Source organism: Pseudomonas sp. B424, assembly GCF_055408345.1.
The window spans coordinates 1-230,686 of record NZ_JBUZTL010000001.1; the positions used below are offsets into that span (position 1 = coordinate 1).

Genomic DNA, 230,686 nt, shown 5'->3' on the forward strand with positions numbered 1-230,686 from the left:
TGAATGATCGCGCGCTCTTCAACGCTGAGTTCGGAATAGGACATAGGGGCAGCACCGTACCGGAAAGGTCAGGTGTTGCACTCAGTTTTCGCGGCCGCCCTAATTAACAGTCTGTTAGTTGATGTTTTTCCCGGTGCGCGCACTGTCGCGGCGATTTTAATCCACCACGCTGAATTCAACCCGTGCGGTGTGCCCGCTTTCGTCGAGCACACTGAGTTCATAACGCCCGGTCTGTTCCAGAGTGGCCGTGAGCGCCTCTTGCTGTGCACTGTCGCCCAACGGGGCGCCGTTGAGAAACCACCAGCGCCGACCGTCCCCACCCAGGGCCGATAACGACAGCCGCAACCAGGCCTGGCTTGCAGCCGGGCGGCGCAGACGGTCGCCATCGCGCACGCCGACAATCGATAACGGTGTGACCGAGTTCAACGGCGGTGGCGGGCATTGTGTCGAAGCCGGCGGCAACCGCGCCTCACGCCGTTCGACCCGGGGCAGCCACGGCTCAAGCGGTGCGGGCCATAGCGCCACTTCGCGCATCTGCGCCCCTGGGCATTGCGGGCCCACGCGCAGGCCTTGCGGGTTGACCCGGATGTTTTCCCTCAGGCCTGAGCCCAACGGCTGGTCGGCGGCGAGCAAGGTTGGCGGTGTGGTGTGATCCAGGGTCCAGGCAAAGCGTTGACGACGACAGTCGGGATCATTCCTGTTCATGGGCTGCCCCAAAGGCCAGCAAATGGCAGCCACCCCGACGCTGCCCGGCACCGCCTGTACCGGCGCGACAATACCCCGCTGGCTGTCGCGGTTGCTCAGCACATCGTGCACTTGCAGCATCAACGGCGCGGCCGACGCCAGGCCAAACTGGCCCGGCACCGGAGTGCCATCCGGGCGGCCGATCCACACGCCGATCAAATAGCGCGGCCCCACCCCGATCGCCAGTGCATCACGAAAGCCATAACTGGTACCGGTCTTCCAGGCCAGCAGCGGTCGCTGTACCAGCTCGGCTTTCGGGTCGCGGTCAGGGCGCGCCTGGCCACTGAGGATGCGCCGGATGATCCACGCCGCGCCCGGCGACAGCATGCGCCGCTCGTGCAGTTCATCTTGCGGTTGCAGGCGCAAACTGGCGCTGCGCCCCTCTCGCGCCAGGGCGCTGTAACCACTGACCAGGTCCTCCAGCCGGCTGCCGGCGCCGCCCAGAATCAACGCCAGATTGGGCTCGGCCAGTGCCGGCAAACTTAACGCCACACCGCCGTTACGCATATCGGCAGCAAAGCGCTTGGGGCCGTATGCCTCAAGCAACTGCACGGCGGGCAAATTGAGCGAAGTGACCAGCGCCGCACTGGCCGAGACCGGCCCGCTGAAGCCCATCGAGAAGTTGCCCGGCCGGTAGTCGCCATAGCGCCGCGGCACATCCTGCAACAGCGACTCGGAGTGGATCAGCCCGGCGTCCATGGCCATGCCATACAAAAACGGCTTCAGGGTGGAGCCGGGCGAGCGCATGGCGGTGATCATGTCGACATGGCCAAAGCGGCGCGCATCGTTGATGTCCACCGAGCCCAAATACGCGCGCACCGCCATGCTTTCGGTTTCGACCACCACGATGGCGGCCGAGGTGTGATCGGGTAAACGGGCACGCCAGCCCAGCAGTAAATCTTCGAGACGGCGCTGCAGGTTGGCATCCAGGGTGGTGCGAATCAGCGGCGGGCTGTCGGGGCGGTTGAGCCTGCGCGCCAGCAACGGTGCCAGGCTCGGTTCCAGTCGTGGCGCCAGCAACAGCGGCTCTTCCAGCGCCTCATCCACTGCCGGTTGCGGCCACACCCGATACTCGGCCAATCGGCGCAGTACCTTGTCCCGCGCCACTTGTGCCCGCCCCGGATGGCGATCGGGGCGCAGCCGGCTCGGCGCTTGTGGCAACACCGCCAGCAGCGCGGCCTCGGAATGGGTGAGCTGCTGCGGCGACTTGCCCAGATAGGCCCAACTGGCCGCCGCCACGCCTTGCAGGGTGCCGCCAAACGGGGCGCGGTTGAGGTACAGGGTGAGAATCTGGTCCTTGGACAGGTGCCATTCAAGCTGCGCGGTGCGCCACAGCTGGCGCAACTTGCCGGGCAGCGTGCGCTCATGGGGGTCGAGCAAACGCGCAACCTGCATCGACAACGTACTGCCGCCCGATAACACCCGCCCGCCCGTGAGGTTTTGCCAGGCCGCACGGCCCAGCGCCAGGGGGTTGACCCCCGGGTGCCGGTAGAACCAGCGGTCTTCGTAGGTCAGCAAGGCATCCAGATACAGCGGCGAAACTTCATTGACCTGCACCGGGTAGCGCCACACGCCGTTGGCGTCGGCAAACCGCCACAGCGGCGTGCCGTCTTCGGCAAGGACCACGCGGGCCAGATCATCCCGGGGCAAGGGCAACGGCCAGATCCTGTCGGCCAGCCACAGCAAGGCGCACGCCAGCAGCAAACCGCCGGCCGTCCTGCCCAGATTTTTTTTGATCCCTGCCCTCACAGACACTTACTCGCTACGCAACTTACGGCATGGATAGATGCCTGATGTGTATATCTGGCACAGTGGCCACCTTACTCATCGGAACATGACCATGCACGTCGAAAGTTTTATTGGAAATCTTGGCCTGTGGCTGGGCACGCTGGTTCGTTTTATCGTCGAGACCCTGAGCGGCCTGTTCGGTGCCATCACCGAGGCGGGCGGCAACTTTATCGACGGCATGGCCCGTGCACTGGGCATGGACACCTCCATCATCAGCATTCTGGTATTGATTGCCGGCCTGCTGTTTTTGTACAACGCGGTGCGCGCCTTCATGCGCGCCTCGATCTTCGGCGGCGTGATCTGGATGCTGCTGGGGCTGTGGGTGTTGAGCTGGATCATCACCTGAGCACAGCGTAATCCACTGTGGGAGCCAGCCTGCTGGCGATGCAGGCGACCCGGTCTGCCTGACTCACCGCAGCGATGCTTTCGCTGGCAAGCCAGCTCCCACAGTTATTCCACCGGCTTTATCGCCCCTTGATCACCATCTCGCCTGGCGTGTCGCCCACGGCCTGCCAGTTGGGGCGGTACATCGACTCCACTTGCGGCGGCGGAACGCGGTAGGTGCCCGGGGTTACCGCGCGGGCCAGGTACAGCAAATGCGTGGTGCCATAGCCATCCAGTTTCAGCGCTGCCACATAACGATCATCCCGGTATTCCTGGTGCTGCACGCTGGCGTTCTGCATCGACTCGCGCCATTGCTTGACCTGGGTGCTGGCGTTTTCAAGGCTGGCTGCGCTCTGGCCCAGGTTCTGGTTCTCCAGTTCCAGGCCCGCCGGCAGCAAGTCCACCACTAACGCGTCCGGCACCTGCTGCTTGGCCGTCACGGCCAGATGCACCAGCACCAGATCACCGCTTTTGAGCGCCTTGATGTCCAGCGGCTCGCCGTTCATGCCCAGATAATCACGACGAATGCTCATGTTCTGACCGCCCGCCGCCGGCGCCTGCTGTGGATAACCCGAAATGGTCAGCTGTTGATAAATCGGCGTGCTGCCTTCATTGCGCAAGGTCAAGGGTGACGCCAGCAACGGCCCTTCGAGCTTGAGACCCGACTGGGCGTTGTTCAGCTCGCGGGTCTGACTGCCACTGGTAAGCTGCGCCGACCAGTCTTTTTCGGGGGTGCTCAACAGATCGCGACCGGCGAGGAACAGCGAGTTGCGCTCCTGGGTCGACAACCATTGGCTTGCTGCCAGTTGATCCGACAGGTCGAACAAGCGTTGCTCGCGCTGGCCGCTCATCAGGTTGTTCTCTTCCAGCAAGGCCAGAATCAGGGCCTGATCACGCAGCGGGCTGCCGTAGTCGCCCAGCCATTGATCGGCCTTGCGGGTGACGGCCAGGCCTGCCACCAGGGCCTGATCAGCACGGGGCTGGTCGCCCATTTTCTGCAGGGCAATGGACAACTGCACCAACGGCAGGCCGGAACGGGCATCGCTGCGCCGTTCGAAAATGCTGCGCAACGCCCCCAGCGGCGCTTGCTGGCTGCGCGCCAGAACCATCGCGGCATAGGCCTGCACCGCAAAACGGGTGTGATCGAGGTTTTCGCTGTAGTCGGCTTCGATCAGGTTGCGTTCCTGCACATAGCGCAGCAAGCGCTCGCTGGCTTTTTTCAATGCCTCGGGCGGCACGGCGTAGCCCTGATCGCGGGCGCGCAGCAGGAAGTCGGTGACATAGGCCGTCAACCAATATTCTTCCTGACCGTCCGCCCCCCACAGACCAAAGCTGCCGTTGTAACGCTGCATGCCCAGCAGGCGCTCGATGCCCAGCTCGATTTTGCGTTTGCGCTCGGTGTCGGGCTCGCCTTCCAGGCCCAGGCGCTTGAGCAGGGCCGCATCGGCATACAACGCCGGATACAGGCCGCTGGTGGTTTGTTCAGAGCAGCCATACGGGTAGGCCTTGAGTGCGCGAATCTGCTCGCCCAGGTTCAGCGGCGGGCGGCTCGACAGGCTGAGCAGGGCTTCCCGCCCGGCCGGCTCAAAGGCTTGCAGCTCGGTGTCGGGCAGGCTCCACGGCTGATCGTTCAGAACGGTGCGGTAATGCTTGAGCAAGGCCGGGTACGCCGGGCGAACGCCCAGGGTCCACTCACGGGTGAACGGTGCCAGGGTTTCGCCCGGCAGGTCGAGGCCGTTGACTGTGACCTTGACCTGACCCACGCCAAACCCGCCCAGCGCCTTGACCGGAATCTGCAAGGTGCTGCGCTGGCCGGGGCTCAGGGTTACGTTTTGCGTCGCGTCGCCCAGCAGGCTCAGTTGGCCTTCGGTAGTGAGCTGCACCTGCAGCTTTTGCGGTTTGTCGGTGAGGTTGGACAGGTCCAGTGCCAGCTTCGTCTCGTCGCCACCGGCCAAAAAGCGCGGGGCGGCCAGCTCGGCCACCAGCGGTGCGGCGACTACGGTTTTGGCCTCGGCCATGCCGTAGCGATCATCGGTCCAGGCCTGGGCCATCAAGCGCAGCTCGCCATTGAAGTCGGGGATATTCACACTGACTTCGCCTTCGCCCTGCTCGTTGAGCGTCACCGGCGCGCTCTGCAGCGCCACGATGGTCACGCTGGTGGCCGGACGCTTGCCGCCCTTGGCCAGCGCCGCATCACCGCCAAATGCCAGGCTGGCCAAACGGCCCTGCCCGGCTTCGATCAGTTGCCCGTAGATATCCAGCTGGTCAGCGCCATAGGCCTTGCGCCCAAACAGGCTGGCGTAAGGGTCCGGGGTCGGGTAGTCGGTGATATTGAGCACGCCCGCATCCACGGCCGCCAGCAGTACGTGGGCCTGCTTGGGAATGCTGCCATCCGCGTTTTTGGCGTGGATCTTCACCGTCAGGGGCTGCTTGGGACGCATTTTTTCCGGTGCGTCGAGGGTCAGCGCCAACTTGCGCTGGCTGCGATCGATCGGCAGGTGCAGTACGCCGACAGCACGCTTGGGGGTGATGTTGGTCTTGCGCTCGCCGGGACGGATCACCAGGGCGCTGATATACAGGTCGTGGCGGGCCCAGCTCGGGTCCAGCCTGATGTCGAAGGTCTTGCCTTCGGCAGGCACTTCGATCTCTTCCCACCACAGCGGGCCGTCGCTGCCTTCAACCAGCAAATAACCCTTGCCCGCCGACGGTGGCGTGACCGTCACTTTGGCCGTGTCGCCATCGGCATACGCCGCCTTGTCCAGTGCCAGCTTGACCTGGTCAGGGCGCACGGCGCCGCCTTCGGCGTTGTCCTGGGCGCGGTAACCGGCCCAGAAACGCAGGCTGCTGATCAGGCCTGTTTCCGGGTCTTCAACTTCAACACGGTAAGGGCCCCACTCCACCGGAAAGCTGACCTTGGCGGTTTCGCCAGCCTTGAGGCTGAGGGTTTCTTCGTTGAGGTTGAGGAATTTCTCGTTGTAGTGATAGCTCCAGCCGTCGTTGTCCGAGTAGTTCCAGTAGTAATCGCGGCGCTCGCGCACCAGCCGTACCTTGAGGTTCTCGGCGGCCAGTTTGTTGCCTTGACTGTCGGCTACCAGCAGCTCAAATGCCACCGGACCATCGCCGTCGGTTTCAGTGCCCTCGAACAACCCGCGTAGCCCGGGCATGCGCTCTGCCGGCCATACCGGCTGCACCAGGCGCCGGGTAATCGGCCGCCCCCCGGACTCTTGCAAACTGGCCTGCACAATCAGTTGCAGCGGAGATTTGGCATCGCTCCACTGGCTTTCAAGGCTGATGGTTTCTTTGCCTTCGGCGTTCAGTACGCTTTCGTCCAGTTCCAGGTCCTGGGTCAGTTCGGTTTCTGTTACCGAACCAAACTCATAGCCCGGCAAGGCGCTGACCGCTTCACGCAATGGCCGCACATAAACCTGCCCGCTCAAGCGATTGCCGGCGGCCGGGGCACCATACAGGTAACGGCCCGTCACCTGGATTTCAGCCGTTTGTTCAGGGCTCAGCGGTGTGTCGCTGCCCTTAAGCTCCAGCGCCATGCGCTCGGGCAGGAAGTCTTCGACCAAAAACTCATACAGCTGCGGCTTGCCGTCACCAAAATCGAACACCAGCTGCCAGCGCCCGGTCGGAGCTTCGGCGGCCAGTTGCAGCGGGTACTGATAGAACCCCGACGCATCCGGCGTCCAGACAAACTTGCGGCTGACCTGCTCGTCCGGGCGACGCACTTCAACGCTGACCGGCTGCGGCTTGACCGGGTTGCCGTCGCGGTCGCGGAGCAAGGCATTGAGCAGCACGGTTTCGCCGGGGCGATACAGATCACGCGGGCCAAACACAAAGAACTGCAACGGATGCGCCTGCGGGCCACCGATATCAAATTCGGCCAGGTCCAGCGCCGCCGTGTTCAAACGCAGCAGGCTGGTCTGATCGCCCTGGCGCGCCACCAGCACTTCGGCCTTGGGTGGCAGTGCCAGTTCTGCGTGGCCATCTTTGCCGGTTTTGCCCTGACCGAGCATCCGGCCTTTGCCATCGAGCAGTTCCAGCTCAACGCCGGCCAATGCAGTGCCGCCTTCCAGGGCTTGGGTGAAGACATCCAGGCGCTTCTGATAGCGATGCACCGAAAGGCCGATATCACTGAGGGTGAACAAGGTGGCGGGGGTCGAATAGTTGTAACTGCCCGATGCTGTCATCACCGCCAGGTAGACACCCGGCTGCTGCAACGGTTTGATCCCGGAAGTCGGCAAGATCAGGGTTTCACGGGTATTGCGCGCCGGGTTCAGGTCGAAGCGGCCCGCATACACCATGTCGGCCATGCTCAGCAGGTCCTTGGCTTCGTAGCTCTGCAGGCTGCTGTTGCGGCCCCACTGGCTGAGAAACGCCGGCAGCGACTCGGGCTTGACCCGAAAGAACTCAACGTCAACCTTGTCGACATTCAACGCAATCACCGGCAGGCCTTCGGCCAGGCGGGTCGGCAGCAAATTGCCACGGCTGGCGAAACCGACCGTGGGTTGCAGGTCACGGGTTTCCAGGCGGCTGATGTACTCGGCCGCGAGTTTGGCGTCGTTGACGGCACGCAGGCCAGGGTCGACGGTGAGGATCAGTTTGCGCTGGGGCTCAAGATGGCGCAGGCGCAGTTCCATCAGGTTGTCCGAGAGCTCCCAGGCACCATCGACCTTGCCGGTTTTGGCGTCAACCAAGTGCAGTTTGTCGGCGAAGTTCTGCTGTGGGTCCAGTGGCACCGAGAAACTCACGGACAAGGTGCTGGCCCCGTCCAGCTGTATTTCGGACACATCCACCACGCTCAACTCGCGCCCGGCATAGCGCTCGGCCAGCGCCTTGACGTCCTGCGCCGGCCTGGCCGGCTGGCTCGCTTCAACCGTCGGCACAGCAGGTTTGTCGATGCTCGAAGAGTCGCAAGCGCTCAGCAGCGCCAGCGTGCAAGCCAGGAACAGTCCTTTGTTAAGCATGGTGTACTCATTGACTAGGCATTGAAGGGGTCGACTATATAACAGCGCGCCATGAACCACAGGCGCACTGGTCAGATTGACTGTGGAACAGGGGGTTGGTTCTCCCCCGCAGATGCTGGCCCGGCTTTTGGGTGGGAGCGGGCTTGCTCGCGATGGCATCACTGCAGCCAACCGATCAGACCGCGTTGTCTGCATCGCGAGCAAGCCCGCTCCCGCAGGTTACAATCACGCTCCCCAAAGGAGCCTGCATGTCTTCCCTATTAGCTGACTGGCGTGACCGCCCGACCCATCGCCGGGTGTGGGCGCTGGCGGCGCCGATGATTTTGTCGAATATTTCTGTACCCCTGGTGGCGCTGGTCGACAGTACGGTGATCGGCCACTTGCCCCACGCCCATCAGTTGGGCGCCGTGGCCGTAGGTGCCAGCATGTACATCTTCCTGGCCTGGATGATGGGCTTTTTACGCATGGGCACCACCGGCTTTTCCGCCCAGGCCGCCGGCCGCGGGGATGGCACGGCGTTACGGCAGATCCTGGTGCAGGGCTTGCTGCTCAGTGTGCTGCTGTCGATGCTGCTGGGGGCGATCGCCACCCCTTTCAGCGCCGTGGCGCTGAGTGTGATGCAACCCTCGGCCGAGTTGCATGAGCTGAGCCTGAACTTCTTCCATATCCGACTGTTTGGCCTGCCGGCGGCGCTGGCCAGCTATGCACTGGTGGGCTGGTTTCTGGGCACGCAAAACGCCCGGGCACCCCTGGCGATCCTGCTGACCACCAACCTGGTCAACATCGCGCTGAACCTGTGGTTTGTACTGGGTCTGGACTGGGGCGTGGCCGGCTCGGCGCGGGCGTCGGTGATTGCCGAGTGGAGCGGCGCCCTGCTCGGTCTGTGGCTGACTCGCGGTGCACTGCGCAAATTTCCGGGCACGCTGGTGCTGGCCGCCCTGGGCGTTTGGCACAACTGGAAGCCGCTGCTGGGGGTTAACCGCGATATTTTTATCCGCAGCCTGATGCTGCAGTTGGTGTTTTTCTCCATCACCTTGCAAGGCGCGCGGCTGGGTGATGCCACGGTCGCGGCCAATGCGCTGCTGCTCAACGGTTTGCTGTTGGCCGCCCATGCCCTGGACGGTCTGGCTCACGCCGTCGAGGCACTGTGCGGGCATGCCATCGGCGCCCGTGATCGCAATGCCTTGCGCCGTTCGATGGTGGTGGCCTGCGGCTGGTCGTTGCTGGCCAGCGTGGTCTTTGCGTTGTTGTTCCTGTTTGGCGGGCATCTGTTTATCGAGATGCAGACCGACATTCCGAGCGTGCGCGAAACCGCCTTCCAGTACCTGCCGTATCTGGCACTGCTGCCGCTGATTGCGGTGTGGAGTTATTTGCTCGACGGCCTGTTTATCGGCGCCACCCGTGCCCGGGAAATGCGCGATGCGATGCTGATCAGCGTGGTCATCGCCTTCCCCGCCGCCTGGGCGCTGCACGGCTCTGGCAACCATGGGCTGTGGGTAAGTTTTCTGCTGTTTATGGTGCTGCGCAGCCTGACTCTTGGCATGTATGCGTGGCGGATGCAGCGCAAGGACCAGTGGTTCACTGCCCGGGCATGACCTTTCAGGCAAAAAAAAACGCTGACCCCTGCAATGCACAGGTCAGCGTAGTTCAGTCAACGAGGACTGTGCCGGGCAATCAGTGGCTCGACAGGTACGACGAACGGGTCAGGCCCAGACGCAGCGCGTCCAGGTACTGGGTACGTTCCTTGGCGCTGATGTTGGCGCTGGCCACTTTGTCACGGTAGTGATTCATCAACTCTTCGGGCGACAAGTGCACGTAGCGCAGCATGTCTTCGATGGTGTCGTGAGTCTCGATACCGGCGTGATAAACGCTGCCATCTGCATTCTGGTAGATGTTCACCGAGTCGGTGTCACCGAACAGGTTGTGCATGTCGCCCAGGATTTCCTGGTAGGCGCCCACCAGGAAGATGCCCAGCAGGTAGTCTTCGCCTTCGTTCAGCCCGTGAACCGGCAGGCTGGTTTCGATGCTCTGCTCGTCAACGTATTGCTTGATCTTGCCATCGGAGTCGCAGGTCAGGTCTTGCAGTACGGCGCGGCGCAGCGGCTCTTCATCCAGACGGTGCAACGGCAGGATCGGCAATACCTGGCCAATCGCCCAGGTGTCCGGCAGGCTCTGGAACACCGAGAAGTTGCAGATGTACTTGTCTGCCAGCTTGTCGTTGAGTTCGTCGAGCACCTGGCGATGGGAACGCTGACGGGCTTTCAACGAGTTGTGCAGGCGACGGCACACAGCGAAGTAGCACTGCTCGGCCAGGGCTTTTTCGGCCAGGTTGATTTTGCCGTCGGCGTACTGGGAAGCGATATCGCTCATGTAGTGCGTGGCACGCCAGTAAGTCTCGGTGACCATTTCAATGTCGGTCGGACCCAGCAGATCAACCAGCCACTGCACGGTTTCAGGCAGGCTTTCCTTGTTCTCGATCAGCGGCACGTCGTCGTTGTGTTTCTCGACGTCGGTCACTTGCACCACCAGCATGGCGTGGTGCGCGGTCAAGGCACGGCCGCTCTCGGAGAAGATGTGCGGGTGCGGCAGGCTTTGCGCGTCACAGAACTCCTTGAGCATGCCCACTACAACACCGGCGTAGTCGTCCATGTCGTAGTTGATCGAGCTGGCGTTGCGCGAGTGCGTGCCGTCGTAGTCCACGCCCAGACCGCCGCCCACGTCGATGTGGTCAACCGGCAGGCCCAGGTTGCGCAGCTCGCCGTAGTAACGGATCGCTTCTTTAAAACCGTGCTGGTAGTCCGCCAGGTTGGCGATCTGCGAGCCCATATGAAAGTGCAGCAGGCGGATGCCCTGATCCAGGCCGGCAGCGCGGAAGCGCTCGACCACAGACAGCAATTGCGCGGCAGACAGACCGAATTTGGATTTCTCGCCGCCGGTGTCAGCCCACTTGCTCGATGCCAGGGACGACAGACGCACGCGCAGGCCCACTTGCGGCTTGACCTTGAGCGAGGCGGCTTCTTCGATCACCAGGTCTACTTCGGATTCTTTCTCGATCACGATGAAGACGTTGTGGCCCAGCTTCTGGCCCATCAGTGCCAGACGGATGAACTCGCGGTCCTTGTAACCGTTGCAGACGATGGTGCCGCCCTTGGGGGCCAGCGCCAGCACGGCCAGCAGCTCAGGCTTGGAGCCGGCTTCAAGGCCAATCGACACGTCTTTGGTGGCGATGATGTTCTCGATCACCGCTTCTTGCTGGTTCACCTTGATCGGGTATAGCGCGGTGTACTTGCTCTGGTATTCCAGGCGTTCGATGTTGGAATCGAAGGCGCCGGTCAACTGACGTACACGGTCTTGCAGGATATCCGGGAAACGCACCAGCAACGGCAAGGACAAACCGCTGGTCTTGCGCAGTTCGTCGACTTGCTCGTACAGGTCGATGGGCGAGCTGTTCGGGCCGTTCGGACGGACTTCTACGCGACCGGCTTCATTGATCGCGAAATACCCGGCCCCCCAATGACGAATCCCATAAACGCTGCGGCTGTCCGCAACTGTCCATTGGCTGCCATCGTCTTTGCGTGTGCGTCGTACGGACATCGAAGTCCCCTATAAATAAGTCAAATAGCCCAGCCTGAAAGCAGGCTGGCGCAGTCTAAAGTGTGAAAGTGACGATTAGTCAGACCCTGACAACAGCGCCGAGTTTAGAAACCCGTGATAACAGGCTCTGTGAAAACCATGGCGAGCACAATCTGGCAGGCCCTTCAGGCGCCAGATCAGCTATGCGGTGGTTTTCACAGAGGCTGCTAGCCGCCGGACTTCCTGGCTTTGAACCCGTGTTTGACCAGCTCGGCCAGCAGCAGTTCGACGTGGTCGCCCTGGATCTCGATGATGCCGTCTTTCAACGCGCCACCGGTGCCGCAACGTTTTTTCAACGCCGTGGCCAGGTCTTTGAGCGCGTCTTCGGCCAGCGGTACGCCGGTGATGGTCGTCACCGTCTTGCCGCCACGGCCTTTGCTTTCGCGACGCACGCGGGCAATGCCATCACCTTCGGGGATCAGGGTTTGTTTGCAGGTACAGGCGTCCACCGGCTGGCGACAGTCCGGACAGTGACGACCTGCGTCGGTGGAAAATACCAGGCCACCAAGGGCGGCGAAGGATGCGGCTTTTTTGGCCACCGGCAATCCTCATTCGGAGGACAAATAATTGGCCGGTGCATGACGCTGCTGCGCCAAGGTGTACCGACCGCGAAGCCCCACTCTGGCAGGGGCAGCGCAACTCAGGGGGAAAACCGCCTGAGCCTGAAAAAGGTCGCGCAGTGTAACGACAAAATCGCTGCTGCCCAATAGCCAATCGGCGGCAATTTTCAAAGCTGCAACCCCGAACTTGTGGGAGCGGGCTTGCTCACTATGGGATCGCTGCGGTGTAACTGAAAAACCGGGGCGTCTGAATCGCGAGCAAGCCCGCTCCCACAGGGGGAAAAGGGGTTAATTGGGCGTTTTGATCTGGGCCAGATAGCGCTTGAGCGCATCCAGCGAATCAGGGCAGTACTCCTGTTGCGTGCTCAAGTGCAGCGCCTCGTCCAACGGCATGAAGCAGGCGTTCTGGACTTCTTCGGGCTGCACGTGCAACGGCCCGTCCCACACAGCCGAAAACACCGCGCACCACAGGTGGTTGTGTTCACCTTCAAAGTAAAACCGCTCATGGGCCGTCAGCGCTACGCCACTCACGCCCAGTTCCTCTGCCAGCTCACGGGCCGCTGATTCGGCGTAGCTCTCATCCACGCCCACCATGCCGCCCGCAGCCACATCCCAAAACCCGGGATAAAGCGCTTTGCTCAGGGTGCGCTGATGCACACACAGCTCGCCGGCAGAGTTGAACAGAAGGATAAAAGTGCCGCGCCCGATCAGCCCCCGCTCTCGCAATTGCTGACGGGGCAAGCCGCCCAACCGTTGATCATCACGATCAACCCAGGCCACCATTTCCAGATCAGAGGCCGCACGGTGTGCGGCCTCCAGCGCTGAAATAGGCATCAACTCAGCCCTGGGACAACAATTGGCGCAGGTCCATGACCGCCGCGTTGGCGCGGGATATGTAGTTGGCCATGACCAGCGAGTGGTTGGCCAGCACGCCATAGCCGCTGCCATTGAGGATCATCGGGCTCCAGACCGGCTCCTGAGCCGCTTCCAGCTCACGAATGATCTGGCGCACGCTGACCGTGGCGTTCTTTTTGGCCAGCACGTCAGCAAAGTCGACTTCGATGGCGCGCAGCAAGTGCGACAGGGCCCAGGCCTGGCCGCGGGCTTCGTAGAACACGTTGTCGATCTGCATCCACGGTGTTTCGACCACTTCCTCATCAACCACCGGCACCTGGCCCGGTTGCAGGCTTTCGGTTTTCAGCGCGCTGTTGAGCTTGACCCGCCCGACGCTGGCCGACAGGCGTTGCGACAAGGAACCCAGACGGGTCCCCACATCGCCCAGCCAGTTGTTCAGGTTGTCGGCGCGGGCATAGAACAGGGCGTTTTTCTGATTCGGATCAGACAGGCGCGCCTGATAGCGGCTCAGGGAGTTGATGCCTTCCTGGTACTCGGACTCGGTGGACGGCAGCATCCAGCTTTTATTGTCGAAGTTGAAACGCGGCTCGGCCTTGGCCAGATCCGCATCTTCCGCCGACTGCGACTGCGAGCGGGCGAAGTCTTTGCGCAGGGCGCGGGTCAGGTCGCGCACCTGGACCAGCACGCCGTATTCCCAACTTGGAATGTTGTCCAGAAAGATCCCGGGCGGGAAACGGTCGTTGGACAGGTAACCGCCCGGCTTGTTGAGCAACGTACCGGCAACGCTCTTGAGGGTTTCGACGGTCGTGAAGCCCGGCACCATCTGCTTGCCTTCTTTCTCGGCCGCCACCTGGGCGTTTTGCTGAACCGGGAACAGGTCCGGCTCCTGGCTCCAGTACCAGCCCACCCCCAGGCACACCAGCGCGTAGATACCCACCAGCACTGCGATCGAGCGGCTCAATAGAATGCTTTTGAAATAGCCACGCGACTGTGTCTTCGTCTCTTTGACCGACTCACGGGCACTGCCCTCACGTTTTTTCCAGTCCAGCATGGCTATATCCTTTCAAATGCTTGATTCAACGGTTCGACCACAACCCTAACCCATCGTGCCTTGCGTGCACGCTTTTTATCGGGGGGCATGTAAGCCCGGCACTATAGAACAAGCGCGCAGGCGATAGGCAATATGGCTGCCCGCCAGTTAATTTCAAGCAGAAACTCGTACATTTCAAACCAGGTGCTAGCATAGAGCCATCATTCGATCTCAGCATGCCCACCAACCAGCAGCCAGGATATGACCGAGCAAGAAGACCCCAGTCGCGAACGCCTGAAAAACCACTTTGCCCAGCGGGTCACGCATCAGGCACGCCAGATCCTTGAGATATGGCAACGGTTACTGGCCAATGAATGGTCCCCCGCAGGGCTGACCGAGCTCAACGACGCCAACTTGCGCCTGCTGCGTTTTGCCGAGCGGTTCGAGCAGCCCGAACACACCGAGCTGGCCCAGGCCATCAATGTTGCGCTGCAAGACATGGCGGCCAATCACAGCCGCCTGAGCAGCCCGATCATCACCGAGCTCAACCGCCTGATGCAGCGCCTGTCGCGCACGGGCCTGCGCCAGGGCGACCTGATGGCCCACATCTGCCTGCCGCCGCTGCGCAAGCCGGTGTACATCCTGCTGCACGATCTGGAGCGCGCCGAGCGACTGGCCAGGCAACTGGAGTTTTTCGAACTCAGCGCCCGGGCGTTCTGCGATTTGACGACTTTCCGCCACGCCATGGCCGAGCGCCATCCGGCCGCCATTGTGATGGACGTTGACTTCTGCGGCCCCGGCCGGGGCCTGGAACTGGCTGCCGAGGCCCAGATCGGCCTTGAGCAGAAACTGCCGCTACTGTTCTTCAGCCTGCATGAAACCGACACCCCGACCCGCCTGGCCGCCGTGCGCGCAGGCGGGCAAGCGTTTATGACCGGTACCCTCGAAGCCTCCAGCCTGATGGAGAAAATCGAGGTCCTGACCTGCGTCGCGCAGTACGAGCCCTATAAAGTGCTGATCATTGACGACTCGCGGGCCCAGGCCCTGCATACCGAACGCCTGCTCAACAGTGCCGGGATTGTCACCCGCACGCTGATCGATCCGATTCAGGCCATGGCCGAGCTGGCGGAGTTTCAACCTGACCTGATCATCCTCGACATGTACATGCCCACCTGCACCGGCACTGAACTGGCCAAGGTAATTCGCCACAACGACCGCTACGTCAGCGTGCCGATCATCTACCTGTCGGCCGAAGACGACATGGACAAGCAGCTCGATGCCATGAGCGAAGGCGGCGACGACTTCCTGACCAAACCCATCCAGCCGCGCCATCTGATCACCACCGTGCGCAACCGCGCCGCCCGCGCCCGCCACCTCAAGGCGCGGATGGTGCGTGACAGCCTGACCGGGCTGTACAACCACACCCATATCCTGCAACTGCTCGAAGACTGCACCTTTCGCGCCCGCCGCGAGAATCGCCCGCTGAGCTTTGCGATGCTTGACCTGGACCACTTCAAACACGTCAACGATGGCTACGGCCACCCGATGGGCGACCGGGTGATCAAAAGCCTCGCGCTGTTCCTCAAGCAGCGCCTGCGCAAAACCGACTTTATTGGCCGATACGGCGGCGAAGAGTTTGCCATTGTGATGCCGGACACCGATGAAGAGTCGGCCTATAAGGTGCTCAACCAGATCCGCCAACGCTTTGCCGAGATTCACTACCCCGCGCAGCCCGCAGACCTGTCGTGCTCATTCAGCGCCGGCGTGGTGCAAATGCAGGGCGACGCGGACAGCCTGCAAATGGCCTCCCAGGCTGACGAAGCGCTGTACCGTGCCAAACATAATGGCCGCAATCAGGTGCAGCATTTCCATCAGACAAGGCCAAGTGCCACTATTTGTGCCGAATTGCTGGAATCCGTCACACCGCTGTAACCCAAGTGCAATAACTTTTGCCGCTTCTTACTGTGTAGTAGGCAAAAACCCACATGCGCCTGAAGCTGCTAACCAACCTCAACACCCTGTTGCTGGTCGCCGTGTGCCTCGCCCTGGGCGCAACCTTGTGGTGGTCGCAACAGGCGCTGGAACGCCCTTTCCTTTTGATGGAGCGCTATTTGAGCCTGTCGCAGCAGTTCCAGAATAACGTCGCGCGCAATATCGAGGACTACCTCGCCAGCGGCGATGCCGTGCGCCTGAGCGATGCCAACAGCGCCCTCGAATCCCTCAAGACCGGGCTCGGGCCTTTGCCGCCGGCACTGGCCGATGCATTGCGTCCCAGCCTTGAGAACCTGAGCACCTACAGCAATACCGAACTGCTGGCCGCCGGTAAACTGGCCGGCGACCCGCAGGCCCTGCTGCTGCAGGCCGAGCGCGAATTGGGCGCCAGCCTCGAACAGTTCGGCCAATACGCCAGCGACGCGGCTTCAGCCGAGGCCCGGGCCTATCTGCCCTTGCTGCTGACAGCCTCGCAACACCTGGCCAAGCTGTCCCTGAGCCGCGACAAACTGGTCAGCAGCGGGCGCAGCGAGCTTGCCGGTGATGTGGAGCGCGAGCTGGACGGCATTGAGCGCCAGGCCCGGCAAATCGACAGCCTGCCCTTGCTCGGCGTGAGCAGCAACAGCGCCTCGGGCACCGACGACTTTGCCGCAATGATGGGCCTTGAATCCACCGCAACGGCCCAGGCCGAGGACGCCGGGGTTGGCCTCAAGCGCGAACTCAACAACCTGCTGAGCCGCTACCCGGCAGAGCTCAAACGCACCCAGGCCCAAATCGGGCAACGCAGCCAGCTCAGCGCTGCCACCCACCTCAAACTCGACGCCGTCCAGCAGGCCATCGCCGGACTGGAACCCGTGGTGCGCGCCCAGCATGGCCAGATCCAGAATGAAGTGCGGCTGATTCAGGGGCTGATGATTGGCCTGATCCTGTTGATCGCGCTGCTGATCGACACCCTGCAGCGCAAACTGGCGCGGGTGCTGACGTATCTGGCACCGCTGCTGTCGACCTGGGCCGAAGGCGACTTCAGTCGCGACATCCAACTGGGCAAGACCAACCGCGAACTGCGTGACATCGAGTCCTCCCTCAACCGCCTGCGCACCTACCTGGTGAACCTGGTGGGCACCCTGCGCCTGAATGCCGAACAGGTGGCCGGCAGCAGCCAGACCCTGGCCGAACTGAGCACCGGCCTGCACGGCGGCGCAGAGCGCCAGGCCGGTGACACCGCGCAAATCCGCGACGCGCTGGGCGAGCTGGAGGCGACTATTTCCCAGGTCGCAGGCGATGCCAGCCAGGCCGCCGATGCCAGCCGCAGCGCAGGACTGGCCGTGGCCCAGGGGCAGCGCGTGATTGGCCAAAGCCTGACCGGGCTGCACGCCCTGGTGGGGGAAGTGCAGGGCAACGCGCAAACCATCGAACGCCTGGCCGAAGAGTCGGCCACCATCGGCGGCGTATTGACCGTTATTCGCTCCATTGCCGACCAGACCAACCTGCTGGCGCTCAACGCCGCCATTGAAGCGGCCCGCGCCGGTGAAATGGGCCGCGGTTTTGCGGTGGTCGCCGAAGAGGTGCGCTCACTGGCCCAACGTACCGCGGGCGCCACCAACGAGATCCAGACCCTGATTGCCGGGCTGCAACTGGCCGCCCGTCAATCGGTTGAAGGCATACGCGCACAAGTGACCCACGCCCAGGCCACTGCCCGGCAGGCCCAGGCGGCGGATGGCGCACTGGATGAAATTGTCGGGGCGATCGCAACCATCTCGGACACCGCCGTGCGCATTGCCGACGTCACCGCCCAACAGACCGGGGCCGTCAGCGAGATCCGCGATCACAGCGAACGCATCCACGTGCTGGGCGACGAAAACCTGCAACGCATCGGCATTGCCCGTGATCAAAGCCAGCAGTTACTGACGCTGGGGGCCGAGCTCAATACTGCCGTGCAGGCGTTTCGGGTGTAAGCCGCCCCCCTTGTGGGAGCGGGCTTGCTCGCGATGCAGACGACTCGGTCTACCTCCATGACCACGGTGATGCAATCGCGAGCAAGCCCGCTCCCACACCCCCACATACCCATGCACCGCGCTATCATGCCCCCACGTTTGATCTGCGAGAGACCTATGCGCCGCCTGTTTTTGATTCTGTGTTTGCTGTTTGCCGTTCCCGCCATGGGCGCCGGGCTGCTGGATAACCGCCCCAGCGCAACCTTGGGCGCGATCAATAACAGCAGCGATTTTTTGCCGGTGCGCGAAGCGTTCAAGCTGAACCTGATCGACAGCCCCCCCGAGACGATCAAGCTGCGCTTTGTGCCCACCGAAGGCTATTACCTGTATCGGCACAAGTTCGGCTTCAAGACCGAGCCCGCCGACATCGCCCTCGGCACACCTCAATTGCCGCCCGGCGAGGCCAAGCACGACGAGTACTTTGGCGACGTCGAGGTCTATCACGGCATTCTCGATGTGGATATTCCACGCCCGACCAACGATCAGCGCCCGTTTACCCTGGTGGTCACCTATCAAGGCTGCGCCGACAAGGGTTTGTGCTACCCGCCCGAAACCGAACGCCTGAACATCGATGGCGCCGCAGCCCCGGCCGACAGCGCCCCCGCCACCTCGTGGAGCTGGCGTGAGCTGGCACTGTTTTTCCTCGCCGGGATCGGCCTGACATTCACCCCGTGCGTACTGCCGATGCTGCCGATCCTGTCAGGCGTGGTGTTGCGCGGTCAGGTGGGCGGGCTGCGCGGGTTCAGCCTGTCGCTGGCCTATGTGCTGCCGATGGCCGCCTGTTTTGCCCTGCTGGGTGCACTGATGGGCATGTTCGGCGCACAACTCAACCTGCAGGCGCGCCTGCAATCGGTATGGGTACTGGTGCCGTTCGCGCTGTTCTTCGGGATTTTTGCCCTGGCCATGTTTGGTGTGTTCGAGCTGAAGTTGCCGCAAGCCATCAGCAACCGCCTCGACCGCGTCGCCAATCGCACCCAGGGCGGCTCGCTGTGGGGGGCCGCCGTACTGGGCGTGGTCTCCAGCCTGCTGGTTTCGCCCTGCGTGTCCGCACCGCTGGCCGGGGCCTTGCTCTACATCAGTGCCAGTGGCGATGCGCTGGGCGGCGGCTTGAAGCTGTTCGCCCTCGGCCTGGGCATGGGCGCGCCGCTGCTGCTGGTGGCCACCGGTGGCGCCGCCTGGCTGCCGAAAAGCGGTCCGTGGCTGGTCAGCGTGAAAAACGCCATCGGCGTGTTGCTGCTCGGCCTGGCTATCGGTCTGCTCAGCCGCGTGCTGCCGGGATCGGTAACGTTGCTGTTGATCGGCTTGCTGGCGGTAGGCGTGAGCCTGTTTCTGGGCACCCTGGAGTTCGCCTGCAAGGCCCCGCGCCAGCGGCTGGCGCAACTGCTGGGGCTGTTTTTGCTGGTCTACGGGCTGGCCTGCTGGTACGGCGCCCTGAGCGGTCAAAGCGATCCGTTCAACCCCATCGGCCACTCGCAGCCCGCCACTGCGGCCGTGACCGCCACCGAGCAAGCGACCGGCCACTGGCTCACCGTCAGCACCCCGGCCGAGCTGGACAGCGCGCTGGCCCGGGCCAAGGCTGCCGGCCAGCCGCTGTTACTGGACTGGTACGCCGACTGGTGCATCAGCTGCAAAGTGATCGAGCACGAAGTGCTGAACAACCCCCGGGTACTGGAGTTGCTCAAGGGTTACCGGCTGGTGCGTTTCGATATCACCGCCAGCAATGCCGAGCAACGCGCCCTGCTCGATCAGTACAAATTGTTCGGCCCGCCAGCGCTGATGTTCTTTGGCAAAAACGGCACCGAAAAAAGTGACCAGCGGGTCATTGGCGAGATCAATGCAGCGGACTTCGCCGAACGTGTCGCCAACGCGAATGACCAGATCTAGAGCCTTGGTCACAAACTTTGCGCGAACATCGGGCATCGTGCTGGCTATTGCAGTTAACTGGACAGCGAATCCGCTTTTCGGCATAGTCGCCCGGCACTGACAACTGCACTCAGATAATAAGGAACAGCAGATGGCGACTTTCCTGGTTCTTCACGGCCCCAACCTGAACCTGCTCGGCACCCGCGAGCCGGGCGTCTACGGCGCAACTACCCTGGCGCAAATCAATCAGGATCTGGAACAAAGGGCCCGTGATGCGGGGCACCATCTGCTCTACCTGCAAAGCAATGCCGAGTATGAATTGATCGACCGGGTCCATGCCGCACGCAATGAAGGCGTGGACTTCATTCTGATCAACCCGGCTGCTTTTACCCACACCAGCGTGGCATTACGTGACGCGCTGCTGGCGGTGAGCATCCCATTCATCGAAGTGCATTTGTCTAACGTGCACAAACGCGAACCTTTCCGCCATCACTCCTACTTCTCCGACGTTGCGGTAGGTGTGATCTGCGGCCTTGGCGCCAGCGGTTATCGACTGGCCTTGGAGGCCGCCCTGGAACAGCTTGAACTACAAGCTAAACGCCCCTGACAGACCCATTGGGAGTTGACGATTCATGGATATCCGTAAAGTTAAGAAACTGATCGAGCTGCTGGAAGAGTCCGGCATCGACGAGCTGGAAATCAAAGAAGGCGAAGAGTCCGTACGCATCAGCCGCCACAGCAAGACTCCAGCGCAACAGTTCTACGCGCCGGCTCCAATGCAAGCGCCTGCCGCTGCTCCAGTTGCTGCCGCTCCGGTTGCCACTGTGACCGAAGCGCCTGCTGCTCCAAAACTGAACGGTTTTGTGGTCAAGTCGCCAATGGTCGGTACGTTCTACCGCACCCCGGCACCAACTTCGCCTGCCTTCGTTGAAGTTGGCCAGACCGTCAAGGTCGGCGACACCATTTGCATCGTTGAAGCGATGAAAATGATGAACCACATCACGGCCGAAAAAGCCGGTGTTATCGAATCCATCCTGGTAGAGAACGGTCAGCCGGTTGAATTCGACCAACCGCTGTTCACCATCGTTTGAACCACGGGGAGCCAACGATGTTGAAGCCTCAGAAGCTGGAAAAAGTCCTGATCGCCAACCGTGGCGAGATTGCTTTGCGCATCCTGCGGGCGTGCAAGGAAATGGGGATCAAGACCGTCGCGGTGTACTCCACTGCCGACAAAGAGCTGATGCACCTGGGCCTGGCAGACGAAACCGTCTGCATCGGTCCCGCACCGGCCAACCTGTCTTACCTGCACATTCCGGCCATCATCGCGGCCGCCGAAGTCACCGGCGCCACGGCGATTCACCCGGGCTACGGCTTTTTGGCTGAAAACGCCGATTTCGCCGAGCAAGTCGAAAAATCCGGCTTTGCCTTCATCGGCCCGAAAGCCGACACCATTCGCCTGATGGGCGACAAGGTTTCGGCCAAGCACGCCATGATCGCTGCAGGTGTGCCAACGGTTCCAGGTTCTGACGGCCCTCTGCCTGAAGACGAAGAAACCGCGCTGCGCATCGGTCGTGAAGTCGGCTACCCGGTGATCATCAAGGCCGCTGGCGGCGGCGGTGGTCGCGGCATGCGCGTTGTGCACCGTGAAGAAGACCTGATCGAAGCCGCCAAGCAGACTCGCGAAGAAGCCGGCGCCTGGTTCAGCAACCCGATGGTCTACCTCGAAAAATACCTGACCAACCCACGTCACGTGGAAGTCCAGGTAATTTCCGATGGCCAGGGCAATGCGATCCACCTGGGCGACCGCGATTGCTCGCTGCAACGTCGTCACCAGAAGGTTCTGGAAGAAGCTCCGGCACCGGGCATCGACGAAACCGCACGCGCCGAAGTTCTGGCTCGCTGCGTCAAGGCGTGCGTCGACATCAACTACCGTGGCGCGGGCACTTTCGAGTTCCTGTACGAAAATGGTCGCTTCTACTTCATCGAGATGAACACTCGTGTGCAAGTAGAGCACCCGGTGTCCGAAATGGTCACTGGCATCGACATCCTCAAAGAGATGTTGAGCATCGCGGCAGGCAACAAGTTGTCCTTCACCCAGGCTGACGTGAAAATTCACGGTCACTCGCTGGAATGCCGGATCAACGCTGAAGACCCGGCGACGTTCATGCCGAGCCCAGGCATGGTCAAGCACTTCCACGCACCGGGCGGCAACGGCGTTCGCGTCGATTCGCACCTGTACAGCGGCTACAAGGTTCCGTCCAACTACGACTCCCTGATCGGCAAGCTGATCACCTGGGGCTCGACCCGTGACGAAGCCATGGCGCGCATGCGCAATGCCCTGGACGAAATCGTGGTCGACGGGATCAAAACCAACATCCCGCTGCACCGCGATCTGGTGAATGACGAAGGCTTCTGCAAAGGCGGCGTCAACATTCACTACCTGGAACACAAACTGGCTAACAAGTAAGTTTGATTCCTGATCAACAAAGCCGCTTTCGAGCGGCTTTGTTGTTTGCGGGAGGCTCGCAACCGCCCTTGTGGGAGCGGGCTTGCTCGCGATACAGACGACCTGGCATTGCAGGTCGACCGCAGGTGATGCCATCGCGAGCAAGCCCGCTCCCACAACAGGACAACTGCGGCTACCTGGCTTTTCATCGTTTTTGATTACCCCACCGCCAGCCCGCTCGCGTAAACTTGCGCGCTTCTCGCAGCCCGTCCGGCTGCACATTCCTATTTTTCAAAGGTGCCCGCCATGCCTTGGCTGCAAGTACGCCTCGCCATCAGCCCGGAACAAGCCGAAACCTACGAAGACGCGTTCCTCGAAGTCGGTGCCGTTTCAGTCACGTTCATGGACGCTGAAGACCAGCCGATCTTCGAACCCGAGCTCAACACCACTCCACTGTGGTCGCACACCCATTTGCTGGCATTGTTCGAAGGCGGCACCGAAGCCGAACTCGTGCTGTCCCATCTGGAACTGCTGACCGGCTCGCCCCTGCCTGAACACCACGCCGAAGTCATCGAAGACCAGGACTGGGAACGCAGCTGGATGGATAACTTCCACCCGATGCGCTTCGGCCAGCGCCTGTGGATCGTGCCAAGCTGGCACGCCGCTCCGGAACCGGACGCGGTGAACCTGCTGCTCGATCCGGGCCTGGCCTTCGGTACCGGCACCCACCCGACTACCGCACTGTGCCTGGAATGGCTCGACGGTCAGGACCTGAAGGACTGCGACGTTCTGGACTTCGGCTGCGGCTCGGGGATCCTGGCCATCGCCGCCCTGCTGCTGGGCGCCAAACAGGCCATCGGTACCGACATCGACGTGCAGGCGCTGGAAGCCTCCCGCGACAACGCCGGGCGCAACAACATCGCCCAAGAGCTGTTCCCGCTGTACCTGCCTGAAGACCTGCCTCAGGTTCAGGCCGATGTGGTGGTGGCCAACATCCTGGCCGGCCCGCTGGTTTCGCTCGCACCGCAACTGTCGAGCCTGGTCAAGCCGGGTGGCCGTCTGGCACTGTCGGGCATCCTTGCCGAACAGGGCGAAGAAGTCGCGGCGGCTTATGCCAAAGACTTTGATCTGGACCCGATTGCCAATCGCGATGGCTGGGTGCGCATCAGTGGTCGTCGGCGCTAGAATGCACGTCTGCCTAACCCGGATGGCCGCATGAGCGATAGCTTCGTTACACAGTGCCCACATTGCCAGACCAGCTTTCGCGTGCGCCACGCCCAATTGGGCATGGCTCGCGGAGTGGTGCGCTGTGGCGCCTGCCTGCAAGTGTTCAATGCTGCACAGCAACTGCTGAACCAAAGCACTGAAACAGAGCAGCCGCCTGCCGCAGCGACGCCTCCTGAGGCAACACCCGAGGCCGTCGAACCGCCTGCCGCGCCCAGGGCGGCCACCCCGGCGCCCTGGCAGAGCAGCGAACTGGACCTCGACCATCTGGATCTGGACGAAGAACTCGCCCGGCTCGAAGAGCGTGAAATCCAGCCCAGCAAAAGCTTCGGCCAGCCACACAAGGCCAAAAGCAGTTCGCTGAGCGCCAGTCGCGAAACGTCCGAGCCAGAAGAAGCCCAATGGGCTGGCAGCCTGTTCAGCGACTCTGCGGCGGATCGCGCCGAGAACGCCAAGGTGACCGGGCAAGCGGTAGAGCTCGCCAAAACCGGGCGTACCGAACCGTCGTTGTCTCTGGACCTCGACGAGCCGGACGATACCCCGCCGCTCAAGCTCTCGGTGGACGACGACCTCGACCCGCCGCTGCCGGGCGAACGCCTGTCTGCGACCGATGACGAGGACGACGAACTCCCCGGGCCGGCGCCGGCCGGCAAAGACAAGCACAAGCGCAGCGAGCCGGCCATGCGTGACGAAGCGTTGCTCGACCTGGTCGACGACCCCTTGCACCTGGACTGGCAAAAGCGTCGCACGCCCTGGGGCAAGCGCCTGCTCTGGACCCTGCTGGTGCTACTGGCCGGCGCGGCACTGGCCGGGCAATACATCGCCAATCACTTCGACGAACTGGCGCGCCAGGACCAGTACCGCCCGATCTTCCAGCAGCTGTGCCCGCAGATTGGCTGTACCGTGCCGTCCAAAGTCGATATCGACCGGATCAAAAGCAGCAATCTGGTAGTGCGCAGCCACCCCGAATTCACCGGTGCACTGGTGGTGGATGCCATCCTCTACAACCGTGCACCGTTCTCCCAGCCTTTCCCGCTGCTGGAGCTGCGCTTCGCCGACATCAACGGCAAAATGATCGCCAGTCGTCGCTTCAAACCCGGGGAATACCTGACCGGCGACTTGTCCAAGGCCGAAATGCCGCCACAAACCCCGATTCATATAGCCCTGGACATCCTGGACCCGGGCCCCAAGGCCGTGAACTACAGCCTGAGTTTTCACTCGCCCGAGTGAGCGCCGTTGCGCCTGGCCTTAGGCGTCAAGTTGCGACTTTAAAGCGAACCACCTTGTGCCTTGCAGCTTGAAGCGTGTCACTTGCAGCTGCTTTTCCGCCTTTGCTGTTCAATTTTTATCCAATTGCGTCTTTAACCAGTCATCGAGAGCGGGTATCATGCCAACCCTTTTTCGAACTCCCAAGATCCGGCCCCACAACAGGGAAGTCCTATGTCGGCGGTACGCATCGGCCCATATACATTGCACAACGGTTTGATTCTCGCCCCCATGGCGGGCGTCACCGACCAGCCCTTTCGTCAGCTTTGTCGACGGATGGGTGCAGGCCTGGTTGTTTCGGAAATGGTCACCAGTGACATGAGTCTCTGGAACAGCCGAAAATCGCGCCTGCGCATGATTCACGACGGTGATCCCGAGCCTCGCTCGGTACAGATCGCCGGCGGTGATGCGCAAATGCTGGCAGACGCCGCCAGGGCCAATGTGGAGCTGGGCGCACAGATTATTGACATCAACATGGGTTGCCCGGCAAAGAAGGTCTGCAACAAGGCCGCCGGCTCCGCATTGCTGAAAGACGAAGCACTGGTAAACGAGATCCTGCAGGCCGTTGTGGCTGCTGTGGATGTGCCGGTTACCCTGAAGATCCGTACCGGCTGGGACCGGGATAACAAGAACGGCCTGACGGTGGCAAAAATCGCCGAACAAGCCGGGATCACAGCGCTTGCGGTGCACGGCAGAACCCGTGCCGACCTGTACACCGGCGAAGCCGAGTACGACACCATTGCCGCCATCAAGCAGGCCGTGTCGATTCCGGTCTTTGCCAACGGCGACATCGATTCACCCCACAAGGCCCGGCACGTGCTGCACGCAACCGGCGCCGACGGACTGTTGATTGGCAGGGCGGCCCAGGGGCGGCCCTGGATTTTTCGCGAGATTGATCACTACCTGCGTACCGGCGATCTGCTGCCGGCACCGGAGATGGATGAAGTGGAACGTATTCTGCTAGAGCATCTGGCTGCATTGCATACCTTCTATGGGGAGGTACTGGGCGTTCGTATTGCCCGCAAGCACGTCGGTTGGTATCTGGCAACCTTGCCGGGCGCCAAGGAGTTTCGCGCCCACTTCAATCGTTTAGAAGATACGGAAGCACAATGCGCCAACGTTCAGGCGTTTTTCGCCGAACGACACAAGAGCCTGGTGACAGGGGACGAAGGATGGGTGGCCGCATGACGATGATGACCGAGACATTAGTGAGTGGAACAACGCCCGTGAGCGACAACGTCAACTTGAAACAGCACCTCAATACACCGAGCGAAGAAGGTCAGACCCTTCGCGGGAGTGTCGAAAAGGCGCTGCACAATTATTTCGCCCACCTGGAGGGCGCTGAAGTCACGGACGTCTACAACCTGGTACTTTCCGAAGTCGAGGCTCCCCTTCTCGAGTGCGTCATGAACTACGTCAAGGGCAACCAGACCAAGGCCTCCGAGCTGCTGGGCCTCAATCGCGGCACCTTGCGCAAAAAGCTCAAACAGTACGATCTGCTGTAAGCATTCAATCAAACCTGAAAGGCGTCCCCGTAAAACGGGCCGCCTTTTTTGCTGACTCCTTTGCTTTTGATGGAAATCGAGATGACCGATCAGACTACCCGCCTGCCGATCCGCCGCGCTCTAATCAGCGTTTCCGACAAAACCGGAATCCTTGATTTCGCCCGTGAACTGGAAGCCCTCGGCGTCGAGATCCTGTCCACCGGCGGTACTTTCAAGCTGCTGCAAGACAACGGCGTAGCCGCGGTTGAAGTCGCGGACTACACCGGCTTTGCAGAAATGATGGACGGTCGGGTGAAAACCCTGCACCCGAAAATCCATGGCGGCATCCTTGGCCGTCGCGGCATCGACGACGACATCATGAGCGAGCACGGCATCAAGCCGATCGACCTGGTAGCCGTAAACCTCTATCCGTTTGAAGCCACCATCTCCAAGCCAGGCTGCGACCTGCCGACCGCCATCGAGAACATCGATATCGGCGGCCCGACCATGGTTCGCTCCGCCGCAAAAAACCACAAAGACGTGGCCATCGTGGTGAATGCCAGCGACTACGCCAACGTTCTGGAAAACCTCAAGGCCGGCGGCCTGACCTACGCACAGCGTTTCGACCTGATGCTCAAGGCCTTCGAACACACCGCTGCCTACGACGGCATGATCGCCAACTATCTGGGCACTGTTGACCAGGCCGCACAGACCCTGAGCACAGAAGGCCGCAGCCTGTTCCCGCGCACCTTCAACAGCCAGTTCATCAAGGCTCAGGAAATGCGTTACGGCGAGAACCCGCACCAGAGCGCGGCGTTCTACGTTGAAGCCAAGCCTGCTGAAGTCAGCATCGCCACCGCCACCCAGCTGCAAGGCAAGGAGCTGTCGTTCAACAACGTGGCCGACACCGACGCCGCGCTGGAATGCGTAAAAAGCTTCGTCAAACCGGCTTGTGTCATCGTCAAGCACGCCAACCCGTGCGGCGTGGCCGTAAGCCCGGACGCTGAAGGCGGCATTCGCCAGGCCTACGAGCTGGCTTACGCCACCGACACCGAGTCCGCGTTCGGCGGCATCATCGCCTTCAACCGTGAGCTGGACGCCGAAACGGCCAAGGCCATCGTTGAACGCCAGTTCGTTGAAGTGATCATCGCCCCGTCCGTGAGCGTCGAGGCCCGCGCCATCGTGGCTGCCAAAGCCAACGTTCGCCTGCTGGCCTGCGGCGAATGGAGCGCAGACCGCGCCCCGGCCTGGGACTTCAAACGCGTCAATGGCGGTTTGCTGGTGCAAAGCCGCGACATCCAGATGATCGGCAGCGAAGACCTGAAGGTCGTGACCAAGCGCGCACCGACCGAGCAAGAGATCAACGACCTGATCTTTGCCTGGAAAGTAGCCAAGTACGTGAAGTCCAACGCCATCGTCTACGCCAAGAACCGTCAGACCATCGGTGTCGGCGCGGGCCAGATGAGCCGCGTAAACTCGGCCCGTATTGCTGCGATCAAGGCTGAACATGCCGGTCTGCAAGTACAGGGTTCGGTCATGGCATCGGATGCGTTCTTCCCGTTCCGTGACGGCCTGGACAACGCAGCCAAGGCCGGTATCACCGCCGTGATCCAGCCAGGCGGTTCGATGCGCGACAACGAAGTGATCGCGGCCGCTGACGAAGCCGGCATTGCCATGGTATTCACCGGCATGCGCCACTTCCGTCACTAACGGCACGATCCCATGCAGGCACTGGCTTATGTGGAAGCTGGCTTGCCTGCGATAGCAACACCTCGGCATATCTGAAACACCGAGGTGGCTGTATCGCGGGCAAGCCCGGCTCCCACAAAAGCCCGACCTTCAGGCACCCTAGCGGTGCTCACCAGAATTCAGCGTCATCCGAGGTTTTTGAAATGAATGTTTTGATCATTGGCAGCGGTGGCCGCGAACACGCACTGGCCTGGAAAGTCGCTCAGGACCCACGTGTCACTAAAGTCTTCGTTGCCCCGGGCAACGCCGGTACCGCCATTGAAGCCAAGTGCGAGAACGTCGCTATCGACGTACTGGCCCTTGAGCAGCTTGCGGATTTTGCCGAGAAGAATGTCTCCCTGACCATCGTTGGCCCGGAAGTGCCATTGGTTGCCGGTGTGGTTGATCTGTTCCGCGCCCGCGGCCTGGACTGCTTCGGCCCTACGGCTGGCGCTGCTCAGCTGGAAGGCTCCAAGGCGTTCACCAAGGACTTCCTGGCGCGTCACAAGATCCCGACCGCCGATTACCAGAACTTCACTGAAATCGAACCGGCCCTGGCTTACCTGCAGAAAGTCGGCGCACCGATCGTGATCAAGGCCGACGGCCTGGCAGCAGGCAAAGGCGTGATCGTCGCCATGACCCTGACCGAAGCCGAAGACGCCGTACGCGACATGCTCGCGGGCAACGCGTTTGGCGAAGCCGGTTCGCGCGTCGTGATCGAAGAGTTCCTCGACGGCGAAGAAGCCAGCTTCATCGTGATGGTCGATGGCAAGAACGTCCTGCCAATGGCTACCAGCCAGGACCACAAACGTGTGGGCGACGCCGACACCGGCCCGAACACCGGCGGCATGGGTGCTTACTCCCCTGCCCCGGTAGTCACCGCCGAAGTTCACCAGCGAGTGATGGACCTGGTGATCTGGCCGACCGTGCGCGGCATGGCTGAAGAAGGCAACGTCTACACCGGTTTCCTGTACGCCGGTCTGATGATCGACAAGGCCGGCAACCCGAAAGTCATCGAGTTCAACTGCCGCTTCGGCGACCCGGAAACCCAACCGGTGATGCTGCGTCTGCAATCGAGCCTGGTGTTGCTGATCGAAGCGGCACTGGCCCAGGCGCTGGACAAGGTTGAAGCCCAATGGGACCCGCGTCCGAGCCTGGGTATCGTTCTGGCCGCCGGCGGCTACCCTGGCGACTACGCCAAGGGTGCCGTGATCCACGGTCTGGATGCGGCCGCCAAGCTGGAAGGCAAGGTGTTCCATGCCGGTACCGCCCTCAACGCGGCAGGCGAAGTCGTCACCTCCGGCGGTCGTGTACTGTGCGCGACCGCCATGGGTGACACCGTTCAAGCAGCGCAACACAAGGCTTACGAGCTGGCCAAGGCCATCGAGTGGGACGGCTGCTTCTACCGTAACGATATTGGCTACCGAGCCATTGCACGCGAACGCGGTGAAGATCAGGAATAAGCACTTCACATGGATAGGCAAGGGCCCACAGCCCTTGCCTATCTATTCCAGCCCCGCGCATAGTTATCATCTGACTTCAATCTACGAAGGGATTTCGCCGTGCGCTGGCTAAGGATCGCCACAACTTTAATCGTCAGCCTGCTGACGACCCTGCTCTGTCTCATGCCCGTGCAAGCTGCGTCGGGTACCAGCTGGTCTGTCCTGTCAGATCCCCAGGCTAGCCTGCAGCTGAGCGATGTACGCTCCCCACGCTTATCCAGTCAGTTCAGCCCCGTCGACCTTGCCCGCCTGAGCGCTGCCGAGCCCGGCGAAGTCCTGTGGCTGCGGGTACGCCTGCAACCTGACAAACACGAACAGGTCCTGCGGGTGTTCGCCCCTGATCTGGCCCGTCTGGACATGTACGTGTTCGATGATCAAAAACTGATCAGCGAAATCAACACCGGTGCCGCCTTACCCCTGGACAACAAACCCCTGCCGAGCAGTGATTACCTGTTGCCCCTGCCCCAAAGCGCCAAAGCCCTGGATGTATACCTGCGCATGGTCTCCGACCATCAACTGCGCCCCCACATTACCCTCGACACTGCCGTCATGCTGGCCGCCAACCAGAACAAGCCCTTGCTCTACGGCCTGTTGCTCGGCTGCATTTCGATGCTGTTGCTGCAGAACATCATTCGCTTCATCTTCAGCCGCTCGCCCAGCAGCTTGTGGCTCGCCATCTGTGAAGCGCTGCTGATGACCAGCTCAATACTGTTCCTGAACCTGCTGGACCCCTGGCTCCCCGACTGGAGCGGTACACGCATCCCCGGCGCCTACCTGACACTGCTGCTGACCGCCCCCTGCGGGCTGATGTTTACCTACAGCTTTTTTGCGAACCGCGGCTCGCATCCGCTGCACAAGTTGTTGCTGCTGGACATTCTGATCATCACGCTCGGCGGCCTGCTGTTGCTGTTTATCGACAACCTGGCGCTTAACCTCATCACCTACGCCCTGGTCGGGCTGGCGAGCATCAGCATCCTGGCGGTCTCGATTTACCACTGGCAACAGGGCTACCGCCCGGCCCGCATGTTTGTCGCCGCGATGGTGATTTTCAATATCGGCACCCTGGTGATTCTCCCCGCGCTGCTGGGCCTGACCCTGATCGCCCCGCAAGAACTGGTTCTGGCGCTGATGTTGATCATCTGCATCAGCGGCTTCTTGATGAGCATCGCCGTCAGCGAGCGCAATCGCAGCATCACCCAGGACCAATTCAGCATCAGCCGCGATCTGGCCGCCAGTAACGCCGAGGTGAACGCCAAGGCCGAGTTCCTGGCCAAGATCAGCCATGAGATCCGTACCCCCATGAACGGCGTTCTGGGCATGACCGAGCTGCTGCTGGGCACGCCGCTGTCGGTCAAGCAACGCGACTACGTGCAGACCATCCACAGCGCGGGCAACGAGTTGCTGACGCTGATTAACGAGATCCTCGATATCTCCAAACTCGAATCAGGCCAAATCGAGCTGGACGACGTGCAGTTCGACCTCAACGCCCTGATCGAAGACTGCCTGAGTATTTTCCGCACCAAAGCCGAGCAACAGAACGTCGAACTCATCAGCTTTATCCAGCCCCAGGTACCCCGGGTGATCAGCGGTGATCCCACGCGCCTGCGCCAAACCCTGCTGAGCCTGCTGGAAAGCTCCCTGAAGAAGACCGATGAAGGCGAGATCCTGATCGTTGTCGCCCTGGAAGATCGCAATGGCTCGCCCCGCTTGCGCATTGCCATTCAAGACTCCGGCGAACCGATGGATGAACAGGAGCGCGACGCCCTGTTGCACGCCGAACTGCACAGCAAGAACTTCCTCGCCGCGACCCGCCTGGGCGGCCATTTGGGGCTGGTGATCGCACGCCAGCTGATCATGTTGATGGGCGGCGAGTTCGGTATCAAATCAGGGCAAACCACCGGCAGCAACCTGTGGCTGACCCTGCCCCTGGACCCGCAACACCTTGAACACCCGACATCGGATCTGGACAGCCCGCTCAAAGGCGCACGGGTGCTGGTGGTCGACGACAACGACACTTGCCGCAAAGTGCTGGTGCAGCAATGCTCCGCCTGGGGCCTGAACGTCAGCGCCGCCGCATCGGGCAAAGAGGCCCTGGCCCTGCTGCGGACCAAGGCGCACTTGCGTGATTACTTCGACATCGTACTGCTGGACCAGAACATGCCCGGCATGACCGGCATGCAGCTGGCAGCCAAGATCAAGGAAGACCCGAGCCTGAACCACGATATCCTGCTGGTCATGCTCACCGGCATCAGCAACGCGCCGAGCAAGATCATTGCGCGCAACTGCGGGATCAAACGCATCCTGGCCAAACCGGTGGCCGGCTACACCCTTAAAACCACCCTGGCCGATGAACTGACCCAGCGCAACAAGGGCCATGCCACGGCACAAACCCCGGCCAATGGCCCGGCCGCCGTGCCGGTCTCAGTCCCCAGCGACTTCCGCATCCTGGTGGCCGAAGACAACAACATCTCGACCAAGGTCATTCGCGGCATGCTGGGCAAGCTCAACTTGCATCCGGACACGGCCTGCAACGGCGAAGAAGCCCTGAAGGCGATGAAAGCCCAGCACTACGACCTGGTTCTGATGGACTGTGAAATGCCCGTGCTGGACGGCTTTTCGGCCACGGAGCAATTGCGCGCCTGGGAAGTCAGCCATCAGCGGGTACGCACGCCGGTGGTCGCACTGACCGCGCACATCCTCACCGAGCACAAGGAGCGTGCCCGGCAGGCTGGCATGGACGGGCACATGTCCAAACCCGTAGAGCTGTCGCAGTTGCGTGAGCTGGTGGAGTTTTGGGTCGAACAGCGTGAGTTGCGTCAATCCCGCACCCAACACTCCTAGAGTCTGTTGACGTTTCGGGTCGCGTGTCACAACGAAACGTCAACAGCCCCTAGAAGCCCCCGACAGACCACCAAAGCCCTGATAGACTTTCGGCGCCCTCCTTCGATGTGAGCTCAGACCATGCTCCATGTGTTGTTCAGTGTGTACTTGAAGATGCTGGTGCTCTACAGCCCGTTTTTCGTGCTGTCGTGCTTTATCAGCCTGACCCGGGGTTACTCGAACAAGGAACGCCGCCGTCTGGCCTGGAAGGTGGCACTGGCCACGCTGATCTCCAGCGTGCTGCTCTACCTGTTCGGGCGCGCGATCTTCAATGTGTTCGGCATTACCGTTGACGCCTTCCGCATCGGTGCCGGCAGCGTGCTGTTTATCTCCGCACTGGGCATGGCCCAAGGCAAGTCGGCGGTGCAGACCGATAACGTGCAGCAGGACGTGACCATTGTTCCGTTGACCATCCCGCTGACGGTGGGCCCCGGCACCATCGGTGCGCTGCTGGTCATGGGCGTCAGCCAGCCCCACTGGGACGACAAACTGATGGCGATCGTCAGCATTGCGCTGGCGAGCCTTACGGTCGGCGTGGTGCTTTACCTTTCCAACCGGATCGAGCGGATTCTGGGCGAACAGGGATTGCAGATTGTCAGCCGCTTGATGGGCCTGTTCGTCTGCGCCCTTGCAGCGCAGATCATCTTTACCGGGATCAGGGGCTATATGGTCCCCTGACCGACAGCAAAACATGTGGGAGCGGGCTTGCTCGCGATGGCATCACCGCGCGGTACCTGGCATACCGCGGCGTCTGCATCGCGAGCAAGCCCGCTCCCACAGTATTTTCTATAACCCTCAGGGCTTCTCGCCATACCAGCGCGGCGTGTACACCCACGCGGAGCCATCGGCACGGGCAAACGTGCAGGTGGTCGACGAACCCACCAACACCATGGTGCGCATATCCACCTGATCCGGCGTCAACTCGCCCAGCGTAGTCACCCGCAGGGTCTGGCCCGGGCGGCCGATATCACGGCCCAGCACCACCGGCGTTTGAGGCGTGCGATGACGTCTGACAATATCCAGCGCAACACCCAGCTGCCACGGCCGTGAGCGGGAGATCGGGTTGTAGAACGCCAGGGCCAGGTCCGCTTCGCTCGCCAGGTCCAGACGCTTCTCGATAATGCTCCACGGCTTGAGGTTGTCCGACAGCGACATCACACAGAAGTCATGCCCCAGCGGCGCACCCGCCTGCGCAGCAGTGGCCAGCGACGCGGACACCCCGGGCAGTATTTCAAGATCAACGCTGTGCCACTGCGGGTCCGTGGACTCGTGCAAGGCCTCCAGCACAGCGGCGGCCATGGCAAACACGCCGGGATCACCCGAAGACACCACCACCACCGAACGGCCTTGCGCCGCCAGCTCGAAGGCATGGCGTGCGCGCTGCATTTCTTCGCGGTTGTCGGTGCAGTGCATCACCTGATCGTCGCGAAACGGCCCCGCCATGCGCACATAGGTTTCATAGCCCAGCACATCATTGGCGCGGGCCAGCTCGGCCTTGACCGCCGGCACCATCAGCTCGGCAGCCCCCGGGCCAAGGCCGATCACCGCCAAACGCCCCCGTGGCCGACCCATCTGCTGCGGGTCCAATGGCGCGGGCGCCACCCCCAGCGCCAGGCCGTTGCCCAGCTCTCGCCAGTCACCCGCCAACGCCGGCTCACCCACGCTGACAAACCTGAGCGGCACCGCCAGTTCGAGGGCCGTCTCACGCAACTGCGCGCTGACCATCAAGGTGTCGACCGCGACAATGCAGGCCAGGGATTGCCTGGCCAGCTTCGCGTCGTGCAACGCCTCGCGAATCCTCTGCGCCGAGACCTCAGCACTCACCTTCACCAGCACCGTGCGGGCATAGATCATCAGCTCATCAGCCACCGGCTCACGCTCGGCGCTGCCTACGTGAATGGCCAAACGCGCCTGCTGACTTTCAGGCAGTTGTGCGCGTGCCAACCATGGCGCCTCGCCTTCGATCCGTACCGATTCGCCCGCCAGCAAGTCCGAAACAAAGCGCTTGCCCAGCTCCAGATCACCCAGGGCATAACCGCTCGGCGGGTTGAGCAGGCAGGTGCCAAAACGCAACTCGCCACTGGTGGTAATGGCCGGGGCCACGCCCAGGGCCGACGCGATTTCCCGCGCCAGATCGTTCACACCGCCCAGCCCGCCCAAGAGCGGCACCACAGCGCTCGCGTCTTCGGCGACCGCCAGAACCGGCGGCTCGGCGCCCTTTTCCAGCAGCAAGGGCGCCAGCGTGCGGATCACAATGCCCGCTGCGCACAGGGCAATAATCGGCGTGTCTTGCTGATACAGCTGGCGCAACGTGGCGCCAAAATCGCTGTACACACGGTCGGCGCCATCAACACGCTCCGCCAGGCCATAAATCAGCGCCTCGGGATAACGCTGCTGAATCCGCCGCGCAGTGTTCAGGCTGCCAGTGCCCAGGATGACAATGGCCGGTGCTGGCCGACTCATCCCTGCCACCGTTCGCCCGGCACGATAATCAGCGAGAAGTAAGGCGACGACATGGGTTCGACTTCATTGAGCGGCACGATTTTCTGATTGCTCATGGTGGCGCGCTCGACGTACAGCGCACGCTCGGCCAGGCCCAGTTCGCCCAACACTTCGCGCACTTTATGGAAGTTGCGCCCCAGCTTCATGATCACCGCCGCATCGGCAACCGCCAGTCGCGACTTGAGTTCGTCGTGGGGCAGCACGCCCGACAGCACCGACAGGCTCTGATTGCGATACACCAGCGGCACGCCCAGCACCGAAGCACCGCCCAGCATCGAGCACACACCCGGCACCACTTGCGCTTCAAAGCGCTGGGCCAGACGGTCGTGCAGGTACATGTAGGAGCCGTAGAAGAACGGGTCGCCTTCGCAGATCACCGCCACATCACGGCCAGCGGCCAGATGCACGGCCACTTCCTCGGCGGCCTGATCATAGAAATCGCTGATCACTTGTTCGTACGACAACGGCGCCGGCAACACTTCAGTGGTCACCGGGTACACCAGCGGCATCTGCGTCTGCTCATTTTGCAGATGGGCCTCGATGATGCCGAACGCATTGCCTTTTTTGCCTTTGGCCACGAAGTACGCCACCACCGGCGATTCGCGCAGCAGGCGCAGAGCTTTTACGGTAATCAGCTCAGGGTCGCCAGGGCCAACGCCCAGACCGATCAAACGTCCTGGTTGCGCCATCATTCGATCTCCGTCGCCAGTGCGTTGACGGCAGCCGCAGCCATCGCGCTGCCGCCACGGCGGCCCTGCATGATGACAAACGGCACCCCCCGGCTGTCTGCCGCCAGCATCGCCTTGGACTCGGCAGCGCCCACAAACCCCACCGGGAAGCCCAGAATCAGGGCCGGTTTCGGTGCGCCGGCGTCGATCATTTCCAGCAGATAGAACAGCGCGGTGGGCGCATTGCCAATCACCACCACGCTGCCTTCCAGGTACGGACGCCACAGCTCAAGGGCCACCGCCGAACGGGTGTTGCCCTTCTCAAGGGCCAGTTCGGGTACGCCCTCTTCACGCAGGGTACAAATCACCGGGTTGTTGGCCGGCAAACGGGTACGGGTCACGCCCTCGGACACCATGCGCGCATCACACAAAATCGCCGCACCAGCGGCCAGTGCATCACGCCCGGCCTTGCCCGCACCCGGCGAAAAGCGCAGGTCTTCAATCGCGTCGACCATGCCGCAGGCGTGAATCACCCGCACGGCGAGCTTTTCCAGGTCTGCCGGGATGCTGGCCAGATTGGCCTCGGCGCGAATAATGGCGAACGAGTTGCGATAGATCTCTTGACCATCGCGGATGTAATCAATCATCGGTGTTGCTCCGTTGGCGGGACTCAAGCCAGGCCCTCGCCGCTTCAATAGTAAGGTTGCGCCCACACAGAACACCGAAACCCGGCTGTTCTGGGGCACGTAAATAAAGGTCGTAATGACCGGGCGCCACGGCCAGCAATGTGACCGGCGCAATGTGGGCGGCTGCGCAAGAACGCTGGCAGCCGGTCAAATGGATATTCAGCGGTTGCGTCAGGCTCGCGGCCAGTTGCCGGGCGTCCTGCTTGGTGTCAGCCAGGCCTTTGGCGCAAGCGCTGGAGCCGGTGCAGGCGATCAGGTGCGCCAACGGGCTGGTGGCGTCACAGACCAACCCCAGGGCCGCCAACTCAAGGGTCAGCGCCTCGGCCTGTGCTGTGGCCACATTTGGCAGCAACACACTTTGCCACGGGGTGAACCGCAGAGTGCCGTCGCCGAAGCGCTCGGCCAGCCCGGCCAGCCCGGCCAGCACAGTGGCATCCAGTCGGCCCAGCGCCAGTGCAGCCCCCACATACACCTGGCCGGATTCGCTCTGTGGCCAGGTGCCGAGGTGGCACGCCGCCGAAGGTGCGGGGCGGTGCCAACCGGGCAGCGGAACCAGCGCAACGCTGAGCCGCTGCGCCAGTTGCCCGACAAGCGCTTGAAGCGTGACCTCCTCCAGCAGATGACGCATGCGAGTCTGTTCGGGCCGAGCCAGATCCAGAAACAGCATCAGCACGGCCATGACCAGTTCATGGCCGTGTTCCACAGGCACTGCCGCCAGCGCCGGATCGTGTGCCGGACAACCGGCAAAGCCAAAGGCCAGCAGCGCCTGACCGTCCTGGCTGAACGCCGACAACCACAAATCATGGGGGTGTTCGAGCATGGCCAGCGCCTCGCCGCCGTCCAGTTGCACGGCGAACTTGGCCGACAATTGGGCAAGCCTGGGCGTGCTTTGCAGGCTGGCCAGTACCTGCCGGGCCAGGGGCCGCGTATCGATCTGCATCTGCGGGTCGATCCCCGCGCTCGGGCTGAGCATCACGTTGCGCACATCGTCACCGGCCGCCGTCGCCGGCCCGAGCCCGGCCGCCAGCAAGGGTTCGATCAAGGCCCGATGCTGCGGCCCCACACCGCGAACTTGCAGGTTGGCACGGTTGGTCGCCTCAATCACGCCACTGGCATAACGCTGAGCCACATCGGCCACGGCGCGGGCCTGATGGGCGGTGATGGAGCCACCGTCCAGCTTGACCCGGCAGATCCCGCCATCCATCGCCTGGACGATACGCAGCAACCCCGGGCAAGCCGAAGGGCGCACAGGCGTCGTGACAGAAAATTCAGGTGGCAAGGTCAAGGGACTATCCAGGGCAGGCAATGCGCTATTGCAGGTGGCGCATTATGCCTGCTTTGGGCTCGCGCATGAAAATGCCTACCCCGGGCTCAGCCCACCGACTGCGGTAATTTCGGGTGAATGCGCCCCAATTCGTTGATCAGCAAGACCACGCTATCGGCATTGGCCAGCATCATATCGATACGTTTCAAGGGGTCATCCCTGAAGACCAAACGGGCTTGAGCCAGTGTCGGCACACCGGCAATTTTTTTAATCCGGGCCTTCGCAGCGCCTCTGGGTATGTCCACCCATTGCTGGGTCGCGGAATCAGTACCCTGGAATAAATGCTCCAGGGAGATATACGGCGAATGCGCCGCCTGAAGATGCTCGGAGTTGTTCAGCAGTACGGTGCCGTAGGATGTTTGCTCATCCAGCAAGTCCGCATAGGGAAAACCGGGGTTGGTATACATAATATCTTCGGTGCCCAGGACCTGATGGGAGACTTCATGCAACAGGAACGAGGCTCGATAGTGCTGGGTGACCGCAAATGTGCCGGCGCCTCGCTTCAAATAGCGATGGGTCAATGCATAGGGCTGTTCAAACAAGGTCTCGAAGAAAGATCCGGTCAGGTAAATAAGTTTGCTCGGGTCTGAGATATTGACAAAGGCTACTGCATTGTCCGCAAAACGTGCTCTGCACACGACGTACTTGCCTGACGTCCGGGGTGACATATCGGGGTGCAGAAACCTGGCAAGCATGGGCTCGATCGTTTGATTGAGTCGCGCCAGCATCACCCCGTCAAAGCGCTCCACATTGAAGAAGCCCTCCAGCAGTTCACGGTTACTGGCATTGTGCGCGCCGGCCTCGTTGAGCGTATGCAACGCACTCTGGCAGCGCTGCAAGTAGGTGCTGGCCAGCGCGTGGGCTTCCTGGATCTTCAACGCCTTATCGGGAAAGCGCCGTTGAATGCTGCTCATGCCGACTGCATTCATGTCGTAGGCAAACGAATACAGGCCGAGGAGGGTTTTGGAATACACCGGGCCACCGCCCAACAACGGTTCCCGGGTGTCCAGCACCCACTGCTGGTGCTCGTTGAGCCTGACCAACGGACCTTCGCGTTGCTCTCCGATAAAAATACGCCAGCGCTCGCGCCATGCCACGAGCCGAAACACCTGCCCGGCCAATGATGCGTAGGTAAAGCCTGTAAGCAGGTCGCTGTAAAGATGCGTGTCGGGGTGTTTGAGCAACTCCACCAACGCCACATCATTGGCCGCGAACGGCTGCAGGCCGGCTTGCTGCTCAGGGCTCAGTTGTACGACGGAAGGCTCAGGCGTCGACAGCTCAGGCGTGGGGCGCGACACCACGGGTTCAAGCGCTGCGTCCTCGGGCTTGCTGGACGCCGCCATCATCAGCGTCAGGGCAAAATCCCCTACCGCTTCGCCCCACTCCCCTTGCTTTGCCGCCTCCACACCGGCACGCAACGATCCCAGGCTCTGCCATACCACCAGCGGAATACTCAACCTGGCCGGGAGGAACATCAGCGCAGTCTGTGCCAGCAACGACAGCAGGTACTTGAACGACTCCCAGTGGGCTTGTGCCGTGGAGGTCGATTGCGCCATCGCCATCTGGCGCAGCAATTGATAGTTGTCTTTGTACAGTTCCTTGAACAGATTGCCCCCAATGGGGCGGTAGGCCAGGGTTGGCGCGGCAGGCTTGAACAGTACTTCGTCCTCGGAAGCGTCGATATAGCGAGGTAAATGCGGCTCGACGAAGCCGCCGTTGGCATAGGTTCTGCGGGCATAAGGGGCAATGCGGGAGAGTATCAGCCCTTGCAGGTCGGTATCGGTACGCAACTGGTCGAGCAGGTCGGCGTCGCTGTCGCACACTTTGAAGGTAAAACGCTCGCTGTAATTGGCCCACAAAATCTGCGGCCCTGCGTCGGTCGACGCCGGGCCGACCAGGTACATCCCGCTGACCCGGTCAGGCTCACTCCCCGGCTCGGCAATCAGCTCCAGGGGCCGAATGATGATTGCGACACCGTCCAGGGGCAGGCGAGCCGAGCCATCGGGCATTTCCATGACATGGCGCAAGTAGCGGTAGGCGGTTTCACGCCTGAAGTCGATCAGTTTCTCTCGGAAGGCCTGTTCGATCACTTGTAACCCAAGGTGGCGGGCAAACTGCTGCTGGCGCCCGTCAGCCCCTGCACTGCCGGGCGCCAGCAGGGCCTGGAGCAAGGCCAGGTAGTGCCCGCCGATATCCAGCTTGCGAACCATGTGACGAAGGTAATCGGTATTCAGGGCCGGCGGCAGTGCCCCTCCGTTTTTACCTCGTACAAACAGCGTGTCTGCGTTCAACCGGGCAAAACCGCTCAGCGCAAACTGGGTCAGGCTTTGCACGGTACGGGCGGTGGCGGCCGGCAAGAAAGACGGAATATTGCCCGGCGTTACGGGCGCGGCAAGGTAGGTGTCGCTCTCCACTTCAATGGCATCCGGCTCGATCTCCTGGCCACGGAAATCGGCTTTCAGGCGCAACGTGAGCAGTGCCCGCGAGAAATCGTTTATTTCAGGGATGCCGTGCAGGTAACTCTGACCGCTCTGCCCTGCGGCCTGGTAGCGTTGCAGCCATTGCGCGTATTGCTGTTGATCGTCCGGCGTGGCTGTTTTCAGCCAGTCGGGCAGCGCGGCCTTGAATACCCGAAGGCGAGCCGATTCCATCACCCGCTCCAGCATCACTCCGGCATGGCCCTGGACCAACAGGCTCTGCGCGCTGTTTTCGAAACCCTGCGCCGACAAGGGCGTTTCCCCGGCCGAGCGACAGACAAAATCAGCATCCGCCAGCACCTTGTCGATAGCGGCTACCTGGGCGTGGACGGTGAAGTCCTGATCGATCCTCTCAAAATAGAACCAGCGGTTTTGCCCGGCGGGCTTCCAGTGCTCGCTGCCGTCCAGGTACGTCGACACGCGCCACTGCTCGGCCACGTTGACATGGGCCAGCAACTCCCAGCGCCGGGCCTTGTCCAGCAACCGTGCCTCAAGGTGCGCCGTGCAGTGATCCACAGATTCAAACCCTTCGAACCCGGCGGCCGGGGTCCAGACAATCGCCCGGCCCGCGTTGTCCGATTCCAGCCCGCCACGCTCGGTGAACAACAGGCAATTGACCACCGTCAGCGCCCCCAGCGGCCCATTGAAGGATAAGGAGATGCCAAATACATCGGGCACAAACTGATCGAGTGCCGTGCGTTGATGGCTCACGGGTTGGACCAGTACGTTGGCGAGCACCGCGCTGTCAGCCGAGCCAATGGCCTGCTCCAGGCGCATCAGCCGCAGATCGGCGCGCAACAGCGCCATTCTCAAAGTGGCCAGCCGAAACAACAACGCATCAGGTCCCTGCGGGCGGAAGGGGGTTAGAAAAAAACTACGCAGGTGCTGTGTGAACAACCGGTTGAAATCCGTGGCCGCATGGTCCAGTACCGTCAACACTTTGGTCCCCCCCAGGGTTTTCAGCACTTTCAATTCATCGCTGTTGGTTGAGCGCACGGCGGCCTGAATGAGTACAGGGTTGGCCGGCAGCGGTTGGGCACCGGTCACACGCTCTAGAAGCGCATCAATGAGTGCCACGCAGTGCACGGGCGCAAGACTTTGCTGCTGGGCATTCAGGGCAAAGGTTTGAACCACCACAGCGGCGGCATCCAGCCGCCCGTGCCCGGCCCGGGCCAGGGCCGCTGCCAGGCGCAACCGGGCAAATGAGCGCGGGGTTGGCCAGTGACGCAGCAGCCCGTCGCGCTGGGCTTCAACTTTGGCCAGCTTCAGACTCAGCTGGCTGGCCTGGTCCGGGTTGTCAATCGGCGTCAACCTCAGGCCATAGGCCCCCGGCACAAAACGGCTGCTCCAGCGCCGCTGGCTGTTTAACCCCAGCAGCCCCTGATCGATCAGCTCCCGAACATCGAGTGCGTGATCCACCCCCGCCAAAGCGATCCGCCCGGCCCGGAACTGCTTGAGCAGCAAGCTGAAATCACTCGATTGCCGGGCCTGGATCGATTGCACGCAAACGCTGAAAGCATCGACGCAGACGTTCTCGACACTCAACCGGGGCTCGACCATGGCGGTGATCAATTCATGTTGATCCGCCGGGATGTAGGGGGCGATAGACTCAAACAGCACCGCGTCCCGCAGGCGAGAAAGCACCCAGGTTTTGAAGTGGGCGCGAGTGTCATGTTTTATCAACCCCTGGGCCCCGCTAAATGAAAACACTGGCGTGTTGCGCCCCGGATAAAAAATACCCAACAACCCGCACAACGCCACTTCGCCCCTGTCCGGATCGAACACCGACAGCTGGGCGACCTGCTCCTGAGCGGTGGGGTCGGCGCCCGCACCGAGCCGTTGCAAACGGTCGAACTGCTCCCGGGTTATCAGCCCGTCATGCAGGGCCTGCAGGCCCTGGTGATAAAACAGGTCGCCCAACCGGGCGACGCAATAATCATGGGGGCTGGGCAGCGCCCCGGCTGCGGCCTGCCAATACGCCGCCAGCGCAGCCTGCGCGCGGGCCGCAAGGTGTTCGGTGGCCTGAAGCATCACGCGCACAACACGCTGTTCGACGGCCTCCGGGCTGGCGGCACCCGCGTCGTCGCTCGCGGGGAAACTCAGGAACTCCCGGCTTTCGCGGGCAGGCAGCTGGCCCTTGCAGTAAAAATCCAGCGCCGTCGAACTCAGGGTTGTGGTGATGACCTCGGCCGTCTGGGTCGGGGATGGCGCAGGTTTGCTGCTGCGCACCCACAGGTTGAGGGGATCGAGGTTAAACCCGGGGTACTCGCCCTCGAGTGCGATGCGCAACTGGGCGTCGAGGACGGCGCGCAACGAAGGGGCACCGACCAGGCTGCCCAACGTCTCTTCCCGGCAACGGGCCAGGTAATCAACCACCGCCTGGCTGGTGTGCTGCATGACCGGCGCCTGCACCGGCTGTGTCTGCAGGGTCAGCTCACCGGCCTTTATCAACTGGGGCCGTACATCCACCGGGGTAAAATGCAGCAGCACCGCCTGCTGCGAAACATCGTCGAGCCGCTGTTGCAGCGCCAGGTGCAGCGCACTTTGGTTGGCAAACCGCTCCAACGTACCCAAGGGCGTGAATAAAAATACCGTGCTGTCGGCTGTGACGTTTTCGTTAAGCAGTAAAGCCCCGGTCCAGTGCACCGCCCGGCACTGATGACGGGACAAGAACAGGTTATAGGCCCGGCCCGGCGCATCTGGGGAAGGGGCCTCCACAGCACGCTGCAGCCACTGCTTTTCGGCCGGGCTCAGCCCATTGGCCGATTCAAGCGCCGACAGGCAATGTGTGTAGCGATTGTGCAAAGCCTGAGACGTAAAAAACGGCTCCTGGGTAGCGTTCATCGTTTATCTCGCTAACGTGGCGGGCGGCCCGGCGGGCCCCCTGAAAATGAACTCAAACGCTACTGCGGGACCGCCCAGAGCAGGCATTACTTATGTGGCACCCGCCCTGTGGCGTCATGCACACGGCAACTGCGGGTCAAGGCGCGCTATCATGCGGCCTGTATTCGCGCAGTCATGCAAACCTGCTGGCGGATGGATAATTTGGCGTTATACAAGAGGATTGGCATGTCGCCCTGGCTAACAATTGTGGGAATCGGTGAAGACGGCTTTAGCGGGCTGGGCAAAAATGCGCGCCGCATATTGCTCGGCGCAACCACTGTGTTCGGCGCCCAGCGTCAGCTCAACCTGCTGCCTGCCTGTATTCGCGCCGAACGCCAGGCGTGGCCAAGTCCATTTTCCCTGGCACCCGTACTGGCGTTGCGTGGCGATCCGGTTTGCGTGCTGGCCAGCGGCGACCCGATGCTGTTCGGTGTCGGCGCCAGCCTGGCGCGGATGATTGCCAGCGATGAGATGCAGGTGCTGTCGTCGCCTTCGTCCTTCTCTCTGGCCGCTGCCCGCCTGGGCTGGGCCTTGCAGGACGTGGTCACGCTGTCGGTGGTCGCGCGCCCGGTGGCGGCCCTCAACGCGCACCTGCACAGCGGCGTGCGCCTGCTGGTGCTGAGCAATGACGGCAAAAGCCCGGCAGCCATCGCCGCGCTGCTGCGCGAACGCGGCTTTGGCCCCAGCCGCCTGCACGTGCTGGAACACGTGGGCGGCCCGGCGGAACGGCGGGTCGAGGCCAGCGCCAATGACTGGAGCGACCCGCCCATCGCAGCCCTGAACTTGATCGCCATCGACTGCCTGGCCGATGACAGCGCCCAGCCGCTGTCACGCACCGGCGGGCTCCCCGACAGCGCCTTCAGCCATGACGGCCAGCTGACCAAACGTGATGTGCGCGCCATCACCCTCGCCCGCCTCGCACCGCTGCCCGGCCAGTTGTTGTGGGACGTGGGCGCGGGCAGCGGTTCCATCGGTATCGAGTGGATGCGCACCTGGCCCAGCTGCCGCACGCTGGCGATTGAAGCCGATGCCGGGCGCCAGCAATTGATTGAACACAACCGCGATGTGCTGGGCGTGCCAGGCCTGCAACTGATCCGCGGCAAAGCCCCGCAAGCCCTTGCAGGGCTGGAACGCCCGGATGCGATTTTCATCGGCGGCGGTGTCACCCGCGAAGGCGTGCTGGACACCTGCTGGCAGCAACTCAAACCTGGCGGACGGCTGGTGGCCAATGCCGTGACCCTGCAAAGCGAGATGCTGCTGATGAGCTGGCGCGAGCGTCACGGCGGTGAGCTGACCCGAATCCATATCGCCCAGGCCCAGCCCCTGGGTGAATTCGATACCTGGCGTCAGGCCTTGCCGATTACCCTTTTAGACGTGACCAAGCCCCTCGATGCGTGACGAAACCGCCGAACAACCCGCGCCACTGCGCAGCGGCCTGACCACCGGCAGCTGCGCCACCGCCACCAGCCTGGCCGCCGCCCGCCTGCTGCTCAGCGGCGTCAGCCATGACGCGGTTCACATCACCTTGCCCAAGGGCAAGCAGGTGCAGATGCGCCTGGAGTTCTGCCGCCCGTGCGAAGGCGGGGCCGAAGCGGGCACCATCAAGGACGCGGGCGACGACCCGGACGTGACCCACGGCGCGCTGCTGTACTCGCGGGTCAGCCTCAAGCCCGAACCGGGCATTGCGTTTGTCGCAGGCCTTGGGGTTGGCACCGTAACCCGGCCGGGGCTGGTGCTGGCCGTAGGGGAACCTGCGATCAACCCGGTACCGCGCAAGATGATCACCGACCATTTGCTGCAATTGGCCACGGAGCTGGGTTACGGCGGCGGCTTCGAAGTGACGGTCAGCGTGCAGGACGGCGCCGCGCTGGCCCTCAAAACCATGAACCCGCGCCTGGGCATTCTGGGCGGGCTGTCGATCCTGGGCACCAGCGGCATCGTCCGTCCGTTCTCCTGCGCGGCCTATATCGCCTCGATCCACCAGGGCATCGACGTGGCCAAGACCAACGGCTACCTGCACATCGCCGCCTGCACCGGCAACGCCAGCGAAGACACCATGCGCCGGGTCTACAACCTGCCGGAAATCGCCCTGATCGAAATGGGTGACTTTGTAGGCGCGGTGCTCAAGCATCTGCGCAAAGTACCTGTGGATAAGTTGAGCATTTGTGGTGGCTTCGGAAAGATCAGCAAACTGGCCGCCGGCCATATGGATCTGCACAGCCGCCACTCCAGCATCGACCTGCCGCAACTGGCCGAGTGGGCCGCCGCCATCGGGGCCGACAGCGCGCTGCAAGACGCCATCCGCCAGGCCAACACCAGCCAGCAGGCGCTGGCAATGGCCAGCGCAGTCGGTATCGCGCTGGGGGATGCGGTGTGCCAGCACGCGCTGGACTTCGCCCGCAGCGTAGTCCCGGCGCAAGTGCAAGTCGAAGTGTTTGCCATCGACCGCCAGGGCGGGATTGTTGGCCATGCCGGGGCCTTTGTATGAAACGCATTCTATTGCTGGGGGGCGTGACGGAAGCACTGGCCATTGCCCGCACCCTGGGCCCGCAGCACGTTTACAGCCTGGCCGGGGTCGGCCGGGTACCGACCGATCTGACCTGCGAGGTACGAGTGGGGGGTTATGGCGGCGCTGAAGGTCTGGCCCGGTACATCCGCAACAAAGGCATCGACCTGCTGCTGGACGCCACCCATCCCTACGCCGCCCAAATCAGCCAGAACGCGGCGCTGGCCGCAGCCGCCAGCGCCATCCCGTGCTGGGCCTTGCGCCGCCCCGCATGGGTTGCACAACCGCAGGATGACTGGCGCGAAGTGGCGGACTGGAGCGAACTGGTCAAGGCCCTTAAGCCTTTCAAACGCCCACTGTTTACCTTGGGCCGCGAGCCGCTTGAGCATGTGCATGAGATCCCCGCGCAGCAGTTCTGGACCTTGCGCGCACTGGACGTCTACCCCGGCAATGAACGCTGCGAAGTGATCGGCGCACGCGGACCGTTCCTGCTCGACGAAGAACGTGCCTTGTTTGAACAGCGCCAGATTGACGTGCTGATCAGCAAAAACAGCGGCAGCAGCGCCACCGAACCCAAGCTTGAAGTGGCCCGTGAACGCGGGGTGCCGGTGCTGATCCTCAAGCGGCCGGAGTTGGCGGGGGTTGATCGGGAGTTTTGGACGACCGGTGACGCGCTGGAGGCGTTGGCGCAGGAAAATTATTTCTGAACGAACCGGCCATACCCCCTGATTGGCTCAGGCATTACTCAATGAAGCCGCTACTCTACTCATAAATGCTGAGCCTGAATTGGCCAATTGCGCCCTTCTAGCCTTGCCCCGAGCTCGCGCAGCAACAGATCAACCTGTGGCGCAGTGACACTTAGTCACACCCGCTCTTTTTACTTACGCCGATCATTCAGGCTAAATAGCCGACTGATCGCTTCACTCATGGAACTGCTCATGTCCCGACAACGGTTTGCATTTGCCTGGATCGCCTGCTTTGCAGTGCTGTTCAACATGCTCGCCATGTCGATGGCCGGGGCGATGAGTGACTCTAAACAAGCATCAACCGAACAGTTCATGTGGAGCAGCTTTTGCACCTCCACCGGCACCAAAATGGTCGCCGTATCCCTGGGTCAGGTTGACGCCGGCGACAGTCAAAAAGACGATCACTCCACCATGCAGCATTGCTGGTGCTGTTCGGGTTCCGCCCCACTGGTGGCCCTGCCCGCCCATTTCCCCACGCTGTACTTTGCGGCCATCGAGCATGGCCACAGCCAGGTCCCCGACCACCTCAAACGCCCCACGCCGCGCCAGCAATGGCCAAGCCTCAACCCCCGCGCTTCGCCCCTGGTCTGATATTCATCCTCGCAACCCCTTTGCGTTTTGAATCGTTCCGGAGAATTGCCATGTTGAACTTGTCACTGTTCAAGCACGCCCTGATTGCGGCGGCTGTGTTGCTGCCTGCCTGTTTTGCCAACGCCCACGAATACAAAAGCGGTGCCCTGCAGATCGCCCATCCGTGGTCCCAGGAACTGCCACCCAACGCGCCGACCGTAGCCGCGTATTTCATCATCCACAACACCGGCAGCAGCGCCGACCGCCTGGTCAGTGTCGAAACCCCCATTGCCGAAAAAGCCGAGCTGCATCAGCACGTGATGCAGGGTGACTTGATGAAAATGCAACCGGTGGCCAGCGTCGACGTGCCGGCAGGCGGCACCGTGACGTTTGCGCCCATGGCGTATCACGTGATGATGGTGGGCCTTAAGGACCGTAGCCTGCTGCAAGACGGCAAGCACTTCCCGTTGACCCTGCATTTTGAAAAAGCCGGTGCCGTACCGGTTGAAGTCAACGTGCAGAAGCAGGCCCCGGCCGACAGTATGGAAACCATGCACGCCCACTAACGGCCAAGGTTTCTGAACCCCGTGCGCGAACCTCGCGCCAGGCACTCCATGTCGCAGAAACGCGGCAGTTGGTTGAGCCTGTTTGCCATGTTGATGATTTTTATCGGACCGCTGATTTCCCAGGCGATGCCGATGAATCATCACGACTCCATGCCCATGATGGACATGGACATGTCGGCGCACGCCGAACATCAAAAGCCCGCCGCCAACGACCACCATGCCATCTGGGAAAAGTGCGGCTACTGCACCCTGCTGTTCAGTTGCCCCGCGCTACCGGGCACACCTGATCTAACCCTGTTTGCCACGCCACAGCCCAAAAGCTATCTGGCGTCCAGCCCCCGGCTGGGTCATGCCCGGCAACCCGTGTTCCCCGGAGCACGCTCACGCGCCCCGCCCGCCTTCCTTTAAGTCTCACCACAACTCATCACCTGGCCAACCTGCATGCGCTGCTCTAGACAGCCGCAGGCTACTGGCCGTGTTGTATTCGCTTGAATATTGGAATGCTTATGTCCCGCTTGATTGCTGCCTCCCGTTTGCCTCACGCCCAAACGGTCTTCCCTTTTGCCCTCAGCGCGCTGTGCTGTGCATTGCTGGCCCCTGCCGCGCAGGCCGATGAGCATGCCGGGCATGCCCATGAAATCAGCCCGCTGGTGATTACCGCCGTCGCCCCCAGCTCACCGCTGACCGTCGTCACCAACCCCAAGGACCCGCGCCAGCCGGTGCCCGCCAGTGACGGTGGCGACTACCTCAAGACCATCCCCGGCTTTGCCCTGATCCGTAACGGCGGCACCAATGGCGACCCGGTACTGCGCGGCATGTTTGGCTCGCGGCTCAACATCCTCACCAACGGCGGCATGATGCTCGGCGCCTGCCCTGGCCGCATGGATGCGCCCACGTCCTATATCTCGCCCGAAACCTACGACAAGCTCACCGTGATCAAAGGCCCGCAAACCGTGCTCTGGGGCCCGGGAGCCTCCGCAGGCACGATCCTTTTTGAACGCGAACCCGAACATTTCGGCGAACTGGGTACCCGGGTCAACGCCAGCCTGCTGGCGGGCTCCAATGGCCGCTTCGACAAGACCGTCGACGCCGCCGCCGGCGGGCCACTGGGCTACGTGCGGGTGATCGGCAACACCGCCCGCTCCGACGACTACAAGGACGGCAATGGCGACACCGTGCCGTCGCGTTACGACAAATGGAACGGTGATGTCGCCCTGGGCTGGACCCCGGATGCAGACACCCTGCTCGAACTCACCGCCGGCAAGGGCGATGGCGAAGCACGCTCCGCCGGACGCGGCATGGACGGCAGCCAGTACAAGCGTGAAAGCCTGGGCCTGCGTTTTGAAAGATCCAATATCGGCGACGTCCTCGACACGATCGAAGCCCAGGTCTACTACAACTACGCCGACCACGTGATGGACAACTACAGCCTGCGCACCCCGTCAGGCACCGGCATGATGGCCGGGCCGATGGCAAGCAATGTCGACCGCCGTACCCTCGGCGCGCGGATCAAGGCCACCTGGCGCTGGGCCGATTACCAGTTGATCAGCGGCATCGATGCCCAGACCAACGAACACCGTAAACGCATGGGCATGGGCATCAACACCTACCAGGACCAGAACTGGAGCAAAGACGCCGACTTCCACAACTACGGCGCTTTTGGCGAACTGACCTGGTACGCCGCCGAACGTGATCGGGTGATCACCGGCGCCCGCCTGGACCGCGCGTCAGCCAAGGACTACCGCGCCCGCATCGGCTCGGGAATGATGAGCCGGCCCAACCCCACGCTGGACAAAACCCGCGCCGACACCCTGCCCAGCGGTTTTGTGCGCTACGAGCATGATTTGGCCAACAGCCCGACCACGGTGTATGCAGGCCTGGGCCACGTGCAGCGATTCCCGGATTACTGGGAGCTGTTTTCCCCAAGCGCAGGCCCTGCCGGTTCGGTCAATGCGTTCGATGCAATCAAGCCCGAAAAAACCACTCAGCTCGACATGGGCCTGCAATACAAAACCGAAGCTCTGGAAGCCTGGGCCTCGGTGTACGCCGGTGAAATCCGCGACTACATCCTGTTCGACTACACCAGGGGCACGTCCCAGGCTCAGAACATCAACGCCCGGGTCATGGGCGGTGAATTGGGCGCGGCCTATCAACTGACGTCCAACTGGAAAGCCGACGCGACCCTGGCCTATGCCTGGGGCAAAAACACCACCGACGGCAAGGCCCTGCCGCAAATGCCGCCGCTGGACACCCGCCTGGGCCTGACCTACAGCGAAGATCACTGGAGCACCGGGGCCTTGTGGCGCGTGGTTGCACCTCAGGGGCGCATCGACCGCAACGCGGGCAACGTGGTGGGCAAGGACTACGACAAGAGCGCCGGTTTTGGCGTGTTCTCGCTCAATGGCGCGTACCGCATCAACAAAAACCTCAAAGTCAGCGCCGGGGTCGACAACCTGCTGGATAAAAACTACAGCGAGCACCTGAACATGGCGGGCAACGCCGGTTACGGCTACCCGGCCAACGACCCGACCCCGATCAACGAACCGGGCCGCACGCTGTGGACCAAGGTGGATGTGAGCTTCTAAAAACAACATCACATCCTTGTGGGAGCTGGCTTGCCAGCGATTGCATCGACACGGCGTTTCATAAGCACCGCGCCGCCTGCATCGCTGGCAAGCCAGGCTCCCACACATAATGAGCAGGGAGCTCAAACACCCTTAATTTGCCTTGCGGAGCCGCTCACATGAGCCGACCAACACCGTCTTTTTACAACCTGGCCTGGCGCTGGCACTTCTATGCCGGGCTGTTTGTCGCCCCGTTCATGATTCTGCTGGCACTGACCGGCATCATTTACCTGTTCAAACCCCAGCTTGATCCCTTGATGTACGACCACCTGCTCAGCGTCAAACCGGGCCATCACAGCCTCAGCGCCGACGAGCTGCTCAAACGCGTGCAACTCACTTACCCGCAGGGCCAGGTCAGCCAGTACCTGCCGCCGACCAACCCCGAGCGCACCGCTCAATTTGTGGTCAGCAATGGCGGACGCGAACTCAACGTGTTTATCAACCCGTACACCGGTGCAGTGCGAGGCGAACAAGACGCCAAGCTCAACCTGCAAGCCATAGCCCGGGCGCTGCATGGCGAGCTGATGATCGGCACCCTCGGCGACCGGCTGGTAGAACTGGCCGCCGGCTGGGGCGTGGTGCTGGTGGTTTCCGGCCTGTACCTGTGGTGGCCACGGGGGCAATCCGCAGCCGGGGTTTTGTGGCCGCGCTTTACTCGCCGGGGCCGCGTGTTGTGGCGCGACCTGCACGCCGTGACCGGTTTCTGGGGCGCGGCCCTGTTGCTGTTCATGTTGCTCAGCGGCATGACCTGGACCGGCTTTTGGGGCAAGCAATACGCCGACCTGTGGAACCAGTTCCCGGCGGCGATGTGGAACAACGTCCCCAAGTCCGACCAGGAGGCCCGCAGCCTCAACACCGCCGCTCGCCAGACCGTGCCCTGGGCGATGGAAAACACCCCGATGCCGGTCTCCGGTGCCCACGCCGAGCACATGGGCCACGCCGCAACTTCGGCAGGCCCCGCCGCACCCGGTATCAGCCTGCAACAAGTGGTTGAAACGGCCACCGCGCGCAAGGTCGAGCCCGGCTACAGCATCACCCTGCCCACCACCGCAGAAGGTGTGTTCACCATTGCCGTGTTCGCCGACGACCCGCGTAACGACGCCACCCTGCATGTCGACCAATACACCGGCCAGGTACTGGCCGATGTGCGCTGGCAACATTACGGCAACGTCGCCCGCGCCACCGAAATGAGCGTGATGCTGCACGAGGGCAAACTCTTCGGCACCCTGAACCAGATTGCGATTTTGGTGGTGTGCCTGATGATCCTGCTCAGCTCGGTCAGCGGCCTGGTGATCTGGTGGAAACGTCGCCCGCAGGGTCGTCTGGGAGTCCCGCCGTTGCGCCACGACTTGCCGGCCTGGAAGACCGGCGTGGTGATCATCCTCGCGCTGGCAATCGTGTTTCCGCTGGTGGGCGCATCTCTGATTGCCGTGTGGATACTTGACCGCATGCTGATGATCTTCCGCTCAAAACAGCGACATGAGCTGCGCTCATAACCAACATTAGTCATCCGAGATGCGCATTCCAGAGCCTTCACTATACTGGCGCGCCAGTATCAGGCACAAAATAGTTGTTACTGTATAACAATCTATTTAAGCTCCAAGACCCGCCGCCAGGAGGCAGCGGGTTCACCTCCAGAAAAAGCGACTCACTGTCCCGATGAATAAGTACCTTTGGTCCAGCCTCTGTCTGTTGGCGATAAACAGCGCACACGCGGATGACACAGCCCCCTCCCTGATGTTGTCGACTTCGAGCATTACGGCCCCTGAAGTCGATGACCAAAGCATTGACCTCAAGACCGCCACCAGTGCCGGCTCGCGGTTAAACCTCAACAGCCTTGAAACTCCGGCCAGCGTTGAAAGCCTGACCGGTGCGCAAATTCGCGCACGGGGTGACCGCAGCGTCCAGAGCGCCGTGACCCGTACCACCGGCATCAGCTTCACGGGTTCGCCGGGCAACGGCGGCGTGGCCTACTCGGCCCGTGGCTTTGTGGGCGAAGGCTCGGTGATGCAGCTTTACGACGGCATTCGCATGTACAGCGGCGCGGGCACCGTGACCTTCCCGGTGGACGACTGGGCGGTGGAGCGCATCGACGTGCTGCGCGGCCCGGCCTCGGTACTGTATGGCGAAGGCGCTACCGGTGCGGTGATCAACGTGATCCCGAAAAAACCGTTCAGCGGCGAGATCGAAAACCATATCCGCGTGGGCGCGGGCTCCTACGACTCGCAACAGCAGGCGCTGGACAGCGGCGGTTCGCTGACCGATACCCTGAGCTACCGGTTGAATATCAACCACCTTCAAAGCAACGGCTGGATCGACCACGGCGACTCCGAAAACACCTTCATCAGTGCCGCCCTGCGCTGGCAGGCCAATGACGACCTGGCGTTCACCCTGAGCCACGACTATGGCGACCAGGAGCCACAAAACGACTTTGGCGTACCGCTGATCAATGGCCGTTATCACAAGAGCCTGCGGGACAAGAACTACAACGTGCGTGATGCCAAGCTGCATTACAACGACCAGTGGACGCGCCTGAACACCGAATGGCAGATCAGCGACGATCTGGTTGCCAGCAACGAGCTTTATTACCTCAAGGCCCAGCGCCGTTGGCAGAACGCCGAGCGCCACGGGTGGAATGAGGAGCGCCAAACCCTGCTGCGCAGTGGCTACTTCAGCATCAAGCATGAGCAGGAACAGGTCGGCGACCGCCAGACCTTTACCCTCAACCACGATCTGTTCGGCCTCAAAAGCAAAACCCTGGTGGGCGCGGACTACAACCGTATCCACTTCAACCTGCACAGCAATTCGCCGTATACCAATGTGAATACAAAAGGTCAGCCGATCGACATGTACCACCCGGATCGCGGTCAATTCGAAAGTAAATCGCCGTACCTCGACCAGTTCAAGACCACGACCCAGCAGGTGTCGCTGTTTGCCGAAAACCGTACCGAGCTGACCGATCAGCTGTCGCTGGTGACGGGAGTACGCCGTGACATCGTGCACCTGGATCGCGATGACTTGATCAAAGACAGTCGCAGCGACCGCAGCCTGTCGGCCAACAGCTGGAAAGTCGGGCTGGTGTATGAGCTGACGCCGGACATGTCGATCTATGCCCAGCAGGCCACCAGCGTCGACGGTGTGGCCGGTCTGATCAGCCTGTACCCGGGCGAGCAGGGCTTTGACCTGGCCCGCGCCCGCCAGACCGAAATCGGCTTCAAGCAGGTGTTCTGGGACCAGCGCGGCGAGTGGACCCTGGCGGCGTATCACATCGTCAAAAAGGATCTGTTGACGCCCGACCCGAACATTGCGGGCAACTCGCTGCAAGTGGGCGAGCAGTCCTCCAGCGGCCTGGAAACCAGCCTGGACCTGCAACTGCCCAACCGCTGGCAGCTCCAGGCCAACGCGGCCATCGTGCGTGCGCAGTACGACAAGTTCGATGACGAAGGCGTGTCACGCAAAGGCAACCGCCCCACCGACGTCCCGCGCCGCACTGCCAACCTGTGGCTGAGCAAGGCCGTTACCGATGACGTGAATGCCGGCGCCGGTGTGCGCTATGTCGACTCGCGGTATGCCGACATTGCCAACAGCGTCGAGGTGCCGAGCTACACCGTGGTCGACGCCACCGTGAGCTGGAAAGCCCTGCCAAAAACCACCCTGGGGCTGCGCCTGAACAATTTGTTCAACCGCCAGTACGCCGTAAGCCAATACAATGGCGGCCAGCAATGGATCATGGGCGAGCCGCGATCGTTTTTCGTGACCGCTGATTACGCCTTTTAACCCTGTGGGAGCGGGCTTGCTCGCGATGCAGACGGCGCGGTCTGTCAGACAGACTGCGGCGATGCCATCGCGAGCAAGCCCGCTCCCACGCAATAGAAACGCACCGGATTTTTATGACCCGCCTCACCCTCACTCAACTCGCCTGGACCCCTCTGGGCCACGGCCACTGTCATCACCAGTTCCAGCTGCGTGATGCCAACCTGCATGTGGCCGCAGGTGAATTCGTGGGGCTGATCGGGCCTAACGGCAGCGGTAAAACCAGCCTGCTGCGCTGTGCCTATCGCTTCAGCAAACCAGAGTCGGGCGAGGTCCACCTCGACGCCCATAACCTCTGGCAACAATCGCCGCGCTGGTGCGCCCGGCGCATCGCCGTGGTGTTGCAGGAGTTCCCCGACGCCTTTGGCCTGACCGTCGACGAAGTGGTCGCCATGGGCCGTACTCCGCACAAAGGCCTGTTCGACGGCGACACCGAAACCGACCGCCAACTGGCCAGAAACGCTCTCCAGTCCGTCGGCCTGCACGGCTTTGAAGACCACGCCTTCGCCACCCTCTCGGGGGGCGAAAAACAGCGGGTGATCCTGGCCCGCGCCCTGACCCAGCAACCCGACCTGCTGATTCTCGACGAGCCGACCAACCACCTCGACCCGCGCTATCAGCTGGAGTTGCTGCAACTGGTCAAGCGCCTGAAGATCGGCACCCTGGCCAGCATCCACGACCTCAATCTGGCCGCCGCCTTCTGCGACCGGCTGTACGTGATCGACCACGGCAGGATCATCGCCAGCGGCACCCCGCGCGAGGTGCTGACCGTCGAGCTGCTGCGCGATGTATTCGGGGTCGCGGCATTGATCGACGACCATCCGCTGTCCGGCTACCCACGCATTACCTGGATAACCCAACCATGAACCTGATCCGCCTCGCCCTCTGCCTCAGCGTCCTGTTCGGCTCCCAGCTGGCCCTGGCTGACGCCACGCAGTACCCACTGACGATCAAGAGCTGCAACCGCGACGTGACCTTCAACCAGGCGCCCAGGCACGCGGTCAGCCACGACATCAACATGACCCAGATGATGCTCGCCCTGGGCCTCAAGCCGCACATGGTCGGCTACAGCGGCATCAGTGGCTGGAAGGCGGTGACGCCCGAAATGAAAGCCATCCTCGACGGACTGCCGGAACTGGCGAGCAAATACCCCTCGGTTGAAACCCTGCTCAACGCCGACGTCGACTTCTTCTTCGCCGGCTGGGATTACGGCATGCGCGTGGGCGGCGACCTCACGCCGCAAACCCTGACCCCGCTGGGCATCAACGTGTACGAGCTGACCGAGTCCTGCGCGTTCGTGATGAAGCGCCCTGCGGCCAGCATGGAGGACACCTACAACGACCTGCGCAACCTGGGCAAAATCTTCGACGTGCAAGACCGCGCCACGGCATTGATCGCGCAAATGCAGCAAAAAATCGCCGACGTTCAAAAGACCCTGCCCGCCGCACGCCCACGGGTTTTTTTGTATGACAGCGGCGAAGATCGCGCCATGACGTCGGGCAAACTGGGCATCCCCCACGCCCTGATCGAAGCCGCAGGCGGCAACGACATTCTCGGCGACATCGACGCCAGCTGGACCCGCATCAACTGGGAGACCGTGGTCGAGCGCAACCCGCAGGTCATCGTGATCGTCGACTACAGCGAAGTCACGGCCGAGCAAAAACAGCGCTTCCTTGAAACCAGTCCGGCGCTGCAATCGGTGGACGCGATCCGCAACAAGCGCTTTATCGTCATCCCCTACGTGCAGGCCACGCCGGGCATCGACAACGTTCTGGCCATCGAAACCATGGCCCAAGGGTTCCACCCACAATGATTGCCCGTCGCTACGCCTTGTTACTGATCGGCCTCGGCGCACTGCTGCTGGTGTCGTGCGTGGTGTCGCTGGGCTTTGGCCCGGCGCGGGTGCCGGTGGACGTGGTGTGGCACATTTTGCTGAACAAGCTGTTTGGCATTGGCGAGGTGAGCTGGAGCGCAGGCCAGGAACATATCGTGTGGCTGATCCGCGTGCCGCGCATGCTGCTCGGGGCCCTGGTCGGAGCCGGACTGGCCCTCATCGGCGCGGTGCTGCAAGCCGTGACCCGCAACCCGCTGGCCGACCCGCACTTGCTCGGCGTCACCAGCGGCGCCACCCTGGGCGCGGTGATCGTGGTGTTGCACGTGGGCGAAATCGTCGGCCTGCTGACCCTGCCCATCGCTGCATTTATCGGCGCCTTGCTGAGCATGCTGCTGGTACTGGCCATCGCCAGCCGTCATGGTCGACTGGACAGTGACCGCCTGCTGCTGTGCGGGGTAGCGGTGTCCTTTGTGATGATGGCCGTGGCCAACACCCTGCTGTTTCTGGGCGACCATCGCGCCAGCTCCGCCGTGCTGTTCTGGATGCTCGGCGGCCTGGGGCTGGCGCGCTGGGAACTGCTGGCGATCCCCAGTGCCAGCGTCCTGCTGGGACTGGTCCTGTTGCTGGGCATGGCCCGCCCGCTTAACGCGCTGATGGCGGGCGAGCAGACCGCCGTGACCCTGGGCCTGAATGCGCGCAATGTACGGCTGCGGGTATTTTTGATCGCCTCGCTGATGACCGGCGTGCTGGTGGCCATCAGCGGTTCGATTGGCTTTGTTGGCCTGATGATCCCCCACATCGCCCGCCGCCTGGTGGGGGCTGAACACCGGCGGTTGCTGCCGGTATCGGCGTTGCTGGGCAGTGTGTTCCTGGTGTGGGTCGATGTGGCCGCCCGCACACTGATTGCTCCCGAGGACTTGCCCATTGGCGTCGCCACGGCAGCCATTGGCGGCCTGTTTTTTATTGGCCTGATGCGCAAGCGTTAAAGCTCGTCGTGCCAGGGGTCAAGCGGGCCACCGGTTGGCGGGGGGGCGGGCGCTTGCGCTTGGTCGGGAGCATCCCAATCGAACTCATCGGCAATGGCGTCGGTACGAATCGTAAAGTCGCTGGCGACAACTCCCCGCTCAAGCCAGGTCTTGCTCTCGAGCAGCACGCGCAGCCCGCCTGAGTTGAGTACCTGGGCCAATATATCGCTGGGTCTGGCGCCGGCTTTTCGGGTGGGCTGGCTATTTTCGGCAAAGTAGCCTTCGTAGGTGTAATTCGCGCCACTGACGTATTCGCACAGGCGATCGTTGGCCGTTTTATTACCGCGCCAGTACCGCAACAGCGCACCGTCATTGGTTGACAGGTAAATAAAGTCAAACCCCGTCCCTACGCGCTCCAGGGTGCGCGTGGCGTAGCAAATATCGACGGGCCAGAACATGTTCTTGAGCAGATTGGTTTCGACCGGGCTCTGCGCCGACAGCGCCCTGACATCCCGGGAAAAATGCAGGCTGGCCACCGAATACTCCGCAGGAAATACAGGGATGGGGTGCAACTGGCCGTCAACATGCTTGTGGGTAAACAAAAAGGTTTCAGGGGCATTGGCCAGCTCCGTGCCCACGCTCGGCTCCACGACTACAAAAGTGTTGTAGGCCGACCTGGACAAGATCCCCACCACACGACCGGACCGATGCGGGCGTTCGATGTTCAGATGCGCATAACGGGCGGCGTCATCGGCATGGCTGAACACCGGGCCCAACGCAAAGCGCCTGTGGGTATCGGCCGAGGCTGGCAATGAATTTGCCGCAACCCTGGGCCGCCAGTTTTCCGGAACCAGGCCGGTCATATTCCAGAGTGCGCTGGGCGCCACTACGATCAATTGGCCGCTGGCGGCCACCTGACGCACATACGCAATCGGCGAAAATCTGCCGCTCATGATACTCACATGCATGGGATGGCCTGATTCCCGAAAGACCCCCGTGCTCAGCTCGGCGCTCAGTTGGGTCGGCACGTAGCTCAACAACACATCCTCATGGCTGGCGATGTAAAGCACTGGCTGGCTGACAGCGATCGCTGGCTGTTGTTGATGGACAGTGCTGATGAGCTGCAAGGCATCATGGATGTCTGCGGGAAAGGCAAAAGCCTCTAACACCGAGAAGTTTTTGACATCCTGATAGGTGAGGGTAAAAGGCACCTTGCGCGCCCCGAGGTACACCGCATGGTAGTCAAACTCGGCTGGCAGGGTGTTTTTGCTCGCCCCCCGGGCCCGGGGGAACAGTCTATCCAGTGAAAACGCGCCCCCCTCGATCGGCAAGGTCGCGACATACTCTTCGCTGTGGGTACATTTCAGAATCACGCCGAACTGGCGCTGTGTGCGCTCGCCCAAGTGGTGCTGGGCATAGCGCATGGCATCTTCGGCCTGGGTAAACACGGGGCTGAACATCGGCTGTTCAGTGGCCTGCAACAGCGGCGCGGTTACCCGTGAAGGCTTCCATACCGTGGTGACCTTGCCGGGCATGCCCCACAAGGCACTGCCCACAACCACATGCAACTCCCCGGTGCGCACGATCTGCGCCACGTACTCAGTAGGTCTCAGAAGATTGGCGCGCAGCCTTGACTGCAGGGTATTTTGCCGAGCCTGCCCGGGGTGTTCGATGGGCGGCGCCACACGGGAAAGCAGCTTTTTTTCAAGCACCGACCCGCTCGGCACGTACTTGATCAGCGCGCCATCGGGCGTCGACAAATACCGGGCCGGGGCCCAGTCATGGTGCTTGATAGCCCCATACACCTCATGGGGTTCAAGCATGTTGCGGTACAGCTGCTGTTCATCACCGGGGGCGCTGTGATGCGAAGGCGCAGGGCGATGAGAATGGTAAACCGCAACCACACTGCAACCGTGCGGTGTGAGTTCGATGCGCTCGCCCGGTATGACGCTGTGGGGGTCAAAGGTTTCATTGCGCCCCGGCAACGGCTCGGTGACGACAAAGCGATTGTCCAGGCGCTGGTAAACAAGGCCGCCATACACCCTGCCCGATGCCAGGTAACGGCGCATTTTTCGGTGCGCATAACGCGCGGCATCATCGGCACTGATAAATGAAGGGCTCAGCATCCGCCTCTGAAGACGCGAATAAGCCTGCCAACTGGACGTTACCCGCCCCGCCGGGCCCCAGGCATCACTGGGGTGCAACACATTCAACTGGCCCATTGCGGCGAAGCCGCGAATGTACTCCGTGGCCCTGACATGGCCGTCCAGAATATCGCGCTTGATCTCCAGGCCGATCCCTTCGGCCGGGCTCAATACGCGAGTATAGGGCTCCTCGGCCTCGGCATTCGAGGGTAGATATTCCAGCAACGCACCATCGCGTGAGGCGATGTACAACGCCAGCGGCGGTATTGCCTGGCCAAAGCGCAGCGCCCGGGAAAAGCGGATGCCGCCTGCCATCGCGTCCGGATCAATGAAGTTCTTGAACACCTGGGCCTGTTCGGCAGGCAGCTCCTGCGGGTCGCGATACAGCGCGTCGCAGTAGTACTGGGCCACGATATCCAGATCGCCTGGAATCACGATGGCGCCGCCGGCATTTTTGGGGAATATGTTGTCCGGCGCAAAAGGCACTTGGGCACCGCACAGCGGTTCGGTGGCCAGGTACTGCTCCTTGCCCCGGAACTTGAGCAGATAGCCATACTGCTGCTCGGGCTGCTCGTAAACGCGGCGGCGGGCAAATTTGGCGGCGGCGTTCAGGCTGGTAAATATCGGGCTGCAGGCCGGTTGCTTTAACACTTTACCCGGGCCATAAACCGGGGACGCCGCCGAGTAGACCTTGAACTCGGGGCCTAGTTTGCCGACCTTGCCCCCCCATATTTCACTGCTTTGAAGCACACTGAGTTCGCCGGCCCGGGCCATGGGCAGAATGAAATCCAGCACCGTTTTGGACTGATCGAATTCGGCTTGGGTCTCCTGGCGAAACCGCACGGCCAATGCCTGCTCATCACTGGAGCCACTGGCCACGTATTTAATCAGCGACCCGTTAAGGCCCGACAAGTAAGTGGCAGGAGCGAACGCGCGCTGCCTGACGATATGAATAAAATCGGGCGGTGAAAAAAAGCTGTTCATGGTTTGAATCGCTTCAGTGGACCACGACGTTATCCACGCCCGCAGGGTGTTAAAGGTGTTGGGATGAGAGTGATAAAAAGCCACGCAGTGATACCCCGCGGGGTGCTGTACATCGCCCCGCGAATCGGTCGATAACACCGCCTCGAAATTAAACCCTGCCTCATCCCCTTTCACCGGCAACGTCGCAAAAAACTGCCCATCGGGGCGCCTGAGCACTACGCCGCCATATTCAACATCACGCCGGTCGCCGATCAACTCATGGACGTATCGCGCCGCATCATCGGCATAGGCAAACGCCGGGCTCAAGCCAGGCAGTGCAACAGTCGAGCCGGTAGCAGCGCGTTCGGCGCGCTGGTTTAACAAAGTGGTCATTTCAAACTTCCTTATTCATGACGGTGATCGCCGTATCCGCACAAGCGATCAGCGCAACGGTGATGCGCCTGATCATCATCAATAAGGGCGATTGCAAAAGGTCATATTTAGTTAACGTCGCGTGCGCCTTGGGTGGCGCACACGTGCTTAGAGTTCGTCGCGCACGGGCCCGACCTTTAGCTGCGCCACCGGCGTACCGGGGGTCGGCCCTTCATCGTCAAACGACGGCGGTTGCGTCGTGACCGTGAAGTGCGTGTTGACCGCACCTGTGCGCGGCCAACTGGGGCTCGGCTCCAAAACCTGCAACGTGCCCGCGTTGAGCACCGTGGCCAGCGTCTCGCCGGGCCTGGCCTGTGTGCGGGTGGGGGTGCTGTTTTCAATGAAGTAACGCTCATAGGTGAAACTGGCGCCACTGACGTATTCACACAGCCGGTCATTGGCCGTTTTGGTTCCCCGCGTGTACTTCAACAGCGCGCCGTCCTCGGTTGAGAGGTACAGATAATCAAAACTTGCGTCGTCCAGTTGCCGGTGAAGCGTGCGCGTGGCGTAGCAAATATCCACGGGCCAAAACATGTTTTTAAGCAGGCGGGTTTCGACGGGGCTGAGTGCCGACTGCCCGCTCATATCACGGGAAAAATGCAGGCTTTTCATGGCATAGCCGGTCGGCAAAATTGCCCTGGGGGCTATCACGTTCGGTATCGACAAATGGGTTTTAAGAATCATCTGCGCCACATTGACCGGCTCACCGTTTTCCACCGGGTGCAGCGCTACGCAGGTGTCGTAGTCGGGGTGGCGTAAAACACCGCCCATCACATTAAGGGTCTGCGCACGCTTGAAGTGCCGATGCTCATAGCGCGCAGCATCGTCGGGGTGGCTGAATACCGGGCTCATGGCGAACAAACGAAAACTCCTGCCGGCCTCACGTGGCACCTCCATCCCAAAGGGCCGCCAGGCTGGCGATACGCGCCCCGGGCTAACCCACACCGGATTGGTCGTGATCACTTGCAAATCACCCGCCATCGCCACCCTGCGCACGTAGTCCAACGGCGTCAATTTAAGGTCTGTGAGTTGATTGAGCAGGTCCTGACCCATGCCCTTGAACACCCCGGCAGACAACTGTATCGCTGCCGAACTGTCCAGGTAGCGCAATAACGCCCCGTCGCTGGTAGACAGGTAAAGCGGCCCCGCCGGGGGGATCAATCCGTTCTGCCCCTTGATGCTGTCACTGAGCGCCAGCCCCCGGGCCATGTCCACCGGCGAGACAAACGCTTCATAGATCCTGCGGGTGTGCATGCCCTCCACTTGAGGTGCCATTTTGGGTGCAGCCACATACACCGCCTGAAACCTGAACCCCGGGGGCAACTTGAATTCGCCGTTGGCCTCATCCTGGGGAAACAATCGGTTCAAGGTAAATTCCCCGCCTTGCACCGGCCGGGTCGCCACATACTCGTGGCTATGGGGGTTGCCGAGGATCAAGCCGTATTGAGCCAAATCCCCGTAAACCATACGTTCATGGGTATAGCGCATGGCATCTTGCAACTGGGTAAACACAGGGCTCAGGGCCGGCTGCCGAACCGCCTGGGCCTCGGGTACCGGCCGTGTAGCCGGGATAAAATCCGACCTGACCGGGCCTGCAGCGCCCCAGAGCGCGCTGCCAACTACCACCTGCAGATCCCCCGCCTGAGCGACCTCGCGGATGTAATCCCTGGGCTTGAGGGCGTTGGCCCGCATCGCCATATGGATCGGATTTTTGCGAACCTGCTCGGGGTGTTTGCCAGGGGGCGCTATCTGCGTACGCAGTACACGCTCGCGCACCGAGTCGCTTGGCGTGTACTTGAGCAACGTGCCGTCGTGGGCCGAAAAATAGCGCACGGGTGCCCATTCCCGATCCCTGATTGCGGCATTCAACTCATGGGGTTCAAGCATGGTTTGAAACAGCTGCTCTTCAGCCTCCGTTCGCCATAGCCTCAAAGGATGCACCCGGTGTGTGTGATACACCGCAACCACCGAACAACCGTGGGGCGTGAGGGCAATCAGCTCCGGAGGCATGACGCATGTCGGGTCGAAGCTCTCGTTATGGCAAGCCAGGGGTTCAGTGGCGACAAAGCGGGTATCCAGGCGCTGATAAATCAGGCCGCCGTAAACCTTGTCGTCGCGACGGGCAATTTGTTCGTGGGCATGGCGCGCGGCATCATCGGCAGAAACAAAGGAAGGCCCCAACGCCCGGCGACTGAACCCCGCGTAAGGCTTCCAGGCCGCCGTTACCCGCCCGGCCCTGCTCCATAAATCGCTGGTATGCAGCACGCTCAACTCGCCCGCGCTGGCAACAAGGTGGATATAGGCAAGGGTTGGCGTCACGCCACTGAGCAGCTCGCGGGCAAGCGCCAGCCCCTGGCCTTCGCCTTCAGGCAATGGCGCGGAAATATTTTTTTCGAAACCGGAAAAGGTCGAAACGTATTGCAGGACAGCACCGTCGCTGCTGCAGATAAAGAGCGGCACTGCCCGCCCCGGCGAAGGCGCGGCAAGTGCTTGTGCGGCCTTGATGCCGTTAGCCAACGTCTCGGGGGCCACAAAATGCTTGTACAGCGAAGGCTGCTGCGCAGGAACCAGGCTGGGGTCACGGTAAAAACCATCGCTGCAATACAGCCCTGCCACTTCGTACTGCGCCGGCATGGGCAACGGGGTACCGTCCTTGGGCGGAAAAATCTTCGCCAGCGAAAAATCCATACTCCCGATCACCGGCTCAGAGGCCACGAAAATGGGCCGGCCTCTATGCTTGAGAATCACCCCAAAGCAGCACTCGCTGGTTTGGCTTACCCGCGCCCGCACTTCTTTGACCGCCTGTTCGAGGCTGTCGCTGATGGGCCCGAATGCCGGCTGCTGGACAATCACAGGCGCGATGTCCAAGAGCCGGGTCGCTGAAAAAACCTTGAAGTCGGGTTGCAGGGGGCCGACATTGCCCTCCCAGACCTCAGTGGCCTGGAGCACCCTTAACCGGCCCACGCTGGCCGCCGCCTGGACATATTCGACGATGGTCGCAAAGGTGAATTTGCCCGCATCGGAATCGATGGCGATTCTCTCGATAAGCGCATTTTCCTGGGGCGAGCCGCTGGAAATGAATTTGATCAGCGAACCATTGACCCCCGACAAATAATGCGCGGGGGCAAAATAGGCATTCAGCCGGTTGAGCACCATGTCCGCAGGCGAAAAGGCATTGATCGACGTATGGATGTCTTCAGTGCCCCAGTGTTTGAACAGGTTCTTCAACTTGTCATAGTTGGCCGGGTGCGAGTGGTAGAAGGCGACACAGGTATAGCCCGGCGGGTTGATGAAACCGCCGCTGCTGTTGGTTGACATGACCAGCGTGGGGTCGAAGGAGCTGGCTTTTCCGCGCACCGGGCGCGTCGCGAAGTAGCGGCCTTCGGCATCTTTCAAAATGGCGCCGCCATACTCCACGGAGCGGAAATCACCGATCAAATGATGGGCAAAACGCGCCGCGTCGTCGGCGCTGACAAATGCCGGGCTCAAGGTCGGTAACGAGGTTTGTATGTTGGGCAGTGCATGCCGTTTTTCACGGCCTTCAGTCTGTTCCATAACACGGTCTTCCTTGATAAAAAAGCAGGGCGACAAAGCCGCGTCCTCCTTCTAGAGTTCGTCTTTATCCGTAGTCTGGGAGCGAGCCCAGGGCGTAGTGGCCGCTACGCCGTATCCGGCGGTCCAGGAGCGCACATCCTGTTTCCAGTTGGGCGTCACCCAGCTGATTTTCGGCCAGCTATCACTGGGCTGAACCACTATCAGCTCACCGGCCTGCAGCAACTTATCGAGGTACTCGTTTTCTGTTTCGTGCCCTGTTTCGATCCATTGCTGATGGACGTACTGGTTGTCCCAATAATCGGAACCTTCCACCCGCTCACACAGATCGTCTTCAGCCTTGCCCTGGCGGCGAACGTACTTCAAGAGCGCGCCATCATTGCCCGACACGTAGGCAATTTGCAGCGAGAAGCCCAAGCGCGGCAGGCTCTTGGTGACATAGCAAATATCGGCCGGCCAAAAGACGTTATCCATCCACTCGCTAACGCCGTGCCGCGCATAGATCGGCGTCTGAGGGCGATGCGCATAACAGACAGCCCAGGGCGCAAACCCGGGCGGAAAAACAGGCAGCGACCGATTGCTGCTGGTGCCCTGCTCAAACAGCGCATCTAAAAAAATCCGATCTCGGCCATTCATTGCCTGGCCGTTGGTCAACGGCTCTACAGCCACATAAAGGTGCTTGAGCGACGAGCGCAAAATCGCTCCCACGGCATCCTGCGCATGGGGGTGCGGCAGGCGGCGATGGCAATAAAGCGCAGCATCATCAATATGGCTAAACAAGGGGCCCAGGGCCAGTTCCCTGGCCCGCGAGCCGCCGGCGATCGGTATCTCGAAAGCGTTTGGTCTCCAGGCTGTGGTGACGCGGCCCTCAGTGGCCCACATGTTGCTCGTCAGCAGCACCTGCATCTCGCCACCGCCCGCCACATGCCGCACATACTCCACGGGCCTGATTTTGCCGGAGATCAAACCGGCCGACATTGCACGCTGAGAGGAGAAAGGCCCCTCGATATCCAGCAGCGCGTTGCGGCCAGAGGCGCGATAACTCAACAGAGCACCCTCGCGGGTTGAGATGTACAACTGCGGGTAAGCAGACCCCCGGGGCAAAAAATCGCGCACAGTGCTCATAAGCACGGCACTGTCTGCAAGGTCTTGGGGGGCAACAAAATCGGCATAGACACTGCCTGGCACTGGATCCACGGGGTCTTTAGGGGCCGCTATATAGACTGCGTAGTAGTCAAATCCGGCAGGCAGACTGTAAGCCTGCGAACCAAATGGAATAGGGAAAAGCCCTGATAGCAGGATCGAGTTGCCGTTAGCCGTCGTCGGTTCAGTGGCGATGTACTCATCGTCACGCAGGTTTTTCAAGATAACCCCGAACTGGCGACCGTCACGCGCACCCATCCGTTCATGGGCATAGCGCATGGCATCCTGGGCCTGAGTGAAAACGGGGCTCAATGCCGGCTGGATTTTAGCCGTGTACCCCTTGCGCCGAGGCTGGGCAAATTTCCACAGCGGCGTCACTTTGCCGCGCTCGCCCCACAACGCACTGCCCACCACAACGTGCAACCCGCCCACGCGGCTCACCTGGGCCACATACTCGGTGGGCTTGAGAGCGTTGGCGCGCAACTTGAGCTGGACCGGGTTTTTGCGAACCTGCTCGGGGTGTTCTCTGGGTGGCGAGATCAAGGTCATCAAGGCTGTTTCCAGCGCCGACCCGCTCGGTGTGTACTTGAGCAACACGCCATCGTGCGTCGATAAATAGCGCGACGCGGCCCAGTCCCGTTCCTTGATGGCGGTACACAGTTCATGGGGGTAGAACATCGAGCGATTCAACTGCTCTTCAACCGGCGAGCGCCACAGCCGCAAAGGCTCAAGCCGGTGCGTCTGATAGACCGCCACCACCGCCCCGCCGTACGGTGTAAATGACAGCAGCTCCGGGGGAATCACGCGCTGCGGATCGAAAACCCCGGTATGCACCGCCAGCGGTTGCGTGGCGAAGAACCGGTTATCCACCCCCTGAAAAATCAGCCCGCCGTAGACCGCATCGACCCGCCCGGCAATTTGCTCATGGGCATAACGCGCGGCGTCGTCGGCGCTGACAAACGAAGGGCTCAAGGTGCGCCGCATAAACCCCTGGAAGGGTTGCCAGTCAGTCTGGACACGCCCGGCTCTGCTCCAGATTTCGCTGGTACGCACAACGCTCAATTCACCGGCATGGGCCAGCAGCTGGATATAGGCAAGGGGTTTTTCGACATCGGCCAGCAGGTTCCTGACCAGTTCCATGCCACCGCCCTCACCCTCGGACAGCTCGGCAAACAGGGTTTTCTCATCCGCCGAGTAGCGCGACACATACTTGAGTATCGCGCCGTCCCGGGCAGCGATATACAGGGGCAGTGCGCTGTGTTGCGACGGATTGCCCAATAGCTGTGCAACCCCGATTGCCTTTTCCAGCGACTGCGGGTGCATGAAGTTCTTGAACAGTGACGCCTGCTCTGCGGGAATCAGCGTGGGGTCCCGGTGCTCACCGTCACAGCCATACAGCGCAAAGAGTTCATAGCCCGCCAGCAGTGCCGGTTTGTTGTCGGCGGATCGAACGAACACCCGACTCAGGGAGAAATCCATCTGTTCGGTGACCGGTTCGGACACTACAAATTCATTGCGTTGTGCGTGCTTGAGGATAACCCCGAAGTGTTCTTCCTCCGTTCGATCAATACGCGTACGGGCGTAATCCAGGGCCAATGCTTCGCTGGCGACAATCGGCCCGAAGGCCGGCCGTTGCACAATCACAGGGGCTATATCCAATGAGTTCACGCCAGGCTCAAACTTGAATGTCTCATCCAGCGGCCCGACTTTTTTACCCCACAGCTCGTTGGACTGAATGACGCTGACCGTGCCCAGACTGATCAAAATATGTACAGCCTTGATCAACGAATCAATGGCTTCATGGGAATGATCTTTGGCTTTGGCCAGAAGCTCGGCGATCTTTTTTTCTTCATCGGAGCCGCTGCATTCGTATTTGATCAGTGAGCCGTTGAGGCCGGACAGGTAGCTGACCGCTGCAAAACTGCTCATTCGCAGCATGTCGTAAATATCGGCAGGCGAAAAAAAATTGACCCGCTTAAATATGTCTTCGCTGGGCCAATCTTCGTAGAGCGCGTGAACCTGCTCATAGAGGTCGGCGTGAGAATGATAAAAGGCAACGCAGGTATACCCCGGCGGATGCCTGAACCGGCCCAATGGGTTGGTCGACATGACGCGCTCGGGCCGGAACAGGGACGGGGTTCCCCTCACCGGTCGCGTCGCAAAATACTGCTCCCGTTTATTTTTTAAAATCGCCCCGCCGTATTGAACGTCGCGATGATCGCCAATCAACTCATGGGCAAAACGCGCCGCATCGTCAGGGCTCAGGAACGGGGGGCTCAAGGTGGGCAGGGGTACGTTCACATTCGGGGGTGCCCAGCCGGGCTGGGGCAAATCTGAAAGTGGCATGGCGGTTTATCTCTGATTGAAGGATGGATCGACCGGTGCAAGACCGGTACTCATCCTTCGCCTGATTGCCTGGTGCCCGGTGGTAGTTATTTACAACGGCAATTGCCCCCAGGCACCAAGGCGGCGCACTCGGCGCACCGCCCGCCCCTTCAGGCCCCGAACTGGTGCAGCACAAGGCCACATGTTCGCGCAAAGCCCCGTTTTAGAGCCTCATGCCGATCACGGCACAGCCTTTGCTATGTCCTTCTCAGTGTTCAGATCAGCCCTCTAAGAAATCAGATACCTGGAGATCGCACCATGAAGCGTCGTAGCTTGATCAAGGCTTTCACCCTCACAGCATCCATTGCCGCCATGGGCCTGACCTGGACGGTGCAAGCCGCCGAAACCATCAAGGTGGGGATCTTGCATTCGCTGTCCGGGACCATGGCGATCTCCGAAACCTCGCTCAAAGACATGGCGCTGATGACCATCGACGAGATCAACGCCAAGGGCGGGGTCAACGGCAAAATGCTGGAAGCGGTGGTGGTCGATCCTGCGTCCAACTGGCCGCTGTTCGCCGAAAAGGGCCGCCAGCTGCTGACCCAGGACAAGGTTGCGGTGGTGTTTGGCTGCTGGACTTCGGTGTCGCGCAAATCGGTGCTGCCAGTGTTCGAAGAGCTCAACGGCCTGCTGTTTTACCCGGTGCAATACGAGGGTGAAGAGATGTCGCCCAACGTGTTCTACACCGGCGCGGCGCCTAACCAGCAAGCCATTCCGGCCGTTGAATACCTGATGAGCGAAGACGGCGGCAGCGCCAAACGCTTTGTGTTGCTGGGCACCGACTACGTGTACCCGCGCACCACCAACAAGATTCTGCGGGCGTTCCTGCATTCCAAAGGCGTGGCCGACAAGGACATCGAAGAGGTCTATACCCCCTTTGGTCACAGCGATTACCAGACCATCGTGTCCAATATCAAAAAGTTCTCGGCGGGCGGCAAGACCGCTGTGATCTCCACGGTCAACGGCGACTCCAACGTGCCGTTCTATAAAGAGCTGGCAAACCAGGGCCTCAAGGCCACCGACGTGCCGGTGATTGCGTTCTCGGTGGGTGAAGAAGAACTGCGCGGCATCGACACCAAACCCCTGGTGGGCAACCTCGCGGCGTGGAACTACTTCCAGTCGGTGGAAAACCCGGTCAACGACAAGTTCGTCGCCGACTGGAAAGCCTACGCCAGGAAACACAACCTGCCGGGCGCCGACAAAGCCGTGACCAACGACCCGATGGAAGCCACCTACGTGGGTATTCATATGTGGGCCCAGGCGGCGGAAAAAGCCAAATCCACCGATGTGGACAAGGTGCGCGAAGCGCTGGCCGGCCAGACCTTTGCCGCGCCATCGGGCTACACCCTGACCATGGACAAGACCAACCACCACCTGCACAAGCCGGTGATGATCGGCGAGATCCAGCCTGACGGTCAGTTCAGCGTGGTGTGGCAAACCGAAGGCCCGATCCGCGCCCAGCCGTGGAGCCCTTACATTTCTGGCAACGACAAAAAGCCGGACTATGCGGTGAAGAGCAACTAAAGGCATCAAGAGCCTCTTTGTTTTGCCCTTGTGGGAACGGGCTTGCTCGCGATTCAGACGACGCGGTCCTTGAGTTGAACCGTATCGATGCCATCGCGAGCAAGCCCGCTCCCACAGGCGTGTCGAATTGCTTACCTGCGCAAGGCCATGACTATGCCCACTGCCCTTTACCGCTTTATCTGTGCATTGATGCTGTTGCTGCCCCTGGCCGCCAGCGCCGATGACGCCAGCGACTTCGCTGCCGCCAACAACACCCGGCAAGCCCGGCTGCTGGAAAGCTGGGCTGAGCAACCTGTTCCTGCCCGCGTGGAACTGATCAACAGCCTGCAACAAGGCCGGGTCACCGTCGACGGCCAGGTCAAAACCCTGCGCCTGAACAACCGCCTGCGCGGGTTGATCGACACCGCGCTCGCCAGCCATCAATTACTGGCCACAGATCCAAAGCTGCGCTTGAACGCCGCCCAACAGCTGCAAAAATCCGCCAGACCGGCACAACTCACATTCCTCGACCGGCAACTGGCTGGCGAAACCGACAGCGATGTGCGCAGCGCATTGAGCCTGGCCCTGGCCAACCTGCAACTGGTCGATCCAGACCCGGCCGTGCGTCTGGCCGCCGTGCGCCTGCTGGGTGAAACGGGCGAGCCGCTGGCCCGCACCCGCCTCGAAACCCTGCTGCAACCCGGTATCGAAACCGATGCCTCGGTACGCACCGCCGCCGAAACCAGCCTGGCCCAGGTAACCCGCAAACTGCTGATCGGCGACTTGCTGGGGCAGGCGTTCAGCGGTTTGTCCCTGGGTTCGATCCTGCTGCTGGCCGCCCTCGGTCTGGCGATCACCTTCGGCCTGCTCGGGGTGATCAACATGGCCCACGGCGAGATGCTGATGCTCGGCGCCTACTCCACGTATTGCGTGCAGTTGCTGTTCCAGCGCTTTGCGCCGGGCGCCATCGAGTTCTACCCGTTGCTGGCGTTGCCGGTGGCGTTCGTCGTCACCGCCAGCGTGGGCATGGTGCTGGAGCGCACCATCATTCGTCACCTCTACGGCCGCCCGCTGGAAACCCTGCTCGCCACCTGGGGCATCAGCCTGATCCTGATCCAGCTGGTGCGTGTGCTGTTCGGCGCGCAAAACGTCGAAGTGGCCAACCCGGCCTGGCTCTCGGGCGGGCTGCACGTGCTGCCCAACCTGGTGCTGCCGTACAACCGCCTGGTGATCATCGTGTTTGCCCTGGCCGTGGTGTTCCTGACCTGGTTGCTGCTGAACAAAACCCGCCTGGGCCTCAACGTGCGGGCCGTCACCCAGAACCGCAACATGGCTGCCTGCTGCGGCGTGCCCACCGGGCGGGTGGACATGCTCGCCTTTGGCCTCGGCTCGGGGATTGCCGGGCTGGGCGGCGTGGCCTTGAGTCAGGTCGGCAACGTCGGCCCGGATCTGGGCCAGGGCTACATCATTGATTCGTTCCTGGTGGTGGTGCTCGGCGGCGTCGGGCAACTGGCCGGCACCGTCTACGCGGCCTTGGGCCTGGGCATCGCGAACAAGATTCTTGAACCACAGATCGGCGCCGTACTGGGCAAAATCCTGATCCTGGGGCTGATCATTCTGTTTATCCAGAAGCGTCCGCAGGGGCTCTTCGCGCTTAAGGGACGGGTGATCGACTGATGAATCAGCCTCTGATGCTCACTGCCACACAAAAGGCCGGCCCTGCTGTCACTGCATGGGTCGGGGGCCTGGTTCTGCTGACTCTGCTGGCCTTGCCGCTGCTTTCGCTGTTGCCCGCCGACAGCCCGTTTCAGGTCTCGGCCTACACCCTGACCCTGGTGGGCAAAATCCTCTGTTATGCCATCGTCGCCCTGGCGCTGGATCTGGTCTGGGGCTACGCCGGGCTGCTGTCCCTGGGGCACGGCCTGTTCTTCGCCCTGGGCGGCTATGCAATGGGCATGTACCTGATGCGTCAGGCCTCGGGCGATGAACTGCCGGCCTTTATGACGTTTTTGTCGTGGACTGAACTGCCCTGGTACTGGGTCGGCACCGAACATTTCTGGTGGGCCATGTGCCTGGTGGTATTGGCTCCCGGCTTACTGGCGCTGGTGTTCGGGTTTTTCGCCTTCCGCTCGCGGATCAAGGGCGTGTATTTCTCGATCATGACCCAGGCCCTGACCTTTGCCGGGATGCTGCTGTTTTTCCGCAACGAAACCGGCTTTGGCGGCAACAACGGCTTCACCAACTTTCGCAGCATTCTGGGGTTTGGCATTACCGAGCCGGGCACCCGTGCCGCGCTGTTTTTCGCCACCGTGCTGCTGCTGGTGACCAGCCTGTTCCTCGGCTGGCGCCTGGCGCGCAGCAAGTTTGGCCGGGTGCTGACGGCGCTGCGCGATGCGGAAAACCGCCTGATGTTCTGCGGCTACGACCCGCGCGGTTTCAAACTGTTTGTGTGGGTGTTGAGCGCGGTGCTGTGCGGTTTGGCCGGGGCCTTGTATGTGCCGCAAGTGGGCATCATCAACCCCGGTGAAATGTCGCCGACCAACTCCATCGAAGCCGCCGTATGGGTCGCCCTCGGCGGGCGCGGCACCCTGATCGGGCCGTTGCTGGGCGCGGGCGTGGTCAACGGCATGAAGAGCTGGTTCACCGTGGCCTTCCCCGAATACTGGCTGTTCTTTCTGGGGGCGCTGTTTATCGTCGTGACCCTGTACCTGCCCAAAGGCGTGATCGGCCTGCTGAAGAAAAGGGGCGAATGATGCGCATCACTCCAACCGCTGAATTTATGCTCGAGCCCGCTTTTGATCCCAACAAAGACGCTGGCAGCAGCCGCGATGCCATCGGCTTTGGCCAACGCGTGGAGCCGGGGCTCAATACCCGCCACGGCACCATCCTGACCCTGGAAGACATCAGCGTCAGTTTTGATGGTTTCAAGGCACTGAACAACCTCAACCTGTACATCGGCGTGGGCGAGTTGCGCTGCATCATCGGCCCCAACGGTGCGGGCAAGACCACGATGATGGACGTGATCACCGGCAAAACCCGGCCCAGTGAAGGCCAGGCCTGGTTCGGCGAAACCCTCGATCTGCGCCAGATGAGCGAAGTACAGATCGCCCAGTCCGGGATCGGCCGCAAGTTTCAGAAGCCCACGGTGTTCGAAGCCCTGAGCGTGTTCGAAAACCTGGAGCTGGCGCAAAAAACCGACAAATCGGTGTGGGCCAGCCTGCGCGCCAGACTGACGGGCGAGCAGAAGGACCGCATCGGCGAAGTGCTGCATACCATCCGCCTGACCAGCTCGGCGCATCGCCCGGCGGGCCTGTTGTCCCATGGCCAGAAGCAGTTCCTGGAGATCGGCATGCTGCTGATGCAAGACCCGCAACTGTTGCTGCTGGACGAGCCGGTAGCGGGCATGACCGACGCCGAAACCGAGTTCACCGCCGAGCTGTTCAAAAGCCTGGCGGGCAAGCATTCGCTGATGGTGGTGGAGCACGACATGGGCTTTGTCGGCTCGATTGCCGACCATGTGACCGTGCTGCATCAGGGCAGTGTGCTGGCCGAAGGCTCGCTGGAACAGGTGCAGGCGGATGAGCGGGTGATTGAGGTGTATTTAGGGCGCTAGAAAAACGCTTTTGTGGGAGCGGGCTTGCTCGCGATGCGGGCAACTCGGTCTGTCAGTCGTAACGCGGTGATGCTATCGCGAGCAAGCCCGCTCCCACAGGGGCATGGGGAGATTTCATACATGCTTGACGTCCAAAATCTGCATCAGTTCTACGGCGGCAGCCACATTCTTCGGGGCCTGTCGTTTGAGGTCAAAGTCGGCGAAGTCACCTGCCTGCTGGGCCGTAATGGCGTGGGCAAAACCACCCTGCTCAAGTGCCTGATGGGCTTGTTGCCGGTCAAGGAAGGCGCAGTGCAATGGGAAGGCAAAACCATCACCGCGCTCAAGCCCCATCAACGGGTGCACGCCGGCATCGCTTACGTGCCCCAGGGCCGGGAGATTTTCGGGCGCCTGACGGTGGAGGAAAACCTGCTGATGGGCCTGTCGCGCTTCCCCGGTTCCGAGGCCAAGGAGGTGCCCGCGTTTATCTACGAACTGTTCCCGGTACTGCTGCAAATGAAGCACCGCCGGGGCGGCGATCTGTCCGGCGGGCAGCAGCAACAGTTGGCCATTGGCCGCGCACTGGCCAGCCGTCCGCGCCTGCTGATTCTCGACGAACCCACCGAAGGCATTCAGCCGTCCGTGATTAAAGAGATCGGCGCAGTGATCAAAATGCTCGCCGCACGGGGGGACATGGCGATTTTGCTGGTGGAGCAGTTTTATGACTTTGCCGAAGAACTGGCGGACCAGTATCTGGTGATGTCCCGGGGTGAAATCGTGCAGCAAGGCCGGGGTGAAAATATGCAAACAGAAGGTGTACGCGGGCTGGTAACGATTTAATCTGCGTCTCTTAATAGCGAAAAGTCCTACATATGAACCTGCCTGCCACGACCACATTGTTCACCCCCAGCTGGCATGCCGAGCTGGAGCTGGGCTATGGCCGTTTTGGCGACAGCACGCGCCCGACCCTGCGCCGTCATGTCGGCCCGTTGCGGGTGCAAAAGCACCTGTACGCCGAAGGTCCCCAGGTGTGCCAGCACATTATTGTCCACCCGCCGGGGGGGATTGCCGGGGGTGACATCCTCGACATTCGCGCCAGCGTCGGCCCTGATGCCTGGGCACAACTGACCAGCCCCGGCGCGGCCAAATGGTATCGCGCGGCAGGCCCGGCCTATCAGAACCTGACCCTGAACGTGGCCGCCGGAGCGACCCTGGAATGGCTGCCACAAGAGACCATCATATTCAGTGCTGCCCAGGCCGAACTCTCCACCCGCATCGAACTTGAAGGCGATGCGCGGCTGTTTTACTGGGACATGGTGGCGCTTGGGCGACTGGCCAGCGGCGAGCGTTTTGAGCAAGGCCACTTTCAATCGCGGCTGGATATTCGCCGTGACGGCCAGTTGCTCTGGCATGAGCGCCAGCGCATTGTGGGCGGCGACGGTTTGCTGGATTCCCCCATCGGGCTGGATGGCAACCCGGTGTTTTCAACCTTGCTGGTGACCGGTGAAATCAGCGCCGAACTGCTGGAAACGTGTCGCAACCTGTCCCACCCGGTGCGTGGTGATCTGACTCAGTTACCGGGCTTGCTGGTGGCACGCTGCCTGTCGGGCGAAGCCTTACAGGCTCGGGCCTGGCTGATCGATCTATGGCGCCTGCTGCGTCCGGCATTGTTGGGCCGCGAGGCGCTGGCACCACGCATCTGGAGTACTTGAATAACCCTGTGGGAGCGGGCTTGCTCGCGATGCAGACGCCCCGGTCTGCCAGTGAGTTCGCGGTGATGCCATCGCGAGCAAGCCCGCTCCCACACACATCACTTTTAACTGCCGAACACGGACTCCACCATGGACCTGACCCCACGCGAAAAAGACAAGATGCTGATCTTCACCGCCGGCCTGCTGGCGGAGCGACGTTTGGCGCGCGGCGTGATTCTCAACTACCCGGAAACCATCGCCTATATTTGCGCCGCGCTGCTTGAAGGCGCACGTGACGGGCGCACCGTCGCCGACCTGATGCACTACGGCACCACCCTGCTGACCCGCGAGCAGGTGATGGAAGGTATCCCGGAAATGATCCCCGACATTCAGGTCGAGGCCACGTTCCCGGACGGCACCAAGCTGGTCACTGTCCATCAACCCATCGCCTGAGGCCGCACCATGTCTTACGTTATTCGTGATGCCGTCCCGGCCGATCTGCCGGCGATTCGCGATATCTACAACGATGCGGTGCTCAACACCCTCGCGATCTGGAACGAGCAGACGGTCGATCTGGACAACCGCCTGCAATGGTTCAACGCCCGTCAGGCCCAGGGTTATCCGGTCCTGGTGATCGTCGACGACGCCAATATCCCCCTGGGCTACGCCTCGTTTGGCGACTGGCGCCCGTTTGAAGGCTTCCGCCACACGGTCGAGCACTCGGTGTACGTCCACCCCGAGCAACGGGGCAAGCGCCTCGGCCCGCAGTTGCTGGCCGAACTGATCAAGCGTGCCCGGGCCTGCGACAAACACGTAATGGTCGCGGCCATTGAAAGCGCCAACGCAGCGTCGATCCATGTGCATAAACAGCTTGGTTTTGTCACGAGCGGGCGCATGCCCCAAGTGGGGATCAAGTTCGGCCGCTGGCTCGACCTGACCTTTATGCAACTGATGCTCAACCCCGGCGCACTGCCGCCACAGGAATGCGCCGAATGAACACAGAACAGGTAGTGCGCGTCACGGCGCAAAGCTTTGCCCGGTACCGCGATGACTTGATTGTGCTGCTGCTCGACGCCGTCGGGCACGGCGCCTCGGTAGGGTTTATGAACGACCTCGATCAGCCGCAGGCCAGCCGCTATTTCAACGAGGTTCACGCCCAACTGGAGCAAGGCAACCTGCTGCTCTGGGTCCTGATCGAAGACCAGCGCGTACTGGCCAGCGTGCAACTGATTTTGTGCCAAAAGGCCAATGGCCTGAACCGCGCCGAAGTGCAAAAGCTGCTGGTACTCAATGAAGCGCGGCGCCGGGGGCTTGGCCAGGGGCTGATCCACGCCCTGGAGCAAGGCGCACGTGAGCAAAAGCGCGGTTTGCTGCACCTGGACACCGAAGCCGGCTCCCCTGCCGAAAACTTTTACAGCGCCCTGGGTTACACCCGCGTGGGCGAGCTGCCCAACTATTGCCAAAGCCCCAACGGCCATTACAGCCCGACCGCCATCTACTTCAAAACCTTGAGTGAACCGCAATGATTCCAGGCGAATACCGCATTGAATCGGGCGACATCGAGCTGAATGCGGGCCGCCGCACGCACACGCTCAGCGTGTCCAACCGCGGCGACCGTCCGATCCAGGTCGGGTCTCACTATCACTTTTTCGAAACCAACGATGCCCTGATGTTTGACCGTGGCGACAGCCGCGGCATGCGGCTCAATATTGCGGCAGGCACGGCGGTGCGTTTTGAGCCGGGCCAGACCCGGGAAGTGGAACTGGTTGAACTGGCCGGGCTGCGCCGGGTGTTCGGTTTTGCCGGGCGGGTAATGGGCAATCTGGATTGATCCCGACACACACCCTTGTGGGAGCGGGCTTGCTCGCGATTCGGGCAACGCGGTCTGACTGCACAACTGCGTAGATGCCATCGCGAGCAAGCCCGCTCCCACAGAAGATGTCCCACAAATTTTCAGGAACGCACAATGAAAATATCCCGCCAGGCCTACGCCGAGATGTTCGGCCCCACTGTGGGCGACAAGGTTCGTTTAGCCGACACCGAGTTGTGGATCGAGGTCGAACAGGATTTCACCACCTACGGTGAGGAAGTGAAGTTTGGCGGCGGCAAGGTGATTCGCGATGGCATGGGCCAAAGCCAATTGCTCGCCAGCGAGGTGGTGGACACACTCATCACCAACGCGCTGATCGTCGATCACTGGGGCATCGTCAAAGCCGATGTAGGGCTCAAGAACGGGCGCATCCACGCCATCGGCAAAGCCGGCAACCCGGACATTCAGCCCAACGTCACCATCGCCATCGGCGCCAGCACGGAAGTCATCGCCGGTGAAGGCATGATCCTCACCGCAGGCGGCATCGACACCCATATCCACTTCATCTGCCCGCAGCAGATCGAAGAGGCGCTGATGAGCGGCGTAACCACCATGATCGGCGGCGGCACCGGCCCGGCCACGGGCACCAATGCCACCACCTGCACCTCCGGGCCGTGGCATATGGCGCGCATGCTGCAGGCCGCCGACGCGTTCCCGATGAACATGGGGTTCACCGGCAAGGGCAACGCCAGCCTGCCGCAACCGCTGATCGAACAGGTAGAAGCCGGGGCCATCGGCCTCAAGCTGCATGAGGACTGGGGCACCACCCCTGCCGCCATCGACAACTGCCTGAACGTGGCCGACCGGTACGACGTGCAGGTGGCCATTCACAGCGACACCCTGAACGAGTCGGGCTTTGTCGAAACCACCCTGGCCGCCTTCAAGGGCCGCACGATCCACACCTATCACACCGAAGGTGCGGGCGGCGGTCATGCGCCAGACATCATCAAGGCCTGCGGCCTGACCAACGTGCTGCCCAGCTCCACCAACCCGACCCGGCCGTTCACCCGCAACACCATCGACGAACACCTGGACATGTTGATGGTGTGCCATCACCTGGACCCGAGCATCGCCGAGGACGTGGCCTTCGCCGAAAGCCGCATCCGCCGCGAAACCATCGCCGCCGAAGACATCCTGCATGACCTGGGCGCGTTCTCGATGATCAGCTCCGACAGCCAGGCCATGGGCCGGGTGGGCGAAGTCATTACCCGCACCTGGCAGACCGCCGACAAGATGAAAAAGCAACGCGGCCCGCTGGCAGAGGACTGCCCCGGCAACGACAACTTCCGGGCCAAGCGCTATATCGCCAAATACACCATCAACCCGGCCATCACCCACGGCGTGAGCCACGAAGTGGGGTCGGTGGAGGTGGGCAAGTGGGCCGATCTGGTGCTGTGGCGCCCGGCGTTTTTCGGGGTCAAGCCGACGCTGATTCTCAAGGGCGGCGCCATTGCCGCCAGCCTGATGGGGGATGCCAACGCCTCGATTCCGACGCCGCAGCCGGTTCACTACCGGCCGATGTTTGCCAGCTACGGCGGCTCGCGCCACGCCACCTGCCTGACGTTTATCAGCCAGGCCGCATTCGACGCAGGTGTGCCCGCCGCGCTGGGCCTGCACAAGCAGATCGCCGTGGTCAAAGGCTGTCGCGACGTGCAAAAAACCGACCTGATTCACAACGGCTATTTACCCCACATTGAAGTCGACCCCCAGACCTATCAGGTCAAGGCCGATGGCGTGTTGCTGTGGTGTGAACCGGCCGATGTATTGCCGATGGCGCAGCGCTACTTTCTGTTCTGATGCGCCGTTTTGGCAGGAGATTGGCGGTTGTATAGAAAAGGGGGATTTGGCGTTAATATGCGCCACCTTTTTTCACAACCGCTCTTGCAGCAAGGTTTGTGGTCATGCGCTTATCAGAATTCATCGTGCACAACGTTGACCGTATCGTCGATGAATGGGAGCAATTTGCCGAAACCATCACGCCCGCGGCTGAATCCATGAACAGCCTGGCGCTGCGCGACCATGCCAAAGAAATCCTGCTGGCCGCATCGCGGGACATGAACACCGCGCAAACCGCCAGCGAGCAACAGGCCAAAGCCGAAGGCGAAGGCCCCGAGTCGAGCCCCGCCCTGGATGACGCTGCCGCCAGCCACGGCGAGTTGCGCCATACCGCAGGTTTCGATCTGGTGCAGATGACTTCGGAGTTCCGCCACTTGCGCGCCTGCGTGATTCGCCTGTGGGTTGCCAGTATCGACGCACCGGCCCTCTCCCACCTGCAGGACATGATCCGCTTCAACGAGGCCATTGATCAGGCGCTGGCCGAGTCCACGGCAGCCTATGCCGAGCAGGTCAGTCGCTCGCGTGACATCTTCCTCGCCATTCTCGGTCACGACCTTCGCGCGCCGTTGCAGGCGGTGAGCATGTCCACCGAAATGCTGGAGCGCAAAACCCGGCTCGACGTCGATGCGCAAACCTATGTACGGGGCATAAAAAATGGCGCGCGCCATATGGGTGCAATGGTCAACGACCTGCTGGAGTTTGTGCGCAGCCGCCTGGGCAGCAGCCTGCCGATAGAACCCAAGGCCATGGATCTGGCCCTCGCCTGTCAGGCCGCGCTGGACGAAGCCTGCGCCGGGCAACCCGACTGCGCCCCGACATTGCATGTTGAAGGCGATGTTCAGGGCCAGTGGGACCCGCGCCGGTTGGGGCAAATGCTGCAGAACCTGATCGGCAACGCACTGCAACATGGCGCCCGCAGGGGCAAGGTGACACTCACCCTCAGCGGGGATGCCGATGAAGTGACCTTGCGTGTCCACAACCTGGGCCAGCCCATTGCCGAGGACGCGATTGCCACCCTGTTCGACCCGCTGGTACGCAGCCCGAGTGAAGACATCAGCCAGCCGGGGACGTCGACCAGCCTGGGGCTTGGCCTGTTTATCATCAAGGAAGTGGTGGACGCCCACCAGGGCAAGATTGACGTGATCTCGACCGAAGCCGAGGGCACGACGTTTACCGTGGTGTTGCCCAGGAACACCTGGGCCCTGTGAGATCGGCACGTGCGGGAGCGGGCTTGCTCGCGATAAAACCGCCGCGGTCTGACAGTTAAACCGCGTCGATGCCATCGCAGGCAAGCCAGCTCCCACCGGTTTGTGACGCTCAAACGCCCTGCGGCAGTTATTGCGTTACAAAACGCCCCAACTGCTGCTTGAGCCGCTGGTTTTCGGCCCGCAGTTGCTGCACTTCTTCGAGCAAGTCCAGCGCCAGGGCGACGCCTTCCCACTCCATGTGCAAATCATCACGCAGCTTGGCCGCACGCTTGGCGATGACCAGTTCGTAGTCTTCAAAACGCCACACGTCTGGCGTGCGGCCCTGAGGTTCGATAATTCCGTGTTCGACAATCTCTATCACGTAAGTGGCCGGGATATTGGCCTCTTCGCAGAACCTTTCCATGTCCAGCTGAACGATCAGGGTGCTGCTCATGATCAGTTACTCCATTGGGCTCTCGGGTCAAATGCGGCTTTGTCGGCGAGTTCTTGCCACAGTGCTTTGGTGGCCTCGTCGCCATGCGTCGGCATGACCACTTTCAATTGGGCATACAAATCACCACGCTGGCCTTGCTTGTCGCTCAGGCCGTGGCCCTTGATGCGCAAGCGTTGACCGCTCTGGCTGTCCGGGCGAATGGTCATCATCACCTTGCTGGTCAAGGTCGGTATCGCCACCTTGGTGCCCAGCGCAGCTTCCCACGGTGCCAACGGCACAGTGATGACCAGGTCGTGGCCTTCAACATCGAATTTAGGGTGCGGCGCAAAGCGGATGATCAGGTACAGATCACCATTGGCGGCACCGCCCATGCCCGGCGCGCCCTGGCCTTTAAGGCGGATACGCTCGCCGTCGGTCACACCGGCCGGGATCTTCACGCTCAGGGTCTTGCTGGTATCGCCGATCTGGAAGCTGATCTGCTTCGACTCGCCCGACAGGGTTTCTTCAAGGAAAATCGGCAGTTCCATTTCTACATCCTGTCCACGTCGACCCGCACTGCGACCCGACTGACCACCAAAGCCATTACCGCGCGAACCGAAGATCGAGCTGAAAAAGTCTGAAAAATCGCCCTGATCTTCGAAACCACCGCTGGAACGGCCCTGCCAGCCTGGCGGTCCCTGGAACGGTTGGCCGTGTTGGCCGTATTTGCGAATTTCATCGTACTCGGCACGTTTTTCGGCGCTTTTAAGCGCTTCATAGGCCTCGTTGACGTCCTTGAATTTACTCTCGGCGTCCTTTTCCTTGCTTACATCCGGGTGATACTTGCGCGCCAGCTTGCGATAGGCGGTCTTGATCGCCTTATCGTCAGCCGTCGGCTCCACACCCAGGATCTTGTAATAGTCTTTGAAGTCCATGTAAGGATCACCATCCGTTATCAATATCGCGCCGCTCTGGGCACCCAGAATGCTCTGGTCGGCCCGCCTGTGGATTGACCGATCTCAATCGTGTGGCTGAACGGTGCTGCAAAAGTTTATCGGCAGCCTACGGGCTTCACAGAGTCGCCTGACAACCACCAAACCAATGTCTGGAAGTTTGGGGATGAAGGATAGTCTTTCAAGGGGATTAAAACCTGCGAATTAGCGAATCGTCGCCCTTCGATTCTGTGGCGGTCTGACATACACTGCGCGGCCGTTTTTTAACCGGAACACGAAAGACATGAAAAGCGCCACTCCAGCACGTGCCTGCGGCATCGACTTCGGCACGTCCAACTCCACCGTCGGCTGGCTTCGCCCAGGCGTGGAAACCCTCATCGCGCTGGAGGACGACAAGATCACCCTGCCCTCCGTGGTGTTTTTCAATATTGAAGAACGCCGCCCGGTGTATGGCCGTCTGGCGCTGCATGAGTACCTGGAAGGCTACGAAGGCCGGCTGATGCGTTCGCTCAAGAGCCTGCTGGGCTCCAAGCTGATCAAGCACGACACCAGCGTGCTGGGCACGGCGATGCCGTTCAAGGACTTGCTGGGGCTGTTTATCGGTCAGCTTAAAAAGCGCGCCGAAGACACCGCCGGTCGGGACTTCGAAGAAGTGGTGCTGGGCCGCCCGGTGTTTTTCGTCGATGACGACCCCCTGGCCGACCAGGAAGCCGAAAACACCCTGACCGACGTGGCACGCGCCATTGGCTTCAAGGAAGTGTCTTTCCAGTACGAGCCGATTGCGGCGGCATTCGACTACGAGTCGACCATCGAGCGCGAAGAGTTGGTGCTGATTGTCGATATCGGTGGTGGTACCTCCGACTTTTCGCTGGTGCGCCTGTCGCCCGAGCGTCGTGGCATGGATAACCGCCAGGACGACATCCTCGCCACCGGCGGTGTGCACGTGGGCGGTACCGACTTCGACAAACAGCTGAGCCTGCAAGGTGTGATGCCGTTGTTCGGCTACGGCAGCCGGATGAAAAGCGGCGCCTACATGCCGACCAGCCACCACATGAACCTGGCCACCTGGCACACCATCAACTCGGTGTACGCGCAAAAAACCCAGATTGCCTTGAACAGCATGCGTTACGACATCGTCGACACCGGCGGCATCGATCGCCTGTTCAAGTTGATCGAACAGCGTGCCGGTCACTGGTTGGCGATGGAAATCGAAGAAACCAAGATCGAACTGACCCACAACGAAAACCGCCATGTGGCGCTGGATCGGGTTGAACCTGGACTGAGCGTGGACCTGAGCCGGGCGATGTTTGAAGCGGCCATCGACAACCAGCTTGAGCGCATCCGCAACAGCGTGACCAACTTGCTCAACAGCGCAGGCGTAGGTGTCGAGCAGGTGGATACGGTGTTCTTCACCGGTGGTTCGAGCGGTATTCCGGCCTTGCGTCAGAGTGTCTCGGCCATGCTGCCCAATGCCAACCACGTGGAAGGCAACATTTTTGGCAGCATCGGCAACGGTTTGGCGATTGAAGCCAAAAAGCGTTACGGCTGATCCCGAATCCTGTAGCTGCTGGCGCAGGCTGCGACGGGCTGCGCTGCGGCCCCCGCTGTTTCAAGGGCCTTCGGCCCTTATCGCAGCCTGCGCCAGCGGCTACAGCATTTAAGGTTAACGGCTAGACCAACCCCACCTGCTTCAACTCGCTTTTCAAATACGCGTAATAAATCGGCCCTGCCACTACGCCCGGCAGGCCGAAGGCTGCTTCAAATACCAGCATCGCCAGCAGCAGCTCCCAGGACTTGGCACTGATCTGCCCGCCCACAATCCTGGCGTTGAGAAAGTATTCCAGCTTGTGGATAACAATCAGATAGGCCAGCGCACCCACCGCCACCCAGATCGACAGTGACAGACCAACGATGGTGATCAGCGTGTTGGAGATCAGGTTGCCGATCACCGGCAGCAAGCCCAGCAGAAAGGTCAGTACGATCAGGGTTTTGGTCAGCGGCAGGTGAATGCCCAGCAGCGGCAGTACCACCGCCAGAAACACGCCGGTAAACACGGTGTTGAGCAGCGCGATCTTGATCTGGGCAAACACGATATTGCGAAAGGCCTGTACCAGCAGGTGCAGGCGCTCGAACAACGCGGCGGCCAGCGGTTTGCGGCGGCTGATATCGGGAATGGTCTGCAAGGCCATGATTGCCCCCAGCACCATGCCGATCAGCAGGGTCACAAACATGTGGGCCGCGTCTTTGCCCACCAGCTGCAGATCACTGAGGTGCTTGTTCATCCACTGGCCGATGGCGATGCGGAACTCTGCGGCACTGGCGGGCAGATAGCTGTCCAGGAACGGCGGCAATTGCCCACGCGCCCGATCAACCACGACCATGAACTTATCCAGCGAAGCACCCGGATTCTCGGCTTCATGCAGCAAAAAGCTGATGGCACCGGCGAATATCAGCGCCAGCACACTGACAATCAGGGTGCCCAGCAACGCCACCGCCAGCCAGCGTGCTCGCCGCCCTGCGATCAGACGCTGCAATTGCGGGGTGAGCATATTGACCAGTTCGAACACCAATAAACCGGCCAGCAGGCTTGGCAACAAACGTAACGGAAAAACCAGCAACAGACCGCCAGCAATGATGATGTAGCTGGCAAGCATGATGTGACGCTGAGAAAACGATGGCATACAGCCTCAAAACTGGCAGCGCGAAAGGACAGGCAGTCTGCCAGCCTTCGGCAGGGAGCACTAGAATTTGTGACCGGCGAGGGCTGAAGCTATACCTCAATACCCCCCGTGGGAGCGGGCCTGCTCGCGAATGACCTTCGCGAGCAGGCTCGCTCCCACAGCTGAAGTGTCTCGTCAGCAGCTATAGAGCCCGCTTTATTTTTTCTTCAGGCAATCGCTCATAAAGGTTTTGCGTGCATCGCCCTTGAGGGCCTGGGTGCCGGCAGTGGCATTGCAGGTCTTCATTTTTTCCTGCTGGGTGGTGGCTGCGGCCGCCGGTTTGGCTTTGAGGCAGTTACTCATAAAGGCCTTGCGCTCATCACCCTTGAGGGTTTTGGTGCTGGCTTCGGCGTTGCAGGTGGTCATTTTGTTTTGTTGGGCGGTGGCCGCAAAACCCTGGGAGCACAACAGCAAGCCGAGCAGCAGCAGAGGTACACGCAGCATCTTCATGGAGTTTTCTCCTTATCACCGCACCAGGTGGCAGCGGATGTTTCTGAAGTGTAGACAAACTCTGTTACATCGAGGGCATGACCAGTGACTTCTCACCGCGGCCGAACCTGGCGTCGATACTGCTCCGGCGTACACCCGGCCTGGCGCGCAAACATGGCGATAAACGCCGATGAGGTGCTGTAACCCAGATCGAAGCCCACGTCCTGCACGCTGCGCGTCGACTCCAGCGCCTCAATCGCTGCCAGAAAGCGCAGGCGCTGGCGCCACTCGCCAAAGCTCATGCCCAGTTCGCGGACAAACAAACGTGCCAGCGTGCGTTCGCTGACGTGCACCTGCTCAGCCCACTGGCCCAGCGGCCGGTTATCGCCGGGCTGAAGTTGCAGCGCTTCGAGCACATGGAGCAAACCCGGATGGCTGGCATAAGGCAGATAGCACTGGTGCACCGGCGCCTGACGCAATTGGTCGACCAGCACCCGGGCCAGCCGAATATCCGCTTCGGTCCGGGGGATATTGATATCGCGCCGCGCAAAGTCGCTGAGGATGGCCTTGAGAATATCGCTGATGGCCAGCGTGACCGGGGTGGTCGGCAAATGCTGGCAATGCTCGGCATCCAGATACACCGAGCGGTACACAATGGCCTGCGCATTGTAGGCGCTGTGCTCGGTGTTGGGCGGAACCCAGACCGCATACTGCGGCGGCGACATAAAACGCTGACCGGCAACCTCGAAGCGCATCACCCCGTGGGCCACGTAATCCAGCGAACCCCAGGCATGTACGTGAGATATGGCATGGCTGTGAGCTTCGATTTCGGCGTAGCGAAAGTAAACCGGCGCCGGCAAGCCGTCGAATTCGGGAACGCTGATCAGTTTTTTGCGCATGCTGTCTGGATTCGGTATGAGGTTGGCCGGATCGAAGTATAGGCTTGCAGACAGACAAGCGGATAATCACCCCTCATTAACCCTGTGGTTGTTCCTGATGCAATACGCTTACCCGCTACTGGCCATTTTTATCTGGGCCGGCAATACCGTGATCAACAAACTGGCGGTCGGCGCGATCTTCCCGTCCGAGATCGGCTTTTACCGCTGGCTGCTGGCCGGCCTGTTGTTTACCCCGTTTATGCTCAAGCCGGTGATGGCCAACTGGTCAGTCATCCGCCCCAACCTGGGCAAGATTTTCGTCCTCGGCGTGCTCGGCATGGCGATTTACCAAAGCCTGGCCTACTACGCGGCAGCCCGCACCTCGGCCACCAACATGGGGATTATCCTGTCGCTGATGCCGTTGATGGTGCTGGCCATGTCGATTATCAGCCTGGGGCAGCGCCTGACGGCCGGGGCTCTGGTAGGTGCCGTCGTGTCGTTTGCCGGTGTGCTGGTGGTGGTGTCGAGCGGCAGCCTCGCAGCCTTGCTCGACCATGGCCTGAACCTGGGTGACGCGATGATGCTGATCGCTACCCTGGCCTATGCGGTTTACAGCACCCTGCTGAAGAAATGGCAGCTGCGCCTGCCGCCCCTGCAAATGCTCTACATGCAGATACTGGTGGCGATTGTGGTGTTGTTTCCGCTGTACCTGGCCTCCCCCAAGGTCGGCCCGACCGTGCACAACATGGGGCTGGTGCTGTACGCCTGTGTGCTGGCATCGATGATCGCGCCTCTGGCCTGGATGAAAGCCGTGGCCACCCTGGGCCCGAGCCGCACCACACTGTTTTTCAACCTGCTGCCGCTGATCACTGCGCTGATTGCGGCGGTGGTATTGAAAGAACAGTTGCACGCTTATCACCTGATTGGTGGCGCGCTGACGCTGGCGGGGGTGATTCTGTCCGAGCGCTGGACCACGCCACTTCGCAAAGCCTGATAGCTCTGCGGGAGCGGGCAGCCGCTCCCGCAGAGGCGGGCGGGTGAGCTTTTACTTCACCGTTTTCGGCACTTTGCCCTGCTGCATTTGTTGCAGCAGCGGCGCGCACTGGTTGGGTTCGCCACCGCTGGGTGCAACCAGGGCCAGCAGCCCTGCTGCCGGGCCCGCAATCACGCCCAGGGCCACCATCCCGGCACCGCGCAACAACAACGGCACGGCTTGTACCCCCGCCGACGGATTGGCGAATGTGCCACGCACATACAAGGGTGAACGCAGTGAGAACAGGCGCAGACCTTTGGACTCGGGGGTGATTTTCAAGTCGAGCTGCTCGGTGGCGAAGTTGACCGTCCCGTCGATGTAGATAATCGCGTTCTCGGTATCGAACACAAACAACCGGCTGCTGGCCAGGCCGCTCTTGATCCCGAAGTCTGCTGCCGCACAGTTGATCTTGACGTCTTCGTCACCAAAGATTTTGCCCACCACATAATTGCCGACGTTCAACCCGGCAATCTCCATCAGGCTGCGACTGATGGCCCCGTCATTGATGATCATCTTCAAATCACCGTTGGCGGTACCCAGCAACTTGGCCACCGAGTTGCCGGTCCCGGCGATCGTGGCATCGCCATTGAGTTCACCGAAGCTGGTTTTCATCGGTTCAAAGGTCGGGAACAACTGCTTGAGCTTGAAGTTGCGCGCAGTCAGTTTGGCGCTGCCTTTCAACGGCGTAGCCCGGCCATTGAGACGAATCTGCGCATCCAGCTTGCCGCCCGCCACACCAAAGCGCAGCGGTTCCAGGCTCAGTTCGCCGTCATTGAGCACCACATGGGTGTAGAGATCGGTGAATGGCAGCTCGGCGCTCTGCACGATACGTTTGCCCGTCAATTCAACATCGGCGTCCATGTCGCGCCAGCGCTCGGTGCGGAACTCTTCGACCGGCAGCACCTTGCCTGCAGGCTGTTTGCTCTCGCCGCCACGGGCCTTTTGCTGGGCGTTGGAGTCGGCACCGATCAGCGGCCCCAGGTCGGCCATCAGCAGTTGGTTGGACACCAGCTTGCCGGACAGTTTTGGTCGCGGCTGGCTGGCCACGTACTTCAAATCACCGTGGATATCGCTGGCGCCGATCTTGCCGTTGAAGTTTTCATAGCTGAAAACCGCCCCGCCCGGCTCATGCAACCTGGCAGTCAAATGACCATCCGTTGAATAGGCAGGCGAATCCGGCAGGGTCACGCCGGTCAGAGGGTAAAGGTTGCTCAGGCTGGCACCGGCCAGCTTCAGGCGCAGGTCCAGGGCCCCCAGGTTCAGCGGGTCGGTCAAGGTACCGGCGAGCGCTACGCGGGTGTCGGCAATGCTCACCTGAGCCTGTAACGGGAAGGGCTGAGTTGCGTCCTGCAACGCCAGCAGGCCGCCAATTTTTCCGCTGCCGCTGAGTTTCTGACCGTGGTAGTGACCATTGACCTTCAGGGCGAAGGCATAGTCTTGCGGCGCGTTACCTTTCTCCAGGACCTTTTTCGCGTCCGTTTCGCCGACGATCTCGCTAAACGGGATCGGCTTGCCCAGGGAGTCAATCAGCACATCCAGCCGGGTATCCAGGGTTTGGTCAGCGAATGTCACGTGCCCCTTGTCGAAACCAATGGCGCCGATGTCCAGCGTCCAGCTGGACGGCTCGGCATTCGGGTCTTTGGGGTCGAAGGTGAACGTCCAGTTCGCCTTGCCATCGGCCAGGCGCTCAAGGTTGGCGCTGGGCTCGGTGAGGTTGATGCGCGGGATATGTACGGTCTGGCTCAGCAGCGCCAGCGGTGACAGGCGCAGTTCAACTTTCTTGAGGCTGGCCATTTGCGGGGTTTTTGCCCACTCGGGGTTGCCCAGGGTCAGATCCTGAGCGATGACATGCGGCCACGGCACCCACGCCCGCCAGCCGCCCACGTCCTCCTCGCGCTGCCAGCGCACGGCCAGATCGCCATTAATGGCAAAGGGGCGATGGAGGATCCCGGACACCTGGCTATTGATGGTCGGCTTGAGGCGGTTCCAGTCGAAGGTGGCGAGGATCACCACCAGCACGGCCACCAGCAAGACAAAAATACCGCCTGCCCAGGCAAGGGTTTTACGGGTGCGCGTCATGTCACGGCTCCTTGATTACGACTGAACGTCCCAGTTTCGACGCCTGTAAATGTACGACTGACAAAGACGTCTGAAGGTTTAACCCCGGTACGGCTTTCGTGTAAAAATTCTCAGAAACCGCAGGCTAGAGCCTCCGAATCTGGACAATCAATTGTGTTGATTATCACCATTGGCCGTATGAACTTTGATATCCGGTAGCCAAGCGTAGCATTGCCACCACACCTACCCAGTTGCATTGCTACGGAGCACACACCATGAAACGCCCAGTATTGTTTGGTCTTTCCCTTTCCCTTTTGGCCTTCAACGCCTTCGCCATGCCTGCCGATGAAACGCCGACCCCAATGGTACAACCGGCCTCCAGCACCCTGAGCCAACCGCTCGACCCGGTAGCTGAAGACGGCGCACAACGTACCCTGGATCAGCAAAACAGCTACGCCGAAGATGGCTACGACCGCACACCGAGCAACCAGTTTGTCGCCGAAGGTGGTGCTGATCGTCTGGCCGAGAGAAATCAACGTGCCAGCTGAGTCAGCTGTGTGTGTGGGAACGGGCTTGCTCGCAACAGCATCCCCGCCGATAGCCCGATAGACCGCGCCGCCTGCGTCGCGAACAAGCCCGCTCCCACACTTTGTGCAGCACATCGTTCGACGTCATCAAAGCCGATTTGCTAGAGTGCGCCGCTGTACTTGTCTGGAATACCAGCCCCGATGCTGCCTCGCGCCGAACAGAAACAACAAACCCGCCTTGCGCTGATGGATGCTGCCCGCCACTTGATGGAATCGGGTCGCGGCTTTGGCAGCCTGAGCCTGCGCGAAGTCGCCAAAACGGCTGGCATCGTGCCCACCGGGTTTTATCGTCACTTCAGTGACATGGACCACCTGGGCCTGGCGCTGGTCAGTGAAGTCGGCCAGACCTTTCGCGAAACCATTCGCCTGGTGCGTCACAACGAGCTGTTTATGGGCGGTGTGATCAACGCCTCGGTGCGCATTTTTCTCGACGTGGTGCAGGCCAATCGCTCGCAGTTCCTGTTTCTGGCCCGTGAGCAATACGGCGGTTCACAACCGGTGCGTCAGGCTATTGGTGCGCTGCGCGAAGACATTACCTCGGACCTGGCGGCCGACCTTGGCTCCAAGCCCAAGTTGCAGCACCTGAACCACGCCGGCTTGACCGTGATCGCCGACCTGGTGGTCAAAAGCGTGTTTGCCGCCCTGCCCGACGTGATCGACCCGCCTGCCGACACCCTGCCCGACCACCTGCAACCCCAGGCCAAGATCAGTCAGCAACTGCGCTTTATCTTCATCGGGCTCAAGCACTGGAAAGGCCTGGGCAGCACCGAGTAGCCGCAAGCGCACCTTATTGGGGCGCCAGCGCGGTAATCGCGCACTTATTTAGAACATCTTCACCTTCCTGCACTCTTTTTGGGCCTGCATTTGCGCGCTTTACCCGGGTTGGCAAGCCCCTTGCTCTGACCCTGGCATTGTCAATTGCAGGAAGCCTTCCGATGCTGGTGATTCATCGCAGAGTCCAGTCCCACCCCGTGTGGAGCGCCGAGTTACTCCTGAACTTCGAAGCCCGAAGCAAAAGTCGCCTGCGCTGCTTCAGCAGCAGTGGCGAAGACGTAGGCCTGTTCCTTGAACGCGGTCAGTCGCCGCTGCATGACGGCGAATTTCTCCAGGCCCAGGACGGGCGCATCGTACGCGTCTGCGCCAGCCCCGAAAAACTGCTGCATGTCACCTGCAGCAACGCCTTTGAACTGACCCGCGCCGCCTATCACCTGGGCAACCGCCACGTGGCCCTGCAGGTCGGTGATGGCTGGTTGCGCCTGCTCGATGACTACGTGCTCAAGGCCATGCTGGAGCAGTTGGGCGCGCACACCGAGGCCATCGAAGCGCCGTTCCAGCCGGAACACGGCGCCTATGGTGGCGGTCATCATCACTCCCGTGCGGGTGAGGAAGATTTTAACTACGCCCCACGCCTGCATCAGTTTGGCGTGCGCGCGTGAGTCCGGCCTGGGCGCTGCTGCGTCTGGCCAGCCCGCAGCTGCCAATTGGCGGCTACAGCTATTCCCAGGGGCTGGAAATGGCCGTGGACAATGGCCGCGTGGTTGACCCGGCCAGCGCCGCCCGCTGGATCCGCGACCAATTGCTGCTCAACCTGGCGCGCTTCGAGGCACCGTTGCTGCTCGCCCATTGCCAGGCGGCGGCCGACGAAGACTGGAGCGCCCTGCAGCGGTTTTGCGATGAGCACCGCGCCAGCCGTGAAACCCGCGAGCTGCATCAGGAAAGCCGGCAGATGGGCTACTCCCTGCAACAGTTGCTCACCGGTTTGCCGGAGCTGGACGCGCCTGCACGGCAGTTTCTCGCACAACAGAACGAGCCCCATCTGGCCCTCGGCTGGGCCTTGGCCGCTCGCGCCTGGGGCATCACCCCACAGGACGCGCTGGCCGCCTGGCTCTGGAGCTGGCTGGAAAACCAATTGGCGGTGCTGATGAAAACCTTGCCCCTGGGCCAGCAAGCCGCCCAGCGCATGACCAGTGAGTTGTCCCCCGCCTTGCAGCAAGCCCAGCAACACGCCAGCACCCTCGACTTATCCCACTTGGGCAGTGCCGCTTTCGGCCTGTCATTGGCGAGCATGGCCCACGAGCGCCAGTACAGCCGCCTGTTTCGTTCCTAGGAGAATGCAATGAACACACAGCCTTTGCGTGTTGGCATCGGTGGCCCGGTGGGCTCCGGCAAAACCGCGCTCACCCTGGCCTTGTGCCTGGCCCTGCGCGACAAATACAACCTGGCCGTCGTGACGAACGACATCTACACCCGCGAAGACGCCGACTTTTTGGTGAGCAATGCGGCGCTGGCGCCGGAGCGCATCATCGGTGTCGAAACCGGGGGGTGCCCACATACGGCCATCCGCGAAGATGCGTCGATCAATCTGGAGGCTGTGGATCAATTGAACCGCCGCTTTCCGGGCCTGGATCTGATCCTGGTGGAATCGGGTGGGGATAACTTGTCGGCCACCTTCAGCCCCGAGCTGTCCGACCTGACGATCTACGTGATCGACGTGTCAGCCGGGGACAAACTGCCGCGCAAGGGCGGTCCGGGGATCTGCAAGTCGGACCTGCTGGTGATCAACAAAATCGACCTCGCGCCGCTGGTGGGTGCATCGCTTGAGTTGATGGACAGCGACACGCGGCGCATGCGCGGCGACAAACCCTTTGTGTTCAGCAACCAGAAGACTGGGCATGGCCTGGATGCCATCGTGGCGTTTATCGAGCGTCAGGGGTTGCTGATTTAACCTGTGGGAGCGAGCCTGCTCGCGATGGCATCACTGCGGTTTGCCTGAGGTACCGCATCGTTCCCATCGCGAGCAGGCTCGCTCCCACATTCCCGACCCCACATCAGAGTTGAGATCATCCAGGGAATCACGGTGTATCATGTCGCACAAACGCCCCAGCCGTGACGACGCCCGCCGATGCCTGATGTAGCCCGCTCCGACTTCCCGCTTGAACTGACCGCCACGTTTGCGGCAGTGCAGCAGCACTTTCGCCAGGTCATTGTGCCCCTGTGGCAAGGCCCCGGCTGGAATGCTGATCTGGCGTTGCCGTTTGAGGCTCTCAGCCCCGGGCATCGGCCGTTGCCACCCCAGCGCTATCGCGCCATGGCCTGCGCACGGCAACTGTATCTGTTCGCCAGCCTGATCGACGACCCGGCCTTCCCCGACGCCACGGAGCGCGCTGCGGCGCTGTTCCGCTCGCTGCACCAGCATTTTCACGATGCCGAACACGGTGGCTGGTTCTACAGCATCGACCCCGATGGCGCGCCACTGGATCAATGCAAAGACCTCTACACCCACGCTTTTATCATCTTCGCCTGCGCCCATTACTGGGCCAAAGTGCGCGAGCCTCTGGTGGAGTCGGTGCTCAATGGCGCCCTGGAAGTCGTGGCCCAGCGTTTCAGTGATGGCAACGGTCTGTATGAAGCCAACCTGGAGCGGGACTGGTCATCACGGGGCACCGGCCCGCTGCAAAACCCGTTGATGCACCTGGCCGAGGCGTTCCTGGCCACATTGTCAGTGCGTGACGATGCACCGGTGCACGCCGCGCTGCTGGCGCTGGCTGACGGCATGCAGCAGCGCTTCATCGAGCCTGTGCATAACGTCATGCTCGAAAAGCCGTGCGGGGCTGTGGATAACTGGTTTGAGCCGGGCCATCAGTTTGAGTGGTTCTTTTTGCTGCAATCTTCGCCACTGCTGCGCAAGACACCGCTGTATGGGTCGCTGGACCGTGCATTCGGCTTTGCGGAACAGGTCGGGGTCGATCCGCAGACCGGTGCGGTCTGCGGCATGCTGGCCCCAGACGGCAGCCTGCGCGATGGCACACAGCGCATCTGGGCCCAGGCCGAGTACCTGCGCGCCCTCACCTTGCGGCCCGACAGCCAGCCGCGTCTGCAACGCCAATTGCTGGCGCTGCAACAGAACTTTTTACATGCCGGTGGCTGGTATGAATGCCGGGATGGCGCGGGCAAGGTCAGCCGCGAAGATATGCCGTCGACCACGCCGTATCACCTGGCGACGTGCTACAGCGGGTTGGCGCAATTCCTCAGCTAACACTAACAACTGTGGGAGCGGGCTTGCCCGCGATTCAGGCGACCCGGTTTATCAGATAAACCGCGCCGATCCGATCGCGAGCAAGCCCGCTCCCACAGAAAATTACTTGCCTTGAGTTACGCAATCCACTTGCGATCCCCGGTAAAGCTGATCGTCAGCCAGCGCGCGCTGTCCGCCGCGCCCAACATGCCTGATATCTCTTCACGAAACCCGTCGAGGGTCTTGATGCCGGTCAGTGGATAACCTGCGGGCAACACGATATGGATCTCGATGAATCGCGCCCGTCCATGCTTTTGCACGTAGGTTTTGTAGCCTTCAAAGCCATGCCGCGCCGACACTTCTTCGAGCACGTCACGCACCTTGTCATCCAGCGCATCCGGGGCAATGCCCAGCACGTCGCGCAAGGCCGGCCTGAGGATCTTGAACGCCGGTGCCAGCATGCTCAGGGCCAGCAAAATCAGGATCGCCGGGTCAACGTAGGCCGCCCACTGTGCATAACCTTGCTGCTTGAGGATCAAGGCGGTCACAAAACTTATCAACAGCCCCACCGACAGCATGGCGTCCACCAGCCAACTGATGTTGTCGAACTGGATCAGGGTTGATTTGAGCTTGCGGTTTTTGCGACGGACCCAGAAGTAGTACCCGAACTCGACGACGGTAAACACCGCCGCATAGACGATCACCATCCCCAGCTCGATGTCGCGCCCGCCATTGATGATGCCGAACACGCCGTTAAGAAAGGCGTAGATCGCAATCAACAACAGGAAGCTGCCTTCGATCAACAGCACCATGGGCTCAAGGTGCCAGAAGCCGAACTGGAAACGCTGGTTGCTTTCCTTGGCGATCAACTGCGCTGTGATCAGCATCAGAACTTTGATAAAAGTCGCGATCAAAGAGAAGAACCCATCGAACAGGATGGATTCTGAACCCGAAATAAAACCCGTCACGATGCCCGCAATGGCCACCGCAAACATTAGAACGGTCGATTGTTTGAGCAGTTTCTGCTCACCACGGTTACTCACACAAACTCCTTTTCAGCCCGGTTGAATGCGACCCCCTCAGGAGGTCGCGGGTGGGCTGCCAGGCGTGAGTTTACTCCTTGGCGTTGCGTTCGATGGCGAAACCGCTCCAGGACTGCGTGACGGGCATCAGTTCAAGGCGATTGATGTTGATGTGGGCCGGGGTGTTGAGCACCCAGAAAATAGTCTCGGCGATGTCCTGCGGCTGGATCGGTTCAGCACCTTGATAGGTAGCGTCGTACCGCGCCTTGTCACCGCCGAAGCGCACCATCGAGAACTCGCTCTCGCACAGGCCCGGTTCAATGTTGCTGACCCGCACGCCCGTGCCTTGCAGGTCGCAGCGCAGGTTCAGGGAGAACTGTTTCACAAAGGCCTTGGTGCCGCCGTATACATGGCTACCGGGGTACGGGTAGCTGCCGGCGATAGAACCCAGGTTGACGATCCCGGCACCACGGCCGTAGGCAATCAGCCGTGGCAACAGCAGGCGGGTGGTGAACAGCAGGCCCTTGATGTTGGTGTCGACCATGGTTTCCCAGTCGTCGAGGTCACACTTGGGCGCCGGATCGGTGCCCAGCGCCAGGCCCGCGTTGTTGATAAGCCCACGCAACTTGCTGAACGAAGGCGGCAGGTTGGCAATCGCCGCTTCCATCGCGGCACGGTCACGCACGTCCACCACCAGGCCATGCACCTCGGTCTGTTTGGACAACTCCTCACACAGCGCTTTCAAACGCTCTTCGCGCCGACCCGTCAGCACCAGTTTCCAGCCTGCTTGCGCAAACTTGCGTGCGCACGCCTCACCAAATCCGGAAGTCGCGCCCGTAATAAACAGGGTGGAAGTCATCGTGTTCTCCTTGGCTGGCGGGCATCGGCCGCCGTTGAATTGGACGTTGAGCAGAATGCCCCGACTGGGGGTCAGCGGCAACCCGGCCCTGTATTAACACCTTCAAGCTGTACGAAAAACGATCAGACATCTGTAAGCCACGTAGCATAAGGGCTGGAGCCATATGCGCTCACCTTATCCACAGGGCCGTCCACAGTCTTTGGGGGCAACTCGAAAATGCTCAAAGCCTCTGTCCACAAGGGATAGAGCGCAGGGTGAGGTGTTTTTAACTTGACCTGAACAGGCTCTGCATGCAGACGCCCCAAAAAGGTGCAACCCGGTAAAACCGGCCAGATAGCCAGAGGCCAGTAATTACACCGCCTGCCGCATTCTTTCCAGAGTTTAACCACAGACTTATCCACAGGTTAGTCATCATATTAAGGCGCTCATTATGACTGAACAAACCTGTTGACAAATCACCGGAGCAGCCACTAAAAAACCGCTGGTCGAAAATTAACCACACCGCTGGACGCCTTATAAATAAAGGGCTACAGCCAACTACTCCCACGTTACCCACAGCCACCTCCACAGCAAACGGGGACAAGTCAAAATGATGACAAAACAGGCAATTACAGCGGCTTTATGTCGCGGTTTCACAGAGTTGCAATAATGTTTTCCACAATTTGCGGCGAGGGGGTGTCGGGCAGGAAATTGTCTGACAAAAGATAGGTGGGAGCGAGCCTGCTCGCGATGGGATCGACGCGCTGATTCAAACAAACCGCAGTGATGCCATCGCGAGCAAGCCCGCCCCCACACAGAGAGGTGTGAAATGCCTGCTAATGCCCGCCCAAGTAAGCGTTACGCACCTCCTCGTTGCTCAGCAGTTCCTTGCCAGTGCCGGTCAGGCGGATTTCGCCGTTGACCATCACATATGCGCGGTCGGACAAGCGCAGGGCGTGGTTGGCGTTTTGCTCCACCAGAAAGATGGTCATGCCGGTGGTGGCCAGTTCGCGCAAGGTGGCAAAAATCTGTTTCACCACAATCGGCGCCAACCCCAGGCTGGGCTCATCCAGCAACAGCAACTTGGGGCGGCTCATCAAGGCGCGGGCGATGGCGAGCATCTGCTGCTCCCCCCCCGACATGGTCATGGCCCGCTGGTTACGCCGCTCCTTGAGCCGGGGGAACAACTCGAACATGCGCTGCATGTCTTCGCTGGCGTATTTGTCCCCGATGGGGATGGTGCCCATCAGCAGGTTTTCTTCTACCGACATGTCCGGGAACACGCGGCGCCCTTCCGGCGACTGGGCGATACCGTTGGAGGCGATGTAGTGCGAGGACTTGTGGGTAATGTCCACGCCCTGGTAGATGATTTGCCCGCTGCTGGCCCGGGGCTGGCCGAAAATCGACATCAGCAGCGTGGATTTGCCCGCACCGTTTGAGCCGATCAGGCTCACGGTTTCGCCCTCTTCAATGTGCATCGAAACTTGCTTGAGTGCCTGGATCGGCCCGTAGTGCACGTCCAGGTCCTTGAGTTCGAGGATCGTGCTCGTCATATCAGCTCCTCTTCGTCCGCGCCGAGGTAGGCAGCAATCACTTTCGGGTCGTTACGAATCGCTTCCGGCCCGCCCTCGGCGATCACGTTGCCGTGGTCGAGCACCACGATGTGATCGGAAATACTCATGACCATGCCCATGTCGTGCTCGATCAGCACCACGGTGAGGTCGTGTTCGTCACGCAGCAGGCGAATCATCGCGCTCAACGCTTCGGTTTCCTGTGGGTTGAGGCCTGCCGCCGGTTCGTCCAGACAGATGATCTGCGGGCGCGTACACATGGCACGGGCAATTTCCAGACGTCGTTGCTGGCCGTAGGACAGTTCACCGGCCAGGCGGTTGGCGCAGTCCACCAGGTCGACCACTTCCAGCCAGTAGAACGCGTGGTCCAGCGCATCGCTTTCGGCCTTGCGGTAGCCCTTGGTGTTGAGGATACCGGCGAGCATGTTGCGGTTGACCCACATGTGCTGGGCCACCAGCAGGTTTTCCAGTACCGACATTTCCTTGAACAGGCGAATGTTCTGGAAGGTCCGCGCCAACCCTGAGCGGTTGACCAGGTGAGTACCGCCGAACATTTTGTAAAACAGCCGACTGGCAAATGCCTTGGGCGATACAAAGTCGGTCAACTTGAATGGCTCGCCCAACAGTTTGATCACGTTGGTGCGGGTACCCCGGGCGTTGAGTTCGATCCTGCCGCCGCTGGCTTTGTAAAAGCCGGTCAGGCAGTTGAACACCGTGGTTTTACCGGCCCCGTTGGGGCCGATCAAGGCAAAGATCGAGTTGCGTTTGACCTTTAGGCTGACATCGCTCAAGGCCTTGATCCCGCCGAAATGCATCATCAGCTTGTCGACCGAAAGCACGACATCGTCATTCAGAGCGGGTTCGTTCATGGCGCGACCCCCTTGCGTGGTGTAACCCCGACACGGCTGATCCGGATCAGGCCCCGTGGCCGCCAGATCATCATCAACACCATCAGCACGCCAAACAGCAGCACCCTGTACTCAGCAAAGCTGCGCAGCAGTTCCGGGGCCACGGTCAGCACGAACGCGGCGATCACCACCCCTACCGTCGAGCCCATGCCGCCGAGCACCACAATCGCCAGGATCAGCGCCGATTCAAAGAAGGTAAACGAGGAAGGGTTCACAAAGCCCTGGTAGCTGGCGAAGAACACACCGGCCAGGCCTGCGGTAGAAGCACCGATGGTGAACGCCGAGAGTTTGACCAGCACGTGGTTCAGGCCCATGGAGCGACAGGCGATTTCGTCTTCGCGCAATGCTTCCCAGGCGCGACCAATCGGCATGCGGGTCAGGCGGTGCTTGATGTACAGCACCAGCAGCACCACCAGAAACAGCACGATGTAGATAAACAGGAATTTGATGTTGGGGTTGTAGTCCAGGCCGAAGAACTGATGGAACGGTACCCCGCCCTCTTTGGCAACGCGGCCAAATTCCAGCCCGAAAAACGTCGGTGAAGGCACTGGCATACCATTGGGCCCACCGGTGAACGACAGCCAGTTGTTGAGGATCAGGCGAATGATTTCGCCAAAGCCCAGGGTCACGATAGCCAGGTAATCCCCATGCATTCGCAATACCGGAAACCCGAGAATGCACCCCGCCATTGCCGCCGCAATGGCCGCCAGCGGCAGCACCGACCAAAAGCCCAGCCCCAGGTACTGATAGCCCAGCGCCAGGCCATAAGCACCGATGGCGTAGAAGGCCACGTACCCCAGATCGAGCAAACCCGCCAACCCGACCACGATGTTCAGCCCGAGGCCGAGCAGCACGTAGATCAGGCCGAGAATCACCACGGTCAGGATGTATTTGTTGGCAAAAAACGGGAACACGATGGCAATCACGATCAGCAGCGGCACGATCCAGCGCAGCCGCGATTTGTAATCGGGTGGCAGCACGTGCACACCAGAGCCGGTGGACTCAAAGCTCTGAAGAATTTTCAGACCCCTGGACGTTTGCAGGAACAGGCTCAAGGCAAAGCGCCCCACCATCACAATCGCCACCAGCCAGCCCACACGTGCCGGCTGCAGGTTAAAGCTATAGCCGTCGAGCACTACCCCAACGATCGGCCCGAACACAATCAATGAAATCAACCCGGCAAGGATCGAATCGATAACGCTTTTTTTAATATCAACCGGTTTATTAATGGCTGCAGACATACTTACACCTTCGCCACGAGAGGACGACCCAGCAGGCCTTGGGGACGGAAAATCAGAATCAGCACCAGCAGTGAGAAACTGAACACGTCCTTGTAATCCGAGTTAACCAACCCGGCAAAAAGTGACTCGGAAATACCCAGGATGATCCCGCCGAGCATGGCGCCAGGCAATGATCCAATCCCGCCGAGCACGGCAGCGGTGAACGCCTTGATGCCGATAATAAAGCCGGCATAAAAGTCGAACGTGCCGTAGTTCATGGTGATCAACACACCGGCCAGCGCGGCCATGGCAGCACCGATCACAAACACGTAGGAGATCACCCGGTCGGTGTTGATCCCCAGGATCGAGGCCATCTTGCGGTCTTGCTGGGTGGCGCGGCACATGCGGCCCAGCTTGGTGTACTTGATGATGTAGGTCAGCAGGCCCATCCCCACGAAGGCCGCGATCAGAATGAAGACTTTGGTGTAGGTGAGCTGTACAAAGCCGGTGCCAATATCCACGCGCCAGGAACCGCTCAGCAGGGTTGGAACCCCTTGTTGGCGCGAGCCTTGGGCAATTTGCACGTAGTTTTGCAGGATCAGGGAAATACCGATGGCGCTGATCAGCGGCGCCAGCCGTGTGGAGTTTCGCAGAGGTTTGTAAGCCACGCGCTCGATGACCCAGCCATACACGCCGGTCACCACAACGGTGAAAATCAAGGTACCCAACATCAGTAGCGGGAAGGATTCAATACCGAAGTATGCCAACAGAGCCAGACTGATCGCCGCGAGGTAAGCAGAGATCATGTACACCTCGCCATGGGCGAAGTTGATCATGCCGATGATGCCGTAGACCATTGTGTAGCCGATGGCGATCAGGCCGTACACAGACCCGAGGGTCAGGCCGTTCAGCAGTTGCTGTAGGAAAATACCATCCATAACGCAATCTCACGCACTGGAGCCATTGCACAGACGCAAGCCATCCACGCCGTCAGAGGACAGCTTGGGTGGCAGGGTATGCGCGACTCCTGGAAAAGAAGACAGGTGATGCCGATTTGCCTCCGATGCCCCGGGTCCGCAGAAGCTGGCGCAGACTGTGATCTTTTGACCGTTTAAAAGATCACAGGCTTAGCCAGCTCCTGCGGAATCAGGGAATCAGCAGGAGCGATCTATCTCACTTCTGTTTTTCCAGCTGGTGATATTTGCCGTCTTTGTCCCACTGATAAACCACGTAGTCAGAGACTTTCAGGTCGCCTTTACCGTCCCAGTTTTTTTCACCCATTACGGTTTTAACCGGGTTGGCCTTGAGCCACTTGGCTGCGTCTTCGCCTTTGTTGGATTTGGCGCCATTGAAAGCGTCAGCCAGGGCCTGGATCGAAGCGTAGGCGTACAGGGTGTAGCCTTCAGGCTCGGTGCCTGCCTTGCGGAACTCTTCAACCACCACCTTGCTGTCCGGCAGCAGGCGCGGGTCGGCGCCGAAGGTCATGTACACGCCATCGACATACTGCGGGCCACCGGCAGTGGCCACCAGTTCGTCGGTCACGATGCCATCGTCCGACATGAATTTCACATCCTTGAGACCCGCTTCACGCAGTTGGCGGACCAGCGGACCGGCCTCAGGGTGCAGACCACCGAAGTACACAACATCAGCACCGGCGCCGCGGATCTTTGTGACCAGCGCACTGAAGTCTTTTTCACCCCGTGTCAGGCCTTCTTCCAGGATGGGTTTCACGCCGCGCTTGGTCAGCTGTGCACTGGTGGCATCGGCCAGACCTTTGCCGTAGGTGTCCTTGTCGTTGATGACCGCCACTTTCTTGCCCTTGAGCACGTCGACTATGTAGTCGCCTGCAACGATGCCTTGCTGATCATCACGCCCGCACATACGGAACACTGCATCCAGCCCACGCTCAGTGACCTGCGGGTTGGTCGAGCCCGGCGTGATCATGATCACACCCGCATCGGCATACACCTCGGAAGCAGGAATCGTATTCGAAGAGCAGAAGTGACCGACCACACCGATTACTTTGTCCTGATCGACCAAGCGGTTGGCCACAGCCACGGCCTGCTTGGGTTCGCAGGCATCGTCGCCGGCCACCAGCTTGATCTTCTCGCCGTTAATCCCGCCCGCCTTGTTAATTGCATCCGCAGCCGCCTGCGCACCCTTCATGTACTGCTCACCAAATGCCGCGTTGGCGCCAGTCATCGGGCCCGCCACACCAATTTTCACATCTGCCTGAACAAACGAGGAAACGCCCAAAGCAGCAGCCACTGCGAGGGCCAGAAAACCTTTCTTGTAGAACGTCTGCGACATGAGGTGGTGCTCCTGAGGTTTTTTAGATGGCACTTCGACTTCACCTAAAGCGCAGAGCAAGCCGCGTGCCATTGGTTTTTTATTCTTAAAAAAGCCGTTGTCTTGTTGTTATGCCGACTGTTTCGAGCCCATTTTCATTGGGCGTGCAACCGTCTAAACCGAGGAAGGTGAAACCAATCACTTTCTGCCAGTACCACCATCTGCGACAAACGTTGCAACCGGGTTGCCCTGCATCGTGCAACCATCCTGTAACCGCCTGCGTCACCGAACTGCACACTCTCGGTGCGTAATTGCTACGCGCCGCACCACTAGAGGCTAGCCGCTGTACGAACAAACGCCGTACACGCGGTGAAAAAACCCTGTCAGATCACAATTCTTAAACACTGGCCGGCGTGATACAGCGAAAAACCGGCTTCGTATAAACAACTGCGCAGCCCCGTGCCAGACAGCGGGCGCATCGGCGCAAACGGAATCGGCAGTGCCTTGGGGTCGCCGCTGCACAGGTAGTCGGCAAAGGCCTTGCCCACCACGCTGCCCGTGGTCACGCCCCGGCCGTTGTAGCCGGTCACTGCCACCAAACCGGGCGCGGGCTCGAACAGACGCATCAAATGATCGGGAGTAAACGCGATGCAGCCGGTCCAGGTGCACTCCCACTCCACGCCCTTGAGGTACGGAAAGTAGTGCTGTTGCACACGGTCGGCCCAGGTCTTGAGAAACCACGCAGGCTTTTGATTGCCATTACCCAGACTGCCCAGCAGTAAACGGCCGTCGGCATCGCGGCGAATGCTGCTCAACACCTGACGGGTGTCCCACGAGCCCTGGCCGCCGGGCAAGATACGTTCGGCGGAGGCGTCGGTCAGTGGCCTGGAGGCGACCTGGTAGTAGTAACCAGGGAAAAAGTTACGTCGCAAGTCAGTCCATTCGCCTTCGGTGTAGGCATTGGATGCCAGCACCACCTGCTCGGCACTCACCGCCCCCAAAGCGGTTTGCACCGACCAGCGCTGGCCCTGGCGCTCAAGCCCGGTCACGGGCGAGTGGTCAAACAGCTGCCCGCCCAGATCACTGGCGGCCTTGGCCAGGCCCGAGGTATAGGCCATGGGGTTAAGGGTTCCGGCGCGACGGTCGAGCAAGGCGGCGGCTATTTTTGTGGTGCCGGTGGCCGCTTCGCACGCAGCTGCGGTGAGTAACTCCACGGGCGCCCCGCGACGCTTCCATTGCTCTTCGCGGCTTCGCAGATCGGCTTCGCCCTTGGCGTTGTGGGCCATATGCAACGTGCCTTCGCGGCGCAGCTGACAGTCGATGCCGTATTTGTCGATCAGGCTGAAGACCAGAGCAGGCGCGGCGCCGAGCATACGATTGAGCTGGCTGCCCACGACCTCGCCGAAACCGGCTTCGATATCATCCGGCGGGATCCACATCCCGGCGTTCACCAGCCCCACGTTGCGCCCCGAGCCTCCGTGCCCGGTGCGATGCGCTTCGAGCACGCACACGCTTTTGCCCTGTTCGAGCAAGTGAATGGCGGCTGACAGACCGGTGATGCCGGCACCGATCACACACACATCAACACTCAGTTCGCCCTTGAAGGTGGGCGCCTGAGGACGTTGCGGCGTTAAGTTTTCCCACAGACATTGTTCTTGTAGAGGCATTGCCAAGCTCCAGAAATGAAACCTAACGGTGATGCAATCATGGGGGAGCGCTTGTGGGAGCGGGCTTGCTCGCGATGCAGACAACTCGGTCTGGCTGGCAGACCGCAGCGATGCTATCGCGAGCAAGCCCGCTCCCACAGTATCCTCCGCACAGGTGACTCAGGGCTTACCTCAATCGAAGGTAATCCCCTGCGCCAACGGCAGCTCCAGCGAGTAGTTCACGGTATTGGTCTGACGGCGCATATAGCCGCGCCACGCATCGGAGCCCGACTCACGCCCGCCGCCGGTTTCTTTCTCACCACCAAACGCGCCGCCAATCTCCGCGCCACTCGGGCCGATGTTGACGTTGGCGATTCCGCAGTCACTGCCAGTGGCGGACATGAATTGCTCGGCCTCGCGCACATCAGTGGTGAAGATGCACGACGACAGGCCCTGGGGCACGGCGTTGTTAAGGCGCAGGGCCTCGGCAAAGTCGCTGTAGCCGACCACGTACAGGATCGGGGCGAAGGTCTCGTCGCACACCACATCGCTCTGCTCCGGCATTTCGACAATCGCCGGGGCCACGTAGTAAGCGCCGGGATACTGCCCGGCCAACTGACGCTCACCGCCAAACACCCGCCCGCCTTCGCTCAGGGCTTGTTCCAGCGCGTCCTGCATGTTTTCGAAACTGTGTTTGTCGATCAGCGGGCCCACCAGATTGCCTTCCAGCGGATGGCCGATGCGCACTTTGGAATAGGCCGCCTTGAGGCGGGCAACGATCTCTGCTTTGACCGAATCATGGGCGATCAGGCGGCGCAGGCTGGTACAACGCTGACCCGCAGTGCCAACCGCGCTGAACAGGATGGCGCGTACGGCCATGTCCAGATCGGCGCTCGGGGCGAGGATCATCGCGTTGTTGCCGCCCAGTTCCAGAATGCTGCGGGCAAAGCGCGCAGCAATGATCGGCGCCACTTCACGCCCCATGCGGGTGCTGCCGGTGGCGCTGATCAACGCCACACGCGGGTCTTCCACCAGTGCCTGACCCGCGTCACGACCGCCGATAATCACTTGGGCCAGATACTTGGGTGCGTCGGTAAATTTACTCAGCACCCGATCAAACAACGCCTGGCAGGCCAGGGCGGTGAGCGGGGTTTTCTCGGACGGCTTCCAGATCACGGCGTTGCCGCACACCAGAGCCAGGGTGGTGTTCCACGCCCAGACAGCCACCGGGAAGTTAAATGCGCTGATCACGCCGACAACCCCCAACGGGTGCCAGGTTTCACGCATATGGTGGCCCGGACGCTCCGAGGCGATGGTCAAGCCATAAAGCTGGCGCGACAGGCCGACGGCGAAGTCGCAAATGTCGATCATCTCCTGTACTTCGCCCAGACCTTCCTGGGTGATCTTGCCCGCCTCCCACGACACCAGCTCGCCCAGATCGGCCTTGTACTCACGCAGCAAATCGCCGAACTGGCGCACCAGCTCTCCGCGACGCGGCGCCGGCACCTTGCGCCAGGCCTCGAATGCGTGCTCGGCGCGGGTCACATGCTGCTCGGTCTCGGCAGCACCTTCCCAGTGCACGGCACCAATCTGGCTGCCGTCAATCGGCGTGTAAACCGGCTGATTGCCCTGCTGGTACAGCGCGGGGTTCACACCAAGACGATCCAGTAATGCAGCAACCATGGGGGGCACTCCTTGAGCTTAAGAAAGATAATTCGCAGGCCATTAGTTGTAGCTGGCTCCCATGGCGGCAACAAACGACCTTTAAGCGAGATATCATTCCAAAAATTCATGCTGCGCTGGTAACGTTGCCTGACAACAAGAATGAGGGGGCTTTTATGCTCAGCCTTTATGTTTAACAAGAAGCGCCATTTGCCTTCGATTACTGCGTTGCAGTGTTTTGAGGCAGTGACCCGCCACCTGAGCTTCACCCGGGCCGCCGAAGAGCTGAACCTGACCCAGAGTGCGGTCAGCAAACAGGTCGCGCAGCTGGAAGAGTTGTTGCAGCACCTGCTGTTTCGCCGGGTGCGTCGCCGTTTACAACTGACGCCAGCCGGTGACTTGTATCTGCTGGAAGTCCGAAAAATCCTGACCCAGGTCGAAATGTCGACCCACACCCTGCGCTCCTATGGCGGCGAAACAGAAGTGTTGCGGGTCTCGACCCCTTCCACCTTTGGTGCACGCTGGCTGGTGCCGCGCCTCAAGGGCTGGCGCCTGCGCCATCCACATATTCATCTGGACCTGTGCAACGAGCAGCAAGGCGACGATTTGCTGCAAGGGCGCAGTGACCTGGCGTTTTACTTCGGCCAGGGTTCGCGCCCCGGGACCGAGTGCCTGAAGCTGTTTGGCGAAGAGCTGGTGGCGGTATGTGCACCGGCCAGCTTGCCGGCCAGCCCGTTTACCGATCCGACCCAGCTGACCGATCTGGTGCTGCTGCAAAACGCTTCTCGCCCCCAGGCCTGGCACGACTGGTTTGAGAGCCAGGGTTATCGCACCGATCACAGCTATCACGGCCCGCGCTTTGACACCTTTTATATGTGCATCCGCGCCGCCCAGGTGGGATGTGGTGTCGCCCTGCTGCCCCGGTTTCTGGTGGAAGAGGAATTGGCGGACGGCAAGCTGGTCATCGCCTGGCAGCACTTGATGCCGAGTCGCGACGCCTACTACCTGGCCTACCCCGAACATTCGGCGGGCGTGCCCAAGGTGCGGGATTTTGTGAGCTGGATAATGGGGCAACTGAATGACCCGTAATCCTGTGGGAGCGGGCTTGCCCGCGATGAGATTTACGCGAATTAAATGTAAGACCGCGCCGTCTGCATCGCGAGCAAGCCCGCTCCCACAAGGTCGGAACAGGCTTCAACCTTAAAAACTGCTGGCAATACCGCCTGCGGATATGCGCCACTAGCGCCATTCATTGAAAAAGCTGAACACCGTGGCAATCAGGCACGGGCAGCATGGAGATTGCCGCTATGAGCGAGAGTGTGTTTGCCGATCGCATCGTGCAGAACCTGCTCGACACCGACTTCTACAAACTGACCATGATGCAGGCGGTGCTGCACAACTACCCCAACGTTGAAGTCGAGTGGGAATTCCGTTGCCGTAACAGTGAGGACTTGCGCCCGTATCTGAACGAAATTCGCCATCAGATCGATCGTCTGGCCGAATTGAGCATGACTCAGGACCAGTTGGGCTTCCTGGAGCGGATCACGTTCATGACGCCCGACTTCATCCGCTTCCTGGGCTTGTTTCGCTTCAACATGCGTTATGTGCACACCGGGATCGAAAACGGCGAGTTGTTTATTCGCCTGCGCGGCCCGTGGCTGCATGTGATTTTGTTTGAAGTGCCCATGCTGGCGATCGTCAGCGAAGTTCGCAACCGTTCGCGCTATGCCGGCACGGTGCTCTCACAGGCCCGCGAGCAGCTGTATCGCAAGTTCGACTGGCTGCAGGCCAATGCCGGCGCCGACGAACTGGCCGAGTTGCAGGTCGCCGATTTCGGTACGCGCCGACGCTTTTCGTATCGCGTGCAAGAAGAAGTGGTCAACGTGCTCAAGCATGACTTCCCCGGACGCTTTGTCGGCACCAGCAACGTCAATTTGTCCCGCGAGCTGGACATGAAGCCGCTGGGCACCATGGCCCATGAATGGATCATGGCCCACCAGCAACTGGGCCCGCGGCTGATTGACAGCCAGAGTGCCGCGCTCGATTGCTGGGTGCGCGAATACCGCGGGCTGCTGGGGATTGCACTGACGGACTGCATCACCACCGATGCCTTCCTCAAAGACTTCGATCTTTACTTTGCCAAGCTGTTCGACGGTTTGCGCCATGACTCGGGCGACCCGGTGGTGTGGGCTGAAAAATGCATCGCGCATTACCACAAGCTGGGCATCGACCCGATGAGCAAGACCCTGGTGTTCTCCGACAGCCTGACGCTACCTCGCGCACTGGAAATCTTCCGGGCGCTGCGCGGCAGAATCAATGTCAGCTTCGGCATCGGCACCAACCTTACCTGTGACATTCCGGGTGTCGAGCCGATGAGCATCGTGCTTAAAATGACCGCCTGTAATGGCTCGCCAGTGGCCAAGATTTCGGATGAGCCGGGTAAAACCCATTGCTCTGATCCAAACTTCGCGGCCTACCTGCGCCACGTTTTCCAAGTTCCTGAACATTCTCCCAAGGAGTGAATCATGCAGGCCGTACAGCGTCAGATTGCTGCAGACCTCAAGGTCCAACCGCCATTTAAAGACACCACCGCCCTTGAAGCCGAGGTCGCTCGACGCATCACCTTTATTCAGTGCTGCCTGCACAACGCCAGGCTCAAGACCCTGGTACTGGGGATCAGCGGCGGGGTCGACTCACTGACCGCAGGCTTGATGGCTCAACGCGCCGTCCAGCAATTGCGCGAACAGACGGGCGATCAGTCGTATCGTTTTATTGCCGTACGCTTGCCTTACGGCGTGCAGCACGACGAAAGCGACGCCACCGCGGCGGTCGACTTTATCAAACCGGATGAGCGCCAAACCGTGAACATCGGCCCGGCGGTCAAGGCCCTGGCGGCTGAAGTCAGCGCCTTTGAAGGCAAACCGCCTGCCACCGTTGATTTTGTATTGGGCAACACCAAGGCGCGGATGCGGATGGTGGCGCAATACACCATCGCCGGCGCAACCGGCGGCCTGGTGATCGGCACTGACCACGCGGCCGAAGCCGTAATGGGGTTTTTCACCAAGTTCGGTGATGGCTCCTGCGACCTGGCGCCACTCAGCGGGCTGGTAAAGAACCAGGTACGGGCAATTGCACGGCACTTTGGCGCCCCTGAGGCGCTGGTCGAAAAAGTCCCGACTGCCGACCTGGAAGACCTGGAGCCGGGCAAGCCTGACGAAGCGTCCCACGGCGTGACCTATGCCGAGATTGATGCCTTCCTGCATGGCGAACCGGTGAGCGAAGAAGCGTTCGGCATCATCTGCCGCACCTACGAGAAGACCCACCACAAGCGCGAGATGCCGTTCGCGCCTTGATCATTGCGGGAGCGGGCTTGCTCGCGATGCAGGCGCCGCGATTTGTCAGGCAAATCGAGGTGGTGCTATCGCGAGCAAGCCCGCTCCCACAGTGGTTTCATCATAGGCTGTACGAAAAAACGGAATGAACCCCACATTTTTTTTCGCTTGTCGCCCCCGCGCCCAAAGGCTTTGATAGGCGTCTATTTCGTCGCCAGAGCCCTGCCCCATGTCTTCTTTCGATGGTTTGTTCTCCCTTGTGGATTCTTTGCTCGGCCAACCTGCCGCCGGCTGGCTGCGCAAGCATGTCGAAGTGCCTGAAGGGCTGCTGCGCTTCAGTTGGCATGAGGAAGCGCTGCACAGGGCATGGCTCGCCGAAGCGCTGAACCTGTGCCTGTTGCACAAACTGGTGGAGGCCGTACCGGACGGTCGGCGTTATGTCGAAGAACAAGCCCTGCAGGGCCGCAAGGTGGTATTCGACCACGGCGCGATTCGCACCGTGGACTGGCCCGCAAACGGAGAACTGCCCCGCGGCCGTCAGGCATTTTCGCGTTTGTTGGAGCCGTTGGGCTTCACTGATGTACGAACTTACCCCCTGACCAAGCTGAACATGACCGGCTGGGGCTATCGGCAAATGGACCTGCCCGAGGACATTGCCCAGTTTTTTGTCTCGGAACTGCACCCCGGTCGCTTCAGCGAAGCCTTCCAGCAGGCTGTCACACGCGTCGTCGGCACCAGCGTCGACCCGCTGCAAGCCGCACACCAGAGCATCCTCAGCCGCCTTACCCTGACCCGCCATTGCAGCCTGAACGAAGCGCAAGCGTTGTTGCCGGCGCTGTATCAGGCATTCGGCCGCCAGCATGGCACGGTGCTGGAGGCGGACTACCAATGCCTGCTCGCTGAAAGTGCTGAAATGGCCTGGATCAGCACCGAAGGCAACAGCTTCAACCACCTGACTGACCGGGTGCAGGACCTTGAGGCCTGTGTCGCGCAACAACGCGATCTGCAGCGGCCAATGAAAGACAGCATTGAAGTGTCGGCCTCAGGCCGGGTGATGCAGACTGCCTATCGTGCCTGTACGGTTACCCGCGGCCTGGTCGATGCCAAAGGCCAGTACCGCGAACACGCGGTACCCGGGTCGTTTGTGGAGTTTATCCAGCGCAAGGTCGACCCGGACAACGGGCGGATCGACCTGAATTTCGACAGCAGCAACGCCCAGGGCATTTTCAAGATGACCGACTCGAAAGCCTGACCCTGAACGCAAGCAGCCCTGACGGCGCAAGGCACGTCAGGGCTGCTTGAAGGCGGATCGGGTTCTTATTTAAGGACCACTGCGCCTTTCATCATCGAGTTATGGCCCGGGAAGGTGCAGAAGAATTCGTACTCTTCGCCCGCTTTAAGCTTGGCCACATCGAAGGTTACGGAGTCTTTCTCGCCGGCACCGATCACTTTGGTGTGGGCGATTACCCGCTCATCACCGTCCTTGAGGTAGTTTTTATCCAGACCGGCAGCAATGCCGTCGGTGGAGATTGCCTGCATGTCTGCCTTTTTGCTCAAGACCCAGTTATGGCCCATGACGTTTTTCGGCAGGTTGCCGGAGTGCGTCAGGTTAACGGTGAAGGTCTTGCAGGATTTGTCGATGACGATCTCTTTCGTGTTGTAAGACATCTGGTCAGTCGAATCGACAGTCACCGCGCACTCGGCCGCCAGCAAATGGCCGCTGGCCAGGGTCAAAAGGGATACCGCAACAACTTTGGCAAACATGGTCTATCTCCAAGGCAGGGTATGAATAGCTAAAATCTGTATACAGATTGCCTGAAAATTGTATCGATTCATATGATCTGAGTCATGGTCTATTGCCGCGATCGAGACAATCCATCCCAAAATGGACTTCAGGCATATAACCTTAGGCCATCTTTTTGATTTTTGGGGAATAAGTGATGGGACTTCCTGCATTGATGACCTGTTTGCTGGCCGCCTACGCCTGCGGCGCCTGTGGCCGGGACGAGATTTAATCCACAACCGGCTTTTGGGTGGGTGTAGAGTCGTATTTTCAGTGCAAAATACAACCTTGCAAAAACCCAGCTAACGGCTAAGCACTAATACAGGGCAGAATACGCGCCGCTTAACCTCACCTTCGACCCCAAGAGGATCGCCCATGGCCAAACCAAATTACAACTTCGCTAAGCGTCAAAGAGACTTGGCTAAAGAGCAGAAGAAAGAGGAAAAGCTTGCCCGCAAGAAAGCGGCAGCTGAAGAAGGCACCGTAGAGCTGGACCCGAATGCCGACATCGAAGCCGATGAAGACGGCGAGGCTGTCGCTGAGAGCACCGACACCCCAGCAGCAAAAGCACCAGACGCGTAACCCCCCTCGGCCCGGTTATCCACAACCCGGCCCACAGGATCTGTGATCAGGATCAGCAGCCCGGCTGTTGATCCTCGCAGTTAGCCTGAACTCCCCTGCAGCACCCTCAGACGCTTTAAGCAACACACCCCCTACACGTAGACGCAAATCGGCCTACGCACGCCTGGCAAGCCTCTCCACGGGGCAGAAAGCACAACGCCAGCCCGAAGGCTGGCGTTGCAGGTGAATACTGCGCGATTTCTTGTGGGAGCGAGCCCGCTCGCAAAGGTCTCATCAAGCAACGCCGCGATCATCCAGCAACCCCGCGTTATCGTGAACCTTCTTCGCGAGCAGGCTCGCTCCCACAAAGTATCCCTAGCGCGGCACTACCGGCTTGCGCGTCGGCTTTTGGCTTTTGCCACCCTTGGCAGCTTCATGACGCTCTTTGGCTGCTTGTTTGTTGCGGGCGAACGCTGCGGCCTTGGCCTGTTCACGCTTGTCCCACGGGTTGCCGCCATCGCTGGCACGCGGCGGCAGGCCGGTGTGCTGGGTCAGGATCTTGGTGGTTTTTTCACCGGCTACCTTGTGGCTGCCAACTGGCGTCGAGTTCTTGCGACGGGCACTCTGGTAGCTGTCGGTCGCAGGCTGATGCAGCGGGATCAACTGGTCTTTGCCCGAACCGATCAGGTCAGCACGCCCCATGCGGGTCAGGGCTTCACGCAGCATCGGCCAGCCTTTCGGGTCGTGGTAGCGCAAGAACGCCTTGTGCAGACGGCGCTGCTCTTCGCTCTTGACGATAACGACCGAGTCGCTCTTGTACGTGACCTTGCGCAGCGGGTTCTTGCCCGAGTGGTACATCGCGGTGGCGGTGGCCATCGGCGACGGGTAGAACGCCTGCACCTGGTCGGCACGGAAACCGTTGCCCTTGAGCCACAGCGCAAGGTTCATCATGTCTTCGTCTTTGGTACCGGGGTGAGCGGCAATGAAGTACGGGATCAGGTACTGCTCTTTGCCTGCTTCCTTGGTGTACTTCTCGAACATGCGCTTGAACTTGTCATAGCTGCCAATGCCCGGCTTCATCATCTGGTTGAGCGGACCTTCCTCGGTGTGTTCCGGGGCGATCTTCAGGTAACCACCGACGTGGTGCGTGACCAGCTCTTTCACGTATTCCGGCGACTCGACCGCGAGGTCGTAGCGCAGACCGGATGCGATCAGGATCTTCTTCACGCCCGGCAACGCACGGGCACTGCGGTAAAGCTGAATCAGCGACGAGTGGTCGGTGTTCAGGTTCGGGCAGATGCCGGGGAATACGCAGGACGGCTTGCGGCACGCGGATTCGATCTCGGGCGTTTTGCAGGCGATGCGGTACATGTTCGCGGTCGGGCCGCCGAGGTCGGAAATGACGCCGGTGAAGCCTGGCACCTTGTCACGGATCTCTTCGATTTCGCGAATGATCGACTCTTCAGAGCGGTTCTGGATGATCCGGCCTTCGTGCTCGGTGATCGAGCAGAACGTACAGCCGCCGAAGCAGCCACGCATGATGTTTACCGAGAAGCGGATCATGTCGTAGGCCGGGATCTTTTCCTTGCCGTACGCAGGATGCGGAACGCGCGCATATGGCATGCCAAATACGTAGTCCATTTCTTCGGTGGTCATCGGGATCGGCGGTGGCGTGAACCACACATCCACGTCGCCATGCTTCTGCACCAGGGCCCGGGCGTTACCCGGGTTGGTTTCGAGGTGGAGCACACGGTTGGCGTGGGCATACAGCACCGAGTCTGCACGCACTTTTTCGACTGACGGCAGACGGATTACCGTCTTGTCGCGGGTCATGCGCGGGCTGGCCAGCAATTGCACAACCTTGGCTTCGTTCGGGTCTTCAACCGGACCTTTTTCCTGCTCGATGGCGCAGGCCTGGGTGTCCTGGGTGTTCACGTACGGGTTGATGATCTTGTCGATCTTGCCCGGACGGTCGATACGCGTGGAGTCCACTTCGTACCAGTCTTTTGGCGTATCGCGACGGATGAACGCAGTACCGCGAACATCGGTGATGTCTTCGATCTTGTGGCCGTAGGACAAACGCTGGGCCACTTCAACAATGGCGCGCTCGGCGTTGCCGTACAACAGGATGTCGGCGCAGGCGTCGATCAGGATCGAGTTGCGTACGCGGTCCTGCCAGTAGTCGTAGTGCGCGATACGGCGCAGGGAGGCCTCAATGCCGCCGAGTACGATCGGCACATTCTTGTAGGCTTCCTTGCAGCGCTGGCTATACACCAGGCTCGCGCGATCCGGACGTTTGCCAGCCAGGCCACCAGGGGTGTAGGCGTCATCGGAACGGATCTTTTTGTCAGCGGTGTAGCGGTTGATCATCGAGTCCATGTTGCCGGCTGCAACGCCGAAGAACAGGTTCGGCTCGCCCAGCTTCATGAAGTCGTCTTTGGACTGCCAGTTCGGCTGGGCAATGATGCCCACACGGAAGCCCTGGGACTCCAGCAAGCGACCAATGATCGCCATGCCGAACGAAGGGTGATCGACATAGGCATCACCGGTGACGATGATGATGTCGCATGAATCCCAGCCAAGCTGATCCATCTCCTCCCTGCTCATCGGCAGGAATGGCGCTGGACCGAAACATTCGGCCCAGTACTTCGGATAGTCAAATAGAGGCTTGGCTGCTTGCATGTCGATGACCGGTGTTGAGTACAGAAAATTAGGGCGCGTCATTTACTAAGAAATTCGCGGGGGCGGAATATAGCACAAAAAGTGACCAATTCCGACGGCAATGGTCGGAATTGGCTTAAACCCGGCAGGGCAGCGGCTCTGTTGATGTCATCGCGAGCAAGCCCGCTCCCACACCTGCCATACAGAGGGGCACTCGACGGTTAATCGTCGTCGAAGTTGTAGCTGCCCGGTGCCAGGTTTTCGAATCGGGTGTACTTGCCGATAAACGCCAGGCGCGTGGTGCCGATAGGACCGTTACGCTGCTTGCCGATGATGATCTCGGCAATGCCCTTGTGCTCGGTCTCGGGGTGATACACCTCGTCCCGGTACACAAACATGATGACGTCGGCATCCTGCTCGATGGCTCCGGACTCACGCAAGTCGGAGTTGATCGGGCGCTTGTTGGGGCGCTGCTCAAGGGAACGGTTGAGCTGCGACAGCGCCACTACCGGGCAATTGAACTCTTTGGCCAGAGCCTTGAGGGACCGGGAAATCTCGGAAATTTCGTTGGTACGGTTATCACCGCCCGAGCCCGGGATCTGCATCAGTTGCAGGTAGTCGATCATGATCAGGCCGATTTCGCCGTGCTCACGCACCAGGCGACGGGTACGGGCCCGCATTTCCGATGGGCTGATACCTGCCGTGTCATCGATAAACAGCTTGCGATCATTGAGCAGATTGACCGCCGAGGTCAGGCGCGGCCAGTCGTCGTCTTCGAGACGGCCTGCACGGACCTTGGTCTGATCGATGCGGCCCAGGGACGACAGCATACGCATGATCAGCGACTCGCCTGGCATCTCGAGGGAGTAAACCAGGACCGCTTTTTCACTGCGCAATACGGCGTTTTCAACCAGGTTCATCGCAAAGGTGGTTTTACCCATCGATGGACGACCGGCAACGATGATCAAGTCAGACGGCTGCAAGCCGCTGGTCATGCCATCGAGATCGGTGTAACCGGTGGACAGGCCGGTGATGGCGTTGTCAGTGTTGAACAAGGTGTCGATGCGATCGATGGCTTTGGTCAGCAGGTCGTTGACACTCACCGGGCCGCCGGTTTTTGGCCGGGCCTCGGCGATGGCAAAGATCTGGCGCTCGGCTTCGTCGAGAATCTCGGCAGCATTGCGCCCTTCGGGGTTGAACGCACTGTCGGCGATCTCGGTGCTGATGCCGATCAACTGGCGCAGCGTGGCGCGCTCACGAACGATCTGCGCGTAAGCCTTGATGTTGGCGACCGACGGCGTGTTTTTTGCCAGCTCACCCAGGTAACCAAGACCACCGACTTGCGAGGTCTGACCTTCCTTGTCCAATTGCTCGGCAAGGGTCACGACGTCGATCGGGGAGTTCTGGTCCGCCAGTTTGGCGATGGCCCGGAAGATCAGGCGGTGGTCATGCCGATAGAAATCGCCGTCCGAGACCTGATCCAGCACGCGTTCCCAGGCGTTGTTGTCCAGCATCAAACCACCGAGCACAGCCTGTTCGGCCTCGATGGAATGCGGAGGCACCTTCAGGGCTGCGGTTTGTAGATCATATTGCTCAGGAGCGGAGATATCGTTCATGGCCACTTGGTTAATTTTTTAAAAGCAGGAGTTTGAAAATCAGAAACTGCAGAAAGACAAAGGGCACGACCTGTAAACAGGATCGTGCCCGATGTTAACCGCCCGACACACAAGGTGCCAGTCAGTTAAGACTGCTTAAGCAGCTACCACAACAACGCGTACGGTTGCTTCAACTTCAGCGTGCAGGTGCACGGCTACGTCGAATTCGCCTACGTTGCGGATAGTGCCGTTCGGCAGACGAACTTCGCTTTTTGCAACTTCAACGCCAGAGGCGGTCAGTGCATCAGCGATGTCGTGGGTGCCGATCGAACCGAACAGCTTGCCTTCGTCGCCAGCGGTGGCAGTGATAGTCACTTCCAGCTCAGCCAGTTGGGCAGCGCGTGTTTCAGCCGAAGCTTTCTTGTCAGCTGCTGCTTGTTCCAGCTCAGCACGACGCTCTTCAAACGCAGCCAGGTTGGCAGCGGTTGCAGCGGTAGCTTTGCCGTATGGCAGCAGGTAGTTACGACCGTAACCGGACTTAACATTTACTTTGTCGCCCAGGTTGCCCAGGTTCGCGACTTTTTCCAGAAGGATCAGTTGCATGTGAAAATCCTCTTAACTTTTAACCTTCACCGTCCGCAGAGTCTTTATCGGTACCTTTCGGCGCCAGACGTCCGCGGAAATCAATCAGGCTGTCGACAATGGCCAAAACCACGAGCAACGGATAGATCAGCTGCATGAACAGCAACAGCGTGACGTACAACCCCACCAGCCAAAACTTGGCCAGTCGCTTTTGCGCCACCAGCCCGTGAATCAGGGCCAGCCCGGCGAAGAACAACGCTACGCTGCACAACGGCGTAAGCATGGCCATTTCAGGACCGAAGTTCGGCCCGATTAGCATGCACGCCAGCAACAGAAACGCTGGACCAAGCGGTAGGCGGATGCTGCGAAACTCGCTGGCAAAACCGCCCGGGTTGTACAACAACGCCTGCCAATAACGCCCAAGCATCAGGCTCAGCACGCTGACGACCTGCATCAAAGCTGCAATCAAACCGGTGAGGACGGGTGCAATCAGTGCTCCAAGGCGCGCTCGCTCTACGTCAGATAACTTGTCGTAGAGACCATTGAGGACCTGCGGCAGAAGTTTTTCCAACTCCTGCGCCATCGCACCAATGGGTTCGCGGAAAGCCGTACCCAGGATTACGCCATACACCACACCCAACGCTACGCTGACCAGCAGCACGCGATTCCAGGACTGACCGGCGCGTAACATCAACGCCAACCCCAGAGTTCCCAGCAACACCATCAAGGTGCGGGGTTCTCCAACAAACCACCAGCCCAGGGCCGGCAGTAAGGCCCATGAGAGGATGCTCAAGGCATCTCTCGGACCGCGCCGCAGGAGCACAAGGCAACCCGCAGCAGCACTCAACCAGAACAAGAACGGCAATGCCGCACATCCGGCCACGATTAACGTGGCCTGCACACGGCCTCGCATGATGAACTCAGCTAAGGCACGCATGCTTTCAATCCTTTACTACTTGTCGACTGCCCGGTCTCAGCGGCCGTGGCTGTCGGTGTAGGCCAGCAGGGCCAGGAAGCGGGCGCGCTTGATAGCGGTGGCCAGCTGACGCTGATAACGAGCTTTGGTACCGGTGATACGGCTTGGAACAATTTTGCCGGTTTCGGATACGTAAGCTTTCAGAGTGTTGAGATCTTTGTAATCGATCTCTTTCACTTCTTCTGCAGTGAAGCGGCAGAATTTACGACGACGGAAGAAACGTGCCATGTAATTGGCTCCTCAAAAGGTCCGTGGATTACTCGTCAGCGTTATCGCTGGCGTCGCTGTTATCGCTGTCATCGCCATCGGCGCTGTCAGAATGCTCAGGACGGTCACGACGCTCACGGCGCTCACTGCGGTTTTCTTCAGCCTTGAGCATCTCGGACTGGCCAATTACGGCTTCGTCGCGACGGATGACCAGGTTACGGATCACAGCATCGTTGTAACGGAAGTTGTCTTCCAGCTCAGCCAGGGCTTTGCCAGTGCACTCAACGTTCAGCATCACGTAGTGAGCCTTGTGAACATTGTTGATTGCGTAGGCCAGTTGACGACGGCCCCAATCTTCCAGACGGTGGATTTTGCCGCCGTCTTCTTCGATCAGCTTGGTGTAACGCTCTACCATGCCGCCGACTTGTTCGCTTTGATCCGGGTGGACCAAAAAGATGATTTCGTAATGACGCATGAATGCTCCTTACGGGTTGTAGCCTGCCGCTAACTAAAAAGCGGTCAGACAAGGAGTGAATGACACTTGTGTGTCTTGCCTAGAGAGGCACATATGCGCCCGCCATGACGGCAAGGGGCGCAATTGTAGAGAAGGCACAACAGGGGCGCAAGGCAATTGGTGAATATTTGAACAATCTTAGTGCGCAATCACCACAACCGACTGTGGGAGCGGGCTTGCTCGCGATACAAACAACTTGATCTAACTACAAGATCCCATTGATGCCATCGCGAGCAAGCCCGCCCCCACATTTCAAAACCGTTTTGCTTACTTCTTCTTCGAAGAAGTCTTGGCTTTGACGCTGCGCTGGCGCAGGGCTTCAAACAGGCAAACGCCTGTCGCCACCGATACGTTCAGGCTACTGACACTACCGGCCATCGGCAGGCGTACCAGGTAATCGCAATGCTCGCGAGTCAGGCGACGCATGCCCTTGCCTTCGGCACCCATGATCAGGATGGTCGGGCCGGTCAGATCTTGCTCGTACAGCTCCTGCTCGGCTTCGCCGGCAGTACCGACGATCCACAGGCCGCGCTGCTGAAGCTTTTTCAACGTGGCTGCAAGGTTGGTAACTGCAACCAACGGGATAACTTCCGCTGCGCCACAAGCTACTTTTCGTACAGTCGGAGTCAAGGTTGCAGACTTGTCCTTCGGTACGATAACTGCCAACGCACCGGCCGCATCGGCCGTACGCAGGCAAGCACCCAGGTTGTGCGGGTCGGTCACGCCGTCCAGCACCAGAATCAGCGGAGCACCTTCGGTGCGATCCAGCAATTCGTTGAGCATGGCCTCGCCCCACACCTGGCTCGGGCTCACATCAGCCACAACACCCTGGTGCACGCCCTCAACCCACACGTCCATTTCGCGACGCTCGGCATTGCCTACCGCCACGCGACTTTCATCGGCCAGAGCAATCAGCGTTTGAACGCGAGGGTCGCTACGACCCTCTGCCAGCCACACTTGCTTGACGCGCTTGGGATGATGACGAAGCAACGCTTCTACAGCGTGAATGCCGTAGATTTTTTCCAACTGACTCATGACTTGGCCTTAGGTTTGCGCGACCCACCACTTTTGGCAGCAGGCGCGGCGCCCGATTTTGGCGGGCCTTTACGATGTTTGCTTGGCTTGGAAGGCTTGCCTGCATCTTTGGCAGGCGCCCCCCTACCCGACTTTCCCGGCTCCGATGTCCGACCGCCGCTTTTCGATTCGGCCAGCAGCGCCTGTTTCAATTCACGACTTTTGCGCAGCTCGGCGTTTTTCGCCGCAGCATCGCTAGGGCGATAGGTATCGTCGGAGTTCTTTTTAACTGCCTTGGCCGGCGCACTACGACGTGCGGCAGGCGCTGGCTCAACCGGCTTTTCAGTCGGCTTGGTGCCGGCCTTGCCTGCATTCTTGGCTTTAGGCGCATCAGCACCGCGATTTTTACGACCAATCGGGGCGCTGAGGGTTTTCTCCGCCATTTCGAAGTCGATCTTGCGTTCGTCGAGATCGACGCGCATGACCCGCACTTCAACAGTGTCACCCAAGCGGAAACTGCGACCGGTGCGCTCGCCCGCCAGGCGGTGATGCACAGGATCGAAGTGGTAGTAGTCACCCGGCAAGGCAGTTACGTGGACCAGACCTTCGACATAAATGTCGGTCAGCTCAACAAACAGGCCGAAACCTGTCACTGCCGTCACCACGCCCGGGAACGACTCGCCGACGCGGTCCTTCATGAACTCGCACTTGAGCCAGTTGGTCACGTCACGCGTTGCTTCGTCAGCACGGCGCTCGCTCATGGAACACTGCTCGCCGAGCTGTTCCAGGATCGCTTCGTCGTACGGATAGATGCGCGCTTTCGGAATAGTCATCGCACCAGCACGACGAACGTGCGGGGTATCCATCTTGGAATGGATCACGCTGCGAATAGCCCGATGCGTCAGCAGATCCGGGTAACGGCGAATCGGCGAAGTGAAGTGGGTATAGGCTTCATAGTTCAGGCCGAAGTGGCCCTGGTTATCAGCGCTGTACACCGCCTGACTCAACGAACGCAGCATCACGGTCTGGATGAGGTGGAAATCCGGGCGATCCTTGATGGTTTCAAGCAGTGCCTGGTAATCCTTCGGCGACGGGCCATCCTTGCCTTTGTGCAGGCTCAGGCCCAGCTCACCAAGGAACGCGCGCAGCTTTTCCAGACGCTCAGGTGGCGGACCATCGTGAACACGGTACAACGCAGGAATTTCGTGCTTCTTGAGGAATTCAGCAGTGGCCACGTTGGCAGCCAGCATGCACTCTTCGATCAGCTTGTGCGCGTCGTTACGGGTGGTTGGGCGAATTTCAGCGATCTTGCGCTCGGAGCCGAAGATGATTCGGGTTTCCTGAGTTTCAAAATCAATCGCGCCACGGGTATGACGGGCCGCCAGCAACACCTTGTACAGCGAGTACAGCTGCTTGAGGTGCGGCACTACATCAGCGTATTCGCTGCGCAGCTGTTTGGCTTCGGTGGTTTTCGCGTGCTCCAGCATGCTGCTGACCTTGTTGTAGGTCAGGCGTGCCTGGGAGTGGATCACCGCTTCGTAGAACTGGTAGTCGGTCATTTCGCCGGTTTTGGAGATGGTCATCTCGCAAACCATGGCCAGACGGTCGACTTTAGGGTTCAGGGAGCACAAGCCGTTGGACAGCTGCTCAGGCAGCATCGGGATTACGCGCTCAGGGAAGTACACCGAGTTACCGCGCACTTGCGCTTCGGCATCCAGTGCAGAACCGAGTTTCACGTAGCTGGATACGTCGGCAATCGCCACGTACAACTTCCAGCCGCCGGAGAACAGGCGCAGTTTGCCGGGCTTGGCTTCGCAGAATACGGCGTCATCGAAGTCGCGGGCATCTTCGCCGTCAATGGTGACGAACGGCAGATGGCGCAGATCAATACGCTTCTCTTTGTCTTTGTCTTCAACTTCCGGCTTCAGCCGGCTCGCTTCCTTAAGGACAGCTTCAGGCCAGACGTGCGGAATGTCGTAAGTGCGCAGGGCAATGTCGATTTCCATACCCGGGGCCATGTAGTTGCCTACAACCTCAAGCACATCGCCTTGCGGCTGGAAGCGCGGCGTCGGCCAGTGAGTGATCTTCACTTCGACGAACTGACCGACTTTCGCGCCAGCGTTGCGGCCTGGAGTCACCAGCACTTCCTGCTGGATCTTCGGGTTGTCGGCAACTACAAAGCCGATGCCGCCCTCTTCGAAGTAACGACCCACGATGGTTTCATGAGCACGCGAAACCACTTCGACGATCACGCCTTCACGACGACCACGACGGTCCAGACCCGAAACACGGGCCAGTGCGCGGTCGCCATCGAACACCAGGCGCATTTGCGACGGACTCATGAACAGGTCGTCGCTACCATCATCCGGGATCAGGAAGCCGAAACCATCGCGGTGACCACTGATGCGGCCGAGAATCAGGTCGAGCTTGTCCACCGGCGCATAAGTGCCGCGGCGGGTGTAAATCAGCTGGGCATCGCGCTCCATCGCACGCAGGCGACGGCGCAAGGCCTCGATTTGGTCTTCGGTAGTCAGACCGAACTCCTCCACCAACTGTTCACGAGCAGCAGGCGAGCCACGCTCGGCCAGATGCTTAAGGATCAGTTCGCGGCTAGGGATAGGGTTTTCGTATTTTTCCGCTTCACGTGCGGCCTCGGGATCGAGGGTCTGCCAATCGGCCATTAGATAGTTTTCACCTTGTCTATATGCGGGTTAGTTTGGCATACGCGTATTGAAACGGGAAATTTCAGGCACTCACTGGGCCTTAATAGTCCTTTCTGACGCGCTTTGACGCTGCCGACTAACCGTTCGCGAAAAATTTTCGATATTTTTAATCACAACGCTTTACAGGTCAAAGGGTCACCCGTATAGTGCGCGCCATCGACAACGGCAACAACGTTGAAGATGCTGCCCAGATGGTGAAATTGGTAGACACGCCAGCTTCAGGTGCTGGTGATCGCAAGGTCGTGGAAGTTCGAGTCTTCTTCTGGGCACCAATTCAGAGATTCAGAGTAGTACAACTCTGAAGCCTCACACAAAAACCCGCGAAAGCGGGTTTTTGCATTTCAGATCTTCTAAGCCGCTGATTTAATAAAATTAAAACAGGGGTTTACAGATCTCAAAGCTCTCCGTATTATGCGCCACATCAACAGCGGCAACGTTGCTGATGCTGCCCAGATGGTGAAATTGGTAGACACGCCAGCTTCAGGTGCTGGTGACCGCAAGGTCGTGGAAGTTCGAGTCTTCTTCTGGGCACCAATTCAGGTTTACAGATTCACTCTGTATAACCACTTAAAAAGCCCGCGAAAGCGGGCTTTTTAGTTTCCGATGTTCCTCCCCGATCCCCCGCATCCAACGCCCTCCATCCTCGACACCAATGTCGCATTTGATAATCCATCTCATCCGCATTAATATCCGGCCACCTTCAGATCGCTAGCGCGTCCCCCTGGATTCTCGTGCCCGACACCACCGACAGGCTCCAGCTCTACCTCACCCACCGCCTTGCTCTGGTCGACTACGCCGCCCCTATCGTGGGCTGCCGCGCCAAAGCAGAAGACGTGGTGCAAGACGCATGGCTGCGCTTCAGCCAGGGCGCAGACAACCTCATCCCGCTGACACAGCCGGTTGGCTACCTGTATCGCATCGTGCGTAACCTGGCGTTTGACCTCAATCGACGGGCCACTCTGGAAAACCGTCATACCACCCGTAGCGAGTCACTGGACGAGCACATCTCCAACACCCCGTCGCCCGAACAGGAAGCCCTGCATCTGGACGAACTGCGAAAATTGCAACATGCTCTGACCCGCCTGCCGGAACGCACGCGACAGGCATTTGTGCTGCATCGACTGCAAGGCCTGACGTTTCAGCAAATTGGCACACAACTGGGAATTTCCGTGAGCCTGGCCCACCAATTGGTCCGCGACGCCCTGACCTACTGCGCGGAACAACTGAGTGATGATTGACAACCCGAACCCTATCTGGGAAACCGCGCTGGACTGGCTGCTGCTGATCCAGGAAAACCCGCACGACCCCGAACTGACCGAGCGCCTGAACCACTGGCGGGCCAGCGCCCCCGAACATGACGCAGCCTATCGCAAAGCCCTTAAAGTCTGGAGCTTGAGCGGCGAAGCCTTGAACGCGCCCGCTGTATCGCCCCCCACCCTGATAACTGCACGCACGCCCCCTCGGCTGACTCGCCGCAAACGCACCCTGGTCGGCGCCGCAGTGGCCGCAAGCGCCTTGCTGATGTGGTTGCCCGACTGGCAGGCATGGCAAGCCGACTACCGTAGCCCCACCGCCGAACACCGCACCGTCGAGCTAAGTGATGGCAGCCAGATGCTGCTCGACAGCAACACCCTGGCCGACGTGCAATTTAACCCCGAACAGCGGGAAGTCACCCTACTGCGCGGACAGGCATTTTTCTCGGTCAAGTCAGATGCCAGCCGCGCCTTCTACGTGAATGCCGGTAACGTGCGAGTCCGCGTGACCGGCACCGCATTCGCCGTCAACCTGGACAACAATGGCGTAGAAGTCAGTGTCGAAAGCGGTACGGTCGCGGTGCAAACACCCCAGGCCTCGTCCCGCGCCACCCACCTGCTAAGTCACGGCGACCTGCTGCACTTTACGGCAGATGACCAGCAAACCCGCATCGTGCAATTACCCCTGGAGCAAATCGCCCCGTGGCGGCGCTGGCAACTGGTGGCAATCGACCAGCCCGTCGATGACGTGATCGCCCAGTTACGCCGCTATCAACCCGGCCTGATTCTGCTCACCAACAAAGCTCTGGGGCAGCGGCGCATTACCGCCGCCCTGAACCTGCGTGACCCCAAGCGCGCATTGCAGGCGGCCATTGCTCCACTGGGCGGGCATCTGCAAGACAACGTTCCCTTTGCCCTGATCGTCTCGGCCAAACCCTGACCCTCATATCACCTGCGGGAGCAGGCAAACCCGACTCCCACATTTGATCCGCATAAAACAATTTTCATGTATTTCTGGAAATCCTCTCAGGCCAAGAGTCTTTACCTACGAACGTCACTGATAAAGATTCGCATTAGTGACCATGGCGTTTCATTTCGTAGGTCACCTCATGCCTTCTACGCGTTTGCGTTGCGTCCGCCTCCCCCGTTGCCGATCACTGCACCTGAGCCTGCTGCTGGGTTTGCCAGCGCTGGCCATCGGCGCCAGCCCTGTGCCCGAGGCGCACATCAATCGGCAACAACTGCATTTCCAGATCCCGGCCCAGCCACTGGCCAGCGCACTGATTGTGTTCTCCCAACAGTCGGGCTGGCAGGTCAGCGCAGAAAGCGCATTACTCAACTCACTGGGCAGCGCGCCGGTCGATGGCAGCATGAGCCCTGAAAAAGCCCTGGCCCGCCTGCTGCGCAACAGCGGCCTGCAATGGGAGAGCACTTCTGCCGACAGCGCCTCCATCCTGCCGCCCACGGAAAACGACGTCCTGCTGATCAAAAGCACGCCGATCACCGCCATGGACTCAGTGTTTCAAGGCGAACAGGTGATTGATCGGGAAATGATCGAAAGCCTGCCCTCAGGCAACGGCGATATCACCAGCCTGCTGCGTACCAACCCCAACGTTCAGTTCGATAACAGCCAGCTGAGCAGCAAAACCCCGGGGGAAATTGCCCCTGCCAATATCAGCATCAACGGCGCAAGGCCCTGGCAAAACCTGTTCATCGTTGACGGCATGAGCATGAACAACGACCTGGACCCCGGCGGCACCAATGATGATTTCGACGAACTGCCGGGGCGCAGCCAGGGGCTGGCACTGGACACCGACTTGCTTGAGGACATCAAGGTCTACGACAGCAACGTCCCGGTGGAATTTGGCGGCTTCAACGGCGGCGTGGTCCAGGCCAATACACGCGACCCCAAGGCCGGCTTTCACGGCAAGCTCTCCGTGCAGATGTCGCGCTCGGAGTGGACCCGCTACCACCTGAATGAAGAAGACCCGGACCTCGAAAACTTTGAAGCAGGCTTTGGTAACAGCAGCCAGCCCGACTTTAAGAAAGTCATCACCCGCGCCACCCTCGAAGGGAGCCTGACCGATAACTTCGGCCTGCTGGGCAGCTTTTCGCGCAAGGACTCGACCATGCCCACCCGGGTGTTTTCCGTGTCCAACCAGACCGATACGGCCAACGCCGCCGAAGTGCAGACCCGGCGCATCGACAACTACTTCATCAAGGCCGTCTGGCAGGCCAGCGAAGACTGGAAGCTGGACGTGAGCCTGACCCACGCGCCGGAAACCGCCAAAACCTTCGGCCCCAACGCAATCTACTCCGCCCGCGAGATGGAGGCCGGCGGCGACAGCCTCAGCGCACGCCTTGTCTGGAGTGCGCCGCTGGCCCGGGTCGAGCAAAACCTGAGCTGGAGCGAGCTGAACACCTCGCGCTATTCCGACAGCGACTACATGGTTTTTTGGCGCACCTCCACGAGCAAAAACTGGAGCAACTCAGGAGCCGCAACCGAGGGCGGTTTTGGCGATCTCGAGGAAACCCAGAAAACCCTGGCCTACAAACTAAAGGCCGACTGGAACAGCTTCAGCTGGATGGGCGTAAACCATTCACTGCAAACCGGCCTGGAGCTATCGCAGAACTCGGCCAGCTATGAGCGCAACAAGCCTTACAACAGCTACACCGTCGCCAAGACCAGCACCTGCATGAACAATGACCCCTACTGCTCGATCGGCCCCACCCTTGCCGATGGCTGGGACGGCCAGTACGCCAACAAAAAGACCGTGACCCAGGGCAAAACCAGTTTCGACACCCGCACCTGGGCTTTGTACCTGCAGGACGAGATGCGCTACAAGCGCCTGACGGTAAGGCCCGGCATACGGATCGACGGTGATGACTACATGCACCAGACCACCGTGGCACCGCGCCTGGCAATTGAGCTGGACGTGTTCGGCGACAGCAAGACCCATATCTCCGGCGGCGCCAACCGTTACTACGGGCGCAACCTGTATACCTACCGCCTGCGCGACGGCGTCGCAGCCATGAGCACCGAATACACCCGCGCCAACTCGACCTCCGACTGGGTGCTGAGCAAGCAGGTGGCCAACGACAGCAAATTCAACCAGCTCAAAGTGCCTTACGACGACGAACTGACCCTGGGCCTGAGCCATGTGCAATGGGACACCGAGTTCTCCGTCAAATACGTAAAACGCATGGGCCGCGAGCAAGTCAGCCGTGCCTGGGGCTCGCAGATCGGTGAGCCATCCGAAGATACCGGTACCCTGGCGGCCAACTACTACACCTACTACAACGGCGGCAAAAGCGACGCCGACATCTACACCCTGACGATCACCCCGCTGCATGCCTTCACTCTGGGCAGCACCCGCACTTCGGGCCAGTTCGCCATGGACTGGAGCAAAATCAACAACACCGGACTATCCAGCTACACCGCCAATATCGGCGCCACCTATGTCGAAGACCCGACGATCCAGTACGACGGCAAGTTCATGAAGTTCTCCGACATGCCAGCAGCCAACTACGCCCGCCCCTGGACTGCACGCCTGACCACCATGACTGAAGTCGAGCCGCTGAATGTCACCTGGAGCAACTTCCTGCGATACCGCGACGGATATCGACGCATCGCCGCTACGGGCAAGAAAGTCCAGCACGAGGGCAAAGACGCGTATGTCTGGGCCGAAACTCCGTTTTCCGGCGCACTGACCTGGGACACCCGCGTGGCCTGGGAGATGCCCACCGCCAAGGAGCAGTCCGTATTCGTCAACCTCGACGTGACCAACCTGCTGGACAAACAAATCGTCGGCGCCACCGAAACCAGCGGCCTGCCCACCTATGAAGTCGGGCGCCAATTCATGCTGGAAGTGGGGTACAAGTTTTGAAACGCGCCTCTCTCTTCCTTGGTCTGACTTTGATTGGCCTGGCCCCGAGTGCACACGCCTGCGATGAACAGGCTGGCGACTACAAGACTTGCATCGCCCGGCAGTACCGCCAGCCGATCGCCCAATGGCCGGCGCCCCGGGTGGATGCCGATGTGCAGTGGCAAGAAATGGCCGCCCTGCCCGCCCACGCCCCCGCGCCCCCCGAGAACCCGTTCAGCGAGACCAAAGCCGCGCTGGGCAAAAAACTGTTCAACGACCCCGGACTGTCGCGCTCCGGTCAAATCGCCTGCGCCTCGTGTCATGAGGCCGATATGGCCTTTGCCGATGGGCGGCGCGTGTCGTTCGGTCATGATCGCCAGAGCGGCCGTCGCAACGCACCCAGCCTGGTGATGAGCGGCTACAGCCCGTCGCTGTTCTGGGACGGTCGAGGCGGCACCCTTGAGCAACAAGCCATGCACCCCATCGTCGACCCAATGGAAATGGCCTTCGATATCCCGCAACTGCTCCAGAGGCTCAATACCGACAGCGCTTACCGCGAGCAATTTGCGCAGGTTTTCGGCTCCGGCCCGATCACCACAGAACACACTGCCCAGGCCCTGGCCACCTTCCAGCGCACTCTGGTTTCGGCCACCCGCAATACTCCGTTTGAACAATTGTTGCGCGGGCGCCCGCAGCGCATGAGCGATGAGCAGCTCTACGGCCTGCACCTGTTTCGTACCAAGGCGCGCTGCATGAATTGCCACTTCGGCCCGGCGCTGAGCGACGAACAGTTTCATAACGTCGGCCTGAGTTACTACGGGCGCAAGTATGAAGATCTGGGGCGCTACGAAGTGACGCGCAAGCCTGAGGACGCAGGCGCATTCCGCACCCCGTCATTGCGTCTGGTGATGAAAACCGGGCCCTGGATGCACAACGGCCTGTTCGTCAATATGGAAGGCACACTCGCGTTCTACAACATGGGCATGCCACGCCCTCAACCCAACGCGAAGCAGCTCGATGATCCGCTGTTTCCGCGCACCAGCGACCGGCTCAAGGCTCTGAACCTGGACAAGGACGAACTGCGGGCCTTACGCAGCTTTCTGGACACGCTGTAGGCATCGCCTGTGTGGGAGCGGGCTTGCTCGCGATGGGATCGCCGGGGTTTTACAGTGACACCGTGTCGCTTGCATCGCGAGCAAGCCCGCTCGCACAAAATCAGCACTTTCCATACAGCCAGGCACTTTAGGGATCAAGCATCACATTTCGTCGCACTTGCACAATTGGACGCTGGGTCAAGCGCACTTGAGAAACAATATCGTTTATTATTGTTACAAGTTTTGTAGTACCCAAGCGAGGAACCCAGCGAATGATGCTCCGAAATACCCGGCTAGCGACATCTCTACTACGCGGTCTGACTCTCTCCATCCTAGGTCTTGTACTGACTGCTCCCGCCCACGCAGCCGACCCAGTGTCACTGACGCTGTACAACGGCCAGCACAAGGAAGTCGGCGATAACCTCGCCAAAGCCTTCGAAGCCAAAACCGGCATTCACGTCAATGTGCGCAAAGGCAGCAGCAACCAACTGGCCAGCCAGATCATGGAAGAAGGTGACCGATCGCCTGCTGACGTGTTTTACGCCGAAGAGTCGCCGCCCCTGAACAACCTGGGCGAGCAGGGCTTTCTGGCCAAGGCTGATGACAGCACCCTGCAGGTTCTGCCCAAAGACTACGTGGCCGCCAACGGCACCTGGATCGGCGTGACAGCGCGCACCCGGGTTGTCGCGTTCAACCCCAAGAAGATCAGCGAAGACCAGCTACCCAAGTCGGTACTGGATTTCGCCGACCCGCAATGGCAAGGCAAGATTGGTTTCGTACCCACCAGCGGTGCATTCCAGGAACAAGCCGTTGCGATCATCAAACTGCACGGCCGTGAAGCCGCTGAAGAATGGCTGACCGGCTTGCGCGCCTTCGGCAAGACCTACACCAACAACATGGTGGCACTCAAAGCGGTAGAGAACGGTGAAGTGGCTGCGGTACTGGTCAATAACTACTACTGGTTTGCCTTGCAGCGCGAGAAAGGCCAGCTGGACTCCAAGCTGTATTACTTCACCGATGGCGACGCGGGCGGCCTGGTTACCGTTTCCAGCGCCGGCGTGCTCAAAGCCAGCAAACATCCGAAAGAAGCCCAGCAATTGCTGGCTTACATGGCCAGTGAAGAAGGCCAGCGGGTGATCACCAACACCACCGCTGAATACCCGATGCGCAAAGGCATGGTGTCCGAGCGCGGCCTCAAGCCATTTGAAGAGCTGCAACCGCCAAAAGTGACACCTGCCGATCTGGGCAACGCCGAAGAAGCGCTGGAACTTGAACGTGATGTAGGCCTGCTCTGATGTTGTCTGCCGCCCAACCTGCACGCTTCACTGCCACCCGTAAAAAGCCTTCGATCTGGCTGCTGCTGCCCGTCCTGTTACTGGTGGGCCTGAGCCTGTTGCCGCTGCTGTATGTCGGCACCAAAGCCTGGCAAGCCGGATGGACTGAAGCCCTGCACCTGTTGTGGCGGCCTTACGTATTCGGCCTGATGCGCAACACGTTGCTGCTGATGGTCGGCGTCACCCTGACCTGCGCACTGGTGGGCCTGTCCCTGGCCTGGCTGCTGGAACGCAGCAACTTGCCGGGACGACGCCTGTGGGGCGTGATCCTGTGCCTGCCGTTCGCCGTACCGGCGTTCGTCAGCAGCTTCACCTGGGTCTCCCTGAGCGCGAGCTTTGAAGGCCTGGGCGGGGCGATTCTGGTGATGAGCCTGTCCAAATACCCACTGATTTTTCTGCCGGTCGCGGCCACCCTGCGCAACCTCGACCCGGCCCTGGAAGAGTCGGCTCGCACCCTGGGGCAGAATCGCTGGGGGGTGTTTGTCAAAATCACCCTGCCACTGCTCTGGCCCTCGCTGCTGGCCGGCTCACTGTTGATTGCCCTGCATATGCTGGTGGAGTTCGGCGCACTGTCGATCATTGGCCTGCAAACCTTTACCACGGCCATTTATCAGCAGTTTGAACTGGAGTTCAGCAACGCCAATGCGGCAATGCTTTCAGCCGTGCTGCTGGTGATGTGCCTGAGCCTGTTGTGGCTGGAGCTGAAAGTACGCGGCAAAGGCCGGCACATTCGCATCGGCCAGGGCGCGGCGCGGCGGGCTGAGCAAGTGCGCCTGGGCAAGCTGGCCATCGTCGGCCAGTTTTATTGCCTGGCACTGGCGATCATCGGCAGCGGCATCCCGCTGGGCATGCTGGTGTACTGGCTGGTCAAGGGCAGCTCGGCAGCCTTCCCGATGGCCGAGATTGGCGAGGCTCTGTTCTCCTCGCTGTCACTGGCCCTGGGCGGAGCGGCGCTGTGCCTGGTGCTGGCGGTGCCGGTCGGGCTGCTGGTGGTGCGCTATAAAGGTCCGCTGGCGATATGGGCCGAGCGCCTGCCCTACTTGCTGCATGCACTGCCGGGGCTGGTGATTGCCCTGGCACTGGTGTACTTCGCCCTGCACTACGTGCCGGCGCTGTATCAGACTTCCGCCCTGCTGCTGATTGCCTACGCATTGCTGTTCTTGCCGCTGGCGCAGGCACCGATCCGCACGGCCCTGAACAAGGCCGCACCGCAATTGGAAGAAGCGGCGCGGACGTTGGGCGCTACGTCGTTCTCGGCATTTTGCCGGGTGACGCTACCGATCATCTTCCCGGCCCTGGGGGCAGCGTTTGCACTGGTGTTTCTGGATGCGATGAAAGAACTGACGGCGACCTTGCTGCTGAGCCCGACCGGGCTTAACACCTTGGCGACACAGGTTTGGTCGCACACCTCCAACATCGAGTTTGCAGCGGCTGCGCCATATGCGGCGCTGCTGATCCTGGTGTCGGGGCTGCCGGTGTATTTGCTGACTACGAAGATGTATTTGAGCCGCTGACAGCAGATCTAACATACAACTTGTGGGAGCTGGCTTGCCTGCGATGGCATCGACGCGGGCATGCCGATGCACCGCATTGCCTGCATCGCGAGCAAGCCCGCTCCCACAGTCTCTTCACGCCCTGAACTGCCCCAAGCTCGCTTTGAGCTGCGCCGCCAGCCCGTCCAGCACCTTGCCGCTGGCCGTGGTTTGCGTCACCGCCTCGGCCGCGCGCTCGGCCTGTGCATGAATCACCTCAACCCGCCCACGCACTGCATACGCACCTTGCGCCTGATGCTCCGCCGCTTTAGTGGCCTCACCAATGGCGGTATGAACCTGCTCGACCGAGGCCTGCACGGTTTTCTGCAATTGCACGCTGCCACGCAGCACCGCCAGCCCTTCATTGGCTTGACGCCCCGCCAGCCCAATGGCCGCCACCGCCTCTTTCGCCCCCTGCTGCAACGCCACGATGTGCGCCTGAATATCGCCGGTGGAGCTTTGAGTCTTGCTGGCCAGTGCCCGCACCTCGTCTGCCACCACGGCAAAACCACGGCCCGTTTCCCCCGCCCGCGCCGCTTCGATGGCCGCGTTGAGGGCCAGCAGATTGGTTTGCTCGGCAATGCCGTGAATGACGGTCAGGACGACTTCGATCTGTTCGCTTTGTTGCGCCAGCCGTTCAATCACCTTGGCGCCCTCGCCCACCTGCCCCGCCAGCGCCTCGATCAGACCGCCAACCTTGGCCGAGGTGCGGGTGTTTTCATCGGTGGCCTGGCGAATATCGACCACTTGTTTGAGCGCGGCCTGCATCGCCTGGCTTTCGGACTGCGCCGCATCCGCCATGGTCGACAGGGCGTGCAGGCTTTGCGCAACTTCATCACGCTGCAACTGCGCGGCAGCATCTGCCCCGGCATTGCGCAAGGTCATCACACCGATCTCGACTCCGGTACGCTGCGCCACATCCCCCGCTTCCCGCACGATGGGTTGCAGCTTGTCGACAAAGCGATTGACCGCCGCCGCCATGTCACCGATTTCATCCTTGCTGTTAAGGCCCACGCGCTTGGTCAGGTCGCCCTCGCCCGCCGCCAGGTCATCCAGCGCGGCAATCAACAACAGCAACTTGTTGACCACCCGCCGCCCCAGCACCACGGCCAGCAACAGCAACACGCCCAGCCCCACAATCGCCAGCCCCATGCCTATGCGCCAGCGCAAGGTGTCGGCCGCATCGCGCACGGTCTGCGCGGTGTTGGCCTGCATCTGCGCCGCTGCAACCTGCGCCGACTCCAGGCGCGCACTCAAGGCCGCCGAGCTGTCGCTCGCAGCGCCTTGCAGGCTTTCGCCGACCAGTTGCTCACTGTTAACGATCAGGGTCGCAAAACGCTTATCAAGCGCCGCCAGGTCCTTCTCGACCGAGGCGGTGGAAACCCCCATCAGCACTTTGCCGATCTCGGCCCCATTGGGGCTGATGGAAGCTTCGAGGTAATACACCCCCGGATCACTTCGGGCGGCATCCAGCACCTTATCCAGCGCCCGCTCACCTTTGCCCTTTGCCAAAAGGGCCTGGTTGATCGGGTTGTCACGATTGAGATAACGCGTCAGATGCTGCCCCGTGGCGTCGTCATAGACCACGAACAACACATTGGGATTGCGCTGAGCGCGACGGGCGAAATCGGACAGTGTGGGCACATCATTGTCCCAAATGGCACGCGGTGCCACGGCAGCCAGCAACTGCGCCATGTCGTTGGCCGAATCCTGCAGGTTCTTCTCCAGCGACTGCCAGAGCTGCATTTGCTCCTCTTTCAAGCGCGGCTCAAGGCCCGCCGTCAAACGCTGGCGGGTGCTGGCAGACAGCCCCTCAAGGCTGCTTTTGACCTCACGCCCGGCTTGCTCGAGCTCGCGGGTCAGCGCCTGGCTGTCGGCACCCAGGCGCGCGTCCAGATCAGACTCCAGGGCAGTCACCGTGCTCCGTGTCAGTGCAACAGCCACCAGCACTTGCACCAATAGAGCGATACCGAGGGTAACGAAAACGGGCCGCAGCAGACGGCTTTGTAACAGTGAGAGAACGGCAGACACAGAAAACCCTCCACTTAGATGCCATTATTTTGATGGCACACTTATTGACGATTTTCACAGCAAGGGTCGTGCCGCACGGCAGGCAGAAACAACAAAAGGCCCCGAAGGGCCTTTTGTTTTACATCAACAGCGACTTAAGCGAACGGGTGACGCAGAACGATGGTCTCGTTGCGGTCCGGGCCAGTCGAAATGATGTCGATCGGCGCGCCGATCAGCTCTTCTACACGCTTGATGTAAGCGCGAGCGTTGGCTGGCAGCTCTTCCAGGGTTTTGGCACCCACGGTCGATTCAGTCCAGCCCGGCACTTCTTCGTACACAGGCTGCAGGCCTACGTAGCTGTCAGCGTCGGTCGGAGCAATTTCAACGCCATTTGCGTCGGTGTAGCCAACGCAGATGTTGATGGTTTCCAGGCCGTCGAGTACGTCCAGCTTGGTCAGGCAGATGCCCGAGATGCTGTTCACATCGATAGCGCGACGCAGAATAACGGCGTCGAACCAACCGCAACGACGGGCACGGCCGGTAGTAGCACCGAACTCGTGACCTTGCTTGGCCAGGTGAGCGCCGACATCGTCGAACAGCTCAGTCGGGAACGGGCCCGAACCTACGCGCGTGGTGTAAGCCTTGGTGATGCCCAGGATGTAGTCCAGGAACATCGGGCCAACGCCCGAACCGGTAGCAACGCCACCCGCGGTAGTGTTGGAGCTGGTCACGTACGGGTAGGTACCGTGGTCGATGTCCAGCAACGAACCCTGGGCACCTTCGAACATGATGTCTTTGCCAGCGCGACGCAGGTCGTGCAGCTCGGCAGTAACGTCGAGCATCAGCGGCTTGAGCAGCTCAGCGTATTCCTTGCACTCGGCCAGGGTCTTGTCGAAGTCGATAGCAGGCTCTTTGTAGAAACCCACCAGCATGAAGTTGTGGTATTCCACCAGTTCACGCAGCTTGGCTTCAAAGCGCGGCATGTTCAGCAGATCGCCAACACGCAGGCCACGACGGGCAACCTTGTCTTCGTAAGCCGGGCCAATGCCGCGACCGGTAGTACCGATCTTCAGCTCGCCACGGGCCTTTTCACGGGCCTGGTCCAGCGCCACGTGGAACGACAGGATCAGCGGGCAGGACGGGCTGATACGCAGGCGCTCGCGCACCGGTACGCCTTTTTCTTCCAGCTTGATGATTTCACGCAGCAGGGCGTCGGGAGCAACCACGACACCGTTGCCGATCAGGCATTGCACGCCTTCGCGCAACACGCCCGACGGAATCAGGTGCAGTACGGTTTTTTCGCCGTCGATCACCAGCGTGTGGCCAGCGTTGTGGCCACCTTGGTAACGCACTACAGCGGCAGCATGTTCGGTCAGCAGATCAACGATCTTGCCTTTGCCCTCATCACCCCATTGGGTGCCCAGGACTACGACATTCTTACCCATAACACTTGTCCTCATTCGCGCAAACTTGGTGCCGGCAGCCGCCGGCAGGAAAACTCAAGAAACCAGCGGCACTACTTGCCACAGGCCATTGTGCTGAATCAATTGGCGGTCGCAGTCTGCCTCAAGGGCGCCAGCCTGCTGTTGCCCAGGCAACGCCTGAACCACACGCTGACCTTCACTGCGAAGCTGGCAAACCTGCTGCCAGAGTGCCGCATCTGTGCTGTCAGGCATCCAGATACCGCCAGACGGTAACTCGACTTCAGCACGCCCCAGGGTCACCAGGGTTTTCAAATCGGTCGAAAAACCGGTAGCCGGACGGGCACGTCCGAAAACAGCACCGATATCGTCATAACGACCGCCCTGGGCGATGGAGTCCCCAACGCCCGGTACAAAGACCGCAAACACCACACCTGTGTGGTAGTGATAACCACGCAACTCACCCAGGTCAAAATACAGCGGCAACTGCGGGAAACGCACAGACAACCGCTCGGCAATCGCCAGCAAGTCGTCCAGAGCAGCCACGACCTGGGCCGGAGCCTTGGCCAGACGCTCACGCGCAGCAACCAGCACCTCGCGGCCGCCACACAAACTAACCAATGCCTGCAGCATGCCTGCCAAATCAGCCGGCAAGCCTTCGGTCAAGGCCGTTACTTCGTCGATCGCCTTGCGTTGCAGGGCGTCGAACAATTGTTGTTCCATTTCAACCGACAGGTTGGCCGCACGGGCCAGACCACGGTAAATACCAACATGCCCCAGGTCCATGTGCACATCCGGCACATCGGCCAGTTGCAGCATCGCCAACATCAGGCTGATGACTTCAACATCGCTGCTCGGGCTGGCATCGCCATACAACTCGGCGCCCAGCTGGATCGGGCTACGCGAGGATGACAACCCGCGCGGCTGAGCATGCAGCACGCTGCCGGCGTAGCACAGACGGCTCGGGCCTTCGCGACGCAGGGTATGCGCATCGATACGCGCCACTTGCGGCGTGATGTCGGCACGAAAACCCATCTGGCGACCCGTTTGCGGGTCAATAACCTTGAAGGTACGCAAGTCGAGATCCTGGCCAGCCCCTGTCAGCAGGGACTCCAGGTATTCGATATGCGGGGTGACGACGAACTCATAGCCCCAGCTCTGGAACAGATCCAACACCTGACGGCGCGCCACTTCAATACGGGCTGCCTCAGGTGGAAGTACTTCTTCGATGCCATCTGGCAAGAGCCAGCGGTCTACCGTTGCCATTACGCCATTCCCCTATGATCCGGGCGGCCAGCCAGCAGGCGAGCCTTGAGTAAAGCAGAACGTGGCTGCGTCTTGAACGCGCACAGCAAAAAAGCCCAAGCGACAGGCTTACACAGCACATTCCTCGAAAAATCTGCCGATGCTGTGACAGCCATTCGGTCAATCAAACATGCAGACGCAAAAAAGCCGGGAATTTCCCGGCTGCCGCATCATACACTCGTTTTCTAAAAGGATCACCCCGCCAGGCAATTTGCCCGCCCGGCGGAATGAATGCATGCGCCCGATTGTTACGCCAGAGGCCGGCAATCGGGCTGCATGATGCCTTACTGTTGCGCTGGCTTGGATTTTTCCAGGTAGCGGAAGAAATCGCTGCTTGGGTCCAGTACCAGAACGTCGCTCTTGTTCGCAAAGCTTTCGCGGTAAGCGCGCAGGCTGCGATAGAACTTGTAGAACTCCTGATCCTGGCCATAGGCCTTGGAGTAGATCGCGGAAGCCTGGGCATCACCATCACCGCGAGCTTCTTCGGACTGGCGATACGCCTCAGCCAACAGCACGCGGGCTTGACGATCGGCGTCAGCACGAATGCCTTCTGCCAGCTCGTTACCCTTGGCACGGTGCTCACGAGCTTCACGCTCACGCTCACTGCTCATGCGCTCGAACACACTGCGGTTTACTTCTTTAGGCAGGTCGATGGCCTTGACCCGAACATCAACTACTTCGATGCCCAGCTCTTTTTCAGCCATTTTGTTCAACGATGCCGTCAGATCAGCCATCAGCGCATCGCGCTCACCGGACACAACCTCGTGCAGCGTGCGCTTGCCGAACTGGTCACGCAGGCCGGATTCCAGACGACGCGACAAGCGCTCGTCAGCAATCTGCTTCATGCCGGAGGTCGCAGTGTAGAAGCGCTCGGCATCTTTCACGCGCCACTTGGCGAAGGCATCAACCATTACCGCTTTCTTTTCCAGCGTCAGGAAACGCTGCGTCGGAGCATCCAGCGTCATCAGACGAGCGTCAAACTTGCGCACCTGGTTAACGTAAGGAATCTTCATGTGCAGGCCTGGCTGAACATCGGCCTGAACCACGCGACCGAAGCGCAACATAACGGCACGCTCGGTTTGCGAGACGATGTAGAAGCTGTTCCAGGCAACAATCGCCACAACAACGGCAACAATAAGGGCGATCAGCGATTTATTGCTCATCAGCGGCTCTCCCGGGTGCGCGGTGGTGTAGGCAGATCCGAATTGACATGGGATGCCGAATCTTTATTGCCCGCCGCGGCGGCTGAACCCGTTGCAGGGGTGCTGCCATTACGGCCTTCGATCATTTTGTCCAGCGGCAAGTACAGCAGGTTGCTCTGGCCGTTTTTGTTACCGGTCACGAGAACTTTACTGGTGTTGCTGAAGACTTCCTGCATGGTGTCCAGATACAGACGATCACGCGTAACTTCTGGAGCCTTGCGATACTCGGCTACCAATTTGGTAAAGCGATCTGCCTCACCCTTGGCTCGAGAAATCACTTCATCGCGATAGCCGTTGGCGTTCTCGATGATGCGCTGAGCCTGACCGCGCGCTTCCGGCACTACGCCGTTGGCGTAGCTTTCAGCCTGGTTGCGGGCACGCTGCTCGTCTTCACGGGCGCGAATCACGTCATCGAAGGCTTCCTGCACTTCACGCGGTGCCGCTGCGCTCTGTACGTTCACCTGAGTCACGGTGATACCGGTCTTGTAGGTATCGAGGAAACGCTGCAAGCGCTCTTTGATATCCACAGCCATCTGCTCACGACCTTCGGTCAGGACCTGATCCATTGCAGTGGAACCCACTACGTGGCGCAAGGCACTGTCGGTAGCCTGTTGCAAGCTGACTTCCGGTTGATCAACGTTCAACACGAAGTCGCGCAGGTTGCTGATCTTGTACTGCACGGTCAGCGGCACTTCGACGATGTTTTCGTCTTCAGTGAGCATCTGACCCTGCTTGGTGTACGCACGCTCACGCGTCACGTTCTCCATGTACTTTTTGTCGAACGGCGGGAAGTAGATGTTCAGGCCAGGCCCAACGGTGTCGTAGTACTTGCCCAGGCGCAGCACCACGGCTTGCTCCTGTTCGTCGACTACATAGACCGCGCTGTATAGCCACGCAGCCGCCAGCACGACCAGCCCGATGCCGAGCAAACCGTAACCGGCGCCCTTGCCATTCGAACCACCGTCACTGCCGCTACCGCCAGTACGTTTTTTTCCACCACCGAACAACCCATTCAGGCTTTCCTGCAGCTTTCGGAAGGCCTCGTCGAGATCTGGTGGTCCCTTGCGGTCGCCATTATTAGGGCGTTTGCCACCCCAAGGATCTTGATTATTCGAGTTGCCACCCGGCTCATTCCAAGCCATAGCGCTCTCCATCTGATAAAGCAAAGACGCGCCCACGGCGCGCCGACCAATGCTACAGAATGCCTATCACAGCGGCACAGCCGCTTTGCGAGGCTTTTATTGCAAAGTGTGTTCTTCGATGAATTCCAGCGGTTGCATCCCTTCGCGGCTAACCAAGCGGTTCAGCTCGGCTCGCGGCAGGCGCACGTCCAGCAAACTGGAGCCCTCGTCGTCATGCTCTTCTTTCTGCACAACACCCAGTTCGAAGAACTGTGCACGCAGTCGAGCAAAACGTTGCGGCAAGCGCAAGGTGCCAACGAACAAATCATTACCCAGCAACTCGGCGATGGCCTGCTCAAGCAACTCCAACCCTTGGCCGTCACGGGCCGATAACCAGACCCGTTGCGGCTTGCCGTCGGCATCTCGCTGGATCTGCGGCTCGACACCTTCAAGCAAATCGATTTTGTTGTAGACCTCGAGGATCGGCAAGTCCTGGGCACCAATTTCACCCAGCACCACCATCACCTGCTCGATCTGCGCCATGCGCTCAGGTTCGTGCGCATCGATCACGTGCAGCAGCAAATCGGAATTGCTCGACTCTTCGAGCGTAGACCGGAAAGCCTCAACTAGCTTGTGCGGAAGGTGACGAATGAAACCCACGGTATCGGCCAGGACAATTGGCCCCAGGTCGCCCAGATCAAGACGGCGCAAGGTCGGGTCGAGCGTGGCGAACAACTGGTCAGCGGCGAATACGTCAGAACCGGTGACCTTGTTGAACAACGTGGATTTACCGGCGTTGGTATAGCCCACCAGCGAAACTGTAGGAATATCGGCGCGCTTGCGCCCTCTACGGGACTGCTCGCGTTGACTGCGGACTTTTTTCAGACGGGACTTGATCTGGCTGATGCGCACACGCAACAGACGGCGGTCGGTTTCGAGCTGGGTTTCACCCGGCCCGCGCATACCAATGCCGCCACCTTGGCGCTCAAGGTGGGTCCAGCCACGCACAAGACGCGTGCTCATGTGGTCAAGCTGGGCCAGTTCGACCTGCAACTTGCCTTCATGGGTACGGGCGCGTTGAGCGAAGATATCGAGAATCAGCCCGGTGCGATCAAGTACGCGGCACTCGAAAACACGTTCGAGGTTACGTTCCTGACTGGGCGTGAGCACGTGATTGAAGATCACGATGTCGACCTTCTCGGCCTTGACCAGGTCGCGCAACTCCTCGACCTTGCCACTGCCAATCAGGTACTTGGCCGATGGCCGATGACGCGGCACGTTAAAAAACGCGACGGTCTCGGCGCCGGCCGATACAGCTAACTCCTGGAACTCCTGCGGATCTTCGCGCGCCTCAGGGTCCTGTCCTTCCAAGTGAACGAGGATTGCCCGCTCACCACCACCGTGGCGCTCAAAGAACAAAGCAGACTCCTATCAAGCGTTACCTGGTTCAGCGTCTGCCAGTTCCGATTCAGCTGCGCTTGGCAGACGAATTGGACGTACTGGTACGACTGTCGAGATTGCGTGCTTGTAAACCATTTGGCTGACGGTGTTTTTCAGCAGAATCACGAACTGGTCGAAAGACTCGATGGTCCCCTGCAGCTTGATGCCGTTGACCAGATAGATGGAAACGCCAACCTTCTCTTTACGCAAAGTATTCAAGTAAGGGTCTTGTAGCGAATGCCCTTTTGACATATGCCGCACTCCTGTAAGGATAAAAAATAGAAACAAAAATTAGATGACCGCTGTCGCCACATCCATAGGATAGACGGCATTTGCCAAGACTCAGCTCAATATGGAGACCGATTCCAGGTATTTCAAGGCTCGTGGCAGATTGTCGCAGTCCAGGCTGTCCAGCCAATGCAGATCTTCCCAACTGCGCAACCAGGTGAACTGACGCTTCGCCAACTGGCGCGTGGCGATGATGCCGCGCTCCTGCATCTCGGCCGCTGTCAGCTTGCCGTCCAGGTAATCCCAGACTTGGCGATAGCCTACAGCACGTATAGACGGCAACCCTGCATGCAGGTCACTTCTACGGCGCAGGCTTAAGACCTCGTCAACGAACCCCTGTTCCAGCATCTGCCCGAATCTTTGTGCAATTCGCTCATGCAGCACCTGACGGTTCGCCGGAGCGATGGCCAGATGCGCGACAGTATAGGGCAATTGGCTGTGCCCAGAAGCCGCTGCTTTAATCGTTTGTTCAGATTGTTTTTGCCGATGCTCTGTCACGCTCATGCCGCTGACCCGATAAACCTCCAGCGCCCGAGTCAGTCGCTGGGGGTCATTGGGGTGAATCCGCGCCGCAGACTCCGGATCAATCGCCGCCAACTGGTCGTGCAAGGCTTGCCAGCCAAGGCGCAAGGCCTCTTCTTCGAGCTGCGCACGCACCACGGCGTCGGCCGCCGGCATGTCCGCCAGGCCGTCAATCAAGGCTTTGTAATAGAGCATGGTGCCGCCCACCAGCAGCGGGATATTGCCCCGCGCGGTGATCTCGGCCATGGCTTTGAGCGCATCGCGGCGAAAATCTGCCGCCGAATAGCTCTCAGCCGGATCGAGAATATCGATCAACCGGTGAGGATGAGCGGCCAGGATTTCTTTGGACGGTTTGGCCGTACCGATGTCCATGCCGCGATAGACCAGGGCCGAATCGACACTGATCAGCTCGCATGGCAGCACCTTGCTCAGCTCGATGGCCAGATCGGTTTTGCCGGCAGCCGTTGGCCCCATCAAAAAAATGGCCGGGGGTAAAACGTTGGAACCTGTCATCAGCGACCGCGCAAAAAGAGTTTGTCCAAGTCGTCCAGGCCCATTTGGGTCCAGGTGGGACGACCATGATTGCACTGACCACTGCGCTCGGTGTTTTCCATATCGCGCAACAAGCCGTTCATTTCCGGGATCGCCAGGCGGCGGTTGGCCCGGATGGCACCGTGGCAGGCCATGGTGCCGAGCAGTTCGTTGAGGTGCGCCTGAATCCGGTCACTGGTGCCGTATTCCATCAGGTCGGCCAGCACGTCGTGCACCAGACGCTGAGCCTCGGCCTGCTTGAGCAAGGCCGGGATCTGGCGGATGGCGAGGGTTTCCGGGCCAAGGCGCTGCAGCTCAAAGCCCAGACGCTGGAACCACTCGGCATGCTCTTCGGCGCAATCGGCTTCACGCTGACTGACCGCGATCGACTCCGGCACCAGCAGGGGCTGCCCGCTCAGGCCTTCACTGGCCATGGCGATCTTGAGGCGCTCATACATGATGCGTTCGTGGGCCGCGTGCATATCCACCAGCACCAGCCCCTGGGCGTTCTCGGCCAGGATGTAAATACCCTTGAGCTGCGCCAGGGCGAAGCCCAGCGGGGGGATATCGCCCTGCCCGTCGGGCAGCGGCGCCGCGTTGGCTTCGGGCAGTGGCGCAAAAAACTCGCGATAGGCATTGCGCGCTTCTTCGGCAGGAACCGAAGGCGCAGATGACTGAGGCCGGTACTGATACTGAAACCCCGCCCCGGCGCCCGAACCCGCTACATGCCGGGTCGGCGCAGATTGTGGTTGTTCCAGCGCATTAGCTGCCAGGCGCATTTCGCCTTGCGGCCCGAACTCCCCGGCATCGAGCCCCGTCGGACGTTCGGCCCCGGGAACCGGCGCAGGCGCGGCCAGTTGATCTTCCGGGCGTACATCGCCCAGGGCTCGGTGCAGGGTGCCATACAGAAAATCGTGAACCATTCGCCCGTCACGGAAGCGGACTTCGTGTTTGGTCGGGTGCACGTTGACGTCGACCACCGAAGGGTCGACCTCAAAGAACAGCACAAAGGTCGGGTGCCGGCCGTTGAACAGCACGTCCCGATACGCCTGGCGCACCGCATGGGCCACCAGTTTGTCGCGCACCGCACGACCGTTCACATAGAAATACTGCAGGTCGGCCTGGCTGCGGGAAAAGGTCGGCAAACCGACCCAGCCCCATAAATGCAAACCGTTGCGCTCGATCTCGATCGGCAGTGCCTGCTCCAGAAACGCAGAGCCGCATACCGCCGCCACACGCCGGGCACGAGCCGTATCGTCACGGGCCTCATGCAGGTTGAGGATGGTTTTACCGTTGTGGCGCAGATTGAATGCCACATCAAACCGCGCCAGCGCCAGGCGTTTGATCACTTCTTGCAGGTGATCAAACTCGGTTTTTTCGGTTTTGAGAAACTTGCGCCGCGCCGGGGTATTGAAGAACAGGTCACGCACTTCAACCGAAGTGCCCACCGGGTGCGCGGCCGGCTGGACCCGGGGCGCCATGTCACGACCCTCGGTTTCGACCTGCCAGGCCTGATCTGCATCACGGGTGCGCGAAGTCAGGGTCAGACGTGCGACGGAGCTGATGGAGGCCAGGGCCTCTCCGCGAAAGCCCAGGCTCATTACCCGTTCAAGGTCTTCGAGGTCGCGAATCTTGCTGGTGGCGTGGCGTGCCAGGGCCAGCGGCAAGTCGTCGCTGGAAATGCCGCTGCCATCGTCACGCACCCGCAGCAGCTTGATCCCGGCCTGCTCCACATCCACGTCAATACGCTTGGCGCCCGAGTCGAGGCTGTTTTCCAGCAACTCCTTGATCACCGAAGCCGGGCGCTCAACCACCTCGCCCGCCGCGATCTGGTTGGCCAGTCGCGGGCTGAGCAGTTCAATACGGGCGCTGCTGTTCAGCTCAGCGTCACTCATTGCTTGGACACCAGCTCGGAGGCCGGAATATTCAGGTTCTGGCCGACTTTCAATTCATCGGTTTTCAGGCTGTTACTGGAACGCAATGTCGCCACGCCCACCTGATAACGCACAGCAATCATCGCCAGGGTTTCGCCAGGGCGAACCGTGTGTTCGCGGGCGCCCTGGGCAATCTTGCCGGTATCACGCAACCAGGCGATGTAAGTGCCTGGCGGCGGGTTTTGCTGGAAGAACTGACGCACGCCGCTGCTGATCGAGCGCGCCAGCGCTTGCTGGTGGCTGCTCGACGCCAGCTTGGAGGCTTCGTTGGAGTTCGAGATAAACCCGGTTTCGACGAGGATCGACGGGATATCCGGCGACTTGAGCACCATGAAGCCGGCTTGCTCCACACGCTGCTTGTGCAGCGGTGTCACCCGACCAATGTTGCTCAAGACTTTCTGACCCACGTTCAGGCTGGATGTCAGCGAAGCCGTCATCGACAGATCAAGCAACACCCCCGCCAGCATGCGGTCCTTGTCGTCGAGGCTCACGTTACCCGCGCCGCCGATCAAGTCAGAACGGTTTTCGCTGTCTGCCAGCCAGCGAGCCGTCTCGGAAGTCGCACCACGCTCGGACAACGCAAATACCGAGGCACCAAAGGCCGCCTTGGACGGTGCGGCGTCAGCGTGGATCGACACAAACAGATCGGCGCCCTTCTTGCGGGCGATTTCGGTACGGCCACGCAGCGGGATAAAGTAATCGCCGGTACGTGTCAGCTCAGCTCTGAAGCCTTTCATGCCGTTGATCTGGCGCTGCAACTCTTTGGCAATCGCCAGCACCACGTGTTTTTCGCGCTGGCCGCCAGAACCCGAAGCGCCCGGGTCTTCGCCGCCGTGGCCGGCGTCAATGACCACCACCACGCTGCGCTTGCCACTGGGGATCGGAGGCAATTTCACGTCAGGTTGAGCGGGAGTGACCGGCACCACAGGCACCGTGGCCACATTGGTGGCGGGCAAACTTGGTGTGAGGTCGGCGCCCTGATCATAAAGATCAACCACCAGGCGATTGCCGTACTGCGCATTCGGCGCCAGCACAAAGCTCTTGGGAGTGACGGCCTTTTTCAGGTCGATCACCACACGCAAGTCAGTCGGAGTGCGTTGCGCCGAGCGCATGCTGGTAATCGGCGTGTTGGCCGTGGCCACGTTCAACGGCCCGGCCAGGGTCGCACCGTTGATATCAATCACCAGACGGTCGGGGGCTGTCAGCGTAAAGACGCTGTGTTGCACCGGGCCCGTGAGGTCAAAGACCAGTCGTGTGTTGTCCGGCGCACGCCACAAACGCACGCTCTTTACCTGTGTTGCCGCCACAGCATTGATCGCCATGACACTGAGCAACACACCTACAACACTCAACAACGCGCGAAAGCGCATACCAAACCCCATCATTATTTGAATTCCAATGCCAACGCGGCACACCACGACTCGCCACGCGATCCCTGGGGCAATAACTGCAGCGAGCGCCCGGCGTCAAGCGGGCTAATGGTAATGGTCAGGTCAGGCTTTGGCAAAAAGCCTGAGCCTCTGTTCGGCCACTCGATCAGGCATAACGCCTCGCCGTCGAAGTAATCGCGAATCCCCATGTATTCCAGCTCTTCAGGGTCCTCCAGACGATAGAGGTCGAAATGAAACGCCCGGACATCACCGATTTCGTAAGGCTCCACCAATGTAAATGTAGGACTTTTTACAGAGCCCACATGCCCAAGGCCGCGAATAATGCCTCGTGACAGGGTGGTTTTACCCGCGCCCAAGTTCCCTTCAAGAAAAATCACCCCATGTCCTTGGGTGATTCGAGCCAACTGCCCGCCAAAAGCGACCATGGCCTCTTCATCAGCCAGTTGCAGTGTTAATTCAGACACGGTGCTTGCTCCTCCAACAACTGACGAATGGCTGGAATCAAATCACTGGCCGCCAGCCCACGGCCCAATTGTCCTTGTTGTTCACCGGCGCGGGCATGCAGCCACACAGCCAGACACGCCGCCTCGAAGGCGCTCATGCCCTGCGCCAGCAATGCGCCGATCACGCCTGCCAGCACATCACCCAGACCGGCCGTAGCCATGGCCGGATGACCTTGATTACAAATGGCTAATTGGCCATCCAGCCCTGCAACCAGAGTGCCTGCTCCTTTTAAAACGCAGACCACTGAGTATTTTTTAACCAGAGCCCGGGCCGCTGCCGGGCGATCGCCCTGAACTTGCTCGGTGCTGATGCCCAATAACCGCGCAGCTTCGCCCGGATGCGGGGTAATCACGGAGCCCCGCGCCAGCTCAACGCCAGCGTTGGACAACAGATTCAAAGCATCGGCATCCCACACCTGCGGCATTTTTGCCTGCGCGGCGGCCGACAACAGACTACGCCCCCAAGGCGCCAGCCCCAAACCCGGCCCCACTACGAGCACCGAGGCTTGTGCCAAAACCCCCATCAACTGGTTGGCCGACAGCACGCCCAGGGTCATCACCTCGGGCACCCGCACCAACGCGGCGGCCACGTGCTCGGGGCGAGTGGCCAGCGACACCAGCCCTGCACCACAGCGCAGGGCTGCATGGGCACTCAAGGTGATTGAACCGCCAAACCCGCGGTCGCCACCCACCAGCAGCACGTGCCCGAACTGGCCTTTATGGGCCCTTGGGTCACGGCCAGGCAGTCGCGGCAGCTCATCTGCGAGAAGGGGTTTGGGTTCAGCAAACAGGTGTTTGGTCTGCGGCATGCGTGTCGGGCTCCGATGTCTGGCAGAATTATACGCATCTCAGCCCCGGTTTCTCTTGCCTCATGCCTGCTATTACTGCCGACCTCCCCGCTCTCGCTCAGTCCATCAAGGAATGGGGCCGCGAGTTGGGCTTTCAACAAGTGGCCATTACCGGCCTCGACCTGGGAGAACACGAGCACCATCTGCAGCGCTGGCTTGATGCCGGCTACCACGGCGACATGGAGTACATGGGCGCTCACGGCAGCAAGCGCTCACACCCTGACGAGCTGGTGCCCGGTACATTGCGCGTGGTTTCCCTGCGCATGGACTACCTGCCCGGCGACACCCACATGGCGCAATTGCTGGCCCAACCCGAAAAAGCCTATATCTCGCGTTACGCCCTGGGCCGCGATTATCACAAGCTGATCCGCAAGCGCGTGCAGCAACTGGCCGACCGCATCCAGGCCGACATCGGTCCGTTTGGCTTTCGCGCTTTTGTCGACAGCGCCCCGGTGCTGGAAAAAGCCATCGCCCAACAGGCCGGGCTGGGCTGGATAGGTAAAAACACCCTGGTGCTCAATCGCAAGGCGGGCAGCTACTTCTTCTTGAGCGAGTTGTTTGTCGATATACCGCTGCCGGTCGACCCGCCTCACGAGACCGAGCACTGCGGGCGCTGCACCGCGTGCCTGGACATTTGCCCCACCAATGCCTTTGTCGGGCCCTATGTGCTGGATGCGCGGCGCTGCATTTCGTACCTGACCATCGAATTGAAAACCGCGATCCCCGAAGACTTGCGCCCGCTGATTGGCAATCGGGTGTTCGGTTGCGACGACTGCCAGATCGTCTGCCCCTGGAACCGCTTCGCCCGCACCACCGCCGAAGGCGACTTCAAGCCACGGCACAACCTGGACAACGCCGGGCTGGCCGAACTGTTCATGTGGGATGAGGACAAGTTTTTGAGCAGCACCGAAGGTTCGCCCTTGCGCCGCGCCGGGTACGAGCGCTGGCTGCGCAACCTGGCCGTGGGCCTGGGCAATGCGCCTTCAACGATCCCGGTGCTGGAAGCGCTGAAGGCGCGGCGTGAGTATCCATCGGAGTTGGTGCAGGAGCATGTGGAGTGGGCGCTGAAACAGCATGCCCAACGTGCATAAAACAAAACCCTGCGGGAGCGGGCTTGCTCGCAATGCAGGCGACTCGGTGCAGCTGATTTCACCGAGGTGATGCCATCGCGAGCAAGCCCGCTCCCACCCCTTCTGCACCCCAGGCTTAATGCTCGTCGTTGTAAACGAACTTGGGCATTTCCCAGTTAAACCGGATCGCCAGCAACCGCAGCAGCAGCCCGCCGAACAAGGTGACGAAAATCGCCTGTTCGTTGGGCATCTCCAGATACGTGCACAGCAAAAAGCACCACGCGGCCGCGAACGATACGCTGGCGTACAGCTCGCGCCGGAAGATCAGCGGGATGTCGTTGCAGAAGATGTCCCGCAGAATGCCGCCGAACACACCGGTAATCACCCCGCTCACCGAGGCCACCAGCATGCCCTGGCCCATTTCCAGCGCGGTCATGCAGCCAATCAGGGTAAACGCCACCAGCCCCAGCGCATCAAGCACCAAAAACAGTGAGCGCAAGTGACGCATCAAAGGCGCGATAAAGATCGTCACCAGGGCAGCAAAGGTGGTGAGCACCAGGTATTCCGGGTGCTTGACCCACGTCAGCGGGTAATGCCCCAGCAACACATCGCGCACCGAACCGCCGCCTAGCGCAGTGACGCACGCAATCAGCACCACCCCAAACCAGTCCATGCCCCGACGTCCGGCAGACAGCGCGCCGGTCATGGCTTCGGCAGTAATGGCAACTAAATAGAGCATCAGCAACATGGCAGCGATCCTTGCAAGAAGGCGCGCAGTCTACTCATTTGGCGAGGGCACCAAAAGAGGGCACCAAGCACGTCTCTTTGTGGGAGCGGGCTTGCTCGCGATGAAATCGCTGCCGCTCGCCAGGTCAAACGAGTCACCTGCATAGCAAACAGCCCGCTCCCACGGGGGATTTGCAGACGGATCAGAACTTGATGAAGTGTTTGCGGTAGTGCTGCAACTCGGCAATCGACTCGCGAATGTCGTCCAGCGCCAGGTGAGTGCCTTTCTTCACCAGGCTGTCGCGCACTTCCGGGGCCCAGCGTGCTACCAGCTCCTTGAGCGTCGAAACGTCCAGGTTGCGGTAGTGGAAGTAGCTTTCGAGGGTTTTCATATGGGTGTACAGGAAACGTCGATCCTGGCAGATGCTGTTGCCGCAGATCGGCGACTTGCCCTTGGGCACCCACTGTTCAAGGAACGCAATGGTCTGCGCTTCGGCTTCGGCCATGGAGGTGGTGCTGTCCTTGACCCGCTGGGTCAGGCCGCTGCCGCCGTGGGTGCGGGTGTTCCATTCATCCATGCGGGCCAGCACTGCATCGCTATGGTGGATAGCAATGACCGGGCCTTCAGCCAGGGTGTTGAGGTTGCTGTCGGTGACGATGGTAGCCATTTCGATAATGACGTCGTTATCAGGATCCAGACCGGTCATTTCCAGGTCGATCCAGATCAGGTTCTGCGCGTTGTTCATAAAGGGCTCCTGAGCTTAGTCGCGCAGTTTAGCTTAGGCATACGGCCCACGTGCTAAACTCGCCAGCGTTTAACCCCCTTATCGTTTTATCAACACGGAACACCCATGGCCAAACGCCAGCTCAATCGTCGTCAGAATTGGCGCATCGAAAAGATCCAGGGCGAGCGCGCTGCCCGCGCCGCAAAACGTGAATCCAGTGCCGTTGAAGCACTTGAAGGCGGCGATTTAGGCCCCGAGCAACTCGGTCTGGTGATCGCGCACTTTGGTGTGCAGGTCGAAGTCGAAGCCCAGGAAGGCGAGCTTAAAGGTCAGATGTTCCGCTGCCACTTGCGCGCAAACCTGCCCGCACTGGTGACCGGCGACACGGTCGTATGGCGCGCCGGCAACCAGGGTATCGGCGTTATCGTCGCCCAGTTGCCCCGTAAAACCGAATTGTGCCGCCCGGACAGCCGCGGTCAGCTCAAGCCGGTTGCCGCCAACGTCGACATGATCGTGATTGTGTTCGCGCCCATGCCCGAGCCTCACGCCAACCTGATCGACCGTTATCTGGTAGCCGCCGAGCACGCCGGGATTCGCCCGCTGCTGCTGCTCAACAAGGCTGACCTGATCGACGATCAAAACTCGCCGGCGCTGAACGCGTTGCTGGGGGTTTATCGCACGCTGGGCTACCCGGTGCTGGAAGTATCGGCCCATCACGGCGATGGCATGCAGCAGTTGCAAGCGCAACTGGACGGCCATATCAGCGTGTTTGTGGGGCAGTCGGGCGTGGGCAAGTCGTCCCTGGTCAACAGCTTGCTGCCAGAGGTCAACCTGCGGGTCGGGCCGCTGTCCGAGGTTTCGGGCCAGGGTACGCACACCACCACCACCGCGCGGTTGTTCCACTTCCCGGGCGGCGGCGAATTGATCGACTCTCCGGGTATCCGCGAGTTCGGCCTGGGCCACGTGAGCCGTGCCGATGTAGAAGCGGGCTTTATCGAGTTCAACGACTTGATCGGCACCTGCCGCTTCCGCGACTGCAAGCACGACCGCGAGCCGGGCTGTGCTTTGCTGATGGCCCTGGAAGATGGCCGCGTGCAGCAACAGCGCATGAACAGCTATCGCTCGATCATTGCCAGCTTGCCCGAGTCGAGCTACTAAGCCGTATAACCGCTCCTGTGGGAGCGGGCTTGCTCGCGATTGCATCGCCTCGGTGAATCAGATATTCCGAGTCGCTTGCATCGCGAGCAAGCCCGCTCCCACAGTTATTACGGTGCCTTGTCGTCAAACAGATTCAGCTTCTGGCGCTCTTCATGCATCGGCATCGGCTGTTTGTCGGCAGGAAGCTTGATCGGATCGACGGGTTCTTTGGGCAGTTGCTCTACCTTGACCGGCTCCACACCCTGCTCGCCTTCGATCGCTTGCTGGGCCTTTTTGGTCAGTACCACGATGTCGATGCGACGGTTGACCGGGTTATAGGGGCTGGTCTTGTCGAACAACACCGATGAGGCATACCCCACCACCCGCGCCACCTGATTTTCCGGATAACTGCCCGCCACCAGCGCACGCCGCGCCGCGTTGGCTCGGTTTGCCGACAACTCCCAGTTGCCATAGTCGCCACCTCCCGCATAGGGCATGGCATCCGTGTGGCCGCTGATGCTGACTTTATTCGGCACGGCTTTGATGGTGTCCGCCATGGCCAGCAAAATATCTTCGAAGTAAGGCTTGAGCCGCGCACTGCCAACATCAAACATCGGGCGATTTTCGGCGTCCATGATCTGGATCCGAAGCCCGTCCGGGGTGATCTCAAACAACAGCTGGTCTTTGAATTTGCGCAATTGCGGGTTTTCTTCAACCTTGTTCTGCAACTCCTGAAGCAGCAATTCGAGGCGTTCTTTCTCGACTTGCTCGGCCATGCTTTCAACCTGATCCGCATCGACCTTGGGTTTGTCCGGCTGAGGCTGCAGCTTTTCTTCGGGGTTGAGGGTGTTGTCCGGCGCCAACGCGGGCGTGCCTCCCAGGTCGATGATGTAGGGCGTGCCGCTTTCGGTAAAACCGATCGGGTCTTTGAAATAACCGCCAATGGCGATTTTTTGCTCTGGCGTGGCGGCCGTCATCAGCCACATCACCAGGAAGAACGCCATCATCGCCGTGGCGAAGTCAGCAAAGGCAATTTTCCAGGCACCACCGTGGTGGCCTGCGGCGTAGCGCTTGACGCGCTTGATGATTATCGGCTGGTTGTTTTCCATAAATCAGCGACCGCGAACCACTTGTTCCAGCTCGGAAAAACTGGGCCGATGCTTGGGGTACAAGACTTTACGCCCAAACTCGACCGCCAGCGACGGCGGCATCCCCGAAGCCGAGGCCACCAACGAGGCCTTGATTGACTCGTACACATTGATCTCTTCCTTGGCATCGTGGGCCAGGGAAGTCGCCAACGGGCCGAAGAAACCATAGGCCGCCAAAATACCGAAGAAGGTGCCCACCAATGCGGCGCCAACGTGCATGCCGATTGCAGCCTGATCGCCTTCGCCCAGCGAGGCCATGGTCACCACAATACCCAGTACCGCCGCCACAATACCGAAGCCGGGCATGCCGTCGGCAATACCGGTAACGGCGTGGGAGGGATGTTCCAGCTCTTCCTTGAGGCTGAGCAGTTCCATGTCGAACAGCCCTTCAAGCTCGTGGGGCGCCATGTTGCCCGACGACATGATGCGCAGGTAATCGCAGATAAACGCCGTCATGCGCTCATCTTTAAGGACGGTCGGGTACTTGGCGAAGATCGGACTCGCGGCCGCATCTTCAATATCGCCTTCGATGGCCATCATGCCTTCGCGGCGACTTTTATTGAGAATCTCGTAAATCAGGCCCAGCACTTCCAGGTAGAACGCGTGGGAGAACCGCGAGCCGAACATGCCGAGTGATTTTTTGATCACGTGCATGGTCATGTAACCGGGGTTGGCTTGCAGGAACGCGCCAAAGGCCGCACCGCCGATGATCAAAACCTCGAACGGCTGAATCAGCGCCCCGATCTTGCCGTGGGAAAGCACGTACCCGCCGAGCACGCTCGCGAACACGACGATGATGCCGATAATTTTAGCCATAGATATAAAGGTACTTATTGAGTCGGGTTCAGGGTCAATTCCAGCGTAGCTAAAACTCTTCTTCTCCTTATCGGCGAATCTGCGCCAGACTATAGCCGGTAAAGCCGAAAAGCCATTCGACCCATTCCGGGTGTGTACACAATCGATGATGACCGCGTTCCCATCATGACCAACGAAGCCTGCGCACCGACATCAACGCCCACCACCCTGGATGCCTGGGTCAAACTCCTGGATGCTGTGGATCTGCCGATCCCGCAACAGAACCACGCGCGGGTAAGCAAAACGATCGGCGACAGTCGCCGCTCATTGCGCGAGATTGCCGAGGTCATGCAGGACAGCCCGGCGCTGGCGCTGCGGCTGATTCGCGAAGCCAACCAGCAAGTCCAGAGCAGCCTGAGCGAGCCTGCCGAAAGCCTTGAGCTGGCCATCAACCGCCTGGGCCTGGCGCGCACGCAAGGGTTGCTCGAACGCGTGCCCGCCCTGGCGATGGACGACATCCCGCTGGCTTACCGGCAAATCCAGCTCATCAGCCAGCACGCGGCACAACAAGCCATTGGCCTGTTCGGTAACCGTCTGGCGCGGCTCTGGCAAGAAATTTACTGGAGCAGCCTGCTGTTCCTTTCGCCCCTCTGGGCCCTGGCCCTCACCCACCCGCAACTGCTTGAAGCGTGGGAGCGCCGCGTTGTGGTACAGGGCGAGTGCGCCAACAAGGTCGAGCTGGCGCTGTTCGGTGTGCCGCTGTTCGATATCTGTCGCACCCTGGCCGAACTGTGGCATCTGCCTGCGTGGGTGATGCAAGGTTACACGGTGATCACTGACGAACGCCGCACCCTGGTCAAGGTGTTGCACATCGCCCGCGACACCCATCATCCGCTGCGCCAGCAACAGCTGCTGGACGCCGACCCGGCACTGCGCCGCTGGCTCAATCAACCGGCCAACAGCGTGTTGCTGGCCAACGGCCTGGCGCTGTCGGCCCAGCAGGCCTGGGACACACCCCACAACCTGCGTTGGCAGTACATCACCAGCCTGTACCTGCAATTGCCGCTGGATGAAGTGCAGCAGCAGGTGCACCAGCAGGCCGTGAGCAGCGGGCGCTACCATTCGATGCCTGACCTCTGGCACCCCGCCGAGTCGCTGATCTGGCCGTGGGACATGCGCCGCACCCACAGCAGCTCGCTGGTTGCCCCGCCGCCCTCGGCACAGGCGCTGGCACTGTGGCGCAAACACTGCGGGCAACTGCTGGCGCAACCCAGCGCATTCACCAACCCCATGCACCTGACCACCTGCGCCCGCGAAGCATTGCTGGCGTGCGGCATGCGCCGGGTGATGCTGCTGATGGCCGATAAAACCTCGACCATCCTGAGCGTCAACCAGCTTGCCGGGCTGGGCAAAACCGCCTTCGACCTGAACGTCAACGTCGCCGAAAGCACCGCGTTGCAACGCCTGATGACGCAACCGGCACAAGTGCGACTGACCCCCGAAAACAACACCGTCATATCCGCAGTTTTGCCCCACAGCCTGCGCAGCCTGTTCCCTGGTGAGCATCTGCTGCTACGCTCGCTGAGCAACAATGGCCGCGTGGTCATGCTGATATTGGCGGACCAGGGCGGCGGGCCATTTTCGGAAACCAGCGTGCAGGCATTCGGCAAAACTGCACAGTGCATCGAGAAAGCCCTCAATAGCTTTAGTACTCGCGGGCGCTAATCGCTACAATTCCCCCCTTTTTGCTCTGGAGGCTTCACATGCCTGGCTTCTCTGGCTTGCCGTTAGTGATTGAACCCAGCGACCTGTTCGCCCGGCTCAACGCCCCCGAACTGATCCTGGTCGACTTGACCAGTGTTGCGCGCTACGAAGCCGGGCATATTCCGGGCGCACGTTTCGTCGACCCGAAACGCACGCAACTGGGCCTGCCGCCGGCACCCGGGCTGCTGCCGTCCCAGGCTTCGCTCCAGGAGCTGTTCGGTGAGTTGGGGCACAACCCCAACGCAGTCTACGTGGTGTATGACGACGAAGGCGGCGGCTGGGCCGGGCGCTTTATCTGGCTGCTGGATGTGATCGGGCACAAGGCCTGCCACTATCTGGACGGCGGTATTCACGCCTGGATTGGTGAAGGCTATGCCCTGAGCCAGGAAGTCCCCCCTGCGGCCGGTGGCCCGGTCGCGCTGACCTTGCACGACGAACCCACTGCCACCCGCGAGTACCTGCAAAGCCGTTTGGGCGCTGCCGATCTGGCGATCTGGGATGCGCGCAGCGAGGCCGAGTACACCGGCGAAAAAGTGCTGGCGGCCAAGGGCGGACATATCCCCGGCGCGAAGAATTTCGAATGGACCGCCGGCATGGATAAAACCCGCAGCCTGCGCATCCGCACCGACATGGCCCAGATCCTCGAGGATCTGGGCATCACACCAGACAAAGAAGTGATTACCCACTGCCAGACCCACCATCGTTCTGGCTTTACTTATCTCGTTGCCAAAGCGCTCGGTTATCCGCGCGTCAAAGGCTACGCCGGCTCTTGGGGCGAATGGGGCAACCACCCCGATACGCCTGTCGAGCTGCCTGTAAAAAATTAAGGACCTTGAATGAAAAAGCGTTTGTTCCTCCTCAGTCAGTACCTGCTGCCGCATCACCTGCTGTCACGTCTGGCCGGCTGCATTGCCGAGTGCCGCGTGCGCTGGTTCAAGAATGCGTTCACCACCTGGTTCGCCAAGCGTTATCAAGTGGACATGTCCCAGGCACTGGTTGAAGACGTTACCGCCTACGAGCACTTCAACGCCTTCTTCACCCGCGCACTGAAAGACGGCGCGCGCCCTCTGGATCAAACCCCGGGCGCAGTGTTGAGCCCTGCCGATGGTGCAGTCAGCCAGCTGGGCCCGATTGAGCACGGCCGCGTGTTCCAGGCCAAAGGCCACAGCTACAGCGTGCTGGAGCTGGTGGGTGGCGATCCGGCCGTGGCAGCGCAGTTCATGGGCGGCGAATTCGCCACCATCTACCTGTCACCCAAGGATTATCACCGTGTGCACATGCCACTGGCCGGTACCCTGCGCGAGATGATCTACGTGCCGGGCCGCCTGTTCTCGGTCAACCAGACCACCGCCGAAAACGTGCCGGAGCTGTTTGCCCGCAACGAGCGTGCCGTGTGCATTTTTGATACCGAGCGCGGCCCGATGGCGGTGGTATTGGTAGGCGCCATGATTGTGGCGTCGATTGAAACCGTGTTTGCCGGCCTGGTGACGCCGCCGAAGCGCGAGCTGAAAACCTTCCGCTACGACGAAGCCGCACGTGCGCCGATCCATCTGGAAAAAGGTGCCGAGCTGGGTCGTTTCAAACTGGGCTCTACAGCCATCGTGCTGTTCGGTGCAGATCAGGTGAAGTGGGCTGAAGGCCTGACGGCGGGAACGCCGGTGATGATGGGTCAAAGCATGGGTGCACCGGCTCACGCCGAATAAAACATAAACCTTAACCTGTGGGAGCGGGCTTGCTCTCGATGCTGTCAACTCGGTACATCTGAATCACCGAGGTGATGCCATCGCGAGCGAGCCCGCTCCCACAGTTTATTTACAGGGCCTTGCGGTCGCGCTGACCCAGCAGGTACAACACGCCATCCAGCCCCAGGGTCGAAATGGCATGTCTGGCCGACTGTTTAACCAGCGGCTTGGCACGGAACGCCACACCCAGCCCGGCAATTGCCAGCATCGGCAAGTCGTTGGCACCATCACCGACCGCAATGGTCTGCTCCAGGCTCAAACCTTCCTTCTGTGCCAGCTCACGCAGCAAGTCCGCCTTGCGCTGTGCGTCGACAATCGGCTCAACCGCAACCCCGGTCACCTTGCCGTCCACCACTTCCAGCTCGTTGGCGAATACATAGTCGATGCCCAGTTTGGCTTGCACCTGCTTGGCAAAGTACGTGAAGCCGCCCGACAGGATGGCGGTCTTGTAGCCCAGGCGCTTGAGTTCAGCAAACAGCACTTCGGCGCCTTCGGTCAGTCGCAGCGAAGTACCGATGGCATCCAGCACACCCACATCCAGACCTTTGAGCAGCGCCATGCGCTCCTTGAAACTGGCCTTGAAGTCCAGCTCGCCGGCCATGGCGCGCTCGGTGATTGCAGCCACCTGATCACCCACACCCGCAGCCTTGGCCAGTTCGTCGATCACTTCGGCCTCGATCAGGGTCGAGTCCATGTCGAACACCGCCAGACGGCGATTGCGACGGAACAGGGTGTCTTCCTGAAGCGCGATATCCACGCCCAGCTCTTGCGCCAGGTTGAAGAAGTCGGCACGCAGCGCCTCAATATCAGCAGGCTCGCCGCACACACGCAGCTCGATGCAGCTTTTGCTCAACTGAGTCGGGGCGTCCAGCGGCACACGGCCGGACAGACGATCTGTCTGCTCGATGTTCAACCCGTGCTGGCTGATGACCGAAGTCACGCGCTGCAGTTCGTGGGCTGTCACCTGACGGCTCATCAGTGTCACCACATGACGCGTCTGGCTCTGCTCATTCACCCAGTTCTGATAGCGGTCTTCGCTGATCGGATCGAAACGCAGTTGCAGACCTTCCTGGGCGATCAGTGGCTGCAAGTCCTTGAGAACGGCCGAAACCTGTTCCGCTTGCGGAATTTCCACCAGAAAACCCAACGACAAAACGCCATGGATGGCGGCCTGACCGATGTCGAGAATATTCACACCATTGCTGGCCAGTACGCCGGTAATGGCCGCAGTGAGACCCGGACGGTCTTCACCGGTGATGTTTATCAGGACGATTTCGCGCAAGGCACACCCCCATTCGCTAAAAAAACCGCATTCTACCCACTTTCAGTGACCATCGGGCATCGTCAAGGCTTTGCCGCCCCTAGGCTGCTCGCTATACTGCGCACCAACTTAACGGACTAAGAGCCGCGCTCAGTGAACCGGCCATCGCCTGTAAAAACCGATAACTTCTTCCTGCTGATCTTCCGGGCCCTGCGCGATCGCCGCGTTCCGCTTGCTCTGCGCATTGCCAGCCATAACGTGATCCTGGTCGCCTTGGCGCTGGTCATTTATGCCGTGGTGATGGGTCTGCAATTCAAGCAGGCCATGCACGAACAGGCCGATGCCCTGGGTCAGAGCCTGACCACGCAAACCGCCACTTCGGCGACCGAGCTGCTGGTGTCCAACGACATCCTCAGCCTCAACGTGCTGCTCAACAACCTGACCAAAAATCCGCTGGTGGCCCATGCCGCCATCTATAGCGTCGATAACCGCATCCTCGCCGAAGCCGGGCAACGCCCCAAGAACGGCCTGCTGGGCGAAACCCAAGGCGTGTATCAAACCAAGATCACCTTTCAGGACGTGACGGCCGGGCATCTGCGCATCAGCCTGGACATGAACCAGTTTGAACAGCCAATGACCATCAGTCTGCAAAGCATGGGCATTTTGAGCGCCATTTTGCTGGCTCTGGCTTTGGCCTTGAGCTTGCGTCTGGGCCGCCACATCACCACGCCCCTGCTGCAACTGCGCGTCTGGCTGCGTGAACCGGACCCTTACACCCCGGCGATCAATCGCCAGGATGAAATCGGTGATCTGGCGCGCCAGCTTCACACCCGCCTGGCCCCACCGGCGCCAGAGCCGGAACCCGAGCCAGAACCTGAAGAAGACTACGACGACAGCGACTACGAAGAAGCCGAAGACAACGAGCCGACCTTCGAAGTGCGCAACCTGAGTGACCCGACCTTCGATGAAACCCCGGCGGCGCCTGCCCCCAAAGCTGCGCCTCGGCAGTTGATCAGCACCGAAGAAGACGAGAACGACGACGATCCGTTCGCCGACCTGCGCGACACCAACACTGCGAGCGCTGCTCCGGTCGCGCTGGCCAAGCCAAAACCGGTCGCGCCTGCTGCGCCACAACCCAGCGCCGTACTGGCGGTGCAACTGGGTGCACAAGAACAGCTGCGGCGCTTGCCCCGCGCTCGCCTTATGGAACTGCTCGAACGCTATCGCGATTGCCTGAACCAGGCCGCATCGCTGTACCAGAGCGAGCTGCACACACTCAACGATGGCAGCACACTGATGCTGTTCCACAGCGAAGACAGCGGCGACGACTACCTGACTAACGCCATTTGCTGCGGCGAGTTGCTCCGAGCCCTGGGCCACGCCTTGCAGATCGAAGTCGCAGACAGCGGCATCACCCTGCAATTGCAGCTGGGCCTGGTGCTGGGCGAAGGTCTGAACGGCATGAGCCAGATTGATTTGCTGCTGACCGAAACCGCACAGGACGCCCTGGCCCTGTCGCAACACAGCCGCAACCTGCTGCTGGTGGAGCGCAAGATCAGCGACGACCCGCTGATCCGTCAGCGCGCCCGTATCCGCCCGATTGCCAGCCCCGAAGGCGCCTGCTGTGTCGAGCGCCTGATGGAGCCCTACCCGTCCATGCTTGAGCGCCAGCTGGCGCGGATGCATGAGAATCAGGGGTAACGGAACGTTGCCTCTGTGGGGGTGAGCCTGCTCACGAGGTTGTTAACGATACCCCGCGCTTACTGGACAAACGCGGTGCTCGTGAGATCTTCGCGAGCAGGCTAGCTCCCGCAGTTGAGGTCTCACGTATTGATCTGCCAAAAAAATCCCGCACATGTGCGGGATTTTTTGTTTCTGGCATCCGGTCTAGAAGCGAAACACTTCCATGTCCGTGCGGATCGGTGAAGCCATCGGGATCTTCGGCTTGTCCGCGTCCTGCCTGGTCTCGGCCTTGGTCGACGGTTTGCGCGGCTCAACCACCGGCGGCTGGTTGGCCAATGGCTTGAGGGCCACCGCCAATTGCTCGCTCAGCTGTTGCAGCAACTTGCCTTGAGCCTTGACCTGATCCGCAGTGCTGCCCCCATGGGGTTGTTCGAGGTGAACAATGCGGTTGTCACGCACTTGACCGCGACGATCAATCAGGCGCCATTGCGCGTCCAGCACCGCGGGCTGGTTCTTGCCGGAGTCCAGACGAGTGATCGATAGCAGCACCTGCACATCCGGGCTGAAACCCGCAGTGGCCGGTGCCAGGACAACCCGCTGGCTGTCCAGTCGCCACGCCAGTTGGCGTACCAGCAATTGATTGATGTCTGACGACAGGCTGCCCGCCCATCGGCCATCGGTGGCGGCGCTCAGGCTGCCATCCGCCTGACGTTGCAGCAGGGTTTCTCGTTGCAGGTAATCGGCCACGCTGATCGGGCCAAGCTCCACGGCCATGCCGGCGCTTTGCGCAGGCTGGCCGGGGGTGCCGCTGTCCAGTTGGTACAAGGCCGCCGGCTGGTGCGTAGTGCACCCCGCCAGACCCAGCACACCGGTCAGCAACGCAATTAAAGGAAGGCGTAGAACGTTCATCATTCCATCCAGGTGGCTACCATTGGGCGAGCCGCAGTGTGATTCTCGAAAGGCTTGCAGGCACTTCGCCATAAGCGGTGCAGCAAACGCGGCATATCATCCGCGAATATTGGACCTGACTCCAGCGCTGTCGCGTCGATCTACGCGGTAAAACGCAGATCGGGCACGCTAAACGACATTAATTGGGTGTTTCTACCAACAAGGCATCCACTCGCTGGAAGCCTCGCGGCAGTTTGTTGCCCCGGCGTCCACGCTCACCTTTGTAATGCTCCAGGTCGTCTGCCTTGAGCGACAAGGTGCGCTTGCCTGCCTGCAACACCAGCGTGGCGTTGTCAGGCAGAACCGCCAGGCTGGTCACGTACTCTTCACGGCTGGCCACTCGATCTCCGGGAATACCGATGATCTTGTTGCCCTTGCCTTTACCCAGTTGCGGCAGGTCGCTGACCTTGAAAATCAGCAGGCGACCTTCAGTGGTCACGGCTGCCAGCCAGTTATGCTCGCGATCGCTCACTGGCCGCGGCTGCATCACTTGCGCGCCTTTAGGCAGGCTGAGCAATGCTTTACCCGCCTTGTTCTTGGCCTGCAGGTCTTCACCCTTGACCACAAAACCGTAACCGGCGTCGGAAGCGATCACGTACAGCGCATCGTCTTCGGGCAACAACACGCACTCGAAGGTCGCGCCCGGCGGCGGGGTCAGGCGACCGGTCAACGGCTCGCCCTGGCCACGGGCCGACGGCAAGGTGTGCGCGGCCACCGAGTAGCTGCGCCCCGTAGAGTCGATAAATACCGCAAACTGGTTGGAACGCCCGGCAGCAGCAGTTTTATAACCGTCCCCCGCTTTATAGGACAAACCGGTCGCGTCCAGGTCGTGACCTTTACCGCAACGTACCCAGCCTTTTTCAGACAAAACAACCGTTACCGGCTCAGTAGGTACCAGCTCGTTTTCCGACAGGGCCTTGGCTTCAGTACGGGACACTATCGGCGAACGACGGTCGTCACCGTAGGTTTCGGCATCGGCCAGCAACTCGGTACGCACCAGTTTTTTCAGCTTGGTCTCGCTGCCCAGCAAGGTTTGCAGCTTGGCTTGCTCTTTACGCAGCGCATCCTGCTCGGTACGCAGCTTCATCTCTTCAAGGCGGGCCAATTGACGCAGGCGTGTGTCGAGGATGTAGTCAGCCTGGATTTCGCTCAGGGCAAAGCGCGCAATCAGCTCGGCCTTGGGGTGTTCCTCGGTACGGATGATGTGAATCACTTCATCGAGGTTCAGGTACGCGGTGAGCAAACCGTCCAGCAGGTGCAGGCGACGCTCGACTTTATCGAGGCGGAACTGCAAGCGGCGACGCACGACATTGACCCGGAACTCAAGCCACTCCACCAGCAGGGCGCGCAGGTTTTTCAGCTGTGGCTTGCCGTCCAGACCGATGATGTTGATGTTGACCCGGAAGGTGGACTCAAGCTCGGTCACGGCAAACAGGTGCTGCATCAGCTCATCGAGATCGACCTTGTTGTTGCGCGGGATGATCACAATGCGGCACGGGTTTTCGTGATCCGATTCGTCGCGCAGGTCAGTGACCATCGCCAGCTTGGTCGGCTTGGCCTGCATCAAGGCGGCGATCTGCTCCAGCACCTTGGCGCCCGACACCTGGTGCGGCAACGCAGTGACCACGATATCGCCGTCTTCGATGTGATACACGGCGCGCATGCGCACCGAGCCACGACCGGTCTGGTAGATCTTCAGCAGGTCAGCACGCGGGGTAATGATTTCAGCTTCGGTCGGGTAGTCCGGGCCCTGGATGTGCTCGCACAGCTGTTCAACCGTTGCCTTGGGCTCGTCGAGCAGACGTACGCACGCACTGGCGACTTCACGCAGGTTGTGCGGCGGTACGTCAGTGGCCATGCCCACGGCGATGCCGGTAGTGCCATTGAGCAGGATGTTCGGCAAACGTGCGGGCAATACCGCCGGTTCGTCGAGGGTGCCGTCAAAATTCGGCACCCAGTCCGCCGTGCCCTGGCCCAGCTCGCTGAGCAGCACTTCGGAGTAACGCGACAGGCGCGCCTCGGTGTAACGCATGGCGGCGAACGACTTGGGATCGTCCGGTGCCCCCCAGTTGCCCTGGCCGTCGACCAGGGTGTAACGATAGCTGAACGGCTGCGCCATCAGCACCATCGCTTCATAGCACGCCGAATCGCCGTGGGGGTGGAACTTGCCGAGTACATCACCGACGGTACGCGCCGATTTCTTGTGCTTGGAATCAGCGTCCAGCCCCAACTCGCTCATGGCGTAAATAATGCGCCGCTGTACAGGCTTGAGGCCGTCGCCGATATGCGGCAAGGCCCGATCCATGATTACGTACATGGAGTAGTTGAGGTAGGCCTGTTCGGTGAAGTCGGCCAGTGACCGGCGTTCTACGCCGTCCAGGCTGAGATCAAGGGAGTCGCTCATGCGGACCTCATTCAGTTCGTTGTCTGGCGCAGCAGCATGGTGCCGCCGCGCTGGGTAAATTCAAGTTTGTTCAAAGCGCTCATGCCCAGCAGCACTTGCTCGCCTTCAAGCCCGGGAGCGGCCACGGCACGCACGTCGCGCAGCACAATGGCGCCCAGTTGCAGGCGGTCGATCCGGGTGCGATAGCCCAAGGCCCGCCCATTGGCAGTGTTCAGGGTTACAGCCTCGCCCTTGGGCAGCGCCAGTTGCCTGGCCAGGTCCATCGGCACCGCCACATCGGTGGCGCCGGTATCGAGTAAAAATTCCACTGGCACGTTGTTGATCCGGCCACTGGCGACGAAGTGACCCTGCACGTTACCGAGCAGTTTGACTTCGATGTAACCCTCGCCCTGTTGCGAGGTGATTTCGCTGTTGGGGTTTGCCTGACGCTCTTCCCAACGTCCAAAAAACTGGGCGGCCAGGTACAGACCTGCGCACCAGGCCACGATCATGAACACGCGGCCCACACCTTTGCCCGGCGCTGCCTGGCTCATGACCTGGCGCTCCAGCCACCTTGCGGGGCAGTAAAGCGCCAGACGACGGGGCGTTTCTCGCCATCGGCGCGCGCATGACTGCCATTATCGACACCGATCCACGCCCCTTTTGCGTCCAGGCTCAACGCCTCGGCATTGCCATAGCCGGTGTTGTAGCGCCGCGCATCGGTCAAGGCATCGCTGGCAAATGACCAGCAGCGCTCGACTTCACCGGTGCCCGGCGTACGACGGCAAATACGATAGGCCATGCGCTCAAGGGTAAACAGCTTGCCCTCGAACAGGGTCAGGTCGGCGAAGTCCTTTTGCTGTGCCTTGACCTTGAGCTGGGGCGGCGGTTGCTCAAGCCCGCCTTCACTCATCAGCACGCAACCGCTTTCGCAGTCCCACACACTCTGTTTTTTGCGGATGGTCAGCAAGCCGCGACGCTCACGCTCTGCTGCCAGCCAGATCTGGTTGCCCTGCGGGTTGACGGCGATGCCTTCAAACAACGCATTAAAGTGCAGCAACATGCCGCTGGCACGTGCCTGACGTACCAGTGCCGGATCGATTTTCAGCCACACCGGCGCACCCATATGTGGAATTTGCAGCACCGCCGCATGGGCCTCGCTGACCACATAGCGGTTGCCCGCGTCATCGCAGGTGATGCCTTCGAAATCCAGATCACCGCCACGCAACGGGCTGATGGCCTTACCCATCATGCGCAGGCCCCACGGCAAGCCGCTTTCAGGCGCTGGAGGTACATCGATGCTCAGAGCCTCGGCCTGCCACTGGGCAGAGCGCTGATCCAGGCGGTAAATCTGATCGTCATCACGATCGGATACCGCCCACATCTCGCCCTGACACAGCGCCAACCCGGACAGGTTGCCGCCGCGCATGCCTTCCACGGGGTGCTCTGACTGCAACGCAAGTTCTGGCCATGTACTGGCCATTACCGGTGTCGCACCCAGCCACAGCAACCCCATCAAGGCACTGCGCATCAGGTCAGCACCTGCGCCAGGTTGCCTTTGGATTCAAGCCATGACTTGCGGTCGCCGGCGCGTTTTTTGGCCAGCAGCATGTCCATCATTTCCGAGGTGGCGGCGTAGTCTTCAAGTGTCAGCTGCACCAGACGACGGGTGTTTGGGTCCATCGTGGTTTCACGCAACTGTGGCGGGTTCATCTCACCCAGCCCCTTGAATCGTGTGACCTGCGGCTTGCCGCGTTTTTTCTCGGCTACCAGCCGGTCCAGGATGCCGTCCCGCTCGGCTTCGTCCAGGGCGTAGAAAATCTCTTTGCCCAGGTCGATCCGGTACAGCGGCGGCATGGCCACGTACACATGACCGGCATCCACCAGCGGGCGGAAGTGCTGCACGAACAAGGCGCACAGCAAGGTGGCGATGTGCAAGCCGTCGGAGTCGGCGTCGGCGAGGATGCAGATCTTGCCGTAGCGCAGCTGACTGATATCGGCTGCGCCCGGATCGACACCGATGGCCACGGCGATGTTATGCACTTCCTGACTGGCCAGCACTTCGCTGCCGTCGACTTCCCAGGTGTTGAGGATCTTGCCGCGCAACGGCAGGATCGCCTGGAACTCCTTGTCCCGCGCCTGCTTGGCCGAGCCGCCGGCGGAGTCACCTTCCACCAGGAACAGTTCGGAGCGCATCGGGTCCTGCCCGGCACAGTCGGCCAGTTTGCCCGGCAAGGCCGGGCCCTGGGTGATGCGCTTGCGTTCAACCTTTTTGCTGGCCTTGAGGCGGCGCCCGGCGTTGTTGATCGCCAGTTCAGCCAGTTGCATACCCAGCTCGGGGTTGGCATTGAGCCACAGGCTGAAGGAGTCCTTGATCACACCCGAGACGAACGCGGCCGCTTCACGGGAAGACAGACGTTCTTTGGTCTGGCCCGAGAACTGCGGCTCCTGCATTTTCATCGACAGCACGAAGGCAATGCGTTCCCACACGTCTTCAGGCGCCAGCTTCACACCGCGCGGCAGGAGGCTGCGGAATTCGCAGAACTCGCGCATCGCATCGAGCAGGCCCTGACGCAGACCGTTGACGTGGGTACCGCCCTGGGCCGTGGGGATCAGGTTGACGTAGCTTTCCTGAACACTGTCGCCGCCCTCGGGCAGCCACAGCAAGGCCCAGTCGATGGCCTCCTTGTTGCCGGCCAGGCTGCCGCAGAAGGGCTCGTCGGGCAGGCGTTCAAACTCGCTGACCGCATCGACCAGGTACGAACGCAGGCCGTCTTCGTAATGCCACTCGACTTTCTCGCCGGTGCTTTTGTCTTCAAAGCTGACCAGCAGCCCCGGGCACAGTACGGCCTTGGCCTTGAGTACGTGCTTGAGGCGGCTGACCGAGAATTTTGGCGAATCGAAGTACTTGGGGTCCGGTGCGAAATACACGCTGGTGCCGGTGTTGCGCTTGCCGACCGTACCGATGATTTCCAGATCGGTGGCTTTATAGCCATCGGCGAAGGTCATCTGGTACTCATTGCCGTCGCGCTTGACCTTGACCCTTACCAGCGTCGAGAGCGCGTTGACCACCGAAATACCCACGCCGTGAAGGCCGCCGGAGAACTGGTAGTTCTTGTTCGAGAACTTGCCGCCCGCGTGGAGCTTGGTGAGGATCAGCTCGACACCCGGCACGCCCTCTTCAGGGTGAATGTCCACCGGCATGCCGCGCCCGTCATCACTGACTTCCAGCGAGTGATCGGCGTGCAGAATCACTTGCACCGATTTGGCGTGACCGGCCAGGGCTTCGTCGACGCTGTTGTCGATGACTTCCTGGGCCAGGTGGTTGGGCCGGCTGGTGTCGGTGTACATGCCGGGGCGTTTGCGCACCGGGTCGAGGCCCGAGAGGACTTCGATGGCGTCGGCGTTATAAGAGCTAGCGCTGGGAGTGGCCATAGGGTCTCGTCGTTAGTCGTAAATGAAAAATAAGGGCCATCCGACGGGCGCCTTAAAGGGCCGCAAAGTCGATGGTTTGAAACTGTTCGGCGCCAATCCCGGCAAAATCCAGCAGAGCAGGCAGTTGCTGGGCGAAACCTTGGTAACTGTGATCACCGCCCGCCTGAACACGCAAAGTACAGGCTGCGTAGTACTTTTCAGCGTAGCGGTAGTCCAGGGTTTCATCCCCTGTTTGCAACCACACTTGATAACGCTGCGGGTCTTGGGGCGCTGGCACTTCAAGCTCGGCCAGGGCGTGAACATGATCGTGGGTCAGCTCCCAGGTCAGGCCGCTGTAGTGGTTGGTTTGCGTGCCCAGATAACCGTCGAACATCCGGTGCGGGCTGACGGCCGGGTTGACCAGCAAGGCCTTGAGGCCGTGTTGCTCGGCCAACCAGGTCGCATAGTAGCCGCCGAGCGAGCTGCCGACCAGCAATGGGCCGTCCAGCTCACTGATTGCGGCCTGCAACTGGGCAATGGCCTCACGTGGATGATGGTGCAAGGCCGGCACCCGCAGCTGATCGCCAAGGCCCATGCGCTGCATCACCGACGTCAACTGTGTGGCCTTCTTGGACTCGGGGGCACTGTTGAACCCGTGGATATACAAGATGGAACCCGACATGCGATGACCCCCGAAGACACATTAAGCTGAACACAGCACCAATAAAGACGCGCAGTTTAGCCTGACTCAAGGGCAATGACTCGCTTCAAGATATTTCAGTAATTGTTGGCACTGTAATCCGGCTCGAACGTGAAATCAGCCAGGCGCGACACACCGGTTTGTAACGTGCCATCAGGCTGCAGGCGCAACCAGCGATACCCTGGCGCTTCGCTGCTGACCTGGAAGTCCTGGCTGCCGACAGCGAACTGGATGCAGGTAGAAGGCGATGCCAGCAGCCTGACGCCATTGCGCTGCTGATCGAACGCCTGATGAACATGCCCCCAGAGCACCGCCCGGGCCTGTGGATAACGGTCCAGCACCGCCCAGAACTCCTTGGCGTTGCGCAAGCCAATCGGCTCCAGCCACTGGCAACCCACCGACACCGGATGATGATGCAGGCACACCAGATGATGGCGATCGGGGGCTTCGCTCAAGGATTGCGCCAGCAGTTGCAGCTGGTCGTCTTCCAGATAGCCGGGGGTGGAATGGGGCACCGCCGAGTTGAGCAGCGTGATGCGCCAGTTGCCTATATCGACCACCGGCTCCAGCAGACGGCTCTGGACCGCGGCTTCGCGCATGTTCAGCACTTCATCGTGATTGCCGGGGATCCACCGGGCAGGCGCAGACAGCTGGCTGCTCAGGGCGCGAAAGCGCTGATAGGCCTCGACGCTACCGTCCTGGGTCAAATCCCCGGTGGCCAGCAACAGGTCGATCTGCGGTTGCTCGGAGCGCACCCGATCAATCACTTGCTGCAGGCTTTGCGCGGTATTGAGCCCCAGCAGCGAGCCATCTGCGCCAGCAAACAAATGGCTGTCAGACAGCTGCACCAGCAGCACCGGGTCTTCGGTGGTCAGCGTGGATACATTCGGCAAGGCGGCGCTCCCGAGGAGGGTCAGTGAATGGCGCGATTATGCCACCGGGTACGGCTGTTGTGGGAGCGGGCCTGCCCGGGTTTCAGCGCACTTCTGCGTATTCGTGCCCGCAGGCCAGGCAATGGCTGAGCCATTCGCCCAAAAACACATTGAGCTGGGCTTTTTCGTCGGGCTGATGCATGGCGGTGTTGGGGTACGGGTAAATGCTGCGAAAACGCCGGGCATGCTCGGCAGCGACCACCTCGGCCATGCGCGCATCGTGATACACCTGCACCTGTAACTCAGGCACCGGCAACCACGGCAGGCTGTGCTCCTGACGTATGCGCAGAGTGCTGGTGTACGGGCAGTCGAGGATCACCTCAAGGGTCAGCACGCCCAGCATTTGGTCACCCTGGGTCACAGCAATACGGCGCGGGCCGGGTTGCTTGCGCATCTCGGGCAACAAGCGCATCAGGCGTGCATAGTTGGCCTCGCAGGCAGCCTGCAATCCGATCAGATCGACTCGATAACGATCGCGCACCCCGTTTACGACCATAACCCCCTCACTTCAGCGCGATTAAGCGCCAGCCATTGCAGGGCGATGATGCTCGCTGCATTGGAAATACGCCCATCGCGTACTGCTTGCAGCGCATCTTCATACGCCCAGACCGTTACACGGATATCTTCTGCCTCTTCATCCAGGCCGTGCAAGCCACCCACACCCACAGTACTGCAACGCCCCAGATACAAGTGAACAAACTCGGTGCTGCCGCCCGGCGACGGGAAATAACGGGTGATCGGCCACAGTGACGAGAACGTCAGCCCGGCCTCTTCTTCACCTTCACGGTGGGCGACTTCTTCAGGTACTTCGGCCTTGTCGATCAGCCCGGCCACCAGCTCGATCAACCACGGCGTTTCGGTCTTGCCCAGTGCACCTACCCGAAACTGCTCAATCAATACCACTTCATCGCGTTGCGGGTCATAGGGCAGCACGCAGACCGCGTCATGACGCACAAACACTTCGCGACTGATCTCACGGCTCATGCCACCGGCAAAGAGTTCATGGCGCAGGTGCACGCGGTCCAGTTTGTAAAAACCCTGATAACCGTTCTCACGCTTTACGATCTCGACGGCGCTAGGCGTGGCCTTGGTGATGTCAGTCATTGCAAACCCCTTGCTGGCGAATTTCACCGGGGGCTGGCCCACGGCATCGGGCATCCTAACGCGCCTGCCACTCCGGTTGCAGCCTCTTTTCTGACACGGGGATAGACGGATCGCCTTCAAAACAACTCTAATTGGTCCTACGTAAGCTTAGTGGCGAACCGATGCCTGTGCTGGCAGTCGAACCGCCACGATTCTCCACTTTCTGTCGATAATGAAGGACGACCATGTCGCTTTTAAAGTTTGCCTCCATGACTTGTATCGCCCTGACCCTGGGCGCTTGCCAAAGCATGTTTCAACCCTCGGCACCCAAGCCGCTGGCATTTACCAACGACGCCTCCGAGCAGGTCAAGGCAGGTTGCACCGGCCTGGAGTGCCCCCTGGTGAATATCGACACCCTGCACTTTGCCGACGAGCCCAAGCTCGACGCGCTGATTGAACATCGCCTGCTGAAAATGACCGTCAACTCCCCCGAGGAGGTAATGGCACCATCGCTCAACGCGTACCGCGAGCAGTTCCTGCGCACCGCTGACAGCCGTAACAGCACGTACTTGCAGGCCAAGGTACGCGAGCAGCATGACGATCTGGTGATCGTCGAACTGTCCAGCTTTCTGGACACCGGCGGCGCGCACGGCATGCCGGGGCGTGGCTTTATCAACTACTCACGCAAGGAACACAAAGAAGTGACCTTGCAGGACATGCTGTTGCCAGGCCAGGAGCAAGCCTTCTGGGGCGCCGCCAAAGTGGCCCACAACAACTGGTTGATCAGCAGCCACTATGGCAGCGACCCGGAGTTCGTAAAAAACTGGCCGTTCGAGAAAACCCCGAACGTCGCGCTGCTCAAGGACAACGTGGTGCTCAAATATGACGTGTACAGCATTGCACCGTACTCCGAAGGTCATGTTGAGCTCAAAATCCCTTACTCACGCCTGAAAGGGATTTTGAAGCCTGAGTGGATTCCGGGTCGCGGGTAATCACCCCATCTCCTGTGGGAGCGGGCCTGCTCGCTCCCACAAGATCATGCAACAGGTTTTGAGCGCCCCAACACCCACTGCAACACCCCCGCCAGCAACAACGCCGGCAAGGTAGCCCCCACATCCGGGTAAAAGCTGGCCAGCAGGTGATACGTCACCACCCCGCCCAGCCAGGCCAGCAACGCCGGCCGGCGCAACCGGGCAGGCGTTGCCTGGGCACTGCGTTTGCGCAGGATGAAGTGGTCCACCAGCACCACGCCGAACAGCGGCGCGAACACTGAGCCAATCAGCAACAGAAAGTTCTGGTACTGCGCCAGCGGTGCGAAGCAGGCAATCAGGGTGCAGATCACGCCAATGGCCAAGGCCAGATGTTCGACCTTCAAGTGCAGCAGGACCCCGCCAGATACTGCCGCCGAGTGGATATCGGCGAAGGCATTTTCGGACTCGTCCAGCAAGATCAGCAACAGCGGTATCCCCAGCCCCGCACCCGCCAGCGCCAGAAGCAGCGCGTTAACTTCACCGCTCGGCGCGAACGCCAGGGTGTAGGCCACGCCCAGGCTCATCAGCCAGAAGTTGCCAATAAAGAAGCCCAACGCCGTACCGCCAAACACGCTCTTTGCACGTTTGCCGAAACGCGAATAGTCGGCAATCAGTGGCAGCCACGACAGCGGCATGGCGATAGCAATGTCAAAGCCCACGGCAAACGGCAGTGATCCATCACCTTTTTGTGCCCACAGCGCGGGCAGGTCAGCCTTGGCGAACAGGTTCCAGGTCAGCCAGATACACGCGGCCAACAGCAACCAGATGCCCCACTTGCGCAGCACCTTGCGCACGAAGGTCAACGGCCCGCTGACCGCGAGCAAAGTGGCCAGAGCACCGAAGAACAGCGTCCACAGCATGGGGCTGGTCAACAGGCTGCCTTCGCTGAACGCGCGGGCGCCGAGCAGGCTGGCGGCATCGCGCATCACGATAATTTCGAACGAGCCCCAGCCAATCAGCTGCAACACGTTGAGCATGGCCGGGAGCATTGCCCCCCGGCTACCGAGGCTGAGCTTGAGCGCGGCCATCGATGACATGCCGGTGTCGCTGCCGATCACGCCGACCGAAGCCAGCAGCGACACGCCCACCAGCGTGCCAAGAAAGATTGCCAGCAACGCGCCTGTCAGCCCCAGCCCCGGCGCAAGCAATGCGCCGGTCTGCAACACCATCAGGCCAATGCCGAGGGAGAACCACAGGGAAAACAGATCACGACCGCCGAACGCACGTCGGTTCAGAGGGACAGCAAGGTTGGGGGAGTAAGTGCCGGGTGTGTTCAAGGAATGAATCCCACGAAGATAAAGTTGCCCAACCCCCTGTGGGATCGGGCTTGCTCGCGATGCCGACGACGCGGTTCTTCAGTGAAACCGTCTTGGCCCAATCGCGAGCAAGCCCGCTCCCACAAGGGAACTGCTTACATCACACTTTTTTGTACAGCTGGCTGCCTTCCTGCTTGAAGCGCTCGGCCTGTTCGGCCAGGCCTTTGGCAACCTCAACGTCGACCGCTTCTATGCGCTGGTTGGCGGCGTAGATCCGCACTTCCTGGGTGATCTTCATCGAGCAGAATTTCGGCCCGCACATGGAGCAGAAATGCGCGACCTTGGCCGAGTCCTTGGGCAAGGTTTCGTCGTGGTACGAGCGGGCGGTATCCGGGTCCAGGCCAAGGTTGAACTGGTCTTCCCAACGGAACTCGAACCGCGCCTTGCTCAACGCGTTATCGCGGATTTGCGCCCCCGGATGCCCCTTGGCCAGGTCGGCGGCGTGGGCCGCGATTTTGTAGGTGATGATCCCGGTCTTGACGTCATCCTTGTTCGGCAACCCCAGGTGTTCCTTGGGTGTCACGTAGCAGAGCATCGCGCAACCGAACCAGCCGATCATCGCCGCACCGATGCCCGAAGTGATGTGGTCATAACCCGGCGCAATGTCGGTGGTCAGCGGGCCGAGGGTGTAGAACGGCGCCTCGTCGCAGCATTCCAGCTGCTTGTCCATGTTCTCTTTGATCAACTGCATCGGCACGTGGCCCGGGCCTTCGATCATGCATTGCACGTCGTGCTTCCACGCGATCTTGGTCAGCTCGCCAAGGGTTTCCAGCTCACCGAACTGAGCAGCATCGTTGGCGTCGGCAATCGAACCCGGACGCAAGCCGTCACCCAGCGAGAAGCTGACGTCGTAGGCCTTCATGATTTCGCAGATTTCGTCGAAGTGGGTGTAGAGGAAGTTCTCTTTGTGATGCGCCAGGCACCACTTGGCCATAATCGAGCCACCGCGGGACACTATCCCGGTCACGCGTTTCGCGGTCAGCGGCACGTAGCGCAACAACACACCGGCGTGGATGGTGAAGTAGTCAACGCCCTGCTCGGCCTGCTCGATCAGCGTGTCGCGGAACAACTCCCAGGTCAGGTCTTCGGCCGCACCGTTGACCTTTTCCAGGGCCTGATAAATCGGCACGGTACCGATCGGTACTGGCGAGTTGCGGATGATCCACTCACGGGTTTCGTGGATATGCTTGCCGGTGGACAGGTCCATGACCGTGTCCGACCCCCAGCGAATGCCCCAGGTCAGCTTGGCCACTTCTTCTTCAATCGAAGAGCCCAGCGCACTGTTGCCGATGTTGCCGTTGATCTTCACCAGGAAGTTGCGGCCGATGATCATCGGCTCCAGCTCCACGTGGTTGATGTTGGCCGGGATGATGGCGCGACCGCGGGCGACTTCTTCCCGTACGAATTCGGCGGTGATTTCTTTCGGGATGCTGGCACCGAAGCTGTGGCCCGGGTGTTGCTGGTCCAGCAGGCCGGCTGCACGGGCTTCCTGCAGCTTCATGTTCTCGCGGATGGCAACGTATTCCATCTCGGCGGTGATGATGCCCTGACGCGCATAGTGCATCTGGGTCACGTTGGCCCCGGCCTTGGCCCGACGCGGATTCTTCACGTGGGCAAAACGCAGCTTGGTCAGCTCGGCGTCGTCCAGGCGCAGTTGCCCGAAGTTCGAGCTCAGGCCCGGCAAGCGCTCGGTGTCGCCACGGTCATCGATCCACGCCGAACGCACGTCGCCCAGGCCTTTGCGCACGTCAATCTGCACGGACGGGTCGGTATACGGGCCGGAGGTGTCGTAGATCAATACCGGGGCGTTCACTTCGCCGCCAAAATCAGTGGGTGTGACATCCAGGCTGACTTCACGCATCGGCACCAGAATGTCAGGGCGCGAACCCTGTACGTAGACTTTTTGCGAGCGGGTAAACGGCTTGACCGATTGCTCATCGACCTTGGCCGAATCACTGAGGTTGATCGCGTTTTTTGGTTTTGTACTCATCACGGCTCTCCAGACTGCATCCAGGCGGATTGTCGGAGGGAGAACCTGAAAAATGTACGGATGCACCCAAGGACTGGGTGCTGAGTGACGACCTCGAACGACTGATCATTTTTTGACCAATCGATCCCGGACGGCACTCAAGAGGACTCGCCGGGAGACGAGAAATCTTGTTCCCTACGCAGGCGTTAACCTGATCAGGTTCAACGGGATCCGAAATTATTCGATCTCAGCCTCATAGCAAGGCACCCCGACAAGAACGCGCCCAGTCTATTGAAGAGTGAGGCAGAACGCCAACCCCGTAATACGTAGCGTGATGAAAGGTGCCACAAGAGCATTGTTGCAAGGTGCCACCACTACTACACTCGCTACGTCTTGAAACCACGAGCGCCGCACCTGAGCCTCGGGCCTTTATTTTTCGCATTCTTGAACTAGGGATCGCTCATGCTGCGCAAACTCTCACTGGCTATCGCCGTGTCTTGGGCGACCAGCGCAATGGCTCTGGATACCCCTGCCCCGTTATCCAACCAGAATGGTCTGGTCAGCGTGTACAACGAAGCTGTCGACAATAACGCCGACCTGGCCGCGGCCCGCGCCGATTACGCGGCCCGCAAGGAAGTCGTGCCCCAGGCCCGCGCCGGTTTGCTGCCCAACCTGTCGGGGGGCGCCGAGTCGAGCAATGTGCGCACAGCCATTGACCAGCCCGCACTGACCACCACCCGCAGTGCAGTGGTTTACCAGGCAACCCTGGCCCAGCCGATTTTCCGCATTGATCGCTGGTTCCAGTTGAAAGCAGCCGAGTCGGTCAACGAGCAGGCAGCCCTGCAACTCTCGGCCACCGAGCAAAACCTGATCCTGCAATCCGCCAACTCGTATTTCTCGGTGCTGCGCGCCCAGGACACCCTGGCCGCGACCAAGGCTGAAGAAGCTGCGTTCAAGCGCCAGCTGGATCAGTCCCGCGAACGCTTTGACGTGGGCCTCTCGGACAAGACCGACGTACTGCAATCCCAGGCCAGCTACGACACGGCCCGCGCCAACCGGCTGCTGGCGCAGCGTCAGGTAGAGGACGCATTTGAAGCGCTGATCACCCTGACCAACCGCCAGTACAACTCGATTGAAGGCATGCGCCACACCTTGCCGATTCTGCCGCCGACGCCAAACGACGCCAAGGCCTGGGTCGACACTGCCGCGCAGCAGAACCTGAATTTGCTGGCCAGTAACTTCGCGGTGGACGCGGCTGAAGAAACCCTCAAGCAGCGCAAGGCCGGCCATGCCCCCACCCTGGATGCGGTGGCGCAGTACAAAACCGGCGATAACGATGCCTTCGGCCTGAGCAACCCCAACGCCCTGAACCAGCGCTATGGCGGTGACGTGTCGCAACGCAGCATCGGCATACAGCTCAACATCCCGATCTACAGCGGCGGGCTGACCAGTTCCCAAGTGCGCGAGTCGTACTCACGCCTGGACCAGACCGAACAACAGCGTGAGCAGTTACGCCGTCAGGTCGTGGAAAACACCCGCAACCTGCACCGCGCGGTCAACACCGATGTCGAGCAGGTGAAGGCACGCAAACAGTCGATCATCTCTAACCAGAGCGCTCTGGAAGCGACCGAAATCGGCTATCAGGTCGGCACGCGCAACATCGTCGACGTACTCGATGCCCAGCGCCAGCTGTACACCTCGGTGCGCGACTACAACAACAGCCGGTATGACTACATCCTCGACAACCTGCGGCTCAAGCAGGCAGCGGGCACTCTGAACCCGGGCGATCTGGAGGCGCTGTCGCGTTACCTCAAAGCCGACTACAACCCGGACAAAGACTTCCTCCCACCGGATCTGGCCCAGGCGGCTGCAGCCAATTTGCGCTCGCCGGGCAACTAAACGGCGCGGCTCGCAGCCTGAGTCGCCAGCAGGGCCATATTCAAGTACCACCGTTCCTTGAGAGCTCCAGAGGTTAATACGCCATCGGTCGTGTGACCTCCTGGAACTCAAGGAATACCCATGTCTTCAGCGCCAACACCCCCCCCTGCAACCACCCTGCTCGTCCCCCCTGAAAACGCCGTACGGGCACAGTTCGCCAACGCTCCTTCACTCGAGTCCGTCACCCGTCAGGTACTCGCAGCCGCCATTGCGCAACGGTATCCATCACTGACAGTCGACCTTGAGCGCACTCAGCTCGCCGTTCCGCAACCTCAGGGCGGCTGGGAGCTACAGCACTTTATGTCGCGGGTTTTCGACTATTTGGGCCGAGGCGCCGAGCTGGATCTGAGCCCGATCAACACTCAGCCCTACTACCTGACCGATAACGCGCCCGCATGGCTTGCGCCCGACGAGGGCACGCTGGACATGAAGGTCATCGAAACATTGGCCAAGGAACTGAGCTGGCGCCTGCCCATTGCCCTGCAAAACTCACTCACCGACTTTTGGGGCCAGGATTCGGGCACCGGCATCAGCCGCTGGGAGTGGCTCAGCGATGTACTCAGAGACACCCTGAGCATTGGTGCATTCCGGCAGCCCGACCTGACTGAAAAAGCTCGCGAAGCGCTCTATCAGGTCATCCGCCTGCCCTACCGCGAAGAACGAGCCAGCCAATACGGTGACAACGCCGTGCAAGCCTATTGGCTTGAAGTCACCTTCCGTACTGCAGGCGCAACCCGTTCCAGGCTCAGTGGCGGGATCGTTTTGGCAACCCCGGATCAAGTGCTGGCGTGCAGGCCCGACGGCAGCACCCGCTCATTTCGAAACCTGGACTCAATGAGCACGAACTGGGGTAAAAGGATCAGCCGCCTGTACACCACTGAAGAAATCCGCATAAAGCGCTTTGAACTTGACGGCAATGTTTTCGATGCCAGTGCCGCGGTGATTCTGCACCAGCAACTGGAGCGTATCAGCCTGCTGAAACTGCCCTCCCGCATCGGCTGGCAGGCGCTGCAGCGGGTATATATGAACCTCACCGACACTGCCGATCTTTTCAGCGATGCCCCCCACACCAGCCCCCATGCCCTTGCAACACTCAAAAAACAGCTACCCGACTGGCTGGATAACGCGTCAGCCGCCGAGCAGGCCATCTACCGCCATTACAGCCTGGCCCTGTCCAATGCCAAAAAGAACAGCAAAGGGCGCACCTATCTCTACGGCATTAGCGATATCCACACCTATGCCGCCGACGTCTTGCTCCAGCAAATGCAGTTCGATCAAAAGAGCCTGGAACAAGACACTCCCGGGCAGCCCCCCGAAAAGCCGCCCCACCCTGATGACATTGAACTGACCCTTCTCACCGTCGCAGGTTTGCCGGGCAGCACAGGTATCGTAGAGCCCGTCACCATGAGCCTGACCGAACTGGCCCTGAACAACCTGGCCGGCCGTCCCAAAGGCTCGTTAACCCTGCGCCATCGCCTGGGTTTGCCGCTGCCCCCCTGGTTGACACCCGACTACATCACCCGGCGCAACGGTCTGATCGAGCAGGTCAATATAGGCAAAGCCTACCCCGAGCGGCTTGAAAACCTGCTGTTGAGCACGACACCCGCCGCGCAAGAACGCGAACAGCTGTTCGCGGCACAGACCCGCGTGCAACTGCCTTTGGAGGCGCTGGAACTCAGCCTCAAAAAAGAAAACGGCGTGACCCCGCTCGGGGCGCGTTATGTGGCGGCATTGATGCAGGCCAGTGCCGCTCGCCGGGTCGTTGACGGTTTGCCCGTGGTCATACGGCGCCTGGCGCTGGTACGAAAACCCGAGGCATTGCCGGATACCGTCAGCAACATGTTCATCATTGAACCCCACGACGTTGAGCAGGGCCCGCACCTGCTGTACCGGCCGTTTTATGCCCGGGCACTGATTGAGTTCCCCTCTCGCAGTGCCCTGCTGGACGCCATCGCTGAACCGGGTGAACTGCAAGACAGCGTGCTCACCTGGCTCAACGACATCACCCGCCCGATCTACGCCAACGGGGGCTTCAAAGAGCCCCATTACGTGCGTTTCGGCCAGGGCAGTGAATACGCCCCCATTGAAACCCCGGGGCCTGCACAGCTTGCAACCAACGGCACCAGCGACGAGTTGCTGCAATATCTGCATAACGGTCGTCTGATGCTGTTTCTCTACGGCTGCAACGCCAGGGCTTTGGTAGAACAAGCGGATACCCGCTCGGTGTCCAACAGCGAAAGTCGTTGGGCTGTACTGCTGGAGGGCGGCAGTCTGATTTTCAGCAGCTTGATGCTTCTGCCTGCGTTGCCTCGTCAGCTCCTGCTCACGGGCGGATTACTGGGCCTGACCAGTGCTGTCAGCCAGGATATTCCCGCACTCGAAAGCGCCGACACGGCCACCCGGGAGCTGGCAGCGGCCGATGTATTGCTCAACGTAGGCATGCTGCTATTTCATAACGCCTTGAGCGCCGCACCCCGACTCCCAAAACTGCTCAAAGGGCTAAAGGCACAAGCCATGCGCCCCTTCGCCCCGGTGCGTATTGCTGAACTGTGGCCCGAGCCCACGCCGCCAAAAATCATCATCGGCGCCGTCGCCTTGGCCGGAGAATTTCCCGATGGGCAAAGCACGGTGCTGGATTTTGCCTTCGTCGACGCCCGCAATAACCTCACGCAATACCAGCGCCAAGAACTGGAGCGCTTTAAAGTGCCGCGCCCTGACGCGCTGCCGCCAGCCCAGCCCGGCGGTTTGCACAAGGGCATGTACCGTCTGGAACAGAAGTGGCATGTGTTGATCGGGCAAAACCTGTACCCCGCCGAGGTGGACCTCAACCGCGCAGCGTTCATCGTCTCAGCCACTGACAGCAATCATCATGGCCCGGCCCTGAAGTCGGACAATCACGGCAACTGGGCGCTGAACACGCAATTGCGCTTGCTCGGAGGCATGCCGTCCGGGCGCATGGCCGCCTATTTGCAAAACAAAGCGTCCCGCAAAAACCAGCTGGAAGCCGAACTGCAAACCTTTTACCAAGTTGAGGAGCCGCTGCACAAAGCGGTGGACATAACCCAGTCGGCCCTGCAACGCGCCTATAGCGACCCCCGTTTTACCGGTGAGCAACTGGCCAATCTGCGAGCACGGCTCAACAACGCACTGCAAAAGCAACAGAACGCCCACCAGCAACTGCTGGACAGCAGGCAAGAGCGCATTGACCTGCTCATCCCCTTTAACGAAAACGAGGTGATCTCGTTGCTAGAGAAGTCCTTCGACAACACGGTCAAGGCCCTGAGAAATTTAGCCTACGAGCAAAAAGCCCTCGTGCTCAAATGGCCGCAATTCACCACCCCTGGCCCCGAGCTGGACAAGGCCGGTGACGCAGCCCCTGAAGTGTTTATGCAGTACGCCAGGGAGCAGATCGCGCTCAACGAGCAAAGCATCCACCAACTCGAACTCAGAAACAGCTTTCTGGACCAGCTGTACAACTTCAGCGAGGCCAGCAACGCCACCGCCAGCCATCTGAGCCTCATCTTGTCCAAAAATGAACACTCCGAACTGACCCTTAAAAGCTTCCAGCTGGATTGCCTGAAACTGGCCAGCTCAAAAGTCACGGCAAGCGCCTTCATTGAGGAGAGCCTGGACGAGGCCATCGACCCTCTCAAAGAACACCTGCGCACCCACAACGAACTCAATGACTTCGAGTTCAGCGCCAGCAAGCGCCTGGAGGTACTGGACAGCCTGGTGATGCATTACGGCCAGGCCCTGGATGCCTTGCAAGGTATCAGCCTGCTCAAAACCGACGACCTGCAGATAGATTACTTCAACAAACTCCGGCAACTGCTGGGCGAGCTCTACCAGGATGTCGTGACGCAACTGGCGGCCGAAATAAAACCTTCGCTTAAACCGCGTAAACGCTCGCGCAAGCGCACACCCTCGGCTGCCGGCAAACCTCAAAAAAAGATGATCAATACCCGAAGCAAAGGACCGCTGATTGGCGATCTGAGGCCCGCCGGGGGCGAGTGGCCGATCGAGGTGATTGAAATACGCAGCGCCTACGACAACAAACTGCTCTCGACCTATTCACAGCACGGCGAAGAGTGGGTCGAAATCAAGACACACCGTCCGCCACCGCCACCCGCGGCACGGGCACTGAGCGTCATCAAAGGGGAGGCACGCAAACTGTTCGCCAGGGTTGAAGAAAACCTGCGCAAGGCCAGGCAGTACAAAACACTCTCCCGGCACCCGGAAGAAGTCGAAGAACTGCTCAACAACGAAGCCACAAAGCTCGACAAGGTGGCAACCGAGCTGCACTTCGCCCTGCAGGCCCAATCGCCTGCCTCACGCCTGGCGGGCGATCAAACCCTGGTCGACAACATGCGAAGCGCCGCCCGACACCTGGTCAGCGAAGGCCGGGCGTTACGGATTCAGTTGAGCCTGGAATTACCGCCGACACATGGCAACCTGCAATATCTGCTTGAGCAACAGCGCGTGCACGTCGCGGGCCTTGGCAAACGCACGCAGCTACAGGGCGAGCGCCGGGATTTCATTCAGGAGTACGCCGTCAACAACAGCGAAGGGTATCCGCTGTGGTATGCCCACCTCCACTATGACGAGGCCAATACGCCCAAGCAGGACTTCACGGTCGCCCACTTGAAAACCAGAGCGCAGCGCAAACAGAGCTACTACACCCAGCTGGCTGACGCGCACAGCGGTCAAGCCATTGTTAACGTGCACCGCGGCCAGATCGGTAAAGCGCTGGCAGAGCGCTGGTTCCTGCCACTGGTGCCCTGAGCCGGATAACGCAAAAAGCGCAAGCCGGGTGGGTCAGCGCGACATCAAGCGCCCCAGCCCATCCAGCAAGCGTTGCAAGGCGCCCTGATTGGCGTGCATCACCTTCAGGCCCGCCTCGGCCATCTGTTGCGCATCCCGGGGCAACTCAAACAGGCGCTGCACCGCGAAGGCCAGACCCTGAGCGTCATCAACCTCTACCAACGCTCCGGCTTCGCGCAACAGAGCAGCGATTTCAAGGAAGTTGAACAGGTGCGGCCCGCTCAGCACCGGCTTGGCCAAAGCCGCCGGCTCCAGCAGATTGTGCCCGCCGTTAGGGACCAGGCTGCCACCGACAAAGGCGCTGTCCGCCAGGGCATACAAAAACAGCAGCTCACCCATGGTGTCGCCCAGCAGCACTTGCGTAGTGACGCTGACCGGCTCACCGCTGGAGCGGCGTACCGTGGCAAACCCCTCGCGCTGGCATAACTCAAATACCTGATTGAAGCGCTCCGGGTGGCGCGGTACCAGAATCAACAGCGCTTCCGGATGACTGCCCAGCAATTGACGATGGGCTGCCAGTACTACCTCGTCTTCGCCTTCGTGGGTGCTGGCGCCAATCCAGACCGGGCGCTCCAGCGCCTGCCATTGCTCACGCAGCGCACTGGCGTTGATCAGCAGCTGCGGATCGATCGCCAGGTCGAACTTGATCGAGCCGGTGACCTCAACGCACTCAGGGCGTGCGCCCAGCTGGCGGAAGCGGTCGGCTTCGGTTTCGGTCTGGGCTGCAATCAGGCTCATCTCCTGAAGCATCGGCCGGGTCAGCCCGGCAAACCGCGCATAGCCTTTGGCAGAACGGGCCGACAACCGCGCATTGGCCAACGCCACCGGGATACCGCGCTTGGCGCACTGGTGGATGTGGTTGGGCCACAGCTCGGTTTCCATGATGATCGCCAGTTTAGGCTGCACACGGTTCAGAAAACGCGCGGCGGCCCACGGCAAGTCATACGGCAAGTAGCAATGCTGAATGCGCGGTTCATCGGCGAACAGGGCCTGGATCCGCTGCGAACCGGTGGGTGTCATGCAGGTCACGGTAATCGGCAACTGCGGGTAACGCTTGAGCAGTGCCCGAATCATCGGCGCGGCCGCAATACTCTCGCCCACCGACACCGCGTGCACCCAGATGCCACCCGGCTGCAGGGCCGGCAGGTTCAGGGCGAAGCGTTCACCAATGCGCTGGGCATAAGCCGGCGCCTTGCGTGCCCGCAGCCATAACCGAATCGCCACCAGCGGCAGCCCCAGATGAAACAGCAAGGTATAGAGAGTTCTATTCATGGTTGCGGAGTTTACTTGAAAACCTGCTCACGATGATGGCACTGCATCACGCCTGCCGTGTCGATATGCCCTTTGCACCTGTCGTAATCGAAACGTACTACACACTTTTACAACCACTAGAATGCCTTGCTGTTAAATTGCCACGCCTCGAATCCAGGACTCCACCATGAACGCTTACTACTACTTGGCTATCGCCATCTGCGCCGAAGTGATTGCCACCGTCTCGATGAAAGCCATCAAGGGATTCAGCACGCCATTGCCACTGATTCTGGTGATTGCCGGCTATGCCACCGCATTCTGGATGCTGACGCTGGTGGTCCGCACGATCCCGGTGGGGGTGGCCTACGCCGTTTGGGCAGGCCTGGGGATTGTGCTGGTGAGCATCGCGGCGCTGTTTATCTACGGGCAAAAACTCGATATCCCGGCGATGCTCGGCATGGGCCTGATCGTACTGGGGGTGGTGGTGATCCAGTTGTTCTCGAAAACAGCGGGCCACTGAAACACCTCTCTGCGGGAGTGGCTGTGACAAGGCCAGGTTGAAGATCAGGCTGTATACTCCCGGCCTTGTCTTTAAACGCTGAGGTCGCCCATGCCATCTGTTATTTCCACCGACGTGCTGATTGTCGGCGCTGGTGTTGCCGGCCTCTGGCTCAACGCCCGCCTTCGCCGCCAGGGGTTTTCCACGGTTGTCGTCGAGCGTGAAAGCTTGGGCGGCGGTCAAAGTGTGAAATCCCAGGGGATCATTCACGGCGGCGCCAAATACGCGCTGCACGGCGCACTGACCGGCGCCTCTGAAGCCATTGCCGACATGCCGCGACGCTGGCGCGAAGCCCTGGCCGGTGACGGCGAGCTGGATTTGCGCGGCGTGCGCCTGCTGTCCGAAGCCCACTACCTGTGGTCCCCCGGCACACTGACGGGCAATCTCACCAGCTTTTTTGCCAGCAAGGCCGTACGCGGCCGGGTTGATCAGGTCAAGGGCGACCAGTTGCCCCCTGCCCTGCAGGACCCGCGTTTCAAGGGCAAGGTCTATCGCCTGGCCGAACTGGTGGTCGATGTCCCCAGCCTGATCGAGCGCCTGGCCGAACTGGCAGGCGATGGATTGCTGGCTGGCCAAACCATTGAACCCCTGTTTGCAAACGATGAGCTGATCGGCCTGCGGGTCGACGGACGCGATATACATGCCCAGCGCATTGTGTTCAGCGCCGGCGCCGGCAATGCCGAGCTTCTGGCCAGTATCGGCATCAGCGTTCCGGCCCAGCAATTGCGCCCGCTGCACATGGTGCTGGTGAAGGGCCCAACCCTGAAGCCGCTGTATGCCCACTGCCTGGGTGGCGGCCCCAAGCCGCGCATCACCGTGACCACCCACCCTGCGGCCAATGGTGAATGGGTGTGGTATGTGGGCGGTGATATCGCCGAAGCCGATGGCGTTGCCCGCGAACCTGCCGAGCAAATCGCCGTGGCGAAAAAAGAGCTGGGCAATCTGCTGCCGTGGGTCGATCTGAGCCAGGCCCAGTGGGCCACGCTGCGGGTCAACCGTGCCGAGCCTGCGCAATCGGGGCTGGTGCGCCCGGACAACGCCTTCCTCGCCGATCAAGGCCGCCTGATGGTCGGCTGGCCCACCAAGCTGGCACTGGCACCCGACTTCTCGGACCGCGTGCTGCAAGCACTGGAGCAAGACGGCATCAAGCCCGCCAATGCCCCGGCCCTGCCCCCGCTGCCGCGCCCGCCGCTGGGCAAAACCGCCTGGGAGCAACTGTTGCCATGAGCCAGCCGACCCTGCACACCCTTCATCGCCCGCTGGGCAGCACTGGCCTGATGGTTTCGCCACTGGGGCTTGGCACCGTGAAACTGGGCCGCGACCAAGGGGTCAAGTACCCCGGCGGTTTTCAGATCCCGGATGACGATGAAGCGCGGATGCTGCTCAAGCTCAGCCGCGACCTGGGCATCAACCTGATCGACACCGCACCCGCCTACGGGCGCAGCGAAGAGCGCCTGGGCCCGCTATTGCGCGGCCAGCGTCAGGACTGGGTGATTGTGAGCAAGGTCGGTGAAGAGTTCGTCAACGGGGTGTCGCACCACGACTTCAGCGCCGCCCATACACGGCGCTCGGTGGAGCGCAGCCTGCAACGTCTGGAAACGGATTTCATCGATCTGGTGCTGGTTCACTCTGACGGCAATGACCTTGCGATCCTCAACGGGTGCGAGGTCTACGAGACCCTGGCTGACCTGAAACGCGAAGGCAAGATTCGCGGCTTCGGGCTGTCAGGCAAAACCGTTGAAGGCGGGCTAAAAGCTCTTGAAACCGGCGATTGCGCGATGGTCACCTACAACTTGAATGAGCAGACCGAGAAACCCGTACTCGATTATGCCGCCGCCCACGGCAAGGCGATCCTGGTTAAAAAAGCCCTGGCCAGCGGGCATGTTTGCCTGAGCCCCGGGGTTGATCCGGTACGCGCCAGCTTCGAACTGGTGTTTGGCCATCACGGGGTTGCCAGTGCTATTGTCGGTACCATCAATCCGCTGCACTTGGCCCATAACGTGGCAACTGTTGCGCAGGTGCTGCGCAATCTCTAAAGCCGCCGATGCGGCCGACCCCGACGCAAGAAGGAGCCGACATGCCGCGCACGCTGATCCGCAAGAACCCCAGCGACTTCAAATCCCTGCCTTTGTTTGTCGAAGCCACTCCTGAAGGCTTGAGCTACCAGAGTGTGGGGATGCCCCTGAACTTTGCACAAACCCTGCAAAAACGCCGCCCCGTGAAAGTTGCCGACAATGAGCGTTTTTCGCTGGAGTTGGCCAACCTCGGGGTATCGGTGCGCCTGACCATGCATTGGCAGGGCCGCGACTACTGGGTGCTGGTGCGCCAGCGCCGTCAGGATCGGGGAGATGTGGTGCTCAAGCTGATCTCGGGCTACGTACCGGCCCACGAGGTCAGTCTGCCCCTGCATACGGCCATCCAGGAGATTGCAGAAGAGTGCTTGCTGGAAACCCCTGAAGGCTGGCTAAGCGGGCGCTTCAACGAGACGTGGCTGCCCGCACCTTACTCGGGCGCGCTGCATTACCGGGAATCCCTGCCCTTTCGCCTGACACCCTTGTCGGGCGCGGCGCGCCCCGTGCGCTGCGGCAGCCAGCCCTTGCTGGAGCGGCCACGCACTTATGTGCATTTACCGACAGCATCGCTGCAACTGATTTACGACCTGCGCCTGGAAGTCCCCAAAGAGGCCAAGTCCCTGAGCCTGTTTCATGTCGACGAGCGGCTGGAGGGCGACCAACTGGTTGCCCGCCTCGATCGCAAGCGTCCGGACCTGTACTTGATCCCGCTCACCGATGGCCAGCCTTGTGCCGAGCTGTACACCCTGAGCAAGGATCGACTGCAACAGGCCAGCACCCGGGGCGTGCGCCTGGCTGAAAGCTTTGCGCCACAGGAAGGTTGGGTGGTTCGCGACGAACGGATCAGCTGGAAGGACTGGGTCAAGCAACAGGGCTTGAGCCCGCCGGCCAAGGAGTCAGGGCTCAAGCGCCTGACCGGCAAGGCACGGCAGATATTCAGCAAGGTGGTCAAGAAAGTTTAAGCGTAGTGCAATGCACTGTGGGAGCGGGAGTGCTCGCGATACAGGCCGCCCGGTCTTTCAGAAGAACCGGGTCGATCTCATCGCGAGCACGCCCGCTCCCACAGTGCGTGCGCCGGGTAATTACTGACCGCGGATTTTCTCGACAATGGCCGTGGTCGAGCTGTTTTCAACCAGCCCCAACACTTTCACCGTACCGCCATAGGCCGCCACGATATCGGCACCCACCACCTGGTCGATGCCGTAGTCGCCACCTTTGACCAGTACATCCGGCTTGACCTGGGCCAGCAGGTTTTCCGGGGTGGCTTCAGGGAAGCTGATCACCCAGTCCACAGCACCCAGGCCCGCCAGTACGGCCATGCGCCGGTCAACGCTGTTGATCGGGCGACCCGGGCCTTTCAGGCGGCTCACTGAAGCGTCATCGTTGACCGCAACGATCAGACGATCACCTTGGGCCCGAGCCTGCTCCAGATAGGTCACATGCCCGGCATGCAGGATGTCGAAGCAGCCGTTGGTGAAAACGATCTTCTCGTTGTGGGCCCGCGCATCATCGATCGCCAGCAACAACTGGTCGAGACTCAACACGCCGCGCTCAGAACCCTCTTCGCGCTGAATCGCCCGACGCAGTTCCGGTGCACTGATGGCTGCCGTACCCAGCTTGCCGACCACAATACCCGCTGCCAGATTGGCCAGCGCCACGGCGTGGGGCAGCTCTTCACCGGCAGCGATGGCCGCTGCCAGGGTAGAGATCACGGTATCGCCGGCGCCTGTAACGTCAAACACTTCACGGGCCCGGGCCGGCAAGTGCATGGCCGCAAAACCAGGGCGCAACAGGGTCATGCCGTGCTCGCCACGGGTGACCAGCAAGGCGCCCAGGTCCAGGTCAGCCATCAGCTTGGCGCCTTTGGCCACCAGGTCGGCCTCATCGACGCAACCGCCGACGATGGCTTCGAACTCGCTGAGATTTGGCGTGATCAGGCTTGCACCACGGTAGATCGAGAAGTCCTTGCCCTTGGGGTCGGCCAACACCGGAATGCCTTTGGCACGTGCGGCCTGGATCAGCACCTGATGATTTTTCAGGGCGCCTTTGCCGTAGTCGGACAGCACCAGCACCTTGATGCCTTCAAGCAGGTTTTCTACCTCGGCACCCAACGCCAGCGCGTCGGTGGCAAAGGGTTCTTCAAAATCGATACGCAGCAGTTGCTGGTGACGGCTCATGACCCGCAGCTTGACGATGGTCGGCTGGTGCGCGATGCGCTGGAACAATGCACGTACACCGGCGCCCTTAAGGCTGTTGGCCAGACTGTCGGCGGCTTCATCGTCGCCGGTCACACCCACCAGTGAAGCGGGAGCACCCAATGCAGCGATGTTGAGTGCAACGTTGGCAGCACCGCCCGGGCGGTCTTCGATTTGCTCGACCTTGACCACCGGCACCGGCGCCTCAGGGGAAATCCGTGAGGTCCCGCCATGCCAATAACGGTCGAGCATGACATCGCCTACCACCAAGACAGGGGCTTGATCGAATCGCGGCATGGACAACTTCATGGAGAACCCACATACAAAATGAACAGGGGCGCGATATTAACACAGGGTGAACGCTGGTCAGTTCACCTGTTAATCGCAGCGAATGAGAATCAGACGTGGGCTACAAACCCCGCTCGAGCTTACACATGACTGCGGGAGCTGGCGGCCAGCTCCCGCAGTCATGGGCTAGGCGATATCGCCAGTCACCTCAGGGGCATCGAGGCCCATCGAGTGCAGGCGGGCGTAGTAGCCGTTTTGCGCCATCAACTGGGCATGGGTACCACGCTCGACAATCTGGCCCTGATCCATCACCAGGATCAAATCGGCTTTCTCGATGGTCGTCAGGCGGTGAGCAATCACCAGCGTGGTGCGACCTTCCATGACGTGATCCAGTGCTGCCTGGATATGGCGCTCGGATTCAGTATCCAGAGCCGAGGTGGCTTCATCGAGAATCAGCAGCGGCGCATTTTTGAGCAACGCCCGGGCAATTGCCAGACGTTGGCGCTGGCCGCCGGAAAGCAGCACGCCGTTTTCGCCGACCTGAGTGTCGAGGCCCTGTGGCAATTGCTCGATAAAGTCCATCGCGTAGGCATCACGCGCAGCTTTCTCGATATCGGCACGCGGTGCACCTGCCAGATCGCCATAGGCAATGTTGTTGGCCACGGTGTCGCTGAACAGGGTCACATGCTGGGTCACTTGCGCGATATGGCGGCGCAGGTTGACCAGGCGGTACTGCTCGATATCCACCCCGTCGAGCAGGATTTCGCCCGAGTTGTGGTGATAGAAGCGCGGAATCAGATTTGCCAGGGTCGACTTGCCGCTGCCGGAGCGGCCAACCAGGGCCACCATCTGCCCGGGCTCGACCGAGAAGGTCACATCCTTGAGCACCTGACGATCAGTGTCCGGGTAGGTGAAGTTCAGGTTGCGCACATCAAGACGACCGCTGACATGGTCACGCTCAACGGTACCGGTGTCGACTTCAGGCGCTTCGTCCAGTTGCTCGAAGATGCTTTCAGCACCCGCCACACCCTTCTGGATGGTCGAGCTGACTTCGGACAATTGCCGAATCGGCTTGGGCAACAAGCCCGCCAGGGTGATGTAGGCAATCATGTCACCCGCCGACGCATCGCCGCGCAGGTACAGCACCAGGAACATCAGGATGCCCATGGCGATGTAGATCACCAGTTGCAGCATCGGCGTGTAAATCGCCCCGGTACGGGTCATGCGCAGTTGCTTGTCGGTGTTGCTCTGGCTCGCTTCCAGGAAGCGTTTCTGCTCGTAGGGCTCGCCGCCGAAGCTGCGTACCACGCGATAACCCTGGATGGTTTCGGACGCCACGTGGGTAACATCGCCCATTGCCACCTGGATTTTCTTGCTCTGCTTGCGGAATTTCTTGCTGGCCGTGCTCACCATGATCGCGATCAGCGGCAGGATTGCGATCATCACCAGCGTCAGACGCCAGTTCATCCATAACAACGAGGCGAACAGGAAGATAACCGTCATGCCTTCACGGATAACGACCTTGATCGCATCGGTGGCAGCACCGGTCACCATCGTCACGTTAAAGGTGATGCGCGAGATCAGATGGCCCGAGTTGTGCTTGTCAAAATAGCGGTTGGGCAGAACCAGCAGGTTGTTGAACAACTGCACCCGCAGGTCATGCACCAGCCCCAGAGAGACCTTGGCCAGGAAGTAGTTGCCCAGGAATGAGCCCAGGCCTTGCCATGCTGCGATCAATACAATGAGTATCGGCACGGCCTGCAGCAGGCGTAAATCACGCAGATAGGGAACGTTGGGGAACAACACCGCATCCGGGTTGGACAGGCCATCGACGAAATACTTGAGGATGTAACCAAGCATTGGCTGGGTCGAAGCGAAAATAAGGAACCCGAGAATACTCAGCAGGAACAGGCCGATGTAAGGCCTGACATAGCTGAGCAGGCGCAGATATATTTTCAAGCTCGAGTCGCTTGAGCTGGGGCTGGATTCGGTCATATCACGCGGCGGTTAGTCAAAAAGGATGCTGACTTTATCACAGCTTCTCTGGTGTACTGCCTGCCGGTTGAGCGGCGGCTTGACCCAGCCGCAAAAACGACAATACAGGGCCGTTACGCTAGTATGGCCATCCAAAATCTGGAATGAACCTTTCAGCATGCAATTCAGTTACTTAAATTATTCAAAACAGCGGTTGTTTGATTTTATTTGCCTATGGCTGCTTCCTGTCGGCCTGTTATTGCTCTTATCCGACCTTTACTTCCTGCCAGACCGAAGCCAGCATCACAAGCTGTATTACGGTTTATTCAGTATTCCGACCCTGATCGCGATCCTCCTGCGACCCAAAGAGTTGAAAGACATACTGCGGGAACCACTGGTTCTCGGCTTTATCCTGTTTGCCGGGTGGGCCATGGCCAGCCTGATCTGGAGTACCCTCAGCGACGACGACGGTTTCCTGGGTTCACTCAAGCCCCCGCTACACCTGCTGATGCTGTTCCTGGGATGCTCGCTGCTGATCAAATACCGCAGCGAAAGCCTGCAACCCGTGTTCTTTGCTGCAGCGATCATTGCCTTGATCGCGACTCTTTATAACCTGTACATGTTCATCCCCACCTACGCCCCGGATGTGCGGATGATCGGCGCCGGCGCATTCGACAACCCGCTGCTCAGCTCCCACGCCTTTGGCTTCTTTTGTATTTACTGGCTCACGCTGGGCATGACCTGCAAGCGCCCGCACATCCTGTTTGTTGCAATCCCTGCCTTTATCATCATGTTCGCCGCACTGCTCGCGACCGGTTCCAGAACCCCGCTCGTTGCCATCGCAATGGCCATGGTCTGGCTCTGCTGTATCTGCTGGAACCGTCGTTCACTGGCACTGATCAGCCTGCTGGCCATAGGGGGCGTCGTAGTCATGGCGCTGTTCTCGGAGATGATCTTGAGCCGCGGCAGTTCGTTTCGCTTTGAGCTGTGGCAAATGGCATTGAACCTGATCGAGCAACACCCGTGGATCGGTTATGGGTTCGAGGCGCCTCTGACCCTGCAGTTGCAAGGCTTCGATACCGTGTTGTTCGAACCGCACAACTTCGCCCTGGGCGTGCTCTACTACGTCGGCATTTTGGGCTTTATGCCCTGGCTGTTCATGCAGGTATGGGCGCTGTACAGCAGTTGGCGCCATCGTGTGCAGCCATTGTTCATCCTGGCTTCGACCTGGCTGGTGTACGGTATTGGCGCTGGTTTGACCGAAGGCGGCGGGATACTTCCTCGTCCGAAAGAACACTGGTACTTGCTGTGGATTCCCCTGGCCCTGATTGCGGCGCTGAGCATCAACCGGCGCCTCAAGACCCTGCGCGACAGACCGGTTCGCCGCTTGTCCGCCGCAGCGCTCAAGACCCTTGAAACCCATGCCCAGATCATTGAAGAAGACGGCCTGGGGCCAAAAGTCCTGCGTCTGGAAAACGGCAACTTCCTCAAGTTGTTCCGCGAGCGTCGCTGCTACACCTCGGGCAGTTTCAACCCTTACTCGGAACGCTTTGCTGTCAACAGCGAGCGCCTGCAAGCGATGGGCATTCCAGCGCCAAGGATTCTGGATCTCTACCAATTGGCCAACGGCAGCACGGCCGTTTTGTATCAGCCGTTGCCTGGCCAGACCCTGCGTCAGGTCATGCAGTCGATGGGCTCGCCCGCCGTGCGCCAGGCGTTGGTTGAGCGCTTCGGGAAGTTCCTGGCGCTCTTGCATGACAAGGGCGTTTACTTCCGCTCGCTGCACTTGGGCAATGTGTTGTTGATGGACGATGGTGAGTTCGCGCTGATCGATATCGCCGACCTGCACATTTACCCGTCGCCGCTGCGGATTGCCCTGCGCCAAAGAAACTTGCGCCACATGCAGCGCTACCCTGAGGACCGTCGCTGGCTGTTTGAAGAGCAACTGCCCGAACTGCTGCAGGGTTACGCAACACTGGCCTCGCCGCCTGCCGTGCAAAGCCTGCGCAAGCAGGTTGCCGCTCTCGCACAGGTTTCGCGAACGTGAGCCTTGGGAGCAACAACGTCCTTTGGGCCGTGATGGCTTATGTCTTGGCAATCATCACCTCAGCGTTGTTGCTCCGCTTCTCCCCCACGATACAGCGCACGCTCAAGCACCCGGGCCAGAGCCGATACGCCAGCGTTGACGGCTTGCGCGGGTATCTGGCATTCGGGGTGTTTGTTCACCACATGGCCATTACCTGGGCCTTTCTCCATACCGGGGTATTCAACGTACCCGAGAGCAAGTTCTACGCTCAGATCGGTCTGGCCAGCGTGGCCCTGTTCTTTATGATCACCGGGTTTCTGTTTTGGGGGCGCCTGCTCAAACAAGGGCGCCAGTTCGACTGGCAGGCCTTCGCCGTGTCTCGCGTGTTCCGGCTCTATCCGCTGTATCTGCCGCTGATGCTGCTGGTGATTGTCAGCGTGTTCTATATCCAGGGCTGGACGCTCAAGGACACCCCGCTGGAAGTTGCCTCACAGATACTGGCCTGGCTGCTGTTCGAACGCCCTGACATCAACCAGTACCCGCAAACCGGCGGGCTGATCGCCAATGTCACCTGGACACTGGGCTACGAAGTGTTCTTCTACATGGCGTTGCCGCTGTTCGCTATGGTGTTTCTGTACCGAAACAACTGGCGGCAAGTCGCTCTATGCCTGCTGGGCATCTATACGCTGTATCAGTTGGTGGGCTGGGAGCACTCACTGAAAAAGCACATCCTGCTGAGCTTTCTCGGCGGCGTGGCGGCGGCATACTGGGTTCGCAAGCCTGCGTTGGTGGCCTGGGGCCAAACGCGCCTGGCGGGGATCATTGCGCTGGTTGTTCTGGCACTGGTACTGACGTTGTTTCGCAAGAGCTTTGCAGTCGTGCCACTGACTTTACTGACCCTGGTGTTCTCGATTGTGGCCTCGGGTCACACGCTGTTTGGCGCATTGACGCTGCGCAGCATTCGCTGGATGGGCGAAATCAGCTACAGCACCTACCTGCTGCACGGCTTCCTGATCTGGCTGATGATGCAGCGCTTGCCACTGGTGTTGTCGTTCGACGCCAGGGAGCCGCTGGTGTTTGCGCTGCTGGCAGCCCTCAGCAGTTGCCTGTTGATTGCTATCAGCAGCCTGACCTTCATGTACATCGAGAAGCCCGGCATTGAGGCCGGCAAGCGGGCCGTACACTGGTTACGCCAGCGCACACCCGGGAAATCCCGGGCGAGCGATGAAGCGGGCTAGTCTTTTTCCAGCGGTGAAAAATACAACCGCCCCAGGCCACGCCATGTTTTACCCGTCCACCGCTTGAACGGAATCTGCGCCAACAGCTCGCGAGCCAGTGCGCGGTTGCGATTGGCGGTTTTCAGGAACATGGAATTGAGAAACTTGTAGCGCACCTCGTCATACAAGGGGTGATCGCTGAACTGTGCATAAATGCGCAGAATGCTGTCGATCATGAACCGGTGATTTTTGTACGAGTTGGTGGCGTGCTTGCGATAGCGCGCCATCACCACGCTCAGGCCGTCGATAAAGTACCCGGCATGGGTAATCTTCAGCTCGATATACAAGTCCTCCAGACGAATGCTCGGATCAAAGCCCCCGACCTTGTCCAGCGCTTCACGGCGAATCATCAGGGTGGGCGCAGGCGGATACGGCTTGCGTTCGAGGAACATGTCATCGAAGTCCAGACGCCGAAACGGCACATCACGACGCTGACGCTTCTCCGGGAACAGGTTGCCTTCGGCATCGATCAACTCGATGTTACCCGCGCAAATACCCACCTCGGGCTTGCCGTCCATGTAGGCCACCTGCACCGCAATGCGATCCGGCATCATGATGTCATCGGAGCCGAACGGCACAATCAGGCTGCCCTTGGCACGCGCAATCGCACCATTGAGCGTGTTGGTCAGGCCCTGGTTCTGTTGCACCCGGAAGTCAAAACCATGCACTGCCTGCAGGCGCTGGATACGCTCAACGCTGTCATCGGGCGAGCCATCGTCGATCACCAGCAATTCAATATTGGGATAAGTCTGGTCCAGAACACTCTGAATGCTCTGCTCGATATAAGGCCCATGGTTGTAGGAGGCGATGATTACCGTCACCAGCGGTTGTGAATCTGTCATGGGTGTTCCTTACGTGCCTGACTCAAACCAGAGTCGATCAAATCCAGATACTCCTGACGGAACACCTCAATATCGTGCTGCTCCTGCAGGTAGCGATATGCCTGCTCGCCCTTGGCCTGGAGCGCTTCATCCGACAAGGCCAGGTATTCGTCCAGCGCGGCGGTCAGCGTTGCCACGTCGCTGGGTTTAACGGCCAGGCCACCGGCGCCTTCAATCAGCGGCAGCATGGCCGGCACATTGGTGGCGATCACCGGCAAGTGCCCGCTCATGCCTTCAAGCAAGGCCAGCCCCAGGCCTTCGGCCAGCGAAGGCATGGTCCAGATGTCGAAGGCACGCACGTACTGCAGGGCGTTCTCCTGAAAGCCCAGCAGGTGCGCACGGCCATCAAGGCCCAACTGCCCGATCTGCTCGCGCAAGCGCGACTCTTCACGCCCGGCACCAATAATTGCCAGCTGGGCATTGGGGTATTTATCTTTCAGGGCGGCGAAGGCCTGGAGCAAAAAACGATGGCCCTTGATCGGTACCAAACGCCCCAGCGCACCAATCATCCGCGCATCCTGATCCAGGCCGAGCTTTTCACGGGCCTGCTGACGGGGCAGCTGCAAGGCTTCGGCTTGCTCGATGTCGATGGCATTGGTAATGGCGTAGGTATTTTGGTCGGTGAAGCCGCACTGGCAGTCGAGCAAGTACTGTTTGACCGCAGGGGACACCCCGACAAAGCGCCAGGCCTTGTCGATCAGGCGCTTGGCCTGGCTGCGCCGATAAAAGCGGTCGTACTCGCCAAAGCCGTGGGAGATCCCCACACACAGCGGGATTTTCAGCCAGCGATTGAGCTGCAGCATCATGTTCACCGGTTTGAAGCGGTTGCAAATCACCACATCGAACTGCTCTTTACGGCAGAACTTGTACAACGCCCACATGGCACGCAGGCGCATGCCTTTGAGCGACTTGTCACTGAATTCGAAATACACCGAATGATCGGCCTTGCTCACCGGCTCGCCCGGGCCTGGCCGCCCCCGCAAGAAGGCCGCCGTAACCTCGTAACGCTCACTGGGCAGCGCCCGCACAATCTGCTCGGCCAGGTCGGCAAAGTCATGGGATTTGACGTTGTAATCAGGCTGCAGTTGCAGAACTTTAGAACGCTTCATAGCTCTCCCCGGTGAAATCCGGTGGCATCAATAACCCAGGCTGGTTCACCAGCCAAGCGTTGGACGGCGACAGGGTCGGGCGTCGGCAAGACTGACCATTCATTACGCTTCCAGCACACAAAATGAAAATAGGGGAAGGTGTGATCGCCATCGCGATCGTTCTTCAACGTCCCCTGATTCCAGAACCACTGGTGGGGGAAATTTTCGCTGCCATCGCGCCACTTGATGCGACCACCCGGCGTACTGAACGCCTCGGTGAAATCACTGGTGCGACGCAACGGGTTGAGCTTGCCTACCCACTTGAACAGCGGCTCGGGAAAGTTCTTGCGCCACAAGAAAATCCGGCTGAAAGCCCCTTCATCCAGGGCATGATGCTGCTCGTCGGTAAAGCGCTGTTGCCAGTTTTCGATCTTCATCAACAGCTCACGCTTGCAGCGCGTATTGCGCATCAGGCACAGGTGCCCCGCTACACGCCGTTCATGGGTCGAAAACAAGTCAAAGCGCGCCAGACGCTCAGCCGTGAAATAGCTGCGCAGGTCGCCGTACACCAGGTCAATGTCACCGAACGCCCAGAAGTCATAGCCTTGCAGGCTGTCTTCATGGATATAGCCCAGGGCGGGCTTGATATCGCACAGCTTGTAGGCCCCTTTAGGCGCGAAGTCGATGTTCAGGCGCCCGGAAACCTTGCTGCAGTAATCCTCGAAGCTGATGGTTTGAACAGTCACGTTGGCCGGCAGGTTTTCAGGAACCCCACAATCACTGAACAGCAGCCAGTCGATATCTGGATTGTGCCGGCAACTTTCCAGGAAAAACGGCATCCAGAACGGCCATTTTCCGAAATAGGGAATGATGAAAATAATGCGTGGTGTCGGTTTTATCACGTGAAACTCAATGTAATGGTCGAGAAGCTGGGCAACTCTATGCCCCCGATTGTTATGTTATTGGATGATCCAGAACAGCTCATGGCGCCGAACGGCTTTGCGGAAAAATTCATTTTCGCCATACGGAGATGGCATTCTGCCAGCAACGAGTCGCTGTATCGACCTGCGAAGCCTGCGCTTGAGCGCCGCACGTGGTTGCAAGTCGTGCATCATGCCCAGCGCCATCGCCTTGTCACGCTGCTGCTCAAGGCTTAGCGCCAGGCTGCACGGGCGCAGGCTGAGCGAGGCATCGAACACCGGCGGGAGGGCAATACCGTCACCGCTGCTGCCCATCGGCCAGCGGTCGTTGTCATGCAGGTGGTTGGCGTAACCGAGGATGGTCTTCGGTTGCCATTCCAGCCCTTGCAGGGCCTCAATCACCGCCGCGTGGGCACAGATGTGGTCCGGGTGCGGGTCGATTGAGGGGTGCGGGAGCACAATGACTTCGGGACGGGCGCGCAGGATCAGCGCCCGTAAATCGGCCAGCAGGTTATGCCAGGTCGGAGCGCCGTCCAGGTCACCGGGCAGCGGAAACGGGTTGAACTGACGAAACACACGGGTATCGCTCAGGTCAGCCTCCCGCGAAGCCATCGGCTGATCGGGGGCTGCCTGCATGGCGGGCAATTGCAGGCAGAAGTACCCGAGTTGTGCGCAATGGGCTTCAGGCACGCCGGCCCAACGCGGCACGACCATGCTGTCCCATGCGCGCAAGCGGCCTTTGAGGCGGGCGGCTTCAGCGCGCTCCAGCCCCATTTGCTGATAATGCTCAGCTTCGATTTCGCCAGCGGTCAGGGTCACAATCCAGGCTTCACGGGCCTGGCTGTACAACCCGAAAGCGGCCAGTTCGGCATCATCGGCGTGAGGGGCAATCACCATCACCCGCTGATCGCGGTAGTCGGGCTGGCGGAATACCCAAAGCTCGGGCTGCCCCGTGACGCGGCAAAAACGCCCGCCAATACGCAGCTCTCCACTGACCAGGGCCGAACCCCAGTCGCTCAAATTCAGATAGCGCAGGCCATTGACCCCACGTTCGAAGGTCTGCCGATCCGCCGACTCGCCGCCCGACAGCTGCACGTACGGGTCAAGAAAACGGCCCAGCCAGCCACTTTTGACCTTGATCGCCAGGATGAGGGTTTCATCGCCAGCCAGGCTCAGCGGCTGATCCGGCACCAGCTTTGCGCTCTCAAGACGCACTGCCGGGCGCTGGCTGTCTGGCGGAAAGCTGTACTGGTAATCGTCTTTGGGCGAGTAGAAGAGATGGTCGGCAAACCAGGCCTCATGGGCCACCCAGCCCAGCACCGCCAACAACAGCGGCAGCCACCAGACCAGCAGCACACCGCTGGCAACCAACACCAGCAGGCCAACCAGCAGGCCAATGCGCTTGTTGCGCCGGTGGCGCTTGAGAAGTTGTTGCTTGCGGCTGATGGGCTGGCTCATGGTTTTACTCTTGGGTTTAGTCTCCCTGCGGGAGCTGGCTTGCCAGCGCCCACAAGCCGGGCGCTGCCTCGACTCACACCCTGAAGACCGGCACCGGGTTGCACCAACGCTCTTTGTACTCGCGGTCGGCGCGGCCGAACGAGAAACGCAGGGGCTTGTTGACGCTGCGAGCCTGTTCCCAGGCCGATTGGGTATTGAGAAAGCTCAACACGCTGCCAGGGCTGAAAGCACGGGTTTCGGGGTCGACGCCGCCATTGACGTACTCAACGCTGATCCATTGCGGCGATTCAACCCGATACACCAGCTGAATCGCAATAGGCGCGTCGTTGAGGAAAATGACCGAACCGATCAGCAATTCGCGCAATAACTCAATCACTTCGGGCATCCGCTCGGCCCCGGTGGCCACAAACCCCCAGCGCCGCAGAAACAAATCGCAATAGATTGCCGACAGTTCGACGCTGGAAAACTCCGAAACCGGGCGCACAACGCCGCCCGCCTCTTCCAGCAAACGCAATTCACGGCGCTGGTTATAGCGGAACTTTTTCGACAGTTCTTCCGGCGTGCGGGCCATGGCCAACTGCTCGGCCTGTGGCTTGAGGGTACTGAAGCGCCCTTCATTCAGCGCCGACAGGTAGCGCCCGCGATGACGCAAAGGGGCTTGGGCGTCGTCGGCCGCAGGCAGAATCAACTCGGCATTGCCCAGGTCGAACAGGCCCTTTTTGCCATGCCGCTTGAGCACGTCCTTGGACAGCGCCAGGTCGCGGCCCCAGGTCGGGATCGCCGCCTTCAGCTCCCCGTCCTGCTCCCAGGCCAGATAGCGCACCGGGATACCCGCCAACTGCGCCAGGCGTTCAACCACCAGCGGATGGGTCGCGACGCTGCCGCCAAAACGCTGCCAGGCATCGGCATAAGTGCCTGCATCGACAACGCTCCAGCCACGCTCGCGCCAGCCTTGGAATCGATTGAGCATCAGGCCCCCGAAGTCAGGTCGGTGACTTGCGGCAACTGCCAGAACGTATCGCGCACTGCCTGATCACTGAACCGCTCATACAAACGCGCTTGCATCTGCTCGGCGCAGGCCAGGCGCTGCTCATCACTGAGCACCGCCAAATGTTGCAGGCCCTGGGCCAAACTTTCGGCATCGCCCAGCGGGAACAGGATCCCTACGCCCTCAACCACTTCCTTGGCGCCGCCACACGCGGTGGCCAGCACCGGAACGCCTGCGGCCATGGCTTCCAGGAGCACCATGCCGAAGGGTTCGTGATCGGAGCTGAGGGCAAACACGTCAAAGGCACGGAAGTAACGGCGCGCATCGGGCACCTGGCCCAAAAACAGCACGTGCTCGCTAATCCCGAGTTCCAGCGCCAGCTCTTTAAGGTTTTGCTCCAGGCGGCCCTTGCCCATGATTGCCAACTGACTGTCAGCAGGCAGATGGGGGAGTGCCCGGGCAAAGCCCTGAATCAGCGTGGCCTGGTCTTTGTCCGGGTGCAGGCGCCCGACGTTGCCGACAATAAACCCGTCGATCGACAGCCCCAGCGCTTCACGCGCCTGGGTGCCGGGCAATTGGCTGGCTTGGACGGCCTCGATATCGATGCGGTTGTAGAGCGTGCTGATCCGACCGGCCGGCCACTTGGGCAGGCACTGGCGCATGTCATCACGCACCGCATCGGAAACACCGAGCAGGCTCAGGCGTTTGCGAAACAGGTTGGCGAACAGTTTGCGGCTGCGGCGCTGATAGTCGCCAAAGGCGTGATGCACGCCGATCACCGGCAAACCGGTGGCCAACAAGGCGATATAAATCGGCTTGAAGCGATGGGCGATGCAAAAACTGAAATTGCGCGAAGCCGCGATTTTACGCAGCCTGGCGATGGCACCCAGCTTGAGGCCACGAATGGCCTTGGAGCTGAACTCCATGAACAGCACTTCATCGGACGCGCAACCCGCAGCCACCTCGGGGTCGGCCGCCCCGGTCAAAAAGACCGTGGTGACCTTGTACCCGGTGCCGGCAAACAGGCTGGCGTACTGGCGCGCGCAGTCCAGAAACGGCCCGTCATAGCCGTGACAGAACTGCAGTACATGACGCTCAGTCGAGCGATTCATAAGTCTCGGCGCCGTCTTTAACTACCAAAATATCTTCCATGATCAGGTACTGCAGATCGGAACCAAAGAACATGTTCAACGCGTCGGTCGGCGAGCACACCATCGGTTCGCCACGACGGTTGAGCGAGGTGTTCAGCGACACACCGTTGCCGGTCAGCACTTCGAGCGCTTTCATCATGTCGTAGTAACGCGGGTTGTATTCGCGCTTGAGCACCTGGGCGCGGGAGGTGCCATCTTCATGGACAACCTCTGGCACGCGGGATTTCCACTCGTCCGACACTTCAAAGGTGAAGGTCATGAACGGTGCAGGGTGATCGACCTTGATCATCTGCGGCCCCACGGTGTCGAGCATCGACGGGCAGAAAGGCCTCCAGCGCTCACGGAACTTGATTTGTTCGTTGATACGGTCAGCCACGCCTTCGCTGCTCGGGCAACCGATGATCGAACGACCGCCCAATGCACGCGGACCGAACTCCATACGGCCCTGGAACCAGGCCACCGGATTGCCGTCGACCATGATCTTGGCGATCTTCTGCGGGGTGCCCTCGATCTTGCGATACGCAGGCTTGCCCGGGTGACGGGCACAGGCCGCGATCACATCTTCGTTGCTGTACGCAGGGCCGAGGTAGACGTGTTCCATCTTCTCGACCGGCACGCCGCGAGCGTGGGACACATAGGCCGCCGCACCCACTGCGGTCCCGGCATCGCCGGATGCAGGTTGAACGAACAGCTCTTTGACTTCAGGACGGGCAATGATCTTTTGGTTCAGCTTCACGTTCAACGCGCAGCCGCCCGCAAAGGCCATCTTGCCGGTCTCTTTAAGAATGTCGCCCAGGTAGTAATCGATCATTTGCAGCGACAGTTTTTCAAACAGCGCTTGCATGCTGGCCGCGTAGTGGATGTACGGCTCGTCGGCGATATCGCCTTCGCGCTTTGGCCCCAGCCACTCGATCAGTTTTGGCGAGAAGTAGAAACCCTTGCCGTTCTCTTTGTAACGGCGCAGGCCGATGACGTTGGCGTATTCGGTGTTGATCACCAACTCGCCATTTTCAAACGAGGCCAGACGCGAGAAATCGTATTTGCTGGCGTCGCCATACGGCGCCATGCCCATCACCTTGAACTCGCCGTCCAGCATCTCGAAGCCGAGGAACTCGGTAATCGCGCCGTACAGACCGCCCAGGGAGTCAGGATCGAAGAATTCCTTGATCTTGGTGATCTTGCCGTTTTCGCCATAACCGAAGAAGGTCGTGGCGTACTCACCCTTGCCATCAATACCCAGGATCGCGGTTTTTTCCTTGAAGCCCGAGCAGTGGTAAGCACTGGAAGCGTGAGCCAGGTGGTGCTCAACCGGTTCGATCTTGATTTTCTTAGGATCAAAACCCAGCTGCTCAAGGCAGAACACAATCTTGTTGCGATAGCGCTTGTAGCGACGGTTGCCCATCAGGATCGCGTCAAGGGCGCGGTCCGGGGCGTACCAGTAGCGCTTGGCATAGTGCCAGCGCGCCTTGCCGAACAAGCTGATCGGCGCGAACGGGATCGCCACTACGTCAACGTCGGAAGGTTTGATACCCGCTTGCTCAAGGCAGAATTTCGCGGACTCGTAGGGCATGCGGTTCTTTGCATGCTTATCGCGTACGAAGCGCTCTTCTTCAGCCGCCGCTACCAGCTTGCCGTCGATATAGAGGGCTGCGGAGGGATCATGGCTAAGGGCGCCGGACAGGCCAAGAATCGTCAATGCCACAGGTTGTGCCTCTTTAAAATGCAGGCAGGCGGCGGGCGCCTGAAAAAATGGTGTGTTCCGCGCAGCGCGAGAAACAACTAAAGGGCGGGATTATAGCGCAAAGGCACCGCAAATGACCCAGCGCGATTTGCCACGCCTCGCACCCGAGTCCGGCAGCAACCAATTCTAGATATATGTAAGCCCAGCCCCTGATCGTTTGGGGGTCTCCTGTGATGACACCGACGTACGCGTCAACTCACAGGACCTACAACATGCCTGCTCCCCTCGAAAACCTGACAAACGCTGAGCACGAACTGCTTGTGCTCTTTAATGCCTTGCCCAACCTCGACCTGTCACTGGATCACCGCTTGCGGGTATTTTTCCCGCGACTGCCCGCAGACACCTGCACTGACTTTCTCTTTCTCAATGCACAAGCAGCACCGCAACCCGGGCAGGCCCCGACCATCGTCAGCCAGTCCGTGACCTCTCTCATCGACCAGTGCTATCAGACCGGAAAGGTTCCAACCTTCGTTCAAGGCTCGACCCGGATTTACATATACGCCTACACCCTGGACGACCAGGACCTGGCCACCGACATTACCGCTCCAGAGCTTGAAAAGTACCTTGAGTTTGTAGTCCGCTCCCCGGAGCTGTGTGTGAGGGATGCCTTGAGCTCCTTTTGGCAAACACCCCATGAGGACCTCAACGCGCAGACGCCAAAAGACTGGCTGGCACAATTTGCCCAAAAACTGATCCGGGCCGAGGCCACGGTACGCCACGCAGACACCACCTTCAGCCCCGACGCGTTGAGCGCCATCAATCAGGTACTACCTGATACCAACTCACCATCCGCCCAACAGGGCCCCAGCCCCTACGGTTTTTATACGCTGGCATTCACCGGCGCTGTCACGCAAAGCGCCAGCACCCTTCACGGTGCATTCGTGATTACCAGCAAAAACCTCCCCTTGAGCCCTGCCGCCCCCGGGGACAACCGTGTTGCTCAAGACGCCACCCCGCGCCCCGTAGTGCTTTACCTGCCCAACAGCGGCCTGCAAGAGTTCGATTCAATCGCGGCGCTCACCCGGGAACTCAGCGCCCGGCTCAAGGACCCTTACCAGCGCGAGGCACTGCTCGATTGCGTACTGGAAGAACAGCGCGTACCGGCCATGGCCCATGAAAGCGTGAGCTACTACCCGGTCGCGGACAATGACGTACCCACGTTCTACTGCAATCAATTGATCCATAAACAAGAGCACGACATGCGCCATGCCTGGTCAGTGGCACGCACCCTTAAACAAGACACGTCACTCGATCAATTATCCGAATGTGTCGACCAGTCCCTGAGTTCCAGCCTGCCCCTCAATCCAGCGAGTATTGTGCGCAACCGTTATACCCGGCTGGTGGAAAGCCAATTGCCCGACTGGCTGAAAAAAGCCCCTGAGGCAGACAAAAGCCAATGGCGGCTCGCGGTTGAGCGCTTGAACCACCAACGGCTGGCCGCACAGACCGACGACACCCGCCCCCTCGGTGAAATCGGGCACAAACACACACTGCTGGGCTACGCCCGCCTTGAGCTGCGCCAACAGATCAAAAAAGACCACGGCATAGACGCAGACCCCGACACTATTTTTATCTCGACCACAGAAGCCCAGCGTACCGGGCCATTGATAAACCCGAGCGGCGGCTCCGGGTTTGCTGCCGGGGTGAGCCTGGACAGGACAGGGCCCGCGATCAGTTACCACACCACACGGCGCAGCCTGAGCGAGCTGGCGTTGTCCAACGTCGGCATCTGGGATGTGACCTTCGCCCTGACAGCACAGGTCAAGGATGGCGCGGGCAACCGGCATCCGGTGCTGACCGGCAGCTACCTGAAAACCCTGGTACGCCAACTGGACATTGGCGAGAACTACAAAAAAAAGCTCAACGACCTGCTGATCAACTCCAGACAGGCCCAGTGGCGCAAGGAGCGCTATGTCACCTTCAAGCAGGCACAGCTGAACCTGGACCTGCTTGAAGCCAGACTGTCGGGCACCCTGAACGCCAATCAGGCGGCGTGGGTCAGGGCCGCGCTGGACCATCCCCTGGAGAACAGCCGCCCGCGCGTCAACGGCGCGCAGATCAAAGCCCACCTGCTGATGTTGCGCTACAAACCACTGCCAGGGGTGCTGGTCTTCAGCTCCACCGGCTCGCAACAGCTGCTGTGCTACACCCCCGACGCTCCTGAAAACCGCTGGTTCTTGATCGCCAACTCGCGCAATGAACTGGGCCAGATGCTGTCACACACGCAATGGCGCAGCTATGTGCTGCGCCGCGTAACGGCAGCCCAGCAGGCCTATATCAAACCGTTGCTGGAACAAGGCCTGACCGACACCCACCTGCAACTCCAGGCCATAAGCCATAACCTGTTCGAAACGTCTTACGACACCGAAGCCTTGCACGCCATCCACGATGCCGACGAACAAACGACCTCGACCTGGGAAAGCAACGTCAACACCGCAACAGATGCAGCGCTGACGGCAATCGATATCATCTCGTTCGCGCTGCCGACCAAGGTGTTGTTGCCCATCGTACTGGCACGGTTTATCCACCAGATCCTCAAAGGCCTCGACGCCCTGCAGCGGGACGAAAAGAACGAAGCGCTGCTGCATTTCATGGAGTCCATCACCCACCTTACCGACGGAGCCTCGGACTTCACCGGGTCTGCTCTATTCGGCAAATCGATCCGCCAACGCATCAAGCAGCCTTCTCCGTCGTTAAGCCCCGGGGCCGCCAGCACTGCCCCAGGTACCGGACTAAGGCTGCGTACGGGGGATAAATACGGTGCCGGGGTCTATGAAGCGTCCGCCAGCAACGGCCAGGCCGTCCACTACACCAAAGACCCCCACGGCAACTTCTACCTTAGCCAGTACGACAATCTGGATGAACTCTGGCGCGCTGTGGATGCACGCAAACCTGACGCGCCGTACAGCATTCCCCTGCGCCAACTCTCGGCCGGGCTTTGGGATGCCGACCTGACCACGCCGTTGCTCAAACATAAACCCGGGATTGAACGGGTAATAGAAAGCGCCCGGATCAGTGGCGTCGACCTCAGCCGCCACACCCCTGACGAGCAGGGCATCTACCGGCTGAACAACATGCGTTACATCCTGCAAAGTGGCGTCGTATTCGAGGTCTACAGCGGCTGGCTGGGACGCAACTGGTACTTGCAACTGCCACGCGGCTCACACAGTGGCGCCAGCGCTGGCTACAAGGTGCGACGCACTGCCGGGCACTGGGAAATCAAGCACAAGCTGGCGGACAACAGCAAGCGCTGGGAACCGCTGGTCCGTGATCACACGGGGCTGGCCGTCGACCTGCCTGCGGTCAAATACAGCGACTACGACATGCCCGGCGAATACCAGGCAACACTTGGCGAGATCATCGACAACTACCGCTCAGCCCTGGATGGCGACTATGAGTTCATGGATATTGCCTCCAAACACAGCGCGGCTCATCGGGCGTTCAAAAACCTGAGGATCAAACTGCTGGCGGATGCAAAATCCTGGTACCTGACCAAACCTGCAAGACCACGGGTCACTCGCCCGCTACTGCCGAGCAATGTCACACCGCCAGATCTGATCAAACATCTATTCGAACATTCGGATGGCATCGTCTGGGGGGAAACCCATGCCCACCAGTCGGGTAAAAAAATCCTGATTGAAAACATGGCCCAACTGTCTGCAAGCGATGTAAAAACACTCTACCTGGAGCATTTGCAAAGCGACTTGCACCAGAGCCTTCTGGATGACTATTTCCAGACCGGAAAAATGCCCTTGAAGCTGGACAGGTTTTTACAGGCCCAGGATCTGGGCCATCGCATCGCCCCCTCCAGCCCCTACACATTCAGCCAACTGGTACGCGAGGCCAGACGGCACGGCATCCGGGTTGTCGCCATTGATTGCTCGGCCAGTTACTTCCCGAAAGGCACACCGAGTGAAACGCCCTGGATGACCCGCTATGAAACATTCAGCTACTTTGCCTCGCGCACAATTGGCGCCCATCAGGCACGCACCGGAGGGCACAAATGGATTGCCCTCACGGGGAACTCCCATGCCAACACCTTTGAAGGTATCCCCGGGCTGGCCGAACTGCTGGGCACAGTGGGTGTACGTATATCGGATACAGCCCCTGGCACCAGCCTTGGCTTGCGCATGGACATTGGTGAAGTCGTCACGCCGCTCATGGCGTACGAGAACTACCGGTTCTTGAAAAATGACTACTGGTTGCAGATCGACATTCCAGGTACGAAACCCAAACTGCCGGCGCTCTACCTGGGGCAAACCAATACCCGGCTCAAGGATCCGGGCTATTTCCGGTTTGAAAGCGCTTCCTCCAAAGGCGCGGAGTTGATTCACCGTTCCGGCAACCACGAAATCATTAGCACCCCCTTGCAGACCGACCCCGGCGGCCAACTGTTTATCGAGCGTGAAAGCTGGCCAACCATCCATAACAAACGTTATGACACGCTGAAAGACCTGATCCAGGACTTGCAGGACATGAACATGACGCAAGTGCAGTAACCCGGCACCTCAGGCTCAAGATCCCCGGGTACAAGGACGGCTCCGGCACGTCCTTGTACTTGTTTTACTGGTCATCCCGCCATCAGCCGCTAAACTGCGCGCCCTCTGCTAGCCTGATACCCGTCGCCCAAGACGGGTCGCGTCACATGGAATCCCACGACCGCTCATGAAATTTTTTGTACCCGCTCACGTTGCCCTGCTGCTGCCTTGCCTGGCTCTGACCCACAACAGCCACGCAGACACCGCCCCACTGCTGCTCGACCCCAGCGTCATCACCGGCTCGCGCAGCGCCAGCCCGAGTTTTGACCTGCCGTACTCGGTAGACAGCATCAGCCGCGAGCAAATCAGCGACGGTCAATTGGGCATCAATGCCTCCGAGGTGTTGTCCCGCGTGCCGGGGCTGGTGGTGCAAAACCGTCAGAACTACGCCCAGGACCTTCAAATCTCGTCCCGCGGTTTTGGTGCCCGCTCGGCCTTTGGCGTACGCGGCATCAAACTGATTGCGGACGGTATCCCGGCCAGCACCCCGGACGGCCAGGGCCAGGCCGCGACCTTCAACCTCGATACTGCCGAGCGCATCGAAGTGCTGCGCGGCCCGGCGGCCACCCTGTACGGCAGTAACGCCGGTGGCGTGATTCAAATGTTCTCCCGCGACGGCGAAGGCCCGCCGCGTATTGGCGCCGAAACCCTGTTCGGCAGCGACGGTCTGAACAAAAACCACATCACCGCCGAAGGCGCCACTGAGGATGTGGGCTTTGTGCTCGACGCTTCGCGCATGGACACCGACGGCTACCGCGACCACAGTGCCGCGCGCCGCGACCAGACCTTCGCCAAGCTCAACCTGCACCCGGACGACGACAGCAAACTGGCGCTGATCTACAGCAGCCTTGAGCAGAACGGTACGCAAGACCCGCTGGGCCAAAGCTGGGACGCCTACAAGGCTGACCCGCGCTCGGTGACGCCAAACGCCCTGACCTACAACACGCGCAAAAGCATCGACCATCAACAACTGGGCATGAACTACGAACGCTACATCGGCGACGCGACCCTGCAGGTCAATGCCTATACCGGAACGCGGAGCGTGATTCAGTACCTGGCGATCCCGAAGGGAACCCCCGGCAATGAACAAGGCGGCGGCGTGGTTCAGTTCGACCGCAAGTTCTACGGCGGCAGCCTGCGCTGGCTGCAACCGGTGTATGGCGTACCGGGCGACCTGACCTTGATCGGCGGTCTTGATTTCGACCAAAGCCAGGACAGCCGCCACGGCTACAACAACTACATCGGCGATCAGCTGGGCGTCAAAGGCGCACTGGTGCGGGACGAAGTCGACACCGCCCGCAGCCTCGACCCGTACGTGCAGGCCAACTGGGCGCTGGACAACTGGACGGTGCAGGCCGGCTTGCGCTACAGCACCATGGAAATGGACGTCAATGATCAGTTCTTGAGCAACGGCGACGACAGCGGCACCAAACGCTACGAAAAAGCCACGCCGTCGATGAGCGTGATGTACGCCTTCACTCCCGAGCTGCATGGTTATGTGAGCGCGGGCAAAGGGTTCGAGACGCCGACTCAGGCCGAGCTGGCGTACTCGCCCAGCGGCCAGGGTTTTAACTTCGGCCTCAAGCCTTCAGAAAGCACGCAGTACGAAATGGGCCTGAAAGCCCAGCTCAACAACACACGGATCAATGCGGCGGTGTTCCAGATCACCACTGAGGATGAGCTGGTGGTTTTGGACAACAAATTTGGGCGCACCACCTACCAAAACGCTGGCCGCACCCTGCGTCGTGGCTTCGAGCTGGGCATCGAAAGCCAGCTTAGCGAGCACTGGACCACCACTCTGGCCTACACCCGCCTGCAAGCGACCTACGACAGCGACTTTGTCAGCGGCAGCGGGACTTCAAGAAAAGAAGTCGACAAAGGCAACTACCTGCCTGGCGTGCCGCAGACCACGTTGTTTGCTGAAGTGAACTGGAAGCCGACCGACTGGGTCAGTACGGCGGTAGAAGGCATGTACCGCAGCAAGGTCTATGTCGAAGACACCAACACCGCCAAGGCGGCCCCGGCGTACAGCGTGTTCAACTGGCGGGCGAAGTTTGAGCAGAAGGTCGAGCACTGGACCTTCCACCAGACGTTGCGCCTGGACAACTTGCTGGACCGTCAGTACGTGGGTTCGGTGATTGTGGCGGACGGCAATAGCCGCTTCTACGAAGCCGCGCCGGGGCGTTCGTGGTATGCCGGGGCCGGGGCGCAGTACAGCTTCTGACCGCACGGGCACGCTCCTGTGGGAGCGGGCTTGCTCGCGATGGCATCAACACGGCCAGCCTGACAGGCCGCAGCGCTTGCATCGCGAGCAAGCCCGCTCCCACAGAGTCTTAGCCAAGGTCTTTGGGCAACCGCCCATCTATCACTTGATACAACGCACTGCCCACCGGCCAGTTGCGCATAAAGCGTGCACGGTCACGGGCATACGCGGTGGCGAAACTCTTCAGGCTGGCGTGCTGGCACATGGAGTCCAGATCGATCAGCGCCCAGCGCCCCTCATCCCAGAACACGTTATGACCCTTGAGGTCACCGTGGCTGATGCGCTCGCGGATCAAGTCGGCAAATAACTGATCCAGCGCCTGCAATTCGGATTCCGGCGCGTCACCTTGCTCAACATAGGGCGCAAAGCGCTCGATGATGTCCGGCCCCGGCAGATACTCGGTCACCAGATACGCTTTGCCGCGCAGCCATAAAAACCGGGTTTCCAGCAGTGCCAGCGGCTTGGGCGTAGCAATGCCGAGGAACGCCAGACGGTTGCCTTCACGCCACGAATGCCAGGCCCGGCTCGGGCGCCAAAAGCGTTTGAGCCAATGGGCAAAACCTTTGATGTTGTAGCGCTTGACCACCAATGTGCGGCCCGCCACTTCGACTTTGCCGACACTGGCTGCACCACCGGTTTTATACAGATGGCTCTGGTCGAGCAGCGCATCGGCATTGGCCAGCACCGGCAGCATTGCGGCCTCTTCTTCGCGGCGAATCGCACGCAAGGCGAAGGCGCCACTCTGAACGCTGAACAGCGTGCAATCGCGGCCGACTTTGGTCAGGTAGTCATTCAGGCGCCAGGCGCGAACCTTCTCGACCTGCCTGAGCAGCGCTTCCAGCGGCAAGGCGTGTTCGCCGTTGCTCAACAGGTAATGCACCAGCAGCTCTTCGATAAACGGCTCAAGGGTCTTGGGCAACTGAGCGAAAAACACCCCGAGGTTTTCCAGCACTTTTTGCCGGGACAGCGGCTTGCCCGCCTCTTCGGCACAAATGCCCGCGCCGTCGATCAAGTACAACTGACCGTTGTGGCGCAGCAGGTTATCCAGGTGCAAGTCTGCTTGCCACAAGCCCTTGAGGTGCATCTGGCCAATAGCGGTCAGCGCCTCGGCCAGGACCGCTTGTTGCTCGTCAGCCAGCACCGGCAAGCCCTGAACTGCTTTCCAGGCCTGATCCAGGCTCTGGGCGTCTTCCAGAAACTCGAACAACAACCAGCCGCCCTCGCCTTCCTGCAAACCATCGGCCAGCAATAGCGGCGTGGTCAGGCCCTGCCCGGCCAACAGCCGCACACCGGTCAGTTCGCGTTCGAAGTTGCGGGCCGCCTTGCTGCCCACCAACAACTTGGTCAGCACCGGTCGCCCGCGCCACACGCCGGCACCGACATAACGCTGGCCGGGCAACACGCGCAACAAGGTCAGCAATTGCAACTGCGCGGGCCCGGCCGCGTCGGCCAGTTCCAGACTGATGGGCAAGCCCGGCGCCCGCCCGGCTTTTTGCAGTTCGGACAAACGCATCAGCGGGTCTCCTTGTGACTGCGACGCACATTCAGACGCTTGAACCATGCATCCACCAGGCCGCTGCCTGCCGGTTGGTCCAGATACGCCGCGAGCAAGGCTCGCACATCGGCTTCAGTCCAGACATGGGCCCGGCGAAGCAACGGTTCGATATCCTTGACCCGGTCACGCTGGCCCAGCAGCAATGGCCGGGTTTTCTCCAGGTCGATCAGCTGGGCCCGATAGCCCGCGCCATCGGGCTGCAAGAAAATGTGCTTGGGGTAGAAACAGCCGTGCACCTGGCGCACCCCGTGCAGGCGCCGAGCCAGTTGGCCGCAGGCCTGCAAAATCGCTTGCTGCTGCTCATCGCTCAACTGCGACCATTGCTCCAGCAGCGAGTCGAGGTCATTCCAGCCGTCCAGCGCACGCGTCATCAGGATCGCCCGACGTTCGCCCGGGACCTTGCGCTCACCAAAAAACACGGCCTCCAGCGCGGGGATGCCCATCTGCCGGTAGCGCTGAATATTACGAAACTCGCGGGCAAAACTCGGTTCGCCCAGCGGGCTGTGCAGGGTACGGGTCAGGTAGTTGCTCTGGCGCTTGAGGTAAAAGCCCTGGCCTTCCAGATCCATGCGAAACACGCTGCTCCAGCCGCCACCGCTGGTGTTGGGCTCGTCCACCGCTTCCAGTTGCACGGCCCACAACGCGTCGAAATCAGCCAGTCCGTTGCGCTCAAGCAAAGCCCGGTCCGCGTCGGCTACAAAATCAATCATTCCCGGCCCTCAAAAAAACGCACGATATGACGGACTCGTTCCTTGTCCGCCGCATTGAGCTTGTTGCGCCCGGTGTATTGGATATAGAAGCGCAAGCGCTGGGTGTAGGACAAATGGTACTTGGCCACTTTGTCCAGGCACGCCAGGTCTTTGGTGATGCGGTACTTGAGCCAGAACCCGCGCCAGAAATCGCCGTTGGGACAGTCGATCAAAAACAGCTTGGGTTGATGATCGACCAGCAGATTGCGCCACTTCAGGTCGTTATGGGTGAAGCGATGGCCGTGCATGGTCTTGGTATAGCGCGCCAGCTGGCGGCTGATGCAATCGACCCAGGCACGGTCCTTGAGTAACGGATCGTGGTTGTCCGCAAGGTCCGACAAATCTCGGGTATTGGGCAGCTCGCGGGTGATCATGGCGCCACGGGAGTAGGCAAAGCCACTGCGCTCAAGACCCCAGGCCACAACCTCGGCCGTGGGGATGCCCCATTTGGCGAAACGCTTGAGGTTCTGCCATTCGGACTTGACCCGCGGGCGGCCCAGGTAGCGACGCAAGCCCTTGCCCGCACCGGTGTAACGCTTGACGTAGTAATTGACGCCATCACGCTCGACACGAATCACTTCAGACAAGGGGTCGCGGGTCAGGTGCTCGCCCTGCAGGGCAAACACGGCCTCCAGGCTGCCAAAATCAGAAGCGAGAGCACTGTAAGAAGGTTCCAGATTCCAACCCGCCATTACAGTGCATCCCCATAACGCAGTTTGCGTTCGTAGAGTTTGCTCGCCTTGCCTTCCAGCCACGCCAGCAGGCGGGCTTCTTCGCGCAGGATCTGGCGCAGCGGCATCTGGAAGTAACCGCGCAGGAAACGCAGTTTGTCCCGTTGCGTAAGGCCGATATCCAGTGCCGAAAAGTACAGTGCAGCCAGATCCTTGTTGCGCCAGCGTTTGCTGATGACCGTTCGGACTTGCGCACGATGCAGGTCGATGACGGACAGGCGCAAATCCCCGGCCGTAACCGGTTTGTCGGTGTGCAGCAAAAAGTGGCAGATGTAGCAGTCGCGATGGTTGACCCCGGCGCGGTGCATCATGCCGGTCATGCGCGCCACTTCGGCGATCAGCGCATGCTTGAGTTTTGGCGGCGGCGGCTGCTTGACCCAGTTGAGGCTGAAGTCTTCAAGGCTGACGGTCGGCGCCAGCTCTTCGGTGATGATGAACGAGTGCTGCGCGGCCGGATTGCTGCCCTTTTCGCCGTAAGCAACAGCGGTCATGGTGGGTACGCCGACTTCGCGCAAACGCTCGATCGCCCGCCATTCCTGGCCTGCGCCGAGTACCGGCAGCTTGGCCGTCAGCAGGTTTTTGAACACTTCACCCCAGCCAATGCCACGGTGGACTTTCACGAAAAAACCGTGCCCGTCGACTTCGGTACGCAAGGTACGTCGGCCGTCCAGCTCACGGTAAACCTCGCCTTCCAGGCGCTCGACTTCGGTGAACGCATCGCGTCCCGCCCACAAGCTCTTGAACGGTTCGGCAAGAATCAGTTTCATCAGTGTTGCTCCGCCAGAATCACATCCGCAGCGTGCTGCGGCATGCTGTAGAGGTCGGCCGTCTGTGCGTAGGCCAGGCCATTTTGGCTCCAGGCCGCGCGCGCAGCATCGTCGGACAACATGTGTGTCAGGTATTCATTGAGTTGCGCCTGCTCGAACGGCTCGTCCAGTACCCGGCCGCAATCGGCATCGCTAATGTAGTGGGCGTAACCGCAAACAGCGCTCACCAGCACCGGCAAGCCAGCGACCAGCGCTTCAAGCAGCACGGTGCCGGTGTTTTCGTTGTAGGCCGGGTGAATCAACAAGTCGGCGCCCAACAGGAAACGCGGGATATCACTGCGGCCCTTGAGGAACTGCACGTGATCGCCCAGCCCCAGTGTGGCGCTCTGCAATTGAAAGACTTTAGGGTCGTCCTGACCAATGACAAATAATTTAGTGCGCTTTTTAAGCTCGGCAGGCAAGGCCGCCAGGGCTTTAAGGCTGCGATCCACGCCCTTGGTCTTGAACCCGGAACCAATCTGCACCAGCAGCAGGTCGTCGTCTGCCAGCTTGAACTCGTGGCGAAACTCGGCCCGAATCCCGGCCGCATTGGCCGGTGCACGACGGTCCAGCGCAATACCCGGCGGCAGCAGATGAAAACGCTGCAACGGGGTGTGGTAATGCTTGATGAACAGAGGCTGCTGGACTTCGGAAATCATCAGGATTTCAGTCTTGGCGTTCTTGTCGAACACGGCCCGCTCGTACTCGGCAAAGTGCTTGTAGCGCTTGAAGAAGCGGTACATCGAGTGGCGCAGGTTCTGTGCCTTGTCTTCAAAGCAGCCGTCGGCTGCGTAGTACACGTCCAGACCCGGCATTTTGTTGAAGCCGATCAGGCGGTCCACCGGGCGTTTAGCCAGGTCGGCCTGCATCCAGGCGAGCATCTTTTCATTGCGGGTGTGATTGAAGAACGCCTTGACCGGCGCCACCAGCACTTCAAAACCCGGCGGAATATCGCCTTCCCAGATCATCGTGTACACACGGATCTGGTGCCCGCGTTTCTGACATTCCAGCGCAATGCGCATGAAATCGCGTTGCAGCCCGCCAAACGGGAAATATTTGTACAGCACAAAAGCCAGTTGCATCAGCGCAGATCCTCAGCCAGTAACAACGTGCTTAATCGACTCGCGACACGCTCAGGGTTCAAACGGGTGAAGCACAACGGCCACTCGTTTTTCAGATCAAACCGCTGCTGGTCCTGTGCAGTCGGAGTGTAGGTGCATTTTTTCTGCAGGCACGGCGCGCACGGGAAATCGCTGGCCAGGTGGATTTGCACCTTGCCATAGGCACCGGTGAGCCCCGGGTTGGTGGGGCCGAACAGGGAGATGGTCGGCACATCCAGTGCAGCCGCCAAATGCCCCAGCCCGGTATCGACCGCTACGCAGGCGCTGGCGCTGGCCAGTACTTTGGCAACGCCCGCCAGGTTCAGTTTGGGCAGTACCACAGCGTTGTTCAGGCCGCTGGCGATGCGTTCAGCGCGGGCTTTCTCCGCCGGGTTGCCCCACGGCAAGCGCACTTCAACACCCATGTGCCCCATGCGCAGGGCCAGGTCGCGCCAGTACACTTCGGGCCAGTGCTTGGTGTCCCAGGTGGTGCCGTGCAAGAACAGTATGTAGGGCTTCTTGCGCGGCAATTCAATCAGGCGCTCAACGTCGAGGCCGTAATCGCCCAGCCCTTTGGGCAGGTCGTAACCCAGCGCCACCGCAAAAAGCTGGCGCAAACGCTCGACCGCGTGCTGCCCGCGGGCCACGGCCAGGCGTCGCTGATAAAAGCGGCTGGCCAGGGGTTCCCGGGCCGAGTCCTTATCAAGACCGGCCACCGGGGCTTTCACGTAGCGGGTCAGCCAGGCGCTTTTGACCAGGCCTTGAGCGTCGATCACCAGATCGTATTTCTCGGCGCGCAGGCTTTGCTTGAAGCGTCGCCACTCACCGCTCTTGATGGTTTCCCAGATGTTTTTGCGCCAGCGGCGAATCGCCACCGGAATGACTTTGCCCACCGCCGGGTGCCAGGTCGGAATTTCGGCAAAGCCTTCTTCCACGACCCAGTCAAAGGTGATCCCCGGAATCGCCCGCGCCGCATCGGTCAACGCGGGCAAGGCATGGATCACATCCCCAAGGGATGAGGTTTTGACCAACAGAACACGCACTTAGTGGACCTCGACCGGTGAGCCCTGCAAACGCTGCAAGGCTTCTATCACCGGCTGCGGCATCAGTTCACGCAGGCAGTTGTAGTGACCAAAGCGGCAGGTGCGGTCAAAACACGGGCTGCATTCGAGCCCCAGACGCACGATCTCGACCTTCTCGGCCAAAGGCGGGGTAAAGCCCGGCGACGTGGAGCCATACACCGCCACCAGCGGGCGGTTCAGCGCGGCAGCCACGTGCATCAGCCCCGAATCGTTGGACACCACGGCGTCGGCACACGACAACAGGTCGATAGCTTCAGCCAGCGAAGTCTCGCCGCTGAGGTTGACCGACTCTTCGCGCAGCCCCGGGATCAGCCGCGAGCGGATGTCTTCGCCCACTGCGTGATCGTTCTTGGAGCCGAACAACCACACCTGCCAGCCTTCGCGGATCTTTTGCTCGGCGACTTTGGCGTAATGCTCGGACGGCCAGCGCTTGGACTCGCCAAACTCGGCACCCGGGCACAGCGCCAGCACCGGACGGTCCAGCGCCAGGCCGAACTTGGTCAGCGCCGCATCGCGGCATTGCGGGTCAATCTGCAAATCAGGTCGCGGGTACGGCCTGGGCAAGTCAGCCCCCGGCTCATAGGCCAGGGCCATAAAGCGCTCGATCATCAACGGGTAGCGTTCTTTATCGAGCTTGCGCACGTCGTTAAGCAGGCCGTAGCGGAACTCGCCAAGCCAGCCGGTACGTTTCGCGATACCCGCAAAAAACGGCACAAGGGCCGATTTTAGCGAGTTGGGCAGCAAAATTGCCTGATCGTATTGGCCCTTGAGGGACTTGCCGATCTTGCGTCGCGTGGCCAGTTCGAGCGCGCCGTGGCCGAGCGGAAAGCTCAAGGCCTTGCGAACTTCAGGCATGCGCTCAAGGATGGGCCGGCTCCACTCGGGGGCCAGCACATCGATTTCGCACTGCGGGTGGCGCTGCTTGAGGCACTGGAACAGTGTCTGCGCCATCACCATGTCACCGACCCAGCTGGGCCCAACGATCAAAATATTCATAAGTTTCCATAAACAAGCAAGGGAGGCATTCGCCTCCCTGCTGTGATGCCATATCGCTTTATTTGACCAGTGTACGCCACTCTGGGTGGTCCGTAGTCTTGCCGGTCACCAGGTCAAAGTAAGCCTTCTGCAGTTTTTCGGTGATCGGGCCACGACGGCCGATACCGATATGACGCCCGTCGACTTCGCGAATCGGCGTCACTTCAGCGGCAGTGCCGGTAAAGAACGCTTCGTCGGCGATATAGACCTCGTCGCGGGTGATGCGTTTTTCAACAAACTTGTACCCAAGCTCAGTGGCCAGGGTCAGGATCGTGCTGCGGGTGATGCCGTTCAGGCAGGCCGTTACGTCCGGGGTGTAAATCACGCCATCCTTGACCAGGAATACGTTTTCGCCCGAGCCTTCAGCGACAAAACCTTCCGGGTCCAGCAACAGCGCTTCGTCGGCACCACCGGAAATCGCTTCCTGCAGGGCCAGCATCGAGTTGATGTAGTGACCGTTGGCCTTGGCCCGGGTCATGGAAATGTTCACGTGGTGACGGGTAAAGGAGCTGGTGCGCACCTTGATCCCGACTTCCAGCGCTTCGGCGCCCATGTAGGCACCCCAGCTCCATGGCGCGATGATCACGTGGACCTTGAGGCCAGTGGCGCGCAGGCCCATGGCTTCCGATCCGTAGAACACCATCGGACGAATGTAGGCGCTGTCGAGGTTGTTTTCACGCACCGCGAGGCGGGTCGCTTCGTTGATTTCGTCTTTGCTGAACGGGATCTTCATGCCCATGATGTGGGCCGAATCGAACAGGCGGTCAGTGTGCGCCTGCAAGCGGAAAATCGCCGCGCCCTGCGGGGTTTCGTAAGCGCGCACACCTTCAAACACGCCCATGCCGTAGTGCAGGGTATGGGTCAGCACGTGGGTGGTCGCATCGCGCCACGGCACCAGCTTGCCGTCATACCAGATCACACCATCACGATCAGCCATCGACATCATTACGCTCCTCAAAGAATCCAGCACCTGCGCTCTGAAGCTTCAGGCAAATTGGACGGGCCTTATGGACCCGCCGGATACGTTCTTACAGCTCTAATTCTGTGTATAAGCTAAAAAACTAGCTCAATCCTAGCTCAGACCAAATGCGCCGTACGTGTTGACGTTCGACCACGAATTGATCCCCCGTGACCACCCCGGCTTCCTTCTGCAAGGCTTGCCGGTGGGCGACGGCGCGAAAGGCCTTGTAAGCCTCGCGCAACAGGCTGGCATCGGTGGCGGGCATCAGCCCGACCTCCTCCAGCCCTTCCAGAATGCGGATATTGTCGGTGTAGCGCAGTAACGCCGGGTGTTCCCTGGACCATGCCAGAGCCGCGTATTGCACCATAAATTCAATATCGACGATACCTCCGGCGTCCTGCTTGAGGTCGAACGGCACCGTGGCCTCGCAGGCATTTTCGGCAGTGCCGGCGGCGGTGATACGGGTACCCAGGTTGTCACGCATCTTGGCCCGCATTTCGCTCACTTCCTGACGCAAGGTGGGCAGGTCACGCGCGCGGCCCAATACGCTGGCGCGCACGCTCTCAAACGCCGCGCCTACCTGCTTGCAACCCACCAGCACCCGGGCCCGCACCAGCGCCTGGTGCTCCCAGGTCCAGGCTTCGCTTTCCTGATAACGCTCGAACGCACCCAGCGAGCTCACCAGCAACCCCGACGCGCCTGACGGACGCAAGCGCATATCGACGTCATAGAGCTGCCCGGAGTTGGTCTGGGCCGTCAGCAAATGGATGATGCGCTGGCCCAGCCGGGTGAAAAACTGCGCACCGTCGATGGGTTTGGCCCCATCGGTTTCGGCGTTCGGGTCGCCATCGTGGATAAACACCAGGTCCAGATCCGAGCCGTGCCCCAGCTCGATTCCGCCGACCTTGCCGTAGCCGACAATAATGAAGCCCGGATCACACAGGCTGCCGTCCGAACGTTGCGGGGTGCCGTACTTGGCCACCGTCTGGCGCCAGGCCAGTGCCAGCACTTGTTCCAGGATTGCTTCGGCCAGCCAGGTCAGGTAATCGCTGACCTTCATTAAAGGCAGGCTACCGGCAATTTCGGACGCAGCGACCCGCAGGCGGTGAGCCAGCTTGAAGTTACGCAAAGCCTCCATCTGCTGCTCAAGGTCGTCCTCGGGGATGCGCGTCAGGCGTTCGCGCAATTCGGCCGCCAGCTCCGGGGCCAGTGGCGGCTTGAACAGGCGACGCTCGTTGAGCAACTCATCGAGCAGCAACGGGAAGCGGGTGATTTGTTCGGCGATCCAGGGGCTGGCCGCACACAGCGTCAGTAAACGACGCAACGCGTCGGGGTTTTCGGTCAACAACACTAAATAAGCAGAACGTCGGGCGACCGCCTCCACCAGCGGCAATACCCGCTCCAGCACCAGGTCGGGGTTGGCGTGCTCAACGGCTTGCGCCAGCAAACGCGGGATAAACGCATCCAGGCGCTCCCGCCCAAGACGCTGCATGGCGCGCAGCTGGGGGCTGGAACGCAGGCCCACCAGCTGCTTCAAGGCTTTGGGCGCATCCATAAACCCCGCTTCCTCCAGCTGGGCACAAGCAGCCGCGTCGTCCTGAACTTCTTCCCATAATGGCAGCCACTCGCCGCCGACGATCAGCTCGCCTTCGTCGATGTCCCCGTCTTCATCCGGGTCTGCGATGACTTGACGGAAATGCCAGTCGATACGGCCACGCCACACCATCAACTGCTCGTGGAACACCGCCCAGCTGTCAAAGCCCATCATGAATGCAATGCGCGCCTGATCCTGTTCGGTGTCGGGCAGCATTTGGGTCTGACGGTCTGCAATGGCCTGGATCGCGTGCTCGGTGTAGCGCAAGAACTCATAGCCTTCTCGCAGTTCACTGACCACCGCCTCCGGCAAGTAGCCCTGGCCTTCCAGGGTGGTCAGTACTTTAAGCAGCGGCCGCTGCTGCAGGCTCAGGTCACGGCCGCCGTGGATCAGCTGGAACGCCTGGGCGATGAACTCGACTTCACGAATTCCGCCCGCACCCAGCTTGATGTTGTCGGCCATGCCTTTGCGCCGCACTTCCTGCTGGATCAGTTGCTTCATGGTGCGCAGCGCTTCAATTGCCGAAAAATCGAGGTAGCGCCGGTAGACGAACGGGCGCAACAGGCTGAGCAGTTGCGCGCCCATCACCTGATCGCCCGCCACCACACGGGCCTTGATCATGGCGTAACGTTCCCAGTCGCGGCCCTGGTCCTGGTAATACTGTTCCAGCGCATTGAAGCTCAGCACCAGCGCACCGGACGAGCCATACGGGCGCAAGCGCATGTCGACGCGGAACACAAAACCGTCGACGGTCATCGGGTCCAGTGCCTTGATCAGGCGCTGGCCGAGACGGATGAAGAATTCCTGGTTATCCAGCGCACGCTTGGCACCCACGGTTTCGCCGCCTTCGGGGTAGGCGAAGATCAAGTCGATATCCGAAGACAGGTTCAGCTCCACGGCACCGAGCTTGCCCATGCCCAGAATCACCATCTGCTGCGGCTCGCCGCTGCGGTGCCCGGTGGGCGTGCCGAACTGCTGGCAATGGCGCTGATACAACCAGCGATAGGCCTGATCGATGCTGGCATCGGCCATGTCCGACAGATCGCGGCAGGTTTCGATCAAGTCAGCCTGACGGTTGAGGTCGCGCCAGATGATCCGCACTTGCTGACGGGTACGCTGGCGGCGCAATGCACGGGCCAGCTCGTCGTCAGTGGCGGCGGCCTGCACGGCATCGGCCACCTGCCTGCACAGCTCGCCGGGGGCGAAGCTGCGATCCAGCTCGCCTGCGCGCACCAGTTCAAGCAACATCAAAGGGTCACGTAGCGACTGTTCAATAAAGAAGTCGCTCGCCGCACTGACCCGATGGAACGCCGACCAGCGTTCGGCCGACCAGTCGTCAAGCCCGTGCCCGCCCTCAAGTCCCGCAACTGCCGTGCGCCACGACTGCTCGGCACGGTTGGCAAGTGGCAGTAAAAGGCCTGGAATTGGAGCAAGCGACGGAAGGCTCATGGTCTATCCTTGATCGGCGAAGGTGTTGCCGAGTACGGTGACAGGAAGAAACAGCGGTTTAATCCGACTGTCGAACAAAGGTTATAAATAGCTGGAAGATCATTTTGGTTAGCATTCAGCCCGCGCTTTCAGGGCTTAACATCGTGAAACGCACCAACAATATCGATTTTTCGCACAACCAAACAGGTGGCCATCAGGACCTTTCCTGTAGTTTTACTACTGACTCACACACTCGAAAGGCTGAAATGGCCGACGATTTGTAGTAAAACTACACGCCGCTGGAACCAACCTCCGGCCATCCAAGAATTTATGTCGTCTGCCCACAAGGCCAGTCGCAAACTCAGGCAACCGATTCTGGAAGCCTATCCGCCCTGGAGCAAGCCATGCAAGACCTCGATCCCGTCGAAACCCAGGAATGGCTGGACGCCCTGGAATCGGTTCTCGACAAAGAAGGCGAAGACCGCGCTCACTACCTGATGACCCGTATGGGTGAGCTCGCTACCCGCACCGGTTCGCAGCTGCCGTATGCCATCACCACGCCTTACCGCAACACGATTCCAGTAACCCACGAAGCACGCATGCCTGGCGACCTGTTCATGGAACGCCGCATTCGCTCGCTGGTTCGCTGGAACGCCATGGCCATGGTGATGCGCACGAACTTGAAAGATTCTGACCTGGGCGGTCATATCTCCAGCTTCGCTTCCAGCGCAACCCTGTATGACATCGGCTTCAACTACTTCTTCCAGGCCCCGACCGACGAGCACGGCGGCGACCTGATCTACTTCCAGGGTCACACCTCGCCAGGCGTTTACGCCCGCGCGTTCATGGAAGGCCGGATCACCGAAGAGCAAATGAACAACTTCCGCCAGGAAGTAGACGGTCAGGGCCTGTCGTCCTACCCGCACCCTTGGCTGATGCCTGATTTCTGGCAGTTCCCGACTGTATCGATGGGCCTTGGCCCGATCCAGGCGATCTACCAGGCACGCTTCATGAAGTACCTGGAAGCCCGTGGCTACATTCCGGCCGGCAAGCAAAAAGTCTGGTGTTTCCTGGGCGACGGCGAGTGCGACGAACCAGAATCCCTGGGCGCGATCTCCCTGGCTGGCCGTGAAAACCTCGACAACCTGATCTTCGTCATCAACTGCAACCTGCAGCGCCTCGATGGCCCGGTTCGCGGCAACGGCAAGATCATCCAGGAACTCGAAGGCGTGTTCCGCGGCGCTCACTGGAACGTGACCAAAGTCATCTGGGGCCGTTTCTGGGACCCGCTGCTGGCAAAAGACGTCGACGGCATCCTGCAACGTCGCATGGACGAAGTCATCGACGGCGAGTACCAGAACTACAAAGCCAAAGACGGCGCGTTCGTTCGTGAACACTTCTTCAACACGCCGGAACTCAAGGCGATGGTTGCTGATCTGTCCGATGACGAGATCTGGAAACTCAACCGTGGCGGCCACGACCCGTACAAGGTCTACGCGGCATACCACGAAGCGGTCAACCACAAAGACCAGCCAACCGTCATCCTGGCCAAGACCATCAAGGGTTATGGCACCGGTGCCGGCGAAGCGAAAAACACTGCGCACAACACCAAGAAAGTCGACGTCGAAAGCCTGAAGCTGTTCCGCGATCGTTTCGACATTCCGGTTAAAGACGACGAAATCGAAAACCTGCCGTTCTTCAAACCTGAAGAAGGCAGCGCCGAAGCTCGTTACCTGATGGAACGCCGTACTGCATTGGGCGGTTTCGTACCTCAGCGCCGCGCAAAAAGCATGAGCATTCCGACCCCGCCACTGGAAAGCCTCAAGTCCATCCTGGACGGTTCCGGCGACCGTGAAATTTCCACCACCATGGCTTTCGTGCGCATCCTGGCGCAACTGGTCAAGGACAAGGAAATCGGTCAACGCATCGTTCCGATCATCCCGGACGAAGCCCGTACCTTCGGTATGGAAGGCATGTTCCGCCAGCTGGGCATTTACTCGTCCGTCGGCCAGCTCTACGAGCCAGTCGATAAAGACCAGGTAATGTTCTACCGCGAAGACAAAAAAGGTCAGATCCTCGAAGAAGGCATCAACGAAGCAGGCGCCATGAGTTCCTTCATCGCCGCCGGTACTTCGTACTCCAACCACAACCAGCCGATGCTGCCGTTCTACATCTTCTACTCGATGTTCGGCTTCCAGCGTATTGGCGACCTGGCCTGGGCCGCTGGCGACAGCCGCACCCGTGGCTTCCTGATCGGCGGCACCGCCGGGCGCACCACGCTCAACGGTGAAGGCCTGCAGCACGAAGACGGTCACAGCCACATCCTGGCCGGCACCATCCCGAACTGCCGCACCTTTGATCCGACCTACGGCTATGAGCTGGCGGTGATCATTCAGGACGGCATGAAGAAGATGACCGAAGAGCAACAGGACGTCTTCTACTACATCACCGTGATGAACGAGTCTTACCAGCAGCCAGCCATGCCGGCCGGTGTCGAGGAAGGCATCGTCAAAGGGATGTACCTGCTCGAAGAAGACACCAAAGAAGCGGCACACCACGTTCAGCTGATGGGCTCCGGCACCATCCTGCGTGAAGTCCGTGAAGCGGCGATCATCCTGCGCGAACAGTTCAACATCGGCGCTGACGTATGGAGCGTTACCAGCTTCAACGAACTGCGTCGCGACGGCCTGGCCGTTGAGCGCAGCAACCGTCTGCACCCGGGCCAGAAGCCTAAGCTGAGCTACGTTGAAGAGTGCCTGACTGGCCGTAAAGGTCCGGTGATTGCTTCTACCGACTACATGAAGCTGTTCGCTGAACAGATTCGTCAGTGGGTACCGGTCAAGGAATTCAAAGTGCTGGGCACTGACGGTTTCGGCCGCAGCGACAGCCGCAAAAAACTGCGTCACTTCTTTGAAGTAGACCGTCACTTCGTGGTGTTGGCAGCCCTGGAAGCACTGGCTGACCGTGGCGATATCGAACCCAAGGTGGTTGCAGAAGCAATCGTCAAGTTCGGCATCAACCCGGAAAAACGCAACCCACTGGACTGCTGAGGAGAATATTTGTGAGCGAACTCATTCGAGTACCTGACATCGGCAGCGGCGACGGTGAAGTCATCGAGCTGTTTGTTAAAGTCGGCGACCGTATCGAAGCCGATCAGAGCATCCTGACGCTGGAATCGGACAAGGCGAGCATGGAAATCCCTGCTCCTAAAGCCGGTATCGTCAAAAGCCTGAAGGTCAAGCTGGGCGACCGCTTGAAAGAAGGCGACGAACTGCTGGAACTGGAAGCCGAGGGCGCCGCTACGGCGCCTGAAGCTGCAGCCCCTGCAGCGGCTCCGGCCGCAGCTGAAAAACCTGCTGACGCCCCTGTTGCCGAGGCCCCTGCCGCCCCGGCTGCACCTGCCGCTGCCACCATCCAGGACATCCATGTCCCGGATATCGGCTCGTCGGGCAAAGCCAAAATCATCGAAATCCTGGTCAAGGCCGGCGATACCGTTGAGGCTGATCAATCCTTGATCACCCTCGAATCCGACAAGGCCAGCATGGAAATTCCATCGCCAGCCGCCGGTGTGGTTGAGAGCATTTCGGTCAAGCTGGACGACGAAGTCGGCACTGGCGATTTCATCCTCAAGCTCAAGGTTGCCGGCGCTGCTGCGCCTGCAGCTCCAGCCCAGGCTGCTGCTCCTGCTGCGGCCAAAGCTGAAGCACCTGCTGCTGCCCCTGCGCCAGCCGCCAAAGCCCCGGCAGCCCCTGCCCCGGCCGCAGCGCCTGCGCCAAAGGGCGCCAAAGTTCACGCCGGCCCTGCCGTGCGCCAACTGGCCCGCGAGTTCGGCGTCGAGCTGAACGCAGTGAGCTCAAGCGGCCCGCACGGCCGTGTTCTGAAAGAAGACGTGCAGGCTTACGTCAAAGCCATGATGCAGAAGGCCAAGGAAGCTCCAGCCGCCGGTGCAACCGGTGGTGCTGGCATTCCGCCGATCCCTGTAGTCGACTTCAGCCGCTTCGGCGAAGTTGAAGAAGTGGCCATGACCCGCCTGATGCAAATCGGCGCGTCGAGCCTGCACCGCAGCTGGCTGAACATCCCGCACGTGACCCAGTTCGACCAGGCTGACATCACCGAGCTGGAAGCTTTCCGCGTCGCGCAAAAAGCCGTCGCAGAAAAAGCCGGTGTGAAACTGACCGTATTGCCTCTGCTGCTCAAGTCCTGCGCGCACCTGCTCAAGGAAATGCCGGACTTCAACAGCTCGCTGGCGCCAAGCGGCAAGGCGATCATCCGCAAGAAGTACGTCAACATCGGCTTCGCCGTAGACACCCCGGATGGTTTGCTGGTCCCTGTGATCAAGAACGTTGATCAGAAGAGCCTGCTGCAACTGGCTGCTGAAGCCGCGGCACTGGCTGCCAAGGCCCGCGACAAGAAGCTCACCGCAGACGACATGCAGGGCGCCTGCTTCACCATTTCCAGCCTCGGTCACATTGGCGGCACCGGCTTCACGCCGATCGTCAACGCACCGGAAGTGGCGATCCTCGGCGTTTCCAAGGCAACCATCCAGCCAGTCTGGGACGGCAAAGCCTTCCAGCCAAAGCTGATGTTGCCACTGTCGCTGTCCTACGATCACCGTGTGATCAATGGCGCGGCCGCTGCACGCTTCACCCAGCGTCTGAGCCAGTTGCTGGGCGACATCCGCACTATCCTGTTGTAAGCCACGCCCCGGCCTTCCTCACCGAAGGCCGGGGTAGCGCACTGTTTTCCGAGCGCCACGCTCGTACCTCAACCCCGCCATTTGGCGGGGCTTTTTTTTGCCTGCGATTCAGAGATCACTTGAGGGCGCAGTGGGTCCGGGCATTTTTATAAGTCCCACACCCCGCGCCTCTTCCGTACTACACCCCGCGCTGAGCCCGGGAGTGGGTCAGCCATCCAGGCACCTCTACGGTTAACCAAAGGACTTTAACCGCGCGACAAATAGCGCCTTACATCAGAAAGGATTTCGATGTGAACAGACCGACCGTTGGACCGATCGTGGGCTTCACCACCGCACAACACGCCCGTATTTTTGTGCGCGGCGCATCCGATAAAAACAACGCTGTATTCGCCGGTATCCGGCATCGAAAGGTCGGCGAAAGCCAGTGGTCTTCGGGGGTGTATTCAAGGCTGAGCCCTGAGTTCGACATGTCCGACACTCTGGTCCTGAACGGGCTAAGCGCCGACACCGGCTACGAGTACCAGGCCGGCTGGTTCTCCACCACCCGCCATGACCACACACCCGAAACCGTCAAACAGCTCCCGCTCAAGTGGCCATCGTACTTCTACACCTTCAAGACCACGTCCGACCAACCCAACCGTATACGTCGCTACGTCGTGGGCTCGTGCCGCTACCTCAGGCTCACGGCAGGTGTACCGTCGGCACCGGAACTGGGGGACGAAATCTTCGGCTCCATCGGCTCACTGAACCGCCAGCGCCCCCTGGATGCCGTGGTGATGACCGGCGACCAGGTGTATGTCGACGACCTGAATGTCCTGCTGCCAGACCGCGAATTCGCCGCCATCAGCAAGAAATACCAGGCGGCGCTTTCACAACCCCATATCCGCAATCTGATGTCGGGCACGCCGACCTACATGATTCTCGATGACCACGAAATTGAAGATAACTGGCCGGCCAATCAGGGCAGAACTGACATAAGGCTCTACAACAATGCAATGAGCGCTTACGAGATCTATCAATGCAGCCATGGCCCCGCCCACGACCTGCTGCCCGGCGGGCGCATAAACCGCGATCTGCGCCGCTATTGGTACACGTTTGCCCATGGCGATATCGACTGGTTTGTCATGGACTGCCGCACGGAACGCACAGTGTCCGACAGCACCAAAAGCATGATCGGTACCGAGCAGGAATACGCACTGCTCAAATGGCTGATCAACAGCACGGCCAAGGTGAAATTCATCGTCAGCAGCGTCATGTTCATGCCCGATCAACAGCAGGGCGATGACGGCTGGAAGGCATTCCCAGCGCAGCGCAATCGCATCCTGGAGACCATTCGCTCCCACGCCATCAAAAACGTGGTGTTCGTCTCTGGCGATATTCACGGCTCCCTCACCTGCCAGCTGACCCACAGCAAAAGCCCGGAACTCATGGTGCACAGCATCGTGTCTTCACCACTGTGCAATACCAGGCTATTGCCATATGCCAATGCCCGCAGCCTCATCTTCGACCGCCCGCTGACAACGGTCGGCACAGGTGTTTACTCACCCCGGCTCATCAGCCGCGTCGTGAGTGAGGACAACTTCGCCTGCCTGACCATCGACGGCCAGCAGCTCAAGGTCGATTTCCATAACCGCAAAGGCCGGGTAATCGAGTCAGCGACCATTACGCTGACATAAAAATTAAAGGCTCAAATCCCTTGTCATCCGGCCTGTAGATATCTGCCGGCCGGCCGATAAACCCTCATAGCACTTAGCCTTTATGCTCACTTGTCAGCACCGTGAGCATGATGCAACCTTGCTGCAAACCACAGGAACAGAGTGGCCGCCCGTGCGTAATCAGCATTTGTGAAGCGAGTGCCTCAATGAAAAGCCAGCCCGATGCTGCCCCGCGTATGGCAGCCGAGGTCGTGACCCAGCTCCCCGTACCTTCCCGGCTCGGCATGCTGCGTTTCGAACGGCTGAACGAAGCCAGTTGGGCCTTGCTCTACCTCGACCCGCACTGCGAGCGCCAATTTGGCATACCGGCAGCAGAGCTGTGCGCGCTGATCGGCTCGCCCTACGCCAGCTTGATGGAGCCCCAGGCGCGCTATCGCCTGCACGATGCCATTGAGCACCAGCTGCGGGCCAGCCCCCACTACGTCGTGCATTACACCCTGCACACGGCCCGTGGACCGCTAAACCTGATGGAGCTGGGCGAGGCTTACAAACAGCACAACCGTCACCTGTTGCGCGGCTACCTCCTGGTGATTGAAGACATCGCGACCAACCCGTTGCCTGCCCCGGTGGCCGAGCTCGAAACCCAGAACAGCCGCCTGCAAATTGCCCTGGCGCTCAACCAGCGTACCCAGCAAGAACAGCTCCTGCACCTGGAGCGCGGACGGGCCCAGCAGGACCTGATCCTGCGCCTGGCCCGTCACAGGTACAGCCAGCACAACTCACTGCAAGAAGCCGCCGAGCTGATCACCCGCAGCGCCTGTGATATCTATCAGATCGACGCAGCCAGCCTGTGGAACCTTGAGGCCAATCAGCTACTGCCCGTGTCGGCCTTTCAGCGCGATACCCAGACCCACACTGCCCAGGCTGTCTTCGACGTCAGCCTGTTCCCCGACTACCTCGAAGCCCTGCACACCAGCCGCTCTATCGACGCGCAGAACGCCAGCCGCGACCCGCGCACCCGTGAGCTGGTCGCCAGCATGGGTCGACGCGAAGTCAATGCAATGCTCGATGCCAGTATCCGTATCGATGGTCAGGTGGTCGGCGTTCTGTGTCTCGAACAGATCGGCAAAACCCGTATCTGGCAGGCGGACGAAATTGCCTTTGCCGGCGAGCTGGCCGACCAGTTTGCCCAGGTCATCAACAACCACAAACGACGCACGGCCACCAACGCCCTGCACCTGTTCCAGCGTGCAGTGGAACAAAGCGCCAACGCCTTTTTGCTGGTCAACTGCAACGGCGTGGTGGAGTACGTGAACGCCAGTTTCACAGCCATCACCCAGTACAGCACCGAGGAAGTCCAGGGCCACAAGCTGTCAGAGCTGCCAGCGCTGGAAAACCTCAGCGAGTTACTCTTTGATGCCCACTCAAGCCTGAGCAAAGGCAATAGCTGGCAGGGCGAATTCAAAAGCCGGCGCAAAAATCTGGAGCCGTACTGGGGCCAGATGTCGATTTCCAAGGTGTATGGCGACAATCGGGAGCTGACCCACTACATCGGCATTTACGAAGACATCACCGATGCCAAACTGGCCCAGCAACGCATTGAGCGCCTGGCGTACACCGACAACCTGACCAACCTGGGCAATCGCCCGGCCTTTATCCGCAACCTCGACGAGCGTTTCGCCCGCAACAGCAGCACACCGGTCTGCCTGCTGCTGGTGGACATCGACAACTTCAAGCGCATCAATGACAGCCTCGGCCACCAGACCGGCGACAAGCTGCTGATCAGCCTGGCCCGCCGCCTGCGCAACAGCCTGAGCCCCGGCGACGGCCTGGCGCGCTTTGCCAGTAACGAATTCGCGGTATTGCTCGACGACACCGACCTGGCAAGCGGACAGCAAATTGCCAGTCAACTGCTGATGACTCTCGACAAGCCGATGTTCGTCGACAACCAGCTCATCAGCGTCACCGGCTCGGTGGGCGTTGCCTGCGCGCCCTTGCACGGGCGCGACCCGCAAACCCTGATGCGCAACGCAGGGCTCGCGCTGCACAAGGCCAAAGCCTGCGGCAAGCATCAGGTCCAGGTGTTTACTGAAGCGCTGAACGCCGAGGCCAGCTACAAGCTATTTGTCGAAAACAACCTGCGCCGTGCCCTGACGCAAAACGAACTCGAAGTGTTCTATCAGCCAAAGCTCTGCCTGCGCACCGGGCGACTTCTGGGCATGGAAGCCCTGCTGCGCTGGAACCATCCCAAAAACGGGATGATCCGCCCCGACCAGTTCATCAGCGTGGCCGAAGAAACCGGGCTGATTATCCCCATCGGCAAATGGGTCGCCCGCCAGGCCTGCCGCATGAGCAAGCAACTGAGCGTGGCCGGGCTGGGCAACCTGCAAGTGGCAATCAACGTCTCGCCCAAGCAGTTTTCGGACCCGGATCTGGTGGCATCGATTGCCAGCATCCTCAAGGAAGAGCGGCTACCGGCCACCCTGCTGGAGCTGGAACTGACCGAAGGATTGTTGCTGGAAGCCACCGACGACACCCGCCTGCAGCTCGACCAGTTGAAAAAACTCGGCCTGACCCTGGCCATGGACGATTTTGGCACCGGCTACTCTTCGCTCAGCTACTTGAAAAAATTCCCGATCGACATCATCAAGATCGACCGCAGCTTTATCAAAGACATCCCTGATAACCAGAACGACATGGAGATCACCTCTGCCGTGATCGCCATGGCCCACAACCTCAAGCTCAAAGTGGTTGCCGAGGGCATCGAAACCGCTGCACAGTTGGCATTCCTGCGCCGCCATCGCTGTGATGTGGGCCAGGGCTATCTGTTCGACCGCCCGATCCCCGGCAGCGAGTTGATAGAAAAGCTCAAACGCTACCCCCGTGGCCCCCTGGCCTGACAGCGCTGTAACACTAGGGCACACTACGGTCTGACTTCCTACACTCTGACTGAGAGGACTTGAAACATGGTCTTGCGCTCGGAAATCCTGGTGAATAAAAACGTGCTACCCACTAAAGAACAAGCCCTGCCGGGCCGCGACACCCACGTACAGCTGCCGGAAACCCACTACGTCACCGGCGAGCCGCTACTGGGCCCATTCACGAAAAATGTGGACTTTGCGATTTTTGGTCTGGGCTGCTTTTGGGGCGCAGAACGCAAGTTCTGGGAACGCGAGGGCGTGATCAGCACCGTTGCAGGCTACGCCGGCGGCTACACGCCGAACCCGACCTACGAAGAAGTCTGCTCGGGCCTGACCGGCCATACCGAAGTCGTGCTGGTGGTCTACGAACCAGAGGTCGTGAGCTACAAGCAATTGCTGGCAATGTTCTGGGAGCTGCATAACCCTACCCAGGGCATGCGCCAAGGCAACGACGTCGGCACCCAGTACCGCTCGGTGATCTACTGCACCTCGCCTGAGCAGCTGGAAGAGGCACTGGCCAGCAAGCAAGTGTTCCAGGCTGAACTGGACAAGGCTGGTCTGGGCACCATCACTACTGAAATCGACCAGGCGCCAACGGTCTATTTCGCCGAGGCGTACCACCAGCAATACCTGGCGAAAAACCCGCAAGGCTATTGCGGCATTGGCGGCACCGGCGTGACCTGCCCGATTTGATCGGTGGGAGCAGGCTTGCTCGCGATGGGTTCGACGCGGATGAAAGACCGCCTCGCCCGAATCGCGAGCAAGCCCGCTCCCGCATCAGCTTTCAGCTATTTTTCCGCGATCAACCACTCCATCTGCCAGCCACCCTGGGTTTGACCCAGTTTCTTGGCCAGCCACGGCAGCAGTTCACGCAGTTCCTCTTCCAGACCCCAAGGCGGATTGGCGATAGCCAGGCCCGAGCCATTGAGGCTGTTGGGGGTGTCCAGCGGGTGAACGAACAACTCAACCTGCAGCAACTTCGGCGCGCCTGAGCCCGCCAGGTCCTGATAAAAACGACGCAGTTGGCGCTTGTCCTTGATCGGATACCAGATAGCCACAACCGACTGACGCATACGGCTGATCGCATCTTTCAGCGATTCGGCGCAACGCTTCATTTCATCGAGTTTTTCAAACGGAGGGTCGATCAGCATCAATCCGCGCTTTTCAGCCACCGGCAGCAGCGCTCGCGGCACGTGCCAGCCTTCGCCCAAATGCACGGCTACCCGGCGATCGCCTTTCATGTTGTCTTTGAGCAACACGCCGTCTTCCGGATGCTTTTCGTTCAACAGCACACGGTCATTGGCACGAGTCAAACGCCGCGCCAGCTCAGGCGACCCCGGGTAATAGCGCAACTCGCCATCCGGGTTCATTTTATGCAGCACCTGCATGTAATCGTCAGTCACTGCAGGCAGGTTCTTCTGCCCCCACAACCGCGCGATACCTTCCAGATACTCGCCCGTACGATTGGCCTGGTCGCCCTTGAGGTCGTACAAACCAATACCGGCGTGGGTGTCCAGGTAAGCGAATGGCTGCTCTTTGCGCGACATCAAGGCGATGAGGCGGGTCAATACGATATGTTTGAGTACGTCGGCGTGGTTGCCGGCGTGGAAGGCGTGACGATAGTTCATGGTTGCTCCTGCGCAGGGGGCGAAGTTTACCTTGTACGCAGCGTAACGTCAGGTAGCGCACGGTTTTTCCGAGATACGGCAATCGCCGGTGGCGGCGCAAATAAAAACGGCCCGTCTCACCAGGAGACGGGCCGTTTCAGAACACCCTCAAGTCAGCGCAAGCGCTCGACCCGATCAGTGGTTCAGTTTGAAGTCTTTTTCAGCCGCATCGAAACGCTCAACCATGCCCTTGGTCGGGCCTTTGCCGGCGAGGCTCACCAGCAAAATGGCCAGGCTGGCCAGGATAAAGCCCGGGATGATTTCGTACAGACCGAACAGTGCGAAGTGCTTCCACACGATCACGGTGATGGCACCCACCAGAATACCGGCCAGTGCACCATTGCGAGTCATGCCTTTCCAGAGTACCGAGATCAGTACCACTGGGCCGAAAGCAGCACCAAAGCCTGCCCATGCGTAGCTCACCAGCCCCAGAACACGGTTTTCAGGGTTGGCGGCCAGTGCGATGGCGATCAGCGCAACAGCCAGAACCATCAGGCGTCCGACCCATACCAGCTCGATCTGCGAAGCATTTTTACGCAGGAAGGATTTGTAGAAGTCTTCGGTCAGGGCGCTGGAGCACACCAGCAACTGGCAGCTCAAGGTGCTCATGACGGCAGCCAGAATGGCCGACAGCAAGACACCGGCAATCCATGGGTTGAACAGCAGCTTGGCCAGCTCGATGAACACACGCTCAGGGTTTTCATTCACAGGACCCGCCACTTCCGGGTGCGCCGCGAAGTAAGCGATGCCGAAGAAGCCCACAGCCACGGTACCGGCCAGGCACAGGATCATCCAGGTCATGGAGATGCGACGTGCCTTGGCGATGGACTTGACCGAATCAGCGGCCATGAATCGCGCCAGGATGTGCGGCTGACCGAAGTAACCCAGACCCCAGCCCATCAGCGAGATGATGCCGATGAAGGACGTGCCCTTGAGCATGTCGAAGTTGCTTGGGTCCTGGGCTTCGATGGCCAGGAACGTGGTGTCCACGCCGCCAGTGGCCAGCAGCACGATGATTGGCGTCAGGATCAGCGCAAAGATCATCAGGGTGGCTTGAACGGTGTCCGTCCAGCTCACGGCCAGGAAACCGCCGATAAAGGTGTAAGCGATAGTCGCCGCAGCACCGGCCCACAGGGCTGTTTCGTACGACATGCCGAAGGTGCTTTCGAACAGGCGGGCACCGGCCACGATGCCGGAGGCACAGTAGATGGTGAAGAACACCAGGATCACGATGGCCGAGATAATCCGCAGCAAACCGCTTTTGTCTTCAAAACGGCTGGAGAAGTAGTCCGGCAGGGTCAACGCATCGCCGTTGTGCTCGGTCTGCACCCGCAGGCGACCGGCAACAAACAGCCAGTTCAGGTAAGCACCTGTCACCAGACCAATGGCGATCCAGCTTTCCGACAGGCCGGACATGTAGATTGCACCGGGCAAGCCCATCAACAACCAGCCGCTCATGTCGGAGGCACCAGCGGACAAGGCAGTTACAACGCTGCCCAGGCTACGGCCACCCAGAATGTAGTCGGAAAGGTTGTTGGTGGAGCGATAGGCCATCAGGCCGATCAGCACCATTGCTGCGATATAGATCACGAACGTGATCAGGGTTGGGTTGGTAATACTCATTGAATAAAGCCCTGGCATTGTTTTTATGTTTAGCGGCGGTCTGGCCGAACGCTCACAAACGTCCTGTCTGAGACGATTAACCTAGCCGCGCATTTATGACTGATGTTTCCCCAGGAAATCCATCAGCCGATGGAACCAAACTATGTAAGAGGTTGCACCTTAGCCGCGAATGCTATGCAACAAAGCAAATCAGGTGCAACCAGTTTCTGTCAGGCGAGTTGCACCTTGTCGCCTTTTCGTCTCAATTCGGTGTTTTTGCTCCTTTTCGGAGCAAAAACAGCGCAAAACCAAAGAAAAAGCACCAACCCGGCGCGCTCACTCCAGCCCATCAAGATTTTCCTGACGAAGCGTCGATCAATCCGCAAAAAAACGGGTTGCACTAGGTTGCACCTGTTTCAGCGCAGCGCTAATCTTGCCGCCAGCTGCTGCCACGCAAATGTGGCACCCATGAGGATAAAAATATGGCTACCACCACCCTTGGGGTCAAACTTGATGACCCTACCCGCGAGCGCCTCAAGGCCGCCGCGACCTCGATTGATCGCACGCCTCACTGGCTGATCAAGCAGGCAATCTTCAATTACCTGGAAAAACTCGAGGGTGGTGCAACCCTGACCGAGTTGAGCGGTATCCCTGGCGCCGCCAGCGATGACGCCGACGACGTGCACGCCGATCACGCGCATCAGTGCTTCCTGGAGTTTGCAGAAAGCATCCTGCCGCAGTCCGTATTGCGTGCCGCGATCACCTCCGCTTACCGCCGCCCGGAACCCGAAGTGGTCCCAATGCTGCTGGAGCAAGCGCGCCTGCCTGCACCGATGGCCGAAGCCACGCAAACCCTGGCCGCCTCGATTGCCGAAAAACTGCGCAATCAGAAGAGTGCCGGTGGTCGTGCCGGTATCGTGCAAGGCCTGCTGCAAGAATTCTCCCTGTCGTCCCAAGAAGGCGTGGCACTGATGTGCCTGGCCGAGGCGCTGCTGCGCATCCCGGACAAAGGCACCCGCGACGCCCTGATCCGCGACAAGATCAGCACCGGCAACTGGCACCCGCACCTGGGCAACAGCCCGTCGCTGTTCGTTAACGCTGCGACCTGGGGCCTGTTGCTGACCGGCAAGCTGGTATCGACGCACAACGAAGCAGGCCTCACCTCCTCCCTGAGCCGCATCATCGGCAAAAGCGGCGAGCCGATGATCCGCAAGGGCGTCGACATGGCCATGCGCCTGATGGGCGAGCAGTTTGTGACCGGCGAAACCATCGCCGAAGCCCTGGCCAACGCCACGCGTTTTGAAGCCAAGGGTTTCCGTTACTCCTACGACATGCTCGGCGAAGCGGCTCTGACCGAACATGACGCACAAAAGTACCTCGCGTCCTACGAGCAAGCCATCCACTCGATCGGCAAAGCCTCTCACGGTCGTGGCATTTACGAAGGCCCGGGCATCTCCATCAAGCTGTCGGCCCTGCACCCGCGTTACAGCCGCGCCCAGTACGAGCGCGTGATGGACGAGCTGTACCCGCGCCTGCTGTCGCTGACCTTGCTGGCCAAGAAGTACGACATCGGCCTGAACATCGATGCCGAAGAAGCCGACCGCCTGGAAATCTCCCTCGATCTGCTGGAACGCCTGTGCTTCGAGCCGCAACTGGCTGGCTGGAACGGCATCGGCTTCGTGATCCAGGCTTACCAGAAACGCTGCCCATACGTGATCGACTACGTGATTGACCTGGCTCGCCGCAGCCGTCATCGCCTGATGATCCGTCTGGTAAAAGGCGCGTACTGGGACAGCGAAATCAAGCGCGCCCAGGTCGAAGGCCTGGAAGGCTACCCGGTCTACACCCGCAAGGTGTACACCGACGTGTCCTACATCGCTTGCGCGAAAAAACTGCTGGCCGTACCCGAAGCCATCTACCCGCAGTTCGCCACCCACAACGCCCAAACGTTGTCGGCGATTTACCACATCGCAGGTCAGAACTACTACCCGGGCCAGTACGAATTCCAATGCCTGCACGGTATGGGCGAACCGCTCTACGAACAGGTTGTAGGTAAGATTTCCGAAGGCAAACTGAACCGTCCGTGCCGTGTGTACGCTCCGGTTGGTACCCACGAAACACTGCTGGCCTACCTCGTGCGCCGCTTGCTGGAAAACGGTGCGAACACCTCGTTCGTCAACCGCATCGCCGACCACACCATCGCGATCCACCAGTTGGTGGCCGACCCGGTGAGCCAGATCGAGCAGATGGCAACGGCGGAAGGCGGCTTCGGTTTGCCGCACCCGCGTATCCCGCTGCCGCGTGACCTTTACGGTAGCGAGCGCGCCAACTCCAGCGGCATCGACATGTCCAACGAGCACCGTTTGGCATCGCTGTCCTGTGCATTGCTGGCCACGGCCCACAACGACTGGAAAGCCGCACCGATGCTCGGTTGCGATTCCAGCAGCGAAGCACCTGCACCGGTACTCAACCCGGCCGATCTGCGTGACGTGGTCGGTTATGTGCAAGAAGCCACCATTGAAGATGCCGACAACGCCATCCAGTGCGCCCTGAGCGCCGCGCCGATCTGGCAGGCCACACCGCCCGCCGAGCGCGCTGCGATTCTGGAACGCGCCGCGGACCTGATGGAAGCCGAGATCCAGCCACTGATGGGCCTGCTGGCCCGTGAAGCCGGCAAGACCTTCGCCAACGCCATCGCCGAAGTGCGTGAAGCGGTCGACTTCCTGCGTTACTACGCAGTACAGGCCCGCAACGACTTCACCAACGATGCCCACCGCCCGCTGGGCCCGGTGGTCTGCATCAGCCCGTGGAACTTCCCGCTGGCCATTTTCAGCGGTCAAGTAGCTGCGGCATTGGCTGCCGGTAACCCGGTACTGGCCAAACCTGCCGAACAGACTCCGCTGGTTGCCGCTCAAGCAGTACGCATCCTGATCGAAGCCGGTATCCCGCAAGGCGTGCTGCAATTGCTGCCAGGTCGCGGCGAAACCGTGGGCGCGCGTCTGGTTGGCGACGATCGGGTCAAAGGCGTGATGTTCACCGGTTCCACCGAAGTTGCACGCTTGCTGCAACGCAACGTGGCAGGCCGCCTGGATGCTCAGGGCCGTCCTATCCCGCTGATCGCCGAAACCGGCGGCCAGAACGCCATGATCGTCGACTCCTCGGCACTGACCGAACAAGTGGTTATCGACGTGGTGTCCTCGGCCTTCGACAGCGCCGGTCAGCGTTGCTCGGCATTGCGCGTACTGTGCCTGCAGGAAGATTCTGCAGACCGCGTCATCGAAATGCTCAAAGGTGCCATGGCCGAATCGCGCATGGGTAACCCGGAACGTCTGAACGTAGACATTGGCCCGGTAATCGACGCCGAAGCCAAGGCCGGGATCGAGCAACACATCCAGGGTATGCGCGACAAGGGCCGCACCGTTTACCAGATGGCCATTGCCGACATCGAAGAATGCAAACGCGGCACCTTCGTCATGCCGACCCTGATTGAACTGGAAAGCTTCGATGAGCTGGAACGCGAAATCTTCGGTCCGGTCTTGCACGTGGTGCGCTACAAGCGCAAAGACATCGACCAGCTGATCGCACAGATCAACGCTTCGGGTTACGGCCTGACACTGGGCGTACACACCCGCATCGACGAAACCATTGCCAAAGTGGTCAACAACGTCAACGCCGGTAACGTCTACGTCAACCGCAACATCGTAGGTGCCGTGGTCGGCGTACAACCGTTCGGTGGCGAAGGCTTGTCGGGCACAGGCCCTAAAGCCGGTGGTCCGCTGTACATGTACCGCTTGCTGTCGACCCGTCCAAACAACGCCATCGAGCAGGCGTTTGCCAAGGTCGACACTGTCACCGCGCCAGACACTCAAGCCCGCGAAGCCATGAGCCAACCGCTCAATGCTCTGCAAGCCTGGGCGCAAAGCAACCAGCAAGCGGCGTTGGCCGAGCTGTGCAACGAATTCGCTGCCCACTCGCAAAGCGGCATCACCCGTTTACTGGCAGGCCCGACCGGCGAACGCAACAGCTACGCCATCCTGCCGCGCGAACACGTGCTGTGCCTGGCCGAAGTTGAAAGCGATCTGCTGACCCAACTGGCCGCCGTACTGGCCGTGGGCAGTTCGGCTGTACTGCCGGAAAGCGAACTGGCCAAAGCCTTGCTCGCCCGTCTGCCAAAAGAGGTGCAATCGCGCATCACGCTGGTGGCTGACTGGACCAAGGACGAAGTGATCTTCGACGCCGTCCTGCACCACGGCGACTGCGACCAGCTGCGTGACGTGTGCCAGCAAGTGGCCAAACGCGCTGGCGCCATCGTTGGCGTGCAGGGCCTGTCCCAGGGCGAAACCAACATCGCCCTGGAACGCCTTGTGATCGAGCGCGCCCTGAGCGTCAACACCGCTGCTGCTGGCGGTAACGCGAGCCTGATGACCATCGGCTGATGGTTTGATAGCGCAATAAAAAACCGGGCACCCACCAGGGTTGCCCGGTTTTTTTATGTCAAAAAATCAACCTTGGAGCATAAATACGGCATAAACAATGAGGCTCATGTACAGCACCCCGATAGCCATCCACACAATATTTGTACCGCTGAGCGCGCTATTGCAGCGGCCATTCGGGTCACCGCTCAATACATTGATTGCGCGCTGGGCCTCAACAAACATCCCGGCGCCGCAGGCAATCAATACCAGATTGGCATAAAGCACAAACACCGTATCCGTGGGCCGATTGAAAAACATGGACACCAGCACCGACAGCATGACCAGAAACATGATCAGCAAGCCTCTGGTCTCGGGGTGCCAGAAGTATGATCGGCCCTTCATGTCCAGGCCGTTCTGGACCTTCTCAAACAGGCAGAGAATAAAAAACGGCCAGAATACAGCGCGTATCAGCGGCGTGATCGGCGCCCCGGTCACTTCTTTGTAGGACGCCCAATTGCGGTACGACCAATAAAACATGTACCCGCCCGCCGTGAGCGCATACAGCAACAAAAACTTGCTGACGGAGACGACGTACAGCCCGTCCCGCTCGCCGTCAGACCGCGCCCTTTTATCCAACAACATACCGCCAGTAGCAGTTGAAGGGTTCATAACACGCCCATGCATATAGAGTGAGGGCGCAGTAGACACAATTTGCCCAATATAAAAATGCAGGAAAGGCCCGATACTTTTGTAAGAAAAAACCTTCATTGCGATTGTGCGGCCCCGGGCACGTGTAAGCCGTAATACATTGAAAACCTTTTTG

170 protein-coding genes, 2 tRNA genes, 1 pseudogene and 1 riboswitch are annotated in these 230,686 nt (G+C 60.4%); of the genes and pseudogenes, 84 read left to right on the forward strand and 89 right to left on the reverse strand.

The features are described 5' to 3' along the window. Positions 1–156: 156 nt before the first annotated feature. Positions 157–2,493, reverse strand: a complete 2,337-nt coding sequence (pbpC, locus tag ACZRMS_RS00005; protein WP_463993570.1) for a peptidoglycan glycosyltransferase PbpC — start codon at positions 2,491–2,493, stop codon at positions 157–159. A gap of 91 nt (positions 2,494–2,584) precedes the next feature. On the opposite strand from pbpC, the gene ACZRMS_RS00010 reads away from it, so the two are divergent. Beyond that, positions 2,585–2,878 carry a hypothetical protein gene (locus ACZRMS_RS00010; RefSeq protein ID WP_463993571.1) on the forward strand — a complete coding sequence of 98 codons (294 nt, stop codon included), beginning with the start codon at positions 2,585–2,587 and terminating at the stop codon, positions 2,876–2,878. Between the two features lie 118 nt (positions 2,879–2,996). Here ACZRMS_RS00010 and ACZRMS_RS00015 read toward each other — a convergent pair whose 3' ends face one another. Further along, the gene (locus ACZRMS_RS00015) at positions 2,997–7,886 is read right to left on the reverse strand and encodes an alpha-2-macroglobulin family protein (protein WP_463993572.1); all 4,890 of its coding nucleotides are present in this window, start codon (positions 7,884–7,886) and stop codon (positions 2,997–2,999) included. A gap of 248 nt (positions 7,887–8,134) precedes the next feature. Between ACZRMS_RS00015 and ACZRMS_RS00020 the strand changes: the two genes are divergently transcribed. Beyond that, entirely contained in the window at positions 8,135–9,481 is a 1,347-nt protein-coding gene (locus tag ACZRMS_RS00020; RefSeq protein WP_463993573.1) for an MATE family efflux transporter, read from the forward strand. Positions 9,482–9,560: 79 nt separating this feature from the next. Here the strand turns inward: ACZRMS_RS00020 and speA are convergent, their stop codons facing one another. From speA to ACZRMS_RS00040, 4 genes are all read right to left on the reverse strand, one after another. Further along, entirely contained in the window at positions 9,561–11,480 is a 1,920-nt protein-coding gene (speA, locus tag ACZRMS_RS00025) for an arginine decarboxylase (protein ID WP_463993574.1), read from the reverse strand. Between the two features lie 206 nt (positions 11,481–11,686). Continuing rightward, positions 11,687–12,058 (reverse strand): translation initiation factor Sui1, encoded by a 372-nt coding sequence (locus ACZRMS_RS00030; protein WP_463993575.1) that lies wholly within the window; start codon positions 12,056–12,058, stop codon positions 11,687–11,689. Positions 12,059–12,367: 309 nt separating this feature from the next. Beyond that, complete coding sequence (locus tag ACZRMS_RS00035) at positions 12,368–12,913, reverse strand: NUDIX hydrolase (RefSeq protein WP_463993576.1); 546 nt, start codon at positions 12,911–12,913, stop codon at positions 12,368–12,370. A gap of 4 nt (positions 12,914–12,917) precedes the next feature. Next, positions 12,918–13,985: a DUF2333 family protein gene (locus ACZRMS_RS00040; RefSeq protein WP_463993577.1), complete on the reverse strand. Its 1,068-nt coding sequence runs from the start codon at positions 13,983–13,985 to the stop codon at positions 12,918–12,920. A gap of 240 nt (positions 13,986–14,225) precedes the next feature. Here ACZRMS_RS00040 and ACZRMS_RS00045 point away from each other — a divergent pair, with 240 nt between their 5' ends. The 14 genes from ACZRMS_RS00045 (at position 14,226) to ACZRMS_RS00110 (ending at position 33,021) form a co-directional block, all read left to right on the forward strand. Continuing rightward, on the forward strand, positions 14,226–15,896 hold the full coding sequence (locus tag ACZRMS_RS00045) for a diguanylate cyclase (protein ID WP_463993578.1): 1,671 nt from the start codon (positions 14,226–14,228) through the stop codon (positions 15,894–15,896). A gap of 971 nt (positions 15,897–16,867) precedes the next feature. Then, positions 16,868–17,911, forward strand: coding sequence for a methyl-accepting chemotaxis protein (locus ACZRMS_RS00050; protein WP_463993932.1), 1,044 nt, complete (start codon positions 16,868–16,870; stop codon positions 17,909–17,911). A 156-nt stretch (positions 17,912–18,067) separates the two neighbouring features. After that, the gene (locus ACZRMS_RS00055) at positions 18,068–19,834 is read left to right on the forward strand and encodes a protein-disulfide reductase DsbD (RefSeq protein WP_463993579.1); all 1,767 of its coding nucleotides are present in this window, start codon (positions 18,068–18,070) and stop codon (positions 19,832–19,834) included. Between the two features lie 130 nt (positions 19,835–19,964). Further along, positions 19,965–20,420: a type II 3-dehydroquinate dehydratase gene (gene aroQ, locus ACZRMS_RS00060; protein WP_048360251.1), complete on the forward strand. Its 456-nt coding sequence runs from the start codon at positions 19,965–19,967 to the stop codon at positions 20,418–20,420. Between the two features lie 25 nt (positions 20,421–20,445). Continuing rightward, a complete protein-coding gene (accB, locus tag ACZRMS_RS00065) occupies positions 20,446–20,904 on the forward strand; it encodes an acetyl-CoA carboxylase biotin carboxyl carrier protein (protein ID WP_048360252.1) in 459 nt (152 codons plus the stop codon). A 17-nt stretch (positions 20,905–20,921) separates the two neighbouring features. Next, positions 20,922–22,280: an acetyl-CoA carboxylase biotin carboxylase subunit gene (accC, locus tag ACZRMS_RS00070; RefSeq protein ID WP_048360253.1), complete on the forward strand. Its 1,359-nt coding sequence runs from the start codon at positions 20,922–20,924 to the stop codon at positions 22,278–22,280. A 285-nt stretch (positions 22,281–22,565) separates the two neighbouring features. Beyond that, positions 22,566–23,444, forward strand: a complete 879-nt coding sequence (prmA, locus tag ACZRMS_RS00075; RefSeq protein WP_463993580.1) for a 50S ribosomal protein L11 methyltransferase — start codon at positions 22,566–22,568, stop codon at positions 23,442–23,444. A gap of 30 nt (positions 23,445–23,474) precedes the next feature. Then, positions 23,475–24,713, forward strand: coding sequence for a DUF3426 domain-containing protein (locus ACZRMS_RS00080; RefSeq protein ID WP_463993581.1), 1,239 nt, complete (start codon positions 23,475–23,477; stop codon positions 24,711–24,713). 210 nt (positions 24,714–24,923) lie between these two features. Continuing rightward, the gene (dusB, locus tag ACZRMS_RS00085) at positions 24,924–25,937 is read left to right on the forward strand and encodes a tRNA dihydrouridine synthase DusB (RefSeq protein ID WP_463993582.1); all 1,014 of its coding nucleotides are present in this window, start codon (positions 24,924–24,926) and stop codon (positions 25,935–25,937) included. Beyond that, entirely contained in the window at positions 25,934–26,254 is a 321-nt protein-coding gene (fis, locus tag ACZRMS_RS00090) for a DNA-binding transcriptional regulator Fis (protein WP_003439210.1), read from the forward strand. The genes dusB and fis overlap by 4 nt, the downstream gene beginning before the upstream one ends. Before the next feature lie 81 nt (positions 26,255–26,335). Next, complete coding sequence (gene purH / locus ACZRMS_RS00095) at positions 26,336–27,943, forward strand: bifunctional phosphoribosylaminoimidazolecarboxamide formyltransferase/IMP cyclohydrolase (protein WP_463993583.1); 1,608 nt, start codon at positions 26,336–26,338, stop codon at positions 27,941–27,943. 182 nt (positions 27,944–28,125) lie between these two features. Then, positions 28,126–29,424 (forward strand): phosphoribosylamine--glycine ligase, encoded by a 1,299-nt coding sequence (gene purD / locus ACZRMS_RS00100; RefSeq protein WP_463993584.1) that lies wholly within the window; start codon positions 28,126–28,128, stop codon positions 29,422–29,424. Positions 29,425–29,523: 99 nt separating this feature from the next. Next, positions 29,524–32,304 (forward strand): hybrid sensor histidine kinase/response regulator, encoded by a 2,781-nt coding sequence (locus ACZRMS_RS00105; RefSeq protein ID WP_463993585.1) that lies wholly within the window; start codon positions 29,524–29,526, stop codon positions 32,302–32,304. Positions 32,305–32,424: 120 nt separating this feature from the next. Further along, on the forward strand, positions 32,425–33,021 hold the full coding sequence (locus tag ACZRMS_RS00110) for a MarC family protein (protein WP_463993586.1): 597 nt from the start codon (positions 32,425–32,427) through the stop codon (positions 33,019–33,021). A 117-nt stretch (positions 33,022–33,138) separates the two neighbouring features. On the opposite strand, the gene cobJ is transcribed toward ACZRMS_RS00110, so the two are convergent. From cobJ to ACZRMS_RS00135, 5 genes are all read right to left on the reverse strand, one after another. Then, positions 33,139–34,806 (reverse strand): precorrin-3B C(17)-methyltransferase, encoded by a 1,668-nt coding sequence (gene cobJ / locus ACZRMS_RS00115; protein ID WP_463993587.1) that lies wholly within the window; start codon positions 34,804–34,806, stop codon positions 33,139–33,141. Continuing rightward, positions 34,803–35,537: a precorrin-2 C(20)-methyltransferase gene (locus ACZRMS_RS00120; RefSeq protein WP_463993588.1), complete on the reverse strand. Its 735-nt coding sequence runs from the start codon at positions 35,535–35,537 to the stop codon at positions 34,803–34,805. The genes cobJ and ACZRMS_RS00120 overlap by 4 nt, the downstream gene beginning before the upstream one ends. Continuing rightward, positions 35,534–36,160 (reverse strand): precorrin-8X methylmutase, encoded by a 627-nt coding sequence (locus tag ACZRMS_RS00125; protein WP_261739908.1) that lies wholly within the window; start codon positions 36,158–36,160, stop codon positions 35,534–35,536. The genes ACZRMS_RS00120 and ACZRMS_RS00125 overlap by 4 nt, the downstream gene beginning before the upstream one ends. Beyond that, the gene (gene cobG / locus ACZRMS_RS00130) at positions 36,153–37,484 is read right to left on the reverse strand and encodes a precorrin-3B synthase (RefSeq protein ID WP_463993589.1); all 1,332 of its coding nucleotides are present in this window, start codon (positions 37,482–37,484) and stop codon (positions 36,153–36,155) included. The genes ACZRMS_RS00125 and cobG overlap by 8 nt, the downstream gene beginning before the upstream one ends. 86 nt (positions 37,485–37,570) lie before the next feature. Then, a complete protein-coding gene (locus tag ACZRMS_RS00135; protein WP_463993590.1) occupies positions 37,571–42,844 on the reverse strand; it encodes a dermonecrotic toxin domain-containing protein in 5,274 nt (1,757 codons plus the stop codon). A gap of 225 nt (positions 42,845–43,069) precedes the next feature. Here ACZRMS_RS00135 and cbiE point away from each other — a divergent pair, with 225 nt between their 5' ends. The 12 genes from cbiE (at position 43,070) to ACZRMS_RS00195 (ending at position 56,528) form a co-directional block, all read left to right on the forward strand. Then, a complete protein-coding gene (gene cbiE / locus ACZRMS_RS00140) occupies positions 43,070–44,281 on the forward strand; it encodes a precorrin-6y C5,15-methyltransferase (decarboxylating) subunit CbiE (protein ID WP_463993591.1) in 1,212 nt (403 codons plus the stop codon). Beyond that, a complete protein-coding gene (locus ACZRMS_RS00145) occupies positions 44,274–45,371 on the forward strand; it encodes a cobalt-precorrin-5B (C(1))-methyltransferase (protein ID WP_463993592.1) in 1,098 nt (365 codons plus the stop codon). Before cbiE ends, ACZRMS_RS00145 begins: the two co-directional genes overlap by 8 nt. Then, the gene (locus ACZRMS_RS00150; RefSeq protein WP_463993593.1) at positions 45,368–46,096 is read left to right on the forward strand and encodes a cobalt-precorrin-6A reductase; all 729 of its coding nucleotides are present in this window, start codon (positions 45,368–45,370) and stop codon (positions 46,094–46,096) included. Before ACZRMS_RS00145 ends, ACZRMS_RS00150 begins: the two co-directional genes overlap by 4 nt. 231 nt (positions 46,097–46,327) lie before the next feature. Continuing rightward, positions 46,328–46,726: a DUF2946 domain-containing protein gene (locus ACZRMS_RS00155; RefSeq protein ID WP_463993594.1), complete on the forward strand. Its 399-nt coding sequence runs from the start codon at positions 46,328–46,330 to the stop codon at positions 46,724–46,726. Positions 46,727–46,776: 50 nt separating this feature from the next. Continuing rightward, a complete protein-coding gene (locus tag ACZRMS_RS00160; RefSeq protein WP_463993595.1) occupies positions 46,777–47,271 on the forward strand; it encodes a copper chaperone PCu(A)C in 495 nt (164 codons plus the stop codon). 48 nt (positions 47,272–47,319) lie between these two features. Further along, positions 47,320–47,679, forward strand: coding sequence for a DUF2946 domain-containing protein (locus ACZRMS_RS00165; RefSeq protein WP_463993596.1), 360 nt, complete (start codon positions 47,320–47,322; stop codon positions 47,677–47,679). A 98-nt stretch (positions 47,680–47,777) separates the two neighbouring features. Continuing rightward, a complete protein-coding gene (locus ACZRMS_RS00170) occupies positions 47,778–49,856 on the forward strand; it encodes a TonB-dependent copper receptor (protein WP_463993597.1) in 2,079 nt (692 codons plus the stop codon). A gap of 158 nt (positions 49,857–50,014) precedes the next feature. Beyond that, entirely contained in the window at positions 50,015–51,391 is a 1,377-nt protein-coding gene (locus ACZRMS_RS00175; protein WP_463993598.1) for a PepSY-associated TM helix domain-containing protein, read from the forward strand. A 163-nt stretch (positions 51,392–51,554) separates the two neighbouring features. Continuing rightward, positions 51,555–53,672 carry a TonB-dependent receptor gene (locus ACZRMS_RS00180; protein WP_463993599.1) on the forward strand — a complete coding sequence of 706 codons (2,118 nt, stop codon included), beginning with the start codon at positions 51,555–51,557 and terminating at the stop codon, positions 53,670–53,672. Between the two features lie 113 nt (positions 53,673–53,785). Beyond that, a complete protein-coding gene (locus tag ACZRMS_RS00185; protein WP_463993600.1) occupies positions 53,786–54,574 on the forward strand; it encodes an ABC transporter ATP-binding protein in 789 nt (262 codons plus the stop codon). Continuing rightward, positions 54,571–55,521, forward strand: a complete 951-nt coding sequence (locus tag ACZRMS_RS00190) for an ABC transporter substrate-binding protein (RefSeq protein WP_463993601.1) — start codon at positions 54,571–54,573, stop codon at positions 55,519–55,521. Before ACZRMS_RS00185 ends, ACZRMS_RS00190 begins: the two co-directional genes overlap by 4 nt. Further along, positions 55,518–56,528, forward strand: coding sequence for a FecCD family ABC transporter permease (locus ACZRMS_RS00195; protein WP_463993602.1), 1,011 nt, complete (start codon positions 55,518–55,520; stop codon positions 56,526–56,528). The genes ACZRMS_RS00190 and ACZRMS_RS00195 overlap by 4 nt, the downstream gene beginning before the upstream one ends. Here ACZRMS_RS00195 and ACZRMS_RS00200 read toward each other — a convergent pair. The 3 genes from ACZRMS_RS00200 to ACZRMS_RS00210 form a co-directional block, all read right to left on the reverse strand. Next, positions 56,525–60,007: a DUF4329 domain-containing protein gene (locus ACZRMS_RS00200; protein WP_463993603.1), complete on the reverse strand. Its 3,483-nt coding sequence runs from the start codon at positions 60,005–60,007 to the stop codon at positions 56,525–56,527. The genes ACZRMS_RS00195 and ACZRMS_RS00200 overlap by 4 nt on opposite strands. Positions 60,008–60,154: 147 nt before the next feature. Then, positions 60,155–63,601 (reverse strand): DUF4329 domain-containing protein, encoded by a 3,447-nt coding sequence (locus tag ACZRMS_RS00205; RefSeq protein ID WP_463993604.1) that lies wholly within the window; start codon positions 63,599–63,601, stop codon positions 60,155–60,157. 51 nt (positions 63,602–63,652) lie between these two features. Next, complete coding sequence (locus ACZRMS_RS00210) at positions 63,653–67,087, reverse strand: DUF4329 domain-containing protein (RefSeq protein ID WP_463993605.1); 3,435 nt, start codon at positions 67,085–67,087, stop codon at positions 63,653–63,655. 297 nt (positions 67,088–67,384) lie between these two features. On the opposite strand from ACZRMS_RS00210, the gene urtA reads away from it, so the two are divergent. From urtA to ACZRMS_RS00270, 12 genes are all read left to right on the forward strand, one after another. Continuing rightward, complete coding sequence (urtA, locus tag ACZRMS_RS00215; protein WP_463993606.1) at positions 67,385–68,650, forward strand: urea ABC transporter substrate-binding protein; 1,266 nt, start codon at positions 67,385–67,387, stop codon at positions 68,648–68,650. 153 nt (positions 68,651–68,803) lie between these two features. Next, positions 68,804–70,306, forward strand: coding sequence for an urea ABC transporter permease subunit UrtB (urtB, locus tag ACZRMS_RS00220; RefSeq protein ID WP_463993607.1), 1,503 nt, complete (start codon positions 68,804–68,806; stop codon positions 70,304–70,306). Then, positions 70,306–71,382, forward strand: coding sequence for an urea ABC transporter permease subunit UrtC (gene urtC, locus ACZRMS_RS00225; RefSeq protein WP_463993608.1), 1,077 nt, complete (start codon positions 70,306–70,308; stop codon positions 71,380–71,382). The genes urtB and urtC overlap by 1 nt, the downstream gene beginning before the upstream one ends. Further along, complete coding sequence (urtD, locus tag ACZRMS_RS00230; RefSeq protein ID WP_463993609.1) at positions 71,382–72,242, forward strand: urea ABC transporter ATP-binding protein UrtD; 861 nt, start codon at positions 71,382–71,384, stop codon at positions 72,240–72,242. Before urtC ends, urtD begins: the two co-directional genes overlap by 1 nt. Positions 72,243–72,362: 120 nt before the next feature. Next, positions 72,363–73,061, forward strand: a complete 699-nt coding sequence (gene urtE, locus ACZRMS_RS00235; protein ID WP_463993610.1) for an urea ABC transporter ATP-binding subunit UrtE — start codon at positions 72,363–72,365, stop codon at positions 73,059–73,061. 32 nt (positions 73,062–73,093) lie between these two features. Then, positions 73,094–73,933, forward strand: a complete 840-nt coding sequence (locus ACZRMS_RS00240) for an urease accessory protein UreD (protein ID WP_463993611.1) — start codon at positions 73,094–73,096, stop codon at positions 73,931–73,933. Between the two features lie 129 nt (positions 73,934–74,062). Beyond that, positions 74,063–74,365 (forward strand): urease subunit gamma, encoded by a 303-nt coding sequence (gene ureA, locus ACZRMS_RS00245; protein ID WP_463993612.1) that lies wholly within the window; start codon positions 74,063–74,065, stop codon positions 74,363–74,365. A gap of 9 nt (positions 74,366–74,374) precedes the next feature. Further along, positions 74,375–74,908, forward strand: coding sequence for an N-acetyltransferase family protein (locus ACZRMS_RS00250; RefSeq protein WP_463993613.1), 534 nt, complete (start codon positions 74,375–74,377; stop codon positions 74,906–74,908). Beyond that, the gene (locus ACZRMS_RS00255; protein ID WP_463993614.1) at positions 74,905–75,438 is read left to right on the forward strand and encodes a GNAT family N-acetyltransferase; all 534 of its coding nucleotides are present in this window, start codon (positions 74,905–74,907) and stop codon (positions 75,436–75,438) included. Before ACZRMS_RS00250 ends, ACZRMS_RS00255 begins: the two co-directional genes overlap by 4 nt. Then, positions 75,435–75,743: an urease subunit beta gene (locus ACZRMS_RS00260; RefSeq protein ID WP_463993615.1), complete on the forward strand. Its 309-nt coding sequence runs from the start codon at positions 75,435–75,437 to the stop codon at positions 75,741–75,743. The genes ACZRMS_RS00255 and ACZRMS_RS00260 overlap by 4 nt, the downstream gene beginning before the upstream one ends. 135 nt (positions 75,744–75,878) lie before the next feature. Beyond that, positions 75,879–77,579, forward strand: coding sequence for an urease subunit alpha (gene ureC, locus ACZRMS_RS00265; protein WP_463993616.1), 1,701 nt, complete (start codon positions 75,879–75,881; stop codon positions 77,577–77,579). A gap of 104 nt (positions 77,580–77,683) precedes the next feature. Beyond that, complete coding sequence (locus ACZRMS_RS00270) at positions 77,684–78,826, forward strand: sensor histidine kinase (RefSeq protein WP_463993617.1); 1,143 nt, start codon at positions 77,684–77,686, stop codon at positions 78,824–78,826. A 127-nt stretch (positions 78,827–78,953) separates the two neighbouring features. Here the strand turns inward: ACZRMS_RS00270 and ACZRMS_RS00275 are convergent, their stop codons facing one another. Beyond that, positions 78,954–79,259, reverse strand: coding sequence for a chaperone modulator CbpM (locus ACZRMS_RS00275; RefSeq protein WP_463993618.1), 306 nt, complete (start codon positions 79,257–79,259; stop codon positions 78,954–78,956). A 2-nt stretch (positions 79,260–79,261) separates the two neighbouring features. Beyond that, complete coding sequence (cbpA, locus tag ACZRMS_RS00280) at positions 79,262–80,173, reverse strand: curved DNA-binding protein (protein WP_463993619.1); 912 nt, start codon at positions 80,171–80,173, stop codon at positions 79,262–79,264. 301 nt (positions 80,174–80,474) lie between these two features. Here cbpA and ACZRMS_RS00285 point away from each other — a divergent pair, with 301 nt between their 5' ends. Further along, positions 80,475–81,740 (forward strand): Hsp70 family protein, encoded by a 1,266-nt coding sequence (locus ACZRMS_RS00285; RefSeq protein WP_463993620.1) that lies wholly within the window; start codon positions 80,475–80,477, stop codon positions 81,738–81,740. 121 nt (positions 81,741–81,861) lie between these two features. On the opposite strand, the gene ACZRMS_RS00290 is transcribed toward ACZRMS_RS00285, so the two are convergent. The 3 genes from ACZRMS_RS00290 to ACZRMS_RS00300 all read right to left on the reverse strand — a co-directional run bounded on the left by ACZRMS_RS00290 (position 81,862) and on the right by ACZRMS_RS00300 (position 84,239). Beyond that, positions 81,862–82,872 carry an AI-2E family transporter gene (locus ACZRMS_RS00290; protein ID WP_463993621.1) on the reverse strand — a complete coding sequence of 337 codons (1,011 nt, stop codon included), beginning with the start codon at positions 82,870–82,872 and terminating at the stop codon, positions 81,862–81,864. Positions 82,873–83,067: 195 nt separating this feature from the next. After that, positions 83,068–83,361, reverse strand: a complete 294-nt coding sequence (locus ACZRMS_RS00295; protein ID WP_463993622.1) for a PsiF family protein — start codon at positions 83,359–83,361, stop codon at positions 83,068–83,070. A 92-nt stretch (positions 83,362–83,453) separates the two neighbouring features. Continuing rightward, positions 83,454–84,239, reverse strand: coding sequence for an AraC family transcriptional regulator (locus ACZRMS_RS00300; RefSeq protein ID WP_463993623.1), 786 nt, complete (start codon positions 84,237–84,239; stop codon positions 83,454–83,456). A 97-nt stretch (positions 84,240–84,336) separates the two neighbouring features. Here ACZRMS_RS00300 and ACZRMS_RS00305 point away from each other — a divergent pair, with 97 nt between their 5' ends. Beyond that, positions 84,337–85,212, forward strand: coding sequence for a DMT family transporter (locus ACZRMS_RS00305; protein ID WP_463993624.1), 876 nt, complete (start codon positions 84,337–84,339; stop codon positions 85,210–85,212). A 51-nt stretch (positions 85,213–85,263) separates the two neighbouring features. Here the strand turns inward: ACZRMS_RS00305 and ACZRMS_RS00310 are convergent, their stop codons facing one another. Continuing rightward, entirely contained in the window at positions 85,264–87,330 is a 2,067-nt protein-coding gene (locus tag ACZRMS_RS00310) for an AsmA family protein (RefSeq protein WP_463993625.1), read from the reverse strand. 254 nt (positions 87,331–87,584) lie between these two features. Here ACZRMS_RS00310 and ACZRMS_RS00315 point away from each other — a divergent pair, with 254 nt between their 5' ends. From ACZRMS_RS00315 to ACZRMS_RS00340, 6 genes are all read left to right on the forward strand, one after another. After that, the gene (locus tag ACZRMS_RS00315; RefSeq protein ID WP_048360298.1) at positions 87,585–87,857 is read left to right on the forward strand and encodes a hypothetical protein; all 273 of its coding nucleotides are present in this window, start codon (positions 87,585–87,587) and stop codon (positions 87,855–87,857) included. A 180-nt stretch (positions 87,858–88,037) separates the two neighbouring features. Continuing rightward, the gene (locus ACZRMS_RS00320; protein WP_463993626.1) at positions 88,038–88,670 is read left to right on the forward strand and encodes a TetR family transcriptional regulator; all 633 of its coding nucleotides are present in this window, start codon (positions 88,038–88,040) and stop codon (positions 88,668–88,670) included. Between the two features lie 161 nt (positions 88,671–88,831). Then, the gene (gene ureE, locus ACZRMS_RS00325) at positions 88,832–89,332 is read left to right on the forward strand and encodes an urease accessory protein UreE (RefSeq protein WP_463993627.1); all 501 of its coding nucleotides are present in this window, start codon (positions 88,832–88,834) and stop codon (positions 89,330–89,332) included. Next, positions 89,329–90,003: an urease accessory protein UreF gene (locus tag ACZRMS_RS00330; RefSeq protein ID WP_463993628.1), complete on the forward strand. Its 675-nt coding sequence runs from the start codon at positions 89,329–89,331 to the stop codon at positions 90,001–90,003. The genes ureE and ACZRMS_RS00330 overlap by 4 nt, the downstream gene beginning before the upstream one ends. A 9-nt stretch (positions 90,004–90,012) precedes the next feature. Next, entirely contained in the window at positions 90,013–90,621 is a 609-nt protein-coding gene (ureG, locus tag ACZRMS_RS00335; protein ID WP_463993629.1) for an urease accessory protein UreG, read from the forward strand. 177 nt (positions 90,622–90,798) lie between these two features. Further along, positions 90,799–91,932, forward strand: coding sequence for an AGE family epimerase/isomerase (locus ACZRMS_RS00340; protein WP_463993630.1), 1,134 nt, complete (start codon positions 90,799–90,801; stop codon positions 91,930–91,932). 116 nt (positions 91,933–92,048) lie between these two features. Here the strand turns inward: ACZRMS_RS00340 and ACZRMS_RS00345 are convergent, their stop codons facing one another. From ACZRMS_RS00345 to amaB, 9 genes are all read right to left on the reverse strand, one after another. After that, on the reverse strand, positions 92,049–92,954 hold the full coding sequence (locus ACZRMS_RS00345; RefSeq protein ID WP_048360303.1) for a cation diffusion facilitator family transporter: 906 nt from the start codon (positions 92,952–92,954) through the stop codon (positions 92,049–92,051). Positions 92,955–93,024: 70 nt separating this feature from the next. After that, positions 93,025–93,792, reverse strand: coding sequence for an SDR family oxidoreductase (locus tag ACZRMS_RS00350; protein WP_463993631.1), 768 nt, complete (start codon positions 93,790–93,792; stop codon positions 93,025–93,027). Between the two features lie 815 nt (positions 93,793–94,607). Continuing rightward, positions 94,608–95,324 carry an ABC transporter ATP-binding protein gene (locus ACZRMS_RS00355; protein ID WP_048360305.1) on the reverse strand — a complete coding sequence of 239 codons (717 nt, stop codon included), beginning with the start codon at positions 95,322–95,324 and terminating at the stop codon, positions 94,608–94,610. Continuing rightward, a complete protein-coding gene (locus ACZRMS_RS00360; protein ID WP_463993632.1) occupies positions 95,321–96,211 on the reverse strand; it encodes an ABC transporter ATP-binding protein in 891 nt (296 codons plus the stop codon). The genes ACZRMS_RS00355 and ACZRMS_RS00360 overlap by 4 nt, the downstream gene beginning before the upstream one ends. Continuing rightward, entirely contained in the window at positions 96,208–97,491 is a 1,284-nt protein-coding gene (gene livM / locus ACZRMS_RS00365) for a high-affinity branched-chain amino acid ABC transporter permease LivM (protein ID WP_463993633.1), read from the reverse strand. Before livM ends, ACZRMS_RS00360 begins: the two co-directional genes overlap by 4 nt. A 2-nt stretch (positions 97,492–97,493) precedes the next feature. Continuing rightward, positions 97,494–98,408 carry an ABC transporter permease subunit gene (locus tag ACZRMS_RS00370; protein WP_048360308.1) on the reverse strand — a complete coding sequence of 305 codons (915 nt, stop codon included), beginning with the start codon at positions 98,406–98,408 and terminating at the stop codon, positions 97,494–97,496. Positions 98,409–98,643: 235 nt separating this feature from the next. Then, complete coding sequence (locus tag ACZRMS_RS00375) at positions 98,644–99,780, reverse strand: branched-chain amino acid ABC transporter substrate-binding protein (protein WP_463993634.1); 1,137 nt, start codon at positions 99,778–99,780, stop codon at positions 98,644–98,646. 362 nt (positions 99,781–100,142) lie between these two features. After that, complete coding sequence (amaA, locus tag ACZRMS_RS00380; protein ID WP_463993635.1) at positions 100,143–101,426, reverse strand: L-pipecolate oxidase; 1,284 nt, start codon at positions 101,424–101,426, stop codon at positions 100,143–100,145. Between the two features lie 171 nt (positions 101,427–101,597). Continuing rightward, entirely contained in the window at positions 101,598–103,088 is a 1,491-nt protein-coding gene (amaB, locus tag ACZRMS_RS00385; RefSeq protein ID WP_463993636.1) for an L-piperidine-6-carboxylate dehydrogenase, read from the reverse strand. A 168-nt stretch (positions 103,089–103,256) separates the two neighbouring features. Here amaB and ACZRMS_RS00390 point away from each other — a divergent pair, with 168 nt between their 5' ends. The 4 genes from ACZRMS_RS00390 (at position 103,257) to ACZRMS_RS00405 (ending at position 107,651) form a co-directional block, all read left to right on the forward strand. Then, a complete protein-coding gene (locus tag ACZRMS_RS00390; RefSeq protein WP_463993637.1) occupies positions 103,257–104,156 on the forward strand; it encodes a LysR family transcriptional regulator in 900 nt (299 codons plus the stop codon). A gap of 218 nt (positions 104,157–104,374) precedes the next feature. Continuing rightward, entirely contained in the window at positions 104,375–105,589 is a 1,215-nt protein-coding gene (pncB, locus tag ACZRMS_RS00395; protein ID WP_463993933.1) for a nicotinate phosphoribosyltransferase, read from the forward strand. 3 nt (positions 105,590–105,592) lie between these two features. Next, positions 105,593–106,420 carry an ammonia-dependent NAD(+) synthetase gene (gene nadE, locus ACZRMS_RS00400; RefSeq protein WP_463993638.1) on the forward strand — a complete coding sequence of 276 codons (828 nt, stop codon included), beginning with the start codon at positions 105,593–105,595 and terminating at the stop codon, positions 106,418–106,420. Between the two features lie 208 nt (positions 106,421–106,628). Next, the gene (locus ACZRMS_RS00405) at positions 106,629–107,651 is read left to right on the forward strand and encodes a 2-oxoadipate dioxygenase/decarboxylase family protein (RefSeq protein ID WP_463993639.1); all 1,023 of its coding nucleotides are present in this window, start codon (positions 106,629–106,631) and stop codon (positions 107,649–107,651) included. Between the two features lie 65 nt (positions 107,652–107,716). On the opposite strand, the gene azu is transcribed toward ACZRMS_RS00405, so the two are convergent. Beyond that, positions 107,717–108,163 (reverse strand): azurin, encoded by a 447-nt coding sequence (gene azu, locus ACZRMS_RS00410; RefSeq protein WP_048360317.1) that lies wholly within the window; start codon positions 108,161–108,163, stop codon positions 107,717–107,719. A 394-nt stretch (positions 108,164–108,557) separates the two neighbouring features. On the opposite strand from azu, the gene ACZRMS_RS00415 reads away from it, so the two are divergent. Next, the gene (locus tag ACZRMS_RS00415; RefSeq protein WP_463993640.1) at positions 108,558–108,764 is read left to right on the forward strand and encodes a hypothetical protein; all 207 of its coding nucleotides are present in this window, start codon (positions 108,558–108,560) and stop codon (positions 108,762–108,764) included. Between the two features lie 354 nt (positions 108,765–109,118). On the opposite strand, the gene ACZRMS_RS00420 is transcribed toward ACZRMS_RS00415, so the two are convergent. The 8 genes from ACZRMS_RS00420 to rnr all read right to left on the reverse strand — a co-directional run bounded on the left by ACZRMS_RS00420 (position 109,119) and on the right by rnr (position 118,973). Further along, positions 109,119–111,425 carry a YgiQ family radical SAM protein gene (locus ACZRMS_RS00420; protein WP_048360627.1) on the reverse strand — a complete coding sequence of 769 codons (2,307 nt, stop codon included), beginning with the start codon at positions 111,423–111,425 and terminating at the stop codon, positions 109,119–109,121. A gap of 200 nt (positions 111,426–111,625) precedes the next feature. Further along, positions 111,626–113,020: a replicative DNA helicase gene (gene dnaB / locus ACZRMS_RS00425; protein WP_048360319.1), complete on the reverse strand. Its 1,395-nt coding sequence runs from the start codon at positions 113,018–113,020 to the stop codon at positions 111,626–111,628. Between the two features lie 135 nt (positions 113,021–113,155). Further along, the gene (gene rplI, locus ACZRMS_RS00430; protein ID WP_048360320.1) at positions 113,156–113,602 is read right to left on the reverse strand and encodes a 50S ribosomal protein L9; all 447 of its coding nucleotides are present in this window, start codon (positions 113,600–113,602) and stop codon (positions 113,156–113,158) included. Between the two features lie 19 nt (positions 113,603–113,621). After that, entirely contained in the window at positions 113,622–114,518 is an 897-nt protein-coding gene (locus ACZRMS_RS00435; RefSeq protein ID WP_048360321.1) for a YybS family protein, read from the reverse strand. Positions 114,519–114,554: 36 nt separating this feature from the next. Next, positions 114,555–114,785, reverse strand: coding sequence for a 30S ribosomal protein S18 (gene rpsR, locus ACZRMS_RS00440; protein WP_003171373.1), 231 nt, complete (start codon positions 114,783–114,785; stop codon positions 114,555–114,557). Positions 114,786–114,813: 28 nt separating this feature from the next. Beyond that, entirely contained in the window at positions 114,814–115,239 is a 426-nt protein-coding gene (gene rpsF, locus ACZRMS_RS00445) for a 30S ribosomal protein S6 (protein WP_048360322.1), read from the reverse strand. A 306-nt stretch (positions 115,240–115,545) separates the two neighbouring features. Then, positions 115,546–116,313 (reverse strand): 23S rRNA (guanosine(2251)-2'-O)-methyltransferase RlmB, encoded by a 768-nt coding sequence (gene rlmB, locus ACZRMS_RS00450; protein ID WP_048360323.1) that lies wholly within the window; start codon positions 116,311–116,313, stop codon positions 115,546–115,548. After that, on the reverse strand, positions 116,310–118,973 hold the full coding sequence (rnr, locus tag ACZRMS_RS00455) for a ribonuclease R (RefSeq protein ID WP_463993641.1): 2,664 nt from the start codon (positions 118,971–118,973) through the stop codon (positions 116,310–116,312). Before rnr ends, rlmB begins: the two co-directional genes overlap by 4 nt. Positions 118,974–119,200: 227 nt before the next feature. On the opposite strand from rnr, the gene ACZRMS_RS00460 reads away from it, so the two are divergent. From ACZRMS_RS00460 to ACZRMS_RS00495, 8 genes are all read left to right on the forward strand, one after another. Further along, positions 119,201–119,287: transfer RNA gene (locus tag ACZRMS_RS00460), tRNA-Leu, on the forward strand. A 175-nt stretch (positions 119,288–119,462) separates the two neighbouring features. After that, a tRNA-Leu gene (locus ACZRMS_RS00465) sits at positions 119,463–119,549 on the forward strand. A 197-nt stretch (positions 119,550–119,746) separates the two neighbouring features. Continuing rightward, positions 119,747–120,253, forward strand: a complete 507-nt coding sequence (locus ACZRMS_RS00470) for a sigma-70 family RNA polymerase sigma factor (RefSeq protein WP_463993642.1) — start codon at positions 119,747–119,749, stop codon at positions 120,251–120,253. Continuing rightward, positions 120,246–121,208: a FecR family protein gene (locus ACZRMS_RS00475; RefSeq protein ID WP_463993643.1), complete on the forward strand. Its 963-nt coding sequence runs from the start codon at positions 120,246–120,248 to the stop codon at positions 121,206–121,208. The genes ACZRMS_RS00470 and ACZRMS_RS00475 overlap by 8 nt, the downstream gene beginning before the upstream one ends. A 169-nt stretch (positions 121,209–121,377) precedes the next feature. Further along, positions 121,378–124,155, forward strand: a complete 2,778-nt coding sequence (locus ACZRMS_RS00480) for a TonB-dependent receptor plug domain-containing protein (RefSeq protein WP_463993644.1) — start codon at positions 121,378–121,380, stop codon at positions 124,153–124,155. Continuing rightward, positions 124,152–125,249: a cytochrome-c peroxidase gene (locus ACZRMS_RS00485; RefSeq protein WP_463993645.1), complete on the forward strand. Its 1,098-nt coding sequence runs from the start codon at positions 124,152–124,154 to the stop codon at positions 125,247–125,249. The genes ACZRMS_RS00480 and ACZRMS_RS00485 overlap by 4 nt, the downstream gene beginning before the upstream one ends. Before the next feature lie 251 nt (positions 125,250–125,500). Further along, complete coding sequence (locus ACZRMS_RS00490) at positions 125,501–126,523, forward strand: iron ABC transporter substrate-binding protein (protein ID WP_463993646.1); 1,023 nt, start codon at positions 125,501–125,503, stop codon at positions 126,521–126,523. Beyond that, positions 126,523–128,076, forward strand: a complete 1,554-nt coding sequence (locus tag ACZRMS_RS00495) for an ABC transporter permease (protein WP_463993647.1) — start codon at positions 126,523–126,525, stop codon at positions 128,074–128,076. The genes ACZRMS_RS00490 and ACZRMS_RS00495 overlap by 1 nt, the downstream gene beginning before the upstream one ends. Positions 128,077–128,190: 114 nt before the next feature. On the opposite strand, the gene ACZRMS_RS00500 is transcribed toward ACZRMS_RS00495, so the two are convergent. The 13 genes and pseudogenes from ACZRMS_RS00500 to ACZRMS_RS00560 form a co-directional block, all read right to left on the reverse strand. Next, entirely contained in the window at positions 128,191–129,075 is an 885-nt protein-coding gene (locus tag ACZRMS_RS00500) for a methyl-accepting chemotaxis protein (RefSeq protein WP_463993934.1), read from the reverse strand. Between the two features lie 21 nt (positions 129,076–129,096). Further along, positions 129,097–129,840, reverse strand: a pseudogene (locus tag ACZRMS_RS00505) (methyl-accepting chemotaxis protein); the annotation flags it as partial. Between the two features lie 419 nt (positions 129,841–130,259). Continuing rightward, the gene (locus ACZRMS_RS00510; protein WP_463993648.1) at positions 130,260–131,549 is read right to left on the reverse strand and encodes an adenylosuccinate synthase; all 1,290 of its coding nucleotides are present in this window, start codon (positions 131,547–131,549) and stop codon (positions 130,260–130,262) included. Between the two features lie 54 nt (positions 131,550–131,603). After that, a complete protein-coding gene (locus ACZRMS_RS00515; RefSeq protein ID WP_463993649.1) occupies positions 131,604–132,791 on the reverse strand; it encodes an ATP phosphoribosyltransferase regulatory subunit in 1,188 nt (395 codons plus the stop codon). 323 nt (positions 132,792–133,114) lie between these two features. Beyond that, complete coding sequence (hflC, locus tag ACZRMS_RS00520) at positions 133,115–133,993, reverse strand: protease modulator HflC (RefSeq protein WP_463993650.1); 879 nt, start codon at positions 133,991–133,993, stop codon at positions 133,115–133,117. Continuing rightward, positions 133,993–135,174: an FtsH protease activity modulator HflK gene (gene hflK, locus ACZRMS_RS00525; protein WP_048360332.1), complete on the reverse strand. Its 1,182-nt coding sequence runs from the start codon at positions 135,172–135,174 to the stop codon at positions 133,993–133,995. Before hflK ends, hflC begins: the two co-directional genes overlap by 1 nt. Positions 135,175–135,270: 96 nt before the next feature. After that, positions 135,271–136,572 carry a ribosome rescue GTPase HflX gene (gene hflX / locus ACZRMS_RS00530; RefSeq protein WP_048360333.1) on the reverse strand — a complete coding sequence of 434 codons (1,302 nt, stop codon included), beginning with the start codon at positions 136,570–136,572 and terminating at the stop codon, positions 135,271–135,273. 12 nt (positions 136,573–136,584) lie between these two features. Next, positions 136,585–136,845 (reverse strand): RNA chaperone Hfq, encoded by a 261-nt coding sequence (gene hfq, locus ACZRMS_RS00535; protein WP_003439025.1) that lies wholly within the window; start codon positions 136,843–136,845, stop codon positions 136,585–136,587. Between the two features lie 90 nt (positions 136,846–136,935). Continuing rightward, complete coding sequence (miaA, locus tag ACZRMS_RS00540) at positions 136,936–137,916, reverse strand: tRNA (adenosine(37)-N6)-dimethylallyltransferase MiaA (protein ID WP_463993651.1); 981 nt, start codon at positions 137,914–137,916, stop codon at positions 136,936–136,938. Further along, positions 137,916–139,829 (reverse strand): DNA mismatch repair endonuclease MutL, encoded by a 1,914-nt coding sequence (mutL, locus tag ACZRMS_RS00545; protein ID WP_463993652.1) that lies wholly within the window; start codon positions 139,827–139,829, stop codon positions 137,916–137,918. The genes miaA and mutL overlap by 1 nt, the downstream gene beginning before the upstream one ends. Next, positions 139,826–141,250 (reverse strand): N-acetylmuramoyl-L-alanine amidase, encoded by a 1,425-nt coding sequence (locus ACZRMS_RS00550; protein ID WP_463993935.1) that lies wholly within the window; start codon positions 141,248–141,250, stop codon positions 139,826–139,828. Before ACZRMS_RS00550 ends, mutL begins: the two co-directional genes overlap by 4 nt. Positions 141,251–141,252: 2 nt before the next feature. Then, positions 141,253–141,723 carry a tRNA (adenosine(37)-N6)-threonylcarbamoyltransferase complex ATPase subunit type 1 TsaE gene (gene tsaE, locus ACZRMS_RS00555; protein WP_463993653.1) on the reverse strand — a complete coding sequence of 157 codons (471 nt, stop codon included), beginning with the start codon at positions 141,721–141,723 and terminating at the stop codon, positions 141,253–141,255. Continuing rightward, complete coding sequence (locus tag ACZRMS_RS00560) at positions 141,711–142,571, reverse strand: NAD(P)H-hydrate dehydratase (RefSeq protein ID WP_463993654.1); 861 nt, start codon at positions 142,569–142,571, stop codon at positions 141,711–141,713. The genes tsaE and ACZRMS_RS00560 overlap by 13 nt, the downstream gene beginning before the upstream one ends. Before the next feature lie 62 nt (positions 142,572–142,633). On the opposite strand from ACZRMS_RS00560, the gene queG reads away from it, so the two are divergent. Next, positions 142,634–143,701 (forward strand): tRNA epoxyqueuosine(34) reductase QueG, encoded by a 1,068-nt coding sequence (queG, locus tag ACZRMS_RS00565; RefSeq protein WP_463993655.1) that lies wholly within the window; start codon positions 142,634–142,636, stop codon positions 143,699–143,701. Between the two features lie 115 nt (positions 143,702–143,816). Here queG and ACZRMS_RS00570 read toward each other — a convergent pair whose 3' ends face one another. Both ACZRMS_RS00570 and orn read right to left on the reverse strand, forming a co-directional pair. Continuing rightward, entirely contained in the window at positions 143,817–144,428 is a 612-nt protein-coding gene (locus tag ACZRMS_RS00570) for a trimeric intracellular cation channel family protein (protein WP_019826256.1), read from the reverse strand. 181 nt (positions 144,429–144,609) lie between these two features. Beyond that, a complete protein-coding gene (gene orn, locus ACZRMS_RS00575; RefSeq protein ID WP_463993656.1) occupies positions 144,610–145,152 on the reverse strand; it encodes an oligoribonuclease in 543 nt (180 codons plus the stop codon). 105 nt (positions 145,153–145,257) lie between these two features. Here orn and rsgA point away from each other — a divergent pair, with 105 nt between their 5' ends. Next, a complete protein-coding gene (rsgA, locus tag ACZRMS_RS00580) occupies positions 145,258–146,289 on the forward strand; it encodes a small ribosomal subunit biogenesis GTPase RsgA (RefSeq protein WP_463993657.1) in 1,032 nt (343 codons plus the stop codon). Positions 146,290–146,396: 107 nt separating this feature from the next. On the opposite strand, the gene motB is transcribed toward rsgA, so the two are convergent. Further along, complete coding sequence (motB, locus tag ACZRMS_RS00585; protein WP_463993658.1) at positions 146,397–147,377, reverse strand: flagellar motor protein MotB; 981 nt, start codon at positions 147,375–147,377, stop codon at positions 146,397–146,399. Between the two features lie 3 nt (positions 147,378–147,380). Continuing rightward, positions 147,381–148,232, reverse strand: coding sequence for a flagellar motor stator protein MotA (gene motA / locus ACZRMS_RS00590; RefSeq protein WP_463993659.1), 852 nt, complete (start codon positions 148,230–148,232; stop codon positions 147,381–147,383). A gap of 165 nt (positions 148,233–148,397) precedes the next feature. Here motA and ACZRMS_RS00595 point away from each other — a divergent pair, with 165 nt between their 5' ends. Genes ACZRMS_RS00595 through asd form a run of 3 tightly spaced genes read left to right on the forward strand, consistent with a single transcriptional unit; the run spans position 148,398 to position 151,678 of the window. Then, positions 148,398–149,936: an HDOD domain-containing protein gene (locus ACZRMS_RS00595; RefSeq protein WP_463993660.1), complete on the forward strand. Its 1,539-nt coding sequence runs from the start codon at positions 148,398–148,400 to the stop codon at positions 149,934–149,936. Positions 149,937–149,974: 38 nt separating this feature from the next. Then, positions 149,975–150,802 carry a rhodanese-like domain-containing protein gene (locus tag ACZRMS_RS00600; RefSeq protein WP_463993661.1) on the forward strand — a complete coding sequence of 276 codons (828 nt, stop codon included), beginning with the start codon at positions 149,975–149,977 and terminating at the stop codon, positions 150,800–150,802. 9 nt (positions 150,803–150,811) lie between these two features. Next, entirely contained in the window at positions 150,812–151,678 is an 867-nt protein-coding gene (gene asd / locus ACZRMS_RS00605) for an archaetidylserine decarboxylase (RefSeq protein WP_463993662.1), read from the forward strand. 109 nt (positions 151,679–151,787) lie between these two features. On the opposite strand, the gene serB is transcribed toward asd, so the two are convergent. Then, complete coding sequence (gene serB, locus ACZRMS_RS00610) at positions 151,788–152,999, reverse strand: phosphoserine phosphatase SerB (protein WP_463993663.1); 1,212 nt, start codon at positions 152,997–152,999, stop codon at positions 151,788–151,790. A 132-nt stretch (positions 153,000–153,131) separates the two neighbouring features. Here serB and ACZRMS_RS00615 point away from each other — a divergent pair, with 132 nt between their 5' ends. Continuing rightward, positions 153,132–154,679, forward strand: coding sequence for an AhpA/YtjB family protein (locus ACZRMS_RS00615; protein WP_463993664.1), 1,548 nt, complete (start codon positions 153,132–153,134; stop codon positions 154,677–154,679). A 186-nt stretch (positions 154,680–154,865) separates the two neighbouring features. On the opposite strand, the gene ACZRMS_RS00620 is transcribed toward ACZRMS_RS00615, so the two are convergent. The 9 genes from ACZRMS_RS00620 to ACZRMS_RS00660 all read right to left on the reverse strand — a co-directional run bounded on the left by ACZRMS_RS00620 (position 154,866) and on the right by ACZRMS_RS00660 (position 164,142). After that, positions 154,866–155,570 carry a PqiC family protein gene (locus tag ACZRMS_RS00620; protein WP_463993665.1) on the reverse strand — a complete coding sequence of 235 codons (705 nt, stop codon included), beginning with the start codon at positions 155,568–155,570 and terminating at the stop codon, positions 154,866–154,868. A gap of 178 nt (positions 155,571–155,748) precedes the next feature. Continuing rightward, complete coding sequence (gene parC / locus ACZRMS_RS00625) at positions 155,749–158,013, reverse strand: DNA topoisomerase IV subunit A (protein WP_463993666.1); 2,265 nt, start codon at positions 158,011–158,013, stop codon at positions 155,749–155,751. Positions 158,014–158,024: 11 nt separating this feature from the next. Continuing rightward, positions 158,025–158,546 (reverse strand): retropepsin-like aspartic protease family protein, encoded by a 522-nt coding sequence (locus ACZRMS_RS00630; protein ID WP_463993667.1) that lies wholly within the window; start codon positions 158,544–158,546, stop codon positions 158,025–158,027. Further along, positions 158,543–159,523: an esterase-like activity of phytase family protein gene (locus ACZRMS_RS00635; protein ID WP_463993668.1), complete on the reverse strand. Its 981-nt coding sequence runs from the start codon at positions 159,521–159,523 to the stop codon at positions 158,543–158,545. The genes ACZRMS_RS00630 and ACZRMS_RS00635 overlap by 4 nt, the downstream gene beginning before the upstream one ends. Continuing rightward, positions 159,523–161,427 carry a DNA topoisomerase IV subunit B gene (parE, locus tag ACZRMS_RS00640; RefSeq protein ID WP_463993669.1) on the reverse strand — a complete coding sequence of 635 codons (1,905 nt, stop codon included), beginning with the start codon at positions 161,425–161,427 and terminating at the stop codon, positions 159,523–159,525. The genes ACZRMS_RS00635 and parE overlap by 1 nt, the downstream gene beginning before the upstream one ends. A 52-nt stretch (positions 161,428–161,479) precedes the next feature. Then, positions 161,480–162,088 (reverse strand): YqiA/YcfP family alpha/beta fold hydrolase, encoded by a 609-nt coding sequence (locus ACZRMS_RS00645; RefSeq protein WP_463993670.1) that lies wholly within the window; start codon positions 162,086–162,088, stop codon positions 161,480–161,482. A gap of 95 nt (positions 162,089–162,183) precedes the next feature. Continuing rightward, entirely contained in the window at positions 162,184–162,999 is an 816-nt protein-coding gene (cpdA, locus tag ACZRMS_RS00650) for a 3',5'-cyclic-AMP phosphodiesterase (protein WP_463993671.1), read from the reverse strand. 82 nt (positions 163,000–163,081) lie between these two features. Further along, complete coding sequence (locus ACZRMS_RS00655; protein WP_463993672.1) at positions 163,082–163,534, reverse strand: DUF1249 domain-containing protein; 453 nt, start codon at positions 163,532–163,534, stop codon at positions 163,082–163,084. Further along, on the reverse strand, positions 163,525–164,142 hold the full coding sequence (locus ACZRMS_RS00660; RefSeq protein WP_048360633.1) for an NUDIX domain-containing protein: 618 nt from the start codon (positions 164,140–164,142) through the stop codon (positions 163,525–163,527). Before ACZRMS_RS00660 ends, ACZRMS_RS00655 begins: the two co-directional genes overlap by 10 nt. 224 nt (positions 164,143–164,366) lie before the next feature. On the opposite strand from ACZRMS_RS00660, the gene ACZRMS_RS00665 reads away from it, so the two are divergent. Beyond that, a complete protein-coding gene (locus tag ACZRMS_RS00665; protein ID WP_463993673.1) occupies positions 164,367–165,113 on the forward strand; it encodes an RsiV family protein in 747 nt (248 codons plus the stop codon). Between the two features lie 44 nt (positions 165,114–165,157). Here the strand turns inward: ACZRMS_RS00665 and cytX are convergent, their stop codons facing one another. Both cytX and thiC read right to left on the reverse strand, forming a co-directional pair. Continuing rightward, positions 165,158–166,429, reverse strand: a complete 1,272-nt coding sequence (gene cytX, locus ACZRMS_RS00670) for a putative hydroxymethylpyrimidine transporter CytX (RefSeq protein WP_463993674.1) — start codon at positions 166,427–166,429, stop codon at positions 165,158–165,160. 139 nt (positions 166,430–166,568) lie between these two features. Then, on the reverse strand, positions 166,569–168,458 hold the full coding sequence (gene thiC, locus ACZRMS_RS00675) for a phosphomethylpyrimidine synthase ThiC (protein WP_463993675.1): 1,890 nt from the start codon (positions 168,456–168,458) through the stop codon (positions 166,569–166,571). Between the two features lie 154 nt (positions 168,459–168,612). Continuing rightward, a riboswitch (TPP riboswitch) is annotated at positions 168,613–168,718 on the reverse strand. Between the two features lie 181 nt (positions 168,719–168,899). On the opposite strand from thiC, the gene ACZRMS_RS00680 reads away from it, so the two are divergent. Together ACZRMS_RS00680 and ACZRMS_RS00685 are read left to right on the forward strand one after the other, a co-directional pair. Then, complete coding sequence (locus ACZRMS_RS00680; RefSeq protein WP_463993676.1) at positions 168,900–170,336, forward strand: TolC family outer membrane protein; 1,437 nt, start codon at positions 168,900–168,902, stop codon at positions 170,334–170,336. A 120-nt stretch (positions 170,337–170,456) separates the two neighbouring features. Continuing rightward, the gene (locus ACZRMS_RS00685) at positions 170,457–175,157 is read left to right on the forward strand and encodes a dermonecrotic toxin domain-containing protein (protein ID WP_463993677.1); all 4,701 of its coding nucleotides are present in this window, start codon (positions 170,457–170,459) and stop codon (positions 175,155–175,157) included. 33 nt (positions 175,158–175,190) lie between these two features. On the opposite strand, the gene waaA is transcribed toward ACZRMS_RS00685, so the two are convergent. After that, entirely contained in the window at positions 175,191–176,468 is a 1,278-nt protein-coding gene (waaA, locus tag ACZRMS_RS00690) for a lipid IV(A) 3-deoxy-D-manno-octulosonic acid transferase (protein WP_463993678.1), read from the reverse strand. 166 nt (positions 176,469–176,634) lie between these two features. Here waaA and ACZRMS_RS00695 point away from each other — a divergent pair, with 166 nt between their 5' ends. The 4 genes from ACZRMS_RS00695 to ACZRMS_RS00710 all read left to right on the forward strand — a co-directional run bounded on the left by ACZRMS_RS00695 (position 176,635) and on the right by ACZRMS_RS00710 (position 180,040). Then, positions 176,635–176,967 (forward strand): DMT family transporter, encoded by a 333-nt coding sequence (locus ACZRMS_RS00695; RefSeq protein WP_463993679.1) that lies wholly within the window; start codon positions 176,635–176,637, stop codon positions 176,965–176,967. A 90-nt stretch (positions 176,968–177,057) separates the two neighbouring features. Then, positions 177,058–178,233 (forward strand): NAD(P)/FAD-dependent oxidoreductase, encoded by a 1,176-nt coding sequence (locus tag ACZRMS_RS00700; protein ID WP_463993680.1) that lies wholly within the window; start codon positions 177,058–177,060, stop codon positions 178,231–178,233. Beyond that, the gene (locus tag ACZRMS_RS00705; protein ID WP_463993681.1) at positions 178,230–179,042 is read left to right on the forward strand and encodes an aldo/keto reductase; all 813 of its coding nucleotides are present in this window, start codon (positions 178,230–178,232) and stop codon (positions 179,040–179,042) included. The genes ACZRMS_RS00700 and ACZRMS_RS00705 overlap by 4 nt, the downstream gene beginning before the upstream one ends. A 41-nt stretch (positions 179,043–179,083) precedes the next feature. Further along, a complete protein-coding gene (locus tag ACZRMS_RS00710) occupies positions 179,084–180,040 on the forward strand; it encodes a metal ABC transporter ATPase (RefSeq protein WP_463993682.1) in 957 nt (318 codons plus the stop codon). A 120-nt stretch (positions 180,041–180,160) separates the two neighbouring features. On the opposite strand, the gene hldE is transcribed toward ACZRMS_RS00710, so the two are convergent. Both hldE and msbA read right to left on the reverse strand, forming a co-directional pair. After that, on the reverse strand, positions 180,161–181,582 hold the full coding sequence (gene hldE, locus ACZRMS_RS00715) for a bifunctional D-glycero-beta-D-manno-heptose-7-phosphate kinase/D-glycero-beta-D-manno-heptose 1-phosphate adenylyltransferase HldE (RefSeq protein WP_463993683.1): 1,422 nt from the start codon (positions 181,580–181,582) through the stop codon (positions 180,161–180,163). 165 nt (positions 181,583–181,747) lie between these two features. Beyond that, positions 181,748–183,556 carry a lipid A export permease/ATP-binding protein MsbA gene (msbA, locus tag ACZRMS_RS00720; RefSeq protein WP_463993684.1) on the reverse strand — a complete coding sequence of 603 codons (1,809 nt, stop codon included), beginning with the start codon at positions 183,554–183,556 and terminating at the stop codon, positions 181,748–181,750. Between the two features lie 157 nt (positions 183,557–183,713). Here msbA and ACZRMS_RS00725 point away from each other — a divergent pair, with 157 nt between their 5' ends. After that, entirely contained in the window at positions 183,714–185,582 is a 1,869-nt protein-coding gene (locus ACZRMS_RS00725) for an O-antigen ligase family protein (RefSeq protein ID WP_463993685.1), read from the forward strand. A 32-nt stretch (positions 185,583–185,614) separates the two neighbouring features. Then, positions 185,615–186,799 (forward strand): acyltransferase family protein, encoded by a 1,185-nt coding sequence (locus ACZRMS_RS00730; RefSeq protein ID WP_463993936.1) that lies wholly within the window; start codon positions 185,615–185,617, stop codon positions 186,797–186,799. On the opposite strand, the gene ACZRMS_RS00735 is transcribed toward ACZRMS_RS00730, so the two are convergent. From ACZRMS_RS00735 to ACZRMS_RS00765, 7 genes are all read right to left on the reverse strand, one after another. Next, positions 186,796–187,680, reverse strand: coding sequence for a glycosyltransferase (locus tag ACZRMS_RS00735; protein ID WP_463993686.1), 885 nt, complete (start codon positions 187,678–187,680; stop codon positions 186,796–186,798). The genes ACZRMS_RS00730 and ACZRMS_RS00735 overlap by 4 nt on opposite strands. Then, positions 187,677–188,828, reverse strand: a complete 1,152-nt coding sequence (locus tag ACZRMS_RS00740; RefSeq protein WP_463993687.1) for a glycosyltransferase family 4 protein — start codon at positions 188,826–188,828, stop codon at positions 187,677–187,679. The genes ACZRMS_RS00735 and ACZRMS_RS00740 overlap by 4 nt, the downstream gene beginning before the upstream one ends. Continuing rightward, positions 188,825–189,709, reverse strand: a complete 885-nt coding sequence (locus ACZRMS_RS00745) for a DUF6625 family protein (RefSeq protein ID WP_463993688.1) — start codon at positions 189,707–189,709, stop codon at positions 188,825–188,827. Before ACZRMS_RS00745 ends, ACZRMS_RS00740 begins: the two co-directional genes overlap by 4 nt. Positions 189,710–189,766: 57 nt before the next feature. Then, a complete protein-coding gene (locus tag ACZRMS_RS00750; RefSeq protein WP_463993689.1) occupies positions 189,767–191,185 on the reverse strand; it encodes a PIG-L deacetylase family protein in 1,419 nt (472 codons plus the stop codon). Positions 191,186–191,258: 73 nt separating this feature from the next. Further along, positions 191,259–192,155 carry an antimicrobial resistance protein Mig-14 gene (locus ACZRMS_RS00755; protein ID WP_463993690.1) on the reverse strand — a complete coding sequence of 299 codons (897 nt, stop codon included), beginning with the start codon at positions 192,153–192,155 and terminating at the stop codon, positions 191,259–191,261. After that, entirely contained in the window at positions 192,155–193,285 is a 1,131-nt protein-coding gene (locus ACZRMS_RS00760; protein WP_463993691.1) for a glycosyltransferase, read from the reverse strand. Before ACZRMS_RS00760 ends, ACZRMS_RS00755 begins: the two co-directional genes overlap by 1 nt. Beyond that, positions 193,269–195,026 (reverse strand): carbamoyltransferase family protein, encoded by a 1,758-nt coding sequence (locus tag ACZRMS_RS00765; RefSeq protein ID WP_463993692.1) that lies wholly within the window; start codon positions 195,024–195,026, stop codon positions 193,269–193,271. Before ACZRMS_RS00765 ends, ACZRMS_RS00760 begins: the two co-directional genes overlap by 17 nt. Before the next feature lie 251 nt (positions 195,027–195,277). Between ACZRMS_RS00765 and ACZRMS_RS00770 the strand changes: the two genes are divergently transcribed. Together ACZRMS_RS00770 and ACZRMS_RS00775 are read left to right on the forward strand one after the other, a co-directional pair. Further along, the gene (locus ACZRMS_RS00770) at positions 195,278–199,564 is read left to right on the forward strand and encodes a dermonecrotic toxin domain-containing protein (protein WP_463993693.1); all 4,287 of its coding nucleotides are present in this window, start codon (positions 195,278–195,280) and stop codon (positions 199,562–199,564) included. Between the two features lie 166 nt (positions 199,565–199,730). Beyond that, complete coding sequence (locus tag ACZRMS_RS00775; protein WP_463993694.1) at positions 199,731–201,827, forward strand: TonB-dependent receptor family protein; 2,097 nt, start codon at positions 199,731–199,733, stop codon at positions 201,825–201,827. A gap of 109 nt (positions 201,828–201,936) precedes the next feature. On the opposite strand, the gene ACZRMS_RS00780 is transcribed toward ACZRMS_RS00775, so the two are convergent. The 9 genes from ACZRMS_RS00780 to glnE all read right to left on the reverse strand — a co-directional run bounded on the left by ACZRMS_RS00780 (position 201,937) and on the right by glnE (position 212,928). Beyond that, complete coding sequence (locus ACZRMS_RS00780; RefSeq protein WP_463993695.1) at positions 201,937–203,379, reverse strand: lipopolysaccharide kinase InaA family protein; 1,443 nt, start codon at positions 203,377–203,379, stop codon at positions 201,937–201,939. Continuing rightward, positions 203,379–204,131: a lipopolysaccharide kinase InaA family protein gene (locus tag ACZRMS_RS00785; RefSeq protein ID WP_463993696.1), complete on the reverse strand. Its 753-nt coding sequence runs from the start codon at positions 204,129–204,131 to the stop codon at positions 203,379–203,381. Before ACZRMS_RS00785 ends, ACZRMS_RS00780 begins: the two co-directional genes overlap by 1 nt. Then, positions 204,128–204,862: a lipopolysaccharide kinase InaA family protein gene (locus tag ACZRMS_RS00790; protein WP_463993697.1), complete on the reverse strand. Its 735-nt coding sequence runs from the start codon at positions 204,860–204,862 to the stop codon at positions 204,128–204,130. Before ACZRMS_RS00790 ends, ACZRMS_RS00785 begins: the two co-directional genes overlap by 4 nt. Beyond that, a complete protein-coding gene (rfaP, locus tag ACZRMS_RS00795; protein WP_463993698.1) occupies positions 204,862–205,668 on the reverse strand; it encodes a lipopolysaccharide core heptose(I) kinase RfaP in 807 nt (268 codons plus the stop codon). Before rfaP ends, ACZRMS_RS00790 begins: the two co-directional genes overlap by 1 nt. Then, positions 205,668–206,789, reverse strand: a complete 1,122-nt coding sequence (locus tag ACZRMS_RS00800; protein WP_463993699.1) for a glycosyltransferase family 4 protein — start codon at positions 206,787–206,789, stop codon at positions 205,668–205,670. Before ACZRMS_RS00800 ends, rfaP begins: the two co-directional genes overlap by 1 nt. Continuing rightward, entirely contained in the window at positions 206,789–207,850 is a 1,062-nt protein-coding gene (gene waaC / locus ACZRMS_RS00805; RefSeq protein WP_463993700.1) for a lipopolysaccharide heptosyltransferase I, read from the reverse strand. Before waaC ends, ACZRMS_RS00800 begins: the two co-directional genes overlap by 1 nt. Further along, on the reverse strand, positions 207,851–208,885 hold the full coding sequence (gene waaF, locus ACZRMS_RS00810) for a lipopolysaccharide heptosyltransferase II (RefSeq protein WP_463993701.1): 1,035 nt from the start codon (positions 208,883–208,885) through the stop codon (positions 207,851–207,853). Between the two features lie 58 nt (positions 208,886–208,943). Further along, positions 208,944–209,867, reverse strand: a complete 924-nt coding sequence (locus ACZRMS_RS00815; protein ID WP_048360382.1) for a branched-chain amino acid transaminase — start codon at positions 209,865–209,867, stop codon at positions 208,944–208,946. Between the two features lie 118 nt (positions 209,868–209,985). Next, positions 209,986–212,928, reverse strand: a complete 2,943-nt coding sequence (glnE, locus tag ACZRMS_RS00820; RefSeq protein WP_463993702.1) for a bifunctional [glutamate--ammonia ligase]-adenylyl-L-tyrosine phosphorylase/[glutamate--ammonia-ligase] adenylyltransferase — start codon at positions 212,926–212,928, stop codon at positions 209,986–209,988. A 383-nt stretch (positions 212,929–213,311) separates the two neighbouring features. Between glnE and aceE the strand changes: the two genes are divergently transcribed. The 5 genes from aceE to msrA all read left to right on the forward strand — a co-directional run bounded on the left by aceE (position 213,312) and on the right by msrA (position 222,872). Further along, positions 213,312–215,957 (forward strand): pyruvate dehydrogenase (acetyl-transferring), homodimeric type, encoded by a 2,646-nt coding sequence (aceE, locus tag ACZRMS_RS00825; protein ID WP_463993703.1) that lies wholly within the window; start codon positions 213,312–213,314, stop codon positions 215,955–215,957. An 11-nt stretch (positions 215,958–215,968) separates the two neighbouring features. Beyond that, on the forward strand, positions 215,969–217,603 hold the full coding sequence (gene aceF, locus ACZRMS_RS00830) for a dihydrolipoyllysine-residue acetyltransferase (RefSeq protein ID WP_463993704.1): 1,635 nt from the start codon (positions 215,969–215,971) through the stop codon (positions 217,601–217,603). A gap of 290 nt (positions 217,604–217,893) precedes the next feature. Continuing rightward, positions 217,894–219,279 carry an alkaline phosphatase D family protein gene (locus ACZRMS_RS00835; RefSeq protein ID WP_463993705.1) on the forward strand — a complete coding sequence of 462 codons (1,386 nt, stop codon included), beginning with the start codon at positions 217,894–217,896 and terminating at the stop codon, positions 219,277–219,279. A gap of 185 nt (positions 219,280–219,464) precedes the next feature. Next, positions 219,465–222,158, forward strand: a complete 2,694-nt coding sequence (locus tag ACZRMS_RS00840) for a sensor domain-containing phosphodiesterase (protein ID WP_463993706.1) — start codon at positions 219,465–219,467, stop codon at positions 222,156–222,158. 66 nt (positions 222,159–222,224) lie between these two features. Continuing rightward, positions 222,225–222,872, forward strand: a complete 648-nt coding sequence (msrA, locus tag ACZRMS_RS00845) for a peptide-methionine (S)-S-oxide reductase MsrA (RefSeq protein WP_463993707.1) — start codon at positions 222,225–222,227, stop codon at positions 222,870–222,872. Positions 222,873–222,967: 95 nt separating this feature from the next. Here msrA and ACZRMS_RS00850 read toward each other — a convergent pair whose 3' ends face one another. Beyond that, positions 222,968–223,807 carry a 23S rRNA (adenine(2030)-N(6))-methyltransferase RlmJ gene (locus ACZRMS_RS00850; protein WP_463993708.1) on the reverse strand — a complete coding sequence of 280 codons (840 nt, stop codon included), beginning with the start codon at positions 223,805–223,807 and terminating at the stop codon, positions 222,968–222,970. 174 nt (positions 223,808–223,981) lie between these two features. Next, the gene (gene putP, locus ACZRMS_RS00855) at positions 223,982–225,469 is read right to left on the reverse strand and encodes a sodium/proline symporter PutP (protein WP_463993709.1); all 1,488 of its coding nucleotides are present in this window, start codon (positions 225,467–225,469) and stop codon (positions 223,982–223,984) included. A 461-nt stretch (positions 225,470–225,930) separates the two neighbouring features. Between putP and putA the strand changes: the two genes are divergently transcribed. After that, entirely contained in the window at positions 225,931–229,884 is a 3,954-nt protein-coding gene (putA, locus tag ACZRMS_RS00860; protein WP_463993710.1) for a trifunctional transcriptional regulator/proline dehydrogenase/L-glutamate gamma-semialdehyde dehydrogenase, read from the forward strand. Positions 229,885–229,950: 66 nt separating this feature from the next. Here putA and ACZRMS_RS00865 read toward each other — a convergent pair whose 3' ends face one another. Then, positions 229,951–230,631 carry a hypothetical protein gene (locus ACZRMS_RS00865; protein ID WP_463993711.1) on the reverse strand — a complete coding sequence of 227 codons (681 nt, stop codon included), beginning with the start codon at positions 230,629–230,631 and terminating at the stop codon, positions 229,951–229,953. Between the last annotated feature and the right edge of the window lie 55 nt (positions 230,632–230,686).

Bases quoted from the DNA above. Each gene is read 5' to 3' on its own strand.
- ACZRMS_RS00165 (WP_463993596.1), top strand. From the start codon at position 47,320: ATGTCGCAGAAACGCGGCAGTTGGTTGAGCCTGTTTGCCATGTTGATG.
- ACZRMS_RS00680 (WP_463993676.1), top strand. From the start codon at position 168,900: ATGCTGCGCAAACTCTCACTGGCTATCGCCGTGTCTTGGGCGACCAGC.
- ACZRMS_RS00195 (WP_463993602.1), top strand. From the start codon at position 55,518: ATGATTGCCCGTCGCTACGCCTTGTTACTGATCGGCCTCGGCGCACTG.
- urtA (WP_463993606.1), top strand. From the start codon at position 67,385: ATGAAGCGTCGTAGCTTGATCAAGGCTTTCACCCTCACAGCATCCATT.
- ureG (WP_463993629.1), top strand. From the start codon at position 90,013: ATGAACACACAGCCTTTGCGTGTTGGCATCGGTGGCCCGGTGGGCTCC.
- dusB (WP_463993582.1), top strand. From the start codon at position 24,924: ATGTCGGCGGTACGCATCGGCCCATATACATTGCACAACGGTTTGATT.
- ACZRMS_RS00635 (WP_463993668.1), bottom strand. From the start codon at position 159,523: ATGCGCAGTGCCTTGATGGGGTTGCTGTGGCTGGGTGCGACACCGGTA.
- amaA (WP_463993635.1), bottom strand. From the start codon at position 101,426: ATGCCTCTACAAGAACAATGTCTGTGGGAAAACTTAACGCCGCAACGT.
- ACZRMS_RS00340 (WP_463993630.1), top strand. From the start codon at position 90,799: ATGCCTGATGTAGCCCGCTCCGACTTCCCGCTTGAACTGACCGCCACG.
- ACZRMS_RS00420 (WP_048360627.1), bottom strand. From the start codon at position 111,425: ATGCAAGCAGCCAAGCCTCTATTTGACTATCCGAAGTACTGGGCCGAA.
- ACZRMS_RS00570 (WP_019826256.1), bottom strand. From the start codon at position 144,428: ATGTTGCTGATGCTCTATTTAGTTGCCATTACTGCCGAAGCCATGACC.
- ACZRMS_RS00350 (WP_463993631.1), bottom strand. From the start codon at position 93,792: ATGACTTCCACCCTGTTTATTACGGGCGCGACTTCCGGATTTGGTGAG.
- ACZRMS_RS00035 (WP_463993576.1), bottom strand. From the start codon at position 12,913: ATGCCTATTTCAGCGCTGGAGGCCGCACACCGTGCGGCCTCTGATCTG.
- ACZRMS_RS00295 (WP_463993622.1), bottom strand. From the start codon at position 83,361: ATGAAGATGCTGCGTGTACCTCTGCTGCTGCTCGGCTTGCTGTTGTGC.
- accC (WP_048360253.1), top strand. From the start codon at position 20,922: ATGTTGAAGCCTCAGAAGCTGGAAAAAGTCCTGATCGCCAACCGTGGC.
- aceE (WP_463993703.1), top strand. From the start codon at position 213,312: ATGCAAGACCTCGATCCCGTCGAAACCCAGGAATGGCTGGACGCCCTG.
- ACZRMS_RS00275 (WP_463993618.1), bottom strand. From the start codon at position 79,259: ATGAGCAGCACCCTGATCGTTCAGCTGGACATGGAAAGGTTCTGCGAA.
- ACZRMS_RS00435 (WP_048360321.1), bottom strand. From the start codon at position 114,518: ATGCGTGCCTTAGCTGAGTTCATCATGCGAGGCCGTGTGCAGGCCACG.
- motB (WP_463993658.1), bottom strand. From the start codon at position 147,377: ATGGAAAACAACCAGCCGATAATCATCAAGCGCGTCAAGCGCTACGCC.
- ACZRMS_RS00735 (WP_463993686.1), bottom strand. From the start codon at position 187,680: ATGACAGATTCACAACCGCTGGTGACGGTAATCATCGCCTCCTACAAC.
- ACZRMS_RS00760 (WP_463993691.1), bottom strand. From the start codon at position 193,285: ATGAATCGCTCGACTGAGCGTCATGTACTGCAGTTCTGTCACGGCTAT.
- rfaP (WP_463993698.1), bottom strand. From the start codon at position 205,668: ATGAAACTGATTCTTGCCGAACCGTTCAAGAGCTTGTGGGCGGGACGC.
- ACZRMS_RS00185 (WP_463993600.1), top strand. From the start codon at position 53,786: ATGACCCGCCTCACCCTCACTCAACTCGCCTGGACCCCTCTGGGCCAC.
- ACZRMS_RS00255 (WP_463993614.1), top strand. From the start codon at position 74,905: ATGAACACAGAACAGGTAGTGCGCGTCACGGCGCAAAGCTTTGCCCGG.
- ACZRMS_RS00750 (WP_463993689.1), bottom strand. From the start codon at position 191,185: ATGAGCCAGCCCATCAGCCGCAAGCAACAACTTCTCAAGCGCCACCGG.
- ACZRMS_RS00740 (WP_463993687.1), bottom strand. From the start codon at position 188,828: ATGAAGCGTTCTAAAGTTCTGCAACTGCAGCCTGATTACAACGTCAAA.
- cbiE (WP_463993591.1), top strand. From the start codon at position 43,070: ATGTCGCCCTGGCTAACAATTGTGGGAATCGGTGAAGACGGCTTTAGC.
- putA (WP_463993710.1), top strand. From the start codon at position 225,931: ATGGCTACCACCACCCTTGGGGTCAAACTTGATGACCCTACCCGCGAG.
- ACZRMS_RS00775 (WP_463993694.1), top strand. From the start codon at position 199,731: ATGAAATTTTTTGTACCCGCTCACGTTGCCCTGCTGCTGCCTTGCCTG.
- ACZRMS_RS00865 (WP_463993711.1), bottom strand. From the start codon at position 230,631: ATGAAGGTTTTTTCTTACAAAAGTATCGGGCCTTTCCTGCATTTTTAT.
- ACZRMS_RS00270 (WP_463993617.1), top strand. From the start codon at position 77,684: ATGCGCTTATCAGAATTCATCGTGCACAACGTTGACCGTATCGTCGAT.
- rplI (WP_048360320.1), bottom strand. From the start codon at position 113,602: ATGCAACTGATCCTTCTGGAAAAAGTCGCGAACCTGGGCAACCTGGGC.
- ACZRMS_RS00490 (WP_463993646.1), top strand. From the start codon at position 125,501: ATGATGCTCCGAAATACCCGGCTAGCGACATCTCTACTACGCGGTCTG.
- putP (WP_463993709.1), bottom strand. From the start codon at position 225,469: ATGAGTATTACCAACCCAACCCTGATCACGTTCGTGATCTATATCGCA.
- pncB (WP_463993933.1), top strand. From the start codon at position 104,375: ATGAGCGAGAGTGTGTTTGCCGATCGCATCGTGCAGAACCTGCTCGAC.
- ACZRMS_RS00310 (WP_463993625.1), bottom strand. From the start codon at position 87,330: ATGACGCGCACCCGTAAAACCCTTGCCTGGGCAGGCGGTATTTTTGTC.
- ACZRMS_RS00770 (WP_463993693.1), top strand. From the start codon at position 195,278: ATGCCTGCTCCCCTCGAAAACCTGACAAACGCTGAGCACGAACTGCTT.
- ACZRMS_RS00595 (WP_463993660.1), top strand. From the start codon at position 148,398: ATGACCAACGAAGCCTGCGCACCGACATCAACGCCCACCACCCTGGAT.
- hfq (WP_003439025.1), bottom strand. From the start codon at position 136,845: ATGTCAAAAGGGCATTCGCTACAAGACCCTTACTTGAATACTTTGCGT.
- hldE (WP_463993683.1), bottom strand. From the start codon at position 181,582: ATGAAGTTGTCCATGCCGCGATTCGATCAAGCCCCTGTCTTGGTGGTA.
- rpsF (WP_048360322.1), bottom strand. From the start codon at position 115,239: ATGCGTCATTACGAAATCATCTTTTTGGTCCACCCGGATCAAAGCGAA.
- ureE (WP_463993627.1), top strand. From the start codon at position 88,832: ATGCTGGTGATTCATCGCAGAGTCCAGTCCCACCCCGTGTGGAGCGCC.
- ACZRMS_RS00730 (WP_463993936.1), top strand. From the start codon at position 185,615: ATGGCTTATGTCTTGGCAATCATCACCTCAGCGTTGTTGCTCCGCTTC.
- parC (WP_463993666.1), bottom strand. From the start codon at position 158,013: ATGAGCGACTCCCTTGATCTCAGCCTGGACGGCGTAGAACGCCGGTCA.
- ACZRMS_RS00080 (WP_463993581.1), top strand. From the start codon at position 23,475: ATGAGCGATAGCTTCGTTACACAGTGCCCACATTGCCAGACCAGCTTT.
- urtD (WP_463993609.1), top strand. From the start codon at position 71,382: ATGCGCATCACTCCAACCGCTGAATTTATGCTCGAGCCCGCTTTTGAT.
- ACZRMS_RS00515 (WP_463993649.1), bottom strand. From the start codon at position 132,791: ATGGCAACGGTAGACCGCTGGCTCTTGCCAGATGGCATCGAAGAAGTA.
- ACZRMS_RS00145 (WP_463993592.1), top strand. From the start codon at position 44,274: ATGCGTGACGAAACCGCCGAACAACCCGCGCCACTGCGCAGCGGCCTG.
- ACZRMS_RS00045 (WP_463993578.1), top strand. From the start codon at position 14,226: ATGACCGAGCAAGAAGACCCCAGTCGCGAACGCCTGAAAAACCACTTT.
- ACZRMS_RS00370 (WP_048360308.1), bottom strand. From the start codon at position 98,408: ATGGATGGTATTTTCCTACAGCAACTGCTGAACGGCCTGACCCTCGGG.
- ACZRMS_RS00290 (WP_463993621.1), bottom strand. From the start codon at position 82,872: ATGCCATCGTTTTCTCAGCGTCACATCATGCTTGCCAGCTACATCATC.
- ACZRMS_RS00175 (WP_463993598.1), top strand. From the start codon at position 50,015: ATGAGCCGACCAACACCGTCTTTTTACAACCTGGCCTGGCGCTGGCAC.
- ACZRMS_RS00800 (WP_463993699.1), bottom strand. From the start codon at position 206,789: ATGCAACTGGCTTTTGTGCTGTACAAATATTTCCCGTTTGGCGGGCTG.
- glnE (WP_463993702.1), bottom strand. From the start codon at position 212,928: ATGAGCCTTCCGTCGCTTGCTCCAATTCCAGGCCTTTTACTGCCACTT.
- rnr (WP_463993641.1), bottom strand. From the start codon at position 118,973: ATGGCCGATTGGCAGACCCTCGATCCCGAGGCCGCACGTGAAGCGGAA.
- ACZRMS_RS00320 (WP_463993626.1), top strand. From the start codon at position 88,038: ATGCTGCCTCGCGCCGAACAGAAACAACAAACCCGCCTTGCGCTGATG.
- livM (WP_463993633.1), bottom strand. From the start codon at position 97,491: ATGTCTGCAGCCATTAATAAACCGGTTGATATTAAAAAAAGCGTTATC.
- ACZRMS_RS00015 (WP_463993572.1), bottom strand. From the start codon at position 7,886: ATGCTTAACAAAGGACTGTTCCTGGCTTGCACGCTGGCGCTGCTGAGC.
- ACZRMS_RS00205 (WP_463993604.1), bottom strand. From the start codon at position 63,601: ATGGAACAGACTGAAGGCCGTGAAAAACGGCATGCACTGCCCAACATA.
- asd (WP_463993662.1), top strand. From the start codon at position 150,812: ATGAAAAAGCGTTTGTTCCTCCTCAGTCAGTACCTGCTGCCGCATCAC.
- orn (WP_463993656.1), bottom strand. From the start codon at position 145,152: ATGAACAACGCGCAGAACCTGATCTGGATCGACCTGGAAATGACCGGT.
- ACZRMS_RS00050 (WP_463993932.1), top strand. From the start codon at position 16,868: ATGATTGGCCTGATCCTGTTGATCGCGCTGCTGATCGACACCCTGCAG.
- ACZRMS_RS00665 (WP_463993673.1), top strand. From the start codon at position 164,367: ATGTCGCTTTTAAAGTTTGCCTCCATGACTTGTATCGCCCTGACCCTG.
- ACZRMS_RS00155 (WP_463993594.1), top strand. From the start codon at position 46,328: ATGTCCCGACAACGGTTTGCATTTGCCTGGATCGCCTGCTTTGCAGTG.
- ACZRMS_RS00480 (WP_463993644.1), top strand. From the start codon at position 121,378: ATGCCTTCTACGCGTTTGCGTTGCGTCCGCCTCCCCCGTTGCCGATCA.
- ACZRMS_RS00785 (WP_463993696.1), bottom strand. From the start codon at position 204,131: ATGATTGATTTTGTAGCCGACGCGGACCGGGCTTTGCTTGAGCGCAAC.
- ACZRMS_RS00700 (WP_463993680.1), top strand. From the start codon at position 177,058: ATGCCATCTGTTATTTCCACCGACGTGCTGATTGTCGGCGCTGGTGTT.
- ACZRMS_RS00135 (WP_463993590.1), bottom strand. From the start codon at position 42,844: ATGAACGCTACCCAGGAGCCGTTTTTTACGTCTCAGGCTTTGCACAAT.
- ACZRMS_RS00710 (WP_463993682.1), top strand. From the start codon at position 179,084: ATGCCGCGCACGCTGATCCGCAAGAACCCCAGCGACTTCAAATCCCTG.
- ACZRMS_RS00260 (WP_463993615.1), top strand. From the start codon at position 75,435: ATGATTCCAGGCGAATACCGCATTGAATCGGGCGACATCGAGCTGAAT.
- cobJ (WP_463993587.1), bottom strand. From the start codon at position 34,806: ATGAGTCGGCCAGCACCGGCCATTGTCATCCTGGGCACTGGCAGCCTG.
- cbpA (WP_463993619.1), bottom strand. From the start codon at position 80,173: ATGGACTTCAAAGACTATTACAAGATCCTGGGTGTGGAGCCGACGGCT.
- rsgA (WP_463993657.1), top strand. From the start codon at position 145,258: ATGGCCAAACGCCAGCTCAATCGTCGTCAGAATTGGCGCATCGAAAAG.
- purH (WP_463993583.1), top strand. From the start codon at position 26,336: ATGACCGATCAGACTACCCGCCTGCCGATCCGCCGCGCTCTAATCAGC.
- ACZRMS_RS00560 (WP_463993654.1), bottom strand. From the start codon at position 142,571: ATGCCGCAGACCAAACACCTGTTTGCTGAACCCAAACCCCTTCTCGCA.
- waaA (WP_463993678.1), bottom strand. From the start codon at position 176,468: ATGAATAGAACTCTCTATACCTTGCTGTTTCATCTGGGGCTGCCGCTG.
- ACZRMS_RS00250 (WP_463993613.1), top strand. From the start codon at position 74,375: ATGTCTTACGTTATTCGTGATGCCGTCCCGGCCGATCTGCCGGCGATT.
- ureA (WP_463993612.1), top strand. From the start codon at position 74,063: ATGGACCTGACCCCACGCGAAAAAGACAAGATGCTGATCTTCACCGCC.
- ACZRMS_RS00850 (WP_463993708.1), bottom strand. From the start codon at position 223,807: ATGAACTATCGTCACGCCTTCCACGCCGGCAACCACGCCGACGTACTC.
- ACZRMS_RS00645 (WP_463993670.1), bottom strand. From the start codon at position 162,088: ATGTCGGGTTCCATCTTGTATATCCACGGGTTCAACAGTGCCCCCGAG.
- ACZRMS_RS00655 (WP_463993672.1), bottom strand. From the start codon at position 163,534: ATGGTCGTAAACGGGGTGCGCGATCGTTATCGAGTCGATCTGATCGGA.
- urtB (WP_463993607.1), top strand. From the start codon at position 68,804: ATGCCCACTGCCCTTTACCGCTTTATCTGTGCATTGATGCTGTTGCTG.
- ACZRMS_RS00110 (WP_463993586.1), top strand. From the start codon at position 32,425: ATGCTCCATGTGTTGTTCAGTGTGTACTTGAAGATGCTGGTGCTCTAC.
- ACZRMS_RS00600 (WP_463993661.1), top strand. From the start codon at position 149,975: ATGCCTGGCTTCTCTGGCTTGCCGTTAGTGATTGAACCCAGCGACCTG.
- ACZRMS_RS00550 (WP_463993935.1), bottom strand. From the start codon at position 141,250: ATGGGGTTTGGTATGCGCTTTCGCGCGTTGTTGAGTGTTGTAGGTGTG.
- miaA (WP_463993651.1), bottom strand. From the start codon at position 137,916: ATGACAGGTTCCAACGTTTTACCCCCGGCCATTTTTTTGATGGGGCCA.
- ACZRMS_RS00500 (WP_463993934.1), bottom strand. From the start codon at position 129,075: ATGGCGGCGGCGGTCAATCGCTTTGTCGACAAGCTGCAACCCATCGTG.
- ACZRMS_RS00285 (WP_463993620.1), top strand. From the start codon at position 80,475: ATGAAAAGCGCCACTCCAGCACGTGCCTGCGGCATCGACTTCGGCACG.
- ACZRMS_RS00705 (WP_463993681.1), top strand. From the start codon at position 178,230: ATGAGCCAGCCGACCCTGCACACCCTTCATCGCCCGCTGGGCAGCACT.
- rlmB (WP_048360323.1), bottom strand. From the start codon at position 116,313: ATGAGTCAGTTGGAAAAAATCTACGGCATTCACGCTGTAGAAGCGTTG.
- ACZRMS_RS00300 (WP_463993623.1), bottom strand. From the start codon at position 84,239: ATGCGCAAAAAACTGATCAGCGTTCCCGAATTCGACGGCTTGCCGGCG.
- waaF (WP_463993701.1), bottom strand. From the start codon at position 208,885: ATGAATATTTTGATCGTTGGGCCCAGCTGGGTCGGTGACATGGTGATG.
- ACZRMS_RS00040 (WP_463993577.1), bottom strand. From the start codon at position 13,985: ATGCTGGACTGGAAAAAACGTGAGGGCAGTGCCCGTGAGTCGGTCAAA.
- ACZRMS_RS00160 (WP_463993595.1), top strand. From the start codon at position 46,777: ATGTTGAACTTGTCACTGTTCAAGCACGCCCTGATTGCGGCGGCTGTG.
- ACZRMS_RS00190 (WP_463993601.1), top strand. From the start codon at position 54,571: ATGAACCTGATCCGCCTCGCCCTCTGCCTCAGCGTCCTGTTCGGCTCC.
- ACZRMS_RS00305 (WP_463993624.1), top strand. From the start codon at position 84,337: ATGCAATACGCTTACCCGCTACTGGCCATTTTTATCTGGGCCGGCAAT.
- ACZRMS_RS00790 (WP_463993697.1), bottom strand. From the start codon at position 204,862: ATGGCGGGTTGGAATCTGGAACCTTCTTACAGTGCTCTCGCTTCTGAT.
- fis (WP_003439210.1), top strand. From the start codon at position 25,934: ATGACGATGATGACCGAGACATTAGTGAGTGGAACAACGCCCGTGAGC.
- prmA (WP_463993580.1), top strand. From the start codon at position 22,566: ATGCCTTGGCTGCAAGTACGCCTCGCCATCAGCCCGGAACAAGCCGAA.
- ACZRMS_RS00240 (WP_463993611.1), top strand. From the start codon at position 73,094: ATGAACCTGCCTGCCACGACCACATTGTTCACCCCCAGCTGGCATGCC.
- msbA (WP_463993684.1), bottom strand. From the start codon at position 183,556: ATGACCGAATCCAGCCCCAGCTCAAGCGACTCGAGCTTGAAAATATAT.
- urtE (WP_463993610.1), top strand. From the start codon at position 72,363: ATGCTTGACGTCCAAAATCTGCATCAGTTCTACGGCGGCAGCCACATT.
- ACZRMS_RS00685 (WP_463993677.1), top strand. From the start codon at position 170,457: ATGTCTTCAGCGCCAACACCCCCCCCTGCAACCACCCTGCTCGTCCCC.
- ACZRMS_RS00405 (WP_463993639.1), top strand. From the start codon at position 106,629: ATGTCTTCTTTCGATGGTTTGTTCTCCCTTGTGGATTCTTTGCTCGGC.
- nadE (WP_463993638.1), top strand. From the start codon at position 105,593: ATGCAGGCCGTACAGCGTCAGATTGCTGCAGACCTCAAGGTCCAACCG.
- speA (WP_463993574.1), bottom strand. From the start codon at position 11,480: ATGTCCGTACGACGCACACGCAAAGACGATGGCAGCCAATGGACAGTT.
- ACZRMS_RS00390 (WP_463993637.1), top strand. From the start codon at position 103,257: ATGTTTAACAAGAAGCGCCATTTGCCTTCGATTACTGCGTTGCAGTGT.
- thiC (WP_463993675.1), bottom strand. From the start codon at position 168,458: ATGAGTACAAAACCAAAAAACGCGATCAACCTCAGTGATTCGGCCAAG.
- azu (WP_048360317.1), bottom strand. From the start codon at position 108,163: ATGTTTGCCAAAGTTGTTGCGGTATCCCTTTTGACCCTGGCCAGCGGC.
- ACZRMS_RS00660 (WP_048360633.1), bottom strand. From the start codon at position 164,142: ATGACTGACATCACCAAGGCCACGCCTAGCGCCGTCGAGATCGTAAAG.
- urtC (WP_463993608.1), top strand. From the start codon at position 70,306: ATGAATCAGCCTCTGATGCTCACTGCCACACAAAAGGCCGGCCCTGCT.
- motA (WP_463993659.1), bottom strand. From the start codon at position 148,232: ATGGCTAAAATTATCGGCATCATCGTCGTGTTCGCGAGCGTGCTCGGC.
- ACZRMS_RS00210 (WP_463993605.1), bottom strand. From the start codon at position 67,087: ATGCCACTTTCAGATTTGCCCCAGCCCGGCTGGGCACCCCCGAATGTG.
- ACZRMS_RS00725 (WP_463993685.1), top strand. From the start codon at position 183,714: ATGCAATTCAGTTACTTAAATTATTCAAAACAGCGGTTGTTTGATTTT.
- ACZRMS_RS00375 (WP_463993634.1), bottom strand. From the start codon at position 99,780: ATGTCGCAGACGTTCTACAAGAAAGGTTTTCTGGCCCTCGCAGTGGCT.
- ACZRMS_RS00120 (WP_463993588.1), bottom strand. From the start codon at position 35,537: ATGATGGCGCAACCAGGACGTTTGATCGGTCTGGGCGTTGGCCCTGGC.
- ACZRMS_RS00840 (WP_463993706.1), top strand. From the start codon at position 219,465: ATGAAAAGCCAGCCCGATGCTGCCCCGCGTATGGCAGCCGAGGTCGTG.
- accB (WP_048360252.1), top strand. From the start codon at position 20,446: ATGGATATCCGTAAAGTTAAGAAACTGATCGAGCTGCTGGAAGAGTCC.
- ACZRMS_RS00415 (WP_463993640.1), top strand. From the start codon at position 108,558: ATGGCCAAACCAAATTACAACTTCGCTAAGCGTCAAAGAGACTTGGCT.
- ACZRMS_RS00620 (WP_463993665.1), bottom strand. From the start codon at position 155,570: ATGAACGTTCTACGCCTTCCTTTAATTGCGTTGCTGACCGGTGTGCTG.
- purD (WP_463993584.1), top strand. From the start codon at position 28,126: ATGAATGTTTTGATCATTGGCAGCGGTGGCCGCGAACACGCACTGGCC.
- mutL (WP_463993652.1), bottom strand. From the start codon at position 139,829: ATGAGTGACGCTGAGCTGAACAGCAGCGCCCGTATTGAACTGCTCAGC.
- ACZRMS_RS00755 (WP_463993690.1), bottom strand. From the start codon at position 192,155: ATGCTCAATCGATTCCAAGGCTGGCGCGAGCGTGGCTGGAGCGTTGTC.
- ACZRMS_RS00360 (WP_463993632.1), bottom strand. From the start codon at position 96,211: ATGAACGAACCCGCTCTGAATGACGATGTCGTGCTTTCGGTCGACAAG.
- amaB (WP_463993636.1), bottom strand. From the start codon at position 103,088: ATGGTTGCTGCATTACTGGATCGTCTTGGTGTGAACCCCGCGCTGTAC.
- parE (WP_463993669.1), bottom strand. From the start codon at position 161,427: ATGGCCACTCCCAGCGCTAGCTCTTATAACGCCGACGCCATCGAAGTC.
- ACZRMS_RS00010 (WP_463993571.1), top strand. From the start codon at position 2,585: ATGCACGTCGAAAGTTTTATTGGAAATCTTGGCCTGTGGCTGGGCACG.
- hflC (WP_463993650.1), bottom strand. From the start codon at position 133,993: ATGAGCAATAAATCGCTGATCGCCCTTATTGTTGCCGTTGTTGTGGCG.
- queG (WP_463993655.1), top strand. From the start codon at position 142,634: ATGCCTGCTATTACTGCCGACCTCCCCGCTCTCGCTCAGTCCATCAAG.
- aroQ (WP_048360251.1), top strand. From the start codon at position 19,965: ATGGCGACTTTCCTGGTTCTTCACGGCCCCAACCTGAACCTGCTCGGC.
- ureC (WP_463993616.1), top strand. From the start codon at position 75,879: ATGAAAATATCCCGCCAGGCCTACGCCGAGATGTTCGGCCCCACTGTG.
- ACZRMS_RS00170 (WP_463993597.1), top strand. From the start codon at position 47,778: ATGTCCCGCTTGATTGCTGCCTCCCGTTTGCCTCACGCCCAAACGGTC.
- ACZRMS_RS00475 (WP_463993643.1), top strand. From the start codon at position 120,246: ATGATTGACAACCCGAACCCTATCTGGGAAACCGCGCTGGACTGGCTG.
- ACZRMS_RS00125 (WP_261739908.1), bottom strand. From the start codon at position 36,160: ATGATTGATTACATCCGCGATGGTCAAGAGATCTATCGCAACTCGTTC.
- ACZRMS_RS00355 (WP_048360305.1), bottom strand. From the start codon at position 95,324: ATGACGAGCACGATCCTCGAACTCAAGGACCTGGACGTGCACTACGGG.
- ACZRMS_RS00780 (WP_463993695.1), bottom strand. From the start codon at position 203,379: ATGCGTTTGTCCGAACTGCAAAAAGCCGGGCGGGCGCCGGGCTTGCCC.
- ACZRMS_RS00495 (WP_463993647.1), top strand. From the start codon at position 126,523: ATGTTGTCTGCCGCCCAACCTGCACGCTTCACTGCCACCCGTAAAAAG.
- ACZRMS_RS00695 (WP_463993679.1), top strand. From the start codon at position 176,635: ATGAACGCTTACTACTACTTGGCTATCGCCATCTGCGCCGAAGTGATT.
- rpsR (WP_003171373.1), bottom strand. From the start codon at position 114,785: ATGGCACGTTTCTTCCGTCGTCGTAAATTCTGCCGCTTCACTGCAGAA.
- ACZRMS_RS00020 (WP_463993573.1), top strand. From the start codon at position 8,135: ATGTCTTCCCTATTAGCTGACTGGCGTGACCGCCCGACCCATCGCCGG.
- dnaB (WP_048360319.1), bottom strand. From the start codon at position 113,020: ATGAACGATATCTCCGCTCCTGAGCAATATGATCTACAAACCGCAGCC.
- ACZRMS_RS00630 (WP_463993667.1), bottom strand. From the start codon at position 158,546: ATGAGCCAGGCAGCGCCGGGCAAAGGTGTGGGCCGCGTGTTCATGATC.
- ACZRMS_RS00510 (WP_463993648.1), bottom strand. From the start codon at position 131,549: ATGGGTAAGAATGTCGTAGTCCTGGGCACCCAATGGGGTGATGAGGGC.
- ACZRMS_RS00315 (WP_048360298.1), top strand. From the start codon at position 87,585: ATGAAACGCCCAGTATTGTTTGGTCTTTCCCTTTCCCTTTTGGCCTTC.
- ACZRMS_RS00150 (WP_463993593.1), top strand. From the start codon at position 45,368: ATGAAACGCATTCTATTGCTGGGGGGCGTGACGGAAGCACTGGCCATT.
- ACZRMS_RS00200 (WP_463993603.1), bottom strand. From the start codon at position 60,007: ATGACCACTTTGTTAAACCAGCGCGCCGAACGCGCTGCTACCGGCTCG.
- ACZRMS_RS00180 (WP_463993599.1), top strand. From the start codon at position 51,555: ATGAATAAGTACCTTTGGTCCAGCCTCTGTCTGTTGGCGATAAACAGC.
- msrA (WP_463993707.1), top strand. From the start codon at position 222,225: ATGGTCTTGCGCTCGGAAATCCTGGTGAATAAAAACGTGCTACCCACT.
- hflK (WP_048360332.1), bottom strand. From the start codon at position 135,174: ATGGCTTGGAATGAGCCGGGTGGCAACTCGAATAATCAAGATCCTTGG.
- ACZRMS_RS00055 (WP_463993579.1), top strand. From the start codon at position 18,068: ATGCGCCGCCTGTTTTTGATTCTGTGTTTGCTGTTTGCCGTTCCCGCC.
- ACZRMS_RS00815 (WP_048360382.1), bottom strand. From the start codon at position 209,867: ATGTCGATGGCTGATCGTGATGGTGTGATCTGGTATGACGGCAAGCTG.